General features: G+C 63.3%; 193 protein-coding genes and 3 tRNA genes (2 of these 196 only partly in view). 109 read left to right on the forward strand and 87 right to left on the reverse strand.

All coding sequences use genetic code 11. The features are described from left to right. From B0919_RS04975 to B0919_RS04990, 4 genes are all read left to right on the forward strand, one after another. A protein-coding gene (locus B0919_RS04975) for a glycoside hydrolase family 30 protein (protein ID WP_078011115.1) crosses the window boundary here: on the forward strand, nt 1-98 show its end. It extends 1,414 nt beyond the left edge of the window; 98 of the gene's 1,512 nt are visible here — the last part of the coding sequence; its start codon lies off the left edge, out of view; its stop codon occupies nt 96-98. Between the two features lie 14 nt (nt 99-112). Next, a complete protein-coding gene (locus B0919_RS04980) occupies nt 113-1,663 on the forward strand; it encodes a carboxylesterase/lipase family protein (RefSeq protein WP_078011116.1) in 1,551 nt (516 codons plus the stop codon). A 74-nt stretch (nt 1,664-1,737) separates the two neighbouring features. Then, a complete protein-coding gene (locus tag B0919_RS04985; RefSeq protein ID WP_078011117.1) occupies nt 1,738-3,927 on the forward strand; it encodes an RICIN domain-containing protein in 2,190 nt (729 codons plus the stop codon). A gap of 127 nt (nt 3,928-4,054) precedes the next feature. Continuing rightward, a complete protein-coding gene (locus tag B0919_RS04990; protein ID WP_078011118.1) occupies nt 4,055-5,530 on the forward strand; it encodes a glycoside hydrolase family 30 protein in 1,476 nt (491 codons plus the stop codon). Nucleotides 5,531-5,622: 92 nt separating this feature from the next. Here B0919_RS04990 and B0919_RS04995 read toward each other — a convergent pair whose 3' ends face one another. Next, a complete protein-coding gene (locus tag B0919_RS04995) occupies nt 5,623-6,339 on the reverse strand; it encodes a M48 family metallopeptidase (RefSeq protein ID WP_078011119.1) in 717 nt (238 codons plus the stop codon). A gap of 162 nt (nt 6,340-6,501) precedes the next feature. Further along, nucleotides 6,502-6,792 (reverse strand): hypothetical protein, encoded by a 291-nt coding sequence (locus tag B0919_RS05000; protein WP_078011120.1) that lies wholly within the window; start codon nt 6,790-6,792, stop codon nt 6,502-6,504. 639 nt (nt 6,793-7,431) lie between these two features. Between B0919_RS05000 and B0919_RS05005 the strand changes: the two genes are divergently transcribed. Both B0919_RS05005 and B0919_RS05010 read left to right on the forward strand, forming a co-directional pair. Continuing rightward, nucleotides 7,432-8,772 carry a tol-pal system protein YbgF gene (locus B0919_RS05005; protein ID WP_139361917.1) on the forward strand — a complete coding sequence of 447 codons (1,341 nt, stop codon included), beginning with the start codon at nt 7,432-7,434 and terminating at the stop codon, nt 8,770-8,772. A 145-nt stretch (nt 8,773-8,917) separates the two neighbouring features. After that, nucleotides 8,918-9,847, forward strand: a complete 930-nt coding sequence (locus B0919_RS05010; protein ID WP_078011121.1) for a flavin reductase family protein — start codon at nt 8,918-8,920, stop codon at nt 9,845-9,847. Between the two features lie 72 nt (nt 9,848-9,919). Here the strand turns inward: B0919_RS05010 and B0919_RS05015 are convergent, their stop codons facing one another. Both B0919_RS05015 and B0919_RS05020 read right to left on the reverse strand, forming a co-directional pair. After that, on the reverse strand, nt 9,920-13,474 hold the full coding sequence (locus B0919_RS05015) for a glycine-rich protein (protein ID WP_139361918.1): 3,555 nt from the start codon (nt 13,472-13,474) through the stop codon (nt 9,920-9,922). A 263-nt stretch (nt 13,475-13,737) separates the two neighbouring features. Further along, the gene (locus B0919_RS05020; protein ID WP_078011123.1) at nt 13,738-14,937 is read right to left on the reverse strand and encodes a hypothetical protein; all 1,200 of its coding nucleotides are present in this window, start codon (nt 14,935-14,937) and stop codon (nt 13,738-13,740) included. Between the two features lie 174 nt (nt 14,938-15,111). Between B0919_RS05020 and B0919_RS05025 the strand changes: the two genes are divergently transcribed. Beyond that, nucleotides 15,112-15,750, forward strand: a complete 639-nt coding sequence (locus B0919_RS05025; RefSeq protein WP_078011124.1) for a response regulator — start codon at nt 15,112-15,114, stop codon at nt 15,748-15,750. 136 nt (nt 15,751-15,886) lie between these two features. Here B0919_RS05025 and B0919_RS05030 read toward each other — a convergent pair whose 3' ends face one another. The 3 genes from B0919_RS05030 to B0919_RS05040 all read right to left on the reverse strand — a co-directional run bounded on the left by B0919_RS05030 (nt 15,887) and on the right by B0919_RS05040 (nt 19,588). Then, a complete protein-coding gene (locus B0919_RS05030; protein ID WP_078011125.1) occupies nt 15,887-17,659 on the reverse strand; it encodes an ATP-binding protein in 1,773 nt (590 codons plus the stop codon). Nucleotides 17,660-17,724: 65 nt separating this feature from the next. Further along, entirely contained in the window at nt 17,725-18,672 is a 948-nt protein-coding gene (locus tag B0919_RS05035; protein WP_078011126.1) for a hypothetical protein, read from the reverse strand. A 64-nt stretch (nt 18,673-18,736) separates the two neighbouring features. After that, on the reverse strand, nt 18,737-19,588 hold the full coding sequence (locus B0919_RS05040) for a GNAT family N-acetyltransferase (RefSeq protein WP_176132857.1): 852 nt from the start codon (nt 19,586-19,588) through the stop codon (nt 18,737-18,739). A gap of 429 nt (nt 19,589-20,017) precedes the next feature. Here B0919_RS05040 and B0919_RS24595 point away from each other — a divergent pair, with 429 nt between their 5' ends. Then, on the forward strand, nt 20,018-20,503 hold the full coding sequence (locus tag B0919_RS24595; RefSeq protein ID WP_139361919.1) for a hypothetical protein: 486 nt from the start codon (nt 20,018-20,020) through the stop codon (nt 20,501-20,503). Between the two features lie 166 nt (nt 20,504-20,669). Here B0919_RS24595 and B0919_RS05045 read toward each other — a convergent pair whose 3' ends face one another. Together B0919_RS05045 and tsaE are read right to left on the reverse strand one after the other, a co-directional pair. After that, on the reverse strand, nt 20,670-21,902 hold the full coding sequence (locus B0919_RS05045) for an alanine dehydrogenase (RefSeq protein ID WP_078011128.1): 1,233 nt from the start codon (nt 21,900-21,902) through the stop codon (nt 20,670-20,672). Nucleotides 21,903-21,959: 57 nt separating this feature from the next. Then, complete coding sequence (tsaE, locus tag B0919_RS05050) at nt 21,960-22,397, reverse strand: tRNA (adenosine(37)-N6)-threonylcarbamoyltransferase complex ATPase subunit type 1 TsaE (protein WP_078011129.1); 438 nt, start codon at nt 22,395-22,397, stop codon at nt 21,960-21,962. Between the two features lie 289 nt (nt 22,398-22,686). Here tsaE and B0919_RS05055 point away from each other — a divergent pair, with 289 nt between their 5' ends. Beyond that, nucleotides 22,687-23,943, forward strand: coding sequence for a pyridoxal phosphate-dependent aminotransferase (locus B0919_RS05055; protein WP_078011130.1), 1,257 nt, complete (start codon nt 22,687-22,689; stop codon nt 23,941-23,943). Between the two features lie 81 nt (nt 23,944-24,024). Here the strand turns inward: B0919_RS05055 and B0919_RS05060 are convergent, their stop codons facing one another. Beyond that, nucleotides 24,025-24,339 (reverse strand): VF530 family DNA-binding protein, encoded by a 315-nt coding sequence (locus tag B0919_RS05060; RefSeq protein WP_078011131.1) that lies wholly within the window; start codon nt 24,337-24,339, stop codon nt 24,025-24,027. Between the two features lie 379 nt (nt 24,340-24,718). On the opposite strand from B0919_RS05060, the gene B0919_RS05065 reads away from it, so the two are divergent. The 4 genes from B0919_RS05065 to B0919_RS05080 all read left to right on the forward strand — a co-directional run bounded on the left by B0919_RS05065 (nt 24,719) and on the right by B0919_RS05080 (nt 34,169). After that, nucleotides 24,719-27,370: a gliding motility-associated C-terminal domain-containing protein gene (locus tag B0919_RS05065; RefSeq protein ID WP_078011132.1), complete on the forward strand. Its 2,652-nt coding sequence runs from the start codon at nt 24,719-24,721 to the stop codon at nt 27,368-27,370. Nucleotides 27,371-27,918: 548 nt separating this feature from the next. Then, on the forward strand, nt 27,919-28,362 hold the full coding sequence (locus B0919_RS05070) for a MarR family winged helix-turn-helix transcriptional regulator (protein ID WP_078011133.1): 444 nt from the start codon (nt 27,919-27,921) through the stop codon (nt 28,360-28,362). Between the two features lie 151 nt (nt 28,363-28,513). Then, entirely contained in the window at nt 28,514-30,994 is a 2,481-nt protein-coding gene (locus B0919_RS05075) for a TonB-dependent receptor (RefSeq protein ID WP_078011134.1), read from the forward strand. Between the two features lie 601 nt (nt 30,995-31,595). Next, nucleotides 31,596-34,169: an outer membrane beta-barrel family protein gene (locus B0919_RS05080; RefSeq protein WP_078011135.1), complete on the forward strand. Its 2,574-nt coding sequence runs from the start codon at nt 31,596-31,598 to the stop codon at nt 34,167-34,169. Between the two features lie 124 nt (nt 34,170-34,293). On the opposite strand, the gene B0919_RS05085 is transcribed toward B0919_RS05080, so the two are convergent. From B0919_RS05085 to B0919_RS05095, 3 genes are all read right to left on the reverse strand, one after another. Next, nucleotides 34,294-34,836 carry a hypothetical protein gene (locus B0919_RS05085; RefSeq protein ID WP_139361920.1) on the reverse strand — a complete coding sequence of 181 codons (543 nt, stop codon included), beginning with the start codon at nt 34,834-34,836 and terminating at the stop codon, nt 34,294-34,296. Nucleotides 34,837-34,852: 16 nt separating this feature from the next. After that, complete coding sequence (locus B0919_RS05090) at nt 34,853-37,489, reverse strand: TonB-dependent receptor (protein ID WP_078011137.1); 2,637 nt, start codon at nt 37,487-37,489, stop codon at nt 34,853-34,855. A gap of 128 nt (nt 37,490-37,617) precedes the next feature. Further along, nucleotides 37,618-37,977, reverse strand: coding sequence for a winged helix-turn-helix domain-containing protein (locus B0919_RS05095; protein WP_078011138.1), 360 nt, complete (start codon nt 37,975-37,977; stop codon nt 37,618-37,620). 93 nt (nt 37,978-38,070) lie between these two features. On the opposite strand from B0919_RS05095, the gene B0919_RS05100 reads away from it, so the two are divergent. Then, nucleotides 38,071-38,442, forward strand: a complete 372-nt coding sequence (locus B0919_RS05100; RefSeq protein ID WP_078011139.1) for a TonB-dependent receptor plug domain-containing protein — start codon at nt 38,071-38,073, stop codon at nt 38,440-38,442. Between the two features lie 94 nt (nt 38,443-38,536). Here the strand turns inward: B0919_RS05100 and B0919_RS05105 are convergent, their stop codons facing one another. Further along, nucleotides 38,537-40,108, reverse strand: a complete 1,572-nt coding sequence (locus B0919_RS05105) for a PglZ domain-containing protein (protein ID WP_078011140.1) — start codon at nt 40,106-40,108, stop codon at nt 38,537-38,539. Between the two features lie 351 nt (nt 40,109-40,459). Here B0919_RS05105 and B0919_RS05110 point away from each other — a divergent pair, with 351 nt between their 5' ends. From B0919_RS05110 to B0919_RS05135, 6 genes are all read left to right on the forward strand, one after another. Beyond that, nucleotides 40,460-41,692: an HD domain-containing protein gene (locus B0919_RS05110; protein WP_078011141.1), complete on the forward strand. Its 1,233-nt coding sequence runs from the start codon at nt 40,460-40,462 to the stop codon at nt 41,690-41,692. A gap of 342 nt (nt 41,693-42,034) precedes the next feature. Beyond that, nucleotides 42,035-43,084, forward strand: coding sequence for a UDP-3-O-(3-hydroxymyristoyl)glucosamine N-acyltransferase (gene lpxD, locus B0919_RS05115; RefSeq protein ID WP_078011142.1), 1,050 nt, complete (start codon nt 42,035-42,037; stop codon nt 43,082-43,084). 119 nt (nt 43,085-43,203) lie between these two features. Continuing rightward, complete coding sequence (locus B0919_RS05120; RefSeq protein WP_078011143.1) at nt 43,204-44,598, forward strand: bifunctional UDP-3-O-[3-hydroxymyristoyl] N-acetylglucosamine deacetylase/3-hydroxyacyl-ACP dehydratase; 1,395 nt, start codon at nt 43,204-43,206, stop codon at nt 44,596-44,598. Nucleotides 44,599-44,709: 111 nt separating this feature from the next. After that, nucleotides 44,710-45,507 (forward strand): acyl-ACP--UDP-N-acetylglucosamine O-acyltransferase, encoded by a 798-nt coding sequence (gene lpxA, locus B0919_RS05125; protein ID WP_078011144.1) that lies wholly within the window; start codon nt 44,710-44,712, stop codon nt 45,505-45,507. A gap of 102 nt (nt 45,508-45,609) precedes the next feature. Next, on the forward strand, nt 45,610-46,239 hold the full coding sequence (locus tag B0919_RS05130) for an ABC transporter ATP-binding protein (protein WP_317043882.1): 630 nt from the start codon (nt 45,610-45,612) through the stop codon (nt 46,237-46,239). A gap of 214 nt (nt 46,240-46,453) precedes the next feature. Further along, a complete protein-coding gene (locus tag B0919_RS05135; RefSeq protein ID WP_078011145.1) occupies nt 46,454-46,828 on the forward strand; it encodes a hypothetical protein in 375 nt (124 codons plus the stop codon). Between the two features lie 81 nt (nt 46,829-46,909). Here the strand turns inward: B0919_RS05135 and B0919_RS05140 are convergent, their stop codons facing one another. Further along, the gene (locus B0919_RS05140) at nt 46,910-47,668 is read right to left on the reverse strand and encodes a DUF4197 domain-containing protein (RefSeq protein ID WP_078011146.1); all 759 of its coding nucleotides are present in this window, start codon (nt 47,666-47,668) and stop codon (nt 46,910-46,912) included. Nucleotides 47,669-47,756: 88 nt separating this feature from the next. Then, a complete protein-coding gene (locus B0919_RS05145) occupies nt 47,757-48,623 on the reverse strand; it encodes a DUF4197 domain-containing protein (protein ID WP_078011147.1) in 867 nt (288 codons plus the stop codon). Between the two features lie 134 nt (nt 48,624-48,757). On the opposite strand from B0919_RS05145, the gene B0919_RS05150 reads away from it, so the two are divergent. The 3 genes from B0919_RS05150 (at nt 48,758) to B0919_RS05160 (ending at nt 51,901) form a co-directional block, all read left to right on the forward strand. Next, nucleotides 48,758-50,017: a competence/damage-inducible protein A gene (locus B0919_RS05150; RefSeq protein ID WP_078011148.1), complete on the forward strand. Its 1,260-nt coding sequence runs from the start codon at nt 48,758-48,760 to the stop codon at nt 50,015-50,017. A gap of 193 nt (nt 50,018-50,210) precedes the next feature. Continuing rightward, nucleotides 50,211-51,614 (forward strand): dihydrolipoamide acetyltransferase family protein, encoded by a 1,404-nt coding sequence (locus B0919_RS05155; protein ID WP_078011149.1) that lies wholly within the window; start codon nt 50,211-50,213, stop codon nt 51,612-51,614. A 68-nt stretch (nt 51,615-51,682) separates the two neighbouring features. Beyond that, nucleotides 51,683-51,901 (forward strand): hypothetical protein, encoded by a 219-nt coding sequence (locus B0919_RS05160; protein WP_078011150.1) that lies wholly within the window; start codon nt 51,683-51,685, stop codon nt 51,899-51,901. 216 nt (nt 51,902-52,117) lie between these two features. Here the strand turns inward: B0919_RS05160 and B0919_RS05165 are convergent, their stop codons facing one another. Beyond that, nucleotides 52,118-54,748 (reverse strand): valine--tRNA ligase, encoded by a 2,631-nt coding sequence (locus B0919_RS05165; RefSeq protein WP_078011151.1) that lies wholly within the window; start codon nt 54,746-54,748, stop codon nt 52,118-52,120. 247 nt (nt 54,749-54,995) lie between these two features. On the opposite strand from B0919_RS05165, the gene B0919_RS05170 reads away from it, so the two are divergent. Further along, nucleotides 54,996-55,937 (forward strand): carbon-nitrogen hydrolase family protein, encoded by a 942-nt coding sequence (locus tag B0919_RS05170; protein WP_078011152.1) that lies wholly within the window; start codon nt 54,996-54,998, stop codon nt 55,935-55,937. Nucleotides 55,938-56,004: 67 nt separating this feature from the next. After that, nucleotides 56,005-57,222 carry an N-acetyl sugar amidotransferase gene (locus B0919_RS05175; RefSeq protein WP_078011153.1) on the forward strand — a complete coding sequence of 406 codons (1,218 nt, stop codon included), beginning with the start codon at nt 56,005-56,007 and terminating at the stop codon, nt 57,220-57,222. 257 nt (nt 57,223-57,479) lie between these two features. On the opposite strand, the gene B0919_RS05180 is transcribed toward B0919_RS05175, so the two are convergent. Further along, nucleotides 57,480-57,830 carry a 4Fe-4S dicluster domain-containing protein gene (locus B0919_RS05180; RefSeq protein ID WP_078011154.1) on the reverse strand — a complete coding sequence of 117 codons (351 nt, stop codon included), beginning with the start codon at nt 57,828-57,830 and terminating at the stop codon, nt 57,480-57,482. 176 nt (nt 57,831-58,006) lie between these two features. On the opposite strand from B0919_RS05180, the gene B0919_RS05185 reads away from it, so the two are divergent. Together B0919_RS05185 and B0919_RS05190 are read left to right on the forward strand one after the other, a co-directional pair. Further along, nucleotides 58,007-59,023 (forward strand): acyl-CoA reductase, encoded by a 1,017-nt coding sequence (locus B0919_RS05185; protein ID WP_078011155.1) that lies wholly within the window; start codon nt 58,007-58,009, stop codon nt 59,021-59,023. A 109-nt stretch (nt 59,024-59,132) separates the two neighbouring features. Beyond that, complete coding sequence (locus B0919_RS05190; RefSeq protein WP_078011156.1) at nt 59,133-59,432, forward strand: hypothetical protein; 300 nt, start codon at nt 59,133-59,135, stop codon at nt 59,430-59,432. Between the two features lie 210 nt (nt 59,433-59,642). On the opposite strand, the gene B0919_RS05195 is transcribed toward B0919_RS05190, so the two are convergent. From B0919_RS05195 to B0919_RS05220, 6 genes are all read right to left on the reverse strand, one after another. Next, complete coding sequence (locus B0919_RS05195) at nt 59,643-60,515, reverse strand: nucleoside phosphorylase (RefSeq protein WP_078011157.1); 873 nt, start codon at nt 60,513-60,515, stop codon at nt 59,643-59,645. 44 nt (nt 60,516-60,559) lie between these two features. Further along, nucleotides 60,560-61,249, reverse strand: coding sequence for a hypothetical protein (locus B0919_RS05200; RefSeq protein ID WP_139361922.1), 690 nt, complete (start codon nt 61,247-61,249; stop codon nt 60,560-60,562). Nucleotides 61,250-61,340: 91 nt separating this feature from the next. Further along, a complete protein-coding gene (locus B0919_RS05205; protein WP_078011159.1) occupies nt 61,341-62,297 on the reverse strand; it encodes a rhodanese-related sulfurtransferase in 957 nt (318 codons plus the stop codon). A 110-nt stretch (nt 62,298-62,407) separates the two neighbouring features. Beyond that, nucleotides 62,408-63,040, reverse strand: a complete 633-nt coding sequence (locus tag B0919_RS05210; RefSeq protein WP_078011160.1) for a NeuD/PglB/VioB family sugar acetyltransferase — start codon at nt 63,038-63,040, stop codon at nt 62,408-62,410. Between the two features lie 84 nt (nt 63,041-63,124). Next, the gene (locus tag B0919_RS05215) at nt 63,125-64,429 is read right to left on the reverse strand and encodes a hypothetical protein (RefSeq protein ID WP_078011161.1); all 1,305 of its coding nucleotides are present in this window, start codon (nt 64,427-64,429) and stop codon (nt 63,125-63,127) included. Further along, nucleotides 64,426-65,733 carry a DUF2851 family protein gene (locus tag B0919_RS05220; RefSeq protein WP_078011162.1) on the reverse strand — a complete coding sequence of 436 codons (1,308 nt, stop codon included), beginning with the start codon at nt 65,731-65,733 and terminating at the stop codon, nt 64,426-64,428. Before B0919_RS05220 ends, B0919_RS05215 begins: the two co-directional genes overlap by 4 nt. A 221-nt stretch (nt 65,734-65,954) precedes the next feature. Between B0919_RS05220 and B0919_RS05225 the strand changes: the two genes are divergently transcribed. Next, the gene (locus B0919_RS05225) at nt 65,955-66,671 is read left to right on the forward strand and encodes a tetratricopeptide repeat protein (protein WP_176132858.1); all 717 of its coding nucleotides are present in this window, start codon (nt 65,955-65,957) and stop codon (nt 66,669-66,671) included. 79 nt (nt 66,672-66,750) lie between these two features. Here the strand turns inward: B0919_RS05225 and B0919_RS05230 are convergent, their stop codons facing one another. The 3 genes from B0919_RS05230 to B0919_RS05240 all read right to left on the reverse strand — a co-directional run bounded on the left by B0919_RS05230 (nt 66,751) and on the right by B0919_RS05240 (nt 72,378). Next, the gene (locus B0919_RS05230; RefSeq protein WP_078011164.1) at nt 66,751-67,395 is read right to left on the reverse strand and encodes a LolA family protein; all 645 of its coding nucleotides are present in this window, start codon (nt 67,393-67,395) and stop codon (nt 66,751-66,753) included. 113 nt (nt 67,396-67,508) lie between these two features. Beyond that, nucleotides 67,509-70,355, reverse strand: coding sequence for an FtsK/SpoIIIE family DNA translocase (locus B0919_RS05235; RefSeq protein ID WP_176132859.1), 2,847 nt, complete (start codon nt 70,353-70,355; stop codon nt 67,509-67,511). A gap of 241 nt (nt 70,356-70,596) precedes the next feature. Next, nucleotides 70,597-72,378, reverse strand: a complete 1,782-nt coding sequence (locus B0919_RS05240) for a DUF6044 family protein (RefSeq protein ID WP_078011166.1) — start codon at nt 72,376-72,378, stop codon at nt 70,597-70,599. Nucleotides 72,379-72,484: 106 nt separating this feature from the next. Between B0919_RS05240 and B0919_RS05245 the strand changes: the two genes are divergently transcribed. Beyond that, on the forward strand, nt 72,485-72,916 hold the full coding sequence (locus B0919_RS05245; RefSeq protein ID WP_078011167.1) for a hypothetical protein: 432 nt from the start codon (nt 72,485-72,487) through the stop codon (nt 72,914-72,916). Between the two features lie 14 nt (nt 72,917-72,930). On the opposite strand, the gene xerD is transcribed toward B0919_RS05245, so the two are convergent. Further along, nucleotides 72,931-73,836, reverse strand: coding sequence for a site-specific tyrosine recombinase XerD (gene xerD / locus B0919_RS05250; RefSeq protein ID WP_176132860.1), 906 nt, complete (start codon nt 73,834-73,836; stop codon nt 72,931-72,933). A 264-nt stretch (nt 73,837-74,100) separates the two neighbouring features. Here xerD and aroQ point away from each other — a divergent pair, with 264 nt between their 5' ends. The 5 genes from aroQ to B0919_RS05275 all read left to right on the forward strand — a co-directional run bounded on the left by aroQ (nt 74,101) and on the right by B0919_RS05275 (nt 78,082). Then, nucleotides 74,101-74,547, forward strand: a complete 447-nt coding sequence (gene aroQ / locus B0919_RS05255) for a type II 3-dehydroquinate dehydratase (RefSeq protein WP_078011168.1) — start codon at nt 74,101-74,103, stop codon at nt 74,545-74,547. Nucleotides 74,548-74,842: 295 nt separating this feature from the next. Beyond that, nucleotides 74,843-75,910: an aminotransferase class V-fold PLP-dependent enzyme gene (locus tag B0919_RS05260; protein ID WP_078011169.1), complete on the forward strand. Its 1,068-nt coding sequence runs from the start codon at nt 74,843-74,845 to the stop codon at nt 75,908-75,910. Nucleotides 75,911-76,070: 160 nt separating this feature from the next. Beyond that, nucleotides 76,071-76,652, forward strand: coding sequence for a MarC family protein (locus B0919_RS05265; protein WP_078011170.1), 582 nt, complete (start codon nt 76,071-76,073; stop codon nt 76,650-76,652). A 104-nt stretch (nt 76,653-76,756) separates the two neighbouring features. Then, the gene (gene rnhA / locus B0919_RS05270) at nt 76,757-77,224 is read left to right on the forward strand and encodes a ribonuclease HI (RefSeq protein ID WP_078011171.1); all 468 of its coding nucleotides are present in this window, start codon (nt 76,757-76,759) and stop codon (nt 77,222-77,224) included. A gap of 138 nt (nt 77,225-77,362) precedes the next feature. Then, nucleotides 77,363-78,082, forward strand: coding sequence for a tRNA1(Val) (adenine(37)-N6)-methyltransferase (locus tag B0919_RS05275; RefSeq protein ID WP_254846483.1), 720 nt, complete (start codon nt 77,363-77,365; stop codon nt 78,080-78,082). A 9-nt stretch (nt 78,083-78,091) separates the two neighbouring features. Here B0919_RS05275 and B0919_RS05280 read toward each other — a convergent pair whose 3' ends face one another. Next, entirely contained in the window at nt 78,092-78,445 is a 354-nt protein-coding gene (locus B0919_RS05280; protein WP_078011172.1) for a hypothetical protein, read from the reverse strand. Nucleotides 78,446-78,941: 496 nt separating this feature from the next. Between B0919_RS05280 and B0919_RS05285 the strand changes: the two genes are divergently transcribed. Then, complete coding sequence (locus B0919_RS05285; RefSeq protein WP_078011173.1) at nt 78,942-79,262, forward strand: DUF6686 family protein; 321 nt, start codon at nt 78,942-78,944, stop codon at nt 79,260-79,262. A gap of 44 nt (nt 79,263-79,306) precedes the next feature. Here B0919_RS05285 and B0919_RS05290 read toward each other — a convergent pair whose 3' ends face one another. From B0919_RS05290 to B0919_RS05300, 3 genes are read right to left on the reverse strand one after another with little or no spacing between them, the layout of a single operon-like run. Beyond that, nucleotides 79,307-80,011 carry an ABC transporter ATP-binding protein gene (locus B0919_RS05290; RefSeq protein ID WP_078011174.1) on the reverse strand — a complete coding sequence of 235 codons (705 nt, stop codon included), beginning with the start codon at nt 80,009-80,011 and terminating at the stop codon, nt 79,307-79,309. After that, a complete protein-coding gene (locus B0919_RS05295; protein WP_078011175.1) occupies nt 80,004-80,945 on the reverse strand; it encodes a hypothetical protein in 942 nt (313 codons plus the stop codon). The genes B0919_RS05290 and B0919_RS05295 overlap by 8 nt, the downstream gene beginning before the upstream one ends. 21 nt (nt 80,946-80,966) lie before the next feature. Then, nucleotides 80,967-82,322, reverse strand: a complete 1,356-nt coding sequence (locus B0919_RS05300) for a saccharopine dehydrogenase C-terminal domain-containing protein (RefSeq protein WP_078011176.1) — start codon at nt 82,320-82,322, stop codon at nt 80,967-80,969. Between the two features lie 203 nt (nt 82,323-82,525). Here B0919_RS05300 and B0919_RS05305 point away from each other — a divergent pair, with 203 nt between their 5' ends. Together B0919_RS05305 and B0919_RS05310 are read left to right on the forward strand one after the other, a co-directional pair. Continuing rightward, nucleotides 82,526-83,017 carry a cytidine deaminase gene (locus B0919_RS05305; RefSeq protein WP_078011177.1) on the forward strand — a complete coding sequence of 164 codons (492 nt, stop codon included), beginning with the start codon at nt 82,526-82,528 and terminating at the stop codon, nt 83,015-83,017. 54 nt (nt 83,018-83,071) lie between these two features. Beyond that, nucleotides 83,072-83,740 carry an alpha/beta hydrolase gene (locus tag B0919_RS05310; RefSeq protein WP_078011178.1) on the forward strand — a complete coding sequence of 223 codons (669 nt, stop codon included), beginning with the start codon at nt 83,072-83,074 and terminating at the stop codon, nt 83,738-83,740. Between the two features lie 97 nt (nt 83,741-83,837). Here the strand turns inward: B0919_RS05310 and B0919_RS05315 are convergent, their stop codons facing one another. The 4 genes from B0919_RS05315 to B0919_RS05330 form a co-directional block, all read right to left on the reverse strand. Then, a complete protein-coding gene (locus B0919_RS05315) occupies nt 83,838-84,596 on the reverse strand; it encodes an SDR family NAD(P)-dependent oxidoreductase (protein ID WP_078011179.1) in 759 nt (252 codons plus the stop codon). 105 nt (nt 84,597-84,701) lie between these two features. Beyond that, on the reverse strand, nt 84,702-85,451 hold the full coding sequence (locus B0919_RS05320) for a porin family protein (RefSeq protein ID WP_176132861.1): 750 nt from the start codon (nt 85,449-85,451) through the stop codon (nt 84,702-84,704). Then, nucleotides 85,448-86,173: a bifunctional demethylmenaquinone methyltransferase/2-methoxy-6-polyprenyl-1,4-benzoquinol methylase UbiE gene (ubiE, locus tag B0919_RS05325; RefSeq protein ID WP_078011181.1), complete on the reverse strand. Its 726-nt coding sequence runs from the start codon at nt 86,171-86,173 to the stop codon at nt 85,448-85,450. The genes B0919_RS05320 and ubiE overlap by 4 nt, the downstream gene beginning before the upstream one ends. Before the next feature lie 130 nt (nt 86,174-86,303). Further along, the gene (locus B0919_RS05330; protein WP_254846484.1) at nt 86,304-88,556 is read right to left on the reverse strand and encodes an OmpA family protein; all 2,253 of its coding nucleotides are present in this window, start codon (nt 88,554-88,556) and stop codon (nt 86,304-86,306) included. A 525-nt stretch (nt 88,557-89,081) separates the two neighbouring features. Here B0919_RS05330 and yihA point away from each other — a divergent pair. From yihA to B0919_RS05345, 3 genes are all read left to right on the forward strand, one after another. After that, entirely contained in the window at nt 89,082-89,699 is a 618-nt protein-coding gene (gene yihA, locus B0919_RS05335) for a ribosome biogenesis GTP-binding protein YihA/YsxC (RefSeq protein WP_078011182.1), read from the forward strand. 75 nt (nt 89,700-89,774) lie between these two features. Further along, nucleotides 89,775-90,260: an energy transducer TonB gene (locus B0919_RS05340; protein WP_078011183.1), complete on the forward strand. Its 486-nt coding sequence runs from the start codon at nt 89,775-89,777 to the stop codon at nt 90,258-90,260. Nucleotides 90,261-90,294: 34 nt separating this feature from the next. Continuing rightward, on the forward strand, nt 90,295-90,870 hold the full coding sequence (locus B0919_RS05345; RefSeq protein ID WP_078011184.1) for a DUF5606 domain-containing protein: 576 nt from the start codon (nt 90,295-90,297) through the stop codon (nt 90,868-90,870). Nucleotides 90,871-90,950: 80 nt separating this feature from the next. Here the strand turns inward: B0919_RS05345 and fbp are convergent, their stop codons facing one another. Further along, nucleotides 90,951-91,985 (reverse strand): class 1 fructose-bisphosphatase, encoded by a 1,035-nt coding sequence (gene fbp, locus B0919_RS05350; protein WP_078011185.1) that lies wholly within the window; start codon nt 91,983-91,985, stop codon nt 90,951-90,953. Between the two features lie 79 nt (nt 91,986-92,064). Between fbp and B0919_RS05355 the strand changes: the two genes are divergently transcribed. The 6 genes from B0919_RS05355 (at nt 92,065) to B0919_RS05380 (ending at nt 98,217) form a co-directional block, all read left to right on the forward strand. After that, complete coding sequence (locus tag B0919_RS05355; RefSeq protein ID WP_078011186.1) at nt 92,065-93,360, forward strand: aspartate kinase; 1,296 nt, start codon at nt 92,065-92,067, stop codon at nt 93,358-93,360. Between the two features lie 171 nt (nt 93,361-93,531). Next, entirely contained in the window at nt 93,532-93,975 is a 444-nt protein-coding gene (locus B0919_RS05360) for a Fur family transcriptional regulator (RefSeq protein ID WP_139361923.1), read from the forward strand. A gap of 139 nt (nt 93,976-94,114) precedes the next feature. After that, nucleotides 94,115-94,747: a peroxiredoxin gene (locus B0919_RS05365; RefSeq protein WP_078011188.1), complete on the forward strand. Its 633-nt coding sequence runs from the start codon at nt 94,115-94,117 to the stop codon at nt 94,745-94,747. 226 nt (nt 94,748-94,973) lie between these two features. Beyond that, a complete protein-coding gene (locus tag B0919_RS05370; protein WP_078011189.1) occupies nt 94,974-96,224 on the forward strand; it encodes a 3-deoxy-D-manno-octulosonic acid transferase in 1,251 nt (416 codons plus the stop codon). Between the two features lie 93 nt (nt 96,225-96,317). Then, the gene (gene rsgA / locus B0919_RS05375; RefSeq protein ID WP_078011190.1) at nt 96,318-97,247 is read left to right on the forward strand and encodes a ribosome small subunit-dependent GTPase A; all 930 of its coding nucleotides are present in this window, start codon (nt 96,318-96,320) and stop codon (nt 97,245-97,247) included. A 76-nt stretch (nt 97,248-97,323) separates the two neighbouring features. Then, a complete protein-coding gene (locus tag B0919_RS05380; protein ID WP_078011191.1) occupies nt 97,324-98,217 on the forward strand; it encodes an NAD(P)-dependent oxidoreductase in 894 nt (297 codons plus the stop codon). Between the two features lie 159 nt (nt 98,218-98,376). Here B0919_RS05380 and B0919_RS05385 read toward each other — a convergent pair whose 3' ends face one another. Continuing rightward, nucleotides 98,377-98,997, reverse strand: a complete 621-nt coding sequence (locus B0919_RS05385; RefSeq protein ID WP_078011192.1) for a fasciclin domain-containing protein — start codon at nt 98,995-98,997, stop codon at nt 98,377-98,379. 177 nt (nt 98,998-99,174) lie between these two features. Between B0919_RS05385 and B0919_RS05390 the strand changes: the two genes are divergently transcribed. Together B0919_RS05390 and B0919_RS05395 are read left to right on the forward strand one after the other, a co-directional pair. Next, on the forward strand, nt 99,175-99,633 hold the full coding sequence (locus B0919_RS05390) for a peptidylprolyl isomerase (protein WP_078011193.1): 459 nt from the start codon (nt 99,175-99,177) through the stop codon (nt 99,631-99,633). A gap of 599 nt (nt 99,634-100,232) precedes the next feature. Further along, nucleotides 100,233-102,968, forward strand: a complete 2,736-nt coding sequence (locus B0919_RS05395; protein ID WP_078011194.1) for a PAS domain-containing protein — start codon at nt 100,233-100,235, stop codon at nt 102,966-102,968. Between the two features lie 87 nt (nt 102,969-103,055). Here B0919_RS05395 and B0919_RS05400 read toward each other — a convergent pair whose 3' ends face one another. Continuing rightward, nucleotides 103,056-104,588 carry a sigma 54-interacting transcriptional regulator gene (locus B0919_RS05400; RefSeq protein ID WP_078011195.1) on the reverse strand — a complete coding sequence of 511 codons (1,533 nt, stop codon included), beginning with the start codon at nt 104,586-104,588 and terminating at the stop codon, nt 103,056-103,058. A gap of 177 nt (nt 104,589-104,765) precedes the next feature. Between B0919_RS05400 and B0919_RS05405 the strand changes: the two genes are divergently transcribed. The 5 genes from B0919_RS05405 to B0919_RS05425 all read left to right on the forward strand — a co-directional run bounded on the left by B0919_RS05405 (nt 104,766) and on the right by B0919_RS05425 (nt 108,887). Continuing rightward, nucleotides 104,766-105,788 carry a phosphotransferase enzyme family protein gene (locus B0919_RS05405; RefSeq protein WP_078011196.1) on the forward strand — a complete coding sequence of 341 codons (1,023 nt, stop codon included), beginning with the start codon at nt 104,766-104,768 and terminating at the stop codon, nt 105,786-105,788. 152 nt (nt 105,789-105,940) lie between these two features. Next, a complete protein-coding gene (locus B0919_RS05410) occupies nt 105,941-106,924 on the forward strand; it encodes a c-type cytochrome (protein ID WP_078011197.1) in 984 nt (327 codons plus the stop codon). Nucleotides 106,925-107,122: 198 nt separating this feature from the next. After that, a complete protein-coding gene (locus B0919_RS05415; RefSeq protein WP_078011198.1) occupies nt 107,123-108,094 on the forward strand; it encodes a c-type cytochrome in 972 nt (323 codons plus the stop codon). A 155-nt stretch (nt 108,095-108,249) separates the two neighbouring features. Next, on the forward strand, nt 108,250-108,468 hold the full coding sequence (locus B0919_RS05420; protein WP_078011199.1) for a DUF2306 domain-containing protein: 219 nt from the start codon (nt 108,250-108,252) through the stop codon (nt 108,466-108,468). 17 nt (nt 108,469-108,485) lie between these two features. Next, nucleotides 108,486-108,887, forward strand: coding sequence for a hypothetical protein (locus B0919_RS05425; protein ID WP_078011200.1), 402 nt, complete (start codon nt 108,486-108,488; stop codon nt 108,885-108,887). Here the strand turns inward: B0919_RS05425 and B0919_RS05430 are convergent. Beyond that, nucleotides 108,884-109,987: a vWA domain-containing protein gene (locus tag B0919_RS05430; protein ID WP_078011201.1), complete on the reverse strand. Its 1,104-nt coding sequence runs from the start codon at nt 109,985-109,987 to the stop codon at nt 108,884-108,886. The two genes, B0919_RS05425 and B0919_RS05430, sit on opposite strands and share 4 nt — an antisense overlap. A 214-nt stretch (nt 109,988-110,201) precedes the next feature. Between B0919_RS05430 and B0919_RS05435 the strand changes: the two genes are divergently transcribed. From B0919_RS05435 to B0919_RS05445, 3 genes are all read left to right on the forward strand, one after another. Continuing rightward, nucleotides 110,202-110,483: a DUF427 domain-containing protein gene (locus B0919_RS05435; RefSeq protein ID WP_078011202.1), complete on the forward strand. Its 282-nt coding sequence runs from the start codon at nt 110,202-110,204 to the stop codon at nt 110,481-110,483. An 88-nt stretch (nt 110,484-110,571) separates the two neighbouring features. Beyond that, nucleotides 110,572-111,225: a hypothetical protein gene (locus B0919_RS05440; protein WP_078011203.1), complete on the forward strand. Its 654-nt coding sequence runs from the start codon at nt 110,572-110,574 to the stop codon at nt 111,223-111,225. Nucleotides 111,226-111,397: 172 nt separating this feature from the next. Continuing rightward, nucleotides 111,398-112,033: a hypothetical protein gene (locus B0919_RS05445; RefSeq protein ID WP_078011204.1), complete on the forward strand. Its 636-nt coding sequence runs from the start codon at nt 111,398-111,400 to the stop codon at nt 112,031-112,033. A 173-nt stretch (nt 112,034-112,206) separates the two neighbouring features. On the opposite strand, the gene B0919_RS05450 is transcribed toward B0919_RS05445, so the two are convergent. Together B0919_RS05450 and B0919_RS25130 are read right to left on the reverse strand one after the other, a co-directional pair. After that, nucleotides 112,207-113,172, reverse strand: a complete 966-nt coding sequence (locus B0919_RS05450) for an acyl-ACP desaturase (RefSeq protein WP_254846485.1) — start codon at nt 113,170-113,172, stop codon at nt 112,207-112,209. Nucleotides 113,173-113,332: 160 nt separating this feature from the next. Further along, a complete protein-coding gene (locus B0919_RS25130) occupies nt 113,333-114,907 on the reverse strand; it encodes a hypothetical protein (protein WP_176132863.1) in 1,575 nt (524 codons plus the stop codon). A gap of 63 nt (nt 114,908-114,970) precedes the next feature. On the opposite strand from B0919_RS25130, the gene B0919_RS05460 reads away from it, so the two are divergent. Beyond that, the gene (locus B0919_RS05460; protein WP_176132864.1) at nt 114,971-116,626 is read left to right on the forward strand and encodes a glycosyltransferase family 39 protein; all 1,656 of its coding nucleotides are present in this window, start codon (nt 114,971-114,973) and stop codon (nt 116,624-116,626) included. Between the two features lie 125 nt (nt 116,627-116,751). Here the strand turns inward: B0919_RS05460 and B0919_RS05465 are convergent, their stop codons facing one another. From B0919_RS05465 to B0919_RS05475, 3 genes are all read right to left on the reverse strand, one after another. Further along, nucleotides 116,752-117,678 (reverse strand): glycosyltransferase family 2 protein, encoded by a 927-nt coding sequence (locus tag B0919_RS05465; RefSeq protein WP_139361926.1) that lies wholly within the window; start codon nt 117,676-117,678, stop codon nt 116,752-116,754. 77 nt (nt 117,679-117,755) lie between these two features. After that, a complete protein-coding gene (locus B0919_RS05470) occupies nt 117,756-119,063 on the reverse strand; it encodes a hypothetical protein (protein WP_078011209.1) in 1,308 nt (435 codons plus the stop codon). Between the two features lie 37 nt (nt 119,064-119,100). Next, nucleotides 119,101-120,105: a hypothetical protein gene (locus B0919_RS05475; RefSeq protein WP_139361927.1), complete on the reverse strand. Its 1,005-nt coding sequence runs from the start codon at nt 120,103-120,105 to the stop codon at nt 119,101-119,103. A 163-nt stretch (nt 120,106-120,268) separates the two neighbouring features. Here B0919_RS05475 and corA point away from each other — a divergent pair, with 163 nt between their 5' ends. Continuing rightward, entirely contained in the window at nt 120,269-121,486 is a 1,218-nt protein-coding gene (gene corA / locus B0919_RS05480) for a magnesium/cobalt transporter CorA (protein WP_078011211.1), read from the forward strand. Between the two features lie 11 nt (nt 121,487-121,497). Here corA and B0919_RS05485 read toward each other — a convergent pair whose 3' ends face one another. Both B0919_RS05485 and B0919_RS05490 read right to left on the reverse strand, forming a co-directional pair. Continuing rightward, nucleotides 121,498-122,544 (reverse strand): AAA family ATPase, encoded by a 1,047-nt coding sequence (locus B0919_RS05485; RefSeq protein WP_078011212.1) that lies wholly within the window; start codon nt 122,542-122,544, stop codon nt 121,498-121,500. Between the two features lie 9 nt (nt 122,545-122,553). Further along, entirely contained in the window at nt 122,554-125,274 is a 2,721-nt protein-coding gene (locus tag B0919_RS05490) for a hypothetical protein (RefSeq protein ID WP_139361928.1), read from the reverse strand. Nucleotides 125,275-125,467: 193 nt separating this feature from the next. Between B0919_RS05490 and B0919_RS05495 the strand changes: the two genes are divergently transcribed. The 4 genes from B0919_RS05495 to B0919_RS05510 all read left to right on the forward strand — a co-directional run bounded on the left by B0919_RS05495 (nt 125,468) and on the right by B0919_RS05510 (nt 129,321). Then, nucleotides 125,468-126,052: a hypothetical protein gene (locus B0919_RS05495; RefSeq protein WP_078011214.1), complete on the forward strand. Its 585-nt coding sequence runs from the start codon at nt 125,468-125,470 to the stop codon at nt 126,050-126,052. A gap of 92 nt (nt 126,053-126,144) precedes the next feature. Continuing rightward, nucleotides 126,145-126,693, forward strand: coding sequence for a hypothetical protein (locus B0919_RS05500; protein WP_139361929.1), 549 nt, complete (start codon nt 126,145-126,147; stop codon nt 126,691-126,693). A 36-nt stretch (nt 126,694-126,729) separates the two neighbouring features. After that, nucleotides 126,730-127,689 carry a tetratricopeptide repeat protein gene (locus B0919_RS05505; protein WP_078011216.1) on the forward strand — a complete coding sequence of 320 codons (960 nt, stop codon included), beginning with the start codon at nt 126,730-126,732 and terminating at the stop codon, nt 127,687-127,689. Between the two features lie 114 nt (nt 127,690-127,803). Beyond that, nucleotides 127,804-129,321, forward strand: coding sequence for an APC family permease (locus B0919_RS05510; RefSeq protein ID WP_078011217.1), 1,518 nt, complete (start codon nt 127,804-127,806; stop codon nt 129,319-129,321). A gap of 80 nt (nt 129,322-129,401) precedes the next feature. On the opposite strand, the gene B0919_RS05515 is transcribed toward B0919_RS05510, so the two are convergent. After that, entirely contained in the window at nt 129,402-130,091 is a 690-nt protein-coding gene (locus B0919_RS05515) for a carboxypeptidase-like regulatory domain-containing protein (protein WP_078011218.1), read from the reverse strand. 232 nt (nt 130,092-130,323) lie between these two features. Beyond that, nucleotides 130,324-130,743: a hypothetical protein gene (locus tag B0919_RS05520; protein WP_078011219.1), complete on the reverse strand. Its 420-nt coding sequence runs from the start codon at nt 130,741-130,743 to the stop codon at nt 130,324-130,326. A 181-nt stretch (nt 130,744-130,924) separates the two neighbouring features. Here B0919_RS05520 and B0919_RS05525 point away from each other — a divergent pair, with 181 nt between their 5' ends. The 4 genes from B0919_RS05525 to B0919_RS05540 all read left to right on the forward strand — a co-directional run bounded on the left by B0919_RS05525 (nt 130,925) and on the right by B0919_RS05540 (nt 135,051). Beyond that, entirely contained in the window at nt 130,925-132,268 is a 1,344-nt protein-coding gene (locus B0919_RS05525) for an NAD(P)/FAD-dependent oxidoreductase (RefSeq protein ID WP_078011220.1), read from the forward strand. A gap of 7 nt (nt 132,269-132,275) precedes the next feature. Further along, on the forward strand, nt 132,276-132,512 hold the full coding sequence (locus B0919_RS05530) for a hypothetical protein (protein ID WP_078011221.1): 237 nt from the start codon (nt 132,276-132,278) through the stop codon (nt 132,510-132,512). A 124-nt stretch (nt 132,513-132,636) separates the two neighbouring features. Then, nucleotides 132,637-133,989 (forward strand): 4Fe-4S binding protein, encoded by a 1,353-nt coding sequence (locus B0919_RS05535; RefSeq protein ID WP_078011222.1) that lies wholly within the window; start codon nt 132,637-132,639, stop codon nt 133,987-133,989. Between the two features lie 120 nt (nt 133,990-134,109). Then, nucleotides 134,110-135,051 carry a formylglycine-generating enzyme family protein gene (locus B0919_RS05540; RefSeq protein WP_176132868.1) on the forward strand — a complete coding sequence of 314 codons (942 nt, stop codon included), beginning with the start codon at nt 134,110-134,112 and terminating at the stop codon, nt 135,049-135,051. 9 nt (nt 135,052-135,060) lie between these two features. Here the strand turns inward: B0919_RS05540 and B0919_RS05545 are convergent, their stop codons facing one another. Genes B0919_RS05545 through B0919_RS05565 form a run of 5 tightly spaced genes read right to left on the reverse strand, consistent with a single transcriptional unit; the run spans nt 135,061 to nt 138,404 of the window. Further along, on the reverse strand, nt 135,061-135,339 hold the full coding sequence (locus B0919_RS05545) for a SemiSWEET family sugar transporter (RefSeq protein WP_078011224.1): 279 nt from the start codon (nt 135,337-135,339) through the stop codon (nt 135,061-135,063). Between the two features lie 8 nt (nt 135,340-135,347). Then, nucleotides 135,348-136,241, reverse strand: coding sequence for a hypothetical protein (locus B0919_RS05550; protein WP_139361930.1), 894 nt, complete (start codon nt 136,239-136,241; stop codon nt 135,348-135,350). Between the two features lie 33 nt (nt 136,242-136,274). After that, nucleotides 136,275-137,273 carry an alpha/beta fold hydrolase gene (locus B0919_RS05555; RefSeq protein WP_078011226.1) on the reverse strand — a complete coding sequence of 333 codons (999 nt, stop codon included), beginning with the start codon at nt 137,271-137,273 and terminating at the stop codon, nt 136,275-136,277. Between the two features lie 26 nt (nt 137,274-137,299). Beyond that, nucleotides 137,300-137,839 carry a hypothetical protein gene (locus tag B0919_RS05560; RefSeq protein WP_139361931.1) on the reverse strand — a complete coding sequence of 180 codons (540 nt, stop codon included), beginning with the start codon at nt 137,837-137,839 and terminating at the stop codon, nt 137,300-137,302. A gap of 4 nt (nt 137,840-137,843) precedes the next feature. Beyond that, nucleotides 137,844-138,404, reverse strand: a complete 561-nt coding sequence (locus tag B0919_RS05565; protein ID WP_139361932.1) for a hypothetical protein — start codon at nt 138,402-138,404, stop codon at nt 137,844-137,846. Nucleotides 138,405-138,595: 191 nt separating this feature from the next. Between B0919_RS05565 and B0919_RS05570 the strand changes: the two genes are divergently transcribed. Continuing rightward, a complete protein-coding gene (locus B0919_RS05570) occupies nt 138,596-139,744 on the forward strand; it encodes a glycoside hydrolase family 43 protein (protein ID WP_078011229.1) in 1,149 nt (382 codons plus the stop codon). Between the two features lie 128 nt (nt 139,745-139,872). Here B0919_RS05570 and B0919_RS05575 read toward each other — a convergent pair whose 3' ends face one another. Beyond that, nucleotides 139,873-140,574 (reverse strand): GAF domain-containing protein, encoded by a 702-nt coding sequence (locus B0919_RS05575; RefSeq protein ID WP_078011230.1) that lies wholly within the window; start codon nt 140,572-140,574, stop codon nt 139,873-139,875. An 85-nt stretch (nt 140,575-140,659) separates the two neighbouring features. Then, nucleotides 140,660-141,118, reverse strand: a complete 459-nt coding sequence (locus B0919_RS05580) for a peroxiredoxin (protein WP_078011231.1) — start codon at nt 141,116-141,118, stop codon at nt 140,660-140,662. Nucleotides 141,119-141,274: 156 nt separating this feature from the next. On the opposite strand from B0919_RS05580, the gene B0919_RS05585 reads away from it, so the two are divergent. The 4 genes from B0919_RS05585 to B0919_RS05600 are packed head-to-tail and all read left to right on the forward strand — an operon-like array spanning nt 141,275 to nt 145,320. After that, nucleotides 141,275-141,700 carry a hypothetical protein gene (locus tag B0919_RS05585; protein ID WP_078011232.1) on the forward strand — a complete coding sequence of 142 codons (426 nt, stop codon included), beginning with the start codon at nt 141,275-141,277 and terminating at the stop codon, nt 141,698-141,700. Between the two features lie 47 nt (nt 141,701-141,747). After that, nucleotides 141,748-142,470: a glycosyltransferase family 2 protein gene (locus B0919_RS05590; protein ID WP_078011233.1), complete on the forward strand. Its 723-nt coding sequence runs from the start codon at nt 141,748-141,750 to the stop codon at nt 142,468-142,470. Nucleotides 142,471-142,489: 19 nt separating this feature from the next. Then, nucleotides 142,490-143,977, forward strand: a complete 1,488-nt coding sequence (locus tag B0919_RS05595) for a cellulose synthase family protein (protein WP_078011234.1) — start codon at nt 142,490-142,492, stop codon at nt 143,975-143,977. Then, nucleotides 143,974-145,320, forward strand: a complete 1,347-nt coding sequence (locus tag B0919_RS05600; protein ID WP_078011235.1) for a glycosyltransferase 87 family protein — start codon at nt 143,974-143,976, stop codon at nt 145,318-145,320. Before B0919_RS05595 ends, B0919_RS05600 begins: the two co-directional genes overlap by 4 nt. On the opposite strand, the gene B0919_RS05605 is transcribed toward B0919_RS05600, so the two are convergent. The 7 genes from B0919_RS05605 to B0919_RS05635 all read right to left on the reverse strand — a co-directional run bounded on the left by B0919_RS05605 (nt 145,317) and on the right by B0919_RS05635 (nt 150,302). Further along, a complete protein-coding gene (locus B0919_RS05605) occupies nt 145,317-146,222 on the reverse strand; it encodes a hypothetical protein (RefSeq protein WP_078011236.1) in 906 nt (301 codons plus the stop codon). The two genes, B0919_RS05600 and B0919_RS05605, sit on opposite strands and share 4 nt — an antisense overlap. Before the next feature lie 36 nt (nt 146,223-146,258). Continuing rightward, complete coding sequence (locus B0919_RS05610; RefSeq protein WP_078011237.1) at nt 146,259-146,852, reverse strand: TIGR04282 family arsenosugar biosynthesis glycosyltransferase; 594 nt, start codon at nt 146,850-146,852, stop codon at nt 146,259-146,261. A 111-nt stretch (nt 146,853-146,963) separates the two neighbouring features. Next, nucleotides 146,964-147,488, reverse strand: a complete 525-nt coding sequence (locus tag B0919_RS05615; RefSeq protein WP_078011238.1) for a rhodanese-like domain-containing protein — start codon at nt 147,486-147,488, stop codon at nt 146,964-146,966. Nucleotides 147,489-147,807: 319 nt separating this feature from the next. Continuing rightward, on the reverse strand, nt 147,808-148,146 hold the full coding sequence (locus B0919_RS05620; protein WP_078011239.1) for an arsenosugar biosynthesis-associated peroxidase-like protein: 339 nt from the start codon (nt 148,144-148,146) through the stop codon (nt 147,808-147,810). 63 nt (nt 148,147-148,209) lie between these two features. Beyond that, a complete protein-coding gene (locus B0919_RS05625) occupies nt 148,210-148,755 on the reverse strand; it encodes a heme NO-binding domain-containing protein (protein WP_078011240.1) in 546 nt (181 codons plus the stop codon). A gap of 92 nt (nt 148,756-148,847) precedes the next feature. After that, a complete protein-coding gene (locus B0919_RS05630; RefSeq protein ID WP_078011241.1) occupies nt 148,848-149,738 on the reverse strand; it encodes an anti-sigma factor domain-containing protein in 891 nt (296 codons plus the stop codon). Nucleotides 149,739-149,747: 9 nt separating this feature from the next. Continuing rightward, nucleotides 149,748-150,302 (reverse strand): RNA polymerase sigma factor, encoded by a 555-nt coding sequence (locus tag B0919_RS05635; RefSeq protein ID WP_254846486.1) that lies wholly within the window; start codon nt 150,300-150,302, stop codon nt 149,748-149,750. A 194-nt stretch (nt 150,303-150,496) separates the two neighbouring features. On the opposite strand from B0919_RS05635, the gene B0919_RS05640 reads away from it, so the two are divergent. The 3 genes from B0919_RS05640 to B0919_RS05650 all read left to right on the forward strand — a co-directional run bounded on the left by B0919_RS05640 (nt 150,497) and on the right by B0919_RS05650 (nt 159,067). Next, nucleotides 150,497-151,909: an NAD-dependent succinate-semialdehyde dehydrogenase gene (locus tag B0919_RS05640; RefSeq protein ID WP_078011242.1), complete on the forward strand. Its 1,413-nt coding sequence runs from the start codon at nt 150,497-150,499 to the stop codon at nt 151,907-151,909. 225 nt (nt 151,910-152,134) lie between these two features. Continuing rightward, nucleotides 152,135-153,880: a hypothetical protein gene (locus B0919_RS05645; protein WP_139361933.1), complete on the forward strand. Its 1,746-nt coding sequence runs from the start codon at nt 152,135-152,137 to the stop codon at nt 153,878-153,880. A 525-nt stretch (nt 153,881-154,405) separates the two neighbouring features. Further along, nucleotides 154,406-159,067 carry an Ig-like domain-containing protein gene (locus B0919_RS05650; protein ID WP_078011244.1) on the forward strand — a complete coding sequence of 1,554 codons (4,662 nt, stop codon included), beginning with the start codon at nt 154,406-154,408 and terminating at the stop codon, nt 159,065-159,067. 128 nt (nt 159,068-159,195) lie between these two features. On the opposite strand, the gene B0919_RS05655 is transcribed toward B0919_RS05650, so the two are convergent. From B0919_RS05655 to B0919_RS05665, 3 genes are all read right to left on the reverse strand, one after another. Further along, complete coding sequence (locus tag B0919_RS05655) at nt 159,196-159,960, reverse strand: YdcF family protein (RefSeq protein ID WP_078011245.1); 765 nt, start codon at nt 159,958-159,960, stop codon at nt 159,196-159,198. A 43-nt stretch (nt 159,961-160,003) separates the two neighbouring features. Continuing rightward, on the reverse strand, nt 160,004-160,357 hold the full coding sequence (locus B0919_RS05660) for a thioredoxin family protein (RefSeq protein ID WP_176132869.1): 354 nt from the start codon (nt 160,355-160,357) through the stop codon (nt 160,004-160,006). Nucleotides 160,358-160,540: 183 nt separating this feature from the next. Continuing rightward, nucleotides 160,541-162,310, reverse strand: coding sequence for a DUF885 domain-containing protein (locus B0919_RS05665; RefSeq protein WP_078011247.1), 1,770 nt, complete (start codon nt 162,308-162,310; stop codon nt 160,541-160,543). A gap of 213 nt (nt 162,311-162,523) precedes the next feature. Between B0919_RS05665 and B0919_RS05670 the strand changes: the two genes are divergently transcribed. After that, nucleotides 162,524-163,969: a DNA/RNA non-specific endonuclease gene (locus tag B0919_RS05670; protein ID WP_078011248.1), complete on the forward strand. Its 1,446-nt coding sequence runs from the start codon at nt 162,524-162,526 to the stop codon at nt 163,967-163,969. A 69-nt stretch (nt 163,970-164,038) separates the two neighbouring features. On the opposite strand, the gene B0919_RS05675 is transcribed toward B0919_RS05670, so the two are convergent. The 5 genes from B0919_RS05675 to rsmA all read right to left on the reverse strand — a co-directional run bounded on the left by B0919_RS05675 (nt 164,039) and on the right by rsmA (nt 168,152). Next, nucleotides 164,039-164,446, reverse strand: a complete 408-nt coding sequence (locus tag B0919_RS05675; RefSeq protein ID WP_078011249.1) for a hypothetical protein — start codon at nt 164,444-164,446, stop codon at nt 164,039-164,041. 175 nt (nt 164,447-164,621) lie between these two features. Beyond that, nucleotides 164,622-165,488, reverse strand: coding sequence for a nuclease A inhibitor family protein (locus tag B0919_RS25925; RefSeq protein WP_078011250.1), 867 nt, complete (start codon nt 165,486-165,488; stop codon nt 164,622-164,624). A gap of 181 nt (nt 165,489-165,669) precedes the next feature. Beyond that, nucleotides 165,670-166,140: a transcription elongation factor GreA gene (greA, locus tag B0919_RS05685; RefSeq protein WP_078011251.1), complete on the reverse strand. Its 471-nt coding sequence runs from the start codon at nt 166,138-166,140 to the stop codon at nt 165,670-165,672. 200 nt (nt 166,141-166,340) lie between these two features. After that, nucleotides 166,341-167,279, reverse strand: a complete 939-nt coding sequence (locus B0919_RS05690; RefSeq protein WP_078011252.1) for an NAD(P)-dependent oxidoreductase — start codon at nt 167,277-167,279, stop codon at nt 166,341-166,343. 78 nt (nt 167,280-167,357) lie between these two features. Beyond that, nucleotides 167,358-168,152 (reverse strand): 16S rRNA (adenine(1518)-N(6)/adenine(1519)-N(6))-dimethyltransferase RsmA, encoded by a 795-nt coding sequence (gene rsmA, locus B0919_RS05695; RefSeq protein ID WP_078011253.1) that lies wholly within the window; start codon nt 168,150-168,152, stop codon nt 167,358-167,360. Nucleotides 168,153-168,335: 183 nt separating this feature from the next. On the opposite strand from rsmA, the gene B0919_RS05700 reads away from it, so the two are divergent. From B0919_RS05700 to accC, 10 genes are all read left to right on the forward strand, one after another. Next, nucleotides 168,336-169,784: a leucyl aminopeptidase family protein gene (locus B0919_RS05700; RefSeq protein WP_078011254.1), complete on the forward strand. Its 1,449-nt coding sequence runs from the start codon at nt 168,336-168,338 to the stop codon at nt 169,782-169,784. Between the two features lie 232 nt (nt 169,785-170,016). Then, nucleotides 170,017-171,036: a 4-hydroxythreonine-4-phosphate dehydrogenase PdxA gene (pdxA, locus tag B0919_RS05705; protein WP_078011255.1), complete on the forward strand. Its 1,020-nt coding sequence runs from the start codon at nt 170,017-170,019 to the stop codon at nt 171,034-171,036. Between the two features lie 370 nt (nt 171,037-171,406). Then, on the forward strand, nt 171,407-171,775 hold the full coding sequence (locus B0919_RS05710; protein WP_078011256.1) for a helix-turn-helix domain-containing protein: 369 nt from the start codon (nt 171,407-171,409) through the stop codon (nt 171,773-171,775). A gap of 78 nt (nt 171,776-171,853) precedes the next feature. Beyond that, entirely contained in the window at nt 171,854-172,396 is a 543-nt protein-coding gene (locus tag B0919_RS05715; RefSeq protein WP_078011257.1) for a YceD family protein, read from the forward strand. A 48-nt stretch (nt 172,397-172,444) separates the two neighbouring features. After that, entirely contained in the window at nt 172,445-172,666 is a 222-nt protein-coding gene (gene rpmF / locus B0919_RS05720) for a 50S ribosomal protein L32 (RefSeq protein WP_078011258.1), read from the forward strand. Between the two features lie 84 nt (nt 172,667-172,750). Further along, complete coding sequence (plsX, locus tag B0919_RS05725; RefSeq protein WP_078011259.1) at nt 172,751-173,695, forward strand: phosphate acyltransferase PlsX; 945 nt, start codon at nt 172,751-172,753, stop codon at nt 173,693-173,695. Nucleotides 173,696-173,809: 114 nt separating this feature from the next. Continuing rightward, on the forward strand, nt 173,810-174,823 hold the full coding sequence (locus tag B0919_RS05730) for a beta-ketoacyl-ACP synthase III (RefSeq protein ID WP_078011260.1): 1,014 nt from the start codon (nt 173,810-173,812) through the stop codon (nt 174,821-174,823). Nucleotides 174,824-175,006: 183 nt separating this feature from the next. Beyond that, nucleotides 175,007-175,570 (forward strand): elongation factor P, encoded by a 564-nt coding sequence (gene efp / locus B0919_RS05735; protein WP_078011261.1) that lies wholly within the window; start codon nt 175,007-175,009, stop codon nt 175,568-175,570. A 34-nt stretch (nt 175,571-175,604) separates the two neighbouring features. Next, nucleotides 175,605-176,093, forward strand: coding sequence for an acetyl-CoA carboxylase biotin carboxyl carrier protein (gene accB / locus B0919_RS05740; protein ID WP_078011262.1), 489 nt, complete (start codon nt 175,605-175,607; stop codon nt 176,091-176,093). A gap of 105 nt (nt 176,094-176,198) precedes the next feature. After that, on the forward strand, nt 176,199-177,542 hold the full coding sequence (accC, locus tag B0919_RS05745) for an acetyl-CoA carboxylase biotin carboxylase subunit (RefSeq protein ID WP_078011263.1): 1,344 nt from the start codon (nt 176,199-176,201) through the stop codon (nt 177,540-177,542). Between the two features lie 84 nt (nt 177,543-177,626). Here the strand turns inward: accC and B0919_RS05750 are convergent, their stop codons facing one another. After that, nucleotides 177,627-178,208 carry a DUF3109 family protein gene (locus tag B0919_RS05750; RefSeq protein ID WP_078011264.1) on the reverse strand — a complete coding sequence of 194 codons (582 nt, stop codon included), beginning with the start codon at nt 178,206-178,208 and terminating at the stop codon, nt 177,627-177,629. A 182-nt stretch (nt 178,209-178,390) separates the two neighbouring features. Between B0919_RS05750 and B0919_RS05755 the strand changes: the two genes are divergently transcribed. The 7 genes from B0919_RS05755 (at nt 178,391) to B0919_RS05785 (ending at nt 187,066) form a co-directional block, all read left to right on the forward strand. Then, nucleotides 178,391-179,581 carry a hypothetical protein gene (locus tag B0919_RS05755; RefSeq protein ID WP_078011265.1) on the forward strand — a complete coding sequence of 397 codons (1,191 nt, stop codon included), beginning with the start codon at nt 178,391-178,393 and terminating at the stop codon, nt 179,579-179,581. 328 nt (nt 179,582-179,909) lie between these two features. Further along, the gene (locus B0919_RS05760) at nt 179,910-182,150 is read left to right on the forward strand and encodes an ATP-dependent helicase (protein WP_078011401.1); all 2,241 of its coding nucleotides are present in this window, start codon (nt 179,910-179,912) and stop codon (nt 182,148-182,150) included. A 111-nt stretch (nt 182,151-182,261) separates the two neighbouring features. Further along, on the forward strand, nt 182,262-182,744 hold the full coding sequence (locus B0919_RS05765) for an HAD domain-containing protein (RefSeq protein WP_139361934.1): 483 nt from the start codon (nt 182,262-182,264) through the stop codon (nt 182,742-182,744). Nucleotides 182,745-182,913: 169 nt separating this feature from the next. Beyond that, complete coding sequence (locus tag B0919_RS05770) at nt 182,914-183,654, forward strand: DUF4290 domain-containing protein (RefSeq protein WP_078011267.1); 741 nt, start codon at nt 182,914-182,916, stop codon at nt 183,652-183,654. Nucleotides 183,655-183,766: 112 nt separating this feature from the next. After that, the gene (gene murA / locus B0919_RS05775; protein ID WP_078011268.1) at nt 183,767-185,077 is read left to right on the forward strand and encodes a UDP-N-acetylglucosamine 1-carboxyvinyltransferase; all 1,311 of its coding nucleotides are present in this window, start codon (nt 183,767-183,769) and stop codon (nt 185,075-185,077) included. Nucleotides 185,078-185,232: 155 nt separating this feature from the next. After that, nucleotides 185,233-186,108, forward strand: a complete 876-nt coding sequence (locus B0919_RS05780; protein ID WP_078011269.1) for a DUF4349 domain-containing protein — start codon at nt 185,233-185,235, stop codon at nt 186,106-186,108. A 73-nt stretch (nt 186,109-186,181) separates the two neighbouring features. After that, the gene (locus B0919_RS05785; RefSeq protein WP_078011270.1) at nt 186,182-187,066 is read left to right on the forward strand and encodes a DUF4349 domain-containing protein; all 885 of its coding nucleotides are present in this window, start codon (nt 186,182-186,184) and stop codon (nt 187,064-187,066) included. 77 nt (nt 187,067-187,143) lie between these two features. On the opposite strand, the gene B0919_RS05790 is transcribed toward B0919_RS05785, so the two are convergent. From B0919_RS05790 to B0919_RS05825, 8 genes are all read right to left on the reverse strand, one after another. Further along, the gene (locus B0919_RS05790; RefSeq protein WP_078011271.1) at nt 187,144-187,479 is read right to left on the reverse strand and encodes a phage holin family protein; all 336 of its coding nucleotides are present in this window, start codon (nt 187,477-187,479) and stop codon (nt 187,144-187,146) included. Between the two features lie 89 nt (nt 187,480-187,568). Next, nucleotides 187,569-188,672: an agmatinase family protein gene (locus B0919_RS05795; protein ID WP_078011272.1), complete on the reverse strand. Its 1,104-nt coding sequence runs from the start codon at nt 188,670-188,672 to the stop codon at nt 187,569-187,571. 37 nt (nt 188,673-188,709) lie between these two features. Beyond that, nucleotides 188,710-189,345, reverse strand: a complete 636-nt coding sequence (locus tag B0919_RS05800) for a chemotaxis protein CheC (RefSeq protein ID WP_254846487.1) — start codon at nt 189,343-189,345, stop codon at nt 188,710-188,712. 68 nt (nt 189,346-189,413) lie between these two features. Continuing rightward, nucleotides 189,414-191,051 carry a chemotaxis protein CheA gene (locus B0919_RS05805; RefSeq protein WP_078011273.1) on the reverse strand — a complete coding sequence of 546 codons (1,638 nt, stop codon included), beginning with the start codon at nt 191,049-191,051 and terminating at the stop codon, nt 189,414-189,416. Next, nucleotides 191,048-192,163: a chemotaxis protein CheB gene (locus tag B0919_RS05810; RefSeq protein WP_078011274.1), complete on the reverse strand. Its 1,116-nt coding sequence runs from the start codon at nt 192,161-192,163 to the stop codon at nt 191,048-191,050. The genes B0919_RS05805 and B0919_RS05810 overlap by 4 nt, the downstream gene beginning before the upstream one ends. Before the next feature lie 76 nt (nt 192,164-192,239). Further along, nucleotides 192,240-192,623 carry a response regulator gene (locus tag B0919_RS05815; RefSeq protein WP_078011275.1) on the reverse strand — a complete coding sequence of 128 codons (384 nt, stop codon included), beginning with the start codon at nt 192,621-192,623 and terminating at the stop codon, nt 192,240-192,242. A 50-nt stretch (nt 192,624-192,673) separates the two neighbouring features. Continuing rightward, the gene (locus tag B0919_RS05820) at nt 192,674-193,210 is read right to left on the reverse strand and encodes a chemotaxis protein CheW (RefSeq protein ID WP_078011276.1); all 537 of its coding nucleotides are present in this window, start codon (nt 193,208-193,210) and stop codon (nt 192,674-192,676) included. An 80-nt stretch (nt 193,211-193,290) separates the two neighbouring features. Next, nucleotides 193,291-197,742: a HAMP domain-containing protein gene (locus tag B0919_RS05825; protein WP_176132871.1), complete on the reverse strand. Its 4,452-nt coding sequence runs from the start codon at nt 197,740-197,742 to the stop codon at nt 193,291-193,293. Between the two features lie 353 nt (nt 197,743-198,095). On the opposite strand from B0919_RS05825, the gene topA reads away from it, so the two are divergent. The 6 genes from topA to B0919_RS05855 all read left to right on the forward strand — a co-directional run bounded on the left by topA (nt 198,096) and on the right by B0919_RS05855 (nt 208,494). After that, the gene (gene topA / locus B0919_RS05830) at nt 198,096-200,555 is read left to right on the forward strand and encodes a type I DNA topoisomerase (RefSeq protein ID WP_078011277.1); all 2,460 of its coding nucleotides are present in this window, start codon (nt 198,096-198,098) and stop codon (nt 200,553-200,555) included. Between the two features lie 234 nt (nt 200,556-200,789). Beyond that, entirely contained in the window at nt 200,790-201,665 is an 876-nt protein-coding gene (locus tag B0919_RS05835) for an aldo/keto reductase (protein ID WP_078011278.1), read from the forward strand. A 145-nt stretch (nt 201,666-201,810) separates the two neighbouring features. Beyond that, nucleotides 201,811-202,704 carry a DUF4846 domain-containing protein gene (locus tag B0919_RS05840; RefSeq protein ID WP_078011279.1) on the forward strand — a complete coding sequence of 298 codons (894 nt, stop codon included), beginning with the start codon at nt 201,811-201,813 and terminating at the stop codon, nt 202,702-202,704. A 181-nt stretch (nt 202,705-202,885) separates the two neighbouring features. Continuing rightward, the gene (locus B0919_RS05845; RefSeq protein ID WP_078011280.1) at nt 202,886-203,584 is read left to right on the forward strand and encodes an SIR2 family NAD-dependent protein deacylase; all 699 of its coding nucleotides are present in this window, start codon (nt 202,886-202,888) and stop codon (nt 203,582-203,584) included. 135 nt (nt 203,585-203,719) lie between these two features. Further along, nucleotides 203,720-207,418: a hypothetical protein gene (locus B0919_RS05850; RefSeq protein WP_078011281.1), complete on the forward strand. Its 3,699-nt coding sequence runs from the start codon at nt 203,720-203,722 to the stop codon at nt 207,416-207,418. Nucleotides 207,419-207,519: 101 nt separating this feature from the next. Further along, nucleotides 207,520-208,494 (forward strand): phosphatase, encoded by a 975-nt coding sequence (locus tag B0919_RS05855; protein WP_254846488.1) that lies wholly within the window; start codon nt 207,520-207,522, stop codon nt 208,492-208,494. Nucleotides 208,495-208,707: 213 nt separating this feature from the next. Here the strand turns inward: B0919_RS05855 and ppk1 are convergent, their stop codons facing one another. The 7 genes from ppk1 to B0919_RS05890 all read right to left on the reverse strand — a co-directional run bounded on the left by ppk1 (nt 208,708) and on the right by B0919_RS05890 (nt 215,920). After that, complete coding sequence (gene ppk1, locus B0919_RS05860; protein ID WP_078011282.1) at nt 208,708-211,032, reverse strand: polyphosphate kinase 1; 2,325 nt, start codon at nt 211,030-211,032, stop codon at nt 208,708-208,710. A gap of 54 nt (nt 211,033-211,086) precedes the next feature. Beyond that, the gene (locus B0919_RS05865) at nt 211,087-211,467 is read right to left on the reverse strand and encodes a RidA family protein (RefSeq protein WP_078011283.1); all 381 of its coding nucleotides are present in this window, start codon (nt 211,465-211,467) and stop codon (nt 211,087-211,089) included. Between the two features lie 275 nt (nt 211,468-211,742). Further along, entirely contained in the window at nt 211,743-213,728 is a 1,986-nt protein-coding gene (gyrB, locus tag B0919_RS05870; RefSeq protein WP_078011284.1) for a DNA topoisomerase (ATP-hydrolyzing) subunit B, read from the reverse strand. A gap of 240 nt (nt 213,729-213,968) precedes the next feature. Continuing rightward, entirely contained in the window at nt 213,969-215,390 is a 1,422-nt protein-coding gene (locus B0919_RS05875) for a T9SS type A sorting domain-containing protein (RefSeq protein WP_078011285.1), read from the reverse strand. Between the two features lie 167 nt (nt 215,391-215,557). Continuing rightward, nucleotides 215,558-215,631 (reverse strand) — tRNA-Arg (locus B0919_RS05880). A 54-nt stretch (nt 215,632-215,685) separates the two neighbouring features. Continuing rightward, a tRNA-Pro gene (locus B0919_RS05885) sits at nt 215,686-215,762 on the reverse strand. Between the two features lie 67 nt (nt 215,763-215,829). Further along, a tRNA-Ser gene (locus B0919_RS05890) sits at nt 215,830-215,920 on the reverse strand. Between the two features lie 158 nt (nt 215,921-216,078). Here B0919_RS05890 and B0919_RS05895 point away from each other — a divergent pair. From B0919_RS05895 to hutH, 11 genes are all read left to right on the forward strand, one after another. Beyond that, the gene (locus B0919_RS05895; protein WP_078011286.1) at nt 216,079-217,059 is read left to right on the forward strand and encodes a vWA domain-containing protein; all 981 of its coding nucleotides are present in this window, start codon (nt 216,079-216,081) and stop codon (nt 217,057-217,059) included. Continuing rightward, nucleotides 217,056-217,934, forward strand: a complete 879-nt coding sequence (locus B0919_RS05900) for a hypothetical protein (protein ID WP_139361935.1) — start codon at nt 217,056-217,058, stop codon at nt 217,932-217,934. Before B0919_RS05895 ends, B0919_RS05900 begins: the two co-directional genes overlap by 4 nt. Nucleotides 217,935-218,067: 133 nt before the next feature. Next, nucleotides 218,068-219,252 (forward strand): acetyl-CoA C-acyltransferase, encoded by a 1,185-nt coding sequence (locus B0919_RS05905; RefSeq protein WP_078011288.1) that lies wholly within the window; start codon nt 218,068-218,070, stop codon nt 219,250-219,252. Nucleotides 219,253-219,549: 297 nt separating this feature from the next. Further along, nucleotides 219,550-220,959 carry a toxin-antitoxin system YwqK family antitoxin gene (locus B0919_RS05910; protein ID WP_078011289.1) on the forward strand — a complete coding sequence of 470 codons (1,410 nt, stop codon included), beginning with the start codon at nt 219,550-219,552 and terminating at the stop codon, nt 220,957-220,959. Between the two features lie 783 nt (nt 220,960-221,742). Next, on the forward strand, nt 221,743-222,189 hold the full coding sequence (locus B0919_RS05915; protein ID WP_078011290.1) for a carboxypeptidase-like regulatory domain-containing protein: 447 nt from the start codon (nt 221,743-221,745) through the stop codon (nt 222,187-222,189). A gap of 290 nt (nt 222,190-222,479) precedes the next feature. Then, nucleotides 222,480-224,948 carry an outer membrane beta-barrel family protein gene (locus tag B0919_RS05920; RefSeq protein WP_078011291.1) on the forward strand — a complete coding sequence of 823 codons (2,469 nt, stop codon included), beginning with the start codon at nt 222,480-222,482 and terminating at the stop codon, nt 224,946-224,948. Nucleotides 224,949-225,307: 359 nt separating this feature from the next. Then, the gene (locus B0919_RS05925) at nt 225,308-225,814 is read left to right on the forward strand and encodes a carboxypeptidase regulatory-like domain-containing protein (protein WP_078011292.1); all 507 of its coding nucleotides are present in this window, start codon (nt 225,308-225,310) and stop codon (nt 225,812-225,814) included. Between the two features lie 188 nt (nt 225,815-226,002). Further along, the gene (locus tag B0919_RS05930) at nt 226,003-226,659 is read left to right on the forward strand and encodes a TIGR02117 family protein (protein ID WP_176132873.1); all 657 of its coding nucleotides are present in this window, start codon (nt 226,003-226,005) and stop codon (nt 226,657-226,659) included. A 59-nt stretch (nt 226,660-226,718) separates the two neighbouring features. After that, nucleotides 226,719-228,119, forward strand: coding sequence for a histidine--tRNA ligase (gene hisS / locus B0919_RS05935; protein ID WP_078011294.1), 1,401 nt, complete (start codon nt 226,719-226,721; stop codon nt 228,117-228,119). Continuing rightward, nucleotides 228,116-229,414, forward strand: a complete 1,299-nt coding sequence (locus tag B0919_RS05940) for a hypothetical protein (protein WP_078011295.1) — start codon at nt 228,116-228,118, stop codon at nt 229,412-229,414. The genes hisS and B0919_RS05940 overlap by 4 nt, the downstream gene beginning before the upstream one ends. Before the next feature lie 449 nt (nt 229,415-229,863). Continuing rightward, on the forward strand, nt 229,864-229,877 hold the beginning of the coding sequence (hutH, locus tag B0919_RS05945) for a histidine ammonia-lyase (protein ID WP_078011296.1). 1,483 nt of this gene lie beyond the right edge of the window; the window shows 14 of its 1,497 coding nt (coding positions 1-14); it begins with the start codon at nt 229,864-229,866; its stop codon lies beyond the right edge, outside the window.

Below are 229,877 nucleotides of genomic sequence, written 5' to 3' on the forward strand. Positions count from 1 at the left end.
AGAACCAGATTCAGAGCTTCCGTCTGAAATACAACGGCAAGTACCTCGGCTTCACCCTGCCCGCCGGCTCGGTGGTGACGCTGAAGTGGAGCCTGTAACGTCCGTCCTGCCGATGACCGCCCTGCCCTACTTACGCGCCACGACGCTGCTGCTGAGCCTGCTCGGGGGCGGGCTGGCCGGGCGTAGCTGGGCGCAGGCGCCGCCCGTGGTGAAGACGCGCCAGGGCCGGCTGCAGGGCACGCGAGAGGCCAACCTATGCGTGTTCCGGGGCATTCCGTACGCGCAGGCCCCGGTGGGCACCTTGCGCTTCCGGCCGCCGCAGCCGCTGCAGAAGCACCGCGGCGTGCGGCTGGCGTCGGCCTTCGGCGGACGGGCTAGCCAGAGCGGCGGCCCGGCGGGCGTGCAGGGCGCAGAGGATTGCCTGTATCTGAATGTATGGGCCCCGGCCTGGCCGCTTACTGCCCAAAAGCCCGCCAAACCGCGCCCGGTGGTGGTGTGGGTGCACGGCGGCGCCTTCACCGGCGGCTCGGGCCAGGACAACGACACCTGGACTTTCGCCGCGCAGGATACCATCGTGGCCGTGAGCCTGAACTACCGCCTCGGGAGCCTGGGCTTTCTGCAGCTGGGCCAGCAGTTAGGCCCCGACTACCAGCAAGCCGGCAATTGCGGCCTGCTCGACGCCGTGGCAGCCCTGCGCTGGGTGCACGACAACATCCGCCGTTTCGGCGGCGACCCACGCCGGGTGACGGTGATGGGCGAATCGGCCGGGGCCAAGCTGGTGGGCGCCTTGCTGGTGACGCCGGCAGCCGAGGGCCTGTTTCAGCGGGCCATCCTGGAAAGCGGCGCCGTGCAGGCCATCCGCGACACGGCCACGGCCGGCGCCGTGACGCGCCAGCTGCTGCATGAGCTGCACCTGACCCAGCCCCGCGAGCTGCTAACCGTGCCCGCCGAAACGCTGGTGCGCGCCCAGGCCGGCTTTGCCAGCGGAGCCGGCGGCCTGCAGGTGTTCGGGCCGGTGCTCGACGGCCGCAGCATTCCGCAGCCGCCTCTCGCCTACCTGCGCCGCCACCCCGCGCGCGCCGTGCTGCTGGGTACCAATCGGGAGGAAGCCGGCCTGTTCACGGGCCCCGGCTCCACCATTGCCCAGCCCGACGAGGCGGCGCTGCACGCCGTCTTCGGCCCGCAGAACGCGCCCCGCGTGTGGCGGGCCTACCAGCAGGCCACTCAGACGCGCCCAGCCCTGGCAGCCTGGAACGCTACCCTCACCGATTACCTCTACCGCCTGGCCACGTACCGCCTCGCCGATTCGCTGACTGCCGCGGGCGCGCCGGTGTGGCTCTGCCGTTTCGACGGCGCCGCCGGGCAACGGCCGGTGCATGCCCAGGAGCTGGCTTACGTGTGGAACGCCCCGGCTGGCAGTTCGGCCGCCGCTCCCCTTGCGGTGCCGGCCACGGCCCCGCGCAAAGCCGCCGATGCTGCGCTGGCCGCTGCCATGCACGCGCATTGGGCCCGCTTCATCAAGACCGGGCTACCCGGCCCCGCCTGGCCGGCTTACGCGCTGCCCGCACGCCGGCTCATGGTATTTGACCAGGCGCCGCGCCTCGAATCGGCGGCGGATGCTTACACCGACTCCACTTTCCCGACCCAAGGCTATATCCGCTAACCCGCTATCCGCTACTCCGCTCTGCCTTTCCGCCCCTGTTCGGGGGCATTTCCACAACCAAACCCTTTACGCGTATGCTTCACCTTTCCAGATCCATGCTCGGCCTGCTTACCGCAGGCCTCGCGCTACAAGTTGGCTCGGCGGCGGCCCAGTCCGTGAGCCTGTGGATGACCACCGGCGACCAAAGCAAGCTGCTGCAGCCCCAGGCGGGCGTGAGCTTCGGGGCCAACACCGGCACGGCCAGCACTACCATCACCGTCGACGAGGGCACCACTTACCAGACCATCGATGGTTTCGGGGCCTCGCTGACGGGCTCGTCGGCCTATGTGCTGAACAAAAACCTCTCCGCTACCCAGCGCGACGCACTGCTGAATGAGCTGTTCACCGGCTCGGGCATCCGGCTGAGCTTCCTGCGGCACAGCATGGGTGCCTCCGACTTCTCGGCCTACGGCAACTACACCTACGACGACAAGCCCCAGGGACAGACGGACCCCAACCTGACGTCCTTCAGCCTGGGCGCCGATCTGAACGACGTGGTGCCCATGCTGAAGGCGGCCCGCGCCAAAAATGGCTCCCTGAAAATCATGGGCACGCCCTGGACGGCCCCACCCTGGATGAAGGAAGCCTACCAGTGGAACGGCGGCTGGCTGAGCACCGCTTGGTACCAGACCTACGCCAACTACTTCGTGAAGTACGTGCAGGCCATGCAGGCCCAGGGGCTGCCGGTATACGCCGTCACGCTGCAAAACGAGCCCCTGAACGCCGCCGCCTACGCCTCCATGCGCATGGATGCGGGCAACCAGGCAGCCTTCCTGAAGAACAACATCGGGCCGGCGTTCCAGAATGCGGGCATCACCACCAAGCTCGTGGTGTACGACCACAACTGGGATAACCCCAACAACTACGTGCAGACGGTATTTGCCGACGCGGCCGCCGCACAGTACGCCGCCGGCTCGGCCTGGCACGGCTACTCGCCGACGGAGGGGATTCCCAACCAAACGGCCGCCCACAACGCTTACCCCGGCAAGGACCTCTGGTTTACCGAAGTCACCGGCTCGGTGGGGTCCAGCTTTTCGGGCGACCTGCGCTGGCACCTCTCCAACATCATCATCGGCACCACGCGCAACTGGGCTAAAGCAGCCCTGGAGTGGAACCTGGTCCTGGACCAGAATAACGGCCCGCTGAACGGCGGCTCCAATAAGTGCCGCGGCGTGGTGACCATCAACAACACCAACGGCGCCGTCACGCGCAACGTGGAGTACTACGCCCTGGGCCACGCCAGCAAGTTTGTGGACCCGGGCGCGGTGCGCATCGCCTCCAACTCGGTGGCCGGCGGCATCGAGGACGTGGCCTTCCGCAACCCCGACGGCTCCAAGGTGCTCATCGCGCTGAACAACGGCGGCTCGGCGCAGACGTTCAAGGTCGTCTGGAACGGGCAGGCCTTCACCTACACCCTGCCGGCCGGGGCCGTGGCTACTTACAAGTGGTCGGGCGGCTCGACTCCCCCGCCCACTGCTGGCGGCCCGCAGATCGGGCGCATCTACGAAATCAGCTCCAAGAACGGCGGCAAGGCGCTGGAAGTCTCGGCCAGCTCCACGGCCAACGGCGGCCGGGTGCAGCAGTGGGGCTGGGTAGGCGCCGCCAACCAGAAATGGAAGCTGGTGGACGCGGGCGGCGGCTACGTGCGCATCGTGAACCTGAACAGCAACAAGTCGCTGGACATTGCGGGCCCGAGCACCGTCGACGGGGCGCTGATTCACCAGTGGGACTGGGCCTCGGCCGATAACCAGTACTGGCTGATCAGCGACAACGGCGACGGCACGTACCGCATCCTCAACAAGTACAGCAACAAGGCCCTGGACGTGAAGGATAACTCCACGGCCGATGGCGGCGCCATCCAGCAGTGGACGTACAGCGGCGGCAACAACCAGCGCTGGTACTTCTCCGACCAGGGCGCGGCCCGCACGGCCTCGGTCACGGCCACCGCCAGTCCTGAGGTGGACGCCCGCCTGCAGGTGTACCCCACCACGGTGCAGTCGGAGCTGAGCTTCGACTACCAGGCCCAGACGCTGCAGGCCCAGACGCTGCAGGTGCAGCTCGTGGACGTGCTCGGCCGCGTGGCGCTGCAGCGCACCGAGGAGCCCGTGCACGCCGGCCAGAACCATTTTGCCCTGAACGTGGCCTCCCTGAAGGCCGGAATCTACACCCTGCGTGTGCTCACGGCCGATGGCCGGCTGCAGCGCCGCGTGGTGGTGAGCCGCTAGCCGGGCGGCTTGCGCCCCCAACGCGAGGGCGTGCTTTTCAATTTCCCAATTCCACCGCCGGCCCAGGCAGCACAGCCCGGGTCGGCGGTGCCGGCGGGCCCGCCCGCTGCTTACCCTCCTTCTACTTATGCTGAACAAGCTCCTCTCCGTGGTCTTGCTCTCGGCGCTGGGCGCCGGCTATGCGCCTGCGCAACGCAGCAACCCCAAGCCCACCGCCCCGAAGAAGTACTCCGTGGCGGGCCGCAAAGCCCAGGTGTACGTTACGGCCGCGGGCACCGCGCAGCGTCTGGCCGCCGGGCCGGTGCTGGCCTTTCAGCCCGTGACCCAGCCGCTCGAAACGCAGGTATGCGTGTTTCTGGACCCCACCAAGACCTACCAGACCCTGCTGGGCATCGGCGGGGCGCTGACGGATGCCTCGGCCGAAACCTACGCCAAGCTGCCCAAGGACCAGCAGCAGGAGTTTATGCGCGCCTACTATAGCCCCACCGAGGGCATCGGTTATTCCTTGGCGCGCACCAACATTGCCAGCTGCGACTTTTCGAGCGCGCCCTACAGCTACGTGGCCGAGGGCGACAAGGAGCTGAAGACCTTCAGCGTGAAGCACGACGAGCAGTTTCGCATCCCTATGCTGAAGCAGGCTACGGCCACGGCCGGCGGCAAGCTGCCCCTGTACGTGAGCCCCTGGAGCCCGCCCGCCTGGATGAAGGACAACAAAGCCCTGCTGCAGGGCGGCAAGCTGCTGCCCGAGTACCGCCAGGCCTGGGCCAACCACTACGTGAAGTTTATAAAGGAGTACGAGCGGCAGGGCCTGCCCATCTGGGGCCTCTCGGTGCAAAACGAGCCCATGGCCAAGCAGCGCTGGGAGTCCTGCATTTTCACGGCCGAAGAGGAGCGCGACTACATCAAGCAGTACCTGGGCCCGACGCTGAAGAAAAACGGGCTGGGCAACCGTAAGCTCATTGCCTGGGACCATAACCGTGACCAGGTATTTCAGCGCGCCAGCACCATCCTCGACGACCCCGAGGCCGCGCAGTACGTGTGGGGCATCGGCTACCACTGGTACGAAACCTGGACCGGCAGCGACATGCTCTTCGACAACCTGCGCCGCGTGCACGAGGCCTACCCCGAGAAGAATCTGATTTTCACCGAAGGCTGCATCGAAAAGTTCAGCTTCGACCGCGTGGGCGACTGGTCCCTGGGCGAGAAGTACGGCTACTCGATGATCAACGACTTCAACTCAGGCACCGTGGGCTGGACCGACTGGAACGTGCTGCTCGATGAGCGGGGCGGCCCCAACCACATGGGCAACTTCTGCTTCGCCCCCATCATTGCCGACACGCGCACCGGCAAGTTGGTGTACACCAACATCTACTACTACATCGGGCACTTTTCCAAGTTCATCCGCCCCGGCGCCAAGCGCATCGGCAGCTCCTCGAACCGGGACTTCCTGAGCAGCACCGCCTTCCTGAACCCCGACGGCAAAGTGGCCGTGGTGGTGATGAACAACAGCGACAAAGCCCAGGACTTCCAGCTCTGGATGCAGGGCCAGGCCGTGACGGCCGCCAGCCAGCCCCACTCCATCATGACCGTGGTGGTGAACTAGCCTCTCCGCTGCTTGCTGCTTTTACCTGACTGCCATGCCGCCCTTCGCGCGGCATGGCAGTTTTGCTTTTCTGCCGCCTGGATTAGCCGCTGTCAGCAGGCGTGCAGCTCGCCCGTTACCGTCGCGTTCAGGGCCGTGCGGTGCTGCCGCCAGTCGGGCATAAACTGGTCCATCAGGCCCCAGAAGCGGGCGTTGTGCAACCGCTCGTGCAGGTGCACCAGCTCGTGCACCAATACGTATTCCAGGCACACCACGGGCTTTTTGATCAGCTCCAGGCTCAGCCAGATGCGCCGGGCTCGGGTGTTGCAGGTGCCCCAGCGGGTACGCATTTGTTTCACGCCCCAGGCAGCGGCCTGGGCGCCGACCACCGGCTCCCAGCGAGCCAGCAGGGCCGGCAGTTGCTCCTTCAGGCGGACCCGGTACCACGCCTGCAGCACCAGCCCGCGCGCTTCGGCGGTGCTTTCTTCGGGCACGTACAGGTCGAGGCAGCCGGCCGCCTCATGCAGGGCTACGCGCGGCTTGCCGGCGGTGAGGTGCACGCGCAGCTCGTAGGGCCTACCCTGGTAATAATGCGTCTCGCCCGATACAAACGCCACGGCCTGGGGCCGCGGGCGGGCCTGAATGCGCGTCTGGTGCTTCTCGATCCAGGCCCGGCGGGCGCGCACGAAGTCGAAGATGGCCGCGGCCGGCAGGCGCAGCGGGGCCGATACGCGCACGTGGCCTTCGGGCGCCGACACGGTCAGGCGCAGCGTGCGGATGTTTTTGCGCACCAGTTCTACCGGTACGTCGTCGATAAGCAGGTGGGGCATTCCGACAAAAATAGCCCTCGAAACGATGCGCCCCAACGCGACTGAGTATATCTAAATAGCCCTATTGACAAGTAAAAGGCCGTTTGGCAACGCCCTTAGCGCAGCCAAACGGCCTTAACATTTCAAATCGAGCGGGCCGGGCAAGTGGGCCCGGCGGGCCCGCTACACCTGGGTGCCCGCCACGGCGCTGCTCCACAGGCAGTGGCCCTGCACGGAGTGTTGCTCCACGCGGTATTCCACCAGGGTGCCGGGCGCAAAGGCGTCTTCGTCGACGAAGGGGCTGGCGGCATTCACGGCGATGCGCGCCCACGGGTTGCTGTTGGCCCGCCGGTACACGTGCATGATGCCCGTCCGGTCGTGGGAAAAGGAAATGGCGCGAGCCTTGGCGACCAACAGGTCTACTACAATGGCGGAGGACGACGCGGGGGTGGAATAACTGCAGGAAATGGCCATACCAAACAGGAAAAAAGGGCGTCGTAAGCAAATGAGGCAATCAGGGACCCGCCGTTTACGGGGCAAAAGCTCAACGGTTGGGTCTACTCAAATTTAGGCTTTTGCCGATAATGTATTATACGTATTTAATGCGTTTTTATTGCGGGCTTTCGGTATTTGCCCGCCGAGGCTGAGCCGAAGGCGCCGACGAACCTGCCTCGTAGCAGCTCAGCGACTGATGCAGCCCATGCCGAGGCTCATATTCTGCCCTATTGTAGCTCAGGCAACCCCACCCGGACGGGACACGAGTATGATGATACTCCCAATCTGAAATCAGCGGGCGACTTGGGCTATTCTATGATAAATACCAACCTCCTTACAGCCCTCAGAACGAAATAACTAATTGTAATTAACCATCACCTGCTTACACAATACCCGTATATAACTTTTTTTCATTTCACGTCTCAATTTGGAGCGTACAAGTCCCAAATGGTCTCCGTAGCTTTGCACAGTCAATGGTACGCCCTGATGCTAAGCCACGCTGGATAAGACTTATTCAACTTCTTTCCGCCTCGTCTTACGCACACGCCACCTCGACAAATGACAATTCTTTAGTACGCTTTTCCGCTCGTTTTTTTTACGCGTTTCGTTGGTCGTTGCATGGGCAAACTCTACTGTAGTGATGGTTTCTGGAGCAAGGGAGTAGAGCAAGTCGGTGCACGGGTACTGACGGTGCTGCTGCTCTTCGTCGCGTTGGCGGCCCGGGCGCAGCAGCCGGACTCGGCCGCGGCGCCGGTGCGCAACGTGCAGCTGGCCAACGTGGATGTGGCTCCGAGCGCGGCGGATACCAAAGGCTGGCTGCTGCTCGACCGGGACATTGCCCTGGAGCTGGAAGGCGCCGTGCAGAACCTCTACAACCTCAAGCACGACAAGGCCGAAAAGCAGTTTCGCTCGTTGCGCCGGCGCTACCCCGCGCACCCCATGCCCTACTTCCTGATGGGCCTGAGTCAGTGGTGGAAGATGGTGCCCTCGCAGCTGAGCACCAAGGCCTACGACGCCCCATTCCTGGCCTACATGGACACGGCTATTACCAAGGCCGAGACTCTGTACGAAGCCGACGACAAAAACTACGAGGCCTGCTTTTTTCTCTCGGCCGCCTACGGTTTTGCGGCCCGCCTACACGCCGAGCGCAGCAACTGGCGCAAGGCCACTGTCTACAGCAAGCACGCGCTGGATTACCTCGCCAAAAGCCAGGAAGCCAACGGACTGAGCCCGGAATTCCTCTTTGGGCAAGGCCTGATGAACTACTACGCCGTGTGGCTCGGCGAGCAGTACCCGCTGCTGCGGCCGGTGCTGTGGCTGTTTCCCAAGGGCAACCGCCAGCTGGGGCTGCAGCAGCTCAACACCGTGGCCCAGCAGGCCAACTACACCGCTCCCGAAACGCAGTACTTTCTGCTCCGAATCTACTACTACGACGAGCACCGCCCCCAGGACGCCCTGCCCCTGGCCCGCACCCTCGCCACCAAGTACCCCGACAACGCTTACTTCCAGCGCTTCTACGCCATGGCCTGCTTTAATCAGGGCGCCCTGCGGGAGTGCGAGAAAACCAGCCGCGACATCCTCGACAAGCTCAATCAGGGCCTACCGGGCTACGAGGCCATCAGCGGACGCTACGCCGCCTACTACCTGGGCTACCTCACCCAGCACAAGTATAAGGACCTGGCCAAGGCCAAGGAGTATTACCAGCGCTGCATCGTGTTTGCCGAAAGCACCGGCGACACCAAGGCGGGTTACTTCCTGCACGCCAACTGGAACCTGGCCAAGCTGGCCGAACAGGAGCAGAACTGGTCCGCCGCCACGCGCTACTTCACGCTGGTGCGCGAGCGGGCCGAACCCGCCTCGGAAATGGCAGCCGAAGCCAACGCCTACTTCAAGCAACGGAACGGCGTGCGCAAAGCCGGTAAGCGCCCGGCTGCGGCCACGCTGTCTTTGGCCAAATAAGCTGCGCTGCTTCCTGTTTCATCTGCCCGCCGGCCCTGCCTCTACCCGAGGCAGGGCCGGCAGCTTTTGGCCGGGGCCGGAACGGCACCGGGGCATCGGCGGCGAAGCACTACTTTTGGCTGACTGTCCTGCCGAACCGTTTTTCATGCCCACCTCTACTCCCACCGCTTTCCGCTCCATCACGCCCGGCACCCTGAAGGGCCCCGAGTGGCACCAGTTCATGCTCGGCGCCGTGGCCCCGCGGCCCATTGCCTTCGTCAGCACCATCGACCGGGAAGGCCACGTGAACCTGAGCCCGTTCTCGTTCTTCAACGTGTTCAGTTCCAATCCCGCCACGCTCATCTTCTCGCCCGCCAACCGTGTGCGCGACAACACCCAGAAGCACACGCTCTACAACGTGCGCGACGAGGTGCCGGAGTGCGTCATCAACATCTGCGACTACGCCCTGGTGGAGCAGATGTCCTTGGCATCGACGGAGTACGAGCGCAGCGTGAACGAATTCCGCAAGGCTGGGCTCACCGAGCTGCCGTCCGATATGGTGCGCCCGCCGCGGGTGGCCGAGTGTCCGGTAGCCTTCGAGTGCGTGGTGGAGCAGGTCATTGCCATCGGCGACTCCAACGGCGGCGGCAACCTGGTCATCTGCCGGGTGGTGCAGTCCCATTTCCGCGAGGATATCCTGCTGCCCGGCAACGGCGGCGTCGACCCGCACAAGTTCGATGCGGTGGCGCGCATGGGTGGCGACTGGTACTGCCGCGTGGTGCCCGAAAGCCTGTTTGAGGTGCCCAAGCCCAACCGCAACAAGGGCATCGGCATCGACTCGCTGCCCGAGCACATCCGCCACTCCGACGTGCTAACGGGCAACAACCTCGGCCGCCTGGGCAACCTGGAGGAGCCGGCCCTGCCCTCAGCCGCCGAGGTACAGGCCTACCGCGACGAGCCGCTGGTGGCCTACACGCTCAACAAATACCGCGAGCAGCCCGCCGAGCAGCGGCGGCAGCTGATGCTGCTGGGCAAAACCCTGCTGGAGGAAGGCCGCCTGGCCGAAGCCTGGAAGGTGCTGCTGCTGGCCAAGTAGCGGGTAAGCACGAAAGAAAACGGCGGCTTCGGTAGGTACCGAAGCCGCCGTTTTCTATGAAGCGTAGCCGAATTATTTTGCTTCTGCCCGAGCCCCGAGCAGCGCCTCCAGGGCCTTCAGGCGCTGGGCCAGGTCAGCGGTTTGCGCGGCCTGGGTTTGCAGCGAAGCCTGCTGCTGATCGAGGCGGGTGCCTTGCGTCTGGTTTTGCTGACGCAGCGCGGCGTTCTGCTTTTGCAGCTCGGCCACCTGCCGGGCCAGCTCCTGCGTGGCCGAGACGTTGAGCATGGCCAAAGCTTCGTAATCAACGGTGCGCACATCGGCGTGCTCCAGCCCAAACACGAACACCTGCTGCCCGGCCAGCTGCCGCGCCCCGCGCACGACGAGGGTGTTGCCGGTCGCAGCCTTCACGGTGCCCACAATTTCACCGCCCGCACTGATAAGCTTGAGACGCTGGCCGGGTTGGGCGGCCGCGGCGGGAGCCGCCGGCAGCGTCAGTACCAGCAACGAATCTGCCCGCGTTTCAACCTTAACAGCCGCCGCGTAGATATCGGGCAGGAAGCCGGCGTGCTGATTCACGGCCTGCGGAAACACCTCCTCCACTTCCTGGGCAATGACCTTCTTGAAGCGGCGCTGCCCGTACTGCACCCGGTCGCGCATCTGGTAATCGGTGATGCGCAGCTGCTGGAGCAGGGCCAGGTCTTGGGCAGCGTTGCTCAGGCCGATGATGGACTTGAGGCGGCGGTCAGAAGTAGCGTTGAACTCCGTGGCCAGCACCCGGCCGGTGGCGCGGATGCTCACCGGCCCGGCGTTGTTAGAGGCATAGCCCGTAGACCCACCGCCGTTGAGGTAGCCGTAGTTGAAGTTGGCGGGCGTCACCGAGCGCTGCACGTCCAGCGGGTAAGCGGGGTTGGTCGTGCCGATGCCCACGTTCGTACCGCTGAAGGTCATGTAGTTGGCGCCGCCCGGGGTGGGGCCGTCCGACAACTTGAGCTTGTAGCCGTCGCCCGCATCCAGACCGAAGGAAGCCCAGGCATTGCCGGGCGAGTGCACCACCATGTAGGGGCTGTTCTGGCGGATTTCCAGCGGTCCGTTGGGCAAAGCGGCGTTGCTAAAGCCCGTGCCGATGCCCAGCCGGCCGTTTTTGAGCACCATTTGCTGCGTGCCCCCGCCGGTGTCGAACTGGCCATTGGCGTGCGAGCCGCCGGCGTACCAGGCAAAGGCCTCGCCCGAGCGGAAGTACTGCGTGCCATCCTGCACCCCGACGCCATAATCAGCATTCCACAGGCTCAGCATCTGCCGGGTGCTGGCCCCGAAGCTCAGCGTGCCGCGCACCTGCTGGTTGCCATTCACATCGAGCAGCGCCGCGGGGCTGGTAGTGCCGATGCCCACCCCGCCCGCGCCCTTGGGCATCAGGTTCAGGTCTTGGTCGGCGTTGGAGCCGGCGGCGTAGAGCGAGTTGTAGCCGATGCCCACGCCCTGCGTGCCGTTGTAGTGCCGAAACTCCGCCCCGCCAGCGGCCTGGTCGAAGTCGCCGGTGACGTACAGCGGCCGGCCCGTGGCGTGCGTGCCCGAGCGGGCCGCCGTCGTTTGCACGTCTAGGCGGTTGCCGGGCGTGCCGTTGCCCGTACCGATGCCCACGTTGCCGTTGCTCTCGATGCTCACGTTGGGCGTGGTGCCCCGGTCGTCGTCGGAGTAGAAGCGAATGGGCGCCTGATTGGTGACCAGGCGCAGGAAGTTGCCGTTCAGGCGCGAGTACAGCCCCAGGTCGGAGGTGCTGGTAATGGCTGCTCCACCGCGCTGAATCACGCCGGCCGGCAGCAGCAGCCCGCCGCCGCCGCTTACGCTCAGGCCCTCGGTACCGCCGTTGCCCACCAGCTGGTTACTGGCCAGGTTCAGGTTTTGCGTGGCCGTGTGGTTGCCCAGGTTATCGGCCCCGGCCGGCAGCGTGACGGTATTGCCCCCGCTGATGCCCAGCGTCAAGCCGCTGATGGTGAGTTCGGGCAGGGCCTGGGCGGCGAGTTGGCCGCTGGCGTCGGCTGTGACCATGCGCGTGCCGCTGCCGGCCAATCCGTCGATGCGCGCCGCGCCGGCCACGTGCAGCTTGGCTTGCGGACTGCCCGTGCCGACGCCCAAGCGGGTGGAAGCGTTGTCCCAAAATAACTGGCCCGCGTTGCCAACGAGCTTGCTGCCGTCGCTGAAGACCACGCTGCCCGCGGCCTGCGAGGTAGTGGCGTTATTGAGGCTGATAACCGGCGCTTCAGGCTGAAAGCTGAAGCTCAGGCGGGCGTAACCCGCCCCGTTCTGGTAGCCCTGGGTGTGCGTTACGTTGCTGGTCAGCGCGGGGTCGGCGTAGGAGGAGCCCCCGCCGGCTCCGGCGTTGCCGTGGCTGGCGCCGCCGCCGTAATAGCCGCCCCCGCCGCCCGCCGCGCCCCAACTGGTGCCGCCGGTCAGGCCGGCGCCCACGCCCAAGCCGGCCGGGCTCGTGCCGCAGTAGCAGAACTGCTGCGGCGTGCCGCCCGTGGTGCCGCCGGCCGATTGGGTACCGCCGGTGCCGGGCACCCCCGTCGGGTTGCTCGCCGTAGGCACCAGGCCGTCGCCGCCGGTCAGGCCCCCGCCGGGCCCGCCCCGGGCGTAGTAGCCCGAGCCGCCGCCGCCGCCGGCCACCAGCACCCGGTGGGCGAGGCCCGTGCCACCGATCCGAATGTCGGTAGCGCCGCCGCCCGGTTCGCTGCCGCGGCCGCCGCCGTTGTAGCCCCCGTCCTGGTACAGCGTACTGGGGTTATAGCCCCGGTCGCCGCCGACTTCAATGGTGAGCACCTGCCCCGGCGTCACCGCCAGCGTGGCCTGCACCCGCCCCCCCCGGCCACCCCGGTAGCAGTTGCTGCAGTTATCGATGGTTCGGCCGCGGGCCCCGGCCAGATCTACCTGCACGCTGGTCACGCCGAGCGGCACGGTCCAGGTCTGCGGGCCGCCGGTGTAGTTGAAGGTCACGGCCTGCGCACCGCTGGCGCTGGCGGGCAGGCCCTGCACCGGGTCGGACCAGTAGAAGCCGTTCCAGGTGTTCAGCTTGGCCGCATCGGTGTTGTAAATGGTCAGGCCCACGGCTGGGCTCCGAATGGCGTCGCGCTGGGCCGTGGTCATACGCGGCGGCAGAAAGCCCTTACTGGTTGAACTCAGTTCGAGCAGAGCCGAAGCGTTCGGCGCGGCAGTACCAATGCCTACCTGGCCGCTGTTGCTGATGCTCAGGCCCTCGGTGCCGCCGTTGCCCACCAGCTGATTACCGGCCAGGTTCAGGTTCTGCGTGGCCGTGTGGTTGCCCAGGTTGTCGCCGGCGCCGGTGGGGCTCAGGTAGGTCCAGCTCGTGCCGGTGTAGTACCAGAAGCCCAGCTGCACGCCGTCGGTCTGGTACACCAGCAGGCCGGTGGCGGGGCTGCCGATGGCCGCGCGCTGGGCAGCCGTCATGCGCGGGGCAAGCAGGCCCTTGGTCACCGACGACAGATCGAGCACGGCGGAGGCATCGGGCGAGGTGGTGCCAATGCCCACGCTGCCCGTGGATTGGGCACGGACAGCAAAAGTTAGTCCCAGGCCAGCGGCCAGGGCGCAGGTATACCGTAATAGTTTGTGCATAGGTGGAAAGTGGGCGAAGTACGACCGGCAGCCGGGCAGGCCGCTGGTTTGCCGCCGCAAACTTCCCTGCAGTGCAGCTACATTTCCAACTATATTCTGTACCGCATTTGGGGGTATTGGCAACCTAGGCCGCCGGCCCCGGCACGGCTGCAGCGGTCGGGCTTAAGCCGACTACGCAGTAGCATAAACTCAACTCATTGATCATCAAGCAAGCAGGCCCCGCCAACACTGGCGGGGCCTGCCGGCAATCCGTGGCACTGACCTTATTGCCGCAGTAGCTTTATCGTCGCTTGGTGCGTGCCTTGCTGCACGCTGAGCGTGTACAGCCCCGGGCTCAGCGCGGCTGCAGCGGAAGCGGGCAGCGTGGCAGTTCCATTCACCAAAGGCAGCGGCTGACTCAGCACCGTCCGGCCGAGGCCATCCTGCACCATCAGGCGCACGGGCTCGCCGGCTTGGGCACCGGGCAGCGCCAGTTGCAGGGGCTGATCGGCCGCCAGCGGGTTGGGCCAGGCCTGCCAGCCGGCCGTTAGCAGATTGGCCTTGCGGGCGGCCAGCACACTGCTTTCGACGGAGTAATCGGCGGCTACCGGCGTGCCAAACCGGCTGGAGCTGTAGTACAGCTCCAGCAGCGGCTGGGCCGAGTTGTTACGCCAGAACTGGTCGAAGTACGTCGTGCTGACGGCCCCCTGCTGCAGGTTGAACGCCGCCAGCAGCGTGGCCGGGGCGGGGCTGCCGTTGAGGTAAATGCTGTCCTGCCGAATGGTGCGGCTGCGCACCTGCAGCACCGCCAGCGCGTCGGAGCCGGTGCTGCGGCCCGCCACCGGGATGCGCACCGTGCCCCAGCCGGCCACCGAGTCGACGTAGGTGTAGCGCTGCACCAGCAGCAGCGGGGCCCGGTTCAGGCTGGCCAGCTGAATGGTGAGGCTGCCCGTGGTGGCCACGCGGAACGAGCGGCTCAGCCGCCCGCCCGCTGTTAGCGGCAGCGGGAAGTTCACCACGCCGCTAGGGCCGTACGGGATGCTTTGGCGGTTAATCACCGCCGAGTCGTTGGCCCCACCCGTCAGCAGCGCCAGCGACGCGGCCTGCCGGGAAATGGTACGGCCCAGGTTCAGCCAGCCCGTCGGGGCCAGGGCGCCGTAGCCGACGTAGTCGTAGGCCAGGCGGCCGAACGTGGCCTGCCGGTCGTAGGCCCACTGCGCCCCGGCAATGCCGCCTGTAGCCGGAGCGGGCAGGCGTGTCACGTTGTACGGCAGGCCAGTCGGCGTCAGGGCGCGGAAGTCCCAGGCTTGGTTGGCGCCGGTAGCCGTAGCCCCGATGCTGCCGGGAATGTTGGCGTCCTGGTAGCGCTCCACCGTAGCCGCCGACGACGGAAAGGAAGCTTGCGTCAGCGTAATCGGCGACTGGGCCAGCGCCGCGGGCACCACGAGCAGCGTCGTGGCAGTCAACAGGGTAAATTTGGGCATAGAGGAAAGAATTAAGGATGAGGATTCAGAATCAGGCGAGCCGGGCAGCCGGGCCGCACCGTTAGGGGCCGCAAAAGTATTCCCGGGCTGCTGGCTCGACAATCGGGTCTTGTACCGCATTTGGGGGTATGCCCCGGGTTGCGCTTTTCCCGCCCCCGGGCGTCCTTTGCCATCATGAATACTCCCATCAGGCTGGCATTGGTCGAGGACGACCCGGAGGTGCGCGCCCTGCTGCACGGCTACCTGTGCCGCCAGCCCGAGCTTAGCTGCGTGTTGCTGGCCGATTCGGTGGAAAGCTTTCTGCAGCAACTGCCCGATCTGCTGCAGCCGCCGCAGGTGATTCTGCTCGACATCCACCTGCCGGGTATGAGCGGCCTGGAAGCCCTGCCCCTGCTGAAGCAGCGCCTGCCCGAGGCCGACGTGGTGATGCAAACCGTATTCGACGACGCTGACCGCATCTACCGCGCGCTGTGCGCCGGGGCCAGCGGCTACGTGCTCAAAAACACGCCCCTGGAAGAGCTGAAAGCCGCCGTGCTGGAGGTGTACCGCGGCGGCGCGCCCATGAGCCGGGCCGTGGCCCGCAAGGTGCTGGCCCACTTCAAGCCTACCCCCGCCGTGCAGCCCGATCTGCTGTCGGAGCGGGAACGGGAGGTAGTCGTGGCCATTGTGGATGGCCTGAGCGACAAGCAGGTAGCCGCCCGCTTGGATCTGTCCGTTGAGACGGTGCGCACCTACGTAAAGCGCATCTACAAGAAGCTACAGGTAGGCAGCCGCACCGAGCTGGTCAGCCGCCACGCCCGCGGTCAGCTCTGAGCCCGCAGCTTTCCTGCGCGCCGCTCATCGGGTTCCTCACGCGTGTACAATTTGGGCTTCCACCTGCCCCGACGGCTTCCACCTGACCGCCGCGGTCTTCAGCCCGCACTACACTTGAGCGGCTCCCGGGCCCTTGCTACTCCACCGGCACCGCCAGCCGCACGCGGAAGCCGCCCTGGCTACTAGGCTCGGCCGTGACGCTGCCGCGCAGCGCGGCGGCGCGCTGCTGCATGTTGCGCAGGCCCATGCCGCTGCGCGTAGCAGGCGCTACGGCCTGCCCGTCGTCGTCGATGGTGAGCAGCAGCTGATCCTGCTGGCGCGACAGTCCCACGCGCAGCTGGGTGGCCTGCCGGGCATGGCGCACGGCGTTGGTCACAGCTTCCTTGAACACTAAGTACAGGTGCTGGCGAATTTCGGGCGTCAGCGGCTCGCAATCGGTCAGGCCGCGGGTAACGAGCTCGGTGTTGAGGCCGGCCGGTCCGGCGGTCTGATCGAGGTGGTCCCGCATACGGTCGAGCAGGGCTCCCACGGTGTCGGCCTGCGCATCGATGCTCCAGACGATGTCGCGCATGGTGCTGGCGGCGGCGCGGCTGTTGGTCAGCAGCCGGTCCAGCGCCGGGTCGGCCTGGGGATGGCCCTGGCGCAGCAGCTCGGCCTGCAGGTTCACGCGGGTGAGCAGCGTGCCCACTTCGTCGTGCAAATCGGCGGCGATGCGGTTGCGCACGCGCAGGGCGGCAGCCGTAGTTTCGAGGATGTGGCGGGCGCGCTGGCGCACCATCACCAGCACCAGCATCAGGGCGGCGCCGGCCAGCACCGCCAGAAAGATGGTGGTGCGGCGCGTCAGCTCGGCCTCGCGCAGCCGGGTGCGGGCTTGCAGGTCGGCAATGCGCTGCTGTTGCTGGGTAAGCTGCTGCTCTTTCTGCTGGGTGTCGTGCAGGGTTTGCAACTCGCGGGCGTGGCGGGCACTGCCCTCCTCAAACAGGCTATCCTGCAGCACGGCATAGCGCCGCTGGTGCTGGAGCGCCTCGCGGTAGCGGCCGAGGTGCTCCAGTGCCGGCACCAGGGTTTCCATCACGCTCATTTCGTCGTGCAGGTGATGGGTGGCGCGGCTGAGTTGCAGGGTGGTTTCCAGTACCCGCGCCGCGTCGGCGTAGCGGCCCTGATGAAAGGCCAGCGTGCCTTTCAGTCCATCCAGGAAAATCTGCGTGCCCGCGTGGCGGGGCAGTGGGTAGGCCGCATAGGCTGAGTCGAGCCGCTGGGCCATCAGCGGGTACTGGCGTTGCCTGGACGCAATGCCAGCCAGGTTGCCATATTCCACGGCTACGTTGCCGGTGTCGCCGTCAGCCCGGGCCAGGCGCAGCGCCTGCCGGTAGCAGTGAATGGCCAGCGGGTAGTCGGCGGCCACCTCGGCGCAGCAGGCCAGGTTGGTGTAGATGCCCGACAGTTCATCGTGCCCGGCGGCGGTGCGGCGCGGCACCAGGCGCAGGGCCTCGCGGCCGTAGGCAATGCCTGGCTGCGGCTGCTTCAGCAGGTAGTACGAGTAGCAAAGCCATTCGCAGGCCACGGCAGCGCGCAGGGAGTCGCCGTCTTCCAGGGCCATGCGCCGGGTTTGCAGCATCTGCAGGATGGCCAGGCTGGGCTGATTTTCGTGCAGGTAGTGCCCGGCCAGGTTAGCCAGAAGCTCGGCCCGCACCGCCCGCGCTAGCTTAGGTTGCCGTAGCAAGCCGATGACGACCGGCGCGGTAACGGGCGTCACCGAGCCACGGGCCATGCGCAGCTGCACGGGCAGCGGCCAGCGCTGCAGTTGCCGCAGGCTATCCAGCGCCGGTGGTCCTGCCTGCACCTTCCCGGCAAACCAAAGCAAGCAAAGGATGCACAGGGCCGGGGTGAGGCGGGCAAGACGGATCATACCGCAAGTTAGGCACCGCCGGGCAGCGGGCGTGAGCAGCTCGGACGAAAAAGCAGACGTTCAGCTTACTGGTGCACCACCGTGTAGGGCACGCGCACCCGGAAGGTGGTATCCTGCCCGTAGTACTTGCCGCTAATGGTGCCCTCCCACACCGCCGGGCCGGGCGGCTGGTTGGCCGGTATCGGAATTTGCACCTGACCTTCTCCCCAGCCCCCGGTGACGGGCACCGGCTGGCCGTTAGCTGTCATACGCAGATTCCGCAAACGGCTTTCGGAACGCACCAGAAACAGGCGGGCGCGGTAAGTACCGCCGGCCGGCACCCAGTTGCTTTCGGACACGGCAAAAGCGCCAATTCGGGCCATGTCGTGGTGGTGGCTGCCACCCATAATCTGGAACTGGCGCATCACGTCTGTTTCGCGCTGCAGCACCTGCGCTTCCAGCTGCGCCAGGCTGAGCAGGGCCGCCGCCACGGGCGTATCATTGAAGTAAAACTGACTGAAGGACAACTTCTTTACTTGCGCCAAGGCCGGACCATGCAGCCGGATTTCCTCCGCCGGGCTGGCCCCGAGCCGCACCGGCGCCGGCGACAACTGCTGCACATACTGACTGTACGCCCGCAGCCGTTGCTGCAGCGTGTCGGCCGATATCCGCGCGGGCTTTTCGGGCAGCATCAGGCCACGGACCTCGCGCTCGGCCGTGAGGGTGCGCGCTTCTGCGTCGTTATCGGTGGACGCCAGCAGTTGGTGCCGGGTGTCGTCGAAGTAGCGCCGCAACGTTTGGGTGCGGGTGTGCAGTTGAGTAGCTTGGGTAACTATCGCGCTGTCCTTGGGCTGCCAGCCGTTACGCTCCGCTTCCGCCCGAATTTCCCAGACCGTGTAGCCGTTGGTGCGGTCGGCCTGCTCGTTATAGTTCCGCAGGCTGTGCTCGGCCAGACTGAGCTGGGCCAGTTGGGCATCGGTCATGCCAGTGCAGCTGGCTAAGATCAGCAGCACCGCTGCGGTAGCTGACTGCATGGAAGCAGTAGAAAAAGTCACTATACAAACGGGTTTATACTTGCTTGATAACGCGCAGCGCGGCTTACAGCTTGCACTCCATTTCGTGCAGCTCCAGGGCCGTTTGCTCCCAGCCGCAGCTACGCAACAGCTCCTGCCCGGCCCCGGGCGGCAGCAGGCAGGGCATCAGCAGGGACGTACCGGGGTACCGAGCTTCCAGGGCCCGCACCATGCGGTGGCCCCAGCCCTGGCGGCGCACTGCCGTCGGCACCACCAGGCTCAGCAGCACGGTTTTGTCCGCTTCCGGCCGCACCAGGGCAAAGGCATTGCCCTCGAGCTGCCAGGCCTGCACGAGGGGGGCCGTAGTGGCCACTAAAGTTTCGCCGGCTATCATCCAGGGCAACTGCTCGTCCCCGTGCTGCACCACGCGGCGGGCCAGCGTCAGCGGATCGATTTCCGTCAGGGCATCATCGGATTCGGTTGGAGTAGCACCAGCAGGGCGCTGAAAGCCGCTGAGCGTGCGCGTGATGCGAAAACCCAGCCGCTCGTAGAGGCGAATGGCGGGCTCGTTGTTGGTAAACACTTCCAACATCAGCAGTTGGTCGCCGCGGCGCTTGGCCTCGTCAATGGCCGTTTGCAGCATGGGCTTGCCCAAGCCTTGGCCACGGGCTTCTATCACCAGGCCCATGGCGGCCACGCGGCTGGTCCAGCCCCGACGCGAAATGTATACCACGCCCACCAGCTCATCGCCGCAGGACCAGATGCGGCTGGCCACTGGGTCGAGGTGCTCCCCGCGAAAGCGCCGCTGAAAGGATTGCTCGTCGAAGCGCAACGGCACGATGTATTGCTCGAAAGAGCGGTTCATGGCCTCGGTCTGCTCGGCGGAGGAGCATTCCAAGACGGTTCGGGACGTGAGGGTGGCGGAAGAAAACGTCATGCCAGCAAGTTGCGCAAACCACGCCACCGACGCTAACTCTCTCCTCTTCTTACCACGAAATAACGCTCCTCCACACCCCGCGGAAAAGCCCATAACCAAAAGTCAGCGGAGCTAAAATTCATATATTCCGAACCGGAGATAGTCGCAGCCAAAAAGCCGTGCCAATCCAAACACGCTCTGCTCTAAAACGGGTTTATATCAGGACTTGAATTGTCGACTCCGGAGGCAAGCGGCAGAATTCAATACGTTAAAATGCACGATGTAAAAGATTCTAATCGAGAGCAAATAATATCTCGTTAAAATTTAAAGCATTATCTAATTCACTATATCACCTAACTTTAATAATGCCGGCGACGCAGCAATGAATCAAAAAATAATATTTAATCTTGGCTATAAAAATTGGCATCAAGCAAGGAATTCAAATTACCTTTGAAGGAACTATCGAAACAGATTTTAAGAAGCAAAACAAATCTCAAAGAAATGATCACATCATTTGGCCACACGCAATCAATCACAAAAAAATGGATTTCCTTTTGTTTCACTGCTGTTTTTTGCTTGTTCGTTGCTTTGCTTCATGCAGATTTCTCTCACATAGAAACTTGGTGCATGCTAGCAGTAGCTCTTTTCTTTATCTATTTTAATTACACTTTCTCCTTAACCGTATCTAATGTCTACCTATATCCAGGTCAAATCCGGATAGAAAACGTAATGCATGGCGATATATATTTTGACAGCCACGAATTTATTCAAGTCAAAATAAATTTTTTCTACAGCTATATAATATTTACAGATTACAAATTTAAGTTTTATTATGTACCTGGATTTATTCAATCAGCATTGTTGGCAAATGTACGTGATGCAGAGACAAAAGCTAATAAATTTATAAAAACCAAAACTTCACTTGTGAAAGATTAGCAAACTGTGCAAGAGCGTGTTTAAAATTTTAGCATTTGGTCATGCTGAGCTTGTTGGAGCACCTCTACCGCTTCGTTGAATAGGTTTTAACGAAGCGCGGAGATGCTTCAACAAGCTCAGTATGATGGCCTAGGTATCTTTTCGCCAAAATCCAAACACACACGCTCTAGTTGCGCACGGCAATCATCAGCCCGAGCTCCTTGTAGCGCAGGTTGAACTTGCGGGCAATCATGGAGTTGGTCAGCGCGCCCTTGTAGAGGTATACGCCCGAGCGGAAATGCTCGTCGGCAAACAGGGCCTCGTTGATGCCGCCGTGCTGGCTGATTTCCTGCAGGATGGGCGTAAAGATGTTGCTCAGCGCGTTGGTGGCCGTGCGCGGCACGCGCGAGGCAATGTTCGGCACGCAGTAGTGAATCACGTCGTACTTGCGGAACACCGGCTTGGCGTGCGAAGTCAGCTCGCTGGTCATAAAGCAGCCGCCCTGGTCGATGCTCACGTCGATAATCACCGAGCCGGGGGCCATGGTGCTGACCACGTCCTCGGCCACCATAAACGGGATGCGGCCTTCCTCGGCGTTCAGCGCGCCGATGACCACGTCGGCGCGGCGGATCTGCTGGCTGAGCGTAAACGAGTCGAAGGTGCTGGTGAACAGTTGCGGGGCGCCCAGGTTCTGCTTGAGACGGCGCAGCTTGTAGAGGTGGTTGTCGAACACCTTCACGTCGGCGCCCAGACCGATGGCGGCGCGGGCGGCGTACTCGGCCACCGTGCCGGCACCCAGAATAACCACCTGCGAGGGTGGCACGCCCGTGATACCGCCCAGGATGATGCCCTTGCCCTCATTGCCGCGGGCCAGGTACTCGGCCGCCACCAGCATGACGGTGGAGCCCGCAATTTCCGACATGGCCCGCACCACCGGCTTAGCGCCCGAGGGGTCCTTGATCAGCTCGAAGGCAATGGCGTTGATTTTCTTGCGCTGCAGGGCCATCAGGTATTCCACCGACACGGCCCCCAGCTGCAGAGCCGAAATCAGCGTCTGGCCCGCGTGCAGGTGCTCCATTTCCTCCAGCGTCGGCGGCGCGATTTTCAGCAGAATGTCGGCCTCGTACACTTCCTTCAGGGTGTACACGATACTGGCCCCGGCCTCGGAGTAGTCGTGGTCGGAGTGCTTGCTGGGCTCGCCGGCCCCGCTTTCCACCACCACTTCGTGGCCCTCGTTGACGAGGTGCTTCACCGCCTCGGGCGTGAGGCCCACGCGGTTTTCCTGCAAGCTGGTTTCGCGCGGCAGCCCGATAAACAGCCGCCGCTTGCGCGTTTCGACGGCCAGCATGGATTCCTGGGGGACGTAGGCCCGGCCGGGGGACGTCAGGGACGAGAAGCCGGGGGGTAGCTGTTCGGGCATGTTGGCTAGGGGGCGAAGCTAAGTTGGGTGGTGGCAGAGGGCGGCACCGAGTGGCGGTTACTGCGCCTCGCGCTGCACCCGCACCCGGCGCGACTCCGGCCCCGTGACGTCCACGGTGACGAGCAGCCGATCCGGCGGTAGCAGCGGCCCGACGCGGCTGGGCCACTCTATCAGGCAAAGATAACCGGAATCGAAGTACTCTTGCGCCCCAATGCGTTCGGCTTCGTCCACGGAATCGATGCGGTAGAAGTCGAAGTGGTAGATGGGCCGGTTGCGGGCGTCGCGGTACTCATTCACCAAAGAGAAGGTGGGGCTGCTCACGTCGTCCCGCACGCCCAGGGCCGCGCACAGCGCCCGGATGAGGGTGGTTTTGCCGGCGCCCATCTCCCCTTCCAGCAGCACGATGGGGCAATTTTCGGCGTCGAGAGTGGCTTTGAGCTGCTGGGCGGCGTCGGGCAGGGCTGCTAGGGAGGCAATATCGATTTCGGCAAGCATAGGGCAAAGGTAAATGAGACGCACCCAGACTGGCGCCAGTTTAGCCGCAGGCGTAACCAGTGCCTGGAATCAGACAGGCTTTCAGCCTGTGTCTTCACCCGGTCGGCCTAAGCGCCCCACGCAGGTTGAAAACCTGCTTCAGTATAGGCATTGGTTACGCTCGCTCTGCTCGCTAAACCGGCGCCAGCGCATATTTTTCCCGCACAAAATCTGCAAGTCCGTCTAACTTGCGGCGCCGCGGCCCGGCCGGGGCTGCCGCTTTTGCCTGCGCACTCAGCACCTACCTTCCATGCAAGTTTCCAAAATGGCCGGCAGCCTGATCGGCTCCGAAATCATCAAAATCGGCAACGAAGTCAACGACATGATCCGCAAGGGGGAGCAAATCTGCAACCTCACCATCGGCGACTTCGACTCCAGCATTTACCCCATCCCGGCCGAACTGGAAGCCGGCATCACCGAAGCCTACCAGGCCGGCAACACCAACTACCCGCCTGCCAACGGCGTGCTGGAGCTGCGCCAGAGCGTGACGCAGTTTCTGGAAACCCGCCTGGGCCTCAAGTACTCCCCCAACGACATTCTGGTGGCCGGCGGCTCGCGCCCGCTCATCTACGCCACCTACATGGCCCTGATTGACCCGGGCGACAAAGTGGTTTTCCCGGTGCCGTCGTGGAACAACAACCACTACTGCCACCTCTCGGGCGCCCAGCAGGCCATGGTGGAAACGCGCCCCGAAAACAACTTTATGCCTACCGCGGCCGACGTGGCCCCGCACCTCGAAGGCGCGACCCTGCTGGCTCTCTGCTCCCCGCTGAACCCCACCGGCACCGTCTTCTCCAAGGCCGACCTGGAAGAAATCTGCGACCTGGTCATTGCCGAAAACCAGCGCCGCGGCCCCGACGCCAAGCCGCTGTACATCATGTACGACCAGATTTATTGGTTGCTGACCTTCGGCGAGACCGAGCACTACGACCCGGTGAACCTGCGCCCCGAGCTGCGCGAGTACGTCATCTACATCGACGGCATCAGCAAGGCGCTGGCCGCCACCGGCGTGCGCGTAGGCTACGCCTTCGGCCCGAGCAATGTCATCGATAAGATGAAGTCCATTCTGGGTCACATCGGCGCCTGGGCCCCCAAGGCCGAGCAGGTGGCCACAGCTCAGTACCTGCCCCGCACCGAGGAGGTTGACGGCTTCGTCGACGCGTTCCGCGACAAAGTGCAGGTCAGCCTCGAAACGCTCTACCAGGGCTTTCAGGACCTCAAGCAGCAGGGCTACCCGGTAGATGCGGTAGTACCGATGGGCGCTATCTACCTCACCATCAAGCTCGACGTGCTGGGCAAGACTACGCCCGCCGGCCAAGTGCTTAGCTCTACCAAGGAGCTGACCTCGTACCTCATCAGCGAAGCTTGCCTGGCCCTGGTGCCGTTCAGCGCCTTCGGCACGCCACACTCGGCACCGTGGTTCCGCGCCTCGGTGGGCGGCGCCTCGCTGGAATCCATCCAGGCCGCCCTGCCCCGTCTGAAAGCCGCGCTGGACAAGCTGCAATAAGTCGCAGGACAAACCAAAAGAACGTCATTCCTCGGCTGCGCTCGGAATGACGTTCTGGTTGTGCCGTTGTGAAACGAAGCACTACTCGCCGGCGGCCCTGTCAGGGCCGCCGGTTTTTTTGGCGGCTGCCCGCTGCTGCCGCAGTACTTCGTCGGTGCGGGTATCGATGTAGAGCTGCTCCACTTTCTCCCGGGCCCAGGGCATACGGCGCAGAAAGTTCAGGCTGCTTTTGATGGTGGGGTTGTTGGCAAAGCAGTTGATGCGAATCAGGCGGTCCAGCTCCTGCCAGCCGTAGTGCTGCACGAGGTAGTCCAGGATCTGGGCCAGCTTGACGCCGTGCAGCTCGCGGATGAGGTAGCCGTTTTCGTCGCGGACTTCGTCGGGGTAAGCGGGCATCGGTAAAGGAGAGGTTAGAAGAATTGCAAAGGTAAGCCAGCCGGCATGTTAGTGTCCCGGCCAGGTGGTTTACGTCGGTGGGCGCAAACCGTGACCCCCACCCCTACGGCCGCGGCCCAAAACAGCTGAGCCTGCCCCTTAGAAACCCAAGGCCAGTTACGGAAGCGGCCAGTCGCCACGAAACGGTAACCTCAGGCTAAGTGCCCACCGCCCAGACCTCTGCTGCAACGAACGAATTCTGCAGATGCACACGCCCCGGCTGGTCGGGGAATGACTAATTATGCGTGCGCCGTAGCGGCGGTCCTGGCTACCTTTACGCTGGACATTATTACCTACTTGGCAGCCACCATCCCGCTGCCCTTCCTGCCTTTCTATTTGTATGGCTGATGTTTACCAGCTACCGGCCCGACTGTGGCATCTACTTGGGTTCTGGCTGCTGCTGGCCGCGTGGAGCTTCCCGGCCCAGGCCCAGTCGCCGACGTGTGATTTATTCGCCTTGGATTCCCCCACGCCCCGGCAGCAAAGCTTCTTCGGAGCGCGGGCCAGCGTGAGCGAGCGGTTTGCCATTGTGGGCGGCGATGCCGACGCGGGCGGCCCGGTACCCGGCAAGGCGGACATCTACGAATACGTAGGGGGCGTGTGGGTGCACCGCCAGACGCTTAGCGCCCCCGGCACCGTACCTTTCGATGCTTTCGGCCACCACGTTTACATCGACGACAACACCGCCCTGGTAGCGGCCGACAACTACACCCGAGCCAACACGCCCGCTTACGGCCGCGGCGTGGTGTATGTGTACACCCGGCAGGGCACGCAGTGGGTCCAAACGGGCCTGCTGGCAAACCCCAGCAGCACCATTTCCGCCTTCGGCTGGTCCTTGGCCAAGAGCGGCACCGACGTGGTGGTGGGCTGCAGCTACAACGGTACCCAGAATTTCGCCGCGTACGTGTTTCGGCAGCCGGCCGTGCCCGCCCAGCCCTGGACGCTGGTGGCTACCCTCACCCCCACCGGCCCCGACAACGGCTACGACTACGGTTACAGCGTAGCTATTGAAGGCGACAACCTCGTGGTGGGCGCCCTCGACGCGTTCGGGTTCGGGCAGTCGGCGGCTCATTTCTACCACCGCGACGCGGCCGGCACCTGGCGGCTGGCGCAGGTAGAAAACTACCCCCGCGGCAGCCGGGTGGGCATCAGCGTCGCGCTCCACGGCAACTACGCCGCCATCGGGGCCGACATGAATGGCGGCGTGCGCATCTACGAGCGGACGGCCACCGGCTGGCACTTGAGGCAGACGCTGTTCAGCCCCGGCACTGCCGGCCGCTTTGGCTTTAGCATGGCCATGAATGCCCGTATGCTATTGATAAGCAACAACTTCGACAACCGCTTCGGTGGCGGAGCCGGCGTGGTGTACCGCTACGAGCTGGCCGGCAGCAGCTGGCAGCTGCGGCGGCGCTACTACGCGCCCCAGGCCCGCGCCGGCGACGGGCTCGGTACCTGGGTGGGCGTGGATCATCACAGCAACAACTTTATTCTGGGCGCCCCGGGCCGCCTCTCGAACGCGGGGCAGGCCTTCGTGCAGTGGGCGCCCGCCGTGCAGCCCGCTGGCCCCTTCTGCTCCGATGATCCGGCCGTGGTGCTGCAAGCCACCGCCACGGGCGGTACCTGGGCGGGCCCCGGCATCCGCAACGGGCAAACCGGGCAGTTTGATCCGGCGCAGGCCGGCCCGGGCACCCACCAAGTTATCTACGAGCTGGCGGCCGGGGGCTGCACCTTCCGCGACACGCTGCGCTTAACGGTGGCGCCACGTCTGCGCATCAGTCGCCCGGCGGCGCTGGCCCTCACGTGTGCTCGTGACACCACGTTCGCCCTGAGCGCCAGCCTGCCGGGCGGTACGTGGTCGGGGCCGGGAATCACCAATGCCCAGACGGGCACCTTCCGCACCTGGGCGGCGGGGCCGGGCCGCCACCTCATCACCTACCGGCTGCCGGCCGGCATTGCCTGCGGCAACGAGGACACCTTCAGCATTGTGGTGCGCCCGGCGGCGGTGCGCATCCTGAGCACCGTGCCCAGCCTTACCTGCGCCCGCGACACGGTGCTGCAGCTGCGCGCTACGCCGGCTGGCGGCACCTGGAGCGGCCCTGGCATTAGCAATGGGGCTACCGGCAGCTTCAGCTCTGCCGCCGCGGGCCCGGGGCGGCACCGGCTCACGTACCGTCTGCCTACCGGCGGCCCCTGCGACGGGCAGGACACGCTCAGTATCCTGATTCGTCCGCAACCGGTGCGGGTGCTCACGCCGCCGGTCACGCTCTGCCGAACCGATACGGTGCTGCAGTTGGCCGCCAGCCCGGCCGGCGGTACCTGGCGCGGCCGAGGCATCACCAATACTCAGCAGGGCACGTTCACGGCTAGCACCGCGGGCCCGGGCCGACACGTGCTGTACTACGAAGCCGGCAACGGCGCCTGCCGCGCCGCCGACTCGGTAGCGGTGGTCGTCGCGCCCGTGGCCGCGCCTGCCCTAACGCCCAGCAGCCCGCTGGTGCTGCGGTGCGGCCAATTAAGCGGACAGCTCAGCGTGGCCCAGCCCCAACCCACCGGCACCCGCTACGATTGGCAGTACGCCGCGCTGCCCAACGGCAGCTGGCAGCCGCTGCCGACGGGCAACGGGCAGGCTACCTACCAGGCCGAGCAGCCGGGCTGGTACCGACTGCGGGTGCTGCGCAACGGGTGCGCGGCCACTTCGGGGCCCACGGAGGTGCGCATCGAGCAGCAGCAGCCGCTGGAAATACCGAACATTTTCACCCCCAACGGGGACCGGCTCAACGACGTGTTTGCGCTGCGGCTGCAATACCCGCGCACGTTCCGCCTGCAGATTTTCAACCGTTGGGGCCGCGAAGTCTTCACCACTACCCAAGCCGATAATTTCTGGACCGGCGAGGGCGCTTCGGAGGGCGTATACTACTACCTCTGGCGTTATTCCACCGATTGCGAGCCGACCGAGCGCGTGGTCAAAGGCACCGTCACGCTCGCACGCTAACCGCTCCCGGCGGGCAGTCCTGTAGTCTGCAGACCGTAGCTCGCTAAGGCGGCCCCGGCTGCATTCAGACCGTCCTGCGGCACTCCCTCAAAGCATATTTCCCGAACGCCGAAGCGGCAGGGAGGCTTCGACGGGGTGCAGCAGGACGTTCTTTTGGCGTGCGGCCCACCCGAGTGCTCGGCTCCGACTGCCCCCAACAGCAACGGACGCAGCTTTCACGGCTGGGGCCAGCCTGCGGCAGCGCCATGCGAAGGCGCACTGTTCGCATCCACTTACCTTGGCTGGCACATTTTCGAACAGAGTGTCCGATTCCGGACGTGTTTGCCTGAGGCTTAAGCCATGCACCTCTTAATAAGCATTTAGCAATCAACCGATTGCACAAATGGCACCATCATTGGCTATTGATTAAACAGTAGCAGCTCCGGATTCTAAAATCGGACATTCGCGCGAAAAGCTATGCTTCCTACTGCTTATCATCCGCAAGCAGATTCTCGCATTTTTGCAACCTTTATGATACATCATAGTCTTTGCTGCGAAACTTGCTTGCCATGCTCTCCTCCATCATTTTCTACGCCCTCGACCGCTCCATCCGCAGCTACCGGCGCATGGCTCAGGCAACCATCGACCGGGCCGGTATCAACATCACCATCGACCAGTGGCTGGTGCTGCAGGTGCTGCTGGAGCACGACGACATGACCCAACACGAAATAGCGGAGCGCGTCTTCAAGGACCAGGCCTCGGTGGCCCGCATTCTGGCGCTGCTCACCAAGCGCGGCCTGCTCTCGGCCGTGCCCCTGCCCCACGACGGCCGCCGCAGCCAGCTGCGCGTGACCGAGCAAGGCCAGCGCATCCTCGACGCCGTGCAGCCCATCATCCTCAGCAACCGCGCGGTGGCTCTGGCTGGCATTTCGGAAGAGGAACTGGCCCTAATGCGCCCCCTGCTCGAACGCATTGCCGCCAACTGTGCCGCTGCTGCCCAACGCCCTGATTAGGTAAGGCCAACTGCTGATTTTTTCACTTGGCGCATTGCCAATACGAAACACTTCGTATGTTTATTACGAAAATATTCGTATCAACTCTGCGCCAGTTCGCTGCCGCTGCCGCCCCGCACTTCCCTACCTCTTGTTCCAGCCTTTCTTAGCTATGAAAACGCTTCTCTACTCCGCCCCGGCGCTGCTTTTGGGCCTGGGAATCTCCTACTCGAGCCAGGCCCAGGCACCAGCGGCCGTGAGCGGTGCCGTGCGCAGTGCCGCCGGCGCGCCCATCGACTACGCTACCGTGACCTTGCACCGGGCCAAGGACTCGACGGTGGTTAAAACCGAATTTAGCGATGACAAAGGCCAGTTCACGTTCGAGTCGGCGCCGGGCGGGCAGTATGTAGTATCGGCCTCGCAGGTGGGCTTCGGGCGGCAGTGGTCCCGGCCGTTTGAGGTAGCGGGCGAGAAAGTCGTACTTCCGGCGCTGACGCTGGCCGCTAGCGCGGCTACCCAGCTGAAGGAAGTGCAGGTGGTGGGCCAGAAACCAGTGTTTGAGCGCCTGGCCGACCGCACTGTGGTGAACGTGGAAGGCTCGCCGCTCTCGGCCGGCAATACCTCACTGGACGTGCTGCGCCGCTCGCCGGGCGTCACCGTCGACAACAACGACAATCTGGCCCTGCGCGGGCGACAGGGCCTGCTGGTGCTCATCGACGGCAAGCGCCAGCCCATGACGGGCACCGAGCTGGCCGACTACCTGCGCGGCCTGCCGGCTGATCAGGTGAAGAGCATTGAGCTGATAACCAACCCGCCGGCCAAGTATGACGCCCAGGGTGGGGCCGGCATCATTGCCATCAACCTCAAGAAGGACCAGAAGCTGGGCACCAACGGGTCCATTAACGCCAGCTACGGCTACGGGCGCTACGGCAAGCTGACCACGGGCGTGTCGCTGAACCACCGGCGCAAAAACCTGAACGTGTTCGGCACTTACACGTTTGCCGACCGCCGCAACTGGAGCGCGCTAACCATCAACCGGGACTTTTTCCGGCAGGCCGACGCCGCCAAGCTCTACACCGGCCGCTCGTACCAAGACAACAGCAGCGTGGGCCACGGCCGCTCGCACAGTTGGAAGCTCGGCCTCGACTACAACCTGTCGGAGCGCACGGTGATGGGCGTGGTGGCCAACGGCCTGGCCCTGGATACCGACAGCAAGGGCAGCAACGACAGCGAAATCTTTGCCCCGCGCCGGCTCAACCCGGCCGAAGACTCGCTGACCAGCCGTTTTCACTCCGACAACCGGCGCAACGGCACGCTGCCCAACTACTCGCTGAACGCAAATTTCCGGCACACTTTCCAGGATTCGCTCGGCGGCCACGAGCTGACGGCCGACGCCGACTACGCCCGCTACGATGCGAGGCGCACGCAGCTGCTGGACACGCGCTTCTCCTACCCCGCCCCAGCGCTGGACCGCCTCACCAGCGACCAGCATAACTTGCTGACTATTCAGTCGGTTAAGACGGATTATACCAGCCCGCTGAGCAAGACGGCCCGGCTGGAGGCCGGCGGCAAAATTAGCTGGGTGAAGGCCGACAACGACCTGCTGTTTCAGGTGCCCGTGACGCCGGGCAACGTGGAAGTGCTGCAGCGTGACCCGAACCGCTCCAACCGCTTCCGCTACGACGAAAACATCATTGCGGGCTACGTGAGCCTCAACAAAACCCTGCCGCAGTGGACGCTGCAGGCCGGCCTGCGCGGTGAGCAGACCAATGCCATCGGCAAGCCCGAGGCCGATTCGGGGCGCTTCAATCGGCACTATTTCCAGTTCTTCCCGAGTGCAGCGGCCAAGCACACCTTCTCCGACAAGCACGAAACCAGCCTGTCGCTGAGCCGGCGCATCGACCGGCCCTCCTACGGGCAGCTGAACCCCTTCCGCAGCTACATCGATGCCTCCACCTACGGCGCCGGCAACCCCAACCTGCGGCCCCAGACCAGCTACAACGTGGAGCTGACCCATACCTTCCGGCAGAAGTATAGCGTGGGCTTGAGCTACGCCGTCACCCGGAACCCCATCGTGGGCACGGTGCAGCCGGAGGCGCCGAACAGCCGCATCGTGAAATCGACCACGGAAAACCTGGACTACCAGTACAACTACGCCCTGACGCTGACTGCGCCTGTGGAGCTGGCCAAGTGGTGGAGCGTGTATAACAACGGCGTGTTTTACTATAGCCGCTTCGTGGGCAACCTGGTGGGCACCCGCCTCAACGCCGGCCGCCCGGCCTTCAACCTGAGCAGCAACAGCACCTTCGTGCTCGGCCACGACTGGAAGGCCGACCTGAACGCCACCTACCAATCGGCGGAGCGCTACGCGTACTTCCTGAGCCGCCCGCAGGGGCAGGTGTCGGTGGGCGTGCAGAAAGGCCTGTGGCACAACAAAGCCACCGTGAAGCTGAACGTAACGGACGTATTCTTCACCAACAAGAACCGCTCGACGGTGAGCTTCGATACGTACACGGAACGCTTCTTCCAGCGCTACGAGTCGCGGGTGGCGACCCTGTCGCTGAACTACCGCTTCGGCAACGACAAGGTAGCCCCGACCAAGCGCCGGGGCAGCGGCGCTGAGGACGAGAAGCGTCGCGCCGGCGGCAGCTAGGGATTATTCGCCGCTGTCAGGTTATGCCTTCGAGCACGTATGCTCGAAGCTGATCCGGTGTACTGATTCTAGGTACAGCAACTGAACGGTTCCACTACCAAAGCCAAGGCTAGCTCCCCTCCTCGGATGAGGAGGGTTGGGGGTGGTTGAAAAGCCAGAACGACCAAACAGGAACGTCATGTCGAGCGAAGCCGAGACATCTCGCGTGCTGACATCGGATAATAACCTTAATCCTAGCCTTTCAACCACCCCCAGCCCCTCCTCAACTGAGGAGGGGAGCTAGCTGTAACTCTAACTTCTCAATCGCGCTAACCTGATGGCGCGTGATTGTTCCTGCTACTTTTCACTTGATCAATGAATCCTTTATGCCAATAACATCATGATTATTAACCAAATGAATTTTCTACGAATTTTTTCGTTGGCTATATGCAACTGCCACGATACAGCGTGGTCCTTGTCTCAGAAGAAGCAGCACGGCTAAACGCCAGCCCGCTGCCAGCTCCACCCCACTTCTGATTTCAAGCTTGCCCGGCCTTGCGGGCTTAAGTCAACCTTTGCGCTTTATATACGAAACATTTCGTACTAAATCACACCGTTTCCGATGTCGACACCTACTCCTGCTCAGCTCTCAGCGTCTTCATTCGTTAACAGTTCCCGTGGCCGCACTGCCGGTGTCGCGCTGGGCCTGTTGCTGAGCGCTGGGCCTTTGCTGGCCCAAACCGCCACGCCGGCCCCGGCTCAGGCCAGCCCGGAAGCGAAGTCTCTCGGCCGCATTACGGGCTCGGTGCAGAGCGCCACCACCAAAGAGCCGGTGGAGTTTGCCACGGTAGCCCTGCTGGCCAAAGGCACCGAGCGGGCCGTGCTGGCTAGCGCCTGCGACGACAAGGGCCACTTCGAGCTGCGCAACGTGCCGGCGGGTGAGTACACGCTGTCGGTCAGCTTCGTGGGCTACCAGCCGCAGCGGCAGGCAGTGACCGTAACGACGGCGCAGCCGGTGCTGCAGCTGCCGCCGGTGCTGCTGGCCACCACCACGACCCAGCTGGGCGAGGTGAAAGTAACGGGCGAGCGGGAGCTGGTGGAAAGCAAGGTGGACCGGCTGGTGTACAACGCCGACAAGGACCTGACCAACGCCGGCGGCACGGCCGCGGATGTGCTGCAGAAGGCGCCGCTGCTCACCGTGGACCTCGACGGCAACCTGCAGCTGCGCGGCTCCTCCAACATCCGGGTGCTCATCAACGGCAAGCCCTCTACCCTGCTGGCTACCAACCTAGCGGAGGCGCTGAAGCAGATTCCGGCCGACCAGATCAAGTCGGTGGAGGTGATTACGGCACCTTCGGCCAAGTACGACGCGGAAGGCACGGCGGGCGTGGTGAACATCATCCTGAAAAAGAGCACCCTGGAGGGCATGAACGGCAACGTCAACGCCGGGGTGAGCAACCGCAACGGTTTCGTGGGCGTGAACCTGAACCGGCGCAAGGGCAAGCTGGGCATCAACAGCAGCCTGGGCACCAACCCCTTCTACAACCTGGCGCGCAGCGTGGGCCGCCGCACTGACTACCTCTCCGACACCACCCAGAGCCAGCTGCAGCAGACGGGCCGCTTCACCAACATGGGCCTGGGCGGCTGGGGCCAGCTCGGCATCGACTACGACCTGACGCCCAAGGACGTGCTCAGCTTCGGGGTGCAGGGCAACTACCGCGCCTACGTCAACGACCGTTCGCAATTCACGTCCTACCAGCTGTTTCGCACCGACGAAAGTGCCCAGCGCCGGCTGTTCGTGGACGAATACAACCGCGACATCGAGACGCGCGACGGCAACGGCAACGTGGACGTGAACTTCGGCTACACCAAGACGCTGGCCAAGCCCAAGCAGGAGCTGAGCGTGCTGGGCCTCTACAGCCTGAACGCGGGCCATACGCGCTACCAGCTGGACCAACAACGCGGCGAGTACACCGACTACCGCGAGAAGAGCTTCAACGACAGCCGTAACCGCGAAATCACGCTGCAGGCCGACTACGTGCAGCCCATCGACAGCACCCAGACGCTGGAAACGGGCCTGAAAACCATCATGCGCCATGTCGACAGCGACTACCGCATCGACGCGGACAGCCTGGACGGGCGCGGTTACCGCCCGGTGCCGGCCCGCTCCAATGAATTTGGCTACGACCAGAACGTGTACGCCGGCTACGCCTCCTACGGCTTTGCCCTGGGCAAGAAGTGGACGTTCAAGGGCGGGGCGCGCCTGGAGCACACCCGCATCGACGGCAAGTTCCTGAGCAGCGGCACCCAGCTGCAAACCGACTACACCAACCTGGCGCCCAACGTGCAGGCCGCCTGGACGGTGACGCCCGACCACACGCTGAAGCTGAGCTACTCGCGGCGCATTCAGCGGCCTGGCATCTGGTACCTGAACCCGTACATCAACACCTCGGACCGGCGCAACGTATCGGCCGGCAACCCCAACCTCAACGCGGAGCTGACCGACGCCTACGAGCTGACCTACACCACCTTCGTCAAGAAAAGCTCAGTGACCTTCTCGGGCTACTGGCGGCAGACCAACAACGCCATCGAGAGCGTGGCGCGGCTGGTACCCGGCAGCGACATTCTGCCCACGGCCGACACCACGCGCATCCTCTACACCACCTACCGCAACTTAGCGCGCAACTCCAGCTACGGCCTCTCGGCCTTCGGCTCGACCAAGCTGACACCCAAGTGGAGCCTGAGCGGCAACGTGAACGTGTACTGGCGGCAGGTGAACAGTCCGGCCTTGGGCCTGTCGAATAGCGGGGGCATGTTCAACTTCAACCTGAACTCCTCGTGGCAGTTCGAGAAAGGCTGGAGCGCGCAGTTCTTCGCCTTCGGCAACTCCCGGCAGGTGGCCCTGCAGGGCCGCACCTCGGGCTACCGCATGTACAGCCTGGGGGCCAAAAAGGAATTCTGGGACAAGAAGGCCAACGTGGTGGTGTCGGTCATCAACCCCTTCAACCGAATCCTGGCTTTCCGCAACGAGCTGTCTTCGCCCAGCTTTGAGTCGGTGAACAACGCCTACTTCTACAACCGGCAGATCCGGGTGAGCTTCAGCTACCGCTTCGGCAAGCTGGACAACGGGCCGAGCCGCCCGAAAAAGAGCATTCAGAACGACGACCAGAAGCAGGGCGGCGGCGGCAACGGGTGACCACGCTGCCCCTGGCCCGGCTGAGCCCGTCGAGGCATTGCTGCTAACTCCAATCGGTTCTCAAGTGAGTGAAGAACACGTCAACCGATGAAACGGCAGCAGTGCTTCGACGGACTTTGGCGGGCTAGGCCACGCCGTTTACCATTAAGTCAAACCAAGACCTTCTGCGCAAGTTGATTTTCAGGTTGAAGAAGCAGTTTCCCCCGTCGTCGACATCTACAATGTCTTTCCGCCAGTAAGGAGTTTTGTCACAGAAACAATTCACCCATACCTCCTTTTCGCCTTTTGCGTTAAGATAAGGCACCAATTGACGCCGGTAGTTTGGCAGTGTAATCAGGAATTGTGTCGAGTCCCAGGGAATATCGGGTCGCGCCTGCCGCATGCCCCGCAACTCTATGCTTTGTAGTCGGTTATGTTCAGCAATGCATACCTGCAACAAACTGTCTACCAAACCTATTTCCTCAAGGTTAAGGCCGGAGGCCTGCGCATTCTTTAGCCGGTACTTATCCCGCTCATGATCGTAAGGGAGCACGGCCACCATTGCAGTGTCAACCTTATCCCTGAAGGTTTTTAGAGACTTAGGCACGGCGACAATATCCGCTTCTGCTGATGGGGTGGGTTTGCTTTGACAGCCAAGCAGAGCCAACAAAGCGGCAGCAACAGTCACTCGAAGTAGCATAACATCAATTCAGCCCGTACGTGACCGTGAGGTAGTACAAGCCACCGACGCTCGGGCCGCCCAGGAAGGACACGTAGTATTGATTCAGCACGTTGGTGGCGCCCAGCTTGAAGCGCAGGTCCGGCTTGGGCACCGTGTAGCTCAGCTGCGCATCGAGGGTGTGGTAGGCGGGCACGTAGCCGTTGACGAGGAAGGTCTGGGAGTAGTAGCGCTGCTGCCAGCGGTAGTTCAGCCCGAACCCCAAGCTGCGGAAGGCATTATCGTGGCCCAGGCTCAGGTTGTAGATCCAGCGCGGGGTGTTGAAGCCGTCTTCCAGCCCGTCGCCGGACTGAGTGCGGTCGAGGCGGGCGTAGGTGAGGTTGGCGCCGGCGAGCAGGCCGTCGGGCAGCTCGTAGCGCAGGCCCGCCGAGCCGCCGTAGTTGTACACGCGCGTCCGGGAGTTGGTCCAGAGGCGGTAGCGGTTCTGGGTGGCACGGTTGCTGAGGTAAATGGCGGCCGAGTCGGGGTTGTTGGTTTTGGGCACGTAGGCCTCCACCTGCGCAATGAAGTCCTGGTAGCGGTTGTAGTAAAAGTCCACGTCGAGGAGCAGGCGGCCGCCGGGCAGCAGGGCCGCCTTGTAGCCCAGCTCCAGGGAGCGGATGTGCTCAGGCCGCAAATACGTATAGGGGTTTTTCTGCAGCAGACCTTGGTTTTGCGCTATGGCCAGCCGCCGCTTTTCCGCCGCCGGGGCCGAGCTGGTATTGGCGTTGATGCCGGCCGTCACGGCGGCGTTGAACGCGTCGATGCTGCTGCGCAGGTAGCTGTTCTCAAACACCCCGCTCGACATCACCCGCAGCCCGCCGATGCGCTTGACCTGCCCGCTGTTGACGTTCGAAAAGCCCTCGAACAAGCTCGGGAAGCGGTAGCCGCTCTGGTAGCTCAGGCGGAAGTGGTGCCGCGCGGTGGGCGAGAATACCGCCGTCAGCCGCGGGTTCAAGCGCACGGCGAAGTAGTCGTTTTTGTCGGCGCGCAGCGTGGCGGTGAGGCGCAGGCGCTGCTGCCACAGCCGCGCCCCGGCCTGCACGAAGCCGCCGGTTTTGCTGTAGGTCAGGTTGCTGAACTGATCCTTACCCGGCTCGGGGTTGATGAAGTAGTTGCCGTCGGGCACGATGACGTAGGTGCGGTGGTCGAGGCCGGCGCGCAGGTCCAGCCAGGTGGCCAGCGTGGGCAGAACGCCGTTGCGCAGGGCCTGGGCCACGTCCACCTGGGCTTCGGCGTGGATGAGGTCGGCCTTCACGCGCAGGGCGGCGCCCTGGTCCCAGTTGTTGATGTCGGCCAGTTCCTGAAGCCGCTGCCGAAACTCGGGCGTGCCGGGCTGCAGACGGCCGACGTCGGCGGCGGTGCGGGCGGTGGCGTGGGCCTGCGCCACCGGCTGGCCGGCTTGCACGGCGGCATTCCAGGCGGCGGTGTAGTCTTGGTTCCACTGCGCGTCGGGCTTGAAGCTGCGGTCCAGGTTTTCGGCCATGCTGCGCAGATTGTAGCTCTGGCCGGTGTTTTCGCGGGTGAAGTAGGCGCGCGCCTGCACCACGGACGTGGTCAGCGTGAGGGCGTGTTGCTGCAGGGTGTAGCCGGCGAGGCGGAAACGGTTGGAGCGTTGGTACACGTTGTCTAGCTCAGCCACCCGGTACGCGTAGCTCAACTCAGTGCGCGCATTGGGCCGAAAGTGCAGCGCGGCGTCGGCTTTGAGGTTTTGCAGGCGGTAATCCACCACGTCCAGTTCGCGGTAGCCGGTGCGCGCCACCACGTAGCTCTTGCCGCCCAGCGTAAGTGTGGAGCGGTCCGACGATTCGTTGCCGTAGCCACTGACGGGGTCGTAGGCGGGGTTGGTAGGCCCGCCGGGCAGCCCGGTGGTGGCGTTACCCTGCGGATACAGGTCCGTTAGGTCGTTGGCAATCCAGTCGTAGCCGCGGGTATAGGTGCCGTTGAGTTTGAAGGCCCACTTTGGGCTGAGTACCTGGGCGTAGCGCAGGCTGATTTCGGCGTAGAGCTTAGCGCCGCTGTTGGGGTCGTTGAGGTGATTGACGCCCGTTTTCTGCTGCACGCCCAGCCCCTCCGAGCTGAAGGGGTTCTTCGTGGTGAAGTTGGCCAGCCCGTTGATGGCGTTCAGCCCGTAAAGCGCAGCGGCCGTGCCCGGCACGATTTCCACCGCGGCAATGTCCAGGTCGCTCGGCCCGAGCGCGTTGCCGATGGGCCCGCCGATGTGCGGCGCTTGGTTGTCGACGCCATCCACGAGTTGGGCGAAGCGCACGTTGGTGGTATTGGCGAAGCCGCGGGCGTTGATGACTTTGAAGCCCAGGCTGGGCGTAATCACCTGCACGCCCTTTACGTTCTCGATGGCGTCGAAAAACGAGGGTGCCGGCGTCAGGCGCAGGGTCCGGGCGTTCAGCTTCTCCACCGTCACGGGCGACTGTAAAATGCTTTCCTCCACCCGCGAGGCTGCCACCACCACTTCGCTCAGCCCAATAGGTGCGCGGCGGGCCGTATCGGGCGCCGCGACTTGGTTGGCGAGCGGTATTGCCTGGGCCACGGCAGCCGTGGCGGGCCAGGTGGTCAGGCATGAAACAGCGGCAGCGGGCCGCCACCAGCGTAGCAGTAAGTTCATCGGTTCCCCGTGAAGCAGGCTCCAGCGCAGCCCACCCGGGTGCACCCGAAAAGTACAGCGCAGTGCGGGTAGACACCCAATGCGTTATTTCCGAGCAAACATAACGAAACGCCCGGCCGGGGGTTGCGTCAGCCGCGCAGCCGGGCTGTTTCCTGCGTTACAAACTCCTGAAACCGCTGTTGCAGCGCTTCGAACTCGGCTACGGCCTGCACGCCGGCTTCGGTCAGGTGGGCGCCACCGCCGCGCTGCCCGCCGGTTTGGGTGCTCACCAGTGGCTCCCGGGCCTGCGTATTCATGGAGCTAACCAACTCCCAGGCCCGCTTGTAGGACATATTCATGGCCTGGGCGGCCTTGGAAATGGAGCCCTGCGTCCGGATGTGCTGCAACAACTCCAGGCGGCCGATGCCGAGAAACCGGTCCGCTGGGCCTTCAATCCAGAGGCGGCCGTTGACGCGAAACTGGGCGGGGTCGGGTAAGAGTTGTTTCATGCCGAAAAGCTGCTAAGCGCCCTGCTGGTCGTATACTGTATGGAATCTGCCCCAAGGTCGCATCTACCCAGCAAAACCTCCGTTTTGATAGTTATGCCACGCCCAAAGTTGCGCCCGATATTCGTAACAGCTCTCCTTGCAGCGCTGCTGGCATTCAGCGGAACCGCCCGGGCGCAGGAGCCGCTCCAGGCCACGCAGCAAGCCACCTTGGCGCAGCGCCCGGACACGGCCCGCCCGGTGTCCATTCGGCTGGTATGCACCACCACCATCCGGCCCGGCCATGAACCGCTGTATGTAGTAGATGGGCAACTTCTTTCGCAGGAGTTACTCCAGACTCTCAACCCTAATCAGATTCAGAAAATCGACGTTCTGCGCATTAGGCAGGCCCAGGCCCTGTACGGGGAGCTGGGCCGCAACGGAGTTGTGCTAATAACCACCAAGCCTTCCGCACGGCGCAAACGCTGAGCATTCAGAGACAGGAGGCAGCTCAATATCCTCCTCTAAGCACAAAAAAAGGCCGGTTGTGTAACCGGCCTTTTTGTGCTTTACTGCTTACTGCCTACGCCCCTTTCGCGCTCAGCGTGATGTAGGGGATGATGCACTCCTCCAGGGAAATCCCGCCGTGCTGGAAGGTGTCCTTGTAGAAGTTCACGTAGTAGTTGTAGTTGTTGGGGTAGGCGAAGAAGTAGTCGCCCAGGGTGAAGACGTAGGCCGTCGACACGTTTTCGCGCGGCAGGAACACGCGCTCCGGCTTGCGCACCACGTACACGTCGCGCGACTCGTCGAAGCCCAGGTTTTTGCCGTGCTTGTAGCGCAGGTTCGTGTTGGTGTTCCGGTCGCCCACGATTTTGTAGGGGCGCTTGCAGCGGATGGTGCCGTGGTCGGTGGTGATGATAAGCTTGCCTTTCTTGTCGGCAATGACCTGCAGCATCTCGTACAGCGGCGAGTGCAGGAACCACGAGCGGGTGATGCTGCGGTACGCCGATTCGTCGGCGGCCAGCTCCCGAATCATCGCCATGTCGGTGCGGGCGTGCGAGAGCATGTCCACGAAGTTGTAGACGATGACGTTGAGCTTGTAGTTGTTGTGCAGGTTGGGCATTTTGCCCAGCAAGTCCTTGCCGGCCTGCAGGTTGGTCACCTTGTTGTAGCTGTACTTCTGCTTCTGGTTGTTCTTCTGGAAGTTGATTTCCATGAACTCCGCCTCGTGCAGGTTCTTGCCCTCGTCGTCGTCGTCCCACACCCACAGGTTGGGGTATTTTTTCTGAATCTCACCGGGCATCATGCCCGAGAAGATGGCGTTGCGGGCGTAGGCCGTGGTGGTGGGCAGGATGCTGTAGTACATTTCCTCCGTGTCCACCGTGAACATCTCCGCAATAATGGGCTCCAGCACCTTCCACTGGTCGTAGCGCAGGTTGTCGATGAGCACGAAGTACACGGGCGTGTCGCCGGTTTGCTTCATAAAGGGAAACACGCGCTCCTTAAACAGCTGGTGCGACATGAGCGGGGCGTCCTTGTCGTCGCCGTTCACCCAGTCCTCGTAGTTCTCCGTGATGAAGCGGCCGAAGTAGGTGTTGGCCTCGTCCTTCTGCATGTTGAAGACGTCGGCCATGCTCTTGCCCTCCGTCTCGTTGATTTCCAGCTCCCAGTACGTGAGCTTCTTGTACACATCGGTCCACTCCGCGGGCGAAAGGCGGTCGGAGAGCTGCATGCCCAGCTGGCGGAAGTCGCGCTGATAGGAGCTGTTCGTCTTCTCGGACACTAGGCGCTTGTTGTCGAGCACCTTCTTCACCGAGAGCAGAATCTGGTTGGGGTTCACCGGCTTGATGAGGTAGTCGGCAATCTTGGAGCCGATGGCCTCCTCCATGATGTGCTCTTCCTCGCTCTTGGTAATCATGACCACCGGCAGCGTGGGCTTGGCGGCCTTGATTTCGGACAGCGCTTCGAGGCCCGTGATGCCGGGCATGTTCTCGTCGAGGAAGACGAGGTCGTAGGTTTTCTCCTGGACCTCTTCGATGGCGTCGGCGCCGGAATTGACGCCCGTCACGTCGTAGCCGCGCTCCTTCAAAAACAGGATGTGCGGCTTGAGGAGGTCAATTTCGTCGTCGGCCCAGAGGATACTGTAACGTTGCATGCAGTTGAGTTCGGGGTTGAGAGGATGTGCGGCGTGCAAAGGCCACTTGCGGCAGGGAAACGGGCGGCACCGCCCCTATTGCGGTGCGCAACCTAACGTATCGGGGCCGATTTATGATACAGCCGCCGTGCGTCAGGCATCAGCACTTGGAGAAAAGGTAACCCCAAACCGGGGCTTAGGGTTGCATTCGGCCGGCGCTATGTAGCCGAGGCCTCGACCAATGCCCGGCTTTGATCCACTAGCTCCGACATTATTCAGACGTCGCGCTTGTTTCAGTTCTGACCCTACCCGCGTGCTTTCCGTACCACCGAATCCGACTACTTTTCGGCCGCCAAATCTCTTCTGCGCCCCTTGAACAAGCGAAAAATCCTGAACGACCCGGTCTACGGGTTCGTCAGCGTCCCCACCGAGCTGATCTTCGACCTCATCGAGCACCGCTACTTCCAGCGGCTGCGGCGCATCAAGCAGCTCGGCCTGACGGATTTTGTGTACCCCGGTGCCCTGCACACGCGCTTTCACCACGCGCTCGGCGCCATGCATCTGATGTCGCTGGCGCTGCGCACGCTCAAAGACAAAGGCGTGCGCATCACGGCCCAGGAAGGCGAGGCGGCCCAGATTGCCATTCTGCTGCACGATATCGGCCACGGTCCCCTCTCCCACGCCCTGGAGCACGCCTTGTTCGAAGACGTGCCGCACGAGCGGATTTCGCTGCACCTGATGGAGCTGCTCAACCACGAGTTTGGCGGCCGCCTGCAGCTGGCCATCGACATCTTCCAGGGCTCCTACCCGCGCCCGTTCTTCCACCAGCTCGTGTCGAGCCAGCTGGATATGGACCGGCTCGATTACCTCAACCGCGACTCCTTCTATTCCGGCGTGAAGGAAGGCCAGCCCGGCGCCGACCGCCTCATCAAAATGCTCACCGTGAGCCACGACGAGCGGCTGGTGCTGGAGGAAAAGGCGGTGTACAGCATCGAAAACTTCCTGGTGAGCCGCCGCGTGATGTACTGGCAGGTGTACATGCACAAGGCCGTCACCTCGGCCGAGCAAATGGTCATCCGCCTCATGGAGCGCGCCCGCGACCTGGCCCGCTCCGGCGTGCTGGTGCCCGCCTCGCCCGAGCTGAGCTACTTCCTGCTGAACCCGGTGCGCATGCTCGACTTCGAGCAGGACGCGGCCATCATGCAGCGCTTCGTGCGCCTCGACGACACCGATATCTGGTCGGCCGTGAAAAGCTGGGCCGCCCACCCCGATTTCGTATTGTCTTTCCTGGCCCACAGCCTGCTGGAGCGCCGGCTCTTCAAAATCACGCTCGACAACGCCCCGCTCGACGAGGACTTCAAGCTGGGCATCACCGAGCTGATTGCCGAGCACTTCCGCTTGCCCATGGCCGAAGCCGCCACCCTCATGATTGCCGGCCGCATCAGCAACCACGCCTACGACGCCACCGGCGACGACGCCATCAACGTGCTCACCAAGCGAGGCCACGTCATCGACGTGGCCCAGGCGTCGGACCTGCCCAACATCAGCTCCCTGAGCAAGCGCGTGGAGAAGTACTACGTCTGCTACCCCAAGGATATTACCTAGCCAACGGCCGCCCCAGCTGTCATTGCGAGGACGAAGGACGAAGCAATCCTTCCTCTGGCAGCACCACCGAGACAGTACCTACCAACCGAAAACGGCAACGCCCGAACCCTGTTGACGCGGGGTTCGGGCGTTGCCGTTTTCGATTTCTGCCAATAATACCGTCGTGCCGCGGGAGGAAGGATTGCTTCGCGTTGCTCGCAATGACTGCCGGTGCTACTGTCGTGTCTGCGCGCAATGACAGCGGGGTGAACCGGCTTGCTTGCTCGCCATGACGGCGGGGTGATACCGTTGCGTAAACCACCCGAACCGCCATTCCGTCTCTTTGCCCTACTTTTGCCGTCTATGGAATTCACGGTAGGCCAGATTGCGGGCGTTTTGAACGGCACGGTGGAGGGCGACGCCTCCCTGCGCGTCGACCGGCTCGCCAAAATCGAAGAAGCCCGCGCGGGCGCCGTTGCGTTTTTGTCGAACCCCAAGTACGAGCCCTACCTCTACACCACGGAGGCCTCGGCCGTCATCGTGAGTCGGGGGCTGGAGCCGAAGCAACCGGTGCAGGCCGCGCTCATCCGCGTCGACGACCCGTACACGGGCTTTACCCAGCTGCTGGAGTTCTACCAGCAGTTTACCCGCGCCGGCAAGCGCGGCGTGGAGCAGCCCTGCTTCCTCGGCCAGGGTTCCACCGTGGGCGACGACGGCTACCGCGGCGCTTTCTCCTACGTGGGCGAAAACTGCCAGATCGGCCGCGGCGTGCTCATTTTCCCGCACGCCACCATCGGCGACCGGTGCCGCATCGGCGACGGGACCATCATCTACGCCGGGGCCAAAATCTACGCCGATACCGTTATCGGGTCGCGCTGCGTGGTGCACGCCGGGGCCGTTATCGGCTCCGATGGCTTCGGCTTCGCGCCGCAGCCCGACGGCTCCTACCGCGCCATCCCGCAGATCGGCAACGTGGTGCTGGAAGACAACGTGAGCGTGGGCGCCAACGCCGCCATCGACTGCGCCACCATGGGCTCGACCATCCTGCGCGAGGGCACCAAAATCGACAACCTCGTGCAGATTGCCCACAACGTGGAAATCGGCCGGCACACGGTGGTGGCCTCCCAATCGGGTATTTCCGGCTCCACCAAAGTGGGCAACTTCTGCGTGCTGGCCGGCCAAGTAGGCCTGGCCGGGCACCTCACCCTCGCCGACCGCACCACCGTCACGGCGCAGTCGGGCGTGGGCAAATCGGTGAAGGAAGAGGGCACTGTCCTGCAGGGTGCACCGGCCTTCAACCTGCGCGACTCCCTGCGCGCCAACGCCGTATTCCGCCATTTGCCCGAACTGGAGCGCCGCGTGCTCAACCTCGAACGCGCCCAGCAGAAGCCAGACGCGGCGGAAAAGTCATAGCTTTGCGGGCCGATGTTGGCCGTTATCTGTTGGGGGTTGTCAGTGGTCAGGACCGTTAACCGGTCTTGCGCCCCGAACTGGCAACCGACAACTGCCGCGGCCGACTCCCAACTGACACCATGTTCGACAAACAGCATACGATTAAGGCCCCGGTGACCGTGAGCGGCGTGGGGCTGCACACGGGCGTACAGGCCACCATGACCTTCTGCCCGGCCCCGGCCAACCACGGTTTCAAGTTTCAGCGCATGGACCTTGAGGGCCAGCCCACCGTCGACGCCGACGTGGACAACGTGGTGGACCTCTCCCGCGGTACCACCATCGAGCAGAACGGCGCCCGCGTGAATACCGTGGAGCACACGCTGGCCGCCCTGGTGGGCCTGCAAATCGACAACGTGCTGATTCAGCTCGACGGCCCCGAGCCGCCCATCATGGACGGCTCCTCGCTGCCCTTCGTGGAGGCGCTGCAGGAAGTGGGCCTGGAAGAGCAGAACGCGCTGCGCAACTACTTCGAGATTCCCGACGAAATCCGCTTCGTGGACAACGCGCGCGGCGTGGAAATTGCGGCCCTGCCCCTGAACGACTACCGCGTGACGGTGATGGTGGATTACAATTCGCCGGTTCTGGGCTCGCAGCACGCCTCCCTGACGAACATCACGCAGTTTGCCGACGACATTGCCGCCTCGCGCACTTTCTGCTTTCTGCACGAGCTGGAAGCCCTCTACAAGTCGAACCTGATCAAGGGCGGCGACCTGTCGAACGCCATTGTGGTGGTCGACCGCGTGGTGAGCGAGGAAGAACTGGGCGAGCTGGCCACCATGCTGGGCAAGCCCAAAGTGGCCGTGAAGAAGGAAGGCATCCTCAACAACGTGGACCTGCGCCACAAAAACGAGCCGGCCCGCCACAAGCTGCTCGACGTGGTGGGTGACCTGGCCCTGGTAGGCCGGCCGCTGAAAGGCCAGATCCTGGCAGCCCGGCCCGGGCACGCGGCCAACGTGGCCTTCGCCAAGAAGATCAAGAAGAAGATGATGGAGGTGGATTCGTCGCCGGTACCGCAGTACGACCCTGCGCGGCCGCCGGTGATGGACATCAACCAGATAGCGCAGATCCTGCCCCACCGCTACCCCTTCCTGCTCATCGACAAAATCATTCACCTCGACGGCACCACGGTGACGGGCGTGAAGAACGTGACGATGAACGAGCAGTTTTTTACCGGCCACTTCCCCGGCAACCCGGTGATGCCCGGCGTGCTCCAGATCGAGGCCATGGCCCAGACCGGCGGCATTCTGGTGCTCAACACCGTGCCCGACCCGGAAAATTACTGGACGTATTTCCTCGGCATCGAAAACTGCCGCTTCCGCCGCAAGGTTATCCCCGGCGACACGGTCATCTTCAAGTGCCAGCTGGTCTCGCCTATCAAGCGCGGCATTGCCAAGATGCGCGGGCAGGCCTTCGTCAACGGGAAAGTGGTGATGGAGGCCGAAATGTCGGCCAGCATCGTTCGCAAAGACGCCTAACCTTCAATTATCAATGAGCAATGAACAATTATCAATGAACACAGAGTGCGGCCGTTACGGCCCAATCGTTGTGCATTGATCCTTGCTCATTGTTAATTGTTCATTGCCTAAATGACTCAACCGCTCGCCTACATCCACCCGGAGGCTAAGATTGCGCAAAACGTAGTCGTGGAGCCGTTTACCACGATTGCGCACGACGTTGAAATTGGGGAAGGCTCCTGGATTGGTCCGAACGTGACCATCATGGCCGGTGCGCGCATCGGCAAAAACGTGAAGATTTTCCCGGGGGCGGTGATTGCCGCCGTGCCGCAGGACCTCAAGTTCGCGGGCGAGAAAACCACCGTGCACATCGGCGACAACACCGTCATCCGGGAGTGCGTGACGGTGAACCGCGGCACCATCGACCGCATGCGCACCATCATTGGCTCGGACTGCCTGCTGATGGCCTACGTGCACGTGGCCCACGACTGCATCATCGGCGACCACTGCATCCTGGCCAACGCCGTGCAGCTCGCCGGCCACGTCGAAATCGGCGATTTTGCCATTGTGGGCGGCACCTCGGCCGTGCATCAGTTCGTGAAAGTGGGCGCCCACGCCATGATTTCGGGTGGCTCGCTGGTACGCAAGGACGTGCCCCCGTTCGTGAAGGCCGGGCGCGAGCCGCTGAGCTACGCCGGCATCAACTCGGTGGGCCTGCGCCGCCGCGGCTTCTCCGACGAGAAGATCATGCAGGTGCAGCAGTGCTACCGCTTCCTGTTCCTGAGCGGGCTGAACAACAACGCGGCCCTGGACCAGATCGAGCTGGAACTGGCCCCCTCGCCCGAGCGCGACGAAGTGGTAAACTTCGTGCGCAACTCCGGCCGTGGAATTATCAAAGGCTATTCGCGCAACGGCAACGGGGCTGACTAAGGCCTGAGACCGTGAGACACGCGAAGTGAGACAGACGCCGGTCACGACCCGTGGAACGATGTCATCAACCCCACTTCTCCTATCTCGCTTCTCACTTCTCTTATGGTGCAGATTGAGGCCCAGGGCTTGGGCAAACGCTTCGGCCGCGACTGGATTTTCCGGGACCTGACGCGCACGTTCCAGCCCGGCTCGGCCGTGGCCCTGCTGGGGCCCAACGGCTCGGGCAAGAGCACCCTGCTGCAAGTGCTGGCCGCGTATACCCTGCCCTCGGCCGGGGAAGTGCGCTACACGCTCAGTGGCCGCGCGCTGCGCCCCGAGGACGTAGCCATGCAGCTGTCGCTGTGTGCGCCCTACCTGGAGCTGATTGAGGAGCTGACCCTGGCCGAGCTGGTGCGTTTTCACACCCGTTTTCGGCGGTTGCGCGCCGGCCTTTCGGACGCGCAATTCATTGATTTGCTGCAGCTGCCGCACGCGCGCCACAAGTTCATCCGCGACTTTTCCTCGGGCATGAAGCAGCGCGTCAAGCTCGGGCTGGCCCTGTACGCCGAGGCCCCGCTGCTGCTGCTCGACGAGCCTACTACCAACCTGGACCGCACCGGCGTGGCCTGGTACCACGAGCACGTGGCGGCCACCACGGCGGGCCGGCTGGTGCTCGTCAGCTCCAATGTGGAGGAGGAGTACGCCTTCTGCCAGGAGCGTCTCACGGTAACGGATTTTGCCCCGCGCCGCTAGCGTATCCTTGCCGCATCTTGCTTAAATTAGGGTAAGCTCAACCCGTACAGCCTGGTGCAGTGGCGTTGTTTCGGCGTGGGTGCGGCCCAAAAATCAGGCCATGGTAGTGGCCGAAAAATACGTGTAACCCCGTTTCAATTACCTGCGTTTGGGGGCTTAATTCGGCTTTGCGCCCTACTTTTGCCACCGCTACAACACTTACCTTACTCCTCTGATGAGAAGCTACGACGACTTCGACGACGACGACCTGCTCGATGACGACGACGAGCTGGATACCCCACCAGGCGGCGCCAAGTCGGCTCGCGGCGGTGGACGCAAGGGCGCTTCTTCCGAAGATTCCCTCGGTGCCAAGTACGCCGACTACCTCATGTGGCGCGACACGGGTTCCTCGCACGACGAGGCCTTGGACCTGGCCAACCTGACGGAAGACGAGTTTTCGGCTGCCGAAGCCCAGGAAGACCCGGAAGGCTCGAACCGCTACGGCGGCCTGGATGACGACGATGACGACCTCGGCCTGGACGACGAGGACAGCTACGAGGCCCAGCGCCGCAGCCGCCGCGGCGGCCGCGACGATGACGACGACTATTAACCGATGCCCGGGTAGTAAGCCCACAAAAAAGCCCGCTGAGCATGCTCAGCGGGCTTTTTTGTGGGCTTACTAGGCAGCTCCTTAGCTTTTCTTGCTGCCGAACACGCGCTTGAGCAGGTCCGTGGTGCGCGCCACCGGGTTTTCGCGGATGTTGGCCTCCTCTTGCGCAATAAGCGTGAACAGCCCGTCGACGGCCTTGCCGGTGGCGTATTCGTTCAGGTTCGGGTTGACGGGCCGCACCAGCGGAATCTGGTTGTAGCGCGACACAAGCGAGGTGTAGTACTTCGTGGCGCTGGTTTGGTCCAGGGCCTGCTGCATGATGGGCGAAAAGGCCGTTACCAGCTGCGTGGTGGTGGTGCGCTTCAGGTACTGCGTGGCCGCGTCTTTCTGGCCCGTCAGAATATTCCACACATCCGAAAACGTGAGGCTCTTGATGGCCGAAATAAAGATGGGCTTGGCCTTGATGGCGGCCTGTTCGGCACCGCGGTTCAGCGCCAGCTCAAACTTGTCGACTTCCCCGCCCAGGCCAATGGCCCGCAACGAAGTAGCCACGCGCTGAGCATCGGGCGGAAACGGGATGCGAATGAGCCTGTTCAGGTAAAAGCCGTCCGTTTGTGAGGCTTGGTCGGCGCCTTTGCTGATGCCCAGGGTCAGGGCTTCCTTCAGGCCCAGGGCGGCTTCCTGCTGGGTAATGCTGCCCGTACCGGTGCTGCCGGTTTTGGTGGTGCTGGGCAGGGTAATCTTGCCGATTTTGGGCAGCTTGATGATTTGTGCCTGGGCCGTAGAAACGCCCAGCAAAGCAACAGCAACGAACAGGGCGGCGGAGAAACGATTCTTCATGACGAGGTAAATCCCGTGAGCGGGCATTCAGTTCGCGGGAAAGGCAGAAACCGGACCAAAATCGACGGCCGGTGGTGCGGGCTTGCTCTTACTGCTGATCAAAGGCGCGTTTCAGCGTGGCCGTGCTGCGGGCCGAGGAGTTCAGGCGGATGCGGCTTTCCTCGTCGGCAATCAGCGTGAACAGGCCTTCGGAGGCCTTACCGGACACGTAGTCGGTGAGGTTGGTGCTGATGGGCGTGACCAGTGGTATTTTCTTGTAGCGCAGCATCAGCTCGCCGTAGGCCTGCTTGGCGCCGGTCTGCTCCAGGGCCGCATCTACCAGGGGGCGCAATTCCTGCTGCACCTGCGCCAGCTGTTGCTGCTTGAACTGCTGCGCAATGGCCCGGCTCTCGCGGGTGTTCACGAGGGCCATCCCGTCGGCCACAGCGTAGCGCTGGGCGGCGTTAGCGAAGACGGTTTGCGTCTGCGGGTTGGCGGCCAGGGCTTCGGCGGCGCGGTTCATCTGCACCTCAAACTTGTCGATGACGGCGCCCATGCGCAGGCCGCGCAGCGTGGTGTTGACCAGTTCGGCCTCGGGCGGAAACGGGATGCGGATGTCGGGGTTGCCGTTGAAGGCGTCGGCCTCGGCGCCGGCTTGCATGGCGCGGGTGATGCTCAGCGTCACGGCTTCGCGCACGGCAGCCGTGGCTTCATCGGCCGTCAGCGGCACGGGCGCCGGGGCCGCGGCGGGGGCCGGCGCGGCTTTGGTTGTGGTGGCAGCCTTCGTGGTAGTCGTCTTAGCGGTGGTGGTTTTGGCCGTCGTTTTGGCGGGAGCCTTGGCGGTGGTTTTCTTCGCCGTGGTGGTTTTGGTAGTCGTCGTTTTGGCCGTGGTTTTCGGCTTGGTCTGGGCCGACAGATCGGTGGCGGTGAGCAGGCCCAGGGCCAGAACGAAAGCGGAGTAAGAAGTGGGCTTCATGCGGTGAAGTTGAGGAAAGGCAGGTGAAAGAGACGTGAGCCCGGAATTAAGCCAAACCAAACGTCGTCGGCGCGGTCTTACAAACGCCGTGCGCAAATTGCGCCGAAATCCCCGTCCCTCCATTTTCTTTCGCTATGCCACAAACGCCAGCCGTCGAAATCATCACCATCGGCGACGAATTGCTCTACGGCCAAGTCATCGACACCAATTCGGCCTGGATGGGCCAGGAACTGGGCAAAATCGGCCTGCGTATACGCCAGATCAGCTCCGTTTCCGACCGCGCCGAGGAAATCGTGCGCGCCCTCGATGAGGCCCGGCAGCGCGCCCAGGTAGTGCTCATGACCGGCGGCCTGGGCCCCACCAAGGATGATCTGACCAAGCACGTACTGGCCCACTACTTCCACTCGGAGCTGGCCCTGTACGAACCTTCCCTGCGCGACGTGGAAGCCATTTTTGCCCGATTCAACCGTCCCATGCTGGAAGTTAACCGCCAGCAGGCCTTCCTGCCCACCGCCTGCACCCCGCTGCGCAACACCGTGGGCACGGCCCCCGGCATGTGGTTCGACGGCGAAGACGGCGTGGTGTTCGTGTCGATGCCCGGCGTGCCTTTCGAGATGAAGCACCTGATGGCCACCCACGTCCTGCCCAAGCTGCAGCAGCACTTTCAGGTGCCGCCCATTGAGCACGCCGTGCTGCAGACTGTCGGTCAGGGCGAGTCGTTTCTGGCCGAGCAGATTGCCGACTGGGAAGCGCAGCTGCCGCCCAACATGAAGTTGGCCTACTTGCCCTACCTCGGCGGCGTGCGCCTGCGCCTCACCGCCACCGACGACGGCCAGCCTGACCTGCGCGGCCGCCTGGAAGCCCAGCTGCCCGCTGTGCGCGCTCTGCTGGGCCCCTACCTGTTTGCCGAGGGCGAAATCAACCTGGAAACTGCTCTGGGCGCTATGCTGCAGCATCGGGGCCTGACCATCGGCACGGCCGAAAGCTGCACCGGCGGCACCATTGCCCAGCGCCTGACCAGCGTGGCGGGCAGTTCGGCCTACTTCCAGGGCAGCGTGGTGGCCTACGCCAACGACGTGAAAATCCGCCAGCTGGAAGTCAGCCCCGATACGCTGGAATCGTACGGGGCCGTGAGCGAGCAAACGGTGCGCGAAATGGCTGAGGGCTTGCGCCGCACCCTGGGCGTCGACGTGGCCGTGGCCACCAGCGGCATTGCCGGCCCCGGCGGCGGCTCCGACGAGAAGCCCGTGGGCACCTTCTGGCTGGCCTACGCCGACGCGCACCAGACGGTGGCGCGCAAGGTCAGCTTCAACCGCGGCCGCCAGCTCAACATCGAATACATCAGCACCGTGGCCCTGAACCTGGTGCGCCAGCACCTGCCGGCAGCCAACTAAACGGCCAAATCAACGTTCACGGGGGCAGCCAAGCGCTTTTTTGGGCTCAACCTAACAAGTGTTCGGCTCCGATTACGCGGCAATTGCCAAATCCGCTACCTTTGGCCCCGATTTCGGCCTCCCCAGCCGCGAATCGACTCCGAACAGATCAAGCTTCCTTTCCCACCCCCGAATTCTTCAAAGCAACCTCCGCATGGCACGAGTGGAAATGGTGATGCCCAAAATGGGCGAAAGTATCATGGAAGGCACCGTCCTGAAATGGCTCAAACAGGTGGGCGACACCATTGAGCAGGACGAATCGGTGCTGGAAGTGGCTACCGATAAAGTGGACACCGAAGTGCCCGCCATCCACGCCGGCGTGCTGCAGCAGATCCTGGTGGAAGAAGGCCAGGTGGTAGCCGTAGGCGCCCCCATTGCCATCGTCGAAACCGACGCCGCCGCGGCTTCCAACGGCCAGGCCCCTGCCGCAGCACCCGCCGCTGCCCAGGAAACCCAAGAAGCCGAAGCCGCTGCCGCTGTGCCCTTCGTGCCGAACGCTGCGGCCGCCGCCAACGCGGGTGGCGCTCAGCTCGGCGAAGCCCTTCCCGGCCGCTTCTACTCGCCGCTGGTGCTCAACATCGCCCGCGAAGAAGGCATTTCCATGGCCGATCTGGAGCGTGTGCCCGGCACCGGCCAAGGCGGCCGCGTGACGAAGAAGGACATTCTGGACTACGTAGCCAACCGCGGCCAGCAAGCTGCCCCGGCCGCGGCTCCGGCTGCTTCAGCTCCGCAGGCCCCGGCCCAACCGGCCGCTCAGGCCCAGCCGGCTGCTCCGGCACCAGCGGCTCCGGCTCCCGTGGCCCAGCAGGCGGCCGCCCCGGCCAGCAAGCCGGCTCCGTCGGTCAGCGGCAACCAGGAGCTGGTGGAGATGGACCGCATGCGCAAGATGATTGCCCAGCGCATGGTCGACTCGAAGCGCATTTCGCCGCACGTTACCTCCTTCGTGGAAGCCGACGTGACCGAAATCGTGAACTGGCGCAACAAGCACAAGGACGCCTACAAAAAGCGCGAGGGCGAAAACCTCACCTTCACGCCCATCTTCGTGCAGGCCATTGCCCGCGCCATCCAGGACTTCCCGAACATCAACGTGTCCGTTGACGGGGACTACATCATCAAGAAGCGCGACATCAACGTGGGCGTGGCCGTGGCCCTGCCCTCGGGCAACCTCATCGTGCCGGTGATTCACGGCGCCGACCAGCTGAACCTGAACGGCCTGACCAAGCGCGTGAATGACCTGGCGAACCGTGCCCGGGCCAACAAGCTCAAGCCCGAGGACCTGGAAGGCGGCACCTACACGCTCTCCAACGTGGGCTCCTTCGGCAACGTGATGGGCACGCCCATCATCATGCAGCCGCAGGTGGCCATCATGGCTGTGGGCGCCATCAAGAAGAAGCCCGCCGTCATCGAGACGCCGCAGGGTGACCTGATCGGGGTGCGCCACTTCATGTTCCTCTCGCACAGCTACGACCACCGCGTAGTCGATGGCTCACTCGGCGGCATGTTCGTGCGCCGCGTAGCTGACTACCTGGAGCAGTTCGACCCGAACACGACCATCTAGTAACGCTTTACCTCACTTGAACAAGCCCGTCACCTCGGCGGGCTTTTCTTTTTGACTTCCTGCCGGTTATGAAAAACTTCATCACCCTCGGGGCGCTGGTCATTTCGCTGGCCCTGATCATTTACCTCTACTTTCGGCTCTCTGCCGCCGAGCGGGACCTGGCCCAGGCCAAACGCCACGTAGCCGACTGCGAACAGGTAACCTTTCAGCTGCAAAACCAGCTGACGGCGCAGAACCGCGCCAAGGCCGCGGCGGCCGGGCAACCGGTGCCGGGCGAGCAGGAGTAAGGTCTGGGGCAAACAGAACGTCATCCTGAGCCGCAGGCGAAGGACCTTACCGCGTTGAGCGACCATCGTCACAACGACTCGTTCTGGCGGGATAAAGCCCTCCACCTGCGGCTCAGGATGACAGACGATTTCCCAATCAATCAGCTATAAAGCAAAACCGGCTGCCCTCCGCAAGGAAGGCAGCCGGTTTCGTATCAGCCGAAGCCGAAAAGGCAATTACAGCGCGGCCAGGCTCTGCTCCAGCGCCGAAATCTTAGCTTCGGCGTCGGCCAGTTTCTGCCGCTCCTTGTCTACCAGCTCGGGCTTGGCATTCTGCACGAATTTCTCGTTGCTAAGCTTCTGCAGCACCGACTTGCGGAAGCCCTGCGCGTATTCCAGCTCCTTGGTCAGGCGCTCCTTCTCGGCCCCGAGGTCAATCTGGCCCTCCATCGGCACGAAGAACTCGGCCCCACCGGATACGAAGCCCACGGCAGCGGCCGGCGCGGCGTCCACCACGCTGATTTCCGTCAGGGAAGCCAGCTTGCGGATGATGCCGTCGTAGTCCTGCAGCAGCTGCGCGTCGTCGGTTTTGGCGGCCAGGGTCAGCGCCTTGTTCGGGCCGAGGCCCTTCTGGTTGCGGATGGTGCGCACGCCGCCCACGATGTCCAGGGCCTTTTCCATACGGCTGAGCAGCTCGGCGCCGTTGGCCACGGGCTGCTGCTTGGGCCAGGGCGCCACGCAGAGGTAGTCCTTGGGCCCACGCTCGGCCAGGTGATGCCAGATTTCCTCCGTGATGAAGGGCATGAAGGGGTGCAGCAGCTTCAGCAGCTGCTCGAAGAAGCCGGTGGTGCGGCGCAACGTTTCCGCGTCGATGGGTGCCTGGTAGGCGGGCTTGATCATCTCCAGGTACACCGAGCAGAAGTCGTCCCACACCAGCTTGTAGATGGTCATCAGCGCGTCCGACATGCGGAACTTGGCGAAATGCTCGTCCAGCTCAGTCAGCGTGGCCTGCAGCTTGGCCTGGAACCACTCGGCGGCCCGCTCGCCGGCGAAGGGCAGGGCGGCATCCACTTCCCAGCCCTGCGTGAGGCGGAAGGCGTTCCAGAGCTTGTTGGTGAAGTTGCGGCCCTGCTCTACCAGCTTGATGTCGAAGAGCAGGTCGTTGCCGGCCGGCGACGAGAACAGCATGCCGGTGCGCACGCCGTCGGCGCCGTACTGGGCAATGAGGTCCAACGGGTCGGGCGAGTTGCCGAGGCTCTTGCTCATCTTACGGCCCTGGGCGTCGCGCACGATGCCGGTGAGGTACACGTTGCGGAAGGGCACGTCCTTGCGGTACTCCAGGCCGGCCATAATCATGCGGGCCACCCAGAAGAACAGGATTTCCGGGGCCGTCACGAGGTCGTCGGTGGGGTAGTAATAGTTGACGTCGGCGTTGTCCGGGTCCTTGAAGCCGTCGAACACGGAAATCGGCCACAGCCACGACGAAAACCAGGTATCGAGCACGTCTTCGTCCTGGCGCAAGTCGCTAATCTGCAGCGACTCATTACCACTCTGCTCACGCGCCAGTTGAAGGGCTTCTTCGTCACTGAGGGCCACTACGAACGTGCCGTCGGGCAGGTAGTATGCGGGGATGCGCTGGCCCCACCAGAGCTGGCGGGAGATGCACCAGTCGCGCACGTTCTCCATCCACACCCGGTACATGTTCTTGAACTTGGCGGGGTGCAGCTTCACGCGGTCGTCCTCCACCACCTCCAGGGCGGGGCCGGCCATGTCGGCCATTTTCAGGAACCACTGCATGGACAGGCGCGGCTCGATGACGGCGCCGGTGCGCTCCGAGGTCTGCACGATGCTGGCGTACTCCTCCACCTTCACCACCAGGCCGGCTTCGTCGAGGTCCTTCACGATGGTGCGGCGGGCGGCGAAGCGGTCTTGGCCCACGTAGAGCACGGCCTTCTCGTTGAGGAAGCCCGAGTCGTCGAGGATGTCGATAACCGGCAGGTTGTGCTTCAGGCCCAGCTCGTAGTCGTTCAGGTCGTGCGCCGGGGTCACCTTCAGCGCGCCCGTGCCGAAGTCGATGCTCACGTACTCATCCAGAATCACCGGAATTTCGCGGCCCAGCAGCGGAATCTGCACTTTGGCGCCGTGCAGGTGCGTGTACCGCTCATCGTTGGGGTTCACGGCCACGGCCACGTCGGCCATGATGGTTTCGGGGCGCGAGGTAGCCACGGTGATGAACTCTCCTTCGCGGCCCATTACCGGGTAGCGCAGGTGGTACATCTTGGCCATGGTGTCCTTGGGAATCACCTCCTCATCCGACAGCGCCGTGCGGCCCTGCGGGTCCCAGTTCACCATGCGAATTCCGCGGTAGATCAGGCCCTTGCGGTACAGATCCACGAACACGCGCAGCACGGCTTCGGTCAGGTCCGGCTCCATGGTGAAGCGCGTGCGCGACCAGTCGCACGAGGCGCCGAGCTTCTTGAGCTGCTCCAGGATGATGCCGCCGTACTTCTCCTTCCATTCCCAGGCGTACTTCAGGAAGTCCTCCCGCGAGAGGTCTTTTTTCTCGATGCCTCGCTCCTTGAGCATCTGCACCACCTTGGCTTCGGTAGCAATGGAGGCGTGGTCGGTGCCGGGCACCCAGCAGGCTTCCTTGCCCTGCATGCGGGCGCGGCGCACCAGCACGTCCTGAATGGTGTTGTTCAGCATGTGGCCCATGTGCAGCACGCCGGTTACGTTCGGGGGCGGGATGACCACCGAGTAGGCCGGTTTGCGCGGGTTGGGCTTCGACGAGAAAAAGCCTTGCTCCTGCCAGCGTTGGTACCACTTGTCTTCTACCTCGGCGGGCTGGTAGGTCTTTGGGATGGACATAGTCGGGTGAAATCGGTTCGGAATCGGCAAAAGTAGGCATTTCGGACCGGGGGCGGAAGTACTCGGCAGCCCGGCCGCGGTGCTGAACAGCTGTTTCCCTGTTTTGGATTTAATGCAGCTTTAACGTTGAACCCTTCCAGGAATCATAGCTTTGCGTTGCTGCCAAACCCAAAGCTGGGCAAGAATTGCCGAAGGCGACTTACTTTTAGGTAGCCAGTTTCTGCCCGTACCCCGCCAACGAGTTCAGATGTCTACTTTGTTTAGTCGCTGGAAAAAACCTGCTCCGGCTCCCGCCGCTGCTTCCGCTCCGGCTTCTTCCGCTCCCGCCGCCAATGCGCCGCACCAAGGCACCATCCGCGTAGGCATGGGCCAGCTGCTGGTGGAAGGCGGGGAGCCGCTGCGCAACCTCGACCGGGCCGCCCGCATGATTCAGGAAGCCGCCGAGCAACGCTGCGACCTGGTGCTGCTGCCCGAAACCCTGGACTTCGCCTGGACGCACCCCAGCGCCCTCACCGAAGCCCAGCCCATTCCCGGTCCCTACTCCGACCGCCTCTGCCAGGAAGCCGCCCGCCACGGCATCTACGTGTGCGCCGGCCTCACGGAGCGCGCCCCCGACGGCCGCATCTACAACGCCGCCGTGCTCATCAATCCGCAGGGCGACGTTCTGCTGAAGTACCACAAGATCAATCTGCTCACCGTCGAGCAGCCGTTCTACGAAGTCGGCACCACGCTGGGCGTCATCGACACGCCGCTGGGCCGGCTGGGGCTGAACATCTGCGCCGACAACTACCTCGACGGGCTGCCCATCGGGCACACGCTGGCCCGTATGGGGGCCGAAATCATTCTTTCGCCCTCGTCCTGGACGGTGGATTACTCCATCACGGAGGAAGACGACCCGTACCGCGAGAAGTGGATCAAGCCCTACCAGATTCTGGCCTCGCTTTACAACGTGGTCGTGGTGGGCACTACCTCGGTGGGCTACATCGTGGGCGGGCCCTACGAAGGCAAGAAGAGCATCGGCTGCTCGCTGGCCGTGTCGGCGGAGGGCGTACAGGCCCAAGGCAAGTTCAACGAGTTTGCCGGCGAGCTGATCGTGGCCGACCTGCCCCGCCCCCACCGCCCGGAACGCGGTACTGCCATCACGGAGCGCCTGCGCCAGCGCGGCTACCGCTTCGACGAACTTCCGTAACTTAAGCCTTCCCTCCAGTCTGCGCCCCACCCAGCGCCTTTTTCGCCTATCGACCCACGTTTACCCAATGCCAACCACCCCCGCTACGGCCACCATCGACTCACCCATCGACCGGCCGGCCCCGCACCCCGGCTACCGGTGCTGCACCCGCTGCATCATGGATACCACCGTGCCTGGTATTCAGTTCGATAGCTCGGGGGAGTGCAACTTCTGCGCCCTGCACGACAAGATGGAGCGCGACAACCCGCTGGGCGCCGCCGGCGAAGCCTACGTGCAAGAGGCGGCGGATGACATGAAACGCCTCGGCCGCGGCAAGAAATACGACTGCGTGCTGGGCGTGAGCGGCGGCCGCGACAGCAGCTTTACGCTGTGGTACTGCGTGGTGAAGCTGGGCCTGCGCCCCCTGGCCGTGCACTTCAACGACGGCTTCGGCAACCCCGTAGCCGGCGAAAACATGGTGAAGGCCTGCCGCAAGCTCGGCGTGGAGCTGCGCACCATCACCTCCGACTGGCGCGAGTCGAAAGACCTGAAGATTGCCTTTCTGAAGGCCTCGACGCCCGACATCGAGGAGGGCACCGACGTGGGCATTGCCACGGCCCTGTACGGCGTGGCGGCCAAGGAAGGCGTGCAGCGCATCATCATCGGGCAGTCGTTTCGCACCGAGGGCATTGCGCCACTGTCGTGGAACTTCCTCGACGGCAAGTACCTGAAGGCCGTGCACCGGCAGTTCGGTACGGTACCGCTGCGCAAGTGGAGCCCCACCGATCCGGGCTTCAACCTGGACCTGAAGGAAATGTTCTACTACGCGGTGGTGCGCGGCATCCGCACGGTCACCCTGCTCTACCACGTGCCCTACGTGCGGGCCGACGTGGACCAGCTGCTGGAGCGGGAACTGGACTGGGTAAACCCCGGCGCCCACTACTTCGACGACCTCTACCAGAGCGTCATTTATTACCTGAACCGCGTCAAGTTTGGCATCGACCGCCGCCTGTTCAACTACTCGGCGCTGGTGCGTTCGGGCCAGATGACGCGCGCAACGGCGCTGGCGAAGTGCCAGCACGTCAACGCCATCGAGGACGAGAAGGTCATCAACTTGTGCATCAAGCGCCTGGGCCTCACGCGCGAGGAGTTCGAGCAGATCGTGAATGCACCGGTCAAAACGTTCCGCGACTATCCCAACAACTACTCCCTGATCCGGCTGCTGCGCTGGCCCATCAAAGTAGCCAGCAAGCTGCGCCTGCTGCCCGAGTCGGCCTACGACAAGTACTTTAACTGCGGCACATAATCACGGATTTAGACGGATTCATCGGATTTCACGGATTTGGTGGACGATTGTCGTCCAGGTGGTGCCACGACTCTACAAGTCGTGGCACCACTTCGTTTACGCCGCACCGCCCGAAGGATGACCAAATATCCAGTCAGTTGTCCTTACCGGCAGCTTAAAACAGAAGCGCCACGGCTCAAAGCCGTGGCGCTTCTTCGTCCGGACGACAATCGTCCACCAAATCCGTGAAATCCGAACAATCCGTCTAAATCCGTGATTTAGGCCACGTGCAGCCAGTCTTTCTTTTGCAGCAGGCGCTCCTGGGTTTCGCGGTAGTCGGGGTCGTCCACGCAGCAGTCGACGGGGCAGACGGCCGCGCATTGAGGTTCTTCGTGGAAGCCCACGCACTCGGTGCACTTGTCCGATACGATGTAGTAGTACTCGTCGGAGACGGGCGTCTGGGGGGAGGTAGCGTCGACTTGCTTGCCGCCATCCACCTCCACGGTGCCTTTCAGCATGGTGCCGTCGGCCCAGCGCCAGTTCGCGCCGCCTTCGTAGATGGCGTTATTGGGGCATTCCGGTTCGCAGGCACCACAGTTGATGCACTCGTCGGTAATCATGATGGCCATGGCCGTAGGTCGTCAGGTTGAGAGTTCGAAGTAAGGCTGATACGCAGCGGCCGGGGCTTGAGGTTTGCTCACTCCACCCGACGTACGCGCAGGCGCGGTGCGCACAGCCCGGCAAAAGTAGTACCGGCCGCGCTTTCTTGCGAACTTTCGGCTTCGTTTCCCGCTTTTGCTACTCTATGACCCACGCCGAACGACTCGCGGCTTTCATCCGCCTTGGCCAGCGCCTGCGCACTCTCTCCGACGACGAACTGTACTCCCTCGCGGCCCGCGCCCGCAACCACAACCCGTGGTTCGACGAGCCCAACGTGCGCGCGGCCTTCGCCGGCGTAGCGGAGCTGCTGGATGCCGAGCCGCTGACGGCCTGGGCCACCCGCTACCCCGCCGAGCCCCAGGGCGAGCCGCGGCGCGTGGGCGTGGTGATGGCCGGCAACATTCCCCTGGTGGGCTTTCACGATATGCTCTGCGTGCTGCTGAGCGGCCATACGCTACTGGCCAAGCTCTCGGCCGACGACAACATCCTGCTCCGGTGGGTGGGCGCGCAGCTGCTGGAAATCGAGCCGCGCTTCGAGGACCGCCTGCGCTTCGTGGAGATGCTGCGCGAGGCCGACGCGTTCATTGCGACGGGCTCCGACAACACGGCCCGCTACTTTGAGTTCTACTTCAGCAAAAAGCCTCACCTGATTCGCCGCAACCGCTCCAGCGTGGGCGTCATTGCCGGCCTGGAGCCGCGCGAGGAACTGGCCCACTTCGGCGCCGACGTGTTTCGGTACTACGGCCTGGGCTGCCGCAACGTCTCGAAGCTGCTGGTGCCGACGGGCTACGATTTCCGCCCCTTCCTCGACGCCATGCAGTCCTGGGAAGCCGTCGATAACCACAACCGCTACCACAACAACTACGACTACCAGAAGAGCCTGCTGCTTGTGAACCGCGTGCCGCACCTCGACAACGGCTTTCTGCTGCTGACCGAGAGCATACAGCTCGTCTCCCCCATTTCGGTGCTGCACTACAGCGAGTACCAGGACGAGCAGGACTTGCGTCAGCAACTCACCGACATAGCTGAGAAAACGCAGGTGGTGGTATCGGTCAACGGCTGGTACCCGGGCTCGGTACCGGCCGGGCAGGCGCAGTGTCCGGGCGTGGCCGACTACCCCGATGGCGTCGACACGATGGCCTTTTTGACGTCGTTATCGTAGAAAAGCCAGCCGCGCCACTTTTTCTGACGTTCACGCAGCCTTCACCGGACGCGCCGTCTTTGGCACGGTTGTTTGTTCTCCGTTTACTGAACCTTCCGATCTGACATCCATGCTCATTGTCAATGAATCGGCCGAAACCGTTGCCAAAGAAACGATTCCGACCCTCCACTTCCCCCAAGAAGACGTCCTTCACACCCCCGACGAGCGTAAGCTGCGCCGCTTCGATGCCGACCGGGCCTGCGCCCTCGGCAACAACGAGCACGGTAAGCTCGACATCTATTTCAAAACCGCCGACGGGCAGACCAAGCGCGTGCAAACCACCGTTTGGGGCGTGCACGAAAGCTACCTCACCCTGAAAGCCGGCGTCACCCTCCCGATTCGCTCCATCATCGGGTTTGACTTCTATTAATCACGGATTCAGCCGGATTTTTTGGATTTCACGGATTTTGTGAACGATTACAGAGCCGAAGCTTTACAGCTTCGGCTCTTTCGTTTGAAAGCGGTTGAGCAGATATGGTCCCAAGCACAAACGCAAACAGCCCGGCCGCATGGCCGGGCTGTTTAGCGGACAATCGTCCACAAAATCCGTGAAATCCGACCGATCCGGCTAAATCCGTGATTAGATGCGCGACAGGGTTTTCGCAATCAGGTCGTTGACCGTCTGGTCGCTGTTTTCGGCAAATTCGCCGGTGGCGCGGTTGGCCACGATGGCGTTCAGCGACACGACTTCGTGGCCGAGCATGCGGCCCAGGGCGTAGTAGCCGGCCGTTTCCATCTCGAAGTTGGTCAGGCGGAAAGTGCCTTCGGCGTTGCTGTACTGCACGTGGCGCAGGCGCTCCAGCAAGTCGGGGTAGCGCAGCTCCAGGCGCAGCGAGCGGCCCTGCGGCCCGTAGAAGCCGGGGCAGGTGACGGTGTTGCCCGTGAACATACCCGCGCCGAGCTGCTCGCGCAGCAAATCGGAGCCGAGCACGCAGTACGGGCGGTAATCCAGCCCCACGGCCTGCTGCACGGCGGTGGCAAACTCCACTTCGGCGCCGGTTTCCACCAGCGGATAAAACTGCATCAAGGACTCCAGCCCGATGGCGTGCTCCGTGACCAGGTGCGAGCCGACGGGAATATCGGGCTGCAGGCAGCCGCTGGTGCCCACGCGGATGATGCGCAGGGCAATGCGCTCCTCCAAGGGCCGGGGCTGCCGCGTCACGAAGTCGATGTTGACCAGCGCGTCCAGCTCGTTGAGTACGATGTCGATGTTGTCGGTGCCGATGCCGGTGGAAATGACCGTGAGGCGCTTGCCGCGGTAATAGCCCACGTGGGTCACAAACTCGCGCTTGGACACTTCGGTCTCGATGGAATCGAAGTGCTGGCTCACGAGGCCCACGCGGTCGGGGTCGCCGACGGTGATGATGGTATCGGAAATGTGGTCGGGCAGCAGATTCAGGTGGTAGATGCTGCCGTCGCGGTTCAGAATAAGTTCCGAGGCGGGAATCGACATGGCGCTAGGGGCTCGGGTGAGAGTGAAGGTTTGGAAAGGTCTGTTTAGCTTCGGTCGAAACGGGTGCCCCGCAACTCGGTTCCGAAGTGATTAATACGGTCCTGCAATTCGCGTTTTTGCTGCAGGAAACGTTTGAGGGCAATGTTTCCGGCAGCGCGCTCGTCCAGCAGTTGATCTAGCTGCTGCCGTACGCGGGCTTGCGCTAGCATTACTTGGTACAAGCGCCAAGTGTTGCTTGTACGAAACTCGGCGAAGTTGAATGCGTCTGAGCGCGCTTCGCCGGTTACTTTCTCGAAGGAGTTTCCGGCCCGATTAGGAAAAGAAACCTGCTGACCAAATTCGAAGGAGGGCGCTCGGCGAATGTATTGTTCGAAGCCGGTAGCCTGAAAGCCCATGTGACCGTTGCGCAACTGTATCATCCATTCGTTTTCAAGTTTCCGCTCTATTCCATCTATTTCAAGGGCGTTTTCTTTTGATAACCCTTCAATGAAATCAAAGTCAAATTCTACATTCTGTACACCTAGAAACACAAGCGTCGCCGGTGCCACCCAGAAGGTAAAGCTGGTGCCGTCTACTTCAGGCTGATTCCACTGGAAGATGTAGTCAATATCCAGCAGCAGCTCCTGTCCCAGCAACCGCCAAGCATATACAGATGCATCATGCCAGCCCATTAGGTCGAAGTCAGCGTCCGTCCAAAGCCATTTTTCCACCTGGTATGCTTCTGGTGCTTCCATAAGCTGCAAACGTCGGGCAAAAAACGAAAAAACCGCGGCCGTGGCCACGGTTTTTGGTGACGTTCCAGCAAGGGAGCTTGCGCAGAGCTGCTTACGAACGCACCGGTGCGCGGTACGACGAAAGGCCCTGCTCGGGGTTGTAGTGGTTGCTAAGCTTGGGGTAGTTGCCGGTGCCGTCGTAGGGGCGCTTGTCGGGGTGCTGCTGGCAGGCGTCAGAGCAGGCGCCTTCGCGCTGCTCGGCGCAGCTTTCGCAGAGCACCACGTGGGCGTTGCAGTGCGGGTTGGCGCAGTTGACCATCCGCTCGTCCGGCTTGCCGCAACTGATGCAAGTAGCTACTACCGTCGGGTTCACCGTATTCACGTCCACGGCCACGCGCCCGTCGAACACGTAGCACTTGCCTTCAAAGTCCTCGCCGCCAGCTTCCAGGCCGTACTTGATGATGCCGCCGTGGAGCTGGTACACGTTTTCGAAGCCCTGATCCAGCAGGAAAGCCGAGGCCTTTTCGCACTTGATGCCGCCGGTGCAGTAAGTCAGGATTTTCTTGTCCTGAAACTGACGTAGCTCCTCCACCTTCTCCGGAAACTCGCGGAAGTTGCCGATGTGGAGCGTCACGGCGTTTTTGAAGCGGCCGAGGTTATGCTCGTAGTCGGAGCGCACGTCCAGGATGACGACGTCGTCCCGGTCTTTCATGGCCTTGAACTCCTCGGGCGAAAGGTGCACGCCGGTCCGTTCGTAGGGCTTGATGGCGGGCAGGCCCACGTGCACGATTTCGGGCTTGATGCGCACGTGCAGCTTCTGGAACGTGTGCGCGGGTGCCTCTTCTACCTTGAACTCCAGCGCCGCAAAACGCGGATCGGCCTTCACGGCCTGCATGTACGCCTCGCAGTCGGCCACCGTGCCCGACACCGTCCCGTTCAGCCCTTCACCGGCCACAATGATGCGGCCGCGCAGGTTCAGGCGCAGGCACAGGCGGTGATGCTCCTCGCGAAACGCCTCGGGGTCTTCGATGTGCGTGTAGCAGTAGTAAAGCAGTACGCGGTAATCCATTGCGGAGTAGTCAGTATTGAGTACTGAGTATTGAGACAACCGCCACTCAGCAGAAGTTCGGGGGTATTGCTGCCCCGATTGTCTCAATACTCAATACTAAGGTCTCAAGTCTAAACCTTGGTAGCGGGGTTGCCGAACACGGTTTGGTTGGCGGGCACGTCGGCCACGACCACGGCGCCGGCACCCACGCGGGCCTTGGCCCCGATTTTCACGCCGCCGACAATCACGGCGCCCGAACCGATGAAGGCCTGCTCACCGATTTCGGCGTCGGCGTTGATGATGGCGCCGGCCCCTACCTGCACGTAGTCGGCCAGCTGGGCGCGCACGTCCACCGCGGCGCGCACGCCGATCAGGCAGCCGTTGCCCAGTTTGGCATCGGAGGCCACCACGGCGCCGGCCGAAATCAGGTTGCCGTGTCCTAGCCAGGCATGCTCCGAGACGCTGGCCGCTTTGTGAATCGCGTTGACGGGCACCTGCTCGTACTCCTCGCGCAGCATGTTGGTCAGAGCCTTGCGGGAGGCGGTGTCCTCAGTAGCTACGAACACCTCGCACTTCTTGCCGAGCAGCTTGAGCATTTCCTCGTCGTCGGTGGCGCCCATGATGGGCACGTCGTGCAAGTCGGTGTCTTTCAGCTTGGGGTTGTCATCGAGCAGGCAGTACACCACCACGTCGTTGCTGCTGAACGCGTCGAGAGCGGCGGTGCCAACGGTTTGGGCACCGAGGATGATTACGGGATTTTCCATGCGCGAATCTTCGGGGAAGAGGCGCCCGGCCCGGGCGCCCTAAGCCGCAAAGATACGGCAAGGCCGCACGAAAACTACGGGGCGCTATTCGGTCGGGCGTAGCGCAGCACGTCCGACCCGGCCGAACACGCGCAAGCGGCGCAGCCAGCCCGAGGCCGTGGGCTGACTCACGAGCACGTATACCAGCAGCGGCAACCACGGCGCGCGGTAGCGGCTCAGCGTACCGAGGTTGGGCGTGCTGAGTCCCAGCAGCGCCGCCATCAGCAGGGTATACACCACGAGCGTGAACGTAACGGCAAACGGCATGGGCACCGAGCGGCGGCGTGCCCAGTCCCAGAGGGCCAGCGCGCTGAGTATTAGCAGGCCGAGGTTTTCCCAGGCGGCAAAGCCGTAGAATACACTGTCGCCCTCCCAGGCAAAGGGACGGTACAGGGCGCTGGCCACGGCTTTGGGGGTGTGGCGCAGAATGCTCTCGGCCGTGGGCGCCAGCTCCGGCAGGGCCACGTGCGGCCGGCCCAGGGATTTTACGCGCAGCGCCGCGTAGGTGCGCGTGAGCTGGCTGGCAAACTTGTTGAAGCGCAGCACGGGCACGACTTCGCTGCCCAGCCGCAGACCTAGCACAAACGTGGCGGCAAACAGCAGCAGCTGCCAGCGACGCCGGCGCAAAGGCACCAGCAGGAGCTGCCCCACCCGCACCACCGCCAGGCACAACAGCAGGGCCAGTAGCGCGCCGCCGAAAAAGAAACGCATCTTAAAGCTCAGCCAGGCGCCTAGCAGCGCCAGTGCCACCCAGCCCAGTCGCTGCCGCGGCTGCCCATACAGCAGTACCAGCGCAGCGGCCAACAGCGTGGCGCATCCGGCCAGCAGCAGACTTTCCTTCGTCAGTCCGCTCGACCAATACACCGCCGAAGGCCACAGCAGCAGCCCGATAATGGCCGCCCCGCGCGTGCCCGCAAACTGCCGGCTGAGTACTTTGGTTAGCAGCCAACAACCCAGGAAGCTGGCCAAGGACAGATACAGCGCCGTGACCAGCATCGAGCCCGCTGTGAGCACATTCAGGGCCGAGAGGACCTTGATGAAAAAGAACGTATTGGAGTAGCCGTGGTAGATCAGCCGGTTGCCTTCGTGCTGAAAGGTGTCCTGCCCCAGGGTCTGCAGCCATTGCCCGGGCGCCGCCCACAGCTGGTCCGTCAGGCGCCCGGCCCACAGGTGAAAAAAGCGCGCGTCCTCCGTCGGGCGCCACACGCTGACAGCCCCGGCCAGCAGGCGCAGCGCCAGGGTGGGCAGAAGCCAGCGGCGCAACGTGGGAATGGCAAGCTGGCGCCGTAGCCACCACGCCAACAGGCACAAGATGGCGGCGTTGCCGAGCAGCAGCAGGAGCAGCTTCACGTAGCGGACAGGGGCACGTTGCGTTGGAGGATGCGGCTGCCGATGGCGCAGTGCAGGCAGCGGCGCGGCTGGCAGTAGCCGCGCTGCAAAGCTAGCAAGCCCTGCGAGTCGGCGGCGGTGCGGTGGCGAAACTGCAGGGCTTCGTAGGGCGCCAGCACGCTGTTTTGCTCGCGCGGCAGCTGGGCCAGCAGTTCCACGGCGGCTTCTACGCCCTCCTGCTCCCCCACCGATTGGGCATAAGCCACCCGCAGGGGTACCACCACATTGCTGATGAGCAAATGGGCACTGCTGCGGCCCAGACCTGGCACCTTATCAGCGGGCACACCGGGGCGGTAATGCCGTTGCCAGTATTCCCCCACCGGCACGAGAAGCATCTTCTCCAGCGTCGCCACGTCGGGCGCATCGAGCAGCGGCTGAAACAGGCGGGGCTGCGCGTGCACCAGCGCCGCCAGCTGCGCCAGCCGCACGGTAGGAAAGTTGGCGGGCCGCAGACGCAGGAAGTTCCATTCATGCGGCTGCAGGGCCGCAGACAGTAGGCTGTATTTGTGCGCCAGAAAGTCGTATTCCTGCCGTAGATCAGCGCAGTACGCATCAGGAGCAGCAGCCACTGGTGGTAACAGGCCCGCCTGCCCGAACAGCAGCGCCTCGGTTTGGCGCTGGTCGTGGCGGTGGCGGCGCAGTACCGGCAGCGGCAGGGCCTGGGCCAGCCGGGTCAGCGGCTCGGTGTTCTTCTTGAAACCGAAGCCGGCGGCCAGCACCTGCCAGGCCGTGGTTTCCCAATCGTGGCCGGTGTGCTCGTGCAATTCCTGCACGGCGGCGGCTTTCTGCTCCACGCGCTCCAGCAGGGCCCGTTCGGTCATCATCAGCCGCGTGAGTTCGGGCACGGTGGGCAGGGCGCCGGCACAGGGCAACGGGGCCACGTCGGCCACGCTCATGAGGCTATGGTAGGCTTGCAGCAAAGTAGGCGCCAAGCGCGGCTGCAGGGCCAGGGCGGGCACTTCACTGCCGTTGGTGCGCTGCACGGGCGCATCAAAGGAGTGCACCACGTGCAGGATTACCTGGTCGTATTTTTTGTCCGTCTGGTGCTGGTGGCGCTGCCAGTCGGAGGCGCGCAGGTGAATTTCCACGGCTCCGTTCCACTCCACTTCGCCGATGATGAGGCGGGCACCCAGGAAATCCGGACCGGCGTCGGCGTTGCGGAAGCCGGGCTTGAGCACCAGGATAGGCTGGCCGTCTTCGGTTTGCAGATTGGTTTTGTCGAAATACTGGTGCTGCCAGACGTAGTGGATAAAATCTTCCTGCATAGCGGGCTAAAAGCGGTGAAAAGCCAAGTAGTTATAAACGAGCCACTAAATATAAGTGCTGGCTGGTATCTTGGCCGGCATCCACCAAGAACACCTTATTGCGGCAAGCATTTGACACCAGCGTAGCGGCTGATAGCACCCGCCGAGCTTTACAATTTATGTTCCGGGCACGCTTCGCCCGCAACTTCTGTACCCGCCACGTGCGGCGTGCCTTACTCCTATTGCACCAAGCGGCCGAAGCCGGCAATTTTAGCGCAGCCGGGTTTCTGGGGCAGGTTTATGGGGGCTTTTGGGGCCAACCAGCCGATTATGCCGCGGCCGTGCGCTGGCTGCGCCCAGCCGCAGACGCCGGGCATCGATTGGCGTGTCACAACCTGGGCGTTGCCTACGATAACGGCTACGGCGTCGGCAAAGACCTGTACCAAGCTTTTCATTATTACTCCTGCGCGACCGAGCTAGGCGACGTCGAAGCCATGCAGGCCGTCGGCAGCTTCTACTTTCGCGGCGAAGGCGTAGCTCAAAACTACGCCAGGGCGCGGCGTTGGTACCGGCGCAGTGCCCGGCACGGGCGCGCCGACGCCATGTGCGACCTTGCCCGCTGCTACCAGCGCGGCCTGGGCGGCCTGCGCAACCACCGCAAGGCAGTCTATTGGTTAGAGGCCGCGGTGGCCGCAGGTTCCACCCGAGCCCACGTCAACCTGGGAATAGAGTACGTCTACGAGGATTGCCAGAATTGGCCGCTCGTGCGGCATCACCTGGAACTAGCTGCGGAAGCCGGAGAAGTCCACGCCATGTACCTGCTGGGCCGTTGGGCCGCCGAGCAATGGGATGGCACTGGCAACTCTGCGGATGCCATGTTCTGGCTTGAAAAAGCGGCGGCTCAGCAGCACCAGCGGGCTATGTTGCGCCTGGCACAATTACAGGGCGAGGAATTTTAAGCTTACCGCCCAAGAACACCGCGGCCCGCCCCTGCCGGATGGCAGAAGCGGGCCGCAAGTAGTAATTGCTCAGGGGTGCCTAGCGCAGGTCAATCACCTTCACGCCTTTGTACTTGTTCTTGTCGAAGGTAAAGGTGCTGGCGTCCACCGGCGTGTTCGGCTCAAACTTCTTGATGGCGAAGGTGTAGCGGTTGCCGTTCTTCTTGAACATCTTCCAGCTTTTCACCGACTTATCGGCCTTGCTCACGTTCAGGCGCACTTTGTACACCTGGTTGTTGTGGTCCTCGGGCGAGAGTTCGATGACGTCACAGGCGACGCCGCCTTCCTTGGTTTCACCGGCGTAGGCGTACTTATAGCCCTTCTTGTAAAGGGTATAGATCTGCGAGGGGTTGATGTCCTGGTCTTCCGGCTCGTAGTCCGACACGTTGACTTCGTTTTCCGACTTCATGTAGGTCCACATCGTCTTGCCGTCGTTGATGACTTCCTGGCCGTTGAGCTTCAGGCGAAACTTCGTGCCGCTGACGATGATGTCGCCGCTCATGTTTTCCTTCACCTTGGCCGTCTGGTTTTCCAGCGTCTGCGTGAACGAGGCCTTGAACGCCTTCATGCCCTGATACTTGGCGCTCATCTGGTCCAGAATCTTACCAGCCTTGGGGTCCTGCTGCGCCAGCGCTACCTGCGAAAACGAAGCGGCGAGGGCCAGCAGGGCAACTAATTTTTTCATGGGAGAGGGAGAGAGTTCAAAAGAGAACTGCGACTATGAGACGTACAAAACGTGAGTTTGTTTAAAAGAAATCCACAAAACCCAATTTTGGCCGTTTAGGCGCCGCAGTGCGGTTACTTCGGCAGGCTATTCAACAACTGTTCCAAAGCGTACTCGTCCGGAATAAGTACCTCCCGCGCCTTGCTCCCTTCGAAGGGCCCCACGATGCCGGCGTGCTCCAGCTGGTCGATGAGGCGGCCGGCGCGGTTGTAGCCCAGCTTGAGCTTGCGCTGAATCAGCGAGGTGCTGCCCTGCTGGTGTAGCACGATAACTCGGGCTGCTTCCTCGAACATGGAGTCGCGGTCCGTGGGGTCGAAGTCCGAATCCCCGCCGCCGGAGTCGCCGTCGGCGCCGGCTACTTCGGGCAGCAGGTAGGCATCCGGGTAGCCCTGCTGCTCACCCACGAAGTCGCAGAGGCGGTCCACCTCCGGCGTGTCGATGAAGGCGCACTGCACGCGGATAATGTCCGAGCCCTGCGAGATGAGCATGTCGCCCTGGCCGACCAGCTGGTCGGCGCCGCCGGCGTCGAGGATGGTGCGCGAGTCGATTTTGCTGGTCACTTTAAAGGAGATACGGCAGGGGAAGTTGGCCTTGATGATGCCGGTAATCACGTTTACCGAGGGGCGCTGGGTAGCCACGATGAGGTGAATACCAATGGCGCGGGCCAGCTGCGCGAGGCGGGCAATGGGCGTCTCGACTTCCTTGCCGGCCGTCATCATCAGGTCGGCCAGCTCGTCAATTACCAGCACGATGAAGGGCATGAAGCGGTGACCCTTCTTCGGGTTCAGGCGCCGCTCCACAAACTTGCGGTTGTACTCCTTCAGGTTGCGGCAGCCGGCGTCCTTGAGCAGGTCGTAGCGGCGGTCCATTTCCATGCACAGCGAGTTGAGCGTGTGCACCACCTTCTTGGTGTCGGTGATGATGGGCTCCTCGGTGTCGGGCAGCTTGGCCAGGAAGTGCCGCTCGATCTTGTTGAAGATGCTCAGTTCCACCTTTTTCGGGTCGACGAGCACAAACTTCAGGTGGGCGGGGTGCCGCTTGTAGAGCAGCGAGGCCAGAATCACGTTCAGGCCCACCGACTTACCCTGGCCCGTGGCACCGGCCATGAGCAAGTGCGGCATCTTCGCCAAATCGACCACGAACACCTCGTTGGTGATGGTGCGGCCGAAGGCAATGGGCAAATCCATTTCGGTGTGGGCGAACTTCTCGGTGCCGAACACCGAGCGAATCGACACCATTTCCTTCTTGGTGTTCGGTACCTCGATGCCGATGGTGCCCTTGCCCGGAATGGGCGCGATGATGCGGATACCGAGGGCCGCGAGGCTCAGGGCAATGTCGTCTTCCAGGCTCTTGATCTTGCTGATGCGCACCCCGGCATCGGGCACGATTTCGTAGAGCGTGACCGTGGGGCCGATGGTGGCTTTGATGGAGGCGATGTTGATGCCATAGTGGCCCAGCGTCTCCACGATGCGGTCTTTGTTGGCTTCCAGTTCCTCCTTGCTTACCTGCGCTTTGGGCACGCCGTAGTCGTTGAGCAGCTCCAGCGTGGGATATTGGTAGCGCGAGAGGTCCAGCGTGGGGTCGTAGTTCACGTTGGGCATCTGCTCGGCGTCCTCGTCCTCCTCGGCAATGACGGCCATGTCGGCGCCGGCGGCGGGGTCTAGCTCGCCCGGCTGGGTTTTCTCGATGCGCAGCTCGGGCTCGGGTGCTACTTCCACCTCGAACGACGGGCCTTTGGTGGGCGCTGCCGGGCTAGTAGCCACGGGCAGCGGAGCGTTGTCATCGACCAGGTCGGCTAACGACAGCGGCGTGGGCACGCGCGGGGACGTAGGCACCACCGGCTCGGCCACGGGTGCTTCGATGGAGAAGCTGGGTCCCGAACTCAGCGCGGCGGCAACCGGAGCGACAGCCGCCGCGGCAGCGGGCACTGCGGCCGCAGCCGAAGCTGCAGTGGTAGCAGCCAAGCCACTCAGCCCCAGCGAGACAGTGCTGCTGGCGGCCGAAGCGGCCGGAGCCGACGTCACTTCCCACGGCGGGGTATCCTCGTCGGCGTCCACCGTCAGGGGCACGCTTGGGCGGGCGGGCGCAGCTTGTACCGGCTCGGGCTTAACCTCCGGCTTCGCGGCAGTGGGCCGGCTGACTTCCGCCACGGGCCCAATGTTGCGCACGGTAAAGCCCAGGTCGTTTTCCTCTTCTTCGTCGTCGAAAGCGGCGGCCGGACTGGCCGCCACGTTGGCGCCTTGCGCGGGACGCTTGTCCGGCAGCGGCTCTTCGCCGGGCAGCGCGTCCTCATCCGCATCGGCGGCGCGGCGCGGCAGGTTCAGGCTAGTCACGTTGAAGAAGCCAACCACGAAGGAAATCAGCAGGAAAGCCAGCAGCAGCACCGTGCCCCAGCCAATGAGGCTATCCAGCCACAAAGCGGCTTCGTAGCCCACGCGGCCGCAAAGGAAATCGAGGCTGTGGGCGGTGCGCGGGTCGGTGTCGGGCGTTTGGATGCTGAGCACGAGGTAGCCCAGCAGCATGCTCAGCCAGAGCATGGCAAACAGGCACACGGCCGAAACGAAGCTCAGCGACACCTCCTGCCGGCGGAACACAATCTTGTAGCCAGCGGCAAACGCTACCGGGATGACGGCGAAAGCAGCCAGACCGAAGCCCTGCAGAATCAGCTTGTGGGCCAGCCAGGCGCCCAGCAGCCCCAGCCAGTTGCCCGACTCCTGCCCGGCTTCCTTGAGCGGCGTCTGGCTCAGCCCCTCCACCACGCTCTGATCGGCGTGCCCGGTGAAGAGGTAGGAGAAAAACGCAATGGTCAGGTACAGCGAGGCGAGCAGGAAGAAAAAGCCGGCAAACAGCTGAAAGCGCCGGTCGCTCACGAAGCTCAGCGCCCCGCCGAAGTTGGGGAGCTTGAGCGGCTTACGCGGCACTCGGGGCGCGGCTGGAGCCGCGCGACGAGGCTCCCGTTCGCGGGGAGCGGGTTCAGGGGCAGCGGCCTTCGGTTGATTGCGCGCCGGGCGGGGTTCGTTCGTGGCCCGAGGAGCCGAGCCGTTCGCGGGTTTGTAAGTATTCTTTGCCATTTAGACGCACCAAAGGGCCGAAATTACGGGTTTGTGGGGAGATGAGCGGAGGCGTGCAGAAGCGGATGGGCAGATGCGCCCGGAGAAAATCTTAGTAGTCAACGTTTCCAGCCCCGGGCTGATTGCCCATGGCCATTCCGCTCACCGGCTGCCTCACTTCATAAATATACAAGCCCCAGTACGCCGACGGCTCGGTGAAGTACCCAACGGGCCGCAGCCCGGCCCCTGCCGGCCGCGCCAGCCGCGCCGCCGACAGCACATAACGCCCGCCCAGCCGCCGAAAAGCCGCCGCATCGAAGTGCCAGTCCTGCACCACGGCGCTATCCTGCCGGGCCACGCGGAAGTTGCGGCCCAGCTCAGCGGCGTAGAGGTAGCAGCGGCTGCCCCAGTCATCGAAGTAATGCCGCAGCTCGGGGCTTTTGGCCAGCTCGCCGGCAATAAGGGGCCGGAACTGGTGCTTGTAGCTGAGCGGGTAAGTGCTCTGGTAGCTGTCGAGGGTGTAGAAGCCGCTGAGCTGGGCCACGCTGGGCGGCAGGCCAAGCGTGGCGACGCGCCAGGCGGAGGCGGGCTGCCCACTGCGTTGCTCCAGCGCCGTACGCACGCGGCTCAGCAGCTCAGGCGCTACATATTGGCGCCACGTGGGCTCGTGCGCGGCCGGGCGGCCGGCCCACAGGCGCAAGTTATGCCCCCACTCGATGTTGTTGGCCAGCCCCAGGAGCAACTGTAGGCCGACAAGGCTGGTCCGCCAGCGGCCGGATGGCAGCTCACGCAGGGCCAGCACCCACAGGCCAAACCACAGCAGGGGCGTAAGGAAATGAAAGCGGCTGAGGTTGAAGGCACCCAGGGAAGGCGCCACGCGCTGCACCGGCGCCATCAGCTGCGGGTAGAAACCGCAGAACACCGCCAAGGCCAGCAGCCCCAGCAGCCACCCGCTTACCACGCGCCCCCAGCCCGGCGCATAAGTCTCGGGCTGCCGCCGACGCGCCCATGCGGCCACTGCCAACGTCAGCAGAATAACGCCGCGAAAAAAGCGGCTGGCGTGGTATTGTCCCCAGGCAAAGTACTGCCACGCGCTGCGCAGTCCGGCGCCGATGCCCTTCGGCGCCAGCTCGGCCAGGCGAAATTCCACGCGGTGCGGCGCGTACTGCGGCCGCAGCAGGGTGGCGCTCAGCAGCGGCCACTCCACCACCACGTAGCTCAGCGTGAGCACCCCTACCCCAGCCCAGGCCGCCCAGTGTAGGCGGCGCGTGCGCCACACATCCAGCAGCAGCAGCAGGCCCAGGGCGGCCACCACGAAAAAGCCGGCCAGCACCAGCATCGACCAGAACGGAAACAGCACCAGGATCAGCCAATCCGGCCAGCGGCCGCGGCCGGCGCGCAGGTTCAGCACGGCCAGCACCGGCCAGGGCGTGCCCAGGGCTGAGAGACCGTACATATTGTGGGCGGGCAGCACGGCCCAGGCCAGCGCCACGCTAGCGGCCAGCAGCCGCTCTTGCGGCTCGGGCAGGCCGTAGCGGCGCAGCAATAGGTACATGCCCAGCAGGGCCAGCAGGCGCACCAGCACGTCGTTGGCCCAGTACGCGGCCACAGGCGGCAGCAGCCCGAACAGGCCCACGGTGGCGTTCAGGCCGGAGCGCTGCGCGCTGCGCGGCAGCCCGTTCATAATGGAGGGAATGGTGGCTTCGGGACGGTAATCCAGAGCCAGGCCGAAGCGGTGCAGCAGCACGGGCACGCTGACTTCGGCGTCGAGGTTGTCGTCGAGCGTCACGTAGCTATCGGCGCCGCGCAGCAGGCAGGGCAGCCACAGCAGCAGCAAAACCAGCAGGGCCCACAGCCACGGACGGCGGGCAACAAACGGGGGCAAGGAATTCATGGGCCGCAAAGGTCGCAGGCAAACCCAACCTTTTCGCGCGGGGCCCGATTATATAACCTAGTGCCGCTGCTGAGTTGAATTATTGGTTTTTAACTGAACGTCCGCCATGCGCCTACTGGACTTATACAATCAGGACGAGCAGCTCTACTGCTCCATTCAGCTGGACCGGGCCAATGAATGGATTTACGCCACGTGGATGGGCTACGTGCCTACCGACGACGCGGAGCGCGGCGCCGAGGCCTACCTCTCGTCACTTAAGCACTTCACCTGCCCCTACCTGCTCAACGACAACAGCCGCATTTCGGGCCCGTGGTTCGACTCCACCACTTGGCTGGAACACGTGTGGGCACCGGTGGCCTCGGAGTTGGGGCTGCGCTACATAGCCCACGTCACGCCGCCCGACATGCTGGATACCACGGCCGACGTAGCCGACCGCCGGCCGTTCGGCAACCAGTTTGAGCTGCAGATTTTCGACGACATGGCCGCCGCGCAGGAGTGGCTGCACAGCAAGCAGCAGCTCATCCGCCAAGCCGGCTAGTGCTTCGCACCGTGCTAGCTGCGCGGGTGAAAGGCCGTGATGACCTGCCGCAGGTAGTCGCGGTCGAGGTGGGTGTAGATTTCGGTGGTGGTGATGCTCTCGTGGCCCAGCATTTCCTGCACGGCGCGCAAATCGGCCCCGCCCTCGATAAGATGGGTGGCGAAAGAGTGCCGGAAGGTGTGCGGGCTGATGGTTTTGCCGATGCCGGCTTTGGCGGCCGTGTCCTTGATGATGTTGAACACCATCACCCGCGACAAGCCGCTGCCGCGCCGGTTCAGAAACACGATGTCCTCGGAGCCGCGCTGCACCTCCAGGTGGCAGCGCACGCCCTCCAGGTACAGGCCCACGTGCTTCAGGGCGTCGCGGCCGATGGGCACGAGGCGTTCCTTGGAGCCCTTGCCGAGCACGCGCACGAAGCCCTGGTCGACGTACATATTCGACAGGCGCAGCCCGATCAGCTCCGACACGCGCAGCCCTGAAGAATACAGTACTTCCAGCATGGCGCGGTTGCGGGTGCCCTCGTTGGTGCTCAGGTCGATGGCGGCCAGCATTTGCTCGATTTCCTCGTAGCTGAGCGTATCAGGCAGCTTGCGCCCCAGCTTCGGCGACTCCACCGTGTCGGTCGGGTCGACGCTGGCCAGGTCCTCGATGAGCAGAAATTTGTAGAACGCCCGCAGCCCCGACAGCGTCCGGGCCTGGGAGTTGGCCGTCAGCTCCAGCTCGCCCAGCCAAGCCAGAAAGTCGCGGATGATGCGCGAAGTCACCTGATCGGGCCGCGCAGGCAGCTTGCTGATATCCAGGTACTGGCGCAGCTTGTCCACGTCGCGCACGTAGGCCTCGATGGAGTGCCCCGACAGCGACTTTTCCAGTCGCAGGTAGCCTTCAAACTGCTTCAGGGCAATGTTCCAGTTCAGCGCCATAGGGCGACAAAGGTAGACCACAGAGGCCAACGGATGATTTTAACGGATAAAACGGATTCGTTTAGGTCCGTCACCGCCTAACGGCAGCTGCCGTTGCCAAGCCGGCTGCCGCGCCCAGCTGGCCTGTTGAACCCGATTGCGGCTGAACGAATCTGTTTATCCGCTACGACTAGGTTACATCTGCCCGCATCCGTTTTATCCGTTAAAACCATCCGTTGGCCTCTGTGGTCTACCTTGCAGCCTTCGCCTTGGTTTCTCCCCACTATGCAAATCCTGATCATCAACGGTCCCAACCTCAACCTGCTCGGCCGCCGCGAGCCGGGCATCTACGGCACCCGCTCCTTCGACGACTACCTGCCCGAGCTGCAGGAAGCTTTTCCCGACTTTACCATCGAGTATTTCCAGTCCAACCACGAGGGCGAGCTGATCGACAAGCTGCACGAAGTGGGCTTCAGCTACCACGGTGTGGTGCTCAACGCGGGCGGCTACACCCACACCAGCGTGGCCCTGGCCGATGCCATTGCCGCCATTAATACCCCGGTGGTAGAAGTACACCTTTCGAACGTGGCCGCCCGGGAGGAATTCCGCCAGCGCAGCCTCATCGGGCGCAACTGCGTGGGCTGCATCAGCGGCTTCAAGCTGGAAAGCTACCGGCTGGCGCTGCAGTACTTCCAGAACCTGCGCCCGCGCCGCGTAGGGTTTAAGGTGTAAAACAAACGGCTGCACTGGCCGTCATTCCGCGCATCAAGCGGCGTCAATTGGTCTTGGTCTGTAGACACGCCGATAACACAAGCCCCGCCCGAAACTAGCTTCTGCAGTTTCGGGCGGGGCTTGTGTTATCGGGTAGTATACGCTTTGCCGTTGTGCTACCAGAGGAAGGATTGCTTCGCTTCGCTCGCAATGACTGCCAGTGCTAGCGCTGCATGGCAATGAAGCGGCAGAATTCCCGTTTGTGGAAGCTATCTGCGGTCTACCTTTGCCGCTCCCCTCCTAGCCTCTCACACCTATGTATACATTCAACCCCGGTCCGTCGCAAGTGTACCCCGCTATCAAGCAGTACCTGACGGCCGCCTTCGACGAGGGTTGGCTCTCGGCCCCGCACCGCGGCGAGCGGTTCACGGCCCTGGTACGCCAAACCATTGCCGAGCTGAAAACCAAGCTCAACATTCCGCAGGATTACATGGTGTTCTTCACCTCCTCGGCCACGGAATGCTGGGAAATACTGGCCCAGAGCCTCACCAAAAAGCGCAGCTTCCACCTCTACAACGGCTCCTTCGGCGAGAAGTGGATGGACTACGCCCAGACGGAGCACCCGCTCAGCGACGGCCACCAGTTCGGGCTGGAAGAAGTACCCGATCCGGCCCTGATTCCGGAGGACGCCGACCTGGTCTGCATCACCCAGAACGAAACCAGCACCGCCACGCAGTTGCGCGACGGGGCCGTGCTCAACCTCTACAACCGCTGCCAGCAAACCGGCGCGCTGCTGGCCGTGGACGTTACCTCCTCGCTGGGCGGCATTCAGCTCAAGCACATCAAGGCCGACGTGTGGTTTGCCTCGGTGCAGAAGTGTTTCGGGATGCCGGCTGGTCTGGGCCTGCTCATCCTGTCGCCGCGGGCCATTGCCCGGGCCCGCGAAATCGGGGAGAAAGGCCACTACAACTCGCTGGTGAGCATGTACGAGAAGATGCTCAACCACCAGACTACGCACACGCCCAACGTGCTGGCCATCTACCTGCTCTGCCGCGTGCTGCTCGACCGCGCCCCCATCAAGGCCATCGACCAGCACCTGCGCGAGCGGGCCCAGCGGCTGTACCAGTTCTTCGAGGACAACCCGCAGTTTCAGCCCCTGGTGCAAAACCCCGAAACCCGCTCCACCACGGTGGTAGCTGTGCAGGCCCCGCCGGCCCTCATCGACGAGGCCAAGCGCCGCGCCGCCGCGGCCGGCCTCACGCTGGGCAGCGGCTACGGGCCCTGGGCCAAGACTACGTTCCGCATTGCCAACTTCCCGGCCCTGCCCGATGTGGCCTTCGAGCAGCTGCTGCAACTGCTCGGGACGCTGCCAGCGGTGGCGTAAGCGCCGGCAGAATGTTCTGCCTCGGCCGCGGCACCTCGCGTGCTGATGCTGCCTGCTACCTTTGCCGCTCTACCAAGCCAACCCTCCGGCACGTCACCACGCGAAATGCTTCGGCAGCGCCTGGCCTGACGCGCCGGAGTGTTTCGCCTGAGCCTTTGCCATGCCCGATTTTGCCTCCCTCTTCTCGCTGAAGCAGATTTCCTCGGTGACGCTGACCTTGTTCGCCATCATCGACATTCTGGGGTCCATTCCCATCATCATTCAGATTCGCCAGCGCGAGGGCCGCATCAATTCCGAAGTGGCGACGCTGGTGGCGGGCGTCATCATGGTGGTGTTTCTGTTTCTGGGGCAGAGCATTCTGGCGCTGTTCAGCGTCGACCTGGCCTCGTTTGCCCTGGCCGGCTCGCTGATCATTTTCTTCATCGCGCTGGAAATGGTGCTCGGCGTGGAAATTTTCCGGCACAATACGCTGGCCAGCGGCACCGGCTCCATCGTGCCCCTGGCCTTCCCGCTCATCGTGGGGGCCGGCACCATGACCACGCTGCTTTCGCTGCGGGCCTTGTACTCGCTACCCAACGTGCTGGTGGGCATCGTGGTGAACTTGGTGTTCGTGTACCTGGTGCTGAAAAGCAGCGCCTGGATCGAGCGGAAGCTGGGCAAGGCAGGCGAGGACATTCTGCGCCGCGTCTTCGGCGTAATTTTGCTCGCCATTGCCATCAAGCTCTTCAAGCAAAACTTTTGATAGTTGATGAGTTTGTGAGTTAATGAGTTCTGCTCTCCCATTCCAACTCATCCTCTAACTCATAAGCCCTCTAACTCCTACCCTCCCCAACTCCTTAACTTCCCTTGATTTACCTCTTTACCGACGGTTCTTCGCGCGGCAACCCGGGACCGGGCGGCTACGGCGCCATTCTGCGCTTCGGCCCGCACGAAAAGGAACTCACCCAGGGCTTCCGCCTGACCACCAACAACCGTATGGAGCTGCTGGCCGTGATTATCGGCCTGGAAGCCATTACGCGGCCTGAGTTGCCCATCACCGTCGTCACGGACTCCAAGTACGTGGTGGACGCGGTGGAAAAGCGTTGGGTATTTGGCTGGGAGAAGAAGCCGGACTTCGGCAAAAAGGCCAACGAGGACTTGTGGCGGCGCTTCCTGAAAATCTATCGGCAGCGCAAGGTGCAGTTTAAGTGGGTGCGCGGCCACAACGGCCACGCCGAAAATGAGCGCTGCGACCAGCTGGCCGTGGGCAGCGCCACCCAAGGCCGCCTGCTGGTAGACGAGGGCTACGAGCTCATCGAGGCCAAGCGCGCATAAGCCACCGTCGGTAGGGAAGTTCCATCACTGCTGCTCTAATGCTGCTATTGCAGCTCCGATAGCGGCCCCTGGCTTTTCCTGTCTCAGCGCTTTGCCAGCCAGGAACACATCATCCGCCTCCTTAATTACGGCTCCGCCGTGCCCAACGACTACTTTCAGTTCAAGCACTTCCGCATCGAGCAGGCGGCCTGCGCCATGAAGGTGAGCACCGACGCCTGCCTGCTCGGGGCAGTAGCGGCCGTGGAAGGCGCCACGCGTATTCTGGATGTAGGCACCGGCACGGGCCTGCTGGCGCTGATGGCGGCTCAGCGCAACCCCACGGCCCGCATCGAAGCCGTGGAAATCGATGCCGGGGCGGCGGCACAGGCAGTGCAGAACACGGCGGTCAGCCCCTGGGCGGCCCGCATCCAAGTGTACGCGCAAAGTCTGGACGACTTCGCCGCCACCCAACCCGGTGCCTTCGACCACATCCTGAGCAACCCGCCCTTCTTCCGGCATTCTCTCCGCTCGCCCGATGCGCAGCGCACTGCGGCCCGCCACGCCGCCGATGACACGCTGAGCTTCGCCGAGCTGGCCGGCTTTGCCGCGGCTCACCTCACCCCTACCGGCCGCTTCACGGTGCTGTTACCTCCGCCGGAGATGCAGGAGTTTGAGCGCGAAGCCCGCCGCGCCGGCCTGTCGCCGGTTACTCGCCTGGTGGTACATCACCGGCCGGGCAGCAAGCCGCTGCGGCACGTTACGGCTTTTGGCCGCCACTCAGAAGCGGTCAGCACCGCGGCCTTGTACATCCACGCTGCCGACGAGAGCTACTCCGCGGAGTTTCGGGCGCTGCTGCGCGACTTTTACCTCGCTTTTTAGGGTTGGGGCCTAGCTGCCCAGTTTTTTCAGCAACAGCTCCTCGGCGCGCTGGCGGTGGCCGGCATGACCCGTCCGCAGCGCATCCACTATGGAGAGCAGTTCGTGCAGCCGTTCGTCGTGGTGGGCCGCCGCGGGCGCCCCGGCGTACAGCGGCTCGATGGCGGCTCCGACCACCGGGCCGTCGGCGGCGGGCCAGACGTAGGGCGGCAGTGCCTGGGGCAGCTGCAGAGCCGGTACAACGCTGTGGGCCGTGGGCACGCCCGGGCCGTGGGCGCCGGGACGGGCAGGAAAAACGTAGGGTAAGCCGTGCACCAGCAGGCGCAGCAGGGGCGCGCGGCGCACGGTGCGGCCGTCGTCGAGCAACAGACCAGCGTAGCGGCGGCGTCGGAGATTTCGGCGGGACTGATCAGAAGGGCAGAGGCCAGGTCTTTGCCCTGCCAGGAAGCAGCGTCGAGGGTGGTAATCTTCAACAGCACTGCTACATCCTGGGGCCGCATACCGTTGTGCTTGCGCATGGCAAAAACGGGGCTAGAAGGTCGAAATTCGCGATTCACAAACTGCGAATCAGAGCTGATCTAGGGCCAGCGGAACGAAGATAAAGGAGCCTACTTCGCAAAAGCAATTTTATTTATAATTATTCTAAATAAGTCTTGTGGTGTAAATCAGCGCTTTTACTTTTGGGTACTTCTCGCCGTTTTCTGCCCAACGCCGCGGAAGCATCGGTACGGCAACGTTTGCCTGTGCCGGTCGGCTGCGAGACATCAACCGCAAGCAGTTGTCCGGTGTCAGGCAAAGGCGGCAATGCCCATCCAGGATATTCCGCGTGCTGACAACGGGCAGCTATAAAAGCCTTCACCCCATGCGCCACTGCCTGCACTCCAACGAATTCGGCTGCGCCCTGCGCTGCCCCAGCGGCTGCTGCGTCCACTTGTACTTCGGCAACGTGGCCCTAGCCGTCAAGCCCCACGAGCTACCGCCCTGGCTGCACACTGTGCAAGACCTTTACAGCCGCCACGCCCTCGACGCCTTGGCCGAGCCCGACACGCGCCGCATCAGCCTGTGCAGCCCCGTCGACAACCTCACGCTGGTGTTCAGCCTCAACGAGCTGGTCTGGCTCCACGACTTGCTCACCAGCACTACCATACTGCTGGAAGTAGAGCGGATCTTGGCCGCTTCGTAGTGCTACGCGGCCCGGCCTATCTTATACCGGCGGCCAGCGGCCTATTACTCTTCGCCCGGCAGCAGCGTGTGCAGCTGCCGCAGCTTTTCCTGGTGCAGGTTGTCCAGCAGATCGGCCGACAGGGCGCTGAACTCGGCCCGGGGATAATGCCGCGACACCCGGCCATCGGCCAGCACGGTGATGTCGTCGCAGAGCTCGGTGAGGGAGGCAAGCAGGTGCGAAGTCAGCAGCAGACCGGTACCCTGCCGCCGCAGTCGGCGCAGGATTTCCATCAGCAGCAGGTTGGCTCCCAGGTCCAGCCCGTTGAAGGGCTCATCCAGAATAAGATAGTGAAAGGGCTGCGCCAGCAACGGCAGCAGAGCGAGCTTCTTCTTCATGCCCGCCGAATACGTCTCGGCGTACTGATCGAGGGGCAGTTCGAGCAGCTCGTTCCAGGCATCGAGCCCCTTCACGGGTTGCCGGCGGGCCTGCAAACAAAAGCTCACGTACTCGCGGCCCGTCAGGCGCGGGTAGAAATACGGCTCGTAGGGCAACAGCCCGGTGCACTGCCGAAGGGCCATTCCGCTGCTTTCCCGCACTTCGCCCCGGTAGCCGGTCAGCAGCCCGTACAGACAGTGGAGCAAGGTGGTTTTGCCCGCGCCGTTGGCGCCCACCAGGCCGTGCATCTGCCCGGGCCTCAGCTCCAGGCTCACGCCGCGCAGCACTTCGCGGCGGTCGTAGGCGTAGTGCAGGTCCTGTACGCTAATCATAACGGAAGGTATTGAGGCGGTAGCGGCTGCGCCACAGCAGCCCCACCAGCGCGGCGGCTAGCAGGGCCACGTACACCGAATGCACCAGAATCAAAAAGGACAAGGCCACCACGCCGCTCTGGGCGTAGCGCATAATGGTGACGTGGGGATAGAACGTGTACTTGGCCAGCACCACCAGCGTCAGCACCGTGAGCGACCAAAGAGACAGCAGCACTGCCCCGCCTCCACCGGCCGGTCCCAGCGCCATCGGGACCAGAAAAGGCGCCGCCGTGAGCAGCCAGTATAGCGCGGCCCAGCCCAGCCGGCCCCGCAGCCACGCCGCGGCGCTACGGGCCCCGGTCAGTAGCATCGGGGCGGGTTCGGGTGTGTCGTAGAAGCTCATAACTACCAGCAGCCAGGCCGCCAGGCACAGGCCCGGCGCCACGGCCACGTGGCGTTGCCAGCCGGCCACCACTAGTAGCCCCAGCCATACGGGCCAGCCCAGGTGCCGGCGCAACCCACTCACCCATTCAAATACCTCGCTGCGCACCGCACTGCGCCGGGCCCGCTGGGTGCGCTCCATGGCCGGGGGCAGCCACGCGCACGCTGGCGGCAGGGCCATGGTAAGCAGGGTGCTCAGCCAGTAGCCGTGGCTGGCCAGCAACAACGCTACCACGGCGCCCAGCAGCCCATACTCACCGGCCAGCCAGCGGCGGTAATGCGGAGCGGTGAGTTGTAGAAAGGTCAAGTCGGCGCGGCGGCGGTGGGCAGCGGCCACGCTCAGCAGCACCAACGCCGGCACCGCCCATTGCCAGGCTGGCGACGTGCCCAGCACCAGCCACAACTGCCGCACCGCCGACCCCATCAGGGCCAGTAGCAACAACGCCCGCCACCAGCCCAGCTCGGCCCACTGCCGGAGTTGGGTGCGCAGGCGCAGCAGCAGGTAGTCTTTCATCGGGCCGATAACGCCGCCAGCCTAGGCCAGCGCGTGTTCCGATTCCACAAACTCGATTCCGTATTCCTGGGCCAGCTCCTGCAGGATGGGCGCGTACACGTCGGCATGCACCGGCACCACCACGCCGCGGTGCGCTACTTCGCCCCGGGCCAGCCGGCGCACGGCCATGCCCAGGGGCAAGCCCACCGTCTTGGCCATGGCCGTGTGCACCGCGTCGTCGCCGATGACGACCAGGGAAGACGTGCGCCGCTGCACGGCACCGCCATCGGCCGGCAGGTACTCAAACAGGTGCTGCATCACAATCATATCGTGGTCCTGGGGCTGCAGCTGCCAGCGCGCCGTGAGCAGGCGCTCCAGCAACTGGGCCGGCGTGGCATCGGGCAGGCCCACCGGCTCGGTCGTGAACAGCCCCAGCCAGTTCAGGCGCTGCATTTCCTCGCCGGTCGGGTCGAGGCGCAGGTAAGCGGCTACGCGCCCGGCCAGCGGCTCACCCGGGGCCGCCGACGGCAAAAACGATTCGATCAATTCGGCCCAGGTAAGACCGGCGGCGTTGCCGAGGCGGTAAGAGTCGTCGGTGAGGCCCAGGGCCACCAGGGCGGCCCAGCCGGCGCAGTAGCCGGGGCGGCGCAGGGTGCCGCGCAGCATCGTCGGGATGCCGTCGAGGCCGTAGAGCGGCCGGTAGCCCAGCGAGTCGCGGTTGGCGTAGCCCTCAAACTCGCCGTAGCCCGGTACCGCCAGTCGCTCCACCCGCCGAAACAGGTGCTGGTACGGGATGAAGCGCGGCCGGCCGCCCTCAATGTAGCGGGCCGTGCCCTGCCCGGCCACCACCACGTTGCGCGGGTTCCAGGTGAACTTGTAGCGCCAGGGGTTGTCGCCCTCCGAATCGGGCGCCATCAGCCCGCCGCAATACGATTTGAACGAGGTCAGCCGCCCGCCCTGGGCCCGAATTTCCTCGATGACGGGCAGGGCCGACATGTGGTCGAGGCCGGGGTCGAGGCCGCACTCCATCAGGAACGTGAGGCCGGCCGCCCGCGCCTCGGCCTCGAAAGCCCGGATTTCCTCGGTGGCGTAGGAGGCCGTGGCCAGGTGCCGCTGGTGCTGCAGACAGGCCTTGGCCACCAACGGGTGAAACAGGGCTGGCAACATGGAAATAACCACGTCGTGGGCTGCTACCAATTCGTGCAGCCGCTCCTGCTGACCGATTTCGAAGGCCACGGCTTGGGCCCGCTCGCCGTACGGAGCGAGGATTGGCTGCAACGGCGCCGGATTTACGTCGGCAATGGTCAAGTGCCAGTCCTCGGCAGCCAGGTAGCGCAGCAGGTACTGAATCAGGGAAGAAGCCGAGCGGCCGGCGCCGAGCAGGAGAAGACGGGTCATGCGGGTGGAATGGGAATGGGCAGTTGCAGGTCGGCAGTGGTTCCGGCTGCGAATGTTATCGTTTTCCGGTTGCTGGCAACCCACAACTCGCAACCGACAACCGGTTCCTGCCCGAAATGTACTATTTTCGTCCCCCGTGGCCCAACGGGGCCACCGTTCAGGTGGCTGCACTCTCTTCTTTCCCGCCGTTTTTGAGCCTCCCGATGGCCCAAACCCTGAACCTAACCATTACCGCCGACGTGCTCACGCCGGCCGAGCTATCCGCCGCCGAAGCCCGCTGCTGGGCTGCCGCCCAGGCCGCTACCGACCACGCCTACGCACCCTACTCCCACTTCCACGTCGGCGCGGCCCTGCTGCTCGACGACGGGAGCCTTGCCTGGAACACCAACCAGGAAAACGCCGCTTACCCTTCCGGCCTCTGCGCCGAGCGCACCTTGCTCTTCGGGCTGAACGGGCAGCGCCCCGTCCGGGCGGTGAAGCTCATGGCCGTGGCCGCCCGCCCCCAGAACGGCGAGTTCGTGGCGGTGACCTCCTGCGGGGCCTGCCGGCAAGTCATGATCGAGTTTGAAAACCAGCAGGGCGCAGCCATTCCGCTGCTGCTGCCCGGCCCCGACGGCACCATCTGGCGCTTCAAGCGGCTGGCTGATCTGCTGCCGTTCCAGTTCATGCCCGACGTGCTGCCGCCCCGCAGCTAAGCCAACGGGTGGGCGGCGGTAACTTTAGCCCGTCAGTCCGCCCGTTTGCCCGCCATGGAAGTCCACGAACACCGCCTGCAGGTGCCCCGCACCGCTCGTTATTGCCAGCTTGGTGAGCTAGGCACCGCCCGCCGGCTTTGGCTGGTCTGCCACGGCTATGGCCAGCTGGCCAGCTATTTCATCCGCCATTTTCGCATGGCGGTGGAGCACGTGCCCGATACGGTGGTTGTCGCGCCCGAGGGCTTGTCCCGGTTTTACCTGCACGGCAACGGAGGCCGCGTGGGCGCCACCTGGATGACCAGTGAAGACCGTCTCAGCGAAATCGAGGACTTTTCTGCCTACCTCGACACCCTGCTGCACCAGCTGCGCGCCGCCTGCCCCGCCGACGTGGAGGTAACCGTTATGGGCTTTTCGCAGGGCGCCACTACCGTCAGCCGCTGGCTGCTGCGCAGTGGCTTCACGCCCGCGCACCTCGTGCTCTGGGCCGGTACTTTCCCCGAAGATGCCGATCCAGCCGAAGCTTCTGCCCTGCTCACGCGTCTGCCGCGCCTGACCTTCGTCTGCGGCGACTCCGACAATTACCTGCCCGAGAGCCGCGTCAATGCGCAGCTGGAACTTCTGCGCGGGCACGGCGCCCAGCCAGCCATGGTTTGGTTCGAGGGGAATCACCAATTGAAAGCCCCCGTACTACGTCGCTTAGCAGAGCCGCAAGCCCAGTTATGACAAAAGCCAACGGCCCGCTGATCAGCGGGCCGTTGGCTTGTTGGTGCTGGCTCGTCGGTTATGTCAGACAAAGGACAACAGGCAGTTTCTCCGGTTGTCAGGCCTGCGTGGGCTGTTTGACGATGGTAGTAGCCGCGGCTTGAGCCCCGGCCAGAATGGTCACTTCCGATATCGTCACGTGCGGCGGCCGCGTCACCATGAACTGAATGACTTCGGCCACGTCTTCCGGCCGCAGCGGCTCAAAGCCCTTGTACACGCCGGCCGCCCGCTCCGTGTCGCCCTTGAAGCGCACCTCCGAAAACTCGGTTTCCACCGCACCGGGGTTGACCTCAGCCACCCGAATGCCCAGGCTGATCAAATCCAGCCGCATGCCCTTGCTCAGCGAAGCCACGGCGGCCTTGGAAGCGCAGTACACGTTACCGTTGGCGTAGGCCTCGTGCCCGGCAATGGAGCCGATATTGACGATGAAACCGCTGCGGCGCTCCTGCATGACGGGCAGCACGGCGTGCGTCACGTTCAGCAGCCCGCGCACGTTGCTGTCCAGCATCAGGTCCCAGTCGCTGGGGTCGCCGCTCTGAATGGGTGCCAGACCGTGGGCATTGCCGGCGTTGTTCACCAGCACATCCACGTTGCGAAATTCCTCCGGCAGGGCCGCCACGGCCGCCAGCACAGCTGACCGGTCGCGCACGTCGAAGGTGAGCAGGTGTACCGGCGTGCCGCTCAGCTGCGCGGCCAGTTCCTCCAGCCGCTCGCGGCGACGCCCGGTGATAACCAAACGAAAGCCGGCTTGCGCCAGCGCCACAGCCGTAGCCCGGCCAATACCGGACGAGGCCCCGGTAATCAGAGCAGTTTTCATCTATTAAATGGTTAAATGGCTGTCTGGTTGAATGGTTGGTCGTTCTAACTGCTACAGTTCAGAACCACTACCCATTCAACCAGACAGCCATTTGACAATCAAAAACTATTCAAACGTGAGGTACAGCGTCACCGTGTTGGTGCGGATGCGCTGAAAGCTGGTGGAGTAGATGTCATTGCCGGGCTTCGATAAGTTGCTCAGTCCGTGTGAGAAGCGCAGCTCGGGGGCAAACTTGAAGAACGGGTAAAACAGGTCCAGCCCCACCCCGTACTCAATGGCAAAATCGGCGTTGCCTACCTGCATCTGGCTGCGCTCGGGGTCTTTCTTGCGGTTGCCCACGTTGAAGCTGGGCCGCACACCGCCCACCATGTACACGCGCGTATTGCGCCGCCGGTCCGATTTGAACTTGATCAGCAGCGGCAGGTCTATCTGGGTCGAGCCGATTTCCTGGTCCTGCACCGAATCCGGAGCCGCGCCCACTTTCTTAAACTCCACCTGCCGCGTCAGAAACGACACGCCGGGCGTGAAACGCAGGTTCCAGTAGTCGGCCAGGCGCACGTCGCCCACAAAGCCGACGGCGAAGCCCGGGCTCATCTTGGCGTTGGCCGAAATGCCCGTGCCGCCGCGCAGCCGGTCTACGTAGGCCTGCGAATGCTCCAGGCGGTAGCGCGAGGCGTTCAGCCCGATGTAGAAGCCCGGGTGAAACCACTTATCGTCGTAGCCGGTGAGGTTGTCGACGGTCACGGACTTTACCTGCCCGTTTTTACCGCGCTTGGCGCTGGTATAGCTTTTTTTCTGGGCCAGGGCCGCGGCCGGTAGCCCCAGCAGGGCTAGCAGGAGCAGGCGTAGCCTCATTTGGTGGCGGTGTAGATGGAGCTGATGCCGAAGGTAAGCGGTTGCCATTGCGGAGAAGTAAAGCCGACCTCCTTCAGGATGGTCAGAAAATCCGGGCCGTCGGGAAACGCCTGCACCGATTCGGGCAGGTACGTGTACGCCGCGCGGTCCTTGGAAATCAATTTGCCGAATACCGGCAAAATGTGCCGAAAGTAGAAGTTGTAGGCCTGCTTGAACGGAAATGCCCGAGGCTTCGAAAATTCCAGAATCACCACCTTTCCGCCCGGCCGCAGCACCCGGTGCATTTCGGCCAGGCCTTGGCGTAGGTTCTCGAAGTTGCGCACCCCGAATGAGGCCGTCACCGCGTCGAAAGCGTTGTCCTCAAAGGGCAGGTTTTCGGAGTCGCCGAGCTGCAGTTCCATGCGGTGGCCCAGGCCCCGCTCCCGCACCTTGCGGCGCCCCACTTCCAGCATGCCTTCCGAAATGTCGACGCCGGTGACATTCACCTTGTCGCCCAGCTTCAGGGTCTCGAAGGCAAAGTCGCCGGTGCCGGTAGCAATATCCAAAATGCGGCTCGGGTGCAGCTGTTTCAGCTCGCCCACGGCCTTGCGGCGCCAGTAGATATCGGTACCGGCACTCAGGAAGTGGTTCAGAAAGTCGTACTTCCCCGCGATGCTGTTGAACATCTGCGCTACCTGCGATTTTTTGCCGGTGGGGTCGTCTTTGTAGGGTACTACGGTCATGGAGAGAAGGTGCGGTACAAACGGCCGAACGGGCCGCAAATTGCCCAAATAGAACGGCCCCGCCCGCATAATGTTAAAAAAAACGGGCCGGACTTATGGTCCGGCCCGTTTTCAGGAGTGCCCGCGGGGGCTAGTCGTTCTTGGTTTTCACCTTGGTCTTGTCGCCGGTGGCGTCTTTGGCTTTGCCGTCCAGTTCCCCGTTTTTGGTCGTGGTCTTGGTCTTTTCGCCGTTCGGAGCCTCGGTTTTGATCTTCACCTTGTCGCTGTCTTCGTCCACCTTGGTTTTCACCTTGGTGCCGTCGGCGGCTTTGGCTTTGGTCTTGCCGGGCTGCAGCGGAGCCGTGGTGCGGCCCGAGGTGCCCGTGGTAGAAGTACCCGTGCCGGTGGTAGTGGAGCTACCCGTACCGGTACCTGCGCCAGCACCGCCGGCGCCATTGGTCATCACGTCTTGCAGGGTCTGGCCTTCCTGCAGTACCGGGCGGAATTCCACGCGGCGGTTCAGCTGCATGTTCTCCGGCGAATCGTTCGGGGCAGCCGGGCGACGCTCGCCGTAGCTTACCGTCACCATGCGGGTCTGCGTGATGCCGTTCTTCTTCAGATAGTTGAAGGCCGAGTTAGCACGGTTCTGACCCAGTACCATGTTGTACTCGTCGGTGTTGCGCGAGTCGCAATGGCCTTCGATGGAGATGTTCAGACCGGGGTTGGCCTTCAGCACCGTCGCCACGTTGTTCAGCTCACGCACCGACTCGGGGCGCAGGTTGTACTTGTCCGTGTCGAAGTAGATGTTCTTCAGACCCAGACCGGCAATGCTGGTCGTGTCAACGTAGTTGATGTAGAAGTTCTTGGTGATGGTGGTCGAATCATCCGTTACCACCGGCACGGCAAACTCCTGCGTCTCGATCTGCTTGCCGTCCTTCGACAGGGCGACCTGGTACGAGCGGCCCGAGAGCACCGTCACCTGGTAGTTGCCCGAGTCGGGCTTGGTCACGTCGCGGAAGCTGATAGCCGTCTTGTCAGCGGTCTGGCCGTTAAACACCAGCTCTACACCCGGAATCACCGTCGTGCTGTCGCGCGAGGAGAAGACCTTACCGCGGATGTTGACGTTCTTGATGTAGTTGATGGTGTAGATATCCTTCTCCCCGTAGCCACCGATGCGGTAGGACGAGAGGTAGGCGTACGAACCATCCGGCGACAGGCGGTAGTAGGTGTCGTCGTCCGGGGTGTTCACGGGGTAGCCCATGTTCTCCACGGCGCCCCACTTGCGGCCGATCGAGTCGTAGGTCGACTTGAAGATGTCGTAGCCGCCCATGGTGTTGTGGCCGCGCGACGAGAAGTACAGCGTTTTGCCGTCGCGGCTCAGGTACGGGCTATCGTCGTCAAACTTGGTGTTGATCGGGCCCGGCAGCTGCTTGGCTGGTCCCCAGTCGCCACCCGGCTGGCGGGTCGCGTAGTAGATGTCCAGCGTGTTGTCTTCCGAGTACTTGCTCGTCGAGAAGTAAATCGTCAGGCCGTCCGGCGTGATGAAGGCATCCGACTCAAACGCTTTCGAGTTGATGTTGCCGTTCAATTTCTTGGGCGCCGTCCAGTCCGTGCCGCTGCGCTCCGAGTAGAAGATGTCGCCGTTTTCGTCCTGGCGGTACATCAACATTTTGGTATCGTTGTCGAATACCTGGATGGAAGCGTCGTGGCCTTTGCCGTTCAACGAGCCCGACAAGGAACGGGGCTTCTCCCACTCGTCTTCGTTGATGCGCTTGGCTTCGAAGATGTCCTCGTAGTACTCGCCGTCGGCGGCCACGTTGCCCTTGCCTTTGCTGGATTTGTCGTCGCCGGCGTTGGAGCCGGTTACGTTTTCCGAGCGCGAGGTGAAGAGCAGCATCTTGTCATCCGACGAAATCACGGGGCTGTGCTCCGAGTACGACGTGTTGATGGTCGGCCCGAGGTTCTTCACGAAGATGTCCTTGGGCGAGTTGAACTGCACTTTGGCGTTCTTGGCGTGCTGAATCAGCTGGCCGATCTGCGCCTTGCGGGTGTCCTTCTTCTTCAGCGTGGCATTGTACGCCTGGAAGTGGGTGATGGCCTCGTCGAAGTTGTAGTTCAGGTGGTCTACGCGGCCCAGCCAGTACTCCACATCTTTCGACACCTTCGGCTTCAGCTTCTGGGCTTTGTAGATGTAGTCGCTGGCTTTTTCCTTGTCAAAGGACATGTACGAGATGCCGGCGCGGAACAAAGCCAGAGCGTTGTTGGGCTCTTTGGCCAGTACTTGTTCGTAGAATGGGATGGCAGCCCGGTAGTTCTCTTGGTCGAAGAACTTGTTCGCCGTTTTCAGTTGCTTTCGGGTGCTTTGGGCCATCGAAGGCTGAGCCACCGCAGCGGTCAGTGCCATAGCAACCGAGGCCTGTAGTAACCTTCTGACGAAGTTGTCCATTGGAAGGGGAGTTTGGAATAAGGAGTTGCAGAGAAGGGAAGTTGCGTTTTGCGGCGGCACCCCGCTAAAATGGGGCCAAGGGCAGCAAAAGCGTCCCTATATACTCAAAACACGACCCAAGGTTAGTTCGCCGCTGGGGTAATTTTATCAACACGTGCTTTTCAGATGAAATATCCGCAGTGTCGATTAGCACCTCAGAAACGCTCAAATCGAGGTTAAGCGCGGTCAAAGATAAAAATTTTATAATACGACCTTCGTCGCATCCTATCCTTGGGGTCCGGGTGCCGGATTTTCCAATCGTTTTGCCGGCTGCAAAAAGTTGAAAATATCCACTATGAGCCGCACAAATATAGAAGCGCAATAATAATTGCAAACGGAATGGAAAGAAATTTAATACGAACCCAGAAAAAATAGGACTCAAAATTGGTAAGCGGCGCTGCGCTACTTTTGCGGGCATAAATTTCTTTTCCCGGCCCCCTGAATATGCTCATTCGAGACGCCCGTTTTCTGACCAGCAATACGGAAGTTGCCAAGTGTCCGCCGGCCACGCTGCCCGAATACGCCTTCATTGGCCGTTCCAACGTCGGCAAATCGTCCTTAATTAATATGCTGACGGGGCGCACGGCATTGGCCAAAACCTCGTCGCTGCCGGGTAAAACACAGCTGATCAATCATTTCCTTATTAATGAGGAATGGTACCTGGTGGACTTGCCGGGCTACGGCTACGCGCGGGTCAGCAAAGAATCCCGCGCCAAATGGGGCAAAATGATTCGCGCGTATTTATCCAAGCGCGAAAACCTGAGCTGCGTAATGGTGCTGATCGACTCGCGCCTGCCCCCACAGAACGTTGATCTGGAGTTCATTAACATGCTCGGCGAAATGGGCGTGCCCTTCGTGCTGGTATTTACCAAGAGCGACAAGCAGTCGGGCGGGCGCACGCAGCAAAACGTGCAGGTATTTCTCGATAAGATGGGCGAAACGTGGGAGGAGCTGCCGCGCTGGTTTGTGACCTCGGCCACCGAGCGCAACGGCCGCGACGAGCTGCTGGGCTTCATCGAGGAGGTCAACGGGCAGCTACGCGAAGCGGACGGGAATGCGTAGATTGGCAGCGTAATTGCCAGGCATCAGCGCCGCTCGCAGTTTTCTTATTATCCTCTTCTCTCCTCCTGATTACCCATGAAAAAAACCACCTTCGCGCTGGCAATGGCCCTGATGGCGCTGGCGGCTGCTCCGGCTCTGGCGCAGCAGAAAGTGAAAGTAAAAACCAAGACCGAGGGCGACGCCCCGGCTCCTGACGCGCCCGCCGCGCAAGGCCAGGACCCGGTAACAAAAATTGCAACGGCCGCGCCCAAGGCCATTCCTGTAGCCGAGTACTACGAAGGCGGGCAGGAGGCCATGTACGAATTCATCTATAAAGAGCTGAAGTACCCGCTGCTGGCCCGCCGCAACCGCATTCAGGGCACCTGCATCGTGAGCTTTACCCTGAACCCCGACGGCACCATGAGTGGGGTGAAGCTGGTGAAGCAAGTGGGCGGTGGCACCGGCGAAGAAGCGCTGCGCCTGGTGAAGCTGCTGCAGTTCAAGAAGCCGGAATACCCCATCCTGACCAGCCTGCCCATCTCGTTCAAAATCGGCCCGGCCGGCGCTAACACCGCCGAGTAGGCTTCTTTTTTCCATTCCCTTTCTTCCCGTTCCTATGCCCTACGACCTGAGGGAAATTGCCGCCATCAGCGGTATGCCCGGCCTCTACCGCCTCGTGCGCCCCGCCAACAACGGCGTGCTGGTGGAAACCCTGGACCCGCAGGCCCGCCGCTCGGTGGCTTCGGCCCGCAACAAAGTTTCGCTGTTGCACGAAATCAGCATCTACACCGAAGACCCGGACCAGACGGTGCCCCTGACGGAGGTGTTTGACCGCATTTACCAGAAATACGGCCAGCAGCTGCCCGTCACCAGCAAATCGGATGACACCGCCCTGACCTCGTTTCTCGGGGAAATCATTCCCGACTACGACCGGCAGCGCGTGTACCTCTCCGATATCAAGAAACTGGTGAACTGGTACAGCGCTGTTAGCAGCCGCCTCGAGTACCAATCGGCTGACGCGGCCACCGGCGACGAAGCCGCCGCCCAAGCCGAGGAGACCGACGCCACGACCGATACGCTGAGCACCGCTGGCGCCGTGCCTGACCAGAGCACCACCTCTGGCGACGACGCCGACGGCAGCCCCGAAGCAGCGTCGGACGACAAGTCCAAGGGCAGCAAGAAAGCTGAGTAGCACGGCCACAATTCTTACCCAACAAAAAGCCCCGCTGAGCTATCAGCGGGGCTTTTTGTTGGATGCCTGACGGATTCCGGTTAGGCTTGTTCGTCTACCGGCACGGCCGAAGATTCTTTGGTCAGAAATTCTTCGGCTTTGTCCACGAGGTCGGTCGAGCCAATGTAGAACGGGCACCGCTCGTGCAGGGAGGTGGGCTCCATTTCGAGCAGGCGCTTGGTACCGTTGCTGGCTTTGCCGCCGGCCTGCTCCACGATGAAAGCCAGGGCATTGCACTCGTACATCAGGCGCAGCTTGCCCTTGGGCGACTTGGCCGTGGCCGGGTAGATGTAAATGCCGCCTTTCAGCAGGTTGCGGTGAAAATCGGCCACGAGCGAGCCGATGTAGCGGGCCGAGAAGTTCTGGTCCTTGCAGTACTGCACAAACTGCTTCACGCCTTCGGAGAAGGAGTTGGCGCTGCCTTCGTTGATGGAGTAGATACTGCCGGACTGGGGCGTGGTGATGTTGGGGTGCGAGAGGAAGAATTCGCCCAGCGAGGCTTCGTAGGTAAAGCCGTTGACGCCGGCGCCGGTGGTGTACACCAGCATGGTGCTCGAACCGTAGATGATGTAGCCGGCCGCTACCTGGTGCACGCCTTTTTGCAGGCAGTCTTCCTGAGTGCCCTCCTGCCCGATGGGTGACTGGCGGCGGTAGATCGAGAAGATGGTGCCGATGCTCACGTTCACGTCGATGTTCGACGAGCCGTCCAAAGGGTCGATGGCCACCACGTACTTGCCCTGGTTTTTGCCGGTCTGGATCATGTCCTCCTCCTCTTCGGAGATGACCGTGCACACCTCGCCGCCGTTGCGCAGGGCGCGAATGAAGCGGATGTTGGCAATAACGTCGAGCTTCTGCTGCTCTTCGCCCTGCACGTTTTGCTGGCCGTAAGCGCCGGTAACGTCGATCAGGCCCGAGCGGTTGATTTCGCGGTTGACGATTTTGGCCGCCAGAGCAATGTCGCGCAGCAGTTGCGACAACTCGCCGGTGGCGTACGGGAAGTCCTCCTGCTTGCGCATGATAAACCGGTCGAGGGTGGTGCCGACCGGCAGCGCGAGGCGGTCCTGGTGATGATCCATAGCAGTGGGAAAGTGAGAAAATAGCGGGAACAGGGGTAACAAAACTACGTGATTTGGACCCGCTTTCTACTTTTACGCCATGCAATCTTCGCACCCGCTCCGCGTATACAAGTTCGGGGGCGCCTCCGTCAAGGACGCTGCCGCTATAAAAAATCTGCAACAAATCCTGCGGCAAAATCCTGATGGACAACCGCTCGTAGTGGTGGTGTCGGCCATGGGCAAAACCACCAACGCGCTGGAGCACATTTTCCATCTGGCGCATTCGGGCCAGGATTATTCCGCTCCGCTGGCCGAACTGCGGCGCTTTCACCTGGAAGCGGCCAATGGCCTGCTGCCGGCGGCGTCGCTGGACGCGTCGGGCGTGCCGAAATGCGGCGAGGGCAGCGGCGCGCTGGCCTACCTGCTGCAGGAGCTGGGCGACCGGCTGGCCACGCTTACCAAGGGCGAGTACGACCGGCAGTACGACCAAGTGGTGAGCTTCGGCGAACTGCTGGCCACCTGCATCGTGGCGGCGGCCACCGGGGCGCAGTGGCTGGATGTGCGCCCGCTCATCCGCACCGACCACAGCTGGCGCGAAGGGCGCGTGGACTGGGCCACTACCGAGCGCAACGTGCGCGACCAGCTGTTGCCGCTGCTGCCCAAAGGCGTGGTGCTGACGCAGGGCTTTCTGGGCGGCACGGCCAGCGGGCAAACCACGACCCTCGGCCGCGAAGGCTCCGACTACACGGCCGCCATCCTGGCTTACTGCCTGAATGCCGAGTCGGTGACCATCTGGAAGGATGTGGCCGGGCTACTGAACGCCGACCCCAAAATCTTCCCAAATACGGTGCGTTACCCGGAAATCAGCTACCAGGAAACCATCGAAATGGCCTATTACGGGGCCTCCGTTATTCACCCCAAAACGATAAAGCCCCTGGCCGTGCGGCGCATTCCGCTGTACGTGAAGTCGTTTGTGGATTCGGCGGCCGAGGGCACCAAGATTCACGACTGCAAGCACCCCGCGCTGGCCCCGGCCCTGATTCGAAAAACCGACCAGTGCCTGATTTCCTTTGAATCGAAGGACCTCACGTTTATTTCGGAGGAAAACCTGGAGGTCATTTTTGGCGCGCTGGCGCAAGCCCGGCTGAAAATCAACCTGATGCAGAACTCAGCTATCAGCTTCTCGGTGTGCACCGACTGGCACGAGTACCGCCTGCGCAAGCTGCTGGAACAGCTTCGCGAGCAGTTTATCATTTACTACAACACCCGGCTGGAGCTGTACACCATCAAGAACTACACGCCCGAGGCTATTGGCGAGCTGACGCAGGGCCGCGAGCTGCTGCTGGAGCAGCGCACGCGCCAGACGTTTCAGTTCGTGAGCCAGGTGCGGTCGTAGGATTAGGGGCTGCGAGCATAGGCCGGCGCCCCACGTAAGCGCGCCTTCACCTGTGGCGGTGCCGACGCGGGCCCGGCTTCACTGTCTCGCTTTCCTCTCTGCCCTGATCAAACCTTTTTGGCCGGCTCACGCTTATACGCGTACCTTTGCTGCGGAGAATCATTCCTATCTGTGAGTACATCCCCCCCTTTGTCGGCCCCCAGCCGTGACCAGCTGCACCAGCTCCTCACCGGGGCCGGGCTGCGGGCCACCCAGCAGCGCATGGCCATTCTGGAGGCGTTGCTGACCCTGCCCGGGCACCCCACGGCCGAGCAGGTATTCCGCTGCGTGCGGCCTGAGCACCCCACGGTGTCATTGGGCACCGTATACAAGGCGCTGGATTCATTTGTGGGCGCCGGCCTGCTCAAGCGCGTAGCCGATGCCGACGGCACCCGCCGCCGCTACGACACGGACTGCAGCAACCACCACCACCTGGTCTGCCAGGACACGCAGGAAATCATCGATTACTGCGACCCGAAGCTGGACCAGCTGCTGCAGGAATTTTTCGCCACCCGGGGGTTCGAGCACTTTCAGCCTCGCTCCTTTTCTCTGCACATCACGGGCGTGCGCAAATAGTAAAACCCTGGCGTTGAAGGCATTTGCCCGGCTGGCTTGCTCCATTCCGCGGCTACCTCGCCGTATACCATCCGGAGGATCACCTAACTACCTCGCGCCCACCCTTTTCTTTGTCATCCATCACCCAAACCCACTTACAATGGCAGTTCTCGTAGGCAAGCGTGCCCCCTCGTTCAAGGCTACGGCCGTAATTGACGGCGAATTCGAAGAGGATTTCTCCCTCGACCGTTACCTGGGCAAGAAGCACGTTATCTTCTACTTCTACCCGGCCGACTTCACCTTCGTTTGCCCCACCGAAATCATCGCGTTCCAGGATCAGCTGGCCGAATTTGAAGCTAAAGGCGTAGCCATCGTGGGCTGCTCCACCGACTCGCACTTCTCGCACTTCGCGTGGCTGAGCACCCCCCGCGACAAAGGCGGCATCGAGGGCGTGACCTACCCGCTGGTGGCCGATGCAACCAAGACCATTGCGGCCAACTACGACGTACTGGGCGGCCACTACGACTACAACGAAACCGGCGAAATGACCTTCGTAGGCTCGCCCGTAGCTTACCGCGGCCTGTTCCTGATCGACAAGGACGGCATCGTGCGTCACCAGCTGGTGAACGACGGTCCGCTGGGCCGCAGCATCGACGAGGCCATGCGCCTGGTGGATGCCCTGCAGTACTTCGAGAAAAACGGCGAAGTGTGCCCCGCCAACTGGGAAGAAGGCAAAGAGGCTATGTCGGCTACCCGTGAGGGCGTGGCCAACTACCTGGCCAAGCACGCTTAAGCAACACTAATGCCCCGAGGCCGCACTCGGGCAGCTCGCTTAAAACCAACAACCCCGGCCCTAACTGGTCGGGGTTGTTGGTTTTAATAGGCTCTTTATCCTCGGCTACGAGGGCGAAAAACAGGAGCTGCATGCCCGAGGCAGCCCGGCACCTGGCGTTTGTTGGCCCTCATCAAAGTTGACAGCCGTGTCAATAACTACCTTTGGGCCTCTTTTCTCTTTTGCCTTGGTTTTCCTTTATTCTCTGGCCGTGCGCCTCTACGGCCTGCTCCTGCGCCTGGTAGCGCCATTTGTTCCGAAGGCGAAGCAGTGGGTAGACGGCCGCCGCGGCCTGCTGCCGCGCATCGCCCAGGCCCTGGCGGCCGATGCGGCGCCCCGCATCTGGATGCACTGCGCTTCGCTGGGCGAGTTTGAGCAGGGCCGGCCCCTGCTGGAGGCCCTGCGCCGGGATTATCCCCGGCACAAGCTGGTGCTGACGTTCTTCTCCCCCTCCGGCTACGAGGTGCGCAAGGACTGGCCCGGCGCCGACCACATCTACTACTTGCCGCTTGACACGGCCGCCAATGCCCGCGCCTTCGTGGTGACGGTGCGGCCCGAACTGGCCATCTTCGTCAAGTACGAATTCTGGTACCACTTCCTGGCCGAGCTCAAGCGGCAGCGCGTACCGACTATTTGCGTATCGGCCATTTTCCGGCCCGAGCAGGTGTTTTTCAAGCCATGGGGCGGCTTCTTCCGCCGGGTGCTGCAGCAGCTCACGCACATCTTTACCCAGGATCAGGCTTCGGCCGAACTGCTGGCCAGCATCGGCGTGCCGCAGGCGACGGTGGCCGGCGACACCCGCTTCGATACGGTAGTGGCCACGGCCGCGGCACCGGCGCGCGAGCTGCCGGTGGTGGCAGCTTTCGTGGCCGATGGGGCGCCGGTGCTCGTCGCCGGCAGCGTGTGGCCGCCCGACGTGGACGTGCTGACGCCCAGCATGCAGCGCTGGGCCGGGCAGATTCGGTTTGTGGTAGCGCCGCACGAAATCAGCGAGGAGCACTTGCAACAGGTGGACGCCGCCGTGCCGGGCCAAGTGCTGCGCTACTCCCAGGCCACCCCGGCCACGGCCGCCGCGGCCCGCGTGCTGCTCATCGACAACATCGGGCTGCTGCGCGAGCTGTACCGCGTGGGCAGCCTGGCTTACATCGGCGGAGCCTTCGGCAAGGGGCTGCACAACACGCTGGAAGCCGCCGCGTTCGGCATGCCGCTGCTCTTTGGGCCGCGCTACGAGAAATTCCGCGAAGCCCGCGACCTGGTAGCGCGCAAAAACGCCTTCGTGGTGCACTCCGCCGCCGACGCGGAGCCGCACATAGCCGCGCTGCTGACCGATACGGCGCGCTACGCGCAGCTCAGCGCCGAAGCCCGCGCCTACGTACAGCAGCAAGCCGGCGCCACGGCGCGCATTCTGCGCTCAATTGGTGAATTTGTAAAATTGTGAAGTTGTGAATTACACCTTTTCTCCTGAGTCAGCGGCCGCGCGTATCCTTCCTACTTTCACCATTTCACCACCTCACAACTTCACCTTTGCCCCATGACCGGAACCGTCGTCAAATCTACCGGCTCGTGGTACGTGGTGCGCGACCACGCCACCCTGCACCTGCACCGCTGCCGCCTGCGCGGCCGCTTCAAGCACAAGGGTCTGAAAGTGAGCAACCCGCTGGCCGTGGGCGACGTGGTGGCGTTTGAAACCGACGAAACCGGCGACGCGGGCACGGGCATTATCGACCACATCGAGCCGCGCCGCAACTACATCATCCGCCGCTCGGTGCACAAGGCCGAGCACGCCCACATCGTGGCCGCCAACCTGGACCAGGCGCTGCTAGTGGTAACGCTGGCGTCGCCGGCCACTTCCTTCGGGTTTATCGACCGGTTTCTGGTCACGGCTGAGGCCTACAGCATTCCGGCCACGTTGATTTTCAACAAAGTCGACATCTACGAGGAAGAGCTGATGGAGTACCTCGGGCAGATTCAGAACATGTACCAGCGGACCGGCTACCCCACCCTGCGCAGCTCGGCGCACACCGGCGAGGGCGTGGCCGACATCGACGCGTTGCTCGACGGCAAGACCACGCTGCTATCCGGCCACTCGGGCGTGGGCAAGAGTACGCTTATCAACGCCTTGGTACCCGATCTGGACCTGAAAACCGCCGAAATCAGCGAGTATTCCGACAAAGGGCGGCACACCACCACCTTCGCCGAAATGCTGGAGGTGCGCCCCGGCACCTACCTCATCGACACGCCCGGCATCAAGGAGCTGGGGCTGGTGGACATGAAAAAGGGCGAGCTGGCCCACTTCTTCCCCGAAATGCGCGCCCTGCTCAACCAGTGCCGCTACCACAACTGCCGCCACGTGGAGGAACCCGGCTGCGCCGTGCGCGAAGGCGTGGAAAAGGGCCGCATAGCCCTGCCGCGCTACGACAGCTACCTGAGCATGCTGGCCGACGAGGACAACCGGCGCTAACCGGGCGGCGTCGGGCACAACCCCGGCCGCGCTGCACACGAATACAACAGCGCCGCCCCTTCCCCGACGTACCACGATGAAAGAACCTATTGCCTTCATTGGCCTGGGCCAAATGGGCCTGGCCATGGCCACCAACCTGCAGCTGGCCGGCTATCCGCTAACGGTGTACAACCGCACGGAGGAAAAAGCCGCCCCGCTGCAGGCCCGCGGTGCCCGCCTGGCCCCGACGCCCGCCGACGCCGTGCGCGAAGCCCGCATCGTGCTGAGCATGGTCACCGACGACGATGCCCTGATGGAGCTGACCACCGGGCCCGACGGCATCCTAGAGGGCCTGCCGGCCGGCGCCGTGCACGCCTCATGCAGCACGGTGGCGCCGGGCACCAACGCCGAGCTGGCCCGGGCCCACGAGGAACACGGCTCCCACCTGGTGGCCGCGCCGGTGTTCGGGCGGCCCATCGTAGCGGCCAACGGGCAGCTGTGGGTGTGCCTGGCGGGAGCAGCGGAAGCCAAGGCCCGGGTGGCGCCGCTACTGCCCTTTTTCAGCCAAGGCTCCTTCGACCTGGGCGAAGACGTGGCCGCGGCCAACGTAGTGAAGCTTTGCGGCAACTTCATGCTCGGCGCGGCCATCGAAGCCATGGCGGAGGCCTTTACGCTGGCCGAAAAAAGCGGTGTGAGCCGGCACCAGATTTACGACATCATGACCACCACGATGTTCAACAGCCCGGCCTACCGCGGCTACGGGCGCATGATTGCCGACGAGGACTACAAACCGGCCGGCGCGGCGCCGTTTCTGCTGCAGAAAGACCTACGCCTGACCCTGGCCGAAGCCCGCGACAAGCACGTGCCCATGCCCGTGGCCACTATTATCCTGGACCACCTCACGGCCACGGTCGCCCGCCACGCCAGCGCCGACGAGGACTGGACGTCTTTTGCCCGACGGATTTCGGAAGGCGCCGGCCTAGCTCATTAACGGCCCCATACGCGCGGAGCCACGACTTTAGAGTCGTGGCTCCGCTGTTTTTACTCCGCATCAGTTGGAGCCGCCGTTGGGAAGTTGCCCGTGGCTTACACCTACTTATTACTTAAGTGGCGCCGCGACTTCCGGAGGCGTAGCCCCACGCGTTAGCGCTTAGTCGTTCGGGGGCAGCAGCACTTTGTCGATGACGTGGATGATGCCGTTCTTCGACACTACGTCGCTGGTCTTCACGTTGGCGCCGTTTACCGTCAGTTGGTCGCCGTGCACCCCGATTTTGATTTTGTGGCCTTCCAGGGTGGTCAGCTCCTGCCCATCGCGCAGGTCGAGGGCCAACAGGCGGCTGGGCAAAATGTGGTAGCCCAGCAGGCCGGTGAGCTTCTCCTTGCCTTCGGGTTTGGTTAGGCCAGCCATGGCGCCGTAGGGCAGGTTTCCGAAAGCGGCATTGGACGGGGCGAAAATGGTATACGGCCCCTCGCCGTCCAGCTTCGCGGCCAAGTCAGTGCGCTGAACGGCCAAGCGCAGCTGGCTCAGCTCAGGCGAGGCGTCGAGGTTGGCGGCCAGCGTTTTGTCGGGCGTGAGGGCGGCACCGCCCACTTCCACGCCGCCGCTCTTGCCCATACGCAGCGAGTCGGAGCTGGCGTCGGGGTCGTAGGCGGTTGAGTCGGCGACGGTGGCGCCGGTGCCGGCTTCGGCGTTTTCAGTTTCGACGGGCTGGGAATTGCAGGCCGCCAGCAGCGGCAGCAGCGCCAACAGGGGCAGGAAGCGGTTACGCATAGGGTTCAGATTGGGGTAGCAAAGCTAGCAGACGCAAGTACCGGCGCCAAGGTTGGCGCGGTACTCACTCAGCTGGTTTGTAACGAACCCTTGATGCATCGGCCCTCGTAAAGGGCTACTTTTGTACCCACGCAGCCCTGCTTGGGCTGTTTCTTCCAATCCCTTCCGCATTTTCCCATGAAGACTGCCGAAATCCACACCAACAAAGGGGTGATGAAGGTCGAGTTCTACGAACAAGACGCCCCCAACACCGTGAAGAACTTCACCGACCTGGCTCAGAAGGGCTTTTACGACGGGCTGAAGTTTCACCGCGTCATTCCGAACTTCGTGATTCAGGGTGGCTGCCCCAACTCCCGCGACGGCGCCAAGGGCGCGCCCGGCACCGGCGGCCCTGGCTACAAGATTCCCTGCGAGCTGAACGGCGGCAACCAGTACCACGACCGCGGCGTGCTCTCGATGGCCCACGCCGGCCGCAACACCGGCGGGTCGCAGTTCTTTATCTGCCACTCGCGCGACAACACGGCCCACCTCGACCGCAACCACACCGTGTTCGGCAAGGTGGTCGAAGGCCTGGAGGTTATCGACCAGATCAAGGCGAACGACACCATCGACAAAATCGTGGTGAACGAAGCCTAAGGCCGACCTACCGCAATCAAAAAGCCCCGTAACGTTGCCGTTACGGGGCTTTTTGCATCTGGCCTGCCTTCCACCAAAACCCAAACCCTTCTCCTTCGTTGGGTGGCTGGCAGGCCCGGGGTGCCCTGGCCGCGGGCTTAGCGGCGAGGGCCTTACGCTAGGCAAACATGTGTGGCGGTACCGCCGCTGCTTCCATTCCCATCCCCACAGCGGCGGCCTGCCTACGACAACTAGCGTTTTGCGAAAATCCAGCGCGTGCTGGGTTTGTATCGGGTTAAAAAGCAATGGTTGAGAGCGTATCGCGGGGCGTTCGGCCCGTTGAACATGACAAAGGTGCGGCGGCCCGGGGGCATGGCGCCGGAAGTTTTGCCCAACGGACGCTGGGGCTGTGCGAACGGGGCCGCTGGCTTAGCCAATGCCGGCCGGGCCAGCGGCAGCGCCTTTGCCAGCAAAGCCGTAGCTTGCTAGCTCTTACGGCGCAACCAGCACCTGCGCTACTACGTTGCGAAAAGCAATTTCCCGATCTTGCGAGGAAGTAAGGCTGGCCACGGCACATATGCCGGGCTTTTTACCCTCTATTTCCTTGTGCCCGGTACCCCATGCCTGAACTGACTGCCTCGCCCCTACCGGCTCATCCTACCGAAGACCTGCTGCAAACGTTGCTCGACGTTTCGCACTCGGGCCTGGTGTTGCTGATGCCTGTGTGGGGACGCGAAGCCGGCGCGGCGCCCATCGATTGGGTGGTGCAGCGCCTGAACCCGGCTGCGCAGTGGCAGCTTGGCTTATCAGCTCAGCCGCATACCTCCCTGCTTCAGCGCTTTCCCGACGCGGGCCAGGACGGCCTGCTTTATTTCTGCCACGCAGCGTACGCCGCCGAGCCGCCGCGGCCCTTTACCACGCGCTACCTCCCGGCGGGCTTTAGCACCGAACTCATGCTTTCGGCGCAACGCAGCGGCGAGCAACTGGTCGTGAGCGTATTTGCGCCGCCCGGCAGCGCGCCGGATGCCCCGACAGTGCCCGGCGCGGCCGAGCAGCAGCCGGCCCGGCACCCGTCCGAAGCCACCAGCATCGCGCCGGCCTGGGCCTGGGAGCACCAGCAGATGCTAACGCGCAACGAGGAACTGCAGGCGCAGAATCAACAGCTACACACCACCAATCATACCCTGCGCGCGGCCACCGCCGCGGCCGAAGAAGCCCAGGACGCGGCAGAAAACGCGCGGGCCTTGCTGCAGTCGGTACTGGCCCAGGCGCCCGTGGCCATTGGCTTGTTTCAGGGCCCGGACCAGGTCATTGCGGCGGCCAACGAGCAGCTGTGCGCCATGTGGGGCTACGAGGCCAGCCAAGTGCTGGGCCGGCCGCTGCTGCTGGCCGTGCCCGAGTTGCGCAACCAGGGGTTTGCCGAGCTCATTGCCCAGGTAGCCCGCACGCGCCAGCCCTTCGTAGGCACCGAACTACCCGCCTGCCTGCGCCATAACGGCCAGCTAGTAACGCGGTATTTTAACTTCGTGTTCCAGCCGCTGCTGACTGCGGCCGGGGAGCTGCTGGGCGTGCTCGACATTGCCATCGACGTGACGGCGCAGGTGCAGGACCGGCAGCAGGTGCAGAACCTGAACGAAGAGCTGGCCGCCACCAACGAGGAGCTGCGGGTCACCAACGAAGAGCTGTTTGCCAACAACGCCGAGCTTCTGCAGGCCCAGCAGGAACTTAAGCAACTGGCCCAGGTGCTGGAAGACCGCGTGCAGGAGCGCACCGGGCAGCTGCGGGAGGCCCTGGAAGAAACCGAGCAGCAGCGCGAACGGCTGCGGGAGCAGCAAGGGCTGCTGCGGCAAATCCTGTGGCAGGTGCCCGCCGCCATTGCCACCCTCAACGGCCCCGAACACCGCTATTCCTTCTTCAACGCCAGCTACCAGGCGCTGACCGGCGGCCGCACCCAGCTGGCCCTGACGGTAGCCGAAGCCCTGCCGGAAGTGCTGGCGCAGGGCTTTGTGGGCTGGCTGGACGAAGTGTACCGCACCGGGCAGCCCTTTACGGGCACCGAAACGCCCGTCGAGCTTTATAACCCGACGACCGGCCAGCTGGAACTGCGCTACATCGACTTCATCTACCAGCCGCTGACCGACAACCAGGGGCGCACCACCGGCATTCTGGCCTTTATCATCGACTCCACGGAGAAGGCCCGGTCCCGGACGGCCATTGAAGCCAGCACCCGGCAGATTCGCCTGATGAGCGACGCGCTGCCGGTACTCATCAGCTACCTCGACCAGGAAGAGCGGTACCGGTTTGCCAACCGGGCGTACGAAACGTGGTTTGATATAAAAGTCGACGAGCTGATCGGGCGCTCGGCGCGGGATGTTATCGGCGAGAAGGCCTACGCGGGTGTGCAGCAGTACATCCGCCGGGCGCTGGCGGGCGAGCGGCTCTCCTTCGACGCCCGCATGCCCTACCGCGAAGGGTTCGTCAAGCACATCCGGACCGATTACATCCCCGACATCCGCGACGGGAAAGTAGAGGGCTTTTATTCGCTGGTCAGCGACGTGACCGAGCAGGTGAAAGCCCAGCAGCAGGTAGCCACTGCCAACGAGCAGCTGCGCACCACCAACTCCAACCTCGACGCGCTCAACCAGCAGCTGCGGCGCACCAACGTCGACCTGGACAACTTCATCTACACCGCCTCGCACGACCTGAAGTCGCCCATTACCAACATCGAAGGACTGCTGCACGCGCTGACCGAGCACCTGCCCGCCGAGGTCATAAGCGAGGAGCAGGTGCAGCACATTCTGGAGCTGATGCAGCACTCCGTGGACCGCTTCAAGCGCACCATCGACTACCTCACCGACGTGAGCAAGCTGCAGCAGGAGTACGCGCAGCCCACCGAGCCGGTGGCGCTGGCCGGGGTGGTGGAAGATGTGCGCCAGGACTTGCTGCCCCTGCTGCAGGAAGCCGACGCCCACCTGCACGTCGACGTAGCCGGCTGCCCTACCATTTCCTTCTCCCCCAAGAACCTGCGCTCAGTGGTGTACAACCTGCTCAGCAACGCCCTGAAGTATCGTCACCCCGAGCGGGTGCCGGAAGTGCGCATCAGCTGCCAGCGCACCGCCGAGCACCATTTGCTGCAGGTGCAGGACAACGGGCTGGGCCTCGATGAGTCCCAGCGCGGCCGCATTTTCGGTATGTTTCAGCGGCTGCACGCCCACGTGGAGGGCTCGGGCATCGGGCTGTACATGGTCAAGAAAATCGTGGAAAACGCGGGCGGCAGCATCACCGTGGAAAGCCAGGCCGGCGAAGGCAGCACCTTTACCGTAGCCTTCCCGCTGGCCCTGACGGAGCACGCTTAAGCTGCTGCACCACGCCGGATGGACAAGCAAAAAGGCCCGAAGCAGTATTGATTCGGGCCTTTTCAGCGTTAGCTCTTACGCGTCCGTTTAGCGACGGCGGCGCTTGCGCGACTGGTACTCATCGTCCTCGTCGTCATCGTCGCCCGAGCCGAAGGAGGGCATGGTGAACATAGACGAGAACAGGTCCTTGAACTGCGTGCCCGCGGTGAGGCGGTTGCGCGAAATCAGGCTCATTTCGGCCATGCCGTGCAGGGCAAACTCCATCCAGAAGTAGGGGTCTTCCTGGAACATCTCGGCCGGGATGCTGGCCTTCACCAGGTCGCGCAGGCCGGGCACGGCGTCCAGGGCGGTGCGGTAATCGGCTTCGGAAGCGTCGTTGAGCACGTCCACGGAGTGGGTGCCGAACCAGTCCTGCACCTGCTTGTAGGGATTGGGCTTGTCCTTCTGCTTCTTGGCCTTTTCGGGGTCGGGGAAGTACTGCGTGAACTGGGTGCGCAGAGCCTTGCCCATCAGCTTCTCGGCCACGATGCCAGCGCCTTCCTGCTCGCCTTCGTACACCAGCTCCACCTTGCCGGTGATGGCGGGCACGGCGGCCATAAAGTCGGTTACGCGCACGCGGGTGCTGGTTTCGCCGTTGAGCAGGGCACGGCGCTCGGCGGCGGCAATCACCTGCTCATAAGCCGAGATGGTCAGGCGGGCCGACACGCCGGATTTGGCGTCGACGTACTCCGAGCCGCGGGCCTCAATGGCCACCTGCTCCACCAGGTCGTGAATCAGCTCATTACCCACTACCAGGCCACGTTGCGCCTCGGTGAGGCGCGCTTCCTGGCGGGTGATGCGCTTGCCGATGTCGATGGACTTGGGGTAGTGCGTGATGATCTGCGCGTCGATGCGGTCCTTGAGCGGCGTCACGATGGAGCCGCGGTTGGTGTAGTCCTCGGGGTTGGCGGTGAAGACGAACTGAATGTCCAGCGGCAGGCGCACCTTGAAGCCGCGGATCTGGATGTCGCCTTCCTGCAGGATGTTGAACAGCGACACCTGAATGCGGGCCTGCAGGTCGGGCAGCTCGTTGATAACGAAGATGCCGCGGTGGGCACGCGGAATCAGGCCGAAGTGAATCACGCGCTCATCCGAGTACGGCAGCTTGAGCGTGGCGGCCTTGATGGGGTCGGCGTCGCCGATGAGGTCGGCCACCGATACGTCGGGCGTGGCCAGCTTTTCGGTGTAGCGCTCATTGCGGTGCACCCAGGCAATGGGCGTATCGTCGCCCTTCTCGGCCAGCAGGTCCACGGCGTAGCGCGAGAGCGGCTGCAGGGGGTCATCGTTGAGTTCGGAGTCAGCCACCACGGGAATATACTCGTCGAGCAGGCCTACGAGCTGGCGGGCAATGCGCGTCTTGGCCTGCCCGCGCAGGCCGAGCAGGTTGATGTGGTGCATCGACAAGATGGCCCGCTGCAGGTCGGGAATTACCGTCTCGTCGTAGCCGTGGATGCCGGGGAAGGCGTTTTCGCGGCTGCGTAGCTTCTGGATAAGGTTGTCGCGGAGTTCTTCTTTAACCGAACGGGGCCGGTAACCCGCCGCCTTCAATTGGCCGAGGGTAGTGATTTGTTCGTGGTTCATCAGGGGCAGATAGGATTGGGAAGAAGGCTCCCTGCCAGCTAAACAGCGAAACCGGGCACGAGGTTCGGCAACTGTTGCGCGCTGCCTAGCTTTGTCGCTGCCGGCTTCGGGCCAGGCGCCGGTGCCACCGCCCAGCGGCTGGGTTATCCGCCTGCTACTTGCATCCAGATTCGCCCTATGTCCGTTTTCCCGACCCAGTATTCCACCTTATCCGCCCGGGCGCTGCAAGACTACGTGGCCGCCCGCTACGCGCTGCCGCTGCACGGCAGCCGCCTGCTGCTGCGCGGCGTCAGCGACACGTACCAGCTGGAAAGCGCTACGGCCAAATACATCTTTAAGGTATACCGCGCCGCGCACCGTTCCCGCGCCGAAATTGAGGGCGAAGTGGAGCTGCTCACTCGCCTGCACGCGCAGGGCGCATCGGTGGCCCCGCCCCTGCCCGATCAGCACGGCGCCCTGCTGCAGACCTTCGCCGCGGCCGAGGGGCCACGCCACGGGGTGCTGTTTGCCTATGCGCCCGGCAAAAGCCACTTCGACCTGAGCGAGGCGCAGCTGCGGACCGTGGGCACGGAAATGGCCCGCTTGCATCAGCTCACCGCCGGCCTACAGCTGAGCCAGCCGCGCCGCGGCTACGACCTGCGCACCACGCTGGCGGAGCCCCTGGCCCGGCTGGCCAGCGCCTTTACCGAGTACGAGTATCCCGAAGGGCTGGCTTACCTGCAGATTGCGGCTGAGCAAGCCCGGGCGCAGCTGGCCGACCTCGGCCCCGAGGCCTTCAGCTACGGCTACTGCCACTACGACCTACTACCGAAGAACTTTCACTTCGCCAGCGAAGACCAACTCACTTTCTTCGACTTCGACTTTGCCGGGCCGGGTTGGCTGGTCAACGACGTGATGACCTTCAAGGTGCACTACTTCCTGCACGTGTTCACCCGCCGCCTCAGCCCCGCTGAGGCCGAGCAAGCCTGGCAGCTGTTCCTGAGCAGCTACCGGGCCGTGCGCCCGCTTTCGGAGCCGGAACTGGCCGCCATCCCGGCCTTGGGCGTCGGCTTCTGGGTATTCTACCTGGCCTTTGCCTACGAGCATTTCGACGACTGGTCCAACACCTTTTTCGGGCCCCGCTACCTGCGGGAGCGGGTCGGCCTGATTCGGCAGTGGGTGGAGTGGCAGGGTGGCTTTGGCAGTGCGGCGCGGCCGTAAATGCTGGCTACACAGGTGCTAGCCTGATGACGACCAATCATCAATCCAGCACCTGCTTAGCACTGGCTTTCACATGATTATGCGGCTGACTGGCGTGGGCTGGCCGGGTACTTTTGCTTCGAGTACTCGCTTCCAACCTACCCTTTTCAGCTATGAAAAAAATCCTCCGAATCGTCGGCCTGCTGGTGGCCGGCCTGGTCTTCCTGGGCGCCTGCGCGGCTACCTTCGTGCAAGTGCGCGGCGTGCCGAGCTACGCGCTGCCCAAAGTCGCGGCGGCCCACATCGAGGCCACGCCCGAGCGGCTGCTGAAGGGCGAACAGATTGCCCTGAGCATCTGCGCCGATTGCCACCTCGACAAGCAAACCGGCCGGCTGAGCGGGCAGCCGCTGCGCGAGATTCCCGATCAGTTCGGGCGCTTTTACTCGGCCAACATTACCCAGGACAAGCGGCACGGCATCGGCAGTTGGACCGATGAGCAGCTGGTGGCCCTGCTACGTACCAACATCGGCCCCGACGGGCGCCTGCGCGTCATTATGCCCAACTTCGGCCGCCTTTCCGACGAGGACTTGGCCAGCGTAATTACGTTTCTGCGCTCCGGCAGCCCGCTGGTCCAGCCCCACCCGGCGGCCTCGCGCCCGCAGGAGCCCAGTTTCTTTGGCAAGGTGCTGGCCAACACGGTGCTGGGCCCGAAGCCCATGCCTACGGCAGCCATTGCCCACCCCGATACCGCCAACGAGGTGGAGCTAGGCCGTTACCTGGTGCTGGCCCGCTACAAGTGCTACGACTGCCACTGCAAGGACGGGCTGAAGATTGACGGCGAAAACCCCGAGCGCACCGAGGGCTATATGGCCGGTGGCACGGAAATCATGGGCGAAAACCACCAGAACCTCTACACCCGCAACCTCACGCCCGACGCGGAAACCGGCATCGGCGACTGGACCGAGGCGCAGTTTGTGCAGGCCATGAAGTACGGGGCCTCGCCGCATGGGCCGTTGCGCTACCCCATGCCCAAGTATTCGCGGGTGCCGGACCCCGAGGCCAGGGCCATTTTTGCTTACCTGCGTACGCTGCCGGCCATTCATAACGCCACGCCCGAAGACGGCCCGGAAGGTGTAGCCGCCGTGGCCAACCGCTGATTGGCCGCCATCCTCACCCGGCTTCAGGGCGGCTGACCTGCCCTAAAAACAGCGGCAGCACTCAGGCAGAACCACGGCGGCAGGGCGGTCCGCAAGACCGTGTTTGACGGGGCTCACATGATTATGCGAGTGACTTAGGTACAAGTAAAACCTACTTTTGTACCACTACCCTGCTCTTCCAACAGCCTTTCTGACGCTATGAAAAAAGTCCTCCGTATCCTGGGCCTGCTGGTGGCCGGCCTGGTTTTTCTGGGTGCCTGCGCGGCCACCTTCGTGCAGGTGCGCGGCATTCCAAGCTACGATCCGCCCAAGGTGGTCATGCAACCCGTAAAAGCCACGCCCGAGCGCATTGCCCACGGTCAGAAAATCGTGAATGCCATGTGCGCCGACTGCCACCTGAACCGCGGCACCGGCGCCCTGACCGGCAAGCCCCTCAACGAAATGCCCGCGGCTTTCGGCAAGGTATATTCGGCCAACATTACCCAGGACAAGCAACACGGCATTGGGGCCTGGACCGACGCGGAACTGGTGGGCATGCTGCGCACCGGCATCGGCCGCGACGGGCGGCAGCGGGTCATGCCCAACTTCGTGCACATGTCGGACGAGGACGTGCACAGCGTGCTGGCCTACCTACACTCCAACGATGCGCAGGTGCAGCCCAACCCAACTCCTTCGCGCGAGCAGGAACCCTCGTTTCTGCTGAAGGCCCTCACCCATACGGTGATGAAGCCTACGCCCCTGCCTACCGGCCCGGTGGTGGCTCCGCCCAAGACCGATGCGGTGGCCTACGGCCGTTACCTGGTGATGGGCCGATATAAGTGCTACGACTGCCACTCCAAGGACTTCAAAACCAACAACGACCTGGAGCCGGAAAAATCGGCGGGCTACATGGGCGGCGGCAACGAGCTAACCGGCGCCGACGGGCAGCCCATCCTGAGTCGCAACCTCACGCCTGACCCGGAAACCGGCATCGGCGACTGGACGGAAGGGCAGTTTGTGCAAGCGGTACGCTACGGCCAGTCGCCGCACGGCCCCCTGCGCATGCCCATGCCCAAGTTCACGCTTATGGATGAAGCCGAGGCCAAGGCCATTTACGCCTACCTGCGGACCGTTCCCGTACTCAAAAATGCGACGCCCGAAGACGGCGCCGCCGCCGTGGCTACGCGTTAGGGAAAACCGACGCCCGGTGCTAAAGAACGGCCGCTCCTAGACGGGGAGTGGCCGTTTTTTGTGTGCCTTGGGTACCAAGGCCCATAATTTGTTTTGTACTATATATGGAGACATTTTTACATTTAATCCCTTTTACCATCCATTCCCTATTTCCTATGCCGCATTCGTTTATCGGTTACCTGCACCTGGCTGCCGCGCTCCTGGCCATGGCTCTGGGGGCCGTGGTCCTGCTCAACCGCAAAGGCGGCCGCTTCCACCGCCGGGCGGGCTACGGCTACGTGGCCTGCATGCTCACACTCAACGCTTCCGCCCTACTGATCTACCGCTTATTCGGCGGCTTCGGGTGTTTCATGGACTGGCGCTGCTTAGCCTGACCTGCCTCACCGGCGGCATGGTACTAGCCCTGCTGCGCCAGCGCATAGGCAACTGGCAGCACTGGCATTACTACTTCATGAACTGGTCGGTGGTGGGACTGTACGCGGCTTTCTGGGCCGAAACCATCACCCGCACCCTGCCCATAGCCCAGTTCTGGCCCGCTGTAGTCGGGGCCACCACGGCTACGGCCACGTTAGGCGCCATCCTCATCCGGCGCAATGCCGCCCGCCTGCTAGCCCAGGCCGAACCTGCCCGTACCCAGCCTAGCGCTGGTGTTGCATCGGAGGCAACACAAAGGAGCCCGCGCCGAAAGCATCCGGCGCGGGCTCCTTTGTGTTTGCTGGTCCGTTTACACGCAAAACGCCTCCAACCGGCTGGGCTGGAGGCGTTGAATCAGCAAGGCCGCCAGCAGGGCTAGAGGCTCTTGCGGCGGTTGCGCTTGTAGTCCTCAAAAATCATCCCGCCCAGGCCCTTCAGCGAGCTGTAGTAGGCCTTGCCCTGATTGGTTTCGGTGAACTCGCGCACGAACTGCTGCAGGTACGGGTCGGAGGCAATCATGAAGGTGGTGATGGGAATCTTCAGGCGGCGGGCGGCGGCGGCCAGGTTCAGGGTCTTGTTCACCACTTTGCGGTCCAGGCCGAAGCTATTCTTGTAGTAGCCGCCGGGCTCCTTCAGGCAGGTGGGCTTACCGTCGGTAATCATGAAAATCTGCTTGTTGGCCGTCTTGCGCTTGCGCAGCAGGTCCATGGCCAACTCCAGCCCGGCCACGGTGTTGGTGTGGTAGGGACCAACCTGCAGGTAGGGCAAGTCCTTCACTTCGATCTGCCAGGCGTCGTTGCCGAACACGATGATGTCGAGGAAGTCCTTGGGGTACTTCTGCTTCACCAGCTCGGCCAGGGCCATGGCCACTTTCTTAGCCGGCGTGATGCGGTCCTCGCCGTACAGAATCATCGAGTGCGAGATGTCAATCATCAGGACCGTGCTCGTCTGCGTCTTGTGCTCGGTGTCGCGCACTTCCAGGTCGCCCTCAGTGAGCAGGTAGTTGCCGTCGAGGCCGTGGTTGAGCTGGGCGTTGCGCAGGCTCTCGGTCATCTCGATTTGCTCGATGGTGTCGCCGAACTGGTAGTCGCGCAGGTCGGTGGTCAGTTCGTCGCCCTGGCCGGCGTGCGGGGTGCGGTGGTTGCCCTGGGTGCCGCGCTTGAGCTTGCCGAAGATTTCCTCCAGCGCCGATTTGCGAATGAGCTGCTCCGACTTGGCGGTAATCTTCAGCTCGCCGAGCTGCTGCTCGTTTTCATCGAGGTAGCCTTTCTTCTTCAGGTCCTCGATGAAGTCGCCCATGCCGTACTCGTCGTCGGTCAGGCCGTACTGTTTGTCCAGCTCGTTGAGCCACGACAAGGCCTCGCTCACGTCGCCCGCCGTGATGGTGACCAGTTGCATGAATAATTTAAAAAGCGTGTCGAAGCCTTTCTCGGGGGAATCTTCGGGCACAAAATCGCGGAAGCGGAAGCCAACTGCCATAGTCAAGAGGAATGGACCTGGAAAACAACGGGCGGCCCAGGTTAGTTTGTTTGGAAGGTGATAAGCGGGTAACGTTTGTCCTCCTTCATCTGGCGTACGCAACGCGAAGAACCTCATTACCGCAGAACGACAGACGGCCGATAGGTACTATCTCACATCCTAAAGCCTGTAGCAAGCTCAGGATAACAGCTTAAACCCTACAAAGCCCAAACCCATGAAAGCCATCTGGAACAACGCCATGCTGGCGGAAAGCAACGATACCGTGGTGGTGGAGAACAACCACTACTTCCCGCCTGGCTCGCTGAACCGCGCGTATTTTGAGGACAGCATTGCCGGCACCACCTGCCCTTGGAAAGGCCGTGCCAGCTACTACTCGGTGCGCGTGGACGGGCAGCTCAACAAAGACGCCGCCTGGTTCTACCCCGACCCGAAACCCGCGGCCGAAAATATCCGTGGGCGGGTAGCCTTCTGGAAAGGCGTGCAGATCGTTCCGTAGGGCTTATGTAACCCCGGGGGCTGATAAGGCGTTAGTATAGCGAATTGATAATACTGACTCTTCTCTCCACTTCCTTCCATAACCCCCCATGAAACCATCTACACCGGTCTGGCAGCTGGGCGCCGCAGCGCTGCTCCTGCTTGCCAGTTGCGACTCGGCCCGTACCGCTACGGACGACAGCTCCACGGCTTCTACCACGGTAGAAAGCGTAACGACGCCCGGCGACGTCGCTTTCTCGCGCGACCTGAACCAAGGCGACTACCGCTTCCAAATCACGTCGAACACCCTCGACAACGGGCAGCAGCTCACCATCAAGACCCGCCGCGGCGAAGCCCTGGTGACCGATCCGGTGCGCCTGAACGTGAAAGGCAGCGTGACCGACGCCGTGATGGGCGACCTGAACGGCAATGGTAACCCCGAGCTGTACGTGTTCACGACGGGCGGCGGCCCGGCAGGCGTGGAAGCCTTCGAGTTCGTCGACAAATCGTTCCGCCCCATTCAGACCCTGCCCAAGCTCAGCAACGACCTGGCCGTGGGCTACAAGGGCGAGGACAAGTACGAAATCCGCGGCAACCACCTGGTGCGCACCTTCCCCGTGTACAGCGGCAGCGACGCCAGCGCTACGGCCACCGGCCAGTCGCGCACGGTAGAGTACACCCTGAACTCGGAAGGCATGCTGATGCCCATGCCGATGACGGCCGGCAGCACCACGCCGGGCGCTACCACGCCGCCCCGTCCCTAAGCTTTTATCAGACCTCCTTTCTTGAAGAGCCTGCCCCTTGGGCAGGCTTTTTCATTGGTTGGCTACTATACCGGCCCGTTGCTGTAACCCCCGCCGTTGGCGGGCGTTTGTGTAAGCTAGAATGTCGTACCCGGCGGGCTGCTGCCTGGGCCTGCCCCCGTCACGTTTTGCCATGACCACGCACCACTCTACTTTCTCTTCGCTGGCCGCGCTGCTGGTGGGCCTGCTCGCGGCCGGCTGCGATTCGCAGCGCAGCACCACCGAATCGGCGGCGCCGGTTTCGTCGTCGGTAAACAATAGCACCGCTTCCCCGACGGCCGTGAGCTACCAGAAAGACCTCAGCCGCGGCGACTACACCTTTGCCGTGCAGACGGTGGGCACGGGCAGCCAGCGCCAGCTGAGCTGGCGCGCCGCGCGGCTGGGCCGGGAGCTGGCCGCCATGACGGATAACATAGAAGGCACCGTGCTGGATGCCACCGTCACCAACCTCAATAACGACGAGTACCCCGAACTGCTGGTGTTCGTGGCCGATGCCGGCAGCGGTTCCTACGGCCGACTGATGGGCTACGAGTTTCTGAGCCGCGGCCGCCGTTCCCTCACCTTGCCCGAGCTGGATGGCCCTCTGGCCGAAGGCTACCTCGGCCACGACTCCTTCCGCGTGGAGGGCCGGCGCATCATTCGCACCTTCCCCATCTACCGCCCCGATGACCCCAATAGCACGCCGTCAGGCGGCACGCGCACGGTGGTCTACGAAATGCCCAAAAAGGAAGGCCTGATTACCGTTGCCGAGTACCGGGACGGCTCTTAAGTCCAGACGCTACCTGACCTTCTTGCCGTGCATTTAAGGCTGACTTGCCGGCAGGCTGATACAAGCAAAAGGCCGGCCCCCATTGGGGCCGGCCTTTTGCTTGTGTGCTACATGTCGTTGCCAGACAAATTACCAAGAATTTTGTCGACTCAACACATTGTCAGCTAGGTATTTTACTCAATCCACTTGAACTTGTACTCCAACTTGGGTACGGGCATGCGGTCGGCGACGCGGCGCAGGCGGCCGGGCAGCGCCATGATGTAGTCGCGGGCTTTTTCGGCCGGGGCGTTCAGGTTGCTGATCTGGTCGATTTTCCAGGTGTTGATCAGCCCTTCTAGGATGTCGGTGTAATCCTGGCTGGTGTACACGCCGAGGCGCTGGGCAGCATCGGTGAAGTGGCCGAAGGTCTTGCCGATTTCCACGCCCAGCTCACGCATGTAGTGGGCCGGCATCACAATCTTCTTGCGCATCATGTCCTCGAAGGCCAGCATCATTTCCGAGGGGTCCACTTCGAAGATTTTCTCCACGAAGGTCTGGTACACGCGGGCGTGGCGCACTTCGTCACCGGCAATCATGCCGCAGAGCTTGGACAAGGCAGCGTCCCCAGCCTTGCGGGCCAGCTGGCCCACGCGGCGGTGCGAGAGGTTGGTGGCCGCTTCCTGGTAAGACGTGTACACAAAGGCGCGGTACGGGTCGTGGGCGGTGCCCAGGTCGAAGCCGTCGGCAATGAGGTACTGGGTACTCATTTCGAACTCGCGCATGTTCACACGGCCCGAGAGGTAGAGGTAGCGGTTGAGCAGGTCGCCGTGGCGGTTTTCCTCCGCCGTCCAGCCCCGAATCCACTGCGCCCAACCGTTGTTGGGGTCCCGGTTCAGGTTGTCGAGCTGGTGGAACCAAGCTTCGTAGTTGGGCAGGGCTTCCTCGGTGATGGTGTCGCCGATGAGCACGGCCAACAGGTCGTAGCTCAGCTCCTTAGCTCGCTCGCGTAGTTGCTTGACTTCGTCAAAGAACGAGTCGAGCCGCGGGTCGGGCAGGAAATCGGAAGGCTGCCAGCTGTCCTCAACCTTCTTGAGGAACGAGCCCATATTCTCGCGCAGAAATACTTCGAGGTGCTCGAGTACTTCTCCACGGGAAGTCATTGAGGCAATCATGTGTGATGAGGAAAAGGTGAGTAGGAAGAAGAACGGAGCAGGTGAGGAAGGGCCAAAAGTAGGCAATTGCCGGATGGAAATGCGGCAGGGAAGTCAGACGAATCTTCATACGGAATTCATACAGGAAACGCTCGACTGTTGCGCAGCTTTATTGAAAGGCTGCTGTAGAGTCAGTTGGGGCCTGTACGCGCCGCCAGTAGGTTTTGAGCACGCTGCTGTCGGCGGCCGGGGCATTGACCCACTGAACATCCGGGCGTTGCACCAAGCGCCGCAAGGCTTCGGCCTGATCGTACGTGCCGGCCAGGTGCTGCCGCAGCCGCGCCTGCGAGGGGTCGAGGGAGGGCCAGCCGGTGAGCAGCAGCCAGGGAGAGCCGCCGTCGGGCACATACTCCCGGAAGGGCGAAAGGGACTTAAACCATTCTTCCAGCCCCATGCCGATTAAAACGCGCCCATCGGCCGGGGTCGGCAACCCGCGGAGCTGGGCTACATGCCGCCTCTCCTCCGCCCGTAGCGCGGCTTGTCGGTGCACCACTTTGTACGCGTAGAAGCCAGCCAGCAGGGTTAGCAAAGCATAACTGAAGCGCCGGAACGCCAGCGGCGCGGGGCGCGGCAGCGCAGGGCTAAGCAAAGTCAGATGCGCGATGGTGCCCAGGGTGAGCAGCGGCCCGGTCAGGCGGGGCGGCAGCTTGAGCCCGAGCCCCAGGCCGAGCAGCAGCAGTGCAAAGCCGGCGAGGTACCAGCCTTGTCGGCGGCGCGCCGGGGCCGATGCGCCACGGCTGAGCAGTAGCAAGAACAGGTTCAGCCCCAGCAGCGGAAAATAGTCGCGCGTCAGCTGTCCATGCAGGCTTTGGAACTTGGCCGGCATCGTTTGCGACCAGTAATGCGGATTGGGCTGGTACGCCCGGGCGAAGAACCGTTCGTTGACCCAGACGGAGTCGCCAAACGCCCACTGCGCCACCAGCCCGACGCCGACGCTGTCGGCGGCAGTGCGCGGCGCGGCGCGGTAAAAACCGTAGTCGAGCACGTTGGATTTGAGCACGTCGAGGCGGCGGTAACGGGCGGCTTCGGGTGAGCGAAACAGCTGCGCCCCCAGCCCCAGCAGCACCGCTGCTCCGACCACCGTAGCCAGTGCCTGCCAGCGGCCGCGCCCGCCCAGCCACCAAGCGGCGGGCGCCACAAGCGCGGCGCCGAGCACCGCTGCGCTTGGCCGGATAGCCCAGGCTGCCACGAACAGCAACCCGCCCAGAGCCCAACTCAACCGCAGCCGCCCCGCAAACTGCGCCGCCCACAGCAGGGCCGCTCCGCCCAGCAGCAGCGGCACCCGCACGTAGCTAAACCACTGCACGTGCTCCAGCCCGGCCAGAAACAGAAATGCCGCCAACCACGCAGCCCGGGCCGCGGGAGCGGTGTGCGGCCGCAGCAGCTCTTCCAGCACGGCCATCAGCAGCACCAGCGCCAGCAGCAGCAAGGTCGTCAGCAACAGCCCGTACCAGGGTACGGCGGGCTCGAGTTGGTACAGTTGCGCCAGCAGCCAGGCCCAGCCATGAAAGTACAGATGCAGGTTGGTGACGGGCGCCACGGCGGTGCGCCCCCGCAGCAACAGCGTGATGCTGAAGTCGTCGTTGGTTTCGTAGTGGCTGCCCAGGCCGGCGGCCACCAGCAGCACGAGCAGCGTGGGCAAGCTCACCACGCGCAACCAATAGCCAAACCGCTCGTGCTTCATAGCCGGCAAAGTACGCCATTCGCGGCCGGGCGCCGCAACGGGATTCTTGCCAACTTCGCCACCGTGAACTCCTCCCCGCGCCTGCTCCGCCTGCTGCCCACGCTCACCCTGGGCGCGGTCGGGCTGTTTGCCGTGCTGTACTTCGTGGGTGCCCACGAAGGCCTGTACGCCCTCGACGACTACTTCTACTCGCGCTACGCCTTTCAGCTGCTGCACGGCAGCTTTCAGCTCGGGCCTGATCCGCAGCACCTGCTGCACGACCCGCTGCACGAGCGGTGGCTGATTTTCGGGCCGGTGGCGCTGTGCTACGCTTTGCTGGGAGTGAACATCTGGAGCACCACGCTCTGGCCGCTGCTGGCCACGCTGGCCTGCCTGGCGCTGCTCTGGGCCGCCTACCGCCGTCGGCACCCCCTGGTGGCCAGCGGCGCGGTGCTGCTGCTCGGGCTGCACTACTTCACGCTGAACCTGACCAACTACCTCTACCCCGACAATGTGAACATGCTGGCCTGCGCCGCGGCGGCCCTGGCACTGTGGCGGGGGCGGCGGAGCGGGCGGCCGCTGGCGTGGGGGGCGGTCTTTGCCGGGCTGAACTTTGCGGCGCTGCTCTGCAAGGAAACGGTGGTGTACTACGCGCCTTTTTACCTCGGCTTGCTGGTGCTTGACCTGCGCCGCGGCCGCCACGGCACTTTCTGGCTGACGGCGTTTGGCACCGGGGCGGTACTGATAGGCGGCTACCTCGGCTTTTACCAGTGGCAGACCGGCGACGCCCTTTACCGCCTGCACCTCATCGAGCATACCAACGAGGTGCTACAGGAGGGCAACTTCCTGCTGGGCAACCGCGCCGCCCTCCTCGACCGCCTGACGCTGGGTCCGCCGCGCTTCTTCATCGGCACCGGGCTGGGCTTGGCGCTGGTGCTGGCGCTGGCTGGACTGCGGCCCGAGCCGCAAGCCGCAACGGCAACGGACGACCGGCGCTTCTGGCAGGGCTTAGCTTTCAGCACCCTGGTTTTTTACTGGTTGGGCAGCACCTCGCTCACGCATTACAACCCCATCACCCTGTTGCCGCGCATGACCACGCCGCTGCTGCCGCCGCTTTGCCTAGCCGCAGCTTACGGTTTGGCCGATGTGCTGAGCACTGGCCGGCGCACCTGGTTCTACGTCCTGGCCCTGCTGGCTCTGGCGGCTTTCGACCGCAGTGCTGCCGCAGTTCTGTATGCGGGCTCGGCCTGCGTCCTGCTCGGCCTGCACCTACTGAAGCGCCGGTCAGGGCTGGCAGCCGGCTCCGGCGCGTACGCTGCGCTGGGCTTGCTAGGTTTAGCTCTGGTGCTGGCTTTGCGCCCGGCTCACTTCGCGCGCAAGCCCAGCGTGTCGGGGCATTTCCCGCAGGCGCGCATCATTGGGCAGTACCTGCAAGCGCCCGGCTCAGGCACCGTTTTCGTCGACGACTACCTGATCGGCAACTTTGATTTTTACTATGGCTACCAAGTACCGCCGGGCCTGCAGTACCGCCGCTACTGGGCCCGCGACTCCGTACAACTTGCGCCCCGGCAACCCGCGTGGCTGCTGCTGAACCGAGCTACATTATCGAACCCCGAACTTACCCGCAAGCTGCTGCGCTACTCCGCTGACAGTGTGTTGCAGTGGTTCCCGCAGCGGCAACTGATTGCCCAGGATGGTCCGGTGGAGCTTTACCGAGTGGAGCTTACGCGGCCAGAATAACGAAGCAACCTACGTGCTTGGATGGAGCACCCGCGCCTTAAAGTCACTGCCCATTACCATTAGCCAACCAATCACATATACCACTGTATACCAAATACATTAACATCCATCTACTACAGCATCACTTAAAAAACCGCTGCCAGGGCACCCAGTGCGTAATCCGTCAGGCGTCGCTGCCCGGTTTGGCGCAACAGGTGGTAGAGCTTACGCGCTTCCGGTCCGCGGCGGAAGCGCACCGCCTGCCGCAGTTCCCAGCGCAGCCGTGTAGCCAGGGCCGCCAGTTCGGCAGGGGTCCGGCACAGGGCCAGCGCCTTCTCGCAAACGCGAATGGTAGAGGCCACGTACGGGTCGCCGGGCCGGTAGGCCTTCCGCGACATGGACTGCGGATGCAACCGCTTCTGAGTTAGCACCTCGTCCTGAAATCCAAATTCCCAGTCATGGGCGGCCCGCACCCACAGGTCGAAATCCTCGTAAGCCAGTGCCTCGTCGTAGCCGCCCAGGGCCGTGAGCATGGTGCGGCGCATCATCATGGTGGGCGTGCTGATGAAGTAGCGGCTGAGCACGTCGGCAAAGACCCCGCCGCTGGCCGGGCGGGGGTGCACCGGCTGGCCGTGAGCATCGCGGCGGAAGTGGAAGCGCACGTGTTGGCCCTGCTCGTCAATCAACTCGCAGTCGTGGTAGGCCACGCCACAGCGCGCCCCCTGGGCCTGCATGAAAGCCACCTGCCGGGTTACGCGGGTGGGCAGCAGCACGTCGTCGGTGGCGAAGTCAATGACAAAGTCGCTCTGGCTGCGGCGCAGGGCCTGGTTGAAGGCGCGGCAGTTGCCCACGTTGTCGGGCAGCAGCAGCAGGTGCCAGCCGGGGTAGCGCGCGGCGTAGTCACGCAGAATGGCCGGGCTACCATCGGTGCTGGCGTCGTCTACCAGCCACACATCCAGGTTGGGGTAGGTCTGGGCCGCTACCGAATCGAGGGCCATGGCCAGGAAACGGGCGTGGTTGTGGCACAGGGCCACGATGGTAACCAGTGGCAAGTCAGCGGCGACGTCAGGCAATCCGAAAAGCACTTAAGGCGGCCCACGCAGGACCTGCTCGGTGAGAAAAAATCCGTACCTGGAAGCTAGCAAAAGCTTCAGCGGCGGAAGTAGGCCCGAAAATACAGTCCGCAGCCCAGCAGCAATGCCCCGAACCGTAGCGCGTGGGCCAGCGGGGCACCGTACAGCCCGAAACGCGGCAGCAGGCCCGCCAGCAACCCCGCGTACAGCCCGGCCGACAGCACCTGCACCAGCACGTACCGGCCCACCCGGGCATCGGCCAGCAGCAGGTACAGCAACGTCCAGGACAGGAACTTCGCCCAGTCGCCGAGCAGCTGCGGCCCCAGCAGCGCTCCGGCCGCGGCGAAGCGGGCATCGAAGAGCAGCGGCAGCAGCACCCCGCGCAGCAGCCAGATAGAGCCTAATCCCAAAGCAAGGGCCGCGGCCAGCAGCCCAAACACGCTCCGTACATATGCTTGCCGAGCAGCAGGCTGCCCCGCCAACGCCGCTAGCCGGGGGTAAAACACGGCGCCCATCACGGCTGAAAATACCATGGTATAGTTATCCGACAGCTTGGCCACGGCCTGCCACAAACCCGTCTGGCTGAGGCTAAAACGAGCAATGAGCAGGTCGCGCACGGCAAAATCCACGGCTTTGCTGCACAGCAACACGCTCAGGGCCATCAGCAGAAACTGCCCCAGACCAAGCACTGCCGGGCGGCTGATACGCCAGCGCGGGCGCGCGAGCAGGCTGTAACGGGCACACAACCAAGCGGTGGGCACGGCCGTCAGCCCCTGCCCCAGCAGATAAGCCAGCAGCACCTGCGGCACGGCCCAGCCCGCGGCTAGTGCCCCGGCTACGGCCGCGGGACCGAGCGCGCTGAGCATCACCGTCAGGGCAATGTAGGGGCGCAGGCGCTGGGCTGCCAGCAGCACGGCGGCCAGGTAGGCATGAGCAGTGAGCAGCGTAATGCCGGCTACCAGCCCCAGCACCCAGCCGGGCGTGGGCCGAAAGGCGGCCAGCAAAGGCCCACGCAGCAGCGGCAGGGCCAGGAAGCCCAACAACAGCACGGCCGCATTGAGCAGTAAACCGGTGCCGAACCACAGCCGCCAGCCCGCCGAGCCGGGCCGGTGCGGCGCCAGGTACTTCACGATGCCCACGTGCACCCCGTCGTTGGGCAGGGTGGTGAGCAGGGCCATCAGGTTCTGAAAGTGCGCCAGCAGCGCCAGGCCGCCGGGGCCGCCAAACACGGCCAGCAGCTTGTTGAGGGCCAGCGCCCCGCCCGCCCGGGCCAGCACCGACATACCCGACCCGAGGGAGCCGCGCACGAAGCGCGCCAGCGGCCCGGCGGCCAAGGGCGCAGGGACCGTGTCGGTGGCGGCGTCTTCGGCGGCGGAGAGGGACATGGGGCAAAGAACGGCAGCCGGAAGCCGGCGCCGTGGGCTAGAGCTTTTTTTCCAGGGTCAGCTTCAGGCTGGACACGCCGCCGAGGTGACGCTTGAAGCGCAACAGCGACTCATTCAGCCCGGTAGGCAAGGTGGAGGTGCCCAGATCGAGCAGGCGCAGGCCGCTGGCTTGCCCGAAGGCATGAAGGCCAGCGTTGAGCAGCACCACCGGGCTGAAGGCATTGTAGCGCAGCGGGCTGGCCGGGTAAAAGTTGTAGAGCGTGCCGCGGCCGGCCAGCACGGCCACCGTCAGCGCCGCCCACTCGCCGGCGGCGTCGCGCACCGAAAACAGCAGGTAGTCGCGCGGAAACTGCCGAAACAAGCCGGTCAGCTGCTCCTCCGTCAACGACAACGCCTGACCCTTTTCCTCGCGGCAGCGGCGCAGAAACTCGTAGGCCAGCGGCAACAGCAGCGGCGGCTCCTGCTCCACCTGAAAACCGTGGCGCTGGCACTTGTGCAGGCGCCGCCGCTCCGAGGGCGCCAGATGCGCCTCGTAGGTGCGGTCGAGCGGCAGGTGGGTGTTGATTTCGGCCTGACTAATCTGATACCCAGCCCGCTGCAGCGCCGCAACCAGCGCGCCGCTGGTCCGGGGCTCGTGAGCAAACGGGGGCAAGCGCACCGTCAGGCTGGTTACTGCCTGCGCGGCCAGTGCTTCGTGCACCCGACGCAGCCATTCGTCGAGTACGGCAGCGGGCACCTCGGAGCCCAACAGTTGCGGGCCACCGAAGGGCGCCGCGGCCGGACTGCGGGCCGTGCCATCCGGGCCGAGGTGAATCGGCCACCAACCCACTGTTTGCGCCTGGTGCTCCAGTGCGGCCACCAGCACCACCTGCTCGGGGCCGCGTGCGGCCAGTAGCTGGGCGGGCCGCTGGTACAGGTACAGCTCACCAGCCAGGGGCAACGGCGGCAAAGCGGGCTCCGGCAGCCAACGCAACGCGTACTGCCCGGCGCCGGCCTGCAGGGGCTGGGCCGGGGTGGCAAAGGGCGAAGCGGCGGACGACACGGGGTGGAGCACGAAAGGAATGCGAAGCGGCGAAAGTACGGCAAAAATCCCCCTAGGGTACGGCGCCGCGCTTTTGTTGGGCTTGAGAGCACCACTTTTCCGGGCCGGCTGCGTAGCATTACGCCGAAGTCGGTTCGTAGTGCCGACTGTTGCCCTGCTTTCCATGTCCGATTCCACTCCGGATCCGCGCCCCGCCGCGGCCACGGCGCCTCCGGCTGCATCCGACCCACCTTCCGCTTCCGCCGACGACGCCCTGACCGCCAGCGTTTCGGACCGCGACGCCACCCGCCAGGCCCGCATGCAGGGCGTGGGCGCCCGCCCGGGCACGCTCAGCCCGCACGAGGGCTCCCTGAAACCGCGCCTGTTTCTCTTCAGCTACGACGAGCTGGGCTACGAGGAGCGCGAATACCACTCTTACGACGAGTTGATGGCGCGCTTTCGCAGCCAGCCCGAGCGGCGGCACTGGATCGACGTGCGCGGCTACGACGACGTGGCCCTGATGCAACGCTTCGTGACTGACTTTGACCTGCATCCCTTGCAGATGGAGGACGTGCTCGGCGACTACCAGCGGGCCAAGGTGGAGGTGTTCGGCGACCGGCGCCTGTTCCTGGTGTCGCGCATGACGGAATTCACCGAGAACCTGGAAATCGACGACGACCAGCTCAGCCTGTTCACCGGCCCCAACTACGTCCTCTCCTTCCAGGACGACTACCAAGACTGCCTCGACGCCGTGCGCATGCGCATCCGCTCGGGCTTCAGCCAGATCAAACACCGCCCGCCGCTGTACCTGGCCTACGCCCTCACCGACGTGGTGCTCGACCACTACTACCCCACCATGGCGGCCATGGGCGACTACATCGAGGAGCTGGAAAACTACATCATCCGCGGGCGGCCCAACCGCCGCCTGCTGGCCCGCATCCTGCAGATCAAGAAGGACATCGTACGCTTTCGGCGGATGGTGTACCCCGAGCGGGAAAAGATTGCCGAGCTGCTGCGCCTGCACGACGACGTGGTGCCGGCGGAAATGAAGGTGTTCTTCCGCGACTGTTACGACCACGCCATTCAGGCCCTGGACCTGACCGAAAGCTACCGCGAATCCGTATCGAGCCTCATCGACCTGTACATGTCGGACCAGAGCAACCGCATGAACGAGGTGATGAAGGTGCTCACCATGATCAGCGCCGTGTTCATTCCGCTGAGTTTCGTGGCCGGGCTCTACGGCATGAACTTCTCCCGCGAAAACCCGCACGGCGGCATCAACCACCTGAACATGCCCGAGCTGTACGACCCGTGGGGCTACCCGGTGGTCTTGCTGATTATGGCCGTTATTGCCGTTGGCATGCTCATCTACTTCTATAAGAAGGGTTGGTTTACCAACTAGCTATCCGCTATTTATAGATTAATTTTTACCGCGGAGCCCAGCACCGCCGCTACCTGCTCAATGCGCTCCGCAATGCTCCCCGTCAGGAGTTGATAGGGAATACCCAATAGGTCGAGCTGCAGCAGGATGGTGCTCTGCTGCACGGCCTGTACCTCGGCCGATGCGCGCGTTCCATCCTGCTCGAACGGGAAATCCGGCGCACAGACGAAAGTATAGGTGTACCGCTCGCGGCAGGCCCGGGCCAGCGCGTGCAGCTCCGGCTCGGCCCGCCCGAAATAGGCGTAGGAGTACCAAAGCGTCGTCACGGCGTTGGTGTCCGAGAACAGCCAGTGCCGGGCCGCCGGCAGGGCCTCATCCTCCAGGGCGCGGTGCCGCCGGGCAATGCGCAGCAGGTCGTCGTAGGTGAGCTGGCCCTGCTTTTCCTCGTAGAGCGTGCGCCCATACTCAGCCACCCAGGCCGTGCCGAACTGCCGGCCCAAAGCGGCCGTCAACGTGGACTTGCCGGTGCTTTCGGCGCCGAGCAGCACCACCCGCTGCACGTAGCTAGCGGAGCGGAAATGCGCCTGCACCACGGAGTGTAGCCACGCGTCGCTACCATACACATCGGCCCGCACCTGCGTGCCCGACACGGGCAGCTGCCGCCGCGCTAAGTCGACCAGCACGTGCCGCGCCCCGATGTATTCGGCAAAGCCTTGCCCATACGTTTCGCTGGTGAAAACTACGTCGATAGCCAAGCCCAGCTCTAGTAATTGTTGACACACGAACTCCCGATGGTCTGCATCCGGAGCAGCGTTGGCAGGCAGGGCCGGATGGTCTGTTTTGGAGAGGGCGCGCACGTGCAGGCGGGCGCCGTGCAGAGCCTCGCCGTAGATGCGCCGAATCCACTCGGCACGCACGGCAGCCGGGGCCCGCGCCCAGTCCGGCTCGGAGTACACCCACACGTGCAGCTCCTGCACCTGGGTGGCGGCCGTTTCCAGCAGCAGCTGGTGGCCGCGGTGCAGCGGGGCAAATTTCCCGACCACCAGCCCCCGCGGGGCGCGCTCCGAAGGCTCAGGCATGGCCACGGCTCAGTCCATCTTGAGCACCAGCCGGCGCAGCTCGTTGCCCACCACGCGGTACAGCTGGTAGGCGTTGGCGCCCGCGTCGTACGTCAGCCCAACGGTGGGGGCGCTGCTGTCGAACGGCTCCCCTCCTACCAACCGGCTCTGGGTGTCGAACAGGTAGGCTTTGGCCGGGCCGGGCTCGGTGATGACCAGCGCGCGGCGCGCCCCGAAGCGAAACAGCTGCACCGGTTTCTCGCCGGAGGTCACGAAGCGGCGGTCGGCCAGGATACGGCCCGCGGCGTCGAGCACGGTGGTACGGCCCTGCCCGTCGTCGCGCACCACGGCGTAGCTCTGCTGGTCCTGATCGGCGACGAGGCGGAACGAGCTGCTACGGCTCCAGGTGGTGAGGCGCCGGCGCTGCACTACCTCGCCGCTGAGCGTGAAGGTGACCAGCTCAGCGTGTTGATTGACCACGGTGAGGCGGGTGCGCCGCAGCGTGGGGCCGGCCTCCACGAAGGCCTGCGTGTGCAGGCGGGCGCCGAGGCTGATGGGGAAGCCGGGCAGGGCATTGCCGAGGATGTCGTAGGCGAAAATGTAGCCGTTTTGGAGCAGACAGACCACCACGTCGCGCCCGCCCACGCGCAGCAGCTGCGGCGGCGCGCCCAGCGCAAAGTCCAGGCGCTTGGGCTGCCAACCAGCCGGGGCGTTGCCGCGCGCATCGAATAGGAACAGGTTGGCAAACCGGTCGGCCACGAGTACGCGGGCCGGCTGGCCATCCGCGGCCGGTGCGCCCCCCACCGATTCGGCCTGCACGGTATCCGGCAGATTCAAGGGGAAATTGGGGGCCGAGCGGCCCTGCTCGTCGAGCAGGAATACGCGGTTGGCGGTGCTCAGTAGCAGGCCCGGCCGGCGGCCAAAGGCTCCCGGCAGCAGCGCCGGCGGACTCACCAGCGCCCCGCCCAAGGTATCGGACCAGCCCACGGTGTTATCGGGCGTGACGTAGTGCAAGGCCCCGCTACGGTCCTGCACCAGCACCGAGGGCGGCCGCGAGGGCACCGGCGCCGGCAGCAGTACGGGCCCGAGCCCGGCTAATCCAGCCTTGAAGCTCAGGGAGCTACCGACGCCGCCATTGCCCTGCAGGCTGGCTACGGCCGGCCCCACGGGCGGATGGCGCAGCACCCACTGCGTGTAGTACTGGCCGTTGTCGGCGGGGGCAAACTGCAGGGCAATCTGCGGGAAACGCTGCAGCAGGGCTTCGTTGCGCAGCAGCCCGGCGCGGCGGTCTTCCACCAAGGCGCGCAGCAGCACGTTCCAGCTGTTGCGCGTGTCGAGCACCACGCTCAGGCGGGCTACGGGCGTGGTTTCTTCCAGCAGCGCTACCTGCGTGGGCGAGTTGGTCCAGAGGCGGCCGGCGGCCACGTCGGTGAGGTACACGCGCAGGGCCGCGGCGTCGTCGGCCAGCACCAGATAGTTGCCTACCAGAGCCGTGGCCGGTGCGCCGCCGTTGCCGACCGGCGCAAACAAGGGCCCGAGCAGGCGCTGCGCGAGGCGCGGCACGCCATTCTGATAGAGCTGGTAAGCCCCGTACAGCTCGAAGCTCGGGCTGGTGCCCGTGGCCCGGCGCAGCTGCCCCAGCCACAGGGCCGTGCGGGCCGCGTTGTGGGTGCGCACCACGGCCAGGCGGGCCGGCACCGCGCGCGGCGACGACACGGCCAGGTAACACAGGGCGGCTTCAGCGTCGAGGGTAGTGGCCAGGCTGTCCACCAGGCGGCGGGCCGTGGTGTCGGTGGGCAAGGCGGCGCGCAGGGCGGCCGGGTTGGCGGCCACGTGCAGCAGCAGCGCCGTGCGCGTGCTTAGCACCTCGGCCATGCGCAGGCGGTCGGCGGGCTGGTTTTGCAGGCGCTGGTGCAGAGAGCCCCGGGCCCGCTCGGGGTTAGTAAATCCATTGAAGACCACCCGGTTGGCACTCAGCTTCATCTGCAGCAGGCTCTTATCCCCAATGCTGGCCAGGTACTCGAAATCGGGGCGCAGGGCGGGCTGAAAGAACACGCCCAGAAAGGGCGGCAGCTGGCGGTAGTTGACCAGCAGCATGGCGTCGACGTCCTTGAGGCGCAGGTAATCCGTGTTGCCGAACTCGGCGGCAATGGACGGCTGCCCCTCGTGCTCGGTGCGGCGCACCACGGCTTCCACCAGCGTCGCATTGGCACTAATCACCAGCGTGTTGCGGTAATTAAAGTACGTAAGCCCGCCGCCTTGCCGCGGCGTGATGGTGGTCAGCTCCTGGCCGTGGTAGCTGCGGGTGCCGAGGCGGTAGCGGGCGTCGCGGCCGAGGGCTTCCACCAGGGTGCGGATCTGGCGGTGCTCCCGCACGCTGCCCACCGGCACCAGAAACAGCACATCGAAGCTGCGCGGGCCGGTCACGTGCACCGACGTCAGCACGTTTTTACGGCCCAAAAAGCTCAGCACGGAGTTGCGCGTGCTGCCCAGGCTATCGGCCAGGGCCACGTTTTCCTCCACTTGCTGAAAGTAGCGCAGCGTGGCCAGGTTGTCCCAGAGCTGGGTTTCCTTCAGGTGACGCACCAGCGTGGGATGGTCGCGGGTGGCGGCCACCAGCACGGCGTCGTCGGGCACCAGCGCCCACAGGTCGACGGGCTGCTGGGCGACGGTGCGGCGGTAGTACACGTACGACACCAGCGCCGAGACGAGCAGCAAACCCGAAAGCAAGACCAGTAAACGGTTCGACATGCAGCGGCGGCGAGCGGGAAAACAGGGGCGGCAAAGGTAGCTATTCGGGCCGGCGCGGGAAGAAGTTGCTCACCCGAAGCAGATTCCGCCGGGTGCGCCTGCTATTCAGCCACTGAACCGCCACTAAGCCCGCACGCCGGGCCCTGACCGCCGACTGGCGTGGTGCCCGCCGATTCCGTACCTTGAGCCCATAATGCCGCGCCCGCTCCGTCGCCTGCTTCTGCCCGCCACTTCGCTCCTGCTGCTGCCGCTGGCGGCCTGCTTTGAGCTGCGCGAGCCGGAGCCCGCCACGGCATCGAGCGAGTGGGTGTCGCCGACGAGCATCGACGTGCTGCTGAGCAACTTCACCACGGCCGTGCAGCGGCTCAACGCGGCCAACTACGAGCGGTGCTTCGTGCCCGCGCGCTACCGCTTCTACCCCGACCCGACGGCCGCCGGCTCCACCAACGCGGCTTTGTTTGCCAACTGGAGCATCCGCGAGGAGCTGGACTACTTCAACCGCCTGCGCCAGCGCACCCCGGCCTCCGCCCAAACCCAGCTGCAGCTCTCGGCCCGCCGCGACCAGCTTTACGGCACCGATTCGGCGGAAGTATCAGCCCAGTACCAGCTCACGCTGGCCCAGACGGACACGGCCTTTCGCTACCGCGTGCTGGAGGGCAACATCCGCCTGTTGCTGCGCCGGCGCAACAACGAGTGGCAGATTGCCGCCTGGCGCGACCTGGCTACTTCCAACCGCCCGGTGTGGACGGAAGCCAAAAAGTACTTCGTGCGCAACTAGGCGGGGCCAAACGCGGCAACAAATGTTGCGCGCCGCTGTTGCAACGGGGCTACCCCAATCCGTAGCTTGCACCCGCTGGTACCCTCTTCGCTATGAGCCGTTTGCCTTTCCTGCGCTCCGCCTATGCAGCTCCCAGTCGTTGGTGGGCGCTGGGGGCGGTGCTGCTGGGTACGGCCTGCAACCCCTTCGCCCCGGGCCTCGACGACGGTAGCATCAGCCCCGATCAGCTGCTGGGCAACCCCGTAACGGTGCGCGGGTTCTTCGACCGGTTCCGGGCCGCTTACCAGCTGCGCGACTCCACGCTCTACGGGCAGCTGCTCAACCGGCGCTTCACCTTCACTTACCGCGACTTCGCCGCCAACGCCGACCGCTCCTGGAACCGCGACGTGGACGTGACGGCCACTTACAAGCTGTTTCGGGCCGCCCGCTCGGCCAACCTGCAGTGGACGCAGTACCTGCCCACCACTGATACCATGTACTCCGACACGCTGGCCTACGTGGAGCGCGCGTTTTCGCTGAGCATCGAGCAGCGCGACAACACCCGCTTCGACGGCATGGGCACGGCCCGGCTGGTGCTGGTGCGCAAAAAAGCCTCGGACCCGTGGCGCATGCGCAGCTGGTACGACCGCAGCGAGTTTTAACTTTGAGGCTATTGCCCATCGTTACCCGCTGACATTTTGAACCGTATTGCCCCGTTTGCGGCCGCGCTGCGCGCCGCCCTGATCCTGTGCTGCTGGCTAAGCGTGCTGCTGCCAGCCACCGCTCAGCAGCTGCCCAACCCCTTGCTGGCCGTTAAGGCCCCGCTGCGCAAGAAGATCCTGGCCGGCCAGAATGCCGAGGCCGTCAAGGAGCTAACCCAGTTGCTGGCTGCCGACAGCCTCAATCCCGATTACCTCTACCTGCGGGCCGAATGCCGCGCGCTGCTCAGCGAGTATACCCCGGCGCTGGCCGACTACGACAAGGCCGCACGCATTGTGCCGGGCAGCCCGCTGGTGCTGGCCTCGCGCGCGGTGGCTTTGGTGCAGGTGCAGCGCTACCCCGAAGCCGTAGCCGACTTTGACCAGGCCCTGCTGAAAGTACCCAACCAGCCGCTGATGCGCCTCTACAGCGGCTGGGCGCGCATGTATACCAACGACCTGCCCGGCGCCTTGCGCGACCTGGACCTGGCCGTGCAGCTCGACGGCAGCAACAAGGACGCTTGGCTGTACCGCGGCATTGTCCAGATGATTGCCGGCCGCTACCCCGATGCCCAATTCAGCATTTCCGAGTACGTGCGCCGCAACCCCAAGCTGCCGCTGGGCTACGCCAACCGCGCCCTGATCTACCTGGCCACCGGCGAACAGGCTAAGGCCGCCGAAGACGCCGCCCGCGCCTTCAAAATTGCCCCGACGGACAAGGAAGTGGTGCTGATCCAGGCTTTCGTGGCTGAAAAAGCCGATGCCGCCCAGGGCCAGGCCCAGTACGAGGCCATCCTGGCCAAGACCACCGACAAAGCCGATTTCTACCTGCAACGCGGCGACCTGCACATGCAAACCGGCAACATCGCCCGCGCCATCCCCGACTGGCAGCAGGCCGCCGACCTGGGCAACAAGGAAGCGGCCTTCCGCCTGAAAGCCGGCTACAAGAGCCCGCAGTAAACTACCAGCTGCCTGCCAGCCAAAGCCCGTTCGGCTCCGGACGGGCTTTGTCGTTGCCAGGAATCCTGCTCAATCGTCTATCTTCCGGGCCTCATTCTTCACTCCCCTCCTCGCATGAGCGAACAACAAGGCCACTTTCAGCGCGCCATCGGGCTGTTCGACGCCATTATGATCGTGACCGGCAGCATGATAGGCTCCGGTATTTTTATTGTCTCGGCTGATATTGCGCGGCAGGTCGGCAGCAGCGGCTGGCTGCTGGTGGTCTGGCTGCTCACCGGCGTCATCACCATGGTGGGCGCCATCAGCTACGGCGAGCTGGCCTCCATGTTCCCCAAAGTGGGCGGGCAGTACGTGTACCTGCGCGAAGCTTTCGGCAAGCTGGTGGCCTTCCTCTACGGCTGGTCCTTGTTTCTCGTCATCCAGACCGGCGTAATTGCGGCCGTGGCCGTGGCCTTTGCCAAGTTTACCGGCGTGCTGCAGCCCTGGTTCAGCGTCAACAACATCCTGTTCGAAGCGCCGGCCGTCGACCTGCCGCTGGTAGGTGAATACAAATTCACCTTCAGCAGCGTGCAGTTGCTGGCCATCGTGCTGATTATCGGCATCACGGCCATCAACGCCCGCGGCGTGCGCGCCGGCAAGCTGATTCAGAACGTGCTGGGCTCCACCAAGCTGGTAGCTCTGGCCCTGCTCATCATCGGCGGGCTGCTGCTGGGCATGAACGCCGAGGCCGTGCAGGCCAACTTCCACGATATGTGGACGGCCGTGCGTCACCCGGCGCCCGGCGCCTCCTTCCTCCCTTTGCCTCTCGACTCCACCGGCTTGGTCATTGCCATCGGCATGGCCATGACGGGCTCGTTGTTCTCGTCTGACTCCTGGAACAACATCGGCTTTGCCGGTGAGGAAATCGTCAACCCCGAACGTACGCTGGTGCGCAGCATGGCCATCGGCACGGCCATCGTGACGGCCCTGTACATCCTCTCCAATATCGTATACCTGCTGGTGCTGCCCCTGCAAGGCTCGCCGGAAGCCACCACGCTGGCGGGCCGCGGCATCATGTACGCCACCGATGACCGCGTAGCCACGGCCGTGGCCGAGCACGTGCTCGGCGCGCCGGGCGCCATTGTCATGGCCGTGCTCATCATGCTCAGCACCTTCGGGGCCAACAACGGCATCATCCTCTCGGGCGCACGCGCTTACTTCGCCATGGCCAAAGACGGCCTGTTTTTCCCCGGCCTGGCCCGGCTGAACCCGGCCGGCGTACCGGCCCGCGCCCTGTGGGCCCAGTGCGTGTGGGCCTGCCTGCTGTGCCTGAGCGGCTCGTACGGACAGCTGCTCAACTACGTGATGTTCTCGGTGATTCTGTTTTACGTCATCACCATCGTGGGCATTTTCGTGCTGCGCCGCACGCGCCCCACGGCCCCGCGCCCCTACCGCGCCTGGGGCTACCCGGTGCTGCCGGCCATCTACGTACTGCTGGCCAGCATGTTCTGCCTTATCCTGCTCTTCGCCCCCGACACGCGCGAGTTTTCGTGGCGCGGGCTGGTGCTGGTGGCCCTGGGCGTACCGGTGTTCTTCCTCTTCGGCAACCGCTTTGCCGGCAGCAGCGAAGCTCCTACGCCGCCGGCTCTATAATTTAGTCCATGACCTAACACAACGGGCCGCTTTCCTCCTCGGAAAGCGGCCCGTTGTGTTATTGCAGATGGCTACCCGACTTAGCGTCGGCGGCCGCGGCGGCCGTTGTCGCTCGGCAGCAAGGTCACGTTGCCCGCCTGGCTGCCGCGGGTGCGCACTTCCTGGTCCTGGTAACCGCCGTAGCCGTACACCAGGCTGTTGTCGCCGGCCGGGGCTTCCACGGAGTAGTTGCCGTTCTGGTCGGTGCTGGCAATTTTGTTGGTGCCTTTCACGAACACGGTGGCACCGGCCAGCGGCTTGCCGTTTTCGTCGAGCACCCGGCCGTTCAGGGTTACGTTGCGCGGAGCTTCCTCCGCGGCGGGGGCAGCCGGAGCGGTGGGCTCCTCACTAGCTGCGGCGGGCTCTGCCATAGCTACCGGTTCCGCCGCGGCGGCCGCAGGAGCCGCTGCCCGGGCAGAAGCCGGCTGCATCATCGGTCTGGCCGCTACGGGTGCTTTGGCAGCTTTGTCGGCTGCTGCGGCTTCGGGCGCCGGTGCTGCTTCTTCGGTGGGGCGCGAGGCTACCACGCTGGCGCCGGTCAATTCGAAGGTGGGCATCTGCCCGTTGGCAATGCGCTGGCGGTTTTCGGCCGGCACAAAGGCAATGGCGGCCCCGATGAGCAGCACCGCGGCCCCGGCAATCAGGCCTAGTTTCTTGTTGCCAGAATCCAGCGAGGCTTCGTCGTTGTCGACTTGCTCGTCGGGCAGAACGGGTTGGTAGTTGTCACTCATAGGCGCAAAAAGTACGGTGGGAGTACGGAAGAGAAGGTAGGCGGAAAAGAGCTTGGAAGAGCCTGACCAATCGGCAAACCGGTCACGAGGCGCTTCTTCGTCCCTAAATATATCTTATTGGTATCGGAATATTGCAATACCTGAAAAAAATCAACTTTAAGGCGCAAAAAAACCGCCCCGGCGCCCTCCTTTACAGAGACGCCGGGGCGGTTTCGTTAGGCTGGCCGCGGGGTTAGTCCTGCGCCGGGTTCGAGCCGCCGGTGGGCTCTTTGGCGCCGAAGGGCTGCTCGCGGGTGCGCAGGCTCTGCTCGTGGTCAAGTTCGTAGCTGCCCTCCACCTCGCGGCCGGGCCCTTGCTGCTTGCCCGGGTCGTCCACGTGGTTATTGGCGCCGTAGGGCTCGGTGTCGCTGCCGCCGATGTGCAGGTTTTCCAGGCTGTTGCCTTCCCCGGCCGGGCGGGAGTAGCCGCGGGCCCCGGCGTTGCGGTAGGCCGTGGGGTCTTTGTCGACGTCGGTGTTGTTGTTGACGATCTGCTCGAAGTCCCGTTCGGCTTCCTGCTGCTCGTCGCGCTTGCCGATGGGCTGGTTGCGCTTGATTTGCTCGTTTTCGTCGTTTTGGGTGCCTTCGGTATTGAGGTTGAGCGGAGTTGCCATGATGGGTAGGACTAAGTGGGTTTGTCAGAGGGCTGTACGCAGACCGCGGGCTCCGCGTTCGAACCACGGCCCGGCGTTCCGGTTTCACGTAAGCCCACCCAGCCCCAATCCAAGCCCGGCGGAAAACAGTACGTTTGGCCTGCGGGCCTGGCCCTTCCTCATTCTTCTCCTTACTCTTTCGATGCACCTGGTCATCATCGGCAACGGCATTGCGGGTGTCACCTGCGCCCAGACCGTGCGCCGCCTGCAGCCCGAGGCGCGCATCACCCTCGTCTCGGACGAAACCGCGCACCACTTCTCGCGCCCGGCGCTGATGTACCTGTACATGGGGCACCTGCGCTGGCCCGATGTGAAGCCCTTCGAGGATTGGTACTGGTCCGAAAACCGCCTGGAGCTGGTGCACGACCGCGCCACCGGCCTCGACGTGGCGAGCAAACAGGTGCATCTGGCCGCCGGCCCCTCCCTCGCCTACGACGCGCTGCTGCTGGCCACCGGCGCCACCACGCGCTACTACGGCTGGCCTGGGCAGGAGCTGGCTGGCGTGCAGGGCCTCGTATCCCTGGCCGACGTGGAGCTAATGAGCCAGCAGACGACGAACGTACAGCAAGCCGTGGTGGTGGGTGGCGGCCTCATCGGGGTGGAACTGGCCGAGATGCTGCGCAGCCGCGGCATCGGCGTCACCCTGCTCGTGCGCGACCGGCACTACTGGGGCTCGGTGCTGCCGCCCGAGGAAGCGGCGTTGGTGGATGCCCAGCTGCGGCGCCACGGCGTGCAGGTGCGCTACGGCACGGAGCTGGCCGCGGCCCTTGGCGACGCGCAAGGCCGGGTGCGGGCCGTGCGCACCAGCGGCGGCGAGGAGCTGCCCTGCCAGTGGCTGGGTATTGCTACCGGTGTCGAGCCCAACCTGGCGCTGACCACCGGTACACCCATCGAAACGGACCGCGGCATCTTAGTCGACGACTGGCTGCGTACTTCCGCGCCCGACGTGTACGCGGCCGGCGACTGCGCGCAGCGGCGGACGCCCCCGCCCGGCGAGGCGGCCATCGAGCCGCTGTGGTACACCGGGCGCATGCAGGGCGAAACGGTGGCCCACACCATCTGCGGGCAGCCCACCGCTTACCGCCGCGGCCCGTGGTTCAACTCCGCTAAGTTCTTCGACCTCGAATACCAGACTTACGGGCAGGTGCCCGCCCGCCCCGTAGCGGGCCAAACCAGCTTCTGGTGGCAGCACCCCGGCGGCCATTGCGGCCTGCGCCTGCACTACACCGACGATGCCCAACAAACGCTGCTCGGCGTGAATGCCCTGGGCCTGCGCCTGCGCCACGACGTGTGCGACCAGTGGTTGCGCGCTGGTGCCTCGGTGCGCGCAGTCATTGAGCAGCTCGGCGCCGCTAATTTTGACCCCGAATTTTTCCCGCAGCACGAGCCGGCCATTGTGGCCGCCTTCAACACGCACCACCCCAACCACCCGCCGCTGACCCTGCGGCGCCGCAAGGGCCTGCTGGCCCGTCTGCTCTCTGTATAACCTAGCCATGGCCGACAAACCCGACTACCGCAAGCTCTACCACCCCGGCGCCTTCAATGCCTGGCAATACATTGCCTTCACGGGCATCATCATGACGCTGGGCGCCCAGCTGATTCTGGCCGTCATCAAGCAGCCCAAACCCGAGGGCTTCCACTGGCTCTACGCCGTATGGGCCGGCGTTTTCGTGCTCGGCTCGCTGAGCAACCTCTACGGCAAGCCCGACGACCACCATCACCACCACTAATTAAGTAGCGCGGCGCGAGGCCGGCCAAGCAGCCGCTAAAGCCAAAGCGCATCCTCTGCTTCCCGAGCTTACGAAGTTTCGCGTCAGCACCCAACCCTGGCCCGCGCCACACTCCTTCCATACCATGACCGCCTTTGCCGCCTATTCCGATCAGCCCCTGGCCTACCCCACTCCCGAAACCTCGCCGACCGAACGCCTGTGGCTGGCGCTGGTGACGCTCGGCCTGCTGGCGGTAGCCGTGGCCGCGGCGGCTCCGGCGGGCCTGCGCGAGCCGGCCTTCTGGGCCGGGCTGGCGCTGCTGAGCGCGGGCACGGTGGGCTGGAGTTGGTATAAGTTTGGGCAGCGCCCGGCCGGCGTGCACCACCATTACCTGTGGGCCCGCAGCAGCACCTCGCGCGGCGCGCTGGCCTGGATGGCCGGTATTGCCCTCACCGGCTTCTACGTGGTGCTCTATTGGTGGCCCGAGTACCTGGAAAACCTCATCCGCCCCCTCGATGGGCTCAGCCAAGCACTGCGGCGCCGGCCCGCCGACCAGTGGTTTCTCTACGGCACCTTCTATACACTAGCCGTGCTGCTGCTGGGCGTGCGGGCCCTGCTGAAGTACCGCCATTCGCCCTACCACCGGGTGCGTACCCTGTCGGTGATGTTCTTTCAGCTGGGCTTGGCCTGGCTGCTGCCCGGCGTGCTGCTGGCCCTGCAGCAGCCCGAGTACTACTTCAGCTACTTCTGGCCGCTGAAGTACGATTACCTGTTTCCCAGCGGCGTCAGCTCTTTGCTCCAAAACGGGCACTTGGGCGTATTCATGGTGTTCTGGGGCGCGTTGATGTCGCTCGTAGCCACGCCCGTTCTCACGTACTTCCTCGGTAAGCGCTGGTACTGCTCGTGGGTGTGCGGCTGCGGCGGCCTAGCCGAAACTGCCGGCGACCCGTACCGTCACCTCAGCGACAAACGCCGCGAGGCCTGGCGCTACGAGGTGAGCATCGTGTACACCGTACTCGGCTTTATCGTCGTGACCACGGCCTTGCTCTGGCTGAACACGCTCTGGCACGGCGAGTTGCTGGGCCGCCTCTCCGACGAGTTTTCCCGCACCTACGGCTTCGTTATCGGCTCCATCTTCTCGGGCGTGGTCGGCGTGGGCTTCTACCCCATTCTGGGCAACCGCGTGTGGTGCCGTTACGGCTGCCCCATGGCGGCCTACCTGGGCCTGCTGCAAAAGCACTTTTCACGTTTCCGCATCACCACCAACGGCGGCCAGTGCATCAGCTGCGGCAACTGCTCCAACGTCTGCGAAATGGGCATCGACGTGAAGCAATACGCCCAGCGCGGGGAGCCCATCATTCGGGCGGCCTGCGTGGGCTGCGGCATGTGCAGCACGGCCTGCCCGCGCGGGGTGCTGAACCTGGAGAACGGTCCGCGCGAAGGACGCTACCAGCCCTCCACGTTTATCCACGCGGAGAGCCTGCGGATTCTGTCGTAATTCGCAGCAATACTAACCCTGGCTGTCCGGATGAGGCTTTTTCGTTTGCTGTGCCCGCTGAGCGCGGCGTTGTTGGTTAGTGGCTGCGCGGTACGCACGCCCAGCAGTGCTTTCGATGGTATGTACAGTACCACCACGGCCCAGCGCCTGCTTCCCGGCACCGGCGCAGGCACTTACAAGGGCTACCCCGATGACCGGGTGTTGGAGTTTCGCCCCGGTGCGGCCGGCTGCGCCACCGGCCGCGTGCAGCCCCCGCGCAAAGCCACGCCGCAGTCCGACCTGCCAATTATGCCCGGCATCGTGGCGGTCAGTGGCACGCTGGGTATCGACGAAGCCGAAATTCCCAACCAGGAGTGGCAGCAGTACCAGCGGCACCAGGAGCAGGCCGGCGTCAAGGCCGATTTGCTCTTGCCGGCGGCTGCGGCGCTGCCGGTGCCGGACTATTACACCGATCCGTTTTACCGGTATTACCCGGTGGTCGGCATCAGCCGGGAGCAGGCGCTGGCGTTCTGCCGCTGGCGGGGCCGCGTGGTTACCCGGCTGCTAAATGAAAGCCAACACACGCCCGACTCGCTCAGCGCCAACTACATCCGCTGCGAATTTCGCCTGCCTACCGAGGCAGAATGGGAACAGGCCGCGGCGTATAGCACCACTACCGCCGCCTGCCAGGAACTGCCCGTGCACGCAGCCCCCGATGCGGCCGCGTACCTGAAGCGGCGGTCGGGCAGCGGCCAGGATGTGACGCGCATCAAGGCGGATATCGAAGCTTACAACCGCCGCCAGCCGGTGCGCTCCGTCATCAACTACCAGCAGGCTGACCCATATTTTCTGCAGCTAGCCACGCCAGTCTACGTCTACCAGGGGCCGCCCAACGTGGCGGGGCTGTACCAGATGCTGGGCAACGCGGCCGAAATGGTGCAGGAGCCGGGCATCACGAAGGGTGGCAGCTACCGCGACCCGCTCGATGCGTGCACTCCGAAAGCTCGGGGCTCGTTTAGCGGCCCTGCTCCTACCGTGGGCTTCCGCTGCGTGGCCGTGGTCAGCCGCCCCAACCGCCGGTAACCGCGCCGACTATCGGCCCGCTTTGTATGCCCCACCAAATCGCAGCTTGAACACCACCAACGTCAGGGTGAACAGCAGGTTGATGCTGTTGCCAAACAGAATGGGCACGTCCCGCTGGTAGGCGCCGTACACCAGCCACAATACCATGCTGCTGGCCGATACGGCCAGGGTACCCACCGACAAATCTTGCACGGACCTCGTCCGCCAAGTGCGCACCACCTGCGGCAGAAACATAATGGCCGACAACGAAGCGGCCACTAGCCCAAGGATACGAACGGCATCGAACATATTGACCCTTACGGCAACCAGGGCACCAGCGGCCCGTCGGTGCGCAGCCAGGGGCGCAGCTCGGCGTAGGTAAACGAGTAGTCCCGCTCGGGTTCGGCAGCCTGAATGACGTGCGGCAGGCCGAACGAGTAAGCCAGCGTCAGCCCGCGCCGGGTCACGGCAAAATCGTCGAAGCGCGGCTCGTTGGCCTCAAACGTAACCTGCTGTTTGGCGGCGTTCCAGTGCAACAGCGCGGGCAGCTCTGCCGCCACGGCCGAATCGCCCAGCGTTTCCACAAGGTCGGCGCGGAGGTGCGCGGCTACGCGCTGGCTGATGGCCGTGCGCCAACGGGTGCGCAGGGCGGTGGTGTCGCGCACCAGGTCGGCTACGCGCAGCCGCCGCCCGGTGCGCGTGTCAAACACGAAGCAGCGAGTGTCGGTGTAGGGGTATGCGCCAAGGTAGTCACTGGTCAGGGCGAGTGTCAGCACGCCGTGCTCGTTGCAGACCACGTTATAGCTCAGGCTTGTCAGTCCCTGCTTGTCGTTTTCCTGGTATTCGCGCAGGCAGCGCTGCACTGCTTGCCGGGTCGATAACTGCAACCAGTCGGCTTCCATCCAAAAGCTGGCGGCCACGATGGCCTGATTGAGGCGGGCGGCCACTGCCGCGTCGGGTAGCTGTACCTGCGGCAGCTCGAAACGGCCCTGTCCCTCCGTTTCGTCCTCTTCCTTGCCGGCCGCCACAGTCACAACCTTTACTGGCGCTGCTGCAACCGGCTTGGCTGGGACCGACGGCCGGTCTGCCGAGTCGGCGGCGAGGAATTTATCGGCGGTAGTTGCAGCGGCTTGCTCATCGGCCTGCGGCTGACAGCCCAGCAGAGCACCAGCCCACAGCAAATGGAGCAGCGCAGCGGAAGAAAAACGCATCGGGACGGCGGAAAATGCGGCAAATAACGCGCGCTACTTCAAAAACGCCAGCAGGGCGTTGTAGAACTGCTGCGGCGCTTCCAGGTGCGGAATGTGCCCGATTTTGTCCAGCGCCACCAGCTTGCTGCCTTTGATGGCCTTGGCCGTGCGCTGCCCCAGCGCCGGGTACTGGCCCATGGCGTCGCGCACCTTGGCGTCCTGAATGAGCCCTTTGCCCACCACCGTGCGGTCGGCCTGCCCGATGATGAGCAAGGTGGGCACTTGCACCCGGTCAAACTCGTAGCAGACGGGCTGCTGGTAGATCATGTGGTAGGTCAGGGCATTGGCCACGGCTACGTTGGGAAAATCGGGGTGGCGCGTCTGGGCCACCAGCGGCAGCAGCCACTGGTCGTGCGCCTGGGGGTAGCCGCCCGGGTAGTAGGTCGCGTGGTACTTCCGGATGCTTTCCTCGGTGGCTTTCAGCTCCGCAGAAGTCGATTCGAGCACCGTCTGGAAGGGGACGCCGCGGCGGTAGTCCTCCAGCCCGATGGGGTTTTCGAGCACCAGCCGCTCGGTGGCGGCGGGGTACTCGATGGCGAAGCGCGTGGCCAGCATGCCGCCCATGCTGTGGCCCACCACCACGGCCTGCTTCACGCCGAGCGTGTCGAGCAGCTGCCGGGTGTTGCGGGCCAGCTGGTGAAAGGAGTAGTGAATATTGGGCTTGTCGGACTTGCCGAAGCCAATCTGATCGGGCACCACCACGCGGAAGCCGGCCTTGGTCAGTGCCTCCACCGTGCCGCGCCAGTACGCCCCAAAAAAGTTTTTGCCGTGCAGCAGCATTACGGTGCGGCCGTTGGCCTTGCCGGCGGCGGGCACGTCCATGTAGGCCATGCGCAGCGGCTGCCCCTCCAGGCGCAGCGACAGGTACTTCACCGGGTACGGATAATCGTAGTTGTCGAGGGTGGCGTTGAGCATGTTAGGCACGGCCGACTGGGCCGTGGCGAGGTGCACGCCGAGCAGCGCGGCCAGCACGAGGAGAAGCAAACGGGGCATCGAGGCGAAGCTTGGTTTGCCCCGAGTTACGCAGAATTGGGAGTTTCGGCCGCCGCAGCCGCCTCGGGCGCCTGGCGCAGGGCCACCATCTGCTGGATGGCGGACCGAATTTCAGGCAGGTAGTCCAGGTAGAAGTAGTGGAGCACATCTTCGCCGTAGAACTGGATTTCGAGGTAATCTTCGTCGGTATCCCAGTCCCACTGCTGCGCAAAGCTTAAGGCCGCGTCGCGGGAATCCCGCGACGTTTGCCCGGCTGGCAGCACCCACTTCCCGTCGAGCATCACGGCTTCCAGGGGCGCCCAGTAGCGAGGCCGAATCAGCCAGCTGGCCCCTATCACCTGCACCCCGCTGGGCGTAACGGTGATGCGGCAGTACATAACGTAGATGATGTACAGACTGGCCGCCAGCAATACCCCGAGCCAGGTAAGCGCCCGCCAGGCAAAGATGGCAAAGGCAAAACCCTGCGTGACGGCCATTAACAAGGCCAACCCGCCCAGGATGCCCGGCAACCCGGCCCAGCGCCGGAAGGTGACGCGCGGCTCCCGCGGCCGCTGAGCCCAGCGCACGGGTTTACTGGTTTTCTGCCGCCCGCTGCCGCAGCATCAGTTCCAGCGTGCGCGTCTCTTCGTCGCTCCACACCACGCTGCGCACGTCCTCCACCTGCAGCACGGTGTGGCCGTCGGGCTCCCCAAACGGGGTGTACACTTCCAGCAGCAGCTCGTCGTCGGTGAGGCGCACCACGTAGCCGTAGGGGTCGTTGCTGGAGTTGGTGGTGACGAGCTGCACCAGCTGGTGCGCATCGAGGGCGCGCTGCAGCAGGGCTGGCACCGAGAGGTAGTGCTGCTCCAGCCCGTCGGGGGCCGAGGGCAGCCCAAACACGGCGTCGGGGTTGTGCTCCTTGAACTCGATCAGGCGGATGTACTTATCGTCGAAGTGCACCTGCGTGACTTCGTGCAGGCCGAGGCTGCGTACGCCGGTGAGCATGCCCTGGCGGGTGATGGTGCGCAGCAGCACCAGGTCGGGGTTGTGGCTGAGCACGTAGCCCAGGTACAGCTCGCCGGCGGCCTGCAGGGCCACCACGCGCCGGGTGCGCTGGGCGCGCTGCAGCATATCGGTTAATAAAGCTCCCATCGGAAACGATTCAGACGCCGCACGGGCGGGCATAATTCGGCGCAAGGTATAGCACTGACGGCATTTATGCCGCTTTTTGTCCTGGCTGCGAGGCCCTTCTTTACAGCTCATCCGGAACCTATCCATATAGGTCGTTTTCCGGAACCAGCCGCTGTTTTTTGCGGAACAGACCCACCACCTATCTACCTGCCATGCTCGTCCCCCGCCTCTCGAAGGCCCAACTGCTCGGCCTCGCCGGCCTGCCCCTGCTGCTAGCCGGTGCCGCTTGCCAAAGCAACTCCGCGAATCAGGAAGCCGCCAACGCGTCGGCCGCCCCGGCCGATTCAACCCAGCAAACGGCTGCGGCCAAGCCCACCTTCCTCTCGAAGCCGCTGGTCAGCAACATGTACACCGCCGACCCCTCGGCCCACGTGTTCAACGGCCGCATCTACATCTACCCCTCGCACGACATCGACGCGGGCATCCCCGAAGACGACAACGGCGCCCACTTCGCCATGCGCGACTACCACGTGCTGTCGCTGGACAGCGTGGGCGGCAAGGTGACGGACCACGGCGTGGCCCTGGACATCAAGGACATTCCCTGGGCTGGCCGCCAGCTCTGGGCGCCCGACGCGGAGTTTAAGAATGGCACTTACTACCTGTATTTCCCGGTGAAGGATAAGCAGGACGTGTTCCGCCTCGGCGTGGCCACCAGCACTTCGCCCACCGGCCCGTTCAAGGCCGATCCGAAGCCCATTGCCGGCTCGTACAGCATCGACCCGAACGTATTCACCGACGCCGACGGGCAGAGCTACCTGTACTTCGGCGGCATCTGGGGCGGGCAGCTGCAGCGCTGGCGCAGCGGGCAGTACGACGCGAAGGTGTCGCCCAACCAGCCGGCCACAGAAGTGGCGTACGGCCCGCGGGTGGCCCGGCTGAGCAAGGACATGCGCTCCTTTGCCGGACCGGTGACGGAGGTGAAGATCCTGGACGAAAACGGCAAGCCCCTGCTGGCCGGCGACACCAAGCGCCGTTTCTTCGAGGGCGGCTGGTTGCACAAGTACAACGGCAAGTACTACTACTCCTACTCCACCGGCGATACGCACCTGCTGGTGTACGCTACCGGCGACAAGCCCACCGGGCCCTTCACCTACCAGGGCGTCGTCCTGAACCCGGTGCAGGGCTGGACCACGCACCACTCCATCGTGGAGTTCAAGGGCAAGTGGTACCTGTTTTACCACGACACGGAAATGTCGGGCAAAACCCACCTGCGCAACGTGAAGGTGACCGAGCTGAAGTACCGCCCCGACGGCAGCATCGAAACCATCGACCCGATGAGCGGGGCCACGGCCAGCCGCTAGCCTGCTCACCAACGCTACCTTATGCAACAGCCCCGACCTGCCAGCAGGTCGGGGCTGTTGCATGATAAGGGGCACAGGCTACCCGATACTTCGCCGATTGGCGGGCTCCTTCGGCAAGCTGCCGGGCCTTATGCCGCCAGCAGGCGCTGCAAAGCCTTTTCGATGGTATTCAGGCGGCGGCTGACGGTTTGCTGCACGTCTTCGGTAAAGAAAGCAGCCCCTTGGGTTCGGGCCACCAGGTAGCGCGCCAGGGTAGAGCTTTCGTGCAGGTAGCCCTGCAGCTCGCGCTGCGCCTGTTCCCACTGCTCGGGCTGGTCCTGCAGGCGCGCCCGTAGCTCGATGGTCAGTCCCACCAGTCGGGCCAGGCGCAGCAACAGTTCCTTTTCGCTGTCGGTGAATTCGCGCGGTTCGCGCCCAATCACGCACATCGTCCCGATATTCATGCCGTCGGCCATGCGCAGCGGAGCACCCGCGTAGCAGCGCAGCCCCGCCGATTCGGCCACGGCCGGATTCACCAGGTTGCAGCGCTCCTGCGACAGATTGGGAAAGGCAATGGTCATGTCTTCCAGCACGGCCGCCGAGCACAGGCTGTCCCCGCGCGGCACCGTTTCGAGGCCGGGCAGGCCCACGTTGCCCCTGAAGACTACTTGCTCCGCGTCGACCAGTGAAATCAGCGAGATGGGCAGATTAAACAGCTGCGCGGCCAGGGCCACGTAGTCGTCAAAAATCTTCTCCGCCGTGGTGTTCAGAATCTGGTACTGGTAGAGCGTGCGCAGGCGCGCCAGGTCGTTGTCCGGAATCAGGGACGGGGGCTGAACGTAACGACGCATACGAAGGCTTAAGCGGCGGTGAGGAAGTGGCGGCAGTCCAAAGTTACAGCAGAATTATTCCACGCCGCCGCTTTGGGCACACCGGCTACTGCACCTGCAGCTCCTGTAGCACGCGTTTGGCTTCGGCCACGTGGTCGGTGGCGCGGCTCATGGAGTTGAAGATGTAGCGAATGGTGCCCTGCGCATCGATAACGAAGGTCACGCGGCCCGGCAGCAGGCCCAGCATGGCGCGGGGCACTTCGTAGAGCTTGCGCACCTGTCCGCCGGCGTCGGCCAGCAGCGGAAACGGCAGCCGGTGCTTCTGGGTGAACTTCTGGTGCGAGGACTCCGAATCGGAGCTGATGCCCACTACTTCGGCCCCCAGGTCCTGAAAATCCTGGTACTGGTCGCGAAACGAGCAGGCCTGGGCCGTGCAGCCGGGCGTGTCGTCCTTGGGGTAAAAATACAGCACCACGGCGCGGCCGCGCTGGTCGGCGAGGCGAAAAGCCTCACCGGTGGTCGTGGTCAGGGTAAAATCGGGGGCGGCGTCACCTACTTGCAGCATGCGAAAAGGGGGTATATTGAACGGCCACGCGCGGCGGGCCGGGAAAACCACCCGGGCCACGCGCCGCGTATGTGGCGTATGGCCTCAAACCCCAACCGTCCCCGGAAGGTTTTCGGCCCGTGCCACTCACTCCTGGCTTCTTCCCCACCCGCGCCTATGGTCCGACCCGTACTCCGCCCTTACCTGCTCTTGCTCCTGGCGTGCGTGGAAGCGGCCGCCATTGCCTACGTCGTGCGCTCGGCGTCGCGCTTTATCGGGCTAAACACCCTGCTGCCTTCCTGGATGGGCGAAGCCATTCACCAGACGGTACTGATGACTGCGTTTCTGGCCGCCTTGCTCTTCGAGCAGCCCCGGGCCTCGCGGCGCATGGCCGTTCTGGTGGCCGCCGTACCCGGCCTGGTGGTAGTGTATGATCTGTACATGAGCGTGACCCAGAGCTGGGGCTGGCTGCTGAGCGCGGCCACGGCGGGCGTGTTCGGCTACGCGCTGTACCTGATTATGGAGGAAGAGGCCGAGCTGCACGCCAGCAACCGCGCCGGGCGCTGGCACCGCCGCGTGCTGCAGCGCCGCCGCGGCGCCTGAGCCCGTTCGCCGCGTTCTTGCCATTTTTGCGCCCAGTTCCGCGCCGCATGTCTTTTCCTCCCCCCGCTTCGCTTCCCTTTATCGACGTCATCATCCCGGCCCACAACGAAGCCCAGAGCATCGGGCGGGTGCTGGCCGACATTCCCGCGGGCTGGGTGCGCGAGGTCATCGTGGTGGATAACGCCTCTACCGACGACACGGCCACGCCCGCCCGCGCCGGCGGCGCCACCGTGCTGCGCGAAGAGCGCCCCGGATACGGCCACGCCTGCCTGCGGGGCATGGCCCACTGCTACGCCCGCCCCGCCCACGAGCAGCCAGCCATCATCGTTTTCCTCGACGGGGACTACTCCGACTACCCCGAGGAACTGCCCAGCCTCGTGCAGCCTATCTTACGCGAGGGCGTGGACATGGTCATCGGCTCGCGCGCCCTGGGCCAGCGCGAGCGGGGCGCCATGCTACCGCAGCAAATCTTCGGCAACTGGCTGGCCACTACCCTGCTGCGCCGCCTCTACGGCGCCCGTTTCACCGACCTGGGCCCCTTCCGGGCCATCCGCGCCGACGCCCTGCGCCGCCTCGACATGCAGGACCAGACCTACGGCTGGACCGTAGAAATGCAACTGAAAGCGGCCCGGCAGGGCCTGCGCTGCACCGAGGTACCCGTGCGCTACCGCCGCCGCATCGGCGTATCCAAGATTTCGGGCACCGTGCAGGGCACCCTGGGCGCGGGGTACAAGATATTGTGGACCATTTTCCGCTACGCCCGGGGCTAACGCTCCGGCATCAGGAAGCATGAAAGGGCTCGAACTTGGTTTGCTGGGGCTGTACGGGCTGTGCCTGCTCTTCGTGCTGGCGTTCAGCCTCACGCAATGGCGCCTCACGTGGCTGGCCCGCCGCGTGCTGCGCGGCGGCCTGTCCAGCCCCCCGCCCCTGCCAGCCGATACGCAGCGGTGGCCCCGCGTGACGGTGCAGCTGCCGGTGTACAACGAGCTGAACGTCGTGGAGCGCATCATCGACGCGGCGGCCGCGCTGGACTACCCCGCCGGGCGCCTGCAGATCCAGGTGCTTGACGATTCTACCGACGAAAGCGTTGCGCTGGCCGCGGCCCGCGTGGCCTGGCACCGGGCCCAGGGCCTCGACATCGAGCACGTCCGCCGGCCGGATCGGCAGGGCTTCAAGGCCGGAGCCCTGGCCCACGGCCTTGAAGCCGCCACCGGCGAGCTGGTCGCCATTTTCGACGCGGACTTTGTACCCGCGCCGGACTTTCTGCAGCGCACCGTGCCGTATTTTCTGGCCGATGAGGGCCTGGGCGTGGTGCAAACCCGCTGGGGTCACCTCAACGAGGACTATTCGCTGCTCACTGAGCTGCAGGCTTTCGGGCTGAACGCGCACTTTCTGGTGGAGCAGGTGGGCCGCCACGCCGGGCACCACTTCATCAACTTCAACGGCACCGGCGGCGTGTGGCGGCGCAGCTGCATCGAGGACGCCGGCAACTGGCAGGCCGATACGCTCACCGAGGACCTCGACCTGAGCTACCGGGCGCAGCTGCGCGGCTGGCGCTTTTGCTACCTGCCGGCCGTGGTGGCCCCAGCCGAGTTGCCCGCCCACATGGACGCGCTTCGCTCGCAGCAGCACCGCTGGAACAAGGGCGGCGCCGAAACGGCCCGCAAGCACCTGCGCCGGGTGTGGACCAGCCCGCATCTGCCGCTGAGCACCAAGCTACACGCCACCTTTCATTTGCTCAACAGCGCCGTGTTTGTGGCCGTGCTGCTGATGGGCCTGTTGAGCGTGCCGCTGCTCCTGGTGCAAACGCGCCGCCCCGAGCTGACGTGGTTTTTCCGCCTGGCAGGCCTTTCAGTGCTTAGCCTGACGCCGCTGGTGGGCTACTACCACGCTGCCTGGCGCTGGAATGGCGGCCGGGGCACTGGGCTGCGCTTTCTACCCAAGTTCCTGCTTTTCCTGTCCATGTCCATGGGCTTGTCCTTGCACAATGCCTGGGCCGTACTCACGGGTCTGGCCGGCCGCTTCACGCCTTTCGTGCGCACGCCTAAGTCGGGACTGATACGGCGGGGCAGCGGGCTCGGGCGCTGGCGGCGCTACCGCACGGACTCCGTGAGTGGCCAAACGCTACTGGAGGCGCTGCTGGCCTTGTACTTTGTCGGTGGCATCGGCCTGGCCTTTCACTACGACAACTACGGTCTGCTGCCCTTTCACGTGCTGCTGGCGGTGGGCTACGGCGCCATCGTGTACTACAGCCTGCGCGACGCTCGTTCGGCATGAAGCCCCGCTCGCGCACCTTCTGGCTAGCCGGAGCCGCGGCGGCACTGGTTGTCAGCCAGCTCGGCCTGGCGTATGCCACGCCCCGCTCGCACACCGTGCTACTGCTCGGGCTGTTTGGGCTGGCCCTGGGCGGATACGCCTTGCTGCTGCGCCTACGCCTGCCGTGGCGCCCGGGCCTGCTGCTGGCGCTGCTGCTGCGCCTGCTATGGCTACCCGCCCTGCCCGCGCTTTCCGATGACTACCACCGCTTCCGCTGGGACGGCATCCTCGTAGCGGCCGGCCAAAATCCGTTTCAGCACCGCCCCGAGGAATACACCGCGGGCGGGGGCCAGCTGGCCGGCCCGGTAGCCCTCACGGCGGCCCTGTACCAGCGGCTGAATTCGCCGCGTTACTATTCGGTTTATCCGCCAGTGTGCCAAGCCCTATTCGGCGCGGCGGCGTGGCTGCTGCCGGGCTCCGAACGGGGCCAGGTGGTGCTGCTGCGACTGGTGCTGCTGCTGGCCGAAGCGGCCACAGCCCTGCTACTGGCACGGCTGCTGCGCCGGTTTCGGCGGCCCGCCGAGCAGGCCCTGCTGTACCTGCTACACCCGATGGTGGTAGCCGAACTGGTAGGCAATCTGCACTTTGAGGCCTTGGTTATTACTGGCATGCTGACGACCATCTGGCTGCTGGCGCGCGGCCGGTGGGCGTGGGCGGCCGCGGCCCTGTCCCTGCCCGTGGCCACCAAGCTCACGCCCTTGCTGGCCACGCCGCTGCTGCTGCGCCGGCTGGGCTGGGCACGCACGGTGGCCTTCGGCGGCTTACTCGCGGTTATACTAGTAGCCGTGTTTGCGCCATTTGCCTCGGCGGAGCTGCTGCGCAACATCGGCCGCAGCCTTGACCTGTATTTTCATTCCTTCGAGTTCAACGCCAGCGTGTACTACGCGCTGCGCGCCCTGCGGGCCTGGCAACTCGGCTACAACGACATAGCGCGGCTGGGCACCGTGCTAGCCGCCTGCTCGGTTGTGGGCATTCTAGTATTGGCCGCCCTCGAAAAGCGCCCCAGCCTGGCCACCTTGCCGCGCGCCGCGCTGCTGGTCTTCACCTTGTACTACCTGCTGGCCACGACAGTACACCCCTGGTACCTGGCCCCCCTGGTGGCCCTCAGCTGTTTTACGGGCTGGTGCTACCCCGCTACCTGGGCCTCCCTAGCAGCGCTATCCTACGCCACGTACCACACCCCGGCCTACCACGAAAATCTGTGGCTGGTGGCCGCCGAATACGCTGGCGTAGCCGTAGCCGCTTACTTCGATTGGCACCGGCGCCCGCACGGCTCATCAGCGGAAGAAAGCCACGCGGCTTAGTGCTGCCAATACGCGGCGCGGCGCGAGTCTTTGAGCAGCAGCTGGCGCCCGTCCCAGGTTGTTTGCTTCAGCAGCAGATGGGGGTATTGCTGGTCAAACCAGTACACGTTGTCCTTGCCCTGCGCCAGGCGCACGGTCACGCGCCAAGCCGGGCGCGGGGCCTCGTTGGGAGCAGCGCGGGCCACCCGAAACTCGGCCCGGTAGCGCACGGGCGCCGGGGCCTGGTTGGTTTGCTGGGTTTCAAGCACGTTGGCCTCGAACAACGGCTCGTCGTTGAAGCGCAGGCTGCGCAGCGTGTACGGCAGGGCGTCTTCCAGCAGCACATCGAAGGGGACTTCGTATTGGCCCGTGCCCTGCCCGTCCCAGTAGGAGTTGTAGCTGAGTTGGTACCCGTCGGCATCTGCGGTCAGAGCTTTGAACGTGTTGCCGCACCACTCCTGCGCGGAGGTCGTCATCTTGTGCAACTGCAGGGGGTCTTCGCGCCGAAAGAACAGCGACGTGAGGTAGTGGTACGGATAGTTGTCGGTAGGAACCCGGCAGAACTCGTTCACCTTCATCACGGCAAACAAATCCGGGCGCTGGTAGTCGTCGGTCTTGACGTTGAACGCCGCGTTGAAGTCTTCCTTCACCGTAATCAGCGTCAGCTCGTACGGCCGGGGCTTCTTGTACACCACGCGCTCCGCGGCGTACGTCGTCACTTCGGCCAGGCCGTCGTCCCACAGCTTGTGCTGAGCCCAGTTCAGGTTAAAATGCCGGTGCAAGGGCTGCAGCACCGTGGGGCGGGCTTCGTTGGCCGCCGGCTCCGTTTCGGACGGCTCTTGCTGGCAGCCGCTGCCGACCAGCGCCCCCAGCAAACTCAACGAAACGGCGAGCTTGCCCGCCTGCCACCGATAGCCTTTCATGCGCAGAGATTTTCCGCGCAAGGTACGCTTCGTGGCTTAGCCGCGCGCCTGCCAGGCCTGCCAATCCTCGGCCGTATCCACGTCTTGCAGCATCGGCAGCAAGGCCACCGACAAGCCAGCCCGCTCGGCAATGGCGCGGGTGTCGCGCAGCACGGTGGCGGTACTCCACTTAATGCCGGAAAAGAGTTCCGCCCGCGGCTGGCTCAGGCCGAGCAGGTAATAGCCGCCGTCGTGGGCGGGACCAAGGACCACGTCGTGGGTATGTAGCAGCTGGAAGGCCTCCGTGAGCAGGTCGGTGCTCAGCTGGGGGCAGTCGGTGCCGATGATGACCACGCGCAGGGCGCCGGCGTCAAACGCCTCTTCGAACGCGTGCTCCATGCGCTGGCCCAGGTCGGGCGTGGCGGGCTGCACGCGCTGTGGCACACCGGGCCAGAGAGGCGCGGCGCCCAGCGGCGGCGTGGCCGCCAGCCAGAGCGTACGCCCCGTCGGCAGGGGCATCACCGTGGCCTGGGTGTGAAAAAGCAGCTGGCGGTAGGCCGCCAGGGCAGCATCGGGGCCCAAGCCAGCCGCCAGCCGCGTTTTGACTTTCCCCAACTCGGGGTAGCGGGCGAAAATCAGCAGGTGCTCCATCTGGTTAATGTGCTAATGCGGTATTGAGCGGCGGTTGGTGTGCCAGCGTGGTTAACGTGCAAATGCCAGAACAACCATCATCACACGCGCACATCCCAACCCCTTAGCCCATCAGTTATAGGCTTTTTCGCCCCGGGTGAGCCACGCGCCCCACAACGCCGAATACGGGTGCACCCGCTGCGTCGGGCCGTGGGCGTCTACCAGCGGCCGGGCTTCGTTGGCCCACTGAAAAAGGCCGCCGTACAGGTTGCGCACGTCGCGGAACCCCAAAGCCTTCAGCTGCTCCCCGATCCGCTCCGACCGCACGCCCACCGAGCAGTATACTACTACGGGCTGGTCGCGGGAAAGGTCGCGCACAGCTTCTGGATTAAACGAGTCGTAATCGACAAAACGGGCCCCGGCCAAGTGGCTCACCTGGTACTCGGCCGGGGTACGCGTGTCGAGCACCGTCAGCTGGGGCTGCTGCTGGCGCAGCTTCGCCAGCTCCCCAGCCGACAGCGTCGGCACCGAGTTTTTGTACATCGTCTTGAGTAAGGCCGCGTAGGCGGGCGTTACCCGGTTGTCGGGCGTCGTTTGGGCGGAGCCGCAGCCCACCAATGCCAGCAACGCCGACCACATCAGCAATAAGCGTTTCAATTCGTGTGTGTTGGTTTTGAGCGGTTGTCAGACGGCAGCACCGCCACAGCCGTGGCGGTGCTGGCAGACCAGTAGCTCCTCTTGCCTACGTTCAGCACTGGCGTGCCGCTGCCGGCCAGCTCCACTTTTAGAACTGGCTACACCGCCACGAGTGGTAGCGGAATTGGCCACCGGATGCCGTTGCGCGGGCCGAACTCTTCGAGGTGCTACTGCGGAGAACGGGTTTAGGTGCTAATGCAATCCAGCCTGAAGCCGTTCCATAAGACGTTGTTGGCGCCTTCTCGGCTGCATCAGCACATTCTCCGCAGTAGCCAGCCCATTACATGCTGAGGTCCTGCGCCTTGTTCATCATCTGCACCCCGTGCACGAGCACTGCTCCCCCTTTAATGGCCGCTGCTACGTGCACAGCTTCCATCATCTGGGCTTCGTCGGCACCTTTCTGCAGCGAGTCGGTGGTGTAGGCGTCGATGCAGTACGGGCACTGCACGGCGTGGGCTACGGCCAGGGCAATGAGGGCCTTCTCGCGTTCCGACAGGGCTCCTTCCTTGAATACCTCGCCGTAGTAATCGAAAAACTTGCGGCCCATTTCGGCCTGCCACTCGGTGATGCGGCCAAACTTGGCCAGATCGGCCGGATTGTAGTAGGTGCTCTTTTCCATATCGGGGCAACAAACGAGGTGGCGAACGGTTCGGATTGCCGTGCGCGGGTGAAACAATGGGGTTCAGGCCGGGCGCCGCCGCACCCGGATGTGCACGTGCTGGCCATCGTCCCGGGTCGTGGGCTCGATGTCGATGCGCTCGGCCTCGTCGAAATATACCGCCAAGCCCCGCACAATGCCCACGGCCAGCGCGCCCATGCGCCGCCCCGACACGTATTCGACCACCACTTCGTCGGGCCCGGTGCGGCGCACATCGAGCACGGGCGGGGCGTTTTCCTCGTGCTCCTCGCGCACGCGCCGGTGCATCACCTGTTCGGTGTGCTCCAGCATTTCCAGGGTACGCCAGCTCGGGTCCACCAGCTTGCTGTACATATAGAGCAGGTCGGGCACGAGGTATTCGCCAAACTTCTCCTGCAGTTCGGCGGCCGGAATGCCAGTCATCTCAGCGGCGTGGCCCACCAGCGCGTACATGTGCTCATCGGGGTACACGTGCTTGTGGTCGAAGTCGCCCGAATGCAGGTCGGCGGCTTCCAGCAGCCTTATCCAGGTGCTGTGGTCGTACTGCGTTTGAACATAGCGCTTGAGCAGCGTGAAAATGGAGCCGTGCATACAGAAAAACAAAAGCCAAAGGTGCGCAACGAAAAACGGCCGCTGCCCGAATAGCCGGGCAGCGGCCGTTTTTCGTTGCAGTACAGCTGGGCTTAGTTAGTCATCTGCCCCATCACGGTAAGGGCGGCCAGCGTCGGAGTGGGGTGGCCACCGGCGTCTTCCAAAGTCACGGCAAAGGCCTGGGCGCTGACGATGTCCTTCATGCGCTGCAGGCTGTCGCCGGCGGCCGTGTTCTGGGCCAGCATGCCGGCATCCACGGGCTTGCCCTTGTCGAGGGCCCACAGCTGGTACTGCTTGCCGGTGGGAGCCGCGGGCAGGTTGTTCACGTCCACGTACACGGCGCGGGTGGCGGGGTTGTACATCACCTTGGCGCGGGCGCCGGGCGCCTGGGGCGTGCCGGTCATCACCACGGTACGGAACTGCTCGCTGCGCAGAATGCCCAGCTCCTCGGTGCGGGTGGCCAGCCGCTTCTGCACGGCCTGCGTGGTCGCGGCGAAGCGCGCCTGCTCGGCCTGGGCCAGCACCAGCTGGTTTTCGGAGCTCTGCCAGCGGCTGTAGAGCAGCCAGTTGGCGCCCAGGCTCAGCAGCAGCGCTACCGAAGCAGCAATGGCCAGCCAGCGGAAGCCGCTACCAGCTTCGGGCTCGGCGGCGGGCAAGGGGCGCACCACGGCCTCGGAGGCTTGGGCGGGGCGCGGCGTGGGTTCAGGGGTGACGGGAGCAATAGGTGCGGGCGCCACAGCAACGGGCTGCTGCCGGATGGCTTGCTGCCAGCCGCCGAGCACCCGCTCGCGCATGCTGGCGGGCGGCGTCACGGCGTGGGCTTCGGCGTACAGGCCCAGGCGTTGCTGCACCTGGGTAAGCTCGGCCCGGATGGCCGGGTATTGCGCGGCCAGCCGCTCCACCTCGGCCGCTTCGGCCGGGCTGAGCTGCTGCAGGGCATATAGCTCGAGTTGTCCTGATTCGATGTAGTCCTCGATGTTCACAGCTCAGGGTTATCGGATCAGTTTGGAAAGGACTTTGATGGCGGCGCGGGCGCGGGTCTTCACGGTACCTAGCGGCAAATTGAGTTCTTCGGCTACCTCGCTTTGGGTGTAGCCTTCGAAATACAGCAAGTCGACAATTTGCTTCTGCTCCGGATTCAGTTGGCGCGTGATTTCCTGCAGCCCGATGTGCTCGGGCCGGAAGGTGGTTGCGGCAGGCTGACGCTCGGCAGGACTCTCGTCCAGTGGCTGACTGTGAGAACTTACGCGGTACTGACGAGAGCGGATTTTGTCGATGGCTAAATTTCTGCACACGTTCAGCACCCACGTAAACAGCCGTCCTTTCGACGGGTCGTAGCTCTGAAACGAATGCCAGATCTTAACCATTCCCTCCTGCAGCACGTCCTCGGCTTCTTCCTCCTTGCGCACGATGCGCAGGATGACGCCGTACAGCGCCGCCGAGTACTTGTCGTAGAATTCCGTCATGGCAGCCTCGTCCTGGGCGCGCAGCCGGGCCACGAGCTGTTCTTCGGCGATGGGTGGCGGCTCTGGTAGCAAACTGGTCACGGTGTGGTGAGTAAGACCGCCTCCGGGCACTGGGGAATGCGGGGCGGACTGGCCAAAAGTAAGGACAAAAAGGGGACGGCAAAGCCCAGCCACACAACCGGCACCGGGCAGCGCAGGTTATACGCAGCATCGGCGCGGAGGCTGCTTACGTATTCTGCCTAGCCGCCGCGCCCTTCACCCTTTGCCTTTCCCTGATGGCCATCGAATCCTATAACCCCTACACCGGCCGCCTGCTGCGCCGCTTCCGCCCGTTTGCCTGGTCCAAAGTGGAGCGCATTGTGGCCCAAAGCCACCGTGCGGCTGCCGAGTGGCGCACCACCGCCTTTGCCGAGCGCGCCCGCCTGATGCGCCGCGCCGGTGCCCTGCTGCGCGAGCGAGCCGACGAACTGGCCCGCCTCATGGCCCTGGAAATGGGCAAGCCGGTGGTGGACGGCCGCGCCGAAGCCCAGAAGTGCGCCCTCTGCTGCGACTACTACGCCGAGCACGCCGAGGAATTTCTGGCCGATCAGGAAATCAAGACCGAAGCCCAGCACTCCTTTATCAGCCACGAGCCCATCGGGGTGGTGTTGGCCGTGATGCCCTGGAATTTTCCGTTCTGGCAGGTGGTGCGCTTTGCCGCGCCCGCGCTGATGGCCGGCAACGTGGGCCTGCTCAAGCATGCTTCCAACGTGCCGCAGTGTGCCCTGGCCCTGGAGCAGATTTTCCACGACGCGGGCTTCCCGCCGGCTACTTTCCGCACCCTGCTCATCGGCTCCGATCTGGTCGGCAAGCTCATTGAAGACGACCGGGTGCGGGCCGTCACGCTCACGGGCTCGGAACCGGCCGGGGCGCAGGTAGCCGAAACCGCAGGCCGGCAGATCAAGAAAACCGTACTGGAGCTGGGCGGCTCCGACGCCTTTATCGTGCTGGCCGACGCCGACCTAGAGTTGGCCGCCAAAACCGCCGCGCAGGCCCGCATGATCAACGCCGGGCAGAGCTGCATTGCGGCCAAGCGCTTCATCGTGGAGAAGCCCGTACTAAAGGAGTTCATCAGCCAGATGAAAACCCACCTGCTGGCCATGCGCACCGGCGACCCACTGGCCGAGGACACGCAGTACGGTCCCCTCGCCCGCCCCGACCTGGCCGATGAGCTGACCGAGCAAGTCAACGACTCGGTGCAGCAGGGCGCCAAGGTGGAGCTGTTCGGCGGTCAGTCCAAGCCCGGCACGGCCCTGTTCCGGCCCATGATCCTGTCGAACGTGAAGCCCGGGCAGCGCGCCTACCACGAGGAGCTGTTTGGGCCGGTAGCCCTGATCCTGGAAGCCAAGGACGCCGATGACGCCGTGCGCCTAGCCAACGACTCACGCTTCGGCCTGGGCGGCTCGGTGTGGACGCGCGACGCGCGCCGGGGCGAGGCGCTGGCGCGCCGCATGGAAGCGGGGGCCGTGTTCGTCAACTCCATGGTAAAATCTTCGCCGGAAATGCCTTTTGGCGGGGTAAAGAAGTCGGGCTACGGGCGCGAGCTGTCGTACCTCGGCATCCGGGAGTTTGTCAACCAGAAGTCCATTTGGGTGGCACCGGGTCAGCCAGCAGCAGAAAAAGCCATCGGCAAGAAGAAGGTGGAGTAGGCCAGCAGACCTGCTACCGCGCCGCGCCCGCCATATCTTTGACGGATGTGTTACGGCTATCGGCTTCTGCTTGTCTTTCTACTACTTGCTTCCCAACTCGGCGCGGCGCAAACACTTTACAAAAGCCCGGCTCCCGCTCCCAAAGCGCTGCAGGACTCCGTAGTCAGATTGCAGCGGTACGCCCGGCTCGGCCGCCTAAGCACAGTCGAGCGGCTAGCTACCTATTTGCTCAACCGGTATGAGACGCCGCTGGCGGACCGTCGTTACTACCTGCAAGAGGAAAGCGGCCGGTTTTTGCTTGATTTTCGATTGCCGGTGTACAGCCTGCGCGCCGAAGCGCGCCAGTACCGTGGGGCCCTGGTGGATGCCGAGGCGGACCTGACCCAGGCCCTGCGCTACGCCGAGCGGTTTTACCCCTACATGAGTTCCAGCAACGGCTTCTTTGAAAAGCTACCGGCGGAATTCCTGCGCGACGCTTACTACCAACGGGCCTTGTTGCGACTTGAGCATCTCCATAACCCCGCCGGCGGCTGCGCCGATATGGCTACCAGCTACCAATTGGATACCGTGCGGACGAGCAGCCCACGCTGGCGCGATTGTAAGCTTCCCGGCAGCCGGGCACCTCTCAACACAATCGAACTATCCGCGGCAAAGGCTAGGTGGCGCGATTCGCTGACCCGCGTTCCGCTCTTACTGCAGGCTGGCCGCCTGGCCCGCGCCGACTACTTGCTGCAGCAGCTAGCCGCCGGGCAAGTAGGGCCCTACGTGCGGGTACCACCGCTCGACGAAGGCCCCGTCAATCTTACTTACCTACGCAGCGAAGTAGCCCGGCGCCGGGGGCAGTATGCCCGGGCCCGGGCCTACCTCGATACCTTGCTGGCCCTTCCCAACCCCGCGCCGCTGCACCGCTACGCCCTGGGCATCCTTAAAATCGACCACCTCAACGACCGCGCCGGGGGCTGCGAGGACCTGCGCTGGGTGTACACCCACGACACCACCAGCACCGCCCCCACGCACCCACGCTGGCGCGGCTGCCCCATGCCCGCGTATCGGGTAGCTGCGACGCCTGCCGAACTGGGTGCCTACGCCACCGCTTATATGGACTCGGTCAATCATGCCCGCGAGCTGACGAACAGTGGCCAGATGGCGCAAGCCGTGCAAATCCTGTCGCGGCTGCTGCACGCCCGCGTGGCCGGAGCGTACATCCAGCATCCGCTAGCGGGGTATTCGAGTAGCCCTTACCCGCCTGACAACCCATACCACAACCTGCGGGCGGCCACCTTCACTGCTCGGGCCCAAGCCTACGTGCAGCAACAGGAGTACCGCCGCGCCGTGGCCGACCTCGATACCTTGATTGAGCAGCACCACTGGAGCCGGACGCTAACCACCGAGGCTTACTGCCAGCGTGGCCGCTACCGCTTGGATTATCTACACGATGAGCGTGGGTGTGATGATCTGTACCGTTGTTTTGAGCGACAAGGCCAGCCCGTGGGCCCCGACCCGTGGCGGGGTTGCCCCCAAGCCGGCTGGGCCCGCCAGAAGAACCGCGCCGCTTCGGAGTCCAACGTCACCTTTCGCTTGGGCGGGCTAGCTCAGGGAAAAATCGGCGGCGTGGAAGTCGGCTTTCAGCAGCATGACGGCGGGACCGGCGAGTGGGGCTTCAACCACGGCCCCTCACTCGAGCTGGAAGCCCTGGCCAAACCCCTGATTGTGGCGCCTAAGTTTTCGTACGAGGTGGAATACTACGTGATTGGTGGTCGATTGGACTTTGCGGCTTACATCCCCTTGGGCGGTCCGAAACGCGCCGTAGACCTGCGGGTGATACCCCAGGCAGGTGCTAGTCTGCTGGGCGTAGTTAATGTGTTTTATGGCTACGCGCTGCCCTTGACCCACTCGCCCCTGGACGTGCTCGGCCGGCACCGCGTCAGTGTATTCATCAACTTTCTCAAGCTTACCAAATTCGGCGGCTAGGGGCGGGCGCTTGGTTACCTATGGGGCCGGCTTGCTGCATACCCCAGTCCTGAACCTGGCAACTAACAACACACTGGTCTAGTTCGCCTATTCATTGCAGAGCGTCGGCACCACAGCCAAGGTGTCGGCGCTCTGCGCTTTTGCACCTGTTTGTTAGTGCCTCCGGCTGCGGTGCAGCCCGCCAGCATCAAAAAAATCTATTTCCAGACTTTGTTTTTTAAGCGTAGGACAGCTGCTGTACGCCGCGTTGGTATTGGCCACTATCGAATGATTTTGCCCCGACGGCGCGTGTGCCGTAAGCGTATATGGTTATGACTATATAAGTAGTCAGCCGGAAGGTTGGCTTTTAACAAGCTTGTAAATCAGAAACAAGCCGGGATACATTAGCATTATTCTACGGCTCCGCAGCTAGTAGCCGAGGGCAGGCCAAGACCTGCTGCCTAGCGGAATAATTCCATTTGCCTTCACGCTTGTCCCGTTAGCGGGCAGCGCCGCGCCTTTTCTTCCTACCTAATTCCCACCACTATGCAGGCAACCTTCTACAGGTGCGTCTGGCAGGCCCGTGCACTGATGCTGGCCTTGCTGGGCGGTTTATTGTTTCTGTTTCAGCTGCCGGCCCGGGCCCAGCAACGGCTGGTCTGGGAAGACAACTTCGATGGACCGGCCATCAACGCCAGCAACTGGACCTTTGACCAGGGCGACGGTTGCGCGCAGGGCGTGTGCGGCTGGGGCAACAGCGAGCTGGAGACTTACACCAACCGCCCCGACAACGCCCGGGTGGAAAACGGGAACCTCGTCATCGAGGCGCGGCGCGAGGCCTACCAGGGCCGCTCGTTTACGTCGGCGCGCCTGAAAACGCTGGGCCGGGTGCAATTCAAGTACGGCACGCTGGAGGCACGCATCAAGGTGCCTAACCTGCAAAACGGGCTGTGGCCCGCCTTCTGGATGCTGGGCGCCACCGGCAACTGGCCCGCCAGCGGCGAAATCGACATCATGGAAATGGGTTCGGCAGCCGCCATTCAGGCCGGGCTGACCAACCGCCGGCTGGGCGGCGCCACGCACTGGGAGTACAACAACACCCACGCCGCCTATGACACGCACTACGACTCACCCACCAACCTCACCGACGACTACCACGTGTACCGCATGAGTTGGGACAGCCAGTTCATCCGCATGTATATCGATGGCACGGAGTATTACGCCATTGATATTTCCAACGCGGCCGCGGCTGACCTGGAGGAGTTTCACCAGGCCCAGTACATCCTGCTGAACTTGGCCGTGGGCGGGCAATACACCGGCCTCTACGGCGCAGGCGACATCACTGCGCCGCTGCCCGGGCAGATGCTGGTGGACTACGTGCGCCTCTACCAAAGCCCCGGCGACGAGCTGTACCTGGGCTCGAACAACAGCATAGCCGGCGACTTCGGCATCTATACCGAAAACCCCGCCGTGACCCAGCGCCTCAGCTACGGGCAGGATGCCAACCTCTACATTTGGAACAACCTCACGAACATCACCTCCCCCGCGCCTACCCCGTTTGAGGGACAAGAGGTGCTGGCGCTGCACGCCAACGCCGGCAACTGGTTCGGCTTCGGGGTGGCCAACGACGTGAAAAACCTGGTGGCCTTCGACCAGGGCGCGCTGAAGTTTCACTTCAAGACCACGTACGCAGGGCAGTTCAAGGTCGGGCTGAAATCGGGCGCCGGGGAAAGTTGGCTCGACTTTCCGGCCGGTACCAGCCGCTATGGTCTCGCGCGCGACGGACAGTGGCACGAGGTGGTCATCCCGATGTCAGCTTTTGGCAACGGGGACCTGGGCTCGGTGCAGCAGACGTTCATGTTTGCCGGCGACGCCGCCACCGGTCCGGCCGACTTCTACTTCGACAACATCTACTACAGCGGCGGCGTGGCGGCCAACCCTGCCCCCACCGTCGCGCTGACCTCGCCCGCCAACGAGGCGCTGGTGACCACGCCGGCCACCGTCACGCTCACCGCCAACGCGGCCGATACCAACGGCTCGGTAACCAAAGTCGAGTTTTACAGCGGCTTCACCTTGCTGGGCGCGGCCACGACGGCGCCGCATAGCTACGTTTGGGCCAATGTAGTGCCGGGCACCTACTCGCTCACGGCCAGGGCCACCGACGACCAGGGCGTGGTAACCACCTCGGCCCCGGTGACGCTGTTCGTGGCCGCCCCCAACAACACCGCCCCTACTGTCAGCCTGACTTCGCCTACCGCTTCCGCCGCCTTTACCGCGCCCGCTACCCTCACGCTCACGGCCGATGCCGCGGACGCCGACGGCTCGGTGTACAAAGTGGAGTTCTACAACGGCACCACCCTGCTCGGCACCGACTACACCAGCCCCTACGCCTACACCTGGGCCGGTGTGCCGGCGGGTTCCTACACCCTGACGGCCAAAGTCACCGACAACGGCCGGCTGACTACGACCTCCACGCCGGTGAGCGTGACGGTGCGCAGCAACGTCATTGCCGGGCCGCGGTTTGGGGTGTACTCCGAAGACGCGCAGATTCAGGAAAAGCTCAGCTACGGGCAGGATGCCAACCTTTACATCTGGAACAACCTGGTCAACATCGCCGCGCCCACGCCCTTTGAGGGACAGGAGGTGCTGGCGTTGCGTGCCACGGCCGGCAACTGGTTCGGCTTCGGCATTGCCAATAGCGTGAAGAACCTGGCGGCCTTCGCCAACGGCTCCCTGCACCTGCAGTACAAAACCAGCTACGGCGGGCAGTTCAAGTTTGGGGTGAAAACCGGCGGTGCCGAGGGCTGGGTGGACTTCCCGGCCGGTGCCACGCAGTACGGCCTCGTGCGCGACGGGCAGTGGCACGAAGTCGCCATTCCGCTGGCGGCATTCGGTAGCTTGGACTGGTCGTCGCTGGAGCAAGCCTTTATGTTTGCCGGCGACGCTCCCGGTGCCACGGCCGATTTCTACTTCGACAACATCTACTTCAGCACCGAATCGGTCGTTTTGCCGCCCGTGACGTACTGCGGCACCGCCGCCAGCGGCGACTACAGCTACGCCGCGACGAGCAGCGGCAACAACGTCACGTTTACCTTCCACCCGCTCGGTGGCGTGGCGGGCGGCAACCTAGCTATTCTGTACGTGGGCGGCGCGGGCTACGGCATGAGCCGGAACGCCGCCGGCGACTTTACTTACACCGTAACCAACCAGACGGCCGGACGGGTATTGAGCTTCTACTTCACCTACCAGGTAGGCCCGGGCGGTGGGGAGCGAAACTCCGCAGCGGCCCCGCACCAGTACACCGTGGGCTCGGCCTGCGGCACCACGCCGGCCCCACAAGCCCCCACCATCAGCCTGACTTCGCCCGCGGCATCGAGCAGCTTCACGGCTCCGGCCACCATCACCCTCACGGCTAGTGCGGCGGATGCTGACGGCTCCGTCAGCCGGGTAGAGTTTTACCAGGGCAGCACGCTGCTGGGCACCGCCACCGCTGCACCGTACAGCTACGCCTGGGCCAATGTACCGGCGGGTACCTACTCCCTTACCGCCAAGGCTACCGACAACAGCGGACTGAGCACGACCTCCACGGCCGTAGCGGTAACCGTCAGCAGCGGCGGGCCGCACGGGCCGGCGGCTTACTGCGGCACGGCCACCAACGGCGACTTCAGCTGGGCGGCCGTTACCAGCGGCTCGGATGTGACGTTCACCTTCCACCCGCTGGGTGCTACGGCCGGCGGCAACCTGGCCATCCTCTACGTCAATGGGCCGGGCTACCTGATGACCCGCAACGCGGCCGACGACTTCACCTACACCGTGCCCAACCAGGTGAGTGGCGCAGTGCTGAACGTCTACTTCACGTATCAGGTGGGCCCCGGCGGCTTCGAACGCAACACGTCGGCTACGCCCGACCGCTACACCGTCGGCGCTACCTGCGCACCGGCTCCCGTCAACGTCGCCCCTACCGTCAGCCTGACTTCGCCGGTAGCCGGTGCTACCCTCGCCGCGCCGGCCACGGTTACACTCACAGCCGCCGCCACTGATGCTGACGGCAATCTGAGCAAAGTGGAGTTCTTCCAAGGCACCACGCTCTTGGGCGCGGCCACGACGGCGCCGTATAGTTTCGTGTGGGCCAATGTCGCTGCGGGCGCCTACTCACTCACGGCCAAAGCCACCGACAGCGAAGGCTTGACGGCTACCTCGGCCGCCGTTACTGTCACCGTGGCCTACGCCGATGCCGACGGCGACGGCTACGCTGCTGATCAGGACTGCGACGACCACAACGCCGGCGTGCACCCGGGCCTGACCTTCTACCGGGATGCCGACGGCGACGGGTTTGGCTCCGGCCTCACGGCCACCGGCTGCACCGCACCAAGCGGGTACGTGGCCCAGGCCGGCGACTGCAACGACCAGGACGCCAGCATCAACCCGGCCGCCGCGGATGTCTGCGGGCAGGACCGCAACTGCGACGGACGTATTGCCCTGCCGGCCCAAGCTGCGCCCAGCATTGCCGTACGCCCGGCTTCCGCGGTAAACACCGGCGGCGATGCGCAAACTGTTTACCTGGGCTACGGCCCGCAGAGTGTCACGCTTACGGCCAGCGCACCGGGCGCCACGGCCTATAGCTGGAGCCCTGCTGCTGGCCTAAACGGCACCACGGGCACCAGCGTAACGTTTGCGCCCAGCGCGGCGGGGCGCTACAGCATTTCCGTGACGGCTCGCAACGCCGCGGGCTGCTCGGCCAGTGCCAGTGTTACCATCACGGTGGTGGATGTCCGCGTGCCCGGCCACGCCAACAAAGTGCGGCTGTGCCACCATGGGCAGGAGCTAGAGGTCAGCACCAATGCCGTCCCCGCCCACCTGAACCACGGCGACCAGCTGGGCTCCTGCCCAACCAACACGGCCAGCCGCGGTGCCGGCACGGCTGCCGATGGCCCAGCTACCACCACCGCTGCTGACGCCGTCCTAGCCCCGAACCCCACCCAGGACCACGCGACGCTGACGTTGCGCCTGCCGCAGGATGGGGCTTATGCGCTGGGCATCTACGATCTGCGCGGCACGCTCGTAAGGCAGGTACGCACCGGTCAAGGGTATCGTGACCAAGCCCTTTCGCTTGCCATTGATGCGCGCGGCCTGGCCGAAGGCGTGTACCTGGTGCGCCTGGTTACCGGCGAATCGGTAATAACCAAACGTCTGCTTATCCAGCGCTAGCACGCATTTGTCAGTACTTACAAAAAGGCCTCAACCAGTTGGTTGAGGCCTTTTTGTATATCAGCGCAAAGCAACAGCAAGCTACTGTGTACTCGCTGGAAGACACAGGCCAACGGCAACCGGCGCCTTTAGCAATAGCCGAGCAGCTTGTACACCATGTACCCGCTGATTTCGTGCAGCAGCAGGCTCCAGCGGCTCAGTGCGTCGGCGTCGGGTAGCAGCCAATAGTCAGGCGCCCAGCTGCGGTCGGAGGAGCGAAAGTCGGCGGGGAATGGGGTCGGCTGCAGCCCCACGCGACGAAAGCAGCCCAAGGCCCGCCGCTGGTGAAAGGCCGACGTGATGAGCACCGCACTGCGCAGCTCGGGGTGCCGGGCCAGCAGCTCTTTGGTGTAGAGGGCATTTTCGCGGGTGTTGCGGCTGCGTTCCTCCAGCAGAATGTGCTGCGCCGGCACGCCCGCCAGGCGCAGCAGCGTGCGCAGGTCGCGGGCTTCGGAGTGCTCCACGCTCAGTACCGCTCCCGAGCCGCCCGAAATCAGGATGCGCCGGATGCGGCCGGCCCGGTACAGCCACAGCGTGTGCGTCAGGCGGTCGGCGCCGCGGGCCAGGTACACCCGGTCGTGCGGCGACTTGTGCCCGTCGCCGACGCCGGTGAGCAGGATGCCCACGTCGTGGCGGCCCAGCTGGCGCAGCCGCACCGGGGGCAGTTCCCAGGCCAGGATGGCTTCGTTGACCAGGGCGTTGTTGGTGCCCAGCATCAGCAGCCCCAGCGCAATCAGCAGCAGGCGGCGGCGCCGTGCTTCGCGCCGCGTAAGTACGGCGGCCAGCAACAGGCCGACCAGCCACACGGCCGGCAGCAGGGCAAAATCGAGGAGTTTGGAGAGCAGGAAGAACACGGGGCGCGAAGCTAGCAGAACGGCCGCACACAGCCGCGCCCCCTTACGTCACCGGCACGTAGGCCCGCAGGCGGTCCAGCATTTCGCGCACCTGCGCTTCCTCCGTCAGCGAGTCGCACTCCAGCAGCTGGCCCTGGCAGTAGCTCACGAAAAACGGCGCTATTTTTTCCTGCATCAGCTTGCGGGCCACGGGGTTCTGGTCGGAGTTCAGGCGCAGAAACGCAATGGGCTGGTACTGCTCGTCATCGGCAAACTGGGCAAAGGGTGGCGCCAGTAGTTCGCAGGTAGCGCAGTTTTCCGAGGTAAACTTGGCAAACACCTTCATGTGGTCGTGGATGAGGTGGCGCAACCCTTCGTCGTTCGTGTCGTGTACGCGCTGGCGGTCGGCTTCTTTCATGCGGCTGGCTAGGCAGAAATGGGTGGGAGCAGAAGTAAAGCTTATACGGCCCCTGCCCCGGTTAGGCTCCGTTTCAGGTATCAAATCGGGAAATTCGCCCTGATCTGGTCCAGCAAAAAGCGCCCCGCCGCAAGCCACACCGGGCCTGCGCCGGGGCGCTTTATCAGGGGGCATGCCGGGCGGCTAGCGCAGCATCATCTGGCGGATGTACTTCACCGGCGCGCTGCCGTAGCTCAGGAACTGCTCGTTGAAGGTCTTCAGGTCGAAGTCATTGCCTTGCTTCTTTTTCAGCTCGTCGCGCAGGGCCATAATTTCGCTGTAGCCCGTGAAGTACGAGCTGAGCTGCACCTGCGAGAGCGTGGCGCGGCGCCACTTATTGCGGGCTTCGGCTTCTTCCTGAAACCCGTCGCGCATGAGCATCTGCACGGTTTCGGCCTCCGAGATGGTGCCGGTCTGCACGAGGTGGTCGAGGATGGTGTTGAGCGTCACGCGCATGTTCCACTTGTCCCACATCAGCCAGATTTCGTCGGAATTGCCGCCGTAGCCGCTTTCCAGCATCATGCGCTCGGCGTACACGGCCCAGCCCTCAATCATGGCGCCGTTGCCCAGAATGGCCTTGATGATGCTGGGCGAGCGGTTGGCGTACACCAGCTGGGTGTAGTGGCCCGGAATGGCCTCGTGGATGTTGAGAATCTGCAGGGTGTACTGGTTGTACTCGCGCAGGTAGCTTTCGGCCTGCTCGGCCGGCACGCCGTCCAGCGGCTCCACGTTGTAGTAGGTATCGGCCGACTTATCGTAGGGACCCGGCGCCGACACCGACGCCCCCGCGCCCGAACCGCGCATGTACAAGGGCGTTTCGCGCACGACCAGCGGCTTGGTCGGGTCCTGGGTCAGCAGTTTGTGCTCGTCGACGAACTTCACCAGCTGCGGAATCTGCTGGCGCACAGCTCCCACGAAGCCCTGCGGCGTGGTATGCGTGGCCGAAAGCTTGGCAACGACCTGCCGGATGCGCGTGAGCGTATCGGCCGGCAGCGGTTGCCCAGGCATGTACTTGGGCCACAAGCGGGTGGCGCGCCCGGCCATGTCGCGCAGCAGCTCCTTTTTGTGGGCCAGGGCCCGGCCGTACACCTCGTCGGCCGAGGCATTGGCCACGATGTCGTAGGCAAACTTCCGGTCGAACAGCGGCTTGCCGATGCGGAAGCTGCGTTTGGCTTGCGGCCGCAGCTCCTGGTCGAGGAAGGTGATGTAGCTCTGCATGGCCTCGCGGGTGTTGGCAATGCGGGCGCGCAGCTCCTCTTTTTCCCGCGCCGGCAAATCGGCGCGGTCCACCGAATCCAGCAGTGGCTGGCCGAATACTTCCAGCCCGCCCTTGTTCTGCAGAATGGCCAGCTGCAGGTGCTCGGGCGTGGGGTTGCGGAGGTTGTTCTTGGCCGCCTCGTAGTACTCGATGGCCCGGTTGATTTTACCGGAAATGCTGCGCAGGCGCTGGGGCAGCGGCTGGTAGCGGCCGTTCAGAATTTCGGCCACCGGCGCGCCCAGGTTGTACTGGCTCGGGTCCCACTCCCAGCTGCGCAGCGTGTCGTTGTACCAGCGCGTACTCCGCAGCTGGTTCACCATCATCAGGTAGTCGGTCTGGTTGTTGGGCGAGAGTTTATCGAACTCAAACCCCTGCAGCTCCTTCAGGCCGCGGGCCGCCGCTTTGTTCTCGATTTGGCGCCGGCCCGCCGTGGGCAGCACCAGCACCTCGTCGTACTTATGAAAGCCCTGCGAGGACGCCCAGCCGGGGTTGTAGTACCAAAGTGAATCGATGAAGCGCTCCTTATAACGGTCGAAGCCGATATCGGCGGCAGTGGCTTCGGGGGCGCCGTTGTCGGACTGGGGCCGGCAGGAAGCCATGGCCAGGGCGCCGGCCGCGGCCAGCGTCAGGCCCAGGCGGGAGTATCGTGCAATCATGTAGTAAAACGGGTAGAAATCCGGTTGCGGGCGGCAAGGTAGCGGCAAAACGGACTTACTCGGACCAACCCACAGGATTGTCGAGCTTGGAGCAGGCAAGCGGTGCGCTCGGCCGGGCCGATTCGGCGTTGACCCAGTACCTGACCTTGTTCGTTCGGCGCACCCGCGGCAGCTAAGCGGCCCCTATTATCTTGCGCGCCTTACCCTCCCTTCATGCGCCTGATTACGTCTCCCCTCCTTTCCACGCTGCTGCTCTCCGGCGCACTGGCCGCCTGCTTTCAGCGCACCGACGACGCGGCGGCTACTGCCGATTCCGGCTCCGCCGTGCTCCAGACCGGCCGGCCCCTCGCCGAAGACTTTGAGAGCGGCAGCAAAGGCTCCTACGCCAGCGGCGAAGAACAACTCGGCTCGGGCCGCTGGCTGCTCGACGATGCCCTGATTGGCACTTCCGACCAGGACCACAAACACGGCCAGAAAGCCCTGCGCCTGCGCGGCAAGGGCCGGGCCCAGATGCGCTTCGACCTGCCCACGGGAGCCGGGCGCGTGCGCCTGTTCCACGCCAGCTACGGCAAAGACGGCTCCGTGCGCTGGCAACTGTGGTACTCCGCCGACCGCGGCCGCAGCTGGCAGCCCGCCGGCACCGAGGTGAAGGTGGAAGGCGCGGGCCTGCCGGCCACCATCGTGGTGAACCGCCCCGGCCCACTGCGCCTGGAAATCCGCAAAGTAGATAGCGGCGACGACCGGCTGAACATCGACGACTTCTCGGTGGAGCCCTACAAGGCCGGTACGCCGCCCGCCGTAGCCGGCAACGGCGCCCAAACGCCCGCGGCGGCCCCCGGCGTGCCCGTACCATCGGCCAAGCCGCAGAAGCAGCAAGGCGGCAGCGGCGCCTCCCGCCGCGACGACCCGCTTAGCCTCGGCAACCCCAGCGGTGCTACCAGCAACCCCGATGCAACGCCAAATAACTTCTTGATGGTGAAGCCGCAGTACACGCTGGGCTACTCCCGCGACCGGGGCATTCCCACCTGGGTGGTGTGGCACCTGAGCAAGGCTTGGATGGGCTCGGCCCCGCGCCAGGACGACTTCCGACCCGACCCGGCCCTGCCCCGCGGCTGGTACCAGGTGACGCCCCGCTCCTACTCCGGCTCGGGTTTCGACAAGGGCCACAACTGCCCTTCGGCCGACCGTTCCTTCGACCTCGACGATAACTCGGCTACCTTCCTGATGACCAACATGATTCCGCAGGCGCCGATGAACAACCAGCGCACCTGGAATCACCTGGAAGAATACTCCCGCGACCTGGTGAAGGCCGGCAACGAAGTCTACGTGCTGATGGGCAGCTACGGCCGCGGCGGCACTGGTGCCAACGGCCCCGCCCAAACCCTCGACAACGGCCACGTAACCGTGCCCAAGCGCGTGTGGAAGGTATTGGTGGTGCTGCCCGACGGTGACAACGACCAGCAGCGCATCGCTGCGGGGCAGGCCCGCCTCATTGCCATCGACACGCCCAACGACAACTCCGTGTCGCCCGACTGGGCGCAGTACCGCGTGAGCGTGGACGCCATCGAAAACGCCACGGGCCTTGACCTGCTCAGCAAGCTGCCCACCCCCGTCCAGGAACGCCTGGAGGTGCAGATTGACCACGGCCCGACGCGCTGAGCGCACTGCGGCTAACAACAAAGCCCGCCCGACGAGTGTCGGGCGGGCTTTTTTATGGCTTGGTTAAGCTTAGTCGCGGGTACCGCTCTCGAAGCCACTGACCAAGGCCTGCTTTTCGGCGGGCGTCAGCGCGTGGTTGGTAGCGGCGGTGTACACGGCGCAGGCCCGCTCCGCCGATGCCAGACCAAGGGCTTTGACGCGCATACCCCAGAGCACCAGGGCGTAGTCACGCTTCGAGTACATGTTGCCGCCGTGCAAAAACACGGTCTGTTTCTTGGGGGCCAGGAATTTGGTGAAGTCCAGCTCACCGCCCTTGGTTTGGCTGCGCACGTAGGCCTCGATGTTGGCCGGCACCGGAGCGGCCGCGGCGTGGGCACTATCAGCGGGGCTCTGCTGCGCGACTGGGCCGCCTTGTGCGCGCAGGGCCGTACTCGCCGTTATCAGAATAAAGCCGGCTAAAACAATGGACTTCAACATAGCAGTGGAGAGCAAATAAGGAGGAGACTTATACGCAATGACGACCCAATGTGGCCACTGATTGCACTAAGTCTTCAATTATTATTCCATTTCCGAGCCAACAACACATTTAGTTGAAAAGTGCCCACTCGCCCGGTCCGTACGAATCAGCTCCACCGCTGGATTGCTCCGCGCCTCAGGTTTCTATCAGCGTCACCTTGAAGCCAGCCAGCTTGCCACCGCTCGTTTTGCCCAGCGCGTAGGCATCCAGCTGCGGCCCTTTGCCCACGCGGTACACTTTCACGTCCTCCAGCTCCTGCTTGAGGTACATCTGCAGGGCCTTGAAGCGGTTGGCTAGGTCCACATTGCCCAGCACGCCGTCGTCGGCGGTGTGGTTGCGCAGGAAGTAAATCAGCTCCTGGGTTTCAACGGGCGTGCTGGCGGGCAGGCTCAGGAGCTTGAGCAGCTGCTCCGGGCTCAACTTGCCTGCCGGGGCCGGGTAGCTCACCACCGTCAGCGGGGCATCCGACTCGCTCACGTAGTACAGGCCGTTGGTCAACTCCCGCAATTGCGCCAGCTCGCCGTCGGCCGCTGCGTCGTTGGAGCCGGCGGTTTCGCGCTCGGCTTTGCTCTGCAGCGGCGCCGCCTGGGCCGCGCCGGCATCGGCAGCGGGCACTTTGGCGACAATGGCGGCGGCTAGCTCCTTCATCCGCTCCACGCCCACTTTGATCTTGGGGTTGGCAAAGTTCATGTCCGACACCTGGTTCATCGGAATCAGGTGGATGTGAGCGTGCGGCACCTCCAGTCCGATAACGGCTACGCCGATGCGCTTGCAGGTCACGGCCGCTTTTACGCCCTTGGCCACGCGCTGGGCAAACTGGTGCAGCGCCGCTAGCTCCGCCGGGGGCAGATCGAAGATGTAGTCGACTTCACGCTTGGGAATGACCAGCGTATGGCCCTCTACTAAGGGGGTGATGTCGAGGAAAGCGAGGTGATGCTCGTCTTCGGCCACTTTGTAGGCCGGCAGCTCGCCCGCCACGATGCGGGAAAAGATGGAAGGCATGCGGTGAAATGGTGAGATGGTGAGTCTGATGTTCGGGCAGTGCCCGGGCGGCTCTTTTTGGCCGGCAGTAAAGTACGGCGCAAAAACGAAGAAGGGCGAAGCCGCAGCTCCGCCCTTCTCTAACGCTTCGCTGAGGAGAAAACGGCAAACTCACCCTTTCACTACCTCACGGTATCACCGCTTAGCGGCTGATTTCGAGAATCTCGAATTGCAGCTTGCCCGCCGGCACGGTGATTTCGGCCACGTCGCCGGCCGACTTGCCCAGCAGGCCTTTGCCGATGGGCGACTTCACGGAAATTTTACCGGCGGCCAAGTTGGCTTCTTCCTCCGCTACCAGCGTGTAGTCGAGCACCATGTTGTTCTTCAGGTTCTTCAGCTTCACCTTGCTCATGATCAGCACCTTGCTGGTATCGAGGTTGCTGTCGTCGAGGATGCGGGCGTTGCCGATGATTTCTTCGAGCTTGGAGATTTTCAGCTCCAGGTGGCCCTGCGACTCCTTGGCCGCGTCGTACTCAGCGTTTTCGCTCAGGTCACCTTTGTCGCGTGCCTCGGCCAGCTGACGGGCTGCCTCCGCCCGGCCGCGGATTTTGAGGTCCTGCAGTTCGTCCTTGAGCTTCTGCAAGCCTTCGGCGGTATAATAATTGACGGCCATGACGAATTGGGTGTGGTGGGTCAAACAGGTAAAAAAACAAGGAGAACGGCCGGCGGCGCCGGCCGTTCTCCCGAACAGGCATCAGCAAATATACGGAATCATGCCCACAGTGCGCAAGCCCGGCCGCGGCTTGGCGCGGTACTGAGTTGGAGCAATGGTCAGTTGAGGTTCTGGCAATCAGAACCACACTCACCATTTCACTATTTCACCAGCTCACCAATTTTGCGCGCCAGCACTTCGTTGATGCGCTGGTACGACTCGTGTGTCCAGCCGCCCACGTGCGGGGTCAGTACTACGTTGGGCGCCGCGCGCAGCCACCCGAAGCGGGTGCGCTGCTCGGGCTTGAGCGTAGTCAGCCGCTCGTTGTCGAGCACGTCGAGGGCGGCGCCGCGCAGTTTGCCTTCCTGCAGCAGCTTCACGAGGGCGGCGTGGTCGAGCACTTCGCCGCGGGCCGTGTTCAGCAGCCATAGCGGCTGCCGAAAGCCCCGCAGCAGCTCCTCGTTCACGAAGGCGTGGTTTTCAGGCGAGTACGGGATGTGAATGCTGAGCACGTCGCAGCGCTGCTGGATTTCCTCCAGCGGCACCAGCGGCAGGTACTCGGTGGGTTGCACGGCCGGGTCGTGGTCGTGGCCGAGCACCGTGCAGCCGAAGCCGCGCAGGCAGCGGGCAAAGCTGCGCCCCATATGGCCGCAACCGATGATGCCCACCGTGCGGGCCTGCAGCTCGTAGCCGCGGTTGGCCTCGCGGCGCCACTGCTCCTGGCGCACTTCCGCGTCGGCGGCGGCTACTTTGCGCAGCAGGGCCAGCAGCGTGCCCACGGCGAATTCGCCCACGGCCTGGGAGTTGCCTTCCGGGGCGTTGACCAGCGTCACGCCGGCCGCCGTCAGCGCCGCCACGTCGATGTTGTCGACGCCGGCGCCGGCGCGGGCCACAAAGCGCAGGTGCGGGCCGTGGCGCAGCAAATCGGCCGTCACGCGCACCTTGGAGCGCACAATCAGGCCTTCGTAGGGTTTCTCGGCCAGGGCGGCGGCTACTTCGGCCGGCAGCAGGTCGGGTTCGTAATCGATTTGCACGCCGGTTTCGCGCAGCAGGCTTTTCAGCGAGGGGTGCATTTCATCGATAACGAGGCAACGAATCATAGCTCAGGGAAGGAGGTGGTGGAATGCAGTACCGGCAATACCATCTGCCAGTTGGCTCAGCTCGGGCGCGCGGCCGGGCTAAGCCTGGTGCCGGTGCTCGGCCACGTACTTGGTCAGCCCGATGAAGTCCTGCACGCTCAGCTGCTCGGCACGCTTATCAAACAGCGGCTCGGTCATGGCTTCGGTGGGCATGCCCAGGGGCTTGAGGCAGTTGCGCAGCGTTTTGCGCCGCGTGCTGAAGGCCTGCTTCACCACCTGGAAGAACAGCTTCTCGTCGCAGTCGAGGCGCTCCACCGAGTTGCGCGTCAGGCGCAGCACAGCGCTCTGCACTTTGGGCGGCGGCACGAACACGTGCGGGGGCACCGTAAACAGGTATTCCGTATCGTAGAAAGCCTGCACCAGCACGCTCAGGATGCCGTAGACCTTGGAGCCCGGGCCGGCGGCAATGCGCTCGGCCACTTCCTTCTGGATCATGCCCACGCACTCGCGCACCTGCTGGCGGTGCTCCAGTACCTTAAAGTAGATCTGGGTGCTGATGTTGTAGGGAAAGTTGCCGATGATGGCCAGCGGCTGTTGCTCGAACAGCTTGCCCAGGTCCTGCTTCAGGAAGTCGGCCGACAGAATGCGGTCCTGCAGGGCCGGGAAGTGTACTTTCAGGTAGGCCACCGAGTCCCGGTCGATTTCGATGACGGTGGTTTCGTACTCGGCCGGGTGCTCCAGCAGAAACTGCGTCAGCACGCCCATGCCGGGGCCGACTTCCAGCACGTGGCGCACGCCGTCGGGCAGGCGCAAGGCCTCGGCAATGCTGCGGGAGATATTCAGATCGGCCAGAAAGTGCTGGCCCAGATGCTTCTTCGGGGTGACGCGTTCCACGGGCAGAGGCGCGAAGAGCGACTCCGCGCGTTGGATTGGGCGGCAAAGGTAGACCACAGATAGTAAGGAATGCAGGAACGGATGCTGCGGATGCGCACCGCTGGTAGCCCGGCCCGTTTCATCCGTTCCTGCATCCGTCTCCATCTGTGGTGTAACTTGCCAGCCAAAGCTATTCCAACGCCGATGCCCCTGCACCTTACCACCGCCACCGCGCTGCCCGAAGGCCCCGCCGATACCGTCGTGATTCTGCCCGCCGGCACCACTGTTCTGCCCGCCGAAGCGCCCGCCCTGCCCGAAGCCGCCCGGGGCTACGCCGAGGCCCAGCTCGCCGCCGAGCAGAAGCTGTTTGCCGTGAACCTGTACTCGCACCGGCTCTACGTGGTGGTGGCCGATGCCAAGAAAAGCGTCGACCTCACGGCCGAACAGCTGCGCAAGCACGGGCACGCGCTGCACGCCAAGCTTAAAACCGCCAAGGTCGAGGCGCTGCACATCGTCGACCTGACCGCTGATAAGCAAGCCGCGCTGCCGCTGGCCGAGGGTCTGTACCTGACGGCCTACCAGTTCGAAGGCTACAAGACCGACGAGAAAAACCAACAGCCCGCCGACTTGCAGCAGGTAGTGCTAGTGGGTGCGCCGGAAGCCGAGGTAACGGCGCTGGCCAACCTGCTCAGTGGCGTCGTGCTGGCCCGCGACCTGGTGAACATGCCGTATAATAAGCTCAACGCGACCATGTTTGCCGAGCAAATGGCCGCCGCGGGCGAACAGGCCGGCTACCACACCGAAATCCTCGATCAGGCCCGCATCGAAGCGCTGCGCATGGGTGGCCTGCTGGCCGTGAACCAGGGCAGCCCCGAGCCGCCCACGTTCACTATTATGGAGTACAAGCCGGAAGGAGCTACCAACGACAAGCCCTACGTGCTGGTGGGCAAGGGCGTGGTGTTCGACACCGGCGGCCTGAGCCTGAAGCCCACGCCCAACTCCATGGACCTGATGAAGTGCGACATGGCCGGCGCCGCTGCCATGACCGGCGTGATGTACGCCCTGGCCAAAAACCAGGTGCCGCTGCACGTCATTGCCTTAGTACCCGCTACCGACAACCGCCCCGGCGGCCCCGCCCTGGCCCCCGGCGACGTCATCACCATGCACAGCGGGCTGACGGTGGAAGTGCTCAACACCGACGCCGAAGGCCGCCTCATCCTGGCCGACGCTCTGCACTTTGCCAAGAAGTATCACCCCGAGTTGGTTATCGACGCGGCTACGCTCACGGGCTCGGCCATGCGCGCCATTGGCAAGGAAGGCATCGTGGCCATGGGTACCTGCGGCGACGACACCATGCAGGAGCTGGCCGCCGCCGGCCGCCGCGTGCACGAGCGTATCGTGGAGTTTCCGCTCTGGGACGAGTACGCCGAGCACATCAAGAGCGACATTGCCGACATCAACAACCTTGGCAAGGCCGAAGCCGGGGCTATTTCGGCTGGTAAGTTCCTGGAGCGCTTCATCGAAGGCACGCCCTGGATTCACCTCGACATTGCCGGCCCGGCCTTCCTCACCGCCACGGATTCGTACCGCGGCAAGGGAGGTACTGGCACGGCCGTGCGGCTGCTCTATAAGTTCCTGACGAGCCGCGCCTAGCATGGCCGCACCAGCTCGACCAGTCAAGCTGGCCGAGACATCCCGCCTGCTTCGTTGAACGTCATGTCGAGCATGTCGAGACATCTCGCGTGCTGACTCCTGATGGTAACCACACGTTTGGCATTACTGCCCGGTGAGATGCCTCGGCTGCGCTCGGCATGACGTTACACGATACTGCTAGCAGCAGCTCCGAGCCAGCTGCTTCACCCCCTCAAGCCCTAAATACCCCAGAATGCTTCCCCGCATTGGCATTAGCACCGGCGACCTGGCCGGCATCGGACCCGAAATCATCTACCGCACCTTGCAGGATGCGCGTATTCTGCGCTTCTGCACGCCGGTAGTCTACGGCACCGCCGCTACCCTTTTCGACGACTTTCCGCAGGATAAGCACCACCCGCCGCTGAGCTTCCGCCAGGTGCGCGAAGCCGCCGATATTACCGCCGGCAAAATCAACGCCGTGACCTGCTGGGACGAGGACTTTATCCTCACGCCCGGCCAGCCGAATGAGGCCTCCGGCCGGGCCGCCCGCCTGTCGTTGATAGCCGCCGCCAACGACCTGAAAACCGGCTTGATCGATGCGCTGGTAACGGCCCCCATCAGCAAGGAAAACACCCAAGGCGCAGGATTCAACTTCCCCGGTCACACCGAGTTTCTGGCACATCACTTCAGCTCGAACAACGACAGCCTGATGTTTCTGGTGGCCGACGACCTGCGCGTGGCCACCGCCACCGGCCACATTCCGCTCAAGGATGTGCCCGCCCGCCTCACCTCGGAAGTGCTGACCGGCAAGCTGCGCATGTTGCTGCATTCGCTGCGGCAGGACTTCGGCATTCAGAAACCGCGCGTGGCCGTACTGGGGCTCAACCCCCACGCCGGCGAAAACGGCCTGCTGGGCCGTGAGGAGCAGGACATGGTGCAGCCCGTTATCCAGCAGCTGCTGCAGGAGGGGCACCTGGTTTACGGCCCCTACCCCGCCGATGGCTTCTTCGGCACGCGTCAGTACCGGCAGTTCGACGCTACGCTGGCGCTGTACCACGACCAGGGCCTGATTCCGTTCAAAACCATTGCCTTCGAGCGGGGCGTGAACTTCACCGCTGGGCTGCCCGTGGTGCGTACCTCCCCCGACCACGGCACTGCCTACAGCCTGGCTGGCAAGTTTTCCGCCGACCCGACGTCCTTCCGCGAGGCGCTGTACCTGGCCTGCGACTTGGTGCGCAACCGGAAGGCCGAGCAGGAAGCCGCGGCACGGTAATTCGACAACGCAATACGCGCCCAGCCGCGTCGTCCACAGGCCCGTAGCTCCGGATTGCCAACAATGAAACTGAACTCCGTAGGAGCGGCACCTTAGCGCCACCGTTAACGTGCTGCTTTTATAGAGCTCGATGAGTGCTTCTGTCTTTCTGTTGCTATTGACGCAACACCCAGATACATTATTGTAAAATAACCTGTTACGTGTTAATTCAGGTATAGAGCACAACTATCTGCTGTTACCTCCCCGATAACATTCTTTCCAAAAACGAAACTTTATTTTTGATTTAGCAATTTCCGTTGCACCTTTGCAGCCGGAAAGGCTGATTGGCTTTGTCTGACTTCGGCCGTTCCACTTCTGCTCTTCTCTTTTTATGACGCTCAGCAACCCTTCGGAATACAAAACCGCCCTGCGCCGCCTCGACGCACTGGTGGCCGCTGGTTTCGAAGGCAACGCCGTGCTGGAAGCCGAGTTTCGGGAGCTGGTCGTGGCCATCGACGCCTACGAAGACCAGCTCGGGCTCATGCCCATCCCGACGCTGCCCGAGTCGCTGGCCGATATGATTGAGCTGAAGCGGCAGCAGATGCGCCTTAAGCAAAAAGAGCTGGCGCAGCTGTTGGAAGTGCCGGCCGGGCGCTTATCCCAAATCCTGAGTGGCAAGCGCCGCGTAACCCTGGACCTGGCCAAAAAGCTCTACGAGCGGCTGGGCATCAGTCCGGAGTTTATCCTGAAAAAGGCTTAAACTCCCGCTAAACCTTTCCCCTCACCTAATTAGAGCGGCGAAATATTGCTATTTTTGCCGCCCGCCTGACCTGACCCTGTGAAAAAGGACCATAAATACGACCTGCCACTAGCTTCGCTGAGCGAGAAAAAGCACGAATTCGTGTTTGACCTCGATCAGGAGTTCTTCGAGCAGTTCGACCAAACCCTGATTCCGGACGGCAAGCTGCGCGCCGACGTGGTGGTCGACAAAACCGCCCAGCGCATCGTTATCAACACGCACATCGTGGGCACCGTGCAGCTCATCTGCGACCGGAGCCTCGACGAGTTCGACCAGCCCATTGACGTGGAAAATCAGCTGCTGCTGCGTTTCGGCGAGCAGGAGCTGGAGCTCGACGACGACGTGCTGCAGGTGACGCCCGACACGCAGACGCTGCCCATGGCTCAGCATTTCTTCGACTACATCGGTCTTTCCTTGCCGATGAAGAAGCTGCACCCGCGCTTCCAGGACGAAGAGGACGACAACCCCGATGCCGACGCCAAGCTCATCTACTCCACCGGTACCGCCTCTGGTGACGCGGACGATGATGACGACGAGGACCTCGGCGACCCGCGCTGGAATGCGCTGCGCAACCTGAACTAAGGCCGCATTTTTTACCCTGTTTCTTCATTTTTTCTTTCACTTTCACTCATGGCACACCCCAAACGACGCGTCTCCGCCGTCCGCCGCGACAAGCGTCGCACCCACTACAAGCTCGATGCTAAGGCTGTTTCGACCTGCCAGACCACCGGCGAAACGCACCTGCGTCACCGCGCTTACGTGGTAGATGGTGACCTGTACCTCAACGGCAAAGTGGCCATTGCCGGTTACGCCCCGGTAGCTTCGGCCGCCGCTAGCACCGACGAGGAATAGCCCCGACCCGCTCCTAGCCCAGCCGGCGGCCCTCACCCGGCCGCCGGTTTTACATTACCGCCGACTGTTCTTCATCCCGCTTTCATGAAAATAGCCCTCGACGCCATGGGCGGCGACTTCGCCCCCCAAGCTGCCGTGGACGGAGCCGTGCTGGCCGCCGAACAACTCGATGGCCAGGCCACTATCGTGGTTATCGGCCAGGAAGAAGCCGTGCGCCCCCTGCTCGATGCGCACGGCGAGCGTGCCCGCAATGTGGAGTTTGTGCCCGCTACGCAGGTCATTGCCATGGGGGAACACCCCACCAAAGCCCTGCAGCAAAAGCCCGATTCCAGTATTGCCGTCGGTTATAAGCTACTGCACGGCAGCGATGTAGAGGCCTTCTGCTCGGCTGGCAGCACCGGTGCTATGCTGGTGGGCGCCATCTTCAGCGTAAAGCCCGTGCCCGGCGTGATGCGCCCGGCCATTGCCAACCTCGTGCCCAAGCTCAACAAAGAGTACGGCGTGATGGTGGACGCCGGTGCCAACGCCGAGTGCAAGCCCGAAATGCTGGAGCAGTTTGCGGAACTTGGCTCGCTCTACGCGCAGTACGTGCTGGGCATCGACCAGCCGAAAGTCGGTCTGATGAACCTTGGCGAGGAAGAAGGCAAGGGCACTGCCCTGCTGCAAGCCGCCTACAACCTGCTGAAGGTGAATCCGCACATTCACTTCATCGGCAACATCGAGGGCCGCGACATGTTCAATGACAAGGCCGACGTCATTGTGTGCGACGGCTACACCGGGAACGTGATTCTGAAGCTCTCGGAGTCGTTCTACGACATCATGCAGGAGAAAGGGATGAACATGGACCCGTTCTTCCACAAGTTCGACTACGAAGGCGTGGGCGGCTCACCTATCCTGGGCATCAACGACAACGTCATCATCGGCCACGGCGTGAGCGGGCCCAAAGCCATCTGCAGCATGTTGCTGCAGGGCTTTAAGATGGCGCAGTCGGGCATTGCCGACCAGATCAAGGCGACCTTCAAGTCGTAATGCGCATCTAATTTGCAGCAAGGTCCGGCCCTACTCGGTCGGACTTTTTGCTACCTTGGCGGCCGTTTTCGGCGGCCCTACCTCTCTCCAGCCGCTTTTTCTTTTCTCTTGCCCATGAAGCTGACCGCTGCCATTACCGGCGTAGGCGCCTACGTACCCGAGTACGTGCTGACCAACCAGGAACTCGAAAAGCTGGTCGATACCAACGACGAGTGGATTCAAACCCGGACCGGTATCAAGGAGCGCCGCATCCTGAAGGGTGAAAACCAGGGCACCTCGGTAATGGCCATCAAGGCCGTGCAGCAGCTGCTGGACAAGACCGGCACCAAGCCCGAGGACGTGGAGTTGCTGATCTGTGCTACCACCACGCCGGACATGGTATTCCCGGCCACGGCCAACATTATTTCGGAAGGCGTGGGCATCAAGAACGCCTTCAGCTACGATATTTCGGCCGCCTGCTCGGGCTTTCTGTTCGCTCTGGCCACCGGGGCCTCGTTTGTGCGTGCCGGCCTCTACAAGAAGGTAATCGTCGTCGGGGCCGATAAAATGTCGGCCATTACGGACTATACCGACCGCTCCACCTGCATCCTGTTCGGCGACGGCGCCGGCGCGGTCATGCTCGAACCGAGCACCGACGGCTACGGCATCCTCGACCAGGAGCTGCGCTCCGACGGCATCGGAGAGAATTACCTGTTCCAGAAAGCCGGTGGTTCGCGCCGCCCGCCGTCCATCGAGACGGTGACCAACCGGGAGCATTTTGTGTACCAGGAAGGCGCAACGGTGTACAAGTTCGCCGTGAAAGGCATGGCCGATGTAGCCGGCACCGTGGCTGAGCGCAATGGCCTCAACGCGGACACCATTGACTGGCTGGTGCCGCACCAGGCCAACAAGCGCATCATTGACGCTACGGCCAACCGCGTGGGCATCGGCTCGGACAAAGTGATGCTGAACATCTACAAGTACGGCAACACTACCAACGCTACCATTCCGCTCTGCCTCTCGGACTACGAAAGCCAGCTGCGCCGCGGCAACAACTTGATTCTCGCGGCTTTTGGTGGCGGCTTCACCTGGGGCGCGCTCTACGTAAAGTGGGCTTACGACCCCAAGCCTGGCCCGCAAAACGCCTAAGTACCAGGGCGGCCGGCGCGCAATCAGCTATACTTGCACCCCCGACGTGCCGCCCCGCCACCCGGTCGGGTCGGCACGTTGATTTTTCTCCCCCAATCGTTTTCCTCTCCCTGACGCAGTAGGCCCGGCGTTTTTCCGGAAATCAGCTTGGCTGCGGCGTCACTCCTAACTTTTCTTTCACTCATGGCAACCACCGCGGATTTTCGCAATGGCCTCGTTCTGAATTACAACGGGGACCTGCACGTCATCACGGAGTTTCAGCACGTGAAGCCGGGCAAAGGCCCCGCCTTCGTGCGCACCAAAATGCGCAACATCAAAACCGGTAAGGTGATTGACAACACCTTCAACGCCGGCGTAAAGGTGGAAACGGCCCGCGTGGAGCAGCGCCCGCACCAGTACCTCTACAAGGACGACTACGGCTACACCTTCATGGACACCGATTCCTTCGAGCAGATTACCCTGCCGGAAGCCATGGTGCCCTTCGCCGACCTGATGAAGGAGGGCCAAGCCGTGACCATCCTGATGCACGCCGAGACGGAGCAGCCGCTGACCGCTGAACTGCCCTCCTTCGTGGAGCTGGTGGTAACCTACACCGAGCCCGGCCTGCGCGGCGACACGGCGACCAACACCCTGAAGCCGGCCATTCTGGAAACGGGTGCCCGCATCCAGGTTCCTTTGTTCATTGACCAAGACCAGAAAATCAAGGTCGACACCCGCGACTACAGCTATGTCGAAAGAGTCAAATAAGGATAAGGACCAAGCGAAGCCCTCCCCCGCTGCCATGAAAGCCAAAGAACTGCAAGACCTCATCGACTTCATCGCGAAGTCGGGCCTGAACAAGGTCAACATCGAGACGGAAGAATTCAAGATTTCGGTACAGCGCGAGCCGAACACCAAGTACGTGGCTACGGCCGCTGCTGCGGCCCCGGCTCCGGTGGCCGCTCCGGCCCCGCAGGCGGCTCCGGCCGCCGCTGCCCCCGCGCCGCAAGCGGCCGCTCCGGCTGCTGCTGAAGCTCCGGCGGCCAGCAACACCGTAGCTCTGAAAGCCCCGATGATTGGCACGTTCTACCGCTCGAGCAGCCCCGAAAGCCCGGCTTTCGTGAACGTGGGCGACGTGGTGGAGCAAGGTCAGGTGATTTGCATCATCGAGGCCATGAAGCTCTTCAACGAAATCGAAGCTGAGCAGCGCGGCCGCATCGTGAAGGCCATGGTCGACAACGCCTCCCCCGTGGAGTACGACCAGCCGCTGTTCCTCATCGAGCCGATGTAATTAGTAGACATGAGAGGTGAGACCTGAGAAGTGAGATGGGCGCCCCGCGAGGCCGAGCGTCAGTCTAGCTTCCCAGGTCTCACCTCTCACTTCTTTCCCAGAGCTGTGTTCAAGAAAATACTCATTGCCAACCGCGGGGAAATTGCGCTGCGCGTGATTCGCACCTGCCGCGAGATGGGCATCAAGACGGTGGCCGTGTACTCCACCGCCGACAAGGAAAGCCTGCACGTGCGCTTCGCCGACGAGGCCGTGTGCATCGGGCCGCCCGCCTCGCGCGACTCCTACCTGAACATTCCGAACCTGATTGCCGCCGCCGAAATCACCAACGCCGACGCCATTCATCCTGGCTATGGCTTCTTGTCGGAAAACGCGGAATTCTCGCGCATCTGCCGCGAAAACGGCATCAAGTTCATCGGCGCCTCGCCCGAAATGATCAACTCCATGGGCGACAAAGCGTCGGCCAAGGACACGATGAAAAAGGCTGGCGTGCCTACCATTCCCGGTTCCGATGGCTTGCTCGACTCGGTGGAGCAGGGCAAGAAAGTGGCCGCCCAGATCAAGTACCCCGTCATTCTGAAGGCCACGGCCGGCGGCGGCGGGCGCGGCATGCGCATCATCAAGAGCGAAGACGAGTTCGAGAAAGCCTGGAACGACGCGCGCACCGAAGCCAAAGCGGCCTTTAGCAACGACGGCGTATACCTGGAGAAGTTTGTGGAGGAACCCCGCCACATCGAAATCCAGGTAGCCGGCGACCAGTTCGGCACCGTGTGCCACCTCTCGGAGCGGGACTGCTCGATTCAGCGCCGCCACCAGAAACTGGTGGAGGAAGCGCCCTCGCCCTTCATGACGGAGGAGCTGCGCCAGAAGATGGGTGCCGCCGCCATTGCCGGCGCCGGTAGCATCGGCTACGAAGGCGTGGGCACCATCGAGTTCCTCGTGGATAAGAACCGCGACTTCTACTTCATGGAGATGAACACCCGCATTCAGGTGGAGCACCCTGTGACGGAAGAGGTTATCAACTTCGACCTGATCAAGGAGCAGATCAAGATTGCGGCGGGCATTGCCATTTCGGGCAAAAACTACCTGCCCAAGCTGCACGCCATGGAGTGCCGGATCAACGCCGAGGACCCGGCGAAGGACTTCCGGCCGGCGCCCGGCAAAATCACCGTGCTGCACATTCCCGGCGGCCACGGCGTGCGCGTGGATACCCACGTATATGCCGGCTACCAGATTCCGCCGAACTATGACTCCATGATTGCCAAGCTCATCACCGTGGCCCAGACCCGCGAGGAGTGCGTGGTGAAAATGAAGCGTGCCCTGTCGGAATTCGTGGTGGAAGGTATCAAGACGACCATCCCCTTCCACCTGAAGCTGATGGACAACGAGGACTTCAAAGCCGGCAACTTCACCACGAAGTTCCTGGAGTCGTTCGACTTCTCGACGCTGTAAGAATCCTCTGCTCAGGCAGAAACAAGGACGCCCCGCCAGTATTGGCGGGGCGTCCTTGTTTTCACGGGGTTCGGAGTGCTGTGGCTATTCGGCCGGCAGTGGCTTGGGCTGCTCGATTTCCTGCACCAACTCGCCGTACCACTGCTCGCCGTACTTGCTGATCAGCGGCTCGCGCAAAAACTTGTACACCGGCACGCCCAGCTGGGCCCCGAAGGCGCAGGCCGGGTTGCAGATTTCCCACCGGTCATAGTTCAGGGCATCGAACTCATCGTACTTGCTGATGCGGATGGGGTACAGGTGGCAGCTGATGGGCTTTTTGAACGTCGTCGCGCCGGCCAGGTAGGCCTGCTCGATGCCGCACTTGAGGATGCCCCGCTCGTCGTAGAGCGCGTAGGCGCACTCGCGGTTGTCGATGGTGGTGGTGCTGTAGTCGCCTTCCCAGTCTTTGACGTAGAGGCCCTGCTCCTCGATGGCATGGCGGCCGGCGTGGGTCAGAAAGGGCTTGATCTTGTCGTACTCCTGCTCCAGAATGCGGAGCTCTGCCTCTTCGAGCGGAGCGCCCAGGTCGCCCTCCACGCAGCAGGCGCCCTTGCAGCGCTCCAGGTTGCAGACGAAAAACTGGTCGCGGACGTCGTCGGAGACGATGGTATTCTGGATGACAATCATCGGAGTAAGCGGAAAGCGAACCGCAAAGATACGGCGCCGAATTCGGTAGCAACAGCCGATGGCGGCACGAAGTTCGGATGTACCCAACCTGCTCTACGCCGGTTTGCGTCGGCGCAGTTGGGTGTATAGCTTACCGCTTATATAGGCTCATCTGCTTGCCTTTATCTCCTAACTATTGCCGTATGGAACACTTCGCCGCCGCTTCCACCCGCCGCGCTCCGACGCCCGCTCACCTGCTCAACACCCTCGCAGCGACCTTGGCGCTCAGCTTGGTACTCAGCCCCTTGCTGTATAAGCTGACCGTAGCAACCGGCGTGCTGGCGGCCCTGCCCGATGCTCCCAGCACCTGCGGGGATACGCCCTTACAGTGGTTGACGCTGCACGTAGGGCTGGCTTGGGGCGGCGTAGTGGGGCTGGTGCTGGCCGTGGGTCAGTACGCGCGACGCCGCCGCTGGGCAGTAGCCGACGTGGCGCTGGACGTGGTCACGCTGTTTCTGAGCCTAACGCTTTTTGAATACGGCTGCTCCAAGGTGTTTGCCACTCAGTTTCCACGGCTTTGGGCCAACCTGGACACCCCGCCGCTTGACATGACGCCTATGCGCGTGGCGTGGCAGTTCTTCGGCTACTCGCGGGGGTATCAGCAGTTTTTGGGCTGGGGCGAGGTGCTGCCGGCTGCCTTGCTGTTATTCCGGCGTACCCGCACGCTGGGCGCTTTCGTCGCCTCCGTGGTCATGCTGAACGTGTTTCTGATCAACATCTTCTTTGACGTCTGCGTCAAAATCGGGTCCGGCAGCTACTTGTTCTTCGCCCTGCTGCTGCTGGCGCAGGATGCCGACCGGCTCTGGCAATTCTTCATCCTGCACCGGCCGGTGGCGCCCCGCACGCTGCCGGCCACGGCTGAGCGTTTCGGGCGCCGGGGCCGGCTGGTGTACCGCGGCCTGGGCGTACTGCTCACACTCGCCATGCTTGGCCTCACATTTATGGACGGGCAGGGTGTGGTTGAGTACGCCGCTGAGCAAGCTGCCACCCTGCCCGTCACGGGCGTGTGGGAAACCAAGCGCGCGGCGCGCTGGCACGAAGGCCGCTGGCAGCTCCTCTCGCCGGCCGATTCCGCTTATCCCACCCGCACGTACTTCCAGGCGGCCCAAGCCGTGTTGCGCAACCCTACCCGCCGCGACCGGTTCGTCACCAAGCCTGATTCCACCAACCCCGGGCAGGTTATCCAATTAATCGGCCGCAACGAAGCCAACGAGTATGCTCCACCCCGCCGCTGGCAATTCCAGCGCACCGGCGATTCGCTACGGCTGCTGGGCCGCTGGCGCCAGGACTCGCTGCAACTGGTGCTGCACCTGAACCGCGGGCTGATGAAATAGGCCGTAGCTGTTGCTGCGCTGGTCTCAGAAGCTTCTAAGGGCGTTGCGGCCGCTTCTACGGCCTCCCCGGTTGGTTCTAAGAATGTTTCGCTCGCTTCTAAGACCTTTTTGGCTGCTTCTGCATACGTCCAACAGCTTCTACGTCCGTCTGAAGCCTTTCTACCGATTGGCGGGCATTTGCGTGCCTGTAGAAAGCATTGGCCCGTGCGCTAGGCCCAGCCAACGGCCCGGCTAACCACATTAGCCACTTCAGCCCTTCCCCCGGCGCACCTTTCGCCCTACCTTTGTTGTTTAGCTGCTAAGCCGGCTACAAGAAAGACGAATGGCACTGGATTATATCAACCTCCTGAACGAGTCGCAGCGCGGCGCGGTGTTGCACACCGAAGGCCCGGCGATGATTATTGCGGGCGCGGGCTCGGGCAAGACGCGGGTACTGACTTACCGCATTGCCCACCTGCTGGAAAAGGGTGTGGACCCGTTCAACATCCTGGCCCTGACCTTTACCAACAAGGCCGCCCGCGAAATGCGCGCGCGTATCGAGAAGGTGGTTGGCCCCGAGGCCAAAAACCTCTGGATGGGCACCTTCCACAGCATCTTCGCCCGCATTCTGCGCTCGGAGGCCGACAAGCTTGGCTATCCGCGCTCCTTCACCATCTACGACACCCAGGACACCAAGACGCTCATCACGCAAATCGTGAAGGAGCTGGACCTGGACGACAAGCTCTACAAGCCGAGCACGGTGCTGGGGCGCATTTCGGCGGCCAAAAACAAGCTAATTTCGGTGCAGCAGTACCTGAACGACCCTGTCATCAAGCAGGACGACGAGGCCGCGCTGCGCCCCAAAATCGGCATCATCTACCAGCAGTACCAGCAGCGCTGCTTCAAGGCCGGCGCCATGGACTTCGACGACCTGCTGTACCAGACCAACGTCCTGTTCAAGGACCACCCGGACGCGCTGAACAAGTACCAGAACATCTTCCACTACGTGATGGTGGACGAGTACCAGGATACGAACTACTCGCAGTATCTCATCAGCCGGAAGCTGGCGGCCAAAAACCGTAATATCTGCGTGGTGGGCGACGACGCGCAGAGCATCTATGCCTTCCGCGGCGCCGACATCCAGAACATTCTCAACTTCGAGAAGGACTACCCGGAGCTGGCCATTTTCAAGCTGGAGCAGAATTACCGCAGCACGAAAAACATCGTGAAGGCGGCCAACTCCGTCATCAAGAACAACCAGGCCCAGCTGCGCAAGAGCGTGTTTTCCGACAACGAGGAAGGCCCGCGCATCGAGGTAATCCGGGCGGCTTCCGACAACGAGGAAGGCAAGCTGGTGGCCAATAGCATCTACGAGGAGAAGATGAACCATCACCTCTCGTACGACCATTTCGCCATCCTCTACCGCACCAACGCCCAGAGCCGCGCCATGGAAGAATCCCTGCGCAAGCTCAACATCAAGTACAAAATCGTCGGTGGCCTGTCGTTCTACCAGCGCAAGGAAATCAAGGATTTGGTGGCCTACCTACGCTTGACCGTCAACCCCAACGACGAGCAGGCGCTGCGCCGCATCATCAACTACCCCAAGCGCGGCATCGGCGACACGACCATCAGCAAGCTGATCAACGCGGCCGAGGAGTCGAACCACACGCTCTGGGAAGTGGTGACCAACGCCGACCAGTTTCTGCCCGCCCGCGTGTCGAACCCGGTGGTGGACTTCGGCGAGAAAATCAAGAGCTACACCGTAGTGGCCGGCAAGGACGACGCCTTCGAAGCGGCCAAGTTCATTGCCAAGAACTCGGGCATGATCGAGGACCTCTACGCCGACAAGAGCATCGAGGGCCTCTCGCGCTACGAGAACATCCAGGAGCTGCTGAACGGTATCAAGGAGTACGTGGACGACCCGGAGCGCGAGGACAAGTCGCTGGCTTCCTTCCTGCAGGACATTGCCCTGGTCACTGACACCGACCTCAAGGACGCCAAGGACGACGGCGAATCGGTGACGCTGATGACCATCCACTCGGCCAAGGGCCTGGAGTTCCGCAACGTGTACATCGTGGGCATGGAGGAAAACCTCTTCCCCTCCCAGATGATGATTACCTCACGCACGGACCTGGAGGAGGAGCGCCGCCTGTTCTACGTGGCCATTACCCGGGCCGAGAAGAAGCTGACGCTGAGCTACGCCACCTCCCGCTACCAGTGGGGCAACCTGCGCAGTTGCGAGAAAAGCCGCTTCATCGACGAAATCGACCCCACCTTCGTGGAGTTCAAGTACGGCACCGAGGAAAGTCCCTTCGCGCCGGTGCTGGAGCGTCGCTCGAACCTGGTGGGCGCGCAGAAAATCAAGCCTGCCGCGGCCCCGGTGAAGCCCTACGTGCCCTCCCCCGACTTCAAGCCCTCGGACACCACCAACCTGGCCGTCGGCAACAAGGTGGAGCACCCCAAGTTCGGTTTCGGGGCGGTGAGCAAGCTGGAAAAGCAGGACGGCGCAGTGAAAGCCACGATTCAGTTTGAAGGCGGCGTGGGCGAAAAAACCCTGCTGCTGAGCTTCGCCAAGCTGCGGATTTTGTAGAGCCCGGTGCGTTGTCCCGCGCACTTATAGTTCGCGCCTCCTGAACGATTGTCGTAGAACGACGCCGCTCAGGAGGCGCGAACTGCTTTTTAGCGGCCTTGACAGAAGCCTATGGATACTCCGACGAACAGTATCATTTTCCTCGACATTGATGGGGTGTTGTGCACCCAGCCGTTGTGGAAGCCAGAGATTATGGCCGCCGATGGTTACAGCGAATTCAATACAGCTTGTGTGCAGAACCTGAACTTGCTGATTAAGCAAACCGGCGCGGGCGTCATTCTAACCTCTTCCCGCCGCATGGCGAAGTCGGTACCCGAATTGCAGGCCCTGCTGCAGCGGCGCGGTTTTCAAGGGCTCGTGGTGGGCAAAGTCGACGACGCCACTGAACCAAACGGCTCTTCGCATGCTTCTGAAATAGCCGGCTGGCTGCTGCGCCACGGCGAACCGGCGCACTACGTCATTTTGGACGATGACAGCCGCCTTGCCGAGCTTGCCGGCCGCTACCGTCGTCACTGGGTGCGGACTGCGTACCACCGTGGTTTGGATGCCAATGCCTTGGCGGAGGCGCTGCTGATTCTCCAAGGCAGCCCATAATTTCGGTCGCGCATATTGCCGGTGGCCAAAAGCGCTACCAAACGGCCCAACTGCCGTATATTTAGCACCTCAAATAGCCGAGCTGTTTCACCGCCCGGCGCCTTCGGCTGGCCTTCCCTCCTATCCAGGTGCAAGAATCCGCGCCGCCGAATCCTTTCCTGACCAACCAATGATTGACAATCTTCCCCCGCAGCTCCAGCTGTTGGTGCGCGAATACGGCCAGAATACCTACCAGCTGGCCCAAACGCTGCTCACGCTGGAAGACCGCGCCGAGCGCACCAAGCGCGCCCACCAGATTGTGCAGCTGATGTTCCGCCTCAACCCCGGGGTGCGCGAGCAGCAGGATTACCAGCACAAGCTCTGGAACCACCTCTACGCCATGACCGGCAACCAGCTGGACGTGGACGCTCCCTTCCCGCTCACCGGCCTCGACCAGTTCACGCGCCGCCCCGAGCGCATGGCTTACCCCACCAAAGGCCCCAAGCTGCGCCCCTACGGCAAAAACGTGGAGGAGCTGGTTGCCAAGGCCATTGCGTTGGAAGACACCACGGCCCGCGAGCAGGCCGCCATTAGCATCGGCCGGGTAATGAAGTTCCTGCACCGCATGCACAGCAAGGACATCCCAAAGGACGTGACCATCATCCGTCACCTGAAGGATTTGTCGGCTGGCAAGCTGGTACTCGATCAAGCACAGGTAGACGCGGCCGGCGGTTTCGATACCATGACCGGCTCGGCCAGCCAGGGCAGCGGTGGCGGAGGCCGCGCTAGCCAGGGCGCCTTCGTGGTACCGCAGCCGCGCGCCGAGCGCGAGCAACGCCGCGGTGGCGGTGGTGGCGGCGGTAAAAACGAACGCCGCGACAAGCGCCGGGGCAAAAAAGGAGGACGCGAACAGCAACAACCGCCGCAGTAATTTTTTAGACGTGAGTAGTGAGACACGAGAAGTGAGATGAATGCTCTACCGAGTTGGGCTTCTGTCTCCCTCTCATGTCTCACTACTCACGTCTCATAGACTCTGTTCCAGAATGGCAGCAGCTTTTGAAGTAATCGGCGGGAAACCGCTACGCGGCGAGATTGTGCCGCAGGGGGCCAAAAACGAGGCCCTGCAAATCCTTTGTGCCGTGCTCCTGACCGCGGAGCCCGTCACCATCTCCAACATCCCGGACATCCGCGACGTCAACAAGCTCATCGAGCTGCTCGGCAGCATGGGCGTGAAGGTGGAACGGCTCAGCCAGGACACCTACCGCTTCCAGGCCGACGAAGTCAACCTCGACTACCTCGACACGGCGGAGTTTGTAAAGCAGGCGCGCGAGCTGCGCGGCTCGGTGATGATCCTGGGCCCGATGCTGGCCCGCTACGGCAAGTGCCAGCTGCCCAAGCCGGGTGGGGACAAAATCGGCCGCCGCCCGCTGGACACCCACTTTTTGGGTCTGCAGAAGCTCGGTGGCGAGCTGACCGTGGAAGGAACCGACTTCTACAAGATGGCTGCTCCGAACGGGCTGCGCGGCGCGTACATGCTGCTGGACGAGGCCTCGGTAACGGGCACCGCCAACATCGTGATGGGCGCCGTACTGGCGGAGGGCACCACCACCATCTACAACGCGGCCTGCGAGCCGTACCTGCAGCAGCTCTGCAAGATGATGGTGCGCATGGGCGCCAGCATTCAGGGCATCGGCTCCAACCTGCTCGTCATCGAGGGCGTGAAAACCCTGGGCGGCACCGAGCACCGCATGCTGCCCGATATGATTGAAATCGGCTCCTTCATCGGCCTGGCCGCCATGACGGGTTCCGAAATTACCATCAAGGACTGCGCCATCCCCGAGCTGGGGCTGATTCCGGATACCTTCCGCAAGCTGGGCATCAAGCTGGAATTCCGCGGCGACGACATCTACGTGCCGGCTCAGGACCGCTACGAAATTGCCACTTACCTCGACGGCTCCATCCTGACGGTGTCGGACCACACCTGGCCCGGCTTCACGCCCGACCTGCTGAGCATCGTGCTGGTGGTGGCCACCCAGGCCAAGGGCACCGTACTGATTCACCAGAAGATGTTCGAGTCGCGCCTGTTCTTTGTGGACAAGCTCATCGACATGGGCGCGCAGATTACCCTCTGCGACCCGCACCGCGCCATCGTCATCGGCCTGGACAAGCACCACGCCCTGCGCGGCATCACCATGACCTCGCCCGACATTCGCGCCGGCGTGGCTCTGCTGATTGCCGCCCTCTCGGCCGAGGGTACGAGCAAGATTCTAAACATTGAGCAGATTGACCGCGGCTACCAGAATATCGAAGGCCGTCTGCAGGCCCTCGGCGCCCAAATCAAGCGCATCGGGTAAGCTCCGCGTTTAGCCACTGAAAGCCCCGCCCCTACCGGCGGGGCTTTTTTTGTGCTGATGGAATTCTGGTGCGCGCTGGGTTACCTGAGGCCAGCGCCGTGCATAAAAGCCAAAGCTGCGCGGCTTTCTTCGCCAACCCAACCCCTTCATTTCTGATGAAACGCCTGTTGTATCCGGCCCTACTCGGGCTGGCCCTGGCGGGGTGCGCCCAAGCCGAAAAGGACGACCGCGCCGCTGCCCAAGAAACGGAATCTTCGACTGTGCAACCCGGCTCCGGCGCGGCCACCTCGTACCCTTCGCCCGCTGCCACTTCCGGACTACCTGCGCAAACGGCGGGTTTGACCCAACACCCCGCCAACCGCAGCGTCATCTACCACGGCGAGATGAGCCTGCGCGTGGACGACTTCGAGCAGGCCACCGACCGGCTCGAAGCCCTACTCAACCGCCACGGAGCCGTGCTTGGCACCGCCCACGAAACCCGCGCTAACGGCCAGCACCAGCAGAACCTGACCATCAAGGTGAAGCCGGAGCAGTTTCGGGCCCTGGTGTCGGCCATCGGCAAGCTCGGGCGCATCGAGCGCAAAGACGTGGAATCGTCGGACGTAACGGCCGACCTGCTGGCCGCCCGCGACTCGGCGTCCGCCAAACAAACGGCGGCGACCCGCGCCCGGCAGCAGGCTGCGGCTACCCCCGGTCGGTCTGCCGAGCTGACGACCCGCGCCGGCCAATTGCAGGAAGCTGCGGAAGATGCCCGCGCCATTGCCAAATCCCTCGGAGTGCAAACCCAATGGGCCACCCTCACCCTGCACCTGTATCAGCTGGTGCCGGACGAAGAAACCACTGAGCCGCTGCCCGCCTACGGGCCGCAGTTTGCGGCGGCCTTTGTGCGCGGTGGCAGCGCCCTGCTCAGCACCCTGGTAGTACTCACGAATATCTGGCCCCTGGCGCTGCTGGGTGGCGTAAGCTACTGGGCGATGCGGCGCTGGCGACGAGTGGCTTCTCCGGCCCGGTCTGAACAGCCCGGCGCGTAAAACCGCGGCTTCTGCAAAAGGAAAAACCCAGCTCGGCGTTATCCGAAAAAGCTCATCAAATCTGCTTAGCTCAATGAAACAGGTAACAGGAATACTGGTGTGGTTGGGGCTGCTGTTAACTGCCTGCAGCCAGGAAGAAGGCAACAGCGCGGCGACAAGTGCCAACACGGATGTAGTGCTGGAAGCTCCTGCTCTTGCGGCACCCGTGGCCGACAAAGCCGTGGCCAATGAGCAGGAAGATGCCTTGGCCGACGGCTCCTCCGGCTCTCCGGCCGTGCCCATCAGCCCGACGGCCCGGCAATTGATTTACCGGGCCGACGTGGACATCAAAGTGCGCGACCTGGCCCGGGCCGCGACACGCGTCGACAGCATCGTGCGGCGCAGCGGCAGCTGGGTGGGCGCGGCCGCCCAAACACGCTCTGATGACGAATGGCGCCAGGAAATGACCATCCGCGTGCAGCCAGCTAAGTTCGTCGGTCTACTGGCAGGACTATCTACGCTCGGCACCGTGGAGCGCAAGGCCCTTACCTCGGAGGACGTCACAGCTGAGCACGCCGACGTGGCGGCCCGCCTACGCACCAAACGCGCCCTGGAACAACGCTATCTAGGGCTGCTCAAGCAGGCCAAGAAGGTTAGCGAGGTGCTGGAAATCGAAGCTAAAATCGGCGAGGTACGCGAAGAAATCGAGTCAGCCGAAAGCCGCTTCAAGGCCCTGAACGACCAAGTAGCCTACTCTACCATCACCCTGAAACTGTACCAGCCGCTGGCTTTGCCCACGCCGGATGCGCCGGTGCTCAGCTTCGGCAGCCGCGTGGCCGAAGCCTTCTACGGCGGCTGGCAGTTCGTCACCAGCCTGGTTATCGGCCTGATTTATCTCTGGCCGATATGGATTGTGCTGGCGGTGGCCCTGTGGCTGTTGCGCAGCTGGCAGCGCCGCAAAGTCCGCATCGAAGCGTAGTGGCTCCCTGACGGACAGCAAAAGCCCCGCGCCAAGTGCTTGACGCGGGGCTTTTGCTTAACGGGGCAGCTATTTCGTTAGTCGATAATCATATCGACTACGGCCGTTACCAGGGTAAGCACCACGCTGAAAATCAGCGCCGAAATAAAGCCATCCACTTTGAAGCCGGGCAGTATCCAATCGGCCAGGAGCACGATAACGGCGTTGATGACGAGCAGAAACAGGCCCAGCGTGAGGATGGTGATGGGGAAGCCCACAAACTTAAGAATCGGCTTGACCACGGCGTTGAGCACCCCGAGCACCAGCACCAGCAGCAGCGCGTCGGTGAAGCCGCCGAGGTGGGCGCCGGGCAGCACCTTGGTCAGCACGTAGGCGACGATGGCGCTGAGGATAAATTTCAGAATGAAGCCCATAACGGGTGCGTTTGGAAGGAGGAGAAAAAAGAAGCCCGCCGGCTCAGCAGTGAACCGACGGGCAACTATACGAAAAAGTCGATGCTTGGCTACGATTGCGCGGTTTCGATACCAGCAGCCGTTAGCCGGCCCTGCGACACGGCCATCCAGTTGGCCATCTGGTAGAGCAGGCGGGCACCCACGTTGCCATTCCAGTCGGTGTCGCCGGGAGCTACCTCGTTCAGGTCGCAGCCGATGATCTGCCGGCCCGAGCGCACCACGGCCCGAATCAGGTACAGCGCCTCCTCAAACTCCAGCCCGCCGGGTACCGGCGTGCCGGTACCGGGGCACAGCTTGGGGTCCAGCCCGTCGATGTCGAAGCTCAGGTACACCTTATGGGGCAGTTGGGCGATAATTTTGCCGCACTGCTTTTTCCAGGATTTCTTCTCGTACATGCCCTCACGCAGGAAGCGGTGGTGGAACATCACCACGCGCCCGCCCGACTGGGCAATGACGTCGGCTTCCTGCTGGCACAGGTCGCGGATGCCCACCTGCACCAGCTTTTTCACCTGCGGTAGCTCCAGGGCATTGTACATGATGCTGGCGTGCGAGTACCGAAAGCCCTCGTAAGCGGGGCGCAGGTCGCAATGCGCATCAATCTGCAGAATGCCAAATTCCTCGTGGCGCTCGGCCAGCGCGTGCATGTAGCCCAGCGGCGTGCTGTGGTCGCCGCCGAGTACCACCACGCCCTTGCCGGCGTCGAGGTAAGCACCGGTTTTGGCCTTGAGCCACTGCAGCAGTGCTTGGCCGCGCTCGGTCACTTTGCCCGTCACGCTGGCAAACTTGCCTGCCGATTCAGCCGGTTGGCCGTCTTCCAGCCAGCCGATGTAGCCTTCGGCCAACTCGCGCAGCTCCTTGCTTTCGGCTTCCCACTTCTCGTCTACCTCTTCCATAGCCAGGCCCAGCTTCCAGGCGTCGGCGATGTCCGGATCGTAGAGGTCGACCTGAGCCGAGGCTTCGGCAATGGCAGCCGGGCCCTGGGCCGTGCCGGCGCGGTAGGATACCGTGACTTCCCACGGCACGGGGACCACCACTACCTGGGCTTCATCCGCCGTGAAGGGCAGGCCAAACAGGCCGCCGGAGGTGTCGCCCACGGCATTGGGGTCAAAATTGGCAAGCTTCTGTTGCAGCGCAAGAACAGTTGGGTCGTGCATGACGAAGGATGGAACGCCCCCCAAAACAAGAACTGCCCTAGGCGGGCAGTCCGTTACCGGGCAGGTCGTACGTGCGAATGATGGTCAGAATTTTGTCGAAGGTCTCCCGGTCAAAGAACAGCATCAGCGGCAGCTCCACGTTGCTGTTCTGATCGGAGAATTGGGTGATGACCGAGAAAATGAGCGGCTGCATTTTCGGGTGGGTCATCAGCAGCGCGTCCAGCGAGTGAGCCAGGTTGCCCTTGGGCGCCCGCGGCGGTGCACCGTAGATTTTGGCCTTGAGGATGTTGGCCAGCTGCGTGACGAGGGCGCCGGTGATGATGTTGCTGATTTCGAGCAGCAAGGATTCCTGCATCTCGTTCACCTCCAGCGACTCCGTCACGTTCATGCGCAGGCATACCTTGGAGAGGCGCTGCACGTGCTGGCCGGAGAAGAACATCAGCGTCGTGCCGTTGAAGTCGCCTTTGATGTCCGACTGCACCACCACGTGGCTGGTCTGGTACTTATTGACCAGGTCCAGGATGTCGTTGGCGCGCACCAGCTCCAGGCTGGGCACCTCCAAGAGCACCCGTTCCTGGGCAATAGCCGCGAACGAATCGGCAGCCCGTGCCAGCCCGATATTCAGGATTTCGCGGATAATGTCCCGTTCCAGATCATTCATGTACAGGTCCATACGGGTGGTTCAGTTAGGAAGCAGGCCGGCGGCAACGCGGCAGCGACCCGAGTTAGGCATTACGAAAATCATGGGCGGCGGGCTAAGAACAAGCGCGTCAGGGCCGGTACATCGAGTACCAGGCACACCTGCCCGCTGCCGAGTAAGGTGACCCCGCCGAACAAGTCAATCATGTCGAGCGGCTGGCTCACGGGTTTAATCACGATGTCCTGCTGGCGCAGGAACCGGTCCACAATCAGCCCCAGTTTGCGGCCGTTGTAGCTGGTGATGATGATGTCCTGCGCCCCGACCAGCTTGGAGCGGTCGGCCGGCAGCAGGGCGTCGTCATGGTCGGAGAGTAAGTCGGCGAGGCGCACCACCGGAATGTTTTCCGACAGCACCTTCGCCAGCAGCGTGCCGCCCACCACGTGCAGCCGGTCCGACTGCAGCGATACGACGGAATCGGTGTGCATCAGGGGCAGGGCGTACGGGTGGCCTTCCAGCTCGAAGAGCAGCGCGCCCTTCACGGCAATGGAAGTCGGCAGTACCAGCGTGAAGGTGGTACCCGCGCCCAGCTTGGACTCCACGCCGAGCTGCCCGCCGAGCGAGTCAATGGCCAGCTTCACCACGTCGAGGCCTACGCCACGCCCGGAAATTTCGGTTACCTGCTCCGCGGTCGAGAAGCCGGCTTCAAACAGGAGGGTATATACTTCGGCTTCGCTCAGGCGGCTGGCCGCGTCGCGCGAGAGTACGCCGCGCTCCACCGCCTTGCGGCGCACGCGCTCCACGTCGATGCCGCGGCCGTCGTCGGTGATGCGGATGAGCACGTTGTCGCGGTCGGTCTGGGCCGACAGCGTGAGCTGACCGATGGCCGGCTTGCCGGCTTTGGTGCGTTCTTCGGACGTTTCGAGGCCGTGGCCGATGGCGTTGCGCACCAAGTGCAGCAACGAATCGGTAATGATCTGCAGGATGTTGCGGTCAATCTGGATATCCTGCCCGCTGATGGTCAGCTCCACCTGCTTCTGCTCGGCGGAGGCAACGTCGCGCACCACCCGCGGAAACTTGTTGAACAAGGTGCCCACACCTACCAGGCGGGCGTCCATCACGGAGTACTGCAGGTCGTCGGCCAGGCGGCTCAAATGGGCCGTTACGCTCAGCAGCGTCGGGTCGCCTACCTCCTGCGCCAGCGTCAGCACCCGGTCCCGGTCGATGATCAGCTCCCCGACGAGGTTGAGCAAGTGGTCCAGCTTCTTGATCGGGATGTACACCAGATCAGACAGCTCCAGCTTACGCGTCGCATCTTCTTCGGAGCCCACTTCCGAGTCTTCTTCCAGCACCGGCTCTTCCCCGGCAATGACGCGGTCGAGGTTTTCAATCAGCGGCAGGTTTTCGGTCAGGGCCTGATTCGCGCCCACGGTCCGGATCATACCGCCCAGCACGTCGATGCCGCTGAAGAGCACGGGCACCATGGAGCCGGCAAACGGCCGCTCCTTGCTGCGGATCTGGCCGAAGATGGTCTCCATGCGGTGGGCCACCTCCCCGATTTCGTTGTAGCCCATGGCCCGGGCATTGGCCTTGAGGTTGTGCAGCAGGCGGAATACTTCGTTGAGTGCCGCCTCGTCGCCGGGCCGTTTTTCCAGCACCGACATGTGCTGGCTCATGGCGTCATAGGCCTCCAGGGCCTCGGCCATAAACAATTCCCGGTATTCCTGTTCGCGCGACTTCATCGGGGGTACGAACGAATAACGGGTGACACGCGCGCGCCGGCCGCAAGGGGCCGCAACGGCTGCACGTGGCTGTTGACGTAGCGGGCAATGTCGCCCAGCGGCAGCACCGCCGAGGCATAACCCGCCTGAATAACTGATTTCGGCATGGCAAATACCGCCGCCGACTGCTGGTTTTGGGCTACCACCTGACCGCCAAAATGCCGGATAGCGGCCGCGCCCGCAGTACCATCGGAGCCCAGCCCGGTCAGGACCACTCCCAGGGCACGTACGCTGGCCGCCCGCGCCGCCGAAACCATCAGCAGATCAATGTTGGGTTCGTCGAGGCTGACGGCGGGCTCCGTGACTTTGTGCAGCCAGAGCTGCTGGCCCAGTTCGCCGCGCACGGCCCAGTTGGCACCGCCCGGCACCACGATAATCTGTCCGCCCTGCAGGCGCAGGCCCGAGCGGCCTTCTACCACCGGCAATGATGCAGCCCGCCGCACCCGCTCGACCAGCGAGGAGGTAAACGCAGCCGGCAAATGCACTGCTACGATGACCGTCCAGCGCAAACCCGGTTGCAGGCCGCGCACCACTTCCTCTACCGCCGCAGCCCCACCCGTGGAACCGCCAATGACGACGATGCCGCGCGAAACAGTGCTCAGGCCCTGCCCCACCAGGCTCATGGGCGTGGCACCCGTAGCCAGGTTCAGACGCTGCACAGCGGCGCGGGCCACTGCTGTGGACTGATGCACTTTGCGCAGTAAGTCGCGGCGCACAAAACCATAATCCGGGTGCGTAGCGGCCGGCAGCGGGCCGAAGCTGTCGTACACGCCCCATTGCGCGGCCTCGCGCAACGAGCTGGCGTGGTAAGACTGACCGCAGTACAGCAGCACCGGGCCGCGGTGGTACTTGGCCAGCTGCGCCATGCTGGCGGGGGCCTGCTCGCTGGTGATTACCAGATCGGGCCGCAGCTGGCGCACCTGCGCAATCAGATCATCGGGGCCCGCAGTGCTGCCCACTATCCGCACGCTGGCGTCGGTGCGCAGCAGCTTGGACAGCGCCAACCGCATCAAGCCCGGCAAGTCGCCGAGCAAGATGGTGAGGGGAGCAGGCAGTACCGGAGTGGTAAACAAAGCGAACTGAAAGAGTAGCAAAAGAAGCGGGGCCAGCACCGACTCAGCCGGGCACTGTGGCGCAGGAATCAGCCGGTTAGGCCGATGCGTCGCCGCTTTCCTGCAGCGCGCCGCCTACGATTTCGAGCACCTTGTCCTCGGAGAATGGCTTCACGATGTAAGCCGAAGCCCCGCTTTCCAGCGCCTCGTTGACGATAACCTCTTGGCCTACTGCCGAGCACATCACGATTTTCACGTCGGGTAGCTCCTGCCGGATGTCCTTGAGCACTTCCAGCCCCGTGTTGTCGGGCAGAATCACGTCGAGGGTAATCAGGTCGGGCTTGGTTTCGGTAGCCAAGTCGCGGGCCTGCTGGCCGTTGGCGGCCTCACCCACCACGTCGTAACCGGCGTCGGTGAGCATATTCTTCAGCATCGTGCGCATGTAGAACGAGTCGTCTACGATGAGGATGCGATTTTTCATAGGGGTGCAGTCGAAAGGTGAGCGAAGAAGGAAAAGGCGAATTGCTGGGCCTATCTACGCTCGGCGGCAGCGGAAGATGTGGCTTTGGGCTTAAGCTGCATGATTTCTTCGGGGGTGAGCAGCTTCAGCATGTCCAGCACGATAATGATGCGGTTATCGAGCCGGGCAATACCCTCAATGTATTTGTCGTGCACGTTCAGATCCTGAATGAACTCGGGGGTCTTCTCGATGCTGGACGCTGGGAGAGACAGCGGTTGCGGCACCTCCCGCACGATGATGCCAATGGTGTAGTCCTTGGCCTCCAGCGCCATGGTATAGGTCGAGCCCGTTAGCGGGCCGTTGCCGGTGGAACGCAGGCGGAAACGCTCTTCCAGGTCGATGATGGCAATGATGTCGCCGCGCAGGTTGGCAATGCCCTTCACGAAAGGCGGCGTTTTGGGCATGCGGGCAATTTCCGGGGTCAGCGTAACCTCCTTTACCTGCTCGATGCGGATACCGTACTCCTCGCCGCCGAGGCGGAACACGATGAGCTGTACGGGCGCTTCGGCCTTGAACGTCTTTTTGTCGGCTGCTTGATTCTCAGGCATGCACTGGATGAGCTAAGGGAAAACCGTCGCCGCGGCCGAAACAACGAGGCTGTTCCGGCCGGACGGTTAGCGGACCGAGGTTATTTCTGCTTGCGCTGCTTAGCGGCCGGAGCCTTGCGCTGTTCGCCGTTGGCGGCGGGTGCGGAATTTTCACCTGCCTGGTTCTCAGGTGCAGAATTAGCACCCTTAGGAGCATCAGCAGCCCGGCGTACAGGGGCTTTGCGCGGTGGCGGCGTAGGCACGGTCGGCTCCGAAGGGGCAGCCTTACGTACCGGACGAGCCGGTGGGGCAGCCGCCTGGGTCACGTTGCCATTCGATACCGGGCGCTGAGGTGGCACGGGGCGGGCCTGACGGCGAGCCGGCGCGGCGGGTACCGTCGGGGTCACTGGCTGCTGGCGGGGCGCCATGCGGCTTACCGGCCGGGCAGGTATTTCCTGCGGAGCTACAGCGGGCTGCCGACGAGCCGGACGCACTGGCTCGGGCTCGTAGTAGTACGCGTCTTCGGCCATGTGATCCATGAGCTGGAAGGCCGAGAGGCCTACCTGCAGGTCGTCGGCAATGTCGGTCAGCTTCTGGCTCGAAGCCGTCAGTTCCGACATCGACGAGCTGAGCTGCTTGGCCGTGGAAGCCACCTGCTGGGTGCCCGAAGCCGTTTGCTCGGCAATGGCTACCACTTCTTCCACGTACTTCACCACGTCGCCAATCGAGGTTTTCTGTACCTCAGTAGCTGTGAGAATGTCGCGGGAGGTGCGCAGAATCTCGCCCGACGAGGTAGCAATGTTCTTAAAGGCCGAAGAAGCTTCGAACGTGGCGTTCTTCCCTTTCAGTACTCGGCCTTCCATGGTCGAAATAGCCGCTGCTGCCGAAGCCGTGTCTTTTTTCACGTCTTCCACCAGCGTGTTGATTTCGTTGGCGGATTTGCGCGAGCCTTCGGCCAGCTTGCGGATTTCTTCGGCTACTACCGCGAAGCCTCGGCCAGCTTCCCCGGCGCGGGCTGCTTCGATGGCAGCGTTCAGAGCCAGCAGGTTAGTTTGGGCGGCAATGTCGGTGATTACGCCCAGCGACTTCGAGATGTCCTGCGAGCGAACCGACAGTACGTCGATGGTACGCGCCGTTTGGGCCGAAGCGCTAGAGATTTCCTCCATGTTCTTTACCACTTCGGCTACCGTCTTCAGACCCAGCTGCGAGGTTTGTTCCCCGAGGATGGCGGCTTTGTTTACCACGTCGGCTTTGTTGGCCGTTTCCTTGGTTGCCGTCATGATTTCCTCGATCAGCTTGAAGGCCTGGTCGGTCTTCATAGCTTGGTTCTGAGCACCCTCTGCCATCTGTTGCATGGCCAGCGACACGTCGACCGTGACGCGGCTCATCTCCAGACCCTTCTGCGCCATTTCTTCCGACGAGGCCCCTACTACCAGCGACGAGTCGTTGATTTCGGCGAGCAGCTCGTTCAGGCTTTCCACGGCGGTGTTCAAGGCCATAGCCATGGCGTAAATGTCACCGGCGGTGGGCACCTCTACCTTCTGGGTCATGTCACCCTCCGATACGGCCCGCACCACGCGCGACACTTCCAGTACCGGCGAGGCAATGGACTCGATCAGGTCGTTGAGCGTGTCCACGATGTCTTTCCACGAGCCCGACACGCCAGTTACCGTGGCGCGTTCGGTCAGCTTGCCTTCTACCCCGGCTACGCGGGCCACACGCGACACTTCCTGCGCCAAACGGTTCAGGTCGTCCACCATGCGGTTGATGGTGTCGGCCAGATCGGCCACCTCGCCGCGAGCTTCCAGCGTCAGCTTCTGGGTAAGGTCACCCTGCGATACGCCCGTCACTACCTTCACAATGCCACGTACCTGCGTGGTAAGGTTAGCAGCCATGCGGTTTACGTTGTCGGTAAGGTCTTTCCATACTCCCGACACGTTCGGCACGTTGGCCTGGCCGCCGAGGCGGCCTTCGGTACCTACTTCCTGCGCCACGCGGGTTACTTCGCCGGCGAATACGTTCAGCGAGTCCACCATCTGGTTCAGAATGTTCTTCAGCTCCAGCAGCTCGCCTTTTACGTCTACCGTCACCTTCTGCGACAAGTCGCCGCGGGCTACGGCGGTAGCTACGTTGGCAATGTCACGCACTTGCGAGGTCAGCGACGCGGCCATCGTGTTTACGTTGTCCGTCAGCTCCTTCCAGGTACCACGCACGTTCGGCACGTTGGCCTGACCGCCGAGCTTCCCTTCGGTACCTACTTCGCGCGCCACGCGGGTTACTTCGTCGCCGAAGGTGTTCAGCGAGTCCACCATCTGGTTGAGGTTCTCCTTGAGTTGGAGCAGCTCGCCCTTGACGTTAACCGTTACGCGCTGCGACAAGTCGCCGCGAGCTACAGCCGTTGCTACGTTGGCAATGTCTCGTACCTGCGAAGTCAGGTTCGAGGCCATGCTGTTCACATTGTCGGTGAGGTCTTTCCATACCCCGCCTACGTTCGGCACGTTGGCCTGACCGCCCAGAATACCTTCGGTACCTACCTCGCGCGCCACACGGGTTACCTCGCCAGCAAAGATGTTGAGCGAGTCCACCATCTGGTTGAGGTTGTTCTTCAGCTCCAGCAGCTCGCCTTTTACGTCGACGGTTACCTTCTGCGTCAGGTCACCTTTTGCTACGGCGGTAGCTACGTTGGCAATGTCTCGTACCTGAGAGGTCAGGTTCGAAGCCATCGTGTTTACGTTGTCTGTCAGCTCTTTCCAGGTACCACCTACACGGGGCACTACAGCTTGACCGCCGAGTTTTCCTTCCGTACCTACTTCGCGCGCCACGCGGGTTACTTCGTCACCGAAGATGTTGAGCGAGTCCACCATCTGGTTCAAGATGTTCTTGAGTTCCAGAATTTCGCCCTTCACGTTTACCGTCATCTTCTGCGACAAGTCACCGCGAGCTACGGCGGTAGCTACGTTGGCAATGTCTCGTACCTGGGAAGTCAGGTTCGAGGCCATGTTATTTACGTTGTCGGTGAGGTCTTTCCATACCCCGCCCACGCCCGGCACCACGGCCTGGCCGCCCAGCTTACCTTCCGTACCTACTTCGAGTGCTACGCGGGTTACCTCGCCGGCAAACAGGTTCAGCGAGTCCACCATCTGGTTCATGTTCTGCTTCAGCTGAAGCAGTTCGCCCTTCAGGTCCACCGTTACCTTCTGCGACAGGTCGCCTTTTGCTACGGCGGTAGCTACGTTGGCAATGTCTCGTACCTGCGAGGTCAGGTTCGAGGCCATCGTATTCACGTTGTCCGTCAGTTCCTTCCACACGCCGGCTACGCTCGGCACGTTGGCTTGACCGCCGAGGCGGCCTTCGGTACCTACTTCCTGGGCCACGCGGGTTACTTCGCCGGCAAACAGGTTCAGCGAGTCCACCATCTGGTTGAGGTTCTGCTTCAGCTGAAGCAGCTCGCCTTTTACGTCGACGGTTACTTTCTGCGACAGGTCGCCTTTTGCTACGGCGGTAGCTACGTTGGCAATGTCTCGTACCTGCGAGGTCAGGTTCGAGGCCATGTAGTTTACGTTGTCGGTGAGGTCTTTCCATACCCCGCCAACACCGGGCACCACGGCCTGGCCGCCGAGTTTACCCTCCGTACCTACTTCCTGCGCCACGCGGGTTACCTCGCCGGCAAACAAGTTCAGCGAGTCCACCATCTGGTTGAGGTTCTCCTTGAGTTGGAGCAGCTCACCCTTTACATTGACGGTAATCTTCTGCGACAAGTCGCCACGGGCTACAGCCGTTGCCACGTTGGCAATGTCGCGCATCTGCGAGGTCAGGTTCGAGGCCATCGTATTCACGTTGTCCGTCAGATCCTTCCACACGCCGCCGACATTCGGCACCGAAGCCTGGCCGCCGAGTTTACCCTCCGTACCTACTTCCTGCGCCACGCGGGTTACCTCGCTGGCGAAGACGTTCAGGTTGTCGATGGTTTTGTTGATGGTTTCAGCCATCAACTTAAAGTCGCCCGACACCGGAATCTGGAACGACTCGTCCAGGTTACCGCGCGAGATGTTCTTCAGTACTTTGCCTACCTCCAACACCGGCACGGCGATGGAGTCCACCAGGCCGTTGATGTTGTTGATCATGTCACGCCAGAAGCCGGTAGCATTTTCCCCGGAGGCACGAGCTTTCAGGTTACCCTCTACCCCGGCCACCTTGGAGATGCGCGATACCTCGCCGCCTACACCACCAATCATCTCCACCATGGAGTTATAGGCTTCGGCAATTTCGGCGAAGATGTCGTCGTTCTGCTTGGTCAGGCGCACCGAGATGTCGCCCTTTTTAAAGGCGTCCAGCGCGTAGAGCACGCGGTTCAGCTGCTCATTGACGTAGTCTGGGTCTTGGGCATCGGTGGCCACGCCGCGCGCGGCACCGCGTTTGCGCGTCAGGTCCGACGTGGCGCGCACCACCGTCCCACCCGTCCCGTTGCGGGGCAGTGGGGTGTTGGTTTCGGGCAGGTTAGCGTCAGAGGGCGTAGGCGTCGTAGCAGGTTTGCTGTTCTTACCGGTGGCCATATGTGCGGAATGCGAAGCGCGGGGAAGCGCGGTGAGGGCGTGGAGTTGCCAGCCAGTTGGGGCAGGCAGTATCGGCAAAAGTAGCAAACGCGACGGTTTGCGCGCTACTATATATTCTTTTCAATGTCAGTACAGAATTTTGAACAAGCCTGAGCAGACTGAATGGCAATACTTTCAGCGTATCGAAACTACTGAGGGAAGCGCCGCGTTGCTAGGAACCTAATGGCGGCAGAACGTCCAGCTTGGATTATTCATTCATCTTTGCGGCCGCTTTCAACGTTTCGCCGCGTTTTTTTGTTTCTTCCCGTCGAGCCGCTCGCCTAGCGCCCTACTCGTTACCCACCCCTGATTTTATGGTCAAGAATCTTGTCATAGTGGAGTCGCCCGCCAAAGCCAAGACCATCGAAGGCTACCTTGGCAAGGACTTCGTGGTGAAATCCAGCTTTGGGCACGTCCGCGACCTGCCGAAGGACAACAACGCCATCGACATTCAAAACGGCTTCAAACCGACCTACGTGGTGTCGCCCGACAAGCGCGAGGTTATTACGCAGCTCAAGAAGCTGGCCAAGGAAGCCGAAACGGTGTGGCTGGCGAGTGACGATGACCGCGAAGGCGAAGCCATCAGCTGGCACCTGGCCGAAACGCTGGATCTGACCAACGATAAGACGCGGCGCATTGTGTTCCGCGAAATCACCAAGAATGCCATTCTGAACGCCATCGATTCGCCCCGCGAAATCGACCTGAACCTGGTAAACGCCCAGCAGGCCCGCCGCGTGCTCGACCGCCTCGTGGGCTTCGAGCTGAGCCCGGTGCTCTGGAAAAAGGTGAAGACGGGCCTCTCGGCCGGCCGCGTGCAGTCGGTGGCGGTACGCCTGGTGGTGGAGCGCGAACGGGAAATCAGCCACTTCAAGTCCTCCTCCGCTTACCGTGTGGTAGCTCGCTTCGACGCGGGCAACGGCGCCGTGCTGGAGGCCGAACTGCCCCGCCGCCTGACCACGCGCGAGGAAGCCGAGAACTTCCTGGCCCGTTGCGCCGGTGCGGCCTACACCATCGACACCTTAGAAAAGAAGCCGGGCAAACGCTCGCCCGCGCCGCCTTTCACCACTTCCACGCTGCAGCAGGAAGCTTCGCGCAAGCTGGGTTTCTCGGTAGCGCAGACCATGAGCGTGGCCCAGCGCCTGTACGAGGCCGGTAAGATCAGCTACATGCGTACCGACTCGGTGAACCTCTCGCAGGAAGCCTTGCTGGGTGCTAAGCACGAAATCGAGCGCAGCTACGGCCCGGAATACGCCCACTCGCGGCAGTACAAAACCAAAGCTGCCTCGGCCCAGGAAGCGCACGAAGCCATCCGCCCCACTGACTTCTCCTTAATTAAAGCAGGCGAAGATTCCTCCGAGCAGCGGCTGTACGACCTCATCCGCAAGCGCGCCCTAGCCTCGCAGATGGCCGACGCGCAGGTGGAGCGCACTACCGCTACCATTTCCATCAGCACCCAGCCGGGCGTGATGCTGTCGGCGACGGGCGAGGTGATTACCTTCGAGGGCTTCCTGAAAGCCTACACTGAATCCAAAGACGAGGACGAGGCTACGGACGGCGAATCGTCGTTTTCGCGGGGGTTGCCGCCGCTGTCGGTAGGCCAGCCACTGCCGCTGCAACGCTTCACGGCCACGGAGCGCTACGCCACGCCGCCGGCCCGCTACACCGAAGCTTCGCTGGTGAAGAAGATGGAGGAAATGGGCATTGGTCGCCCGTCGACCTACGCGCCGACCATCTCGACCATTCAGAAGCGCGGCTACGTGGAGAAAGACACACGTGAAGGCAAGGAACGGAAGTTTCATGTGCTGACGCTGGACGGCGCCGACGTGAAAACGGAGGTCAAAACCGAAAACTACGGCGCTGAGAAGGCCAAGCTGTTCCCGACGGACACGGCTATGGTGGTCAACGACTTCCTGGTGGAGCACTTCCCGGTGATTGTGGACTTTCAGTTCACGGCCAAGGTGGAGGACGAATTTGACCGCATTGCCGACGGGCTGGAAAGCTGGGAGGAAATGATTTCGGGCTTCTACGGCACCTTCCACGAAACCGTGGAGCGCGGCAAGGAAGTGGAGCGCGCCGACGTGGGCACGACCCGCGAAATCGGCCTGCACCCCGAAACGGGCGAGAAAATCTACGCGAAGCTCGGGCGCTTCGGCCCCTACGTGCAGCTGGGTGAAATCGACGAGGACAAAACCAAGAAGCCGGCCTACGCCAACCTGCGCAAGGGACAGTTTATTGAAAGCCTGACGCTGGAGGACGCGCTGGAGCTGTTTAAGCTGCCGCGCATCGTGGGCCAGTACGAGGATGCCGACATGACCGCGGCCGTGGGCCGCTTTGGGCCTTACATCCGCCACGACAGCAAGTTTTACTCGCTGGCCAAGGGGCAGGACCCACACACGGTGACGGCCGAGGAAGCCGTAGAGCTGATCAACGCCAAGCGCAAGCAGGAAGCCGAGAAGGTCATCAAAAGCTTCGACGCCGAGGGCCGCCCCGACGTGCAGGTGGTCAACGGCAAGTATGGGCCGTACATCGTGGCGGCGGGTAAGAACGTGAAAATTCCGAAGGGTGAAGAGCCCCGGGAGCTGACCCTGCAACGCTGCATGGAGCTGGCCGATGCCACGCCCGACAAGCCCGCTAAGGGCCGCTTCGGGGCGAAGAAAGCCGCCCCGGCGGCTACCGAAGCGCCGGCCAAGGCTACGGCTAAAAAGGCCACTACGGCGGCCAAAAAACCTGCCGCCAAGAAGGCTACGGGCGGCAGCAAAAAAGCTACCAAGTAGGTCTGCCTGCCTAGGGCAGAATGCGTACAAAGCTCCGGTCGGGATACTGACCGGAGCTTTTTTATTCGCTAGCGCTGGGCACTCATTACCAGGCTTCCCGAAGCCACCATCAAACAAGCCGCCCGCGGTAGCTGGGACTTTTTTGCCGTTGCCCTGTTACTCTGCCACCCGGGCACTTGGTGCTGCCGGGTAATTCTTCCCTGACCTAACACCTAACCACAATCGGAACACACAATGGCTGACACGAATCAACAAGCCGCCAAAACCTTCACCCTGGGCGGCGACCTGACCGTCAACCGCATGGGCTACGGCGCCATGCGCATTACTGGCGACGGCATCTGGGGCCCGCCCAAAGACCACGACGAAGCCATTCGGGTGCTGCAGCGCGCCGTAGAGCTGGGCATTAATTTCATCGATACGGCCGACAGCTACGGGCCGAATGTATCGGAGGAGCTGATTGCCGAGGCACTGCTTCCCTACGCATCAGACCTGATTATCGGCACGAAGGGCGGGCTGCTGCGCACCGGCCCGAATCAGTGGCCCATCGATGCCAGCCCCGAGCACCTGCAGGAGGCGTTGCGGGGCAGCCTGCAGCGCCTGAAGCTGAACCAAATCGACCTGTACCAGCTGCACCGCGTGGACCCGAACGTGCCCTACGAGCAGACCCTGGAGTTTTTGCAGCGGGTGCAGGAAGAAGGCCTGGTGAAGCACATCGGCCTCTCGGAGGTGACGGTGGAGCAGATTCAGCAGGCGCAGGAATACGTGAAGGTGGTGTCGGTGCAGAACATGTACAGCGTGGACAACCGCAAGTGGGAAGCCGAACTGACCTACTGCGAGCAGCAAGGCATGGCTTTCATTCCGTGGTACCCGCTGAGCGGCGGCAACCAGCAGGCCCTTGATAAGCTGACCAGCATCGGGCAGCGTCTGGGGGCTACTCCGCAGCAGGTGGCCCTGAGCTGGCTGCTGCACCGCTCGCCCAACATCCTGCTGATTCCGGGCACCTCGAAAGTGAAGCACCTGGAAGAAAACGTGAAGGCGGCCGACCTACAGCTGACGGCTCAGGACATGGAGGAACTCAACGCCCTGAGCCCGGCAGAAGCTGCGCAATAGTCAGTTGGTTTGTAAACAAATAAGCCCGGCCGGTGCTGCAGTAGCAGCCCAGCCGGGCTTATTTTGTGCAATGCCCGTTGGGCAGTGAACTAAGCTTCCAGTCCCCCACAACACGAAAAGTCCCACCATATCGTTGTCGAGCCATATGAATTACTTACTATTCTTCGGCCTGGCCGCTGGCGGCAGTCTGGTTAGCTTGGCTTCTGCTACTTCTCCCCTGCCCCGGCCGTCGGCGGAGGTAACCGCCGACCAACCCGCCGCGGCGCCGGACACTTACGCCTGGCTGACGCATGCGTACCGCCCAGATGCTTCGCTGGCCAGCCGTTTTGCCCCGCCCGCGGGTTGCCAGCGGGTGAGTGCGGCAGCGGGCTCGTTTGGCCACTGGCTGCGCTACCTGCCGTTGCGGCCCAAGGGTACTGCCGTGCGCCTGCACAACGGTCAGCTCAAGCAGCCCCAATCGGTGCACGCGGCGGTGCTCGATATCGACACCGGCACGCGCGACCTGCAGCAGTGCGCCGACGCGGTGATGCGCCTGCGGGCCGAATATTTGTTCGGCCAGAACTTCCGCCGCATTCATTTCCACCTGACCAGCGGCTACGACGCGTGGTTTGGCGACTGGGTCGACGGGCAGGGCTTCCGCTTGGCCGGCGAAACGGTGGAGGCCAGCAAGCGCCCGGCAGAAGCGCCCACGCACACCGCCCTGCGCCGCTACCTCGATCAGGTGTTCACCTTCGCGGGCACGCTTTCGCTCAGCCGCGAGCTGCGCCCCGTGCCTTTGGCCGAAGCTCAGCCCGGCGACGTGTTCATCAAGGGTGGCGCGCCGGGGCACGCCGTCATCATTCTGGACGTGGCCCAACACCCCGCCAGCGGGGCCCGCTACGCCTTGCTGGCCCAAAGCTACATGCCGGCGCAGGACATGCACGTGCTGCGCAACACGACCGAGCCGCAGCTCGGGGCATGGTTTCGACTGACTGCTCCTGATGGCATCTTTGCGACGCCGGAGTGGGATTTTGAGGCTACGCAGCTGAAGCGCTGGTGAAGAAGCTGTGTGCCCCTCCTAGGTATAAGGCTTGCTATTTATTGACCTCACTTCTACCTGAAGAGGTAGAAGCACTACCACTTTTTAATCACCTCTTATACCCAAACAGGTAGAAGCTTATCGCAAAAACGCAATGGCTTATACCTACGAACTTGCCGTTAGGTCCGTATAACCGTTTGTCATGAAAAAAGTCGTTGTTCTCACCGGTGCGGGTATTTCTGCCGAAAGCGGCATTGCCACCTTCCGCGCCTCCGATGGGCTGTGGGAAAACCACCGCGTGGAAGACGTGGCCTCGCCGGAAGGCTGGGCCCGCAACCCCGCCCTGGTGCAGGAATTCTATAACCAGCGCCGCGGAGCCGCCCGGCAGGCTCAGCCCAATGCCGGGCACCGGGCCCTGGTGGAATTGGAAAAGGCCTACGAGGTAGTGATTGTGACCCAGAACGTGGATGATTTGCACGAGCGGGCCGGCTCCAGTCACGTTATTCACCTGCACGGCAAGCTCATGGAAGCGCGCAGCTCGCGCTACGAGGAACTGGTGTACCCGCTCACCAAGGACCGCATCGAAATGGGCGAACTATGCGAGCGAGGCCACCAACTGCGGCCCAACATTGTGTGGTTTGGCGAGGCCGTGCCGCTGATTGAGCGCGCCGCCGAGGAGTGCGCCACGGCCGACGTGATGCTGGTGGTGGGCACCTCCTTGCAGGTGTACCCGGCCGCGGGCCTGCTGCACTACCTGCCCAGCGGCCGCCCGCTCTACGTCATCGACCCCAGCCAACCCAGCACCTCGCGGCGCGGCGTGCAGTTTATTGCGGAGCCCGCCACGGTAGGCGTGCCGCGGGTGGTGCGGGAACTGCTAGCCCAGGCTGCCGGCCCTGCCTAGGGCTCTGCCAGTTGCCCCGAGGTCCGGGCGTTTCGTTATGGCTGGGTTATCCATTGGGTTGGTTTTCGCGTAGGTAGCCAGATACCCCCGTCGGCGCCGCCGCTGGTGGGGCTCCCTGCTCCTACCACACCCCTTATGAGCTATATCTACCGCCGGCTGCTCGTGGCTGGCTTACTGCTGACGGCCGCTTTGCCGGCCCGTCCGCAATCGGCCCCGGCCGCCCACCACGTTTACCTGCTCGGCAACACCGCTGGCCCCGTACCCGAAGCCCGCCTGAAAGCCCTGCGCCGCACCCTGGAGCAGGAAACCACGCCGTTTACCGTGGTGCACCTGGGCGACATTGTGGGCAACGAGGGCCTGTCCGACAAGCAGGATACCACCCGCGCCAGCCTCGAAACCCGTGCCAACGCCCTGATTGCGCTGGTGCAGGGCTTGCCCAACGGCCGCATTTACTTCGTGCCCGGCGACAAGGACTGGAACAACTCCGGCCGCGGCGGGCAGAAAAGCGTGCGGCGCCTGGAAAAGTACATCGAGCAGCAGCTAGGCGGGCAGAACGCCTTTATTCCCAGCAACGGCTGCCCCGGCCCCGAAATCGTGGACGTGGCCCCGCTGGTGCGGCTGGTAGCGCTGAACACGCCCTGGTTTTCGCACCCCTTCGACCGGCCCGAAGCGCCTGATACCGACTGCAAAACCATGTCGACGGAGGAGTTCCGGGAGCAGTTGCAGGACGTCATCAACGACACCAAGGGGCGCAATGTGCTGCTGGTGGGCCACCAGCCGGCCCTCAGCAACGGCACCTACGGCGGCTACCAGCCGCTGAAGCGCCACCTCTCGCCGCCCATTTTCGGCACCATCAACGCCGCATACCGCCAAAACGTGGGCACCCCGCGTGACATGGCCTCGCCGGGCTACCAGGAGTTTCGCAAAACACTGCTGAGCACCCTGAAGGAAAACCCCGGCGTGGTGTACGCCGCCGCCCACGACTTCAGCCTGCAGCTCACGCCCTTTGAGCGCAATTACCACGTGGTCAGCGGCAGCTTCAGCCACACCGAGCCGGTAGCCAACAACGCCCGCTCGCTCTACAACGAAGACGAAGCCGGCTACACCCGCCTCGATTACTACGCCGACGGCACGGTAAAAACCACGTTTTTGCGCTTCGCGGGCGACGCCTCCACCAAGGCGGGTTTCACGGCCACGCTTTTCCAGTCGGCTTGCCTGCCCGCCAGCAAGGACACGCCGACCAATAGCTTCATCCCCGATTGCCCCAGCGCCACCAAGGAGGCGGCCACGCCCAAGCCCGATGCGGCCACCGGCCCTACGGCTACCGTGGTACCCGGCCCGCAGTACCGCGCGCACGGCCTGCAGAAGTCGCTCATTGGCCCGCTATACCGCTCGTCGTGGACGCAGCCGGTGGCCGTGCCGGTGCTCGATCTGAACACCGAAAAAGGCGGCCTGCGGCCTACTGGTCGCGGTGGCGGACGCCAGACCACCTCGCTGAAGATGATTGCGGCCGACTCCTCGGAGTACACCTTCCGCTCGGTGGACAAGGACGTAACCAAGATTCTGCCGCCGGAGCTGCGCGGTTCGGTGGCCGCCGATATTCTGCGCGACATCACCCCCACGGCCAATCCGTACTCGGCCTTGGCCATTTCGCCCCTGCTCGACCGCACCGACATTCTGCACGCCCGCCCGCGCCTGTTTGTGCTGCCCGATAACCAGCAGCTCGGCCCTTACCGCGAGCAGTACGCCGGCTTGCTCGGCACGCTCGAAGACGACCCGTGGGATAAAAAGGAAAACATTGCCGGCTTCGGCGGCTCCGAGAACGTGCGGCGCTCGTTCAGCATGTTCCGCCAGCTCTACAAGGACAACGACAACCGCGTCGATGCCCGGCAGCTGGGCAAAGCCCGCGCCTTCGACATGCTGGTGGCTGACTTCGGCAAGCACGAGGACAACTGGAAATGGGCCGAATACCCCGACGCCGACGGCAAGGGCTCGGTATACCAACCCATTCCGCGCGACCGGGACCAGGCTTTCACGCTCTGGAATGGCGCCCTCACTTGGGTGGCCAACCGCGAGTGGGCCGTGCCCAGCATCGAGGACTTCCAAATGGAGTTCAACGACCTGGAAAGCCTGAACTGGCCAGCACGCCACCTCGACCGCGCCCTGCTGCAGAGCCTCACGCGCGACGACTGGCGCCAGATCGGGCAGTACCTGCAGCAGCGCATCACGCCCGCCGCCATCGACTCGGCCACGGCCCAGCTGCCCCGGGAAATCCAGGGTATTTCGGGCCAGGATATCAACCGCAAGCTCAAAAGCCGCATTCAGGAGCTGCCCAAGGCTCTGGATGAGTACTACCTGATGCTGGCCCGCGACGTGGACGTGGTGGGCTCCAACAAGGCCGAATTTTTCGGCGTGGAGCGCCTGCCCGGCGGCAACGTGCGCGTACGAGTTTTCAAGAAGTCGGATGATAGTCAGCCCTTCTTCGACCGCACCTTCGTGAAGGGCGAAACCCGCGACATTCGCCTCTACGGCCTCGACGGCAAGGATGGGTTCAGTGTAACGGGCCAGGGTCGGGGTGGTATCCGCGTGCGCATCATCGGCGGCGAGGGTGCCGACAGGATTGACGACAACGCTAGTGGGGGCCGTACCGAGGTGTACGACGTGCCCAATACCGAGCTTCACCCCGGCCCCGGCACGGCTGACCGCCGCTCCACGCGCCTGGGCATCAACCATTATGACCGCGATGCCTTCGAGTACGACGGCTACGCCCCGCGCGGCGCTATCCTATACAACCAGAACGACGGCTTCGGCATTGCCGCCGGCTTCGACTGGGTGAAGCAAGGCTTCCGCAAGCCCGATTACCGCGTGCGCTACGGCATCGATGCGCAGTACACCACCGCCGGCAACCGGCAGCTGACCGGCAACGTACGCTGGCGCTACCTGATCGGCAAGTGGGATTTTGGCATGCGCGGCACCTACGGCAACTACTTCCCCTTCTACAACTTTTTCGGGCTGGGCAACAACACCACCAAGGACGAAGACCTCTACAACGACCACTTTTACCGGGCCCGCTACCGTGGCTACCAGACGGAAGCCTTCTTTGAGCGCGCCTTCCGCGGCAAGAGCCTGGTGCGCATCGGGCCGGTGTACGAGCAATACCAGAGCGACTACGCCGCCAACAGCTACATCGGCCGGCTGAAAAACGGGGGCAGCATCCCCGAGATACCCATTCCCGACACCGACTTCCAGCGCCTGCTCGGCGGCCGGGCCGTGGTGGACCTGGACTTCCGCGACCGGAAGCTGTTTGCACGCCGGGGCGTGCGCCTCTACGGCGAGCATACCACCTGGCGCCAGATCAACCAGGGCAAGAAAACCTTTGGCCTGACCGAAGCCTTTGCCGAGTACCTGGCCACGGCCCGCCTAGGCATCCCCGTGACGCTGGCCGTGAAGGGCGGCGGCGGCAAAAACTACGGTCCCCGCAATGAAATTCCGTTCTACAAGTTCACCCAGCTGGGCCTGCGCCAGAACCTGCGCGGTTACGTGCGCAACCGCTTTACCGGCGACGCCTCGCTGTACCTGAACTCGGAGCTGCGCCTCGCCCTGGGCTACGCCAACACCTCCGTTCTGCCCTTCTACTACGGCCTGTTTGGCTTCTACGACCAGGGCCAGGTGTACTACAACGGCCGCGCCGACGGCGGCTGGCACCGCGGCTACGGCGGCGGCTTCTACGTGGCGCCGGTCTACGAAACCTTCGCCTTGTCTGTCTCGGTGCAGCACTCCGTGGAGGAAGCCGCGCTTATTCAGTTCGGCCTGGGCTTCCGCATCGACCAGTAATTACGCAACCAATTCGTTCGGCATGCCGAACAAGTAAAAGGTCGGGCTTCCTCCCGGCCTTTTATCTTTGCGCCACTTCTCTCTCGCCAAGCCTCTCGTACATGGAATACCCGCTGCTGAAACTGGCCGCCATTGATATCGGCTCCAACGCCGTCCGTTGTCAGATTTCCGCCGTGCTGGAGTACGAGGGCGCCTACCGGCTCAAACGCGTGGAATACGTGCGCTACCCCATGCGCCTGGGCGAAGACGTGTTTGCCACCGGCCACATTTCGCCCCAAAAGGAGGAAAAGTTCGTCAAGTTCATGCACGCGCTCAAGCTGCTGATGGACGTGCACGACGTAGCGCACTACCTCATCTGCTCCACTTCCGCCATGCGCTCCGCCGACAACGGCCAGGCCATTGCCGACCGCATGCAGCGTGAGTTGGGCATCAAGGTGCAGATCATCGACGGGCAGGCCGAGGCGGCGTACGTGAACCGCGTCATCATGCAGCTGCTGGAGGACAAGCGCCACTACCTGCACATCGACGTGGGCGGCGGCAGCACCGAGTTTAACCTCTACTCCGACCGGAAAAAAATTGCCTCGCAGTCGTTCGAAGTGGGCTCCATCCGCCGCCTGCAGCAGAACGGGCAGCCCGGCGAAGCCCTGCAGGATACCTGGCTGCGCATGGAAAACTGGGTGAAGGAAAACTCCCGCCGCTTCCACGTCACGCGCGCCATCGGTACCGGCGGCAACATCAACAAGATCTACTCCCTGGCTCAGCTGCCGCCCGACCGGCCCATCCCGCGCAAGCGCATCGACGACATTCTGACCAAGCTGCGCGGCCTGAGCATGGACGAGCGGGTGAACCTGCTCATGCTCAACCCCGACCGCGCCGACGTCATCGTGCCCGCCGGCCAGATTTACCTTTCGGCCATGGAGTGGTCGGGCGCCAAGGACATGCTCGTGCCCGACATCGGCCTCAAGGACGGCATGCTGCAGGCACTGTTTGAGGACCACTTCAACGAAATCCGCCCGAAATCGGACCACTCGCAGCGCGTGCCGCACCTGACCATTCAGAACGACCCAGAATCGTAAAGAGCCGCACTGGCAGTCATTGCGAGGAGGCACGACGAAGCAACCGCAGGAAGGCGTAGCCAATCGGTCCCGTACAACGTGCCGCCCTACAAAGAAGCACCGCCCAAAACCAGTAACGCAGGTTTTGGGCGGTGCCGTTTTTGGGTAGTGGGTATGGTATCGTTTGTGCCTCGCGTTGCTCGTAATGCCGGCCAGTGCCAATCAGTGCAGCTGCTACACGTTCTCCGCGTCTTCGGGTACTACTGGCGGCACGGGACCCGGCGTCAGGGGCTCGGCGGGCGCGTCGGCTAGCGTGGGTTCGTGGCCGTTGAGCTCGATTTCGTCATCGGGCAGCACTATCTCCTCGCCGGCAATCAGGCTGTCCTCCGAGGGCGCTACGGTTTCGCCTTCCACCGTACTCGGCACCGGAGCGGTGGCCAGATAATCGTCGTAGAGGGCGTTTTCGGCTACCAAACCGTAGTTTTTGAAGTAGAACTCCTTGTGCACGTTGAACACCGGCTCCCCCTCAAGCGGCTGGCGCTTGATGTAGGCACCATCCTCGCGCATGAGGTAAGTGTTGTAGTTGTCGCGCAGGTTGAAGTACAAGATGTTGATGGCCTCGCGCTGCAGCTGCGGGTTCACGATAAGGAACAACGCTTCGATGCGCCGGTCGAAGGAGCGCACCATCACGTCGGCCGAGCCGGAATACAGCTTCGGATGTCCCGCGTGATGGAAGTAGAACAAGCGCGTGTGCTCCAAGTACTCGCCCACGATGGAGCGCACCTCGATGTTCTCGCTCAGCCCCGGCCGGCGCGGGCGCAGGCAGCAGATGCCGCGCACAATCAGGCGGATGGGCACGCCCGCCTTCGAAGCCTTGTACAGCTCGTCGATGACGTCGCGGTCTTCCAGCGAATTCATTTTCATCACGATGCCCGAAGGCAGGCTGCGCTTGGCGTTGCGGGCTTCGTCGCGGATGAGCTGAATGAGCTGCTGGCGCATGTCCTTCGGCGCCGTAATCAAGTACTCGTAGTCGTCGGGCTGCGAGTGACCGGTAATCACGTTGAAGAATTCTGACACGTCGTGGCCGTACACGTCGTTGGTGGTGAGCAGGCTCACGTCGGTGTAGAAGCGCGAGGTAGCCTCGTTGTAGTTGCCCGAGCCGATGTGCACGTAGCGCGTCACCTTCTCCCCTTCCTTGCGGATGATCATGGCCATCTTGGTGTGCGTCTTGTACTTACTCACGCCGTAGATGACAAAGCAGCCCGCTTTTTCCAGCTTGGTGCCTTCGCGGATGTTGCGCTCCTCATCGAAGCGCGCCTTCACCTCGAAAAGCACCGAGACGTGCTTACCGTTTTCGGCCGCCTTGAGTAGTGCCGCCGTCACGCGCGAGTCATCGGCGAGGCGGTAGATGGTTTGCTTGATACCGAGTACGTGCGGGTCTTCGGCCGCCTGTTCGAGCAGCTTCACCACCGGATCTATCGAGTTGTAGGGGTGGTGCAGCAGCACATCGTGGTGCTTCAGGTACTCGAAGAGGTTTTCGTCGGCGCCGGGCGGCAGGCTCAGCGGCTGCACCGGGGCCAGGGGCCGCGGCAGCTTGTCGCGGAAGCTGGGGTGGCGCACAATCTGGTTGAGCCCGCGCAGGTCGATGAGCCCGTTGATGACGAACACGTTGCCATTGTCGATTTTCCACCGCTCCTTCAGCACGTTCATCAGCAGGTTCGAGGCGTCGGGCTCCACTTCCAGGCGCACCACGCGGCCACGCTTGCGCGTCTTGAGGCCGAGCTGGATTTCCTGGATGAAGTCCACGTCGATGTCGTCGGATTCCTCCAGCGTGAAGTCGCCGTTGCGGGTGATGCGCATGAGTGTGGCCGACAGAATGTCCACGTTGCGGAACAGCTTCGAGAGGTTGGCCCGCACGATTTCCTCGATGGGCACGAAGATGACGCGGTCCTTGCGCTGCAACTCGAAGAAACGGGCCAGGTTGGCCGGAATCTGCACGAAGGTGAGCCGCTCCTGGCCTTCCTCCGGGCCTTCGGGGTTCATGCGCGTCACCACGCCAAACACCAGCAGCTGATTCATCATCAGCGGGAAGCCGTGGTAGGAGTCGTACACCATCGGCGTGAGCAGCGGGAAGACGGTGTTTTTGAAGTAGCCGTCGGCTTTTTTCTGCTCTACTTCCGTCAGCTCGCTCACGCTCAGGATATCGAAGCCGCTCTTGGTGAAGAGCGGCCGCAGCTCCTGGGTAAACGTCTGCGTCTGGTCGTGCACGAAGCGGTGCGCAAAGTCCAGCAGCTTGCGGCGGAAAGGCAGCTCACGCAGGCCGGAGTAATCCACGCGCAGCTTGCCGTAATCGAGGTAGTTATAAAGCGACCCGACGCGAATCATGAAGAACTCGTCGAGGTTGGAGGCCGTGATGCCCAGGAAGCGTAGGCGGTCGAGCACCGAGCGGGCGGGGTCGCGGGCCTGGTCGAGCACGCGGTAGTTAAAGCGCAACCAGCTCAGGTCGCGGCTAATGTATTTGCTCTTGCGGATCAGGTCCGACGACTTAAACAGCTTCATAAGGGGGAAAAACTACCCGCGTATTCGGGCAAGGCGGCACGAGGTTGCGCAGAGTTACGAAATAATGGCCGTGGCTTCAATTTCTACCTGCAGGCGCGGGTCAATCAGGGCGCTGACCTCAACCATGGTGCTGACCGGCCGGATGGCGTGAAACACCTCGCCGTGGGCCCGGCCCACCGCCTCCCAGTGGCGGATATCGGTGACGTAGATGCGGGTGCGCACTACGTGTTCCAAGCTGGCGCCGGCTTCGGCCAGCGCGGCGGCAATCTTCTCCAGAATGCGCTTGGTTTGTGAATAGGCGTCGCCGCTAACGGGCGTGTCGCCATCTTGGGCAGTGGTGCCGGCTACTTCCACCAGGTTGCCCACGCGCACGGCGCGGGAGTAACCAACGGGGCCTTCCCAAGGCGAGCCGGAGGATATGAGTTGTCGGTTCATGGGTTATTAAGACTAAGACAGCCCGTCGTGTCGAGCTTGTCGAGGCTTCTCACTCAAGTGGGAATCTGCTCGTTAAACGGATGAAGAAGAACGTCATGTCGAGCGTAGTCGAGACATCTCGCGTGCTGACGTCCTCTAATAATATCATCGTTCAATGAGCGGATTACTACCCGGCGAGATGTCTCGACTACGCTCGACATGACGAGCTTACGAAACCAATGTAGACCAATAATAAAAAAGCCCGCACGAGGCGGGCTTTTCTACTCGCTCGACGCTTACACGTCCAGCTTGGCGTATTTGGCGTTTTTCTCGATGAAGTCGCGGCGCGGGGCCACTTCGTCGCCCATCAGCATGGAGAACAGGTGGTCGGCTTCGGCGGCCGATTCTACCGTCACCTGCTTCAGCGAGCGGGTTTCGGGCTGCATGGTGGTAGTCCAGAGCTGCTCGGCGTTCATTTCGCCCAGGCCTTTGTAGCGCTGCACGTTCACCGATTCGGGGCGGCCCTTGGCCAGCTCTTCCACGGCGGCCTGCCGCTCCACCTCGGTCCAGCAGTAGCGTTCCTCCTTGCCCTTCTTCACCAGGTACAGCGGCGGCAGCGCGATGTACACGTAGCCTTTGTCGACGAGGTCACGCATGTAGCGGAAGAAGAACGTCAGGATCAGCGTGCGGATGTGCGAGCCGTCCACGTCGGCGTCGGTCATGATGATGACCTTGTGGTAACGCAGCTTGGAGAGGTTCAGAGCTTTGTCATCCTTCTCAATGCCCTTTTCCGGATCGGCTGGCACCCCGAAGCTCACGCCCAGGGCCGTAATCATGTTACGGATTTCCTGGTTTTCGTAGATGTGGTGCTCCTGCGCTTTCTCCACGTTCAGGATCTTACCGCGCAGCGGCAGGATGGCCTGGAAGGCGCGGTTACGGCCCTGTTTGGCAGTGCCGCCGGCCGAGTCACCTTCCACTAAGTACAGCTCGCAGATTTCCGGGTCGTTTTCCGAGCAGTCGGCCAGCTTGCCAGGCAGGGAGAACGAGCCCATGACCGTCTTGCGCTGCACCATCTCGCGGGCCTTTTTGGCAGCAATACGGGCTTTGGCAGCCAGAATCACCTTGTCCACGATGACCATGGCCTCCTTGGGGTTTTCCTCCAGGTACTGGGTCAGGATTTCCCCTACCACGGTGTTCACGGCGCCGTTCACTTCGCTGTTGCCCAGCTTGGTTTTGGTCTGACCCTCAAACTGCGGTTCGGCTACCTTCACCGAAATAACGGCCGTGAGCCCCTCGCGGAAGTCTTCGCCCGATACCTCTACCTTCTCCTTGGCCAGCTTGCCGGTTTTGTCGGCGTAAGCCTTCAGCGTGCGCGTCAGGGCTGCGCGGAAGCCGGCTACGTGCGTGCCACCCTCGTGGGTGTTGATGTTGTTGACGTAGGAGTAGATGTTTTCCTGGTACGAGCTGTTGTACTGCAGGGCCACTTCCACCGGCACGTTGCCCTTCTCGCTCACCACGTGAATGGGCGCGGGCATCAGGGCGTGACGCTCCGAGCCGTCGAGGTATTGCACGAACTCGGCCAAGCCACCTTGGGAGTAAAACTGCTCGCCGCGGGCCACACCGTTCTCATCCTTCTCGCGCAGGTCGAGCAGGTTGATGCGGATGCCCTTGTTCAGGTACGACAGTTCACGCAGACGAGCCGCAATGGTCTCGTAGCGGTAAACGGTTTCGGTGAAGATCGAGTCGTCGGGCCAGAACTCCACCTGGGTGCCGCGCTGCTCGGTCTCGCCGATTTGCTTCACGGGGTACAGTGGGGCGCCGCGCTCGTACTCCTGCTGGTACACCTTACTGTCTTTGTAGACGGTCACGCGCAGCAGGTTGCTCAGCGCATTCACGCAGCTCACGCCCACGCCGTGCAGGCCACCTGACACCTTGTAGGTGTCCTTGTCAAACTTACCGCCGGCGTGCAGCACGGTCATCACGACCTCCAGCGCCGAGCGGCCTTCTTTCTGGTGAAAATCCACCGGGATGCCGCGGCCATTGTCGCGCACCGTGATGGAATTGTCTTCGTTGATGGTGACATCAATGGTGTCACAGTAGCCGGCTAGCGCCTCGTCAATCGAGTTGTCGACGACTTCCCACACCAAGTGGTGCAGGCCCTTAATGCCAATGTCACCGATGTACATGGCCGGGCGCTTGCGCACGGCTTCCAGCCCCTCAAGTACCTGGATGCTATCCGCGGAGTACGTAGTGGGGGCTTTTTTCTCTTGAGTTTCGCTCATGTGCAGCGGTTAAAGTTCCGTTCTGTATAACACGCGAAGATACCGAAACATCCCTTTTTTACTAGGTTTTAGCCAGGTTTTCGGGGTAATCTACTGGATAATTTTGCCTCTGCGAACGTAGCCGGGCAGCAAGTCGGGCTAAATGCTCAGGCACTTGCCAAGCCCTACCGGTTTTATGCAAAAAGCCCCCGCTCCGAACCTGGAGCGGGGGCTTTCCGAAGGCAGAAACCTGCGGCTGATTTATTGAATAACAAGCTTCTTGACGACCGTACCCTGAACCGTTTCCAGGCGCAGCGTGTACAGGCCAGCCGTATGCTTGCTCAGGTCCACCAGAATGTCGTGGGCGGCAGCATTGGTAGCCAGCAGCGTTTTGTTGTACACTTCGCGGCCGAGGGCATCGGTTACCACCACCCCGCGCGGGGCAGCTTTGCTCAGCGCCACCCGCACAGTGAATACGCCGTCTTTGCTCGGGTTCGGGAAGGCCTGTACGGCCTGCTGCACATCGGCGCTGGCTTTGGTAGCGGTAGCCGGCGCCAGGCTGGCGTTTAGCTTGAATACGTCGCCTTCGCGCATAGCCGTAGCGGAATTCGTAATACCGCCCGACCAGCCAATGTTAGGGCTGATGACGTCGACCTGGGTTTGGCGCTTGTTACGCTCAAGCGTGGTCCACGTCAGGCCCCCGTCGCGGGAAATGGACGAGCCGTAGTGCGTCAGGCTGTCGCCCACGGCGTCGGCCGAACCCACCGAAATGAACGTATTGGGCAAGCCCGGCACGTTATCCAGGCCATTGTCGCGGAAAGTACCCGCGTACGTAAGCGCAGTATTGGTGGCCCCGCCGTTGGTGGTGCGCACCAGATCCAGGCCATCAGACATCAAGCCGTTGTTGGCATCGGCGAAGGCTACAAAGTCAATGCCCTTGGGAATATCCGTACCCGCAGCGCTCCAGGTCAGCCCGCGGTCCGTGGATTTGTACAGTTTAGCACCAGCGCTGACGTCGTTGTAACCCCCAGCCCAGATTGTGTTACCTGCTACAGCACGCACCCCGGTAAGGCCGTATTCGGCGGCATGAGTGGTGGCGGGTGCGTTCGTCTGATTACGTACCCAGTTAGCGCCGCCGTCGGTGGTGGTGTACACTTCGAAGCGCGAGCCGACCGTGCCACCGTTCGGGTTGGGGTTCGGGTCGCCCATGGTTATGCCGTTGTTGGCATCCCAGAAATATACAATATTGGGGAAAGCCGCAGCCCCCGAGTAAGTAGCCGTCGGCTGGCGGTTCCAGGTTACCCCTCCATCGGTGGTTTTGTACACGCCGGCCCCGGTGGCCGTAGCGTCTTCGGGAAATGCCGTCAGCCAAGCGGTAGTGCCGTCCAGCGGGTGCAGGTCACCTACGCTCAAACCGGCCGGGATATTGATATTTCCGCCCGTCCACGTGCTGCCGCCGTCGGTGCTGCGTGCGTAGCGACGCACGGTGGAGTTGTCGGGGATGGAAAGATCCAGTGCCAGCACCCAAACCGTAGCTGCATTCGCGGTACGCACTTGGGTAACGTAGTAGTTCTCCGGCACCGCAGCGGTACCGAAGGTCTGCGGCAGGAATACCTGCGATTGGGCCATTGTGGCACTAAGAGAGGCAAAAGCAAATGCCAGGGTGAGTAACTGTTTCTTCATGAATGAAGGGGTGAGGGTTGATTGTTGGTGGAAAAAGCGTTGGGTGGGCAATCAAAGCAACCGAGGTTGTGGCCGGTAATGTACAAAAAATAGCTTTACCGCTATCCTTAGGCCCTAAAGCAAAAAAGCGCGTGGCATATCTGCCACGCGCTTTTTTGCTGATGATGTGACCCCGTTTGGATTCGAACCAAAGACCGTCTGCTTAGAAGGCAGATGCTCTATCCAACTGAGCTACGGGGCCGAAATGAAAGAAAGCCGCCCACCGCGTATACGGCGGGCAGACGGCTTTCAGCTGTGGTCGGGGTGGCAGGATTCGAACCTGCGGCCTCCTGCTCCCAAAGCAGGCGCGATACCGGGCTACGCTACACCCCGAAACGCCGAGCCCCATTGGCAACGGCGGGATACAAAAGCGGGCTTCCCGTTTGCAGCGAGAAGCCCGTGGCGGAGAGGGGGGGATTCGAACCCCCGGTAAACTTTAGGTCTACGGCAGTTTAGCAAACTACTGGTTTAAGCCACTCACCCACCTCTCCGTGCTTGAGGCTTTATCCGTCGGGCCGCTTGCCCTTCGGGGCAGCAAATATACAAGCGACTTTTTCCAAACCAACGCCTCACGCAAAAAAAATGTGCTTTTAGGCAGCGCCTGCACGTTATCTTTGATTCCCGGGCTTGCTTTTCCCGGCCTTTTGGCATGCTTACCTGGCTGTATTTCTGGACACAATGGGAAACGCTGCTCGTCGCAGCATTTTTTTTCCTGTACGCCGGATATGCACTGCGCACGAGTCGGCTGGCCCGCCCGCTGGGACAGCGTGGCTGGCGCCTCGGCTGGAAACTGGGTCTTCGCTTGCTGGCCTTCGGGCTGCTGCTGGTCGCTCTGCTGGGGCCCGCCTACGGCCTTACCCAGCGGGCCGTGCGCACGGCCGGCAAGGATGTGTGGCTGCTGGTGGACCTCTCGCGCTCCATGGATGCGGATGACGTGGCTCCGTCGCGGCTGCAGAAAGTGCGGGCGGAGCTTAGCGAGCTGGTGCAGCGCTTCCCGGCTGACCGCATCGGGCTGGTGGTGTTCAGCTCGGAAGCCTACGTGCACTGCCCGCTCACGTACGACCAAAACGCCCTGCTGCAGCTGCTCAATACACTCGATACGCGTTTGGTACCGGCAGGCAGCACCGATTTGACTCAGCCCCTGGCCTTGGCCCTGACACGGGCTACCGCTACCACTGAGCGGCCTACGGGGGGCACGCCCCCGCGCGCAACGGCCTTGGTCTTGGTGAGCGACGGGGAGGATTTCGGCGAAAACCTGGAGGGCACCGTGCGCGACCTGGTGCGTAGTGGCATGCGCCTGTATACCGTAGGCGTGGGCACGGCCGGCGGGGGGCGCATACCGCGCCCGGGCGGGTTTGTGCGCGACGCCCAGGGCAAACCGGCCGTAACCCGCCTGCAAGCCGCACCGCTGCGGCGTCTGGCCGAAGCCACCAACGGTATCTATATAGAGGTAACGGACCGGCGCAATGAGTTTCCCTTGCTGCTGCGGGCTCTCAACCGCCTCGAAGGCCAGGCCCAGCAGGTACGCAGCGTAACGGTAGCCGACAACCGGTATACGTACCCTTTGGCAGCCGCCCTGTTGCTGCTCGGGCTGGATGTTCTGCTTACGCTTACCGTCATCAAGCCATGATGCGGGCCGGATTACTGCTGTTGCTGCTCTTTGCCGGGAGCTGGTGGAATGCTCTGCAACGGGTACACGATGCCAACGCGGCTCAACGACTGGGAGCTGCGGCCTATGCCCGGCGCGATTTTGCAGCGGCCGCCCAGGCGTATAGCCGGGCACAACAGCTGGGTAACAACTCCGCCGAGCTTCTGCTGAACCTGGGTCATGCCAGTGCCCGGGCCGGCCAGGTGGCCGAAGCCCGACGGGCTTATGGGCAGGTCCTGCGGAGCACTTCCCGACCGTTTCGTAGCGTGGCCCGGCAGCAACTCGCTACCCTGGCTGCCACTCAAGGAAACTACACGCAGGCGCTGGCGTTGCTGCGGCTGGCCCTGCTCGACGACCCGGGCAACGCCAGCGCCCGCTACAACTACGAGTTGCTGCGGCCCTACCAAGGTCGTACCACTCCCCCACCGCTGGCGCCTCCGCCTCCTGCTCCCAAGCCAGAATCGACCGGTACGGGCAAGGAGCAGAAAAAACCGGCTGATAACGGTGTGAGCCAGGCAGCGGCCCCGGCTCCCGGGCAAGGGGCCAGTGGCGGCAAAAGCACGCCGGGTGGCACCGGGAAGCCGCAACCCACGGCGCAGGGAAATACGGGTGGCAATACCCATGGGCTGGATGCGCAGGCTTCGGGCTCGGTGGGCAACGGCACGGCTTCTTCGGGACAAGGGGCTACGGCGGCAGATAACCGCCTGAATACCCGGCAAACCCAGGCCCCATCGAACCTAACCGAAGCGCAGGCCCGCCAAGTACTGGAGGCCCTGCAATCGGCCGAGCAGCAATACCTGCAGCAACTGCCTCACCGCGCAACCCGTTCCAACGCTTCGCGGAAACCAACCTGGTAGGTTTGCGGTTAGGCAAACAAACGTTCGGCAGTTGCGTCGGCACCGACGAAAATCCTGCTACTTTTGGCGCGTTACCGGTCCGGGGCCGCGCGGCCTTGTCATTCTCCCACTTACTCCCACCCTTTCTACTATCATGCAGACCAAAGAAGTCTACGTCATTTCGGCCGTCCGTACGCCCATTGGCTCTTTCGGGGGCAGCCTCGCTTCGCTCACGGCCGTCGAGCTGGGCGGTATTGCGCTGAAAGGGGCGCTGGAAAAAGCCGGGGTCGACCCGAAGGAAGTACAGCAGGTAATCATGGGCAACGTGATTTCGGCCAACCTGGGCCAAGCCCCGGCGCGCCAAGCCGCGCTGAAAGCCGGACTGGGCTACGAAGTAGAATGCACCACCGTCAATAAAGTATGCGCGTCGGGCTCGAAAGCCATCATGCTGGGTGCCCAAGCCATCATGCTGGGCCACTCCGACGTGGTGCTGGCCGGCGGCATGGAAAGCATGTCGAACGTGCCGTACTACCTCGACAAAGCCCGTTTCGGCGCCAAATACGGCCACGGGCAGATGATTGACGGGCTAATGAAAGATGGCCTGTGGGACCCGTACCACAACTACGCGATGGGCAACGCGGCCGAAAACACGGCCAAGGAAATGGGCATCACCCGCGAAGAGCAGGATGCCTTTGCCATCGAGAGCTACACCCGCAGCGCCAACGCGGCCAAAGCCGGCAAGAAAAAGGACGAAATCATTCCCGTGACCATCGAGCAGCGCGGCAAGACCGTGGTGATTGAGGACGACGAGGAGTACACCAAGGTGGATTTCACCAAGGTGCCGGGCCTGAAGCCGGCCTTCATTAAGGAAGGCGGCACCGTGACGGCGGCCAACGCTTCGACGCTGAACGACGGTGCAGCGGCCGTGCTGCTGATGAGCAAAGACAAAGCCGAAGAGCTGGGCCTGACCCCGATTGCGAAGGTACTGGGCTTCGCCGATGCCGAGCAGGCGCCGGAGTGGTTCACCACCTCGCCTTCGCTGGCTATTCCGAAGGCGCTGAAGTACGCCGGCGTAACGCCCGAGCAAGTGGACTTCTACGAAATCAACGAGGCTTTCTCGGTGGTGTCGCTGGCCAACAACAAGCTGCTGAACCTGGAAGGCACCAAGGTGAATGTGTACGGCGGCGCTGTGTCCCTGGGCCACCCGCTGGGCGCTTCCGGCGCCCGCATCGTGACCACGCTGCTGAACGTGATGCGCAACGAAGGTGGTAAAATCGGCGTGACGGGCATCTGCAATGGCGGCGGCGGCGCCAGCTCGCTGGTATTCGAGAAGCTGTAATCACGGACTCAGCAAGCACTGAGCAAGCGGCTGCCCTAGCCGTCAGTGCGAGCAGAACGAAGTAATCGGTCCTGGCCCACGAGCCGACCATAAAAAGAGTACCGCCCGGAACTGGTTCTTCAGTTTCGGGCGGTACTCTTTTTAGTTTCTATCAGTTCTAGTGGCGGTGCTACTGTAAGGAAAGGTTGCGTGACTACGCCAATCTTCGGTTCGCTTTGCTCGCAACGACAGGCAGGGCAAACTAGCCGCTTTATCCGTGGTTCGCACGTTTGGTAGAATTTCTGCGTTTTTGCAGGCATGAATCGAATCCTGCTACTGCTGGCGCTGCTGTGCTTGGGCGCCGGACCGGCGCTGGCCCAGCGGCCACGCCTGCTGACGACTTACTTTGACTCCACCCAAACCAAGAAGCGCGAGGTGTACCACGCGCTGGTCGGGGCCGATACCGTGCTGGAAGGCGGTTACAAGCGCTTCTACCGCTCGGGCAAGCTGGAAGTACAGACCAGCTACCGTGCTGGCAAGCCGGACAGCGCCTACGTCGAGTTCTTCCAGAGTGGGCAGCGGCGGCTGGAAGTTACCTTTCGCCAGGGCCAGCGTCAGGGCCCGTTCCGCACGTACTACCCTACCGGCAAAGTAGCGCAGGAAGGCACGTACCAGGACGATCAGCCTACTGGCACGGTGAAAATGTACCATCCTTCGGGCGAGCTGAAGCTGGAGACGACGCTGGACAAAGGGCAGCCCACCGGCGTGGTGCGCCAGGTATACGCCTCGGGCAAGCCGCAGGTGGAAATGACCTACGCCAATGGCCAGCCTAACGGACTGGTGCGCACGTACTTCCCCAACGGGCAGGTGCAGAGCGAGGGCACGTACCGCAACGGGCTGCTGGCTGGCGGCTATAAAACCTGGTACGAGAACGGACAGCTGGAAACCGACGTGACCATGGATAAAACCGGTCGGGGCTCCATCAAGACCTACTACCCCTCGGGCAAGCTGCGCACCGAAGGCAACTACGTACCCGCCGCCGCCAGCACGCGGGCCGTTACCAACCAGCTCGGCGACGACCTGACCAAGCGCGCCCAGCAGTTGGCCCCAGGCACGGCCAACCTGGAAGGCGCCGTGAAAACCTATTACGAGGGCGGCAAGCTCAAGAGCACCCAGAACTACAAGGGCGGGGTGCTGGCCGGCGCGGCGCACTACTTCTACCCCTCCGGCAAGCCCGAGCAGGACGTGACCTACAGCAACGGCGGCAAGGACCGGAAGGCCACCGTCTACTTTGAAGAGGGCGGCACCAAGGAAGAACAGGAATTCAAGAACGGGCAGCGCAGCGGCACTTGGCGCGTGTTTTTCGCGGGCGGCAAACAGCTGCAGCGCAAGGAAACCTACACCAACGGCCGCCTGGTAGGCGAGCAGCTGACCTATCACGACAACGGCCAGGTACAGCGCAAGCTCTCCTACGAAGGCGGCAAGGCCACCGGGCTGGAGCAGGAATTCTACCCCTCGGGCAAGTTGCGCAGCGAAACCACTTGGAAGAGTGGACTGAAAGTAGGCCCCTACCGGCAGCTACGCGAGGACGGCACCCAGGAAGTGGCGGGCCAGTACCGCAACAACCGCGAAACCGGCGTCTGGAGCTATTTCGGTCCCGATGGCAAAACGGTTACCAGCAAGAAGACCTTCCGCAACGGTCAGGTGGTTACAGCCCCTGGCAAATAGCTTTCTGTTTACCTGCTGCTTTTTCAACCGCCGGCTCTTCAGCCGGCGGTTTTTGTTTGCGGGAGCCAGACGCTAAGTGTAAGCAGATGCTAAGCATTGCCCAAGGGTAAGAGTTACTGAAGTATTAATGCTTGGCGGTCGTATTTTGGTTGCAGCCGCGCGGGCCCCGGCATTGCTAGCACTAGGCCTCAGTTTTTTCGATTCGCCGGTAACCATTGGCAGTAGCCGGAGTTTCCACCGCCAGAATAAAAAAATATAGCGCACCGTGCATCCTACGAACTATTTCGTAGTCAATGATGCAAAAGGCGCTAAAAAGCTAGCAGAAGCACAGCTAATGGCCTTTTTCCTGCTCTTGGTCTTTTTCTCACTTCTCCCCTTGATACCTAAAGCCCTGACCGCAGCAAATTTTTCCTTGGCTCAGGCAACGGTTTAAACTGCTCCTCCATCTACCCACTCAGAAGCCCGCTACACCCCGATTTACCCCCGATTGAAGATTAACAATAAAAAAATTTAACAAGTACCTTGCGTTACAAAGTACCTATCATTACCTTTGAAGCGTTGAATCACTCCACTCTCTGACGGCCGCCTCTAACGGGGGCGGCGCCCCGCCTGCCAGGCGGCCAGCCAGAGCGTATTTCGGCGACTTTGAGCTGAAACCTCTTGATTCCCAGCCCATGGTCTTGCATCTGCTTTTGTAGATCGGATGGACAACACAGTGTGGATCCGCGGCCACCAGTTGCCAAACGGCAAATTCCTTCTGTAACCTTTTCCTACACTCTGGTCATGTCACTCTCCCTGTTCAACCGTGCCCTGCTGGGCGCTGGCCTGCTGGCCGCATCCATTTCCCAACCCGCTACGGCTCATCTCTCGGATACGCCCCGGCCGTCCTGCCTGCAGCTGACCGGTTCCTTCGCCGGCGTGCTGATCGACCAATACACCGGCCGGCCGCTGCAGCAAGCCACCGTGGCCCTGATGCGCAAAGACAACGAGCAGCTGATTGCTGGCGCCATCACAGCCGACAACGGCGAGTTCCGCCTCGACCGCGCCGCTTTCGGCCACTATACGCTGCACGTAGAAGTACCGGGCTACGAGCCTATGCACGAGGATATTACGCTGTCGGCTGGCCGCAACCTGGTAGACTTGGGCACCTACGCCCTGATACCCCTCAGCGCCACGGCTTCGGCCAAAACCCCGGCCAGCAGCTTCGTGGCCCTGGTTGCCCAGCCCTAATCCGCGCTGCCTTTATGCGCCCCTTCCCTGCCCGAGAAATGAGTAAGCTGCCGTGCAGCCCTCATGCCAATCACCCGGTTGAGCAACGCTTGCCTAACGTATGGCAAGCTTGCTCGCCGGCCCGGGCTACTACTTAGTAGTACAAGCACAACTCCTGTAAATGCCAAGCGGATCCTCTCCGCATTTTTTTCTGCCCTGTACCTTGTTTTGCAAGGTACTATCCGCCAAATAAAGTCTAAACACAAGCTGGTCACGCGGCCGCTTTGCCTCCTCACCCCGCTTTTCTGACTATGAACTCGACTTCGCTCCCCCGCACTTTTTGGTGTGCTGCTTCGCTGGTCCTGGGCCTGCCGCTGGCTGCCGCTGCGCAGAACGCCGGCACCGTATCGGGTACGCTGCTTGACGGGGGCACCCGCCAGCCCCTGCCTTTCGCCAACGTGGTGTTGCTGCGGGCCCAGGATTCGGTGCTAGCGACCGGCACGGCTACCAGCGAAGCCGGCCGCTTCCGGCTGGAGAAAGTGGCGCCGGGCACCTATACCCTGCGCGCCACGGTACTGGGCTACCAGCCGCTGCGCCGCCCGGTGACGGTGGGCGCCAACGGCGCTGAGGTGGAGCTAGGCCAAGTGGTGCTGCGCCCCACGGTGACCGAGCTGAAAGGCGTGACGGTGACCGGCGAGCGGGCCGCGGTGCAGGACAACTTGGATAAAAAGGTCATCAACGTAGAGAAAGACCTGTCGAGCGTGGGTGGCACGGCCACCAACGTGCTGCAGAACGTGCCCTCGGTAGCCGTGGCAGCCGACGGTACGGTGAGCATGCGCGGCAGCTCCAACATTACCATCCTCATCGACGGCAAGCCCATGGGCGCCAACGGCGGCGTGGGCAACCGGCTGGAGCAGATTCCGGCCAGCAGCATCGAGAAAGTGGAAGTGGTGACCAACCCCTCGGCGCGCTACGACGCGGCCGGCGCCGGCGGGGTCATCAACATCATCCTGAAAAAACAGAAAAAGGACGGCTGGAACGGCCAGGCAGCCCTCACCGTAGGCACCCGCGACAAGTACAACGGCAGCCTGAGCCTGAACCGCCGCGCTGGCAAGCTGAACATGTTCGGCTCGGTGGATGTGCGCGACATGAACTTCCACAGCAATTCCCGGCTGAATCAGCAGGCGACGCTCAAGGGGGAACAAGTCAACACCTTTCAGACCGGCAACAACGTCCGGGACAACAAAACCTACGGCGGCCGCCTGGGCTTCGACCTGACGCTGCCGGCCGAGCAGACGCTAACCGTGACGGTGCAGCCCAACATCAACCGCAGCCTAAACGAAGGTTCGCAAACGGCCACCATCACCAATCCCGACGGCACGAACCGCATCAGCAGCGTTTTCCGCGTCAACGAAAACATTGACGAAATGGATGCCTCGGCCGATTACCGCCGTACCTGGGAAGTCCACAAGGGTCGCGAACTAACTGCCAACCTCGGCTACTCGAGCGTGCAGGCCGATGTGCTGGTGGGCCAGCGCAACACGGAAGGCAACGCCACCACCGACCTGCGCGAGTGGAAACAGGACCTGAACGTAAGCCTGCACGCCGTGTACGGGCAGGTAGACTACGTGCACCCGCTCAGCGAGAAGACGCGCATCGACGCGGGCCTGAAGGGGCAGTTTTCGGCCAACGACGGCACCGACGACTTCCTGCAGCAGCGCGCCGACGGCCCCATCTTCGACCGGCAGGCCGACCGCTCCTACGCCTACAACTTCAAGGAGCTGACCCAAGCCGGCTACGGCACTTTCCAGCACGAAATGGGCCCGTGGAGCGTGCAGGGCGGTCTGCGGGCGGAGTATACCAACACCCGCGGTGAGGTGCAGAACGGTAAGGGACCCTTTCGCCTGGAATACCTGAACCTGTTTCCCTCGGCCACACTGGTGCGCAACATCAAAAAGGCCGACCAGCGCGTGCAGCTGAGCTACTCGCGCCGCCTGAACCGCCCCAACTTCATGCAGCTGCTGGCCTTCCCGCTCTACCAGGACCAGCGCAGCTACCGCATCGGCGACCCGACGCTGCGGCCCGAGTACATCAACGCGCTGGAGCTGGGCCACCAGATGACCTTGGGCCACGCCAACGTCACCTCCACCCTGTTTTACCGCCAGACCACCAACGCCATTCAGCGCCTGACGGCTATCGACAGCGTTGCCAGCTACCTCTACGGCAACGGCGCCCTCATCACGGCCCAGTACGCCGACAACTTCGGGCGGGCCTACAGCTACGGGGCCGAGGTGTCGCTGAACCAGCCGCTGGCCAAGTGGTGGCGCGTGACGGCCAACGGCTCCTTGTTCCAGTCCAGCGTCACGGCCGCTACCGGCAACGAATCGAGCCGGCGCACCGTGTCGGGCACGGCCCGCGTGATGAACTCCTTCACCCCCACCCCGAAGCTGGATATCCAGGTGACGGGCAACTACCGCGCCGCCGTGCTGACCTCGCAAGGCCGCTACGCCCCGGTGGGCTCCGTCGACGTAGCCCTGCGCCAGCGCCTGTTCAACGACCGGGCCAGCCTCACGCTGCGCATCTCGGACGTGTTCAACAACCAGCGTCAGCTGTCGGAATCGTTCGTGAAGACGCCGGAAACCCAGTATTCGGCCAAGTCCTACAACAAATGGGAGTCGCGCATCGGTTACCTGGGCTTCGCCTGGTACCTGGGCTCGAATAAGCCCCCGAAGAAAATCGAGAACCAGCCGCAGGGTGGCGGGGGCGGCTTCGGCGGCTAATCGTCCCACTTCTTATTCCAAACGCAGGCTGCTGAGCGAGGCTCGGCAGTCTGCGGCCGTTTTGGGCCTCACCCAAGTATGTCAGGCGCCAGAAGCAGAGCGGCGGCAAAGCATAAAGCAGGGCCCGATGAGAAGCAATAAAAGGGCCTCTCAACACCTTAAATACTGATTTACAGACTTCTCACATCATCGTGCGATTGAACCGCACCTTGGGCCCACCCTACCTTTGTGTCGCTGGATGACAACGCGCTTTGCCGCTCCGCCGCACGCAGGCGGCTCCAGCCTCGGCCCGGCGGCGTAGTACCGCGGCTACCTGTCGGCCCCGCCCCAACCCTGTGCCTTTCTGACCCCCAACTGCTATGAAAACGCTTGCTGCTTTCCGTTTCTTCCTCTCCGCGCTGGCCCTGGTGGCCGTAGCCAAGTACGCCCCCGCCGCGGCGCCTGCCACCGCCAGCACCGGCCAGCTCTCGGGCGCCCTGCTCGACGGCACTTCCCACGAGCCCATTCCGCAGGCCAACGTGGTACTGCTGCGTGCCGCCGACGGGGCCTACGTGGCCACGGCCACCACCCGCCCCGATGGCACTTTCGAGTTCCGGGGCGTGCCCTTCGGCCAGTACCGCCTGCACCCCACCGTGCTGGGCTACCAGGGCCTGCGCCCAGTGTACGGCCTGAATGCCCGGCAGCCGCGCCTCACACTGGGTTCGGTAGCTCTCACGCCACTGGGCGCCAAGCTGGCCGGTACGCTGGTATGCACCCCGCAGCTGTACGTAGCCAGCACCACGACCAAAGTGGGCCACGCCGGCCGCTACGTGCTGACGACCTTTTGCCGGCAGCGCCGCGCGGCGGGTCTTGCGGTGCGCTCCTAGCCTAGCACGGGTACACTTCCGATGCCTTCCGATGCCGGCCCCGACAGCTACGCTTGTGGCTGTCGGGGCCGGTGGTGTGTAGCACGGGTTACATTGGCCGCCGGGCCGGATGAACGGGTAGCCCGGCGGCCGCCCGGGCACCTACTCGCCCGCGTATGCGTTGCCTGCCTCGTATCCTCCGCCTGCTGATGCCCGCTTTTGCCGCCTTCGTGGTTTTGCTCATGACCGGTACGCTGGTGCCGCGCCACGCCGATTTTCGCCCGACGCCCGACGGCGTGCCGGTGTTCGTGGTATCGAATGGCTTCCATACCGACGTGGTGGTGCCCCTGCACGAAGCGCGCACCGGGCAGGACTGGCTGCAACGCTTTGCCCAGCCGAACTGGCCCACGCGGTTTGGCAGTTATCAGTACGTAGCGTTTGGCTGGGGCAACGAGCAGTTTTACCTGCAGAGCTACGGTGGCAAGTTCCCCAAGCCCGGCACCGTGCTGCGGGCCCTGCTGCCGGGCCGCACCCTGATGCACGTCGGCTTTTACCGGCAGGCACCGCAGGCCAGCGAGCAGGTGGTGCCCCTGCGCATTTCGGTGGCGCAGTACCAGCGCCTCACGGCCTACATCGAGGGCTCTTTTGCGCCCGACTCCGTGGGCGGCTGGGCACTGCGCAATGCCGCCGGCTACACCGCCAATGACTTTTTCTTTCCCGCCCGCGGCCAATACTACGCCCTGCGCACCTGCAACGACTGGACCAACCAGGCTCTGGGCCGCTCGGGCATCCGCTCAGCATTGAAGGCCCCGCTGGCGGCTTCGGTGCTGTACCAGGCGCGCCGGGCCAGCCGGGCCGCGGACTAGGGCACTGTGCGGCCGAGACTGTACCTTCGCGGCCACATTTGAGCATCCCTTACTGACGAATGAGCGTTCAGAAACCCAGCATCCCGAAAGGCACCCGCGACTTTGGTCCCGTGCAGGTGGCCCGGCGCAACTATATTTTCGGCGTTATCCGCCGCGTGTTCGAAAAATTCGGCTTCGCCCCGCTCGAAACGCCCACGATGGAAAACCTGTCGGTGCTCACCGGCAAGTACGGCGACGAGGGCGACCAGCTGCTGTTCAAAATCCTGAATTCGGGCGACTTCGCCAAGGATGTATCGGCCGAGGACCTGACGGCCGGCTCGAAGAAAATCCTGCCCAAAGTGGCCGAAAAGGGCCTGCGCTACGACCTGACGGTGCCCTTCGCCCGCTACGTGGTGATGAACCGCGGCCAGCTCACGCTGCCCTTCAAGCGCTACCAGATCCAGCCCGTGTGGCGCGCCGACCGCCCCCAGCGCGGCCGTTACCGCGAGTTCGTGCAGTGCGACGCCGACGTGGTGGGTACCAACTCCCTGCTCTGCGAGGCCGAAATCGTGCTGATGATCGACGAAGTACTGTCGACGCTTGGCCTGACGGACTTTACCATCAAAATCAACCACCGCGGCGTGCTGTCGGGCATTTATCAGGCCTTGGGCGGCGTAGGCAAGGAGTCCGACCTGTTCGTGGCCATCGACAAGCTCGACAAGATCGGGCGCGAGGGCGTGACGAAGGAGCTGCTGGAGCGCGGCTTCCCGCAGGAGGCCATCGACAAAGTGTTCCGGTACCTGGAAGTCGGCGGCTCGTTCGATGCCAAACTGAGCACCCTGCGCGAGGCTTTCGGGCAGGACGGCGTACTAGCCGATACTACGGCCGGCCCGGCCAAGGGCCTGCAGGATTTGACCGAAGTACAGGACTACCTGCGCGACTTCGGCTTTGAGCACTTCGAGCGGCTCGATTTCGACGTGACCCTGGCCCGCGGCCTCTCCTACTACACCGGCTGCATCTTCGAGGTGAAGGTGAACAACGTGCAGATGGGCAGCATCTCGGGCGGCGGGCGCTACGACAACCTGACCGGCGCCTTCGGCCTGCCCGGCCTCTCGGGCGTGGGCTTCTCGTTCGGCGTCGACCGCATCTACGACGTGCTCGAAACCCTGGAGCTGTTCCCGGCCGACGCCGTGGCCGCCCCGCTCTGCCTCATTGCCAACTTCGACGCCGAGGGCCGCGCCACCGTGCTGCCCCTGCTGCGGGAGCTGCGCCAGGCCGGCCTCTCCGCCGAGCTGTACCCGGAAGTCGCCAAGCTCAAAAAGCAGTTCGAGTACGCCGATAAGCGCGGCATCCGCTTTATGATTCTGGCTGGCCCGGAAGAACGCGCCAACGGCCAGGTGAAGCTGCGCGACATGCGCGCCGGCTCGGAGCAGACCGTGCCCGCCGCCGAAGTGCTGAAGACGCTGCAAGGGCTGGCATGAACCCGCCGCTGAACCGGGCCGATAAGCTCCTGGGAGTCGGCACCTTACTACTGCTGGGGCTGGCGGGCTATTGGCTCGGCCGGCCCCAACAGGTGTTTCGGGCCCCGGTGGCGGCTGAAGTCTGGGCCGGTGAACCGGCCCCGCTGGCGTCTACCACGATGGAGAACAACCAAGTGGTAGCTGTGGACAGCGTCTCCGCTTTAGTGGCAACCGATGCCGAGCTACCCCAGGAGTTGCAGGAAACTTCCGTCGACACGACCATGCGCTTCGATACCTTCGACCCGCTCGAAGGCGACTCGCTAGCCCATCCGCACACTTACCGCCGCTACCTCGGTACGCTGAACGGGCAGCCCATCGTCGTGCATTTGTCGATTCGGACCAACCTGAAGGTCAAATCTTATCAGGAATACCCGGCGGGCAGCTGGTACTACCGCTACGCCCGGCAGCCAGCCGAGCACCAACTACTGTTCCGCCGCTTGCAAAATGGCCAACTGGTGCTGACGGAACGAGTCCCCGACGATGTTCCAACGGCCGATACATCCCGCGCAACATGGCAATGGCAGTTCAGTTGGCCGCTCCGCCGTCAGCTGCAGGGGCGCCGCCGGGCCGTACACGGCACGCGGCAACAGGTGATACCGCTGCGCGAGGACTATTCCCAAGCCGTGCGCTACGAGTTGCTCCGGCTGACGGCCTATCGCCAAGCGTGGTGCGAGGGAATCAGAAACGTTTATTATTCCACCGAATTTCCTCACCTACTCAGCGCTGATTCGCTGCGCCTGGCCCGTTGGCAGGCGCCGCCCCCGGCTGCCCGGCGTGATTCCATGCGCCACTGGCCAGAGGGGTGCGGGCAAGTCAGCCACTCGTATAGTGTAACGCTTAACGATTACGGGCTGTTTTCTTACAACGTCCGGGAGGAGGGCTATTACTTCGGCGCCCACCCCGAACACGATCAGACAGGATTTATCGTGGACCTGACCACCGGCCGGGGGTGGCAGGTGGAGGAACTGTTGCGGCCCGGTACCGAGGCAGCCCTGCTCCGGCTGCTGGCCCGCCATCTGCGGCAAGACTACCCCGACTTGACGGAGGAAGAAGGGTGGAACTGGCAGGACGTACCCCCACTGCCCAGTTCCGTTACCTTCACCCCTGCCGGCCTGTACGCCGGCTACGGCGACTACGCGCTGGCGCCCTATGTGGCGCATTACGCCGACCATACCATCATCCCCTACCAGGAGCTGCGCCCCCTCGTGCGCCCCGGCACCCCACTGGACCGCATGCTAAAGGCCCGCGGTATCTGAACCAAAAAACGGCCCCGCCAGCAGTGGCGGGGCCGTTTTTAGTTCGTGGCCGAAGCGGCTGATAGTCAGCCGAAGCCCCTGGATACTCGGCAAATCACATTTGATGCCCGGCAGAAGCCACTTGATGCTCGGCAGATGGCATTTGATACTTGGCAGATGACATTTGATGCTAGGCAGCTAACTCTAAATGCTCGACAGATGACGCTAAATAGTCGGCAGCACAAGCTAAATGCCCGGCAGCCAAGCCCCGATATCCCGCAGCCGGCATCCGATACCCGGCAGCCCCACCCCACTACCCACCGACGCCAGATACATTTCACTCCCCCTCTCCCTAAGGAGAGGGGCCGGGGGGTGAGGTCCCACGAGCCCGGGAGGTGAGGTACCCCGCAAATTCGTAGCTTCCGCCTCCCAAACGGCCGCCCACCCCGCGCCGCTCCTCCTTCCCACCCATGTCCGACACGTT

Origin of the sequence: Hymenobacter sp. CRA2 (assembly GCF_002007105.1) — a bacterium.
Lineage (GTDB): Bacteria > Bacteroidota > Bacteroidia > Cytophagales > Hymenobacteraceae > Solirubrum.

What these genes read in the sequence shown, in the direction of transcription:
- xerD (WP_176132860.1), bottom strand. Translation starts at nt 73,836, where the DNA reads ATGGCGCTGAACTGGAACATTGCCCTGAAGCAGTTTGAAGGCTACCTG.
- B0919_RS05710 (WP_078011256.1), top strand. Translation starts at nt 171,407, where the DNA reads ATGACGCTCAGCAACCCTTCGGAATACAAAACCGCCCTGCGCCGCCTC.
- B0919_RS05430 (WP_078011201.1), bottom strand. Translation starts at nt 109,987, where the DNA reads ATGGCAGTTGGCTTCCGCTTCCGCGATTTTGTGCCCGAAGATTCCCCC.
- B0919_RS05365 (WP_078011188.1), top strand. Translation starts at nt 94,115, where the DNA reads ATGGCAGTTCTCGTAGGCAAGCGTGCCCCCTCGTTCAAGGCTACGGCC.
- B0919_RS05790 (WP_078011271.1), bottom strand. Translation starts at nt 187,479, where the DNA reads ATGGGCTTCATTCTGAAATTTATCCTCAGCGCCATCGTCGCCTACGTG.
- B0919_RS05025 (WP_078011124.1), top strand. Translation starts at nt 15,112, where the DNA reads ATGAATACTCCCATCAGGCTGGCATTGGTCGAGGACGACCCGGAGGTG.
- B0919_RS05675 (WP_078011249.1), bottom strand. Translation starts at nt 164,446, where the DNA reads ATGTTGAAGTCCATTGTTTTAGCCGGCTTTATTCTGATAACGGCGAGT.
- B0919_RS05120 (WP_078011143.1), top strand. Translation starts at nt 43,204, where the DNA reads ATGTTCGACAAACAGCATACGATTAAGGCCCCGGTGACCGTGAGCGGC.
- B0919_RS05575 (WP_078011230.1), bottom strand. Translation starts at nt 140,574, where the DNA reads ATGCGTCGTTACGTTCAGCCCCCGTCCCTGATTCCGGACAACGACCTG.
- ppk1 (WP_078011282.1), bottom strand. Translation starts at nt 211,032, where the DNA reads ATGAAGCTGTTTAAGTCGTCGGACCTGATCCGCAAGAGCAAATACATT.
- B0919_RS05450 (WP_254846485.1), bottom strand. Translation starts at nt 113,172, where the DNA reads ATGACTTCCCGTGGAGAAGTACTCGAGCACCTCGAAGTATTTCTGCGC.
- B0919_RS05820 (WP_078011276.1), bottom strand. Translation starts at nt 193,210, where the DNA reads ATGCCTGAGAATCAAGCAGCCGACAAAAAGACGTTCAAGGCCGAAGCG.
- B0919_RS05920 (WP_078011291.1), top strand. Translation starts at nt 222,480, where the DNA reads ATGAACTCGACTTCGCTCCCCCGCACTTTTTGGTGTGCTGCTTCGCTG.
- aroQ (WP_078011168.1), top strand. Translation starts at nt 74,101, where the DNA reads ATGCAAATCCTGATCATCAACGGTCCCAACCTCAACCTGCTCGGCCGC.
- B0919_RS05525 (WP_078011220.1), top strand. Translation starts at nt 130,925, where the DNA reads ATGCACCTGGTCATCATCGGCAACGGCATTGCGGGTGTCACCTGCGCC.
- fbp (WP_078011185.1), bottom strand. Translation starts at nt 91,985, where the DNA reads ATGGATCATCACCAGGACCGCCTCGCGCTGCCGGTCGGCACCACCCTC.
- B0919_RS05315 (WP_078011179.1), bottom strand. Translation starts at nt 84,596, where the DNA reads ATGAAAACTGCTCTGATTACCGGGGCCTCGTCCGGTATTGGCCGGGCT.
- B0919_RS05470 (WP_078011209.1), bottom strand. Translation starts at nt 119,063, where the DNA reads ATGTCCCTCTCCGCCGCCGAAGACGCCGCCACCGACACGGTCCCTGCG.
- B0919_RS05595 (WP_078011234.1), top strand. Translation starts at nt 142,490, where the DNA reads ATGAAAGGGCTCGAACTTGGTTTGCTGGGGCTGTACGGGCTGTGCCTG.
- B0919_RS05620 (WP_078011239.1), bottom strand. Translation starts at nt 148,146, where the DNA reads ATGGAAAAGAGCACCTACTACAATCCGGCCGATCTGGCCAAGTTTGGC.
- B0919_RS05540 (WP_176132868.1), top strand. Translation starts at nt 134,110, where the DNA reads ATGTACAGTACCACCACGGCCCAGCGCCTGCTTCCCGGCACCGGCGCA.
- B0919_RS05065 (WP_078011132.1), top strand. Translation starts at nt 24,719, where the DNA reads ATGGCTGATGTTTACCAGCTACCGGCCCGACTGTGGCATCTACTTGGG.
- B0919_RS05625 (WP_078011240.1), bottom strand. Translation starts at nt 148,755, where the DNA reads ATGCACGGCTCCATTTTCACGCTGCTCAAGCGCTATGTTCAAACGCAG.
- B0919_RS05905 (WP_078011288.1), top strand. Translation starts at nt 218,068, where the DNA reads ATGCAGACCAAAGAAGTCTACGTCATTTCGGCCGTCCGTACGCCCATT.
- topA (WP_078011277.1), top strand. Translation starts at nt 198,096, where the DNA reads ATGGTCAAGAATCTTGTCATAGTGGAGTCGCCCGCCAAAGCCAAGACC.
- B0919_RS05640 (WP_078011242.1), top strand. Translation starts at nt 150,497, where the DNA reads ATGGCCATCGAATCCTATAACCCCTACACCGGCCGCCTGCTGCGCCGC.
- B0919_RS05055 (WP_078011130.1), top strand. Translation starts at nt 22,687, where the DNA reads ATGCAAGTTTCCAAAATGGCCGGCAGCCTGATCGGCTCCGAAATCATC.
- B0919_RS05435 (WP_078011202.1), top strand. Translation starts at nt 110,202, where the DNA reads ATGAAAGCCATCTGGAACAACGCCATGCTGGCGGAAAGCAACGATACC.
- B0919_RS05195 (WP_078011157.1), bottom strand. Translation starts at nt 60,515, where the DNA reads ATGTCGATTCCCGCCTCGGAACTTATTCTGAACCGCGACGGCAGCATC.
- greA (WP_078011251.1), bottom strand. Translation starts at nt 166,140, where the DNA reads ATGGCCGTCAATTATTATACCGCCGAAGGCTTGCAGAAGCTCAAGGAC.
- B0919_RS05555 (WP_078011226.1), bottom strand. Translation starts at nt 137,273, where the DNA reads ATGCCCCGTTTGCTTCTCCTCGTGCTGGCCGCGCTGCTCGGCGTGCAC.
- B0919_RS05565 (WP_139361932.1), bottom strand. Translation starts at nt 138,404, where the DNA reads ATGGGAGCTTTATTAACCGATATGCTGCAGCGCGCCCAGCGCACCCGG.
- B0919_RS05770 (WP_078011267.1), top strand. Translation starts at nt 182,914, where the DNA reads ATGATTGACAATCTTCCCCCGCAGCTCCAGCTGTTGGTGCGCGAATAC.
- gyrB (WP_078011284.1), bottom strand. Translation starts at nt 213,728, where the DNA reads ATGAGCGAAACTCAAGAGAAAAAAGCCCCCACTACGTACTCCGCGGAT.
- B0919_RS05535 (WP_078011222.1), top strand. Translation starts at nt 132,637, where the DNA reads ATGACCGCCTTTGCCGCCTATTCCGATCAGCCCCTGGCCTACCCCACT.
- B0919_RS05590 (WP_078011233.1), top strand. Translation starts at nt 141,748, where the DNA reads ATGTCTTTTCCTCCCCCCGCTTCGCTTCCCTTTATCGACGTCATCATC.
- B0919_RS05000 (WP_078011120.1), bottom strand. Translation starts at nt 6,792, where the DNA reads ATGGCCATTTCCTGCAGTTATTCCACCCCCGCGTCGTCCTCCGCCATT.
- B0919_RS05305 (WP_078011177.1), top strand. Translation starts at nt 82,526, where the DNA reads ATGGCCCAAACCCTGAACCTAACCATTACCGCCGACGTGCTCACGCCG.
- B0919_RS05825 (WP_176132871.1), bottom strand. Translation starts at nt 197,742, where the DNA reads ATGGCCACCGGTAAGAACAGCAAACCTGCTACGACGCCTACGCCCTCT.
- accB (WP_078011262.1), top strand. Translation starts at nt 175,605, where the DNA reads ATGAAAGCCAAAGAACTGCAAGACCTCATCGACTTCATCGCGAAGTCG.
- B0919_RS05585 (WP_078011232.1), top strand. Translation starts at nt 141,275, where the DNA reads ATGGTCCGACCCGTACTCCGCCCTTACCTGCTCTTGCTCCTGGCGTGC.
- B0919_RS05380 (WP_078011191.1), top strand. Translation starts at nt 97,324, where the DNA reads ATGAAAGAACCTATTGCCTTCATTGGCCTGGGCCAAATGGGCCTGGCC.
- ubiE (WP_078011181.1), bottom strand. Translation starts at nt 86,173, where the DNA reads ATGACCGTAGTACCCTACAAAGACGACCCCACCGGCAAAAAATCGCAG.
- B0919_RS05135 (WP_078011145.1), top strand. Translation starts at nt 46,454, where the DNA reads ATGAGAAGCTACGACGACTTCGACGACGACGACCTGCTCGATGACGAC.
- B0919_RS05840 (WP_078011279.1), top strand. Translation starts at nt 201,811, where the DNA reads ATGAATTACTTACTATTCTTCGGCCTGGCCGCTGGCGGCAGTCTGGTT.
- B0919_RS05015 (WP_139361918.1), bottom strand. Translation starts at nt 13,474, where the DNA reads ATGCACAAACTATTACGGTATACCTGCGCCCTGGCCGCTGGCCTGGGA.
- B0919_RS05130 (WP_317043882.1), top strand. Translation starts at nt 45,610, where the DNA reads ATGGTGCAGATTGAGGCCCAGGGCTTGGGCAAACGCTTCGGCCGCGAC.
- B0919_RS05510 (WP_078011217.1), top strand. Translation starts at nt 127,804, where the DNA reads ATGAGCGAACAACAAGGCCACTTTCAGCGCGCCATCGGGCTGTTCGAC.
- B0919_RS05420 (WP_078011199.1), top strand. Translation starts at nt 108,250, where the DNA reads ATGCCGCATTCGTTTATCGGTTACCTGCACCTGGCTGCCGCGCTCCTG.
- B0919_RS05845 (WP_078011280.1), top strand. Translation starts at nt 202,886, where the DNA reads ATGAAAAAAGTCGTTGTTCTCACCGGTGCGGGTATTTCTGCCGAAAGC.
- murA (WP_078011268.1), top strand. Translation starts at nt 183,767, where the DNA reads ATGGCAGCAGCTTTTGAAGTAATCGGCGGGAAACCGCTACGCGGCGAG.
- B0919_RS05245 (WP_078011167.1), top strand. Translation starts at nt 72,485, where the DNA reads ATGCGCCTACTGGACTTATACAATCAGGACGAGCAGCTCTACTGCTCC.
- B0919_RS05520 (WP_078011219.1), bottom strand. Translation starts at nt 130,743, where the DNA reads ATGGCAACTCCGCTCAACCTCAATACCGAAGGCACCCAAAACGACGAA.
- B0919_RS25925 (WP_078011250.1), bottom strand. Translation starts at nt 165,488, where the DNA reads ATGCCTTCCATCTTTTCCCGCATCGTGGCGGGCGAGCTGCCGGCCTAC.
- B0919_RS05785 (WP_078011270.1), top strand. Translation starts at nt 186,182, where the DNA reads ATGAAACAGGTAACAGGAATACTGGTGTGGTTGGGGCTGCTGTTAACT.
- B0919_RS05650 (WP_078011244.1), top strand. Translation starts at nt 154,406, where the DNA reads ATGCAGGCAACCTTCTACAGGTGCGTCTGGCAGGCCCGTGCACTGATG.
- B0919_RS05910 (WP_078011289.1), top strand. Translation starts at nt 219,550, where the DNA reads ATGAATCGAATCCTGCTACTGCTGGCGCTGCTGTGCTTGGGCGCCGGA.
- B0919_RS04995 (WP_078011119.1), bottom strand. Translation starts at nt 6,339, where the DNA reads ATGCCCCACCTGCTTATCGACGACGTACCGGTAGAACTGGTGCGCAAA.
- B0919_RS05140 (WP_078011146.1), bottom strand. Translation starts at nt 47,668, where the DNA reads ATGAAGAATCGTTTCTCCGCCGCCCTGTTCGTTGCTGTTGCTTTGCTG.
- B0919_RS05345 (WP_078011184.1), top strand. Translation starts at nt 90,295, where the DNA reads ATGCCCTACGACCTGAGGGAAATTGCCGCCATCAGCGGTATGCCCGGC.
- B0919_RS05020 (WP_078011123.1), bottom strand. Translation starts at nt 14,937, where the DNA reads ATGCCCAAATTTACCCTGTTGACTGCCACGACGCTGCTCGTGGTGCCC.
- B0919_RS04980 (WP_078011116.1), top strand. Translation starts at nt 113, where the DNA reads ATGACCGCCCTGCCCTACTTACGCGCCACGACGCTGCTGCTGAGCCTG.
- B0919_RS05070 (WP_078011133.1), top strand. Translation starts at nt 27,919, where the DNA reads ATGCTCTCCTCCATCATTTTCTACGCCCTCGACCGCTCCATCCGCAGC.
- B0919_RS05580 (WP_078011231.1), bottom strand. Translation starts at nt 141,118, where the DNA reads ATGCTGCAAGTAGGTGACGCCGCCCCCGATTTTACCCTGACCACGACC.
- B0919_RS05040 (WP_176132857.1), bottom strand. Translation starts at nt 19,588, where the DNA reads ATGACGTTTTCTTCCGCCACCCTCACGTCCCGAACCGTCTTGGAATGC.
- pdxA (WP_078011255.1), top strand. Translation starts at nt 170,017, where the DNA reads ATGCTTCCCCGCATTGGCATTAGCACCGGCGACCTGGCCGGCATCGGA.
- B0919_RS05385 (WP_078011192.1), bottom strand. Translation starts at nt 98,997, where the DNA reads ATGCGTAACCGCTTCCTGCCCCTGTTGGCGCTGCTGCCGCTGCTGGCG.
- B0919_RS05490 (WP_139361928.1), bottom strand. Translation starts at nt 125,274, where the DNA reads ATGTCGAACCGTTTACTGGTCTTGCTTTCGGGTTTGCTGCTCGTCTCG.
- B0919_RS05855 (WP_254846488.1), top strand. Translation starts at nt 207,520, where the DNA reads ATGGAATACCCGCTGCTGAAACTGGCCGCCATTGATATCGGCTCCAAC.
- B0919_RS04985 (WP_078011117.1), top strand. Translation starts at nt 1,738, where the DNA reads ATGCTTCACCTTTCCAGATCCATGCTCGGCCTGCTTACCGCAGGCCTC.
- B0919_RS05765 (WP_139361934.1), top strand. Translation starts at nt 182,262, where the DNA reads ATGGATACTCCGACGAACAGTATCATTTTCCTCGACATTGATGGGGTG.
- B0919_RS05200 (WP_139361922.1), bottom strand. Translation starts at nt 61,249, where the DNA reads ATGGAAGCACCAGAAGCATACCAGGTGGAAAAATGGCTTTGGACGGAC.
- B0919_RS05060 (WP_078011131.1), bottom strand. Translation starts at nt 24,339, where the DNA reads ATGCCCGCTTACCCCGACGAAGTCCGCGACGAAAACGGCTACCTCATC.
- B0919_RS05205 (WP_078011159.1), bottom strand. Translation starts at nt 62,297, where the DNA reads ATGGATTACCGCGTACTGCTTTACTACTGCTACACGCACATCGAAGAC.
- B0919_RS05390 (WP_078011193.1), top strand. Translation starts at nt 99,175, where the DNA reads ATGAAGACTGCCGAAATCCACACCAACAAAGGGGTGATGAAGGTCGAG.
- B0919_RS05355 (WP_078011186.1), top strand. Translation starts at nt 92,065, where the DNA reads ATGCAATCTTCGCACCCGCTCCGCGTATACAAGTTCGGGGGCGCCTCC.
- B0919_RS04990 (WP_078011118.1), top strand. Translation starts at nt 4,055, where the DNA reads ATGCTGAACAAGCTCCTCTCCGTGGTCTTGCTCTCGGCGCTGGGCGCC.
- B0919_RS05185 (WP_078011155.1), top strand. Translation starts at nt 58,007, where the DNA reads ATGACCCACGCCGAACGACTCGCGGCTTTCATCCGCCTTGGCCAGCGC.
- rsgA (WP_078011190.1), top strand. Translation starts at nt 96,318, where the DNA reads ATGACCGGAACCGTCGTCAAATCTACCGGCTCGTGGTACGTGGTGCGC.
- B0919_RS05605 (WP_078011236.1), bottom strand. Translation starts at nt 146,222, where the DNA reads ATGAAAGGCTATCGGTGGCAGGCGGGCAAGCTCGCCGTTTCGTTGAGT.
- B0919_RS05240 (WP_078011166.1), bottom strand. Translation starts at nt 72,378, where the DNA reads ATGAATTCCTTGCCCCCGTTTGTTGCCCGCCGTCCGTGGCTGTGGGCC.
- B0919_RS05180 (WP_078011154.1), bottom strand. Translation starts at nt 57,830, where the DNA reads ATGGCCATCATGATTACCGACGAGTGCATCAACTGTGGTGCCTGCGAA.
- B0919_RS05330 (WP_254846484.1), bottom strand. Translation starts at nt 88,556, where the DNA reads ATGGCACTGACCGCTGCGGTGGCTCAGCCTTCGATGGCCCAAAGCACC.
- B0919_RS05570 (WP_078011229.1), top strand. Translation starts at nt 138,596, where the DNA reads ATGCTCGTCCCCCGCCTCTCGAAGGCCCAACTGCTCGGCCTCGCCGGC.
- B0919_RS05850 (WP_078011281.1), top strand. Translation starts at nt 203,720, where the DNA reads ATGAGCTATATCTACCGCCGGCTGCTCGTGGCTGGCTTACTGCTGACG.
- lpxA (WP_078011144.1), top strand. Translation starts at nt 44,710, where the DNA reads ATGACTCAACCGCTCGCCTACATCCACCCGGAGGCTAAGATTGCGCAA.
- B0919_RS05265 (WP_078011170.1), top strand. Translation starts at nt 76,071, where the DNA reads ATGCCCGATTTTGCCTCCCTCTTCTCGCTGAAGCAGATTTCCTCGGTG.
- B0919_RS05425 (WP_078011200.1), top strand. Translation starts at nt 108,486, where the DNA reads ATGGTACTAGCCCTGCTGCGCCAGCGCATAGGCAACTGGCAGCACTGG.
- hisS (WP_078011294.1), top strand. Translation starts at nt 226,719, where the DNA reads ATGAGCGTTCAGAAACCCAGCATCCCGAAAGGCACCCGCGACTTTGGT.
- B0919_RS05700 (WP_078011254.1), top strand. Translation starts at nt 168,336, where the DNA reads ATGCCCCTGCACCTTACCACCGCCACCGCGCTGCCCGAAGGCCCCGCC.
- B0919_RS05080 (WP_078011135.1), top strand. Translation starts at nt 31,596, where the DNA reads ATGTCGACACCTACTCCTGCTCAGCTCTCAGCGTCTTCATTCGTTAAC.
- B0919_RS05440 (WP_078011203.1), top strand. Translation starts at nt 110,572, where the DNA reads ATGAAACCATCTACACCGGTCTGGCAGCTGGGCGCCGCAGCGCTGCTC.
- B0919_RS05865 (WP_078011283.1), bottom strand. Translation starts at nt 211,467, where the DNA reads ATGAACCGACAACTCATATCCTCCGGCTCGCCTTGGGAAGGCCCCGTT.
- plsX (WP_078011259.1), top strand. Translation starts at nt 172,751, where the DNA reads ATGAAAATAGCCCTCGACGCCATGGGCGGCGACTTCGCCCCCCAAGCT.
- B0919_RS05145 (WP_078011147.1), bottom strand. Translation starts at nt 48,623, where the DNA reads ATGAAGCCCACTTCTTACTCCGCTTTCGTTCTGGCCCTGGGCCTGCTC.
- B0919_RS05545 (WP_078011224.1), bottom strand. Translation starts at nt 135,339, where the DNA reads ATGTTCGATGCCGTTCGTATCCTTGGGCTAGTGGCCGCTTCGTTGTCG.
- B0919_RS05600 (WP_078011235.1), top strand. Translation starts at nt 143,974, where the DNA reads ATGAAGCCCCGCTCGCGCACCTTCTGGCTAGCCGGAGCCGCGGCGGCA.
- B0919_RS05925 (WP_078011292.1), top strand. Translation starts at nt 225,308, where the DNA reads ATGAAAACGCTTGCTGCTTTCCGTTTCTTCCTCTCCGCGCTGGCCCTG.
- B0919_RS05530 (WP_078011221.1), top strand. Translation starts at nt 132,276, where the DNA reads ATGGCCGACAAACCCGACTACCGCAAGCTCTACCACCCCGGCGCCTTC.
- B0919_RS05900 (WP_139361935.1), top strand. Translation starts at nt 217,056, where the DNA reads ATGATGCGGGCCGGATTACTGCTGTTGCTGCTCTTTGCCGGGAGCTGG.
- B0919_RS05285 (WP_078011173.1), top strand. Translation starts at nt 78,942, where the DNA reads ATGCGCCACTGCCTGCACTCCAACGAATTCGGCTGCGCCCTGCGCTGC.
- rpmF (WP_078011258.1), top strand. Translation starts at nt 172,445, where the DNA reads ATGGCACACCCCAAACGACGCGTCTCCGCCGTCCGCCGCGACAAGCGT.
- yihA (WP_078011182.1), top strand. Translation starts at nt 89,082, where the DNA reads ATGCTCATTCGAGACGCCCGTTTTCTGACCAGCAATACGGAAGTTGCC.
- B0919_RS05300 (WP_078011176.1), bottom strand. Translation starts at nt 82,322, where the DNA reads ATGACCCGTCTTCTCCTGCTCGGCGCCGGCCGCTCGGCTTCTTCCCTG.
- B0919_RS05310 (WP_078011178.1), top strand. Translation starts at nt 83,072, where the DNA reads ATGGAAGTCCACGAACACCGCCTGCAGGTGCCCCGCACCGCTCGTTAT.
- B0919_RS05400 (WP_078011195.1), bottom strand. Translation starts at nt 104,588, where the DNA reads ATGAACCACGAACAAATCACTACCCTCGGCCAATTGAAGGCGGCGGGT.
- B0919_RS05030 (WP_078011125.1), bottom strand. Translation starts at nt 17,659, where the DNA reads ATGATCCGTCTTGCCCGCCTCACCCCGGCCCTGTGCATCCTTTGCTTG.
- B0919_RS25130 (WP_176132863.1), bottom strand. Translation starts at nt 114,907, where the DNA reads ATGAAGCACGAGCGGTTTGGCTATTGGTTGCGCGTGGTGAGCTTGCCC.
- lpxD (WP_078011142.1), top strand. Translation starts at nt 42,035, where the DNA reads ATGGAATTCACGGTAGGCCAGATTGCGGGCGTTTTGAACGGCACGGTG.
- B0919_RS05090 (WP_078011137.1), bottom strand. Translation starts at nt 37,489, where the DNA reads ATGAACTTACTGCTACGCTGGTGGCGGCCCGCTGCCGCTGTTTCATGC.
- tsaE (WP_078011129.1), bottom strand. Translation starts at nt 22,397, where the DNA reads ATGCTTGCCGAAATCGATATTGCCTCCCTAGCAGCCCTGCCCGACGCC.
- B0919_RS05495 (WP_078011214.1), top strand. Translation starts at nt 125,468, where the DNA reads ATGCCGCGCCCGCTCCGTCGCCTGCTTCTGCCCGCCACTTCGCTCCTG.
- B0919_RS05940 (WP_078011295.1), top strand. Translation starts at nt 228,116, where the DNA reads ATGAACCCGCCGCTGAACCGGGCCGATAAGCTCCTGGGAGTCGGCACC.
- B0919_RS05750 (WP_078011264.1), bottom strand. Translation starts at nt 178,208, where the DNA reads ATGATTGTCATCCAGAATACCATCGTCTCCGACGACGTCCGCGACCAG.
- corA (WP_078011211.1), top strand. Translation starts at nt 120,269, where the DNA reads ATGTCCGATTCCACTCCGGATCCGCGCCCCGCCGCGGCCACGGCGCCT.
- B0919_RS05875 (WP_078011285.1), bottom strand. Translation starts at nt 215,390, where the DNA reads ATGAAGAAACAGTTACTCACCCTGGCATTTGCTTTTGCCTCTCTTAGT.
- B0919_RS05005 (WP_139361917.1), top strand. Translation starts at nt 7,432, where the DNA reads ATGGGCAAACTCTACTGTAGTGATGGTTTCTGGAGCAAGGGAGTAGAG.
- B0919_RS05320 (WP_176132861.1), bottom strand. Translation starts at nt 85,451, where the DNA reads ATGAGGCTACGCCTGCTCCTGCTAGCCCTGCTGGGGCTACCGGCCGCG.
- B0919_RS05690 (WP_078011252.1), bottom strand. Translation starts at nt 167,279, where the DNA reads ATGATTCGTTGCCTCGTTATCGATGAAATGCACCCCTCGCTGAAAAGC.
- B0919_RS05800 (WP_254846487.1), bottom strand. Translation starts at nt 189,345, where the DNA reads ATGGACCTGTACATGAATGATCTGGAACGGGACATTATCCGCGAAATC.
- B0919_RS05100 (WP_078011139.1), top strand. Translation starts at nt 38,071, where the DNA reads ATGCCACGCCCAAAGTTGCGCCCGATATTCGTAACAGCTCTCCTTGCA.
- B0919_RS05045 (WP_078011128.1), bottom strand. Translation starts at nt 21,902, where the DNA reads ATGCCCGAACAGCTACCCCCCGGCTTCTCGTCCCTGACGTCCCCCGGC.
- B0919_RS05175 (WP_078011153.1), top strand. Translation starts at nt 56,005, where the DNA reads ATGCCAACCACCCCCGCTACGGCCACCATCGACTCACCCATCGACCGG.
- B0919_RS05035 (WP_078011126.1), bottom strand. Translation starts at nt 18,672, where the DNA reads ATGCAGTCAGCTACCGCAGCGGTGCTGCTGATCTTAGCCAGCTGCACT.
- B0919_RS05210 (WP_078011160.1), bottom strand. Translation starts at nt 63,040, where the DNA reads ATGGAAAATCCCGTAATCATCCTCGGTGCCCAAACCGTTGGCACCGCC.
- B0919_RS05220 (WP_078011162.1), bottom strand. Translation starts at nt 65,733, where the DNA reads ATGCAGGAAGATTTTATCCACTACGTCTGGCAGCACCAGTATTTCGAC.
- B0919_RS05485 (WP_078011212.1), bottom strand. Translation starts at nt 122,544, where the DNA reads ATGCCTGAGCCTTCGGAGCGCGCCCCGCGGGGGCTGGTGGTCGGGAAA.
- B0919_RS05190 (WP_078011156.1), top strand. Translation starts at nt 59,133, where the DNA reads ATGCTCATTGTCAATGAATCGGCCGAAACCGTTGCCAAAGAAACGATT.
- B0919_RS05915 (WP_078011290.1), top strand. Translation starts at nt 221,743, where the DNA reads ATGTCACTCTCCCTGTTCAACCGTGCCCTGCTGGGCGCTGGCCTGCTG.
- B0919_RS05150 (WP_078011148.1), top strand. Translation starts at nt 48,758, where the DNA reads ATGCCACAAACGCCAGCCGTCGAAATCATCACCATCGGCGACGAATTG.
- B0919_RS05290 (WP_078011174.1), bottom strand. Translation starts at nt 80,011, where the DNA reads ATGATTAGCGTACAGGACCTGCACTACGCCTACGACCGCCGCGAAGTG.
- B0919_RS05105 (WP_078011140.1), bottom strand. Translation starts at nt 40,108, where the DNA reads ATGCAACGTTACAGTATCCTCTGGGCCGACGACGAAATTGACCTCCTC.
- B0919_RS05795 (WP_078011272.1), bottom strand. Translation starts at nt 188,672, where the DNA reads ATGCACGACCCAACTGTTCTTGCGCTGCAACAGAAGCTTGCCAATTTT.
- B0919_RS05805 (WP_078011273.1), bottom strand. Translation starts at nt 191,051, where the DNA reads ATGAAGTCGCGCGAACAGGAATACCGGGAATTGTTTATGGCCGAGGCC.
- B0919_RS05815 (WP_078011275.1), bottom strand. Translation starts at nt 192,623, where the DNA reads ATGAAAAATCGCATCCTCATCGTAGACGACTCGTTCTACATGCGCACG.
- B0919_RS05075 (WP_078011134.1), top strand. Translation starts at nt 28,514, where the DNA reads ATGAAAACGCTTCTCTACTCCGCCCCGGCGCTGCTTTTGGGCCTGGGA.
- B0919_RS05550 (WP_139361930.1), bottom strand. Translation starts at nt 136,241, where the DNA reads ATGCGTTTTTCTTCCGCTGCGCTGCTCCATTTGCTGTGGGCTGGTGCT.
- B0919_RS05930 (WP_176132873.1), top strand. Translation starts at nt 226,003, where the DNA reads ATGCCCGCTTTTGCCGCCTTCGTGGTTTTGCTCATGACCGGTACGCTG.
- B0919_RS05405 (WP_078011196.1), top strand. Translation starts at nt 104,766, where the DNA reads ATGTCCGTTTTCCCGACCCAGTATTCCACCTTATCCGCCCGGGCGCTG.
- B0919_RS05500 (WP_139361929.1), top strand. Translation starts at nt 126,145, where the DNA reads ATGAGCCGTTTGCCTTTCCTGCGCTCCGCCTATGCAGCTCCCAGTCGT.
- B0919_RS05670 (WP_078011248.1), top strand. Translation starts at nt 162,524, where the DNA reads ATGCGCCTGATTACGTCTCCCCTCCTTTCCACGCTGCTGCTCTCCGGC.
- B0919_RS05895 (WP_078011286.1), top strand. Translation starts at nt 216,079, where the DNA reads ATGCTTACCTGGCTGTATTTCTGGACACAATGGGAAACGCTGCTCGTC.
- B0919_RS05730 (WP_078011260.1), top strand. Translation starts at nt 173,810, where the DNA reads ATGAAGCTGACCGCTGCCATTACCGGCGTAGGCGCCTACGTACCCGAG.
- B0919_RS05010 (WP_078011121.1), top strand. Translation starts at nt 8,918, where the DNA reads ATGCCCACCTCTACTCCCACCGCTTTCCGCTCCATCACGCCCGGCACC.
- B0919_RS05260 (WP_078011169.1), top strand. Translation starts at nt 74,843, where the DNA reads ATGTATACATTCAACCCCGGTCCGTCGCAAGTGTACCCCGCTATCAAG.
- B0919_RS05610 (WP_078011237.1), bottom strand. Translation starts at nt 146,852, where the DNA reads ATGGAGCACCTGCTGATTTTCGCCCGCTACCCCGAGTTGGGGAAAGTC.
- B0919_RS05445 (WP_078011204.1), top strand. Translation starts at nt 111,398, where the DNA reads ATGACCACGCACCACTCTACTTTCTCTTCGCTGGCCGCGCTGCTGGTG.
- B0919_RS05165 (WP_078011151.1), bottom strand. Translation starts at nt 54,748, where the DNA reads ATGTCCATCCCAAAGACCTACCAGCCCGCCGAGGTAGAAGACAAGTGG.
- B0919_RS05780 (WP_078011269.1), top strand. Translation starts at nt 185,233, where the DNA reads ATGAAACGCCTGTTGTATCCGGCCCTACTCGGGCTGGCCCTGGCGGGG.
- B0919_RS05660 (WP_176132869.1), bottom strand. Translation starts at nt 160,357, where the DNA reads ATGAAAGAAGCCGACCGCCAGCGCGTACACGACACGAACGACGAAGGG.
- B0919_RS05230 (WP_078011164.1), bottom strand. Translation starts at nt 67,395, where the DNA reads ATGAAAAAATTAGTTGCCCTGCTGGCCCTCGCCGCTTCGTTTTCGCAG.
- B0919_RS05410 (WP_078011197.1), top strand. Translation starts at nt 105,941, where the DNA reads ATGAAAAAAATCCTCCGAATCGTCGGCCTGCTGGTGGCCGGCCTGGTC.
- efp (WP_078011261.1), top strand. Translation starts at nt 175,007, where the DNA reads ATGGCAACCACCGCGGATTTTCGCAATGGCCTCGTTCTGAATTACAAC.
- B0919_RS05665 (WP_078011247.1), bottom strand. Translation starts at nt 162,310, where the DNA reads ATGATTGCACGATACTCCCGCCTGGGCCTGACGCTGGCCGCGGCCGGC.
- B0919_RS05395 (WP_078011194.1), top strand. Translation starts at nt 100,233, where the DNA reads ATGCCTGAACTGACTGCCTCGCCCCTACCGGCTCATCCTACCGAAGAC.
- B0919_RS05295 (WP_078011175.1), bottom strand. Translation starts at nt 80,945, where the DNA reads ATGAAAGACTACCTGCTGCTGCGCCTGCGCACCCAACTCCGGCAGTGG.
- B0919_RS05340 (WP_078011183.1), top strand. Translation starts at nt 89,775, where the DNA reads ATGAAAAAAACCACCTTCGCGCTGGCAATGGCCCTGATGGCGCTGGCG.
- B0919_RS05415 (WP_078011198.1), top strand. Translation starts at nt 107,123, where the DNA reads ATGAAAAAAGTCCTCCGTATCCTGGGCCTGCTGGTGGCCGGCCTGGTT.
- B0919_RS05095 (WP_078011138.1), bottom strand. Translation starts at nt 37,977, where the DNA reads ATGAAACAACTCTTACCCGACCCCGCCCAGTTTCGCGTCAACGGCCGC.
- B0919_RS05515 (WP_078011218.1), bottom strand. Translation starts at nt 130,091, where the DNA reads ATGAGTGACAACTACCAACCCGTTCTGCCCGACGAGCAAGTCGACAAC.
- B0919_RS05755 (WP_078011265.1), top strand. Translation starts at nt 178,391, where the DNA reads ATGGAACACTTCGCCGCCGCTTCCACCCGCCGCGCTCCGACGCCCGCT.
- B0919_RS05170 (WP_078011152.1), top strand. Translation starts at nt 54,996, where the DNA reads ATGTCTACTTTGTTTAGTCGCTGGAAAAAACCTGCTCCGGCTCCCGCC.
- B0919_RS05155 (WP_078011149.1), top strand. Translation starts at nt 50,211, where the DNA reads ATGGCACGAGTGGAAATGGTGATGCCCAAAATGGGCGAAAGTATCATG.
- B0919_RS05835 (WP_078011278.1), top strand. Translation starts at nt 200,790, where the DNA reads ATGGCTGACACGAATCAACAAGCCGCCAAAACCTTCACCCTGGGCGGC.
- B0919_RS05160 (WP_078011150.1), top strand. Translation starts at nt 51,683, where the DNA reads ATGAAAAACTTCATCACCCTCGGGGCGCTGGTCATTTCGCTGGCCCTG.